This window comes from Selenomonas sp. KH1T6 (genome assembly GCF_900108415.1).
Lineage (GTDB): Bacteria > Bacillota > Negativicutes > Selenomonadales > Selenomonadaceae > Selenomonas_B > Selenomonas_B ruminantium_A.
On sequence record NZ_FNWN01000006.1, the window covers coordinates 1 to 188121 of the forward strand.

Genomic DNA, 188121 nt, shown 5'->3' on the forward strand with positions numbered 1-188121 from the left:
CACCAGTTTACAACTTTAAGCCGCATTATTCCAATGCTTGACCACATCACGCAATACGCTAAGAACATCGGCTGAATTTATGGTATTTGATGCCTCATCAGCTAACCTGCTCAAAAATAGCTCATCCTGAATTTGTTTGCTGATGGCCATTCGTACCTCTTGCGGGCTGCATTCCTTGAACCTTGCAAATCGAGTGTCTACATACGGCAGCAGCCGCATGGAGGCATGAGCCATACAAATCAAATTCAGCAGGCGCTCAATGCCACATCTGCGGCGCAGCATGTACCGCCCCAATGACCAGAACGTCTTGTGTTCGTAGTAACCCACCTCTATGTTCCAACGAATGCTATAAAGGCTCAAAGGCAGAAATTCCCTGTCCGTATCTCCGACAGTGGTATTTGGGTCATCAGTATGTGAGGCACACCCAAACCTTATTTCGGATGGCTCTGCCGTGCAGATAAATAAGCGCCTGGCACCAGATTCAGAAACTGTCACATATGCATGTACTGTGATGTCACCCAAAATTTTGGTCTTGACACAGCGATGCCCCACCTTGAACTTGCCCCTGGAGTATGTGCAAGCGAAGTCATCCAGCGATAACTGGGCACCTCTCTTGCAGGGGCGTCCTCTTTTCCCTGTGCGTGCTGGTGGCAAATCGTAAATGGCCGTATCAACCCGTACGTTGCATATTATGTCGGCGTTCTCATGCGAAAGGATTCTGCTGATGAATTTCTTTTTCGGGTACCAGCTATCACAGAGCACGACTATGTGCTTGCCTTCAAGATCCCTCATTACTGCATCTATGGCATCGGCAGCCATTTCAAGTTTGGTCTTCTCCTTTGTCCACAGACAGTAGACGACAGGCACATGAAGATAATGTATGCCGCCGGAGCATCCACCCTTCATATCTTTGTCTACCGGAACACTGAGCATAAGACTTACGAAGCAATGGCCATTGACGTAGGCACTGCCTGTATGCATGGCATGGTCGAACAACTTTGAGACAAAATCAAAGCACTGCCCAGCTTTGGCAACGATGGTATCGTCAACGCTCAGGAACAGCGGCGCATCTGCCAAGTCGGAAGGTATGGCTGACAGAGCCCTGCGGATAGTATGACTGACCCAGGAAGAGTCATCCACCGTGCATGTCTTTAAGGCTCGATAGTAGCTGTTCAGAGAACCTGGCATCAGCGAAAGATGGAACCTTCTATGCATCCAGCGTATCGAGGGGATGGATTCAAATGCAAGCATGGCAAGTACGATGCCACAAAGCAGGCTACGCATGGGGCGGGTAGCTTCATGGAAGTATGCCGCAAAATGCTCATTCAAGGCAGATACCATAGACATCAGGTTGAGATTGCTGTATAATGACTTCATCGCGCGAACCTCCTTTGCGTAGATGGGGTGTGGTAATTTCATCTTACACTAAAGGAGTGATTTGCGCGATATTTTTTTCAATCAGAAAAGTTGTAAAGTGGTGTCTATCATGATACGCCCATATTAATAGAACCAACAGACATATTACTGCAATAAAATATATCTCCCTGTTCACAGCGACAAGTAAAACATCAAACACCATTACGTCTACTATGATATTTGTACGCGAATAATATTCAAACCTTTATTAGAACAAGTCACGTTGTTTCGAGAACATTTCTTAATCCTTGAGATAATTCATATGAACTAGGAAGTTTAACTTTAGGACGTTTAGCAACTATAGGTATAGTATTTCTTTCAATCATTCCGTATGCATAATTGCAACGATTATTTGATGCATACATATCTTTCAACTTATCTCCATTGACATCATCTTTTAACTTGTCCGCAACTTCTTCTGCCTCTTTTTCGCTAAGAAGATAATTCTTGGCAATCTCTTGAAATTCAGATTCAATAATTTTTATCATATCTTTAGCATCATCTTCAATAAGTTTATCTGTTATGGTTTTTGATACCTTACCCGCAGCACTTCCTCCTGCAAATGCACCTGCTAAACCTCCCAAAAGACCTCCAATTGCTGTCCCTGGCCCTGGAAAAATAGATCCCATAGCTGCACCAGCTGCAGCACCAGCCCCCCAACCACCAATACCACCTGCCACTCCTGCGCCAGTATTTATAACATTCTTAAAGAGTTGTGCTGCCGATATTCTACCACGAAATATATCAGCCACATCTACTGCAGATAACACAAGAACAGTTGCTACACCTGTTACTGCATTACCTCTAAGCAACTTCGATGCACTTTTCATAGCAGCAGCACCATAAATATTAGTTCCACTTCTAAAAGCATTAACGAGCAATGCAGATGCCTTAGGCCCCATCAATGAAACAATAGCTTCTGAACTTCCTACCAACAATGTGTTTAAACCTGCCTTTGTAAGCTGACCACTAATAACCGCACCAGCAAAAGCTATACCTCCTACTTTTATTCCTGCTTCTACCGCATCTGTAAGTGCATCTTCAAATGATTTTCCTTTCCAAATATTTGCAGCAAATGTAATTGCAACTGAAATCCCCCCACTATATGTTGCAATTACCATGCCATTAACAGCATCATATGTCAGCGATTCAACAGTTCCTGCTTTAGCAATATTTTTTGCTTGTTCATATGTAAAACGACCTTTGCGAACCACATCTTTAGCATTAGCCACACCTTTAATTTGACCACGATCAATTCTATTCTGCATTGCCTTTACCGCATCATCATATTTGTCAGCGGGGACTTCTATCTGCATAGGAGATCCATCATTGTTATAATATCTAAAATTTCCATTCTCAAAACATTCTTGAATACACTTTGCTCCAGAATTACAATATTTACTCTGTATATTCGCACCATTCACAATTCTATCCGCACCATTTTTAGTATTATCACCACCTATTATTTTAGCATCATTTCCTGTAAGTTTATCATACAAATTGTTAGCACTTTCAGCCGCAAAACCATGTCCACGTTCCCCATGAAACTTTTCCTCAACATAATTATTAACCGCATTCAATTCTATGCCATTTACTATTCCGGGTAAATCTTTCTCTTTATATTTATCACTCACAACACCCATCTCCTTTATTATCTAATACATATCTTCTTCCCCAAATCTGCTATTAATTAAATCAGTTAATGCTTTTACAGCTTCATACGCGTCTCCTCCCTTTGCAATAAATTTCAATTCTGTTCCCTTAACCAGTCCTAGCGACACAACAAAAAGATAGCTCTTTGCATCTATAGTTTTACCTTTTGCACATATTTTAATCTCACTTACATATTTACTTGCAGTTTGTACAATGGCACTTGCAGGTCGTCTGTGTATACCAGCCTTATTTTGGACTACAACAATCGATTCTACTTGAAAATTCCTGTTATATTTTGCACGAATATACGATATATGAACTACTGCTGGAATGACCACACTATACGAAGGACTTATCTCGTTTAACATATTACTTATGTGTGTAATTATTCCGCAGGGAACCATTCCTAGATGATTCATTTTTAATCGACGTGATTCTGCTGTATACATAGCCGCCATTAATGCAATTTTATAATATGCTAATTCATCTCCTCTTACCATAAATCTTATTATATCAGCCAATCCTCCCTTCGTCACCAATGTTTTGCTTATACCTAATCCGTAGGCAAGTTCTTTCATTTCTTTTGAATCCATAACAGACAGCAAGTCTAACATCATCTTCTTAATAACATGCCTTTCAATTTCTGATGCTTCTTCTTTTTTCGAATAATTTATCCCAAATCTTTCACATATATCACAAAGCTCTTCCTTATATAATATTCCCCTACCAAAGCGTATAATCGTAGCTACCTTATTGGCTCCTACGCGCTGAATCTCTGCAGCAATATCTTTCCAATATGTTCTTGGATATTGGGGATTATTTTTATAACCATCAGAATCAGTAAGCTTTTCTTCCATTCGCAAATCCCCATATTCATTACGAATCAAATATTCAACTAATATATTTAGTTCATCATTACTAGCAAATGCAAGAATCTCTAAATCTTTATCCTCTCTATACGTCATTTTTCTCTCCTATCACATCAATGCTCGTACCTAATATTCTGCATGTTGCATTACCTGCTTGCTGTGAATTATTCTACCTCAGTAATATTATTTTATGGCAATACAAAGAAATTTCTGACTTCTCGTTATTGCAAATCGACTTTGCTATTCGGTATATTTTTTAGCAACAAGCTCGCTCACTTCCTGCTAAAATCCCAAAGTGACTTCTCATCCACCCCCAGGATCTCTGCCGCCATGATAATCTTGTCCACCGATAGAATCTTTGAGCCGCGTTCTACTTGGGACAGGTAGTTGCTCGTAATCTCCAGCTGCTCGGCCAGCTCTATCTGCGTCATAGAGCGTGCTTTGCGATAGTAGCATATATTCAGCCCCAGCATGGCTTTCTTCTCGTCAATAGTTGCTGCCATCTGCCTATCCCTCCCTTTCTAAATATTATAAAACATTTCGATTTTTCATGTTGTGACTTTCAGATATAAAAATATCACTCACAGTATCAATTTTCATTTCCGGGAAATTTTTGCCCACTTCTCCTCAGTAGTTGTGTTCTCCCATAGTACCACATACTCTCCCATTTTCGGTGTCCTGCCAGGACACAGTTCAAAACTTCAGACAATAACTCCACAATCGCAAAAAAATAGCCACTCCGAAGAGCAGCTACACACGCTTAAATAAAATATGCATATTTTCGACCACCTTATGCAAGGTCAATATATTTACTTAATACATGAAGGTGAATGACACTATAACAGACTGTTTTCATTTACTATTCTGGCCTTATCTGTTCTGGCAGTTCAGCAACAATTCGTTTACATGCCCCTTCAGTCTTATATGCTTCTGCCAGTTTTGACTTCCCATACCGATAAATCGTCCCCTGTGTAACACTCATAAGGTACGATGTATAGAATTCCTCCCAACTAAAATATTCCTTGCTGTCAGCAAATTCATACGTTGCTTCCAAAATATCTGCTGGCACATCTATTATGCCAGATTTTAATAGTACATATTCAAACGACTCAGGTGCAAAGATAACACATTTCCTATCACTTGCTTCCAAATATCTGACTATCTTTCCTATTTCCGAGCCGAAATCAGCACCGTCGACAATTGCCAGAACATCATCCATCCCATTAATGCGTATGAGATCATATATCCTGCTCTTGCCACCGGCTGATTTACAGATATTTCCGTATATCAAACAAAAACATTCATATCCAGAATTTGAATCCTCTGTAACAACCACCTTTGGCTTTACGCTCTTAGATAAATCAAAGTTATACAAATTATACATTTCATTGTATACTTTTTTAAAAGATTTATACTTAGAGGAACTTGATGCATTTCTAAGTCCATATATCTCATTTACACTATAAGGCAATTGCTGCAAGTCTTCTCTTGTCACAATAACAAAATAATTATCAGAACCGCGAACCATTTCTGCAAATCTCTGTTTTCCTATAAATGTTGCAGTTTCATCTATAAAAATTACATGTTTGCTTAATCTGCTAAGCCTTAATTCCCAATCAACTGATGTCAACACTGTACAACTGACTCCACATTTCAGCGTTATCCCTGAAGATGCTCCATTCTGCTCATATTCACTTATGAGCCTGATAAGCTCAGTCTTCCCAGTTGCGCTATGCCCCTGCAGTATAGTTATGTTTCGCTTTATTGTAAGGAAGTAATGAACACGATTGTTGTATATCTCAATTTCATACTTGCCTGTCATGTTATACCTCTCTTAGAGCAAACCATTATCAAGAACAGCTTCTACAAGGTCTTTCCTATTATGTACTACTCGATTAAGATTAACAATTTCAATATCAAATATCTCGTTGCCAAAGTCCATAAGATAACCTAGGCGTATAGTTAGGTCTCTTCCTTCAGTTTCCAGCCTGTCTGCTATCTTCAGTATCCATTTGGCACAGTTATCTCCACAAGCAGATGCATTGAATATATGTTCACTGTCATTATTCATCAAAATCAAAGTTTTAACACCGCCAGAAAGCCTTTCTGTTGGTATTGAACCTAAAAACGGACTATCTATAACACGGGGGCCTATTACCTCCGAACCATCTATATCCCTTATCATCTGGATACTCAACTCATCTGTAATCCATTCATCCTCGTATGTATTATTAAAAAAAGCATCTGGATTAAAGATATAATTATCAGATTCCAACTTTCCATAAAGAATCTTCAACATTTATAGACCCCCAGCTTTTTCATCAAAATATGTCTCCTACAATAACTAAATTTACATATTAATTGTAACACAGTTACTCAAATTTTGCTGTAGGCAAAACATCCGGCCTCACCTCTCCAAATAAAACTGGAAATTCCAGTACATAGACGTCCCCCCTACATCCTCCAGCCGCACTCCCATATTACAGAGCCTGCCGCGTATGTTTCTGCCACCCAGGGGGATGGCTATATCACGGGCTGCGCCGGAGGGTATGGTGGGGAGAGTCTGGCTGGCGACCTCTCTATCGTAAGTTATTTCTAATCTTGGGAAAACAAAATCTGCGGCGGATTCGTTCTCTATGTGCAGGGTGAGCGTCCATTCATCAGGGAAAGTTCTGCTCTCCTCATTGCCTGCCCAATTTTGCCAGATGGATGCTGGTATGCCAAGTCCTTCTTCAAAAGGACTGCCGTTCAGGTAGAAGGTGCATTGTGATCTCTGCAGGAAGGGGTAGGTGAAAGATGGCGGGTCTTTTTCCTTTGGATGTTCGGCAGGACTTTCCTTTACCATCGGATTCCCTGGTTCCTTTTCCATCGGTTCTGGCTCCGGCAGGGAAGGACTGTCTGCTGTGACAGGCTGTGCGGCTTCATCTTCTTTCTGACTGTCTTCCACCACAACGACCTCCTGCACAGGCGACATTTCCTCAGCAGCCTTCTGCTGCCACCAAAATATCGGCAGCAGGATTGCCAGCCCCAGAGCTGCCGCTGCTGTCTTTCGCTGCAGTGCCCTGCCCCTCTGCCTGCGGCTCAGATCTGCCATTATTTCCTCTGCGCAGCCATAACGGTCAGCAGGGTCAAGGGCCGTGCATCTGGCGATTATTACCTTTAGCACGCCCCGGTAATCCTTGCCCAGCATTCTCTGCAGGGTCACCCCCAAGGAATATATGTCGCTTCTGGCATCGGTCTGACCGAAGCCATACTGCTCCGGGGGTGCATAGCCTTTGGTGCCCAGAGATTCTGTATCGCTGGTGCCGCCTTCCTTCGTCTGGCGGGCTATGCCGAAGTCGATGAGCTTTACCTGCCCGGTTTTCGTCAGCATGATATTGGCAGGCTTGATATCCCTGTGGATGATCTCTACATCATGCAAATGACCCAAACAGGTACACAGCTCTTTCAGTATATACAGGGCCAGCTTTTCCTCCAGGCAGCGTTCCTGCTCCAGTTTCTCAGCCAGCGTGCTGCCCTCAATATATTCCTCTATAACCCAAAGCTTCCCATCCAGTTCCACCAAACGGTAGATTTCCGGCAGGTGGGGATTTTTCATGTCCTTCAGCTTTTCGTAGACAGCTTTGGCAGCCAGCCCTCTTTGCTTCAACAGGCAGACACGCTTGCCAAGCTTATCATATATAAGCCAGTTGGCACTGCCCCCACTGGTTTCCAACTTGTCCACTGGTTCGTAAAGGCTGCCTAAAGCCAGCTCCCATCTTTCCATGATAACCTTGCCTTTCCCCGCACAATACACTATGATGATTCTAGCAGAAAGGAAAGGTGTGGGCAATTATGTACGAAAAAGAAACAGAAGAACTCTTTTCCCAACTGAAGGAGGACGCAGACATCAGCCGCTTCCTGTCTGAGAACGAAGGAGAAATGGCCAAGCCGCTCCACGTTTATCTGGAAAACCTGCTTGTCCAAAAACAGCTCAACAAGAGGGAAGTGGTGCAGGCTTCCCTTCTGGAAAGAACCTATGCCTACCATATTTTCTCTGGCGACAAGAAAAATCCCTCCCGACCCAAGCTGCTGGCTCTGGCTATGGCCATGCACCTCAGCCTGTCGGAAACGCAATATCTCCTGCGCTATGCAGGGCTGGGACTTCTCTATCCACGTCACCCCTGGGATTCGGTCATCATATCCGCTTTGGAACGCGGCCTTTCTGTAAAGGATGCCAACGACCTGCTTTACAGCCTGGGAGAAAAGGACATGCTGGGATAATCTCATTTGCCAAACGTGATATACTGTTGAAATAGCTATTACTTTCTTTGAAGGAGCATAACATGAAAAGATATTCCCTCTACCTCTTTGACTTCGACCTGACCCTGGTGGACACCAGAGACGTCATCGTCAAATGCTTCCACAAAACCATGGCGAGCATGGGCTTTCCCAGGAACAATGACAGAACACTTGCCAGGCTCATTGGCCTGCCTATGAAAGAGGCCGTGGGCATTGCTCTGAACACTCAGGACGAAGAGCTGATTGACCGCTTCTGCCAGATTTATACCGGCATTGCCGACAAATATATGACCGCCGGCACCCACTTTTATACGGAGTCCCTGCCCGCCCTCAGTAAACTGAAAGCGCAGGGGGCAAAAATCGGCATTGTGTCCAGCAAGACTGCCAGCCGCATTGAAGAAAGGCTCAAACTCTCCCAATGCCAAGACCTGATTGACCATGTGATAGGCTGTCACGAGGTGGCTGCCCACAAGCCAGACCCGGAGGGGCTGCTGAAGGCTTTGGCATATTTCGGCGTGCCCAAGGAAGACACCCTCTACACGGGGGACCATCTGGTGGATGCCCAGGCCGCCCAGGCAGCAGGGGTGGATTTTGCGGCGGTGCTGACGGGAAATACCAGTGGCTATGCCTTCCAAGAATTCCCCCATAGGGTTATTGTGCCCCATGTGGGATATATTCCCCATATTCTCAGAAAATAAGTTAAGCAATCCTCCTTTTCCTACGATATATCAACTAGAGATATCTTCGGAAAGGAGGATTTTCATGAATATCAACTGGCCCAATCTCAAAGCTGCGGCCTCGGCTTCCGGCAACGTGCTGAATATGCCGGGCAGCAAAGAAGAAATGAAGGACTTCAAGGCCCTTTTCGCCAGCCAGCTCACACAGATGTGGCAGGATTACCGGGAAACGGGACTGACTGCCAGCGAACAGGCCCTGAAGGCTGCCGGAGGTGAGGAAGCCCTTCAGGCCAAGAAGGATCTGGAGGAAAGCGGCTCCTCCCTCTTCACCAAGGATGAGAACACCGCCGAAGAGAACAAGGCAGCCAAAAAGATGAGCACCGACACGGAAATCATCAGGAAGTATATGCCGGACGGCTCCTTCCTGGTCCTTACCTACCAGGACGGGAAAATCATCGACCAGCACCGCACCAAGCCCATCATGGTGGAAAAGCCAGACCTTTCACGGCCCACCATCATCAAGAATAATGGTCAGGAAGAGTACCAGACTAAGATGGTACCACAGAAGCCACTGTTTGGCGATATAGCGTAAAAGCAGGCATAGGAAGTCACGAAGCTTCCTATGCCTGCTTTATGTTTGTTATCCTTTAAAATCCTGCTGCTTTGTTCTCCACCAGCCTCAAAAGTTCCGAATCCTCGGGGATTTCCGTGAGCTTGATAATGGCCTTGTGAAGGCCTTCGCTCTGAATGGTTTCCTGCACCTCGCAGGCTTCTTTATCTTCCTGATAGTCAAAGTGCAGGGCGGCACCGATGACATCAGCCAGAGCGCTGGGTTTGCGCCCTTCAGACATAAGCTGCAGGGCGGGGCTTACCAGACGGTCTTTCCTGCCCAGCTTGCGCTTGGGACCTCTGGCCACTCTTGTGACGGCGTCGGAGAGATGGGGGTTGTGGAAACGGCGCTCCGTGGTTGCCACATACTCGGCATGCTTCTGGGGGTCGAAGCCGAACTTCTGCACCAGCAGGCTCCCCGTCTCTGCCCAGACCTTCCTGGCCTGCTCCACGATTTCTTCGTCCTGCATGGCGCTGTAGATGTCCGTGATGCCCTTGCGGTAGGCCAGATAGGCGATAGAGGCATGGCCGGTGTTGACAGTAAAGAGTTTGCGCTCGATATAGGCCTCAAGGTTGTCCACCCAGGTCAGTCCCTCAATCCGGGGCAACTCTCCCTTGGCCCCCTTGGCGTTCACATCCCACTCCGCATAGGGCTCCACCTTCACCAGCAGGGGCTCCTCATTTTTCTGCAAGGGCACGATGCGGTCCACGGCAGCATCCGGGAAGCCAATGAGATCCTCCACCTCTGCCTTCAGCTCCTCAGGCAGATGCTCATAGACAAAGCCCTTCAGCACCGTGGAGCCCCCCACCATGTTCTCGCAGGCGATGATGTTCAGAGGCTGCTTGTTAGTTTTAAGCCTTTCAGCAAGGCCCTTGGCAATGTTGGGCGCAATGAACTTGAGGATATTGGGGCCAATGGCGGTGGTGACGATATCCGCTTCGGCAATGGCCTGGAAAAGCTCCTCCGGATGCTCATTGCTGTTGATGGCCCGGACATGCTCCACGTGGATTTTCCGGGGCTCCTCCCCTACTACTTCAATGTTGTAAGCTCTTTTCTCGTTGATAAGGTCCACCAGTTCCTTGTTCACATCTACAAAAGCCACTTCATAGCCGGAGCGCACCAAAAGCTCACCGATAAAACCGCGGCCAATATTTCCTGCCCCAAAATGCACTGCTTTTTTCATTGTCAAAACCTCCGTATATACCTGGCCAAACCAGCCATCATCAGATAAAAGTTAAATCCCAAAAACATTACCGAACCCAAGACCACTGACCCAAACCACAAAACTCGTCCTGCGCTGATATGTCCCAAGTTCAAATCCTCCATAATTCGCAAGAAAAAGTCCCTCCCGCCAAAAGACTGCCATAGAGCAGTTTTTGACGAAAAGGGACATTCATCAATCAAATATCAATTTATCAGGTAGTAACGAACATGCTGTAGAGCTTCTCAGGATCGTCGGTGGTGTAGAGCTCTTCCAGTTCTTCATCGCTGCACTCGTCCATGGTGGAGGCGATGCCTGCCAGGATGGAGAGATGGTCATTGTCCTTGCCGGCGATGCCCACGATGATGTGAGCTGTATCCTTGCCGAACTTCACGCCCTCAGGATACTGTTGCACCACGATGCCGGAGCGGTGGATGGATTCCTTCACAGCGTTCTCGCCGTGGGGGATGGCGATGCCCTTGCCTACATAGGTGCTGATGTCCTCCTCACGGCGGAGCATGCCCTCTACATAGTCATGGTCCACACAGCCTGCAGCTACCAGAGCTTCGCCTGCGGAGCGGATAGCCTCTTCCTTGCTGACGCTCTTGAGGCCCAGCTTCACATCTTTCAGTTCCAACAGGCTGGCCTCAGCCGTCTGCACAGCGCCCCCCTGCAGGCGGGCCATGATCTGTTCGAAGACATCGTTCTGGGTGAAGTTGCTCACCAAAATATGCTCAGCCTGGGGCGCATCCTCACGGGCACGCTCAGCCAGTTTCTCATGAGTCACCACGATCTGGGCATCTTTGGGGATATTGCCGATGGCGAAGTTGGCCACGGTGATGCCCTCTACGCCAGCCTTCTTCAGCTTCTTGCGCAGGGAAGCGGCCCCCAGGGCGCTGGAGCCCATGCCTGCATCGCAGGCGTAGACGATGGTGCGAAGCTCGCTGCCCACAATCTGTGGCTGGGGAACAACCTTGCCACGATTCTTCATGCTCTTCATCTCAGCCTGAGCCTTTTCCAGATCCTCGGCCCCTTCCTCAGCAGAAGCCTTCACGAAGACGGAAGCCACAGCGCAGGAAACGCAGGTGGAAACGATAACATCAGCTATATTGGCCAGGAAAGCGCCTTTCGGAGTCATGGCCAGAACTGCCAGAATGGAACCGGGAGAGGAGGGAGCAATGAGGCCGCCTCCCAGGAGATTCAGAGTGAAGACACCTGCCATGCCGCCGGCGATAACAGCCAGCAGCAGCACGGGCTTCATGAGCACATAGGGGAAGTAAATCTCATGGATGCCTCCCAGGAAGTGGATGATGATGGCGCCGGGAGTGGATTCCTTGGCTGCGCCCTTGCCGAAGAACCAATAAGCCAGCAGGATGCCCAAGCCAGGGCCGGGATTTGCTTCCAGCAGGAAGAACATGGACTTGCCGAATTCCTCAGCCTGCTGGATGCCCAAGGGGCTCAGCACCCCGTGGTTGATGGCGTTGTTCAGGAAGAGGATCTTGGCAGGCTCGATGATGATGGAGGCCAGGGGCAGCAGACCCACGCCCACAATGCCCTCAACTCCTGCCCTAAGCACGCCGTTGGCAGCCAGCACTACAGGGCCCACAGCTACGAAAGCCAGCACTGAAAGGATGCCGCCAATGATGCCGGCGGAGAAATTGTTCACCAGCATCTCAAAGCCTGTGGGAATCTTGTCCTCGATGAAGGCGTCAAACTTCTTGATGACAAAGCCCCCCAGCGGGCCCATGATCATAGCTCCCAGGAACATGGGAATGTCTGCACCGGCGATGACGCCTGAGGTGGCAATGGCCCCCAGCACGCCGCCGCGATGACCGTAGACAGCCGCACCACCACTGTAGCCCAGCAGCAGGGGAATGAGCCACTTGCTCATAGGCCCGCCCACCTGGGCCAGGTATTCATTGGGCAGCCAGCCCGTGGGAATAAAGAGGGCCGTGAGCAGGCCCCAGGCTATGAAGGCACCGATATTGGGCAGCACCATGCCGGACAGGAAACGTCCGAATTTCTGCATGGCTTCCTGAAAGCCGCCACTGGCAGCCGTTGCTGCGTTTGTGCTCATAAGTCAAACCTCCATTAACTATCTATCAATTCTCGACTCTTTTCCTCATAGAATTCCTTGAAGATACGGATAAGCTCCCCGTGGATATGCCTTTCGTCTCCCTCGTGGAGCACTTCCAGCAGTCCCCATCTTTCCAGCAGGATGGAGGAAAGATGGCCGATGGTCTCCAGCTCATAGCAGGAGCAGGACTCCGGCGCCAGCAACACGATGGCGGTGCGGATCTTCTCCCCCGGCTCTGCGGGATAGAGGAAATACTCCCCCAGGTGCACGATGCCCAGCCGCAGGCTTTCCACCGCCTTGCTTCTGCAATGTAGCATAATCATGTGGCTGCCCAGGATGGCAGTGCTGCCCTGATCCTCACGGGCCAGCAGGGCCTTTTCTATTTCCTTTGCCTGTGCATGGTCTTCCGCGACCCGCTTGCCGATGGCAGCGGCTGCTTCCTGTACGGTCATAGCCTTCTGCTCATCCAGGAAAAAGAAATTATCCAGCAGGATCAGGATGGCTCCGCTATAGACGGATAGCACCCGCAGGGCAGACTGGAAATCCACCTGCACCTTCTTCTGAGCCTTCTTTTCCACCTGCTTCTCGCCAATGAGGCGCACGGCCTCGTCGATCTCCCGGCGGTCAGCCTCTGTCAGCAGGGCATTCACTGTCACCACCGGCAGCGGCACCTCAGGCACCGGCACAGTGGAGATAATGAAGTCTGCCTTGTGCAGCTCGAAATAGCCGGGCGCCAGCTGCAGGGCAGCCGCCTGATCCACGATAACCAGGCTTTCGGCATAATACTTCTTCAGCTGGCCCGCCAATAGGCGACTGGTGCCCATGCCCGTGGGGCAGGCCACGATGACTCTCGCGGTGAGCTTTTCCAAAAGATTGGTGCCCATAAGGGCGGCAGAAAGATGCATGGCGATGTAGGCAATCTCCGCTTCGGGAAATTCCAGTTCCAGTTCCTTTTCCACTTCCCGGACACTGTATCTGGCCAGCTCCATAAGCTCAGGGAACTTTTCCTTCATTTCCGAAAGCAAGGGATTCCTGATGGCCATATGCAGCTCCATGCGGCTGATGGAAGGGCCCAGATGATTAACCAGCCCTGCCAGCAGTTCGCCATTGCGGTAAAGGGGCTCACCGCTCCTTTCCTCTGCAGCCTTCATAATGGACTTGGAAAGACGCACCAGATGGAAGTTGTCCAGCACCGTGCCCGCCATGCTTTCTTCCTGATAGCGGCTGCGGGCGCCTAAGAGATGCATGGCGATATAGCCAACTTCATCTTCGCTGACGGTGAGGCCGAACTCCCCGCTGATGGCCTCTCCCATGCGGGAAGCCACAGCAAATTCCTGCTTCTTGCTAAGTTTTTCCAGATACTCCTGCTGCAGGTCGATGCGCTCCCCCTTGCGGAGGCGCTGCACAGCCAGGGCCAGGTGTACCAGCACGCCGATGAAAGCCTGGTCCGACAGGCGCCGTTCCATCTCCCTTTCGGCTTTTCTGATGATTATTTCTAACGAATGGATTATTTCCTTATCTACCAGGTCCAGCAGATAGGCCCCCGCCCGGCTGGCATGCCGTGCGCTTTCTTCCTCCTGCAGGCTCTCCTGTACAAGTTCCAAAAGTTCTTCTTCTGTGACGTGATCGTAGATGAAAGCTACGATAGCCTGACGAATCCTTCTCTCTTCCCCTGCCACGTAGACGCCCAGCCCGGGCTTCCTTATTAGCTTCAGGCCGTGTCCCTTAAACCAGCCCTCTAGCTTATCAAGGTCATTGCTGACGGTGCTGTCCGTCACGCCCAGCAGGGAGGAAAGATAGAAGAGTTTCACAGGCTCGCTTTCCGGCAGGAGGCGGCTGACGATGATAGAAAGCCTCTCCTCCGGGGTGTAGTTGTGATTTTTCACCTTCCCAAGTTTTGCCAGGAGCTCCTCCAGTGCTTCGGGACTTCCCGCCAGCCTGAGGCCTGCTCCCTTTTTCTTTTCCAGGCGAAGGTTCCGGCTGAAAGATGCCAGGAACTCCTCGGCCTCCGGCAGGTCACGGGTCACGGTCTTGGCGCTGACCCGGAGCCTGTCGGCTACTTCCCCCACCGGCAGGTAGGCCTTGGCCTCTGCCAGCAGGGAAAGGATAGATGCTGTGCGTTCTTTGATAGCTATCATGGCTGCCTCCTATGATCACTCAGAAGCAATCTCTACTTGCAAGTCTTTCCTCTTGCTTTCGATGAATTCATTATAGATTGAGCATGAATTTAAAGCAAGCGGAAGAAATACGCCTTTGTCCACTTCCAAACAGGACAAAATTAAAGGGAGTTGCAAACACTTGGCTGCAGCGTCTGCGACTCCCTGAAATTCATGCCTCTTTGTTCTTTCTTGCTGTCTCCTTCCGGCCTGCTTTCTTGGGCTTGTCTTCCGCCCCGGCCTCCTTTTTGGCAGCCTTCTTCTTTGGCACCCACTTCAGCCCCGTTTCGTCCAAGGCCGTCGTGCAATCCTTGCCCTTCTTGCGCTTGGCCATATGGAGGGCCTTGTCTGCCCGCTTGAAGACATCTGTCTCATCATCCTCCTGGCCGGACACCGTCAGCCCCAGGCTGACAGTGAGTTTTTCACCCCCGGCGACAATCTCCAGGCTGCTTATCTCCTGCCTGATTTCCTCAGCCAGGGCATAGGCCTTTTCCACCGTGGTGCCAATGAGGATGGCGAAGAACTCATCGCCGCCCCAGCGGCCTGGACTGTCTACCTTCCTCATCTTGGAGCGGAGAATGGCAGCCACCTGCTGCAGGATCTGATCTCCCACGTCATGCCCATATTTATCGTTGAGGGCCTTGAAATCATCCATATCCAGCATGATGACAGCCAGCTGCTGGCCAGAGGACTGGACATAGGACAGGCCTTTCTTGATGGCCTTTTCCATCTCATTCCTGTTCATGAGATTGGTGAACCAGTCGGTAGTGGCAAGATTCTTCAGCCGCGCCGTGGTCTTCTCTGTCTCATAGGACATGGCATTGACGAAATACACCAAATGACGCATGATGCTGGTTTGGCTGGTGAGCTGGCGTTCCTCTCCCAGCTCCTCATACTCCCGGGGCTCTCCAGCCTCACCTTCACGCAGGCATACAACAGCCAGATTCATATTGGCCAGCACCAGTTCCTTGCCCTTGCGCACGAATTCTCCATAGCCATAGAAGCCAAAGTCTGGTGCCACACCCCGGCAGGCTTCCAGCTCAAAGGCCACATCATGCTGCAGCAGCAGCCAGCGGGCCACACAGGAAATAATGAAGATGCCCTGGGGCTGGAAAGCCTGGATTTCCTTTCTCAGAACCCGGGCATACTTGATGATGCCCTCCGGATCGCCATAAGTCAGGCGCACCTGCTCCCCCAGGCGGAAATCCGCACCAAAAACCAAAGCACCATCGCTCCGGGCACTGCGGGGATGCCGGGCCATCATTTCCCCGTCACGCTGGGCACAGATGGGGAAAGTAAGGGCATCCCAGAAGAGATTATCGCTATTGTGGATATCCAGATATTTCTCATAGACCTCCACGGCAGGCCGCCGGTCTATTTCCTGCACAATATAGGGCGTCTCCAGTTTCGTGATGGTCATGGCCCGTCCCAAAGGACGCCAGCCGAAACTGTAGAAAGTATCCACATGCAGGTTCTCGCCGGAGTATATCACCAGGGCCAGCCCCGAAGAAAAAGAGCCATCCGTCAGGAAAAACTTTCCCTTGGTACCCATCCGCCCCTCATCGGAAATCCCGCCGAAAAACTTGATTTCCGGGCTGCACTTGCTGGCCTCTGCCAGAAAATCAGTGATATCCAGGGTCACATCGGAAAGCAGCACCCACACGGCCTTGGGGTGCTCTATCTCATCCAGTCGGGCAAGCAGTTTCTGCCCCATTTCCTTGGGAGTCATCTTGTCAGCGGGCATCCCCAGGATTTCCACCTGGGCACTTTCAAAAGCAGAAAAACCCACGAGAATCCCGTCACAGGCCACGCTGCCCTCCATCACCGCTTCCGCCGCCATGCAGGCCAGGATTTCCGCATTGGGAAAATCCCTGTGGAGCCGCCGCATGATGACTTCCGTGCTCTCCTCATCACGCTCTGTGCCAAAGACGGAAATCATGAGCTGGCTGACCTTCATCTCCCCCAGGGCCACCCGCACTTCCCACTGCATGGCCAGGTAATCCGCTTCCTCATGTATAAGATATGGCATCTGCTTCATAATGTATCCCACCCTAAGAATGCCATCGAATGCGAAATAACGAAAAATGCTGACTCTTATGTCTATTATTTTATCACAACAATCCCTTCACAGGCAACAGAACTACTAGAATACAATATACAAACAAGAGGAAATGGCGTAGAATATAACGAGTACAAGATGTCCCCCACTTCTATAAGTGGGGGCGGCAAACTACTAACAGGCGGCGAGTTAATATCTCCCGCCTCGTTGAAACACCAAGAGGAAGATTTGTCTTCGACAAATCTGGAACAACGGTGTTATAAACATGACATTGGAAAGGATGATGCTCCATGAACAAAAAAATCAAGCATATGGCAGCAGGCCTCATGTGCCTCATGATGCTGCCCAGCATTGCCGCCTGTGCCAAGGACGCTGCCCCCGCCTACAGGGAAAGCGTCCTGCCCGCCCAGAACCTGACGCTTTCCCGGCCTGTTTTCCCGGAAAAGCTCCCCGGCAAAGTGAATGCCAAAGCCCTTAAAGCCGTGCATTTCCGCCTGGCTCCCGCTTACACTGAACCCCTGACGGAAGCCCTGGCCAATGCCTCCAGCATCACTATACAGGGAGAAGCCGAAGCTACCCGTGAGCAGATGACAGCCTTCATCAAGAAGCGCAACCCCAGCCCCAAGCTCACCTGCTCCGTAGAGGAAATCGTGGATGCCTACTACACGGAAGCCGGACGTGAAGGCATCCGTCCTGACATTGCCCTTTGCCAGTCCCTGAAGGAAACTGGCTTCTTCGCCTACGGCGGCGACGTGCTTCCCCAGCAAAACAACTTCTGCGGTCTTGGGGCCACTGGCAACAAGGTAAAAGGCGCCAGCTTCCCTAACGCTGTCACCGGCGTCCGGGCCCATATCCAGCACCTCCTGGCCTACACCAGCACCACCCGGCCCAAGGTGCAGATAGTAGATCCCCGCTATGAACTCCTGATTCAGAGCCGCCCGGACCTCTACGGCAAGATCAAATACTGGACGGGACTCAACGGCAACTGGGCCGTTCCAGGCACCACCTACGGAGAGGATATCCTGAACCTCTGGCAGCAGGCCCAGGCCCCTGATGGCAGCGATATCTCCCTGCAGGCTGCCGAAAAGAAGCTCGCCGACAAAAAAGACGCCTCTGCCTATATCTACCGGGGCATAGTCTACAACAAGCGCGGTGACTCGGAGAAAGCTTTGTCAGACTTCGCCTCCGCCCTGAAACTTGACGGCAAAAGCACCGCCGCCAGATACAATCTCGCCCTGGCCCAGACAGCCCAGGGGCAAACCGATGAGGCTCTCAAAACCTACAACCAGCTTGTCAAGGACACCCCCACCCTCCCCCAGAGCTGGTACAACCGCGGCCTGATGCTCTTGAAAGCGGGCAAGCACAAGGATGCCGCCAAAGACTTTGAAAAAGTCCTGGAGCTCATTCCCCAGCAGGCCGATGCCTGCAGCAACCTGGCCCTCTGCCGTGTGGCGCAAGGGAAATATGACGAGGCCTGGAAACTCTTGCACAGGGCAGCAGAAATCAACAACACCAATATGACCGTACTGGCCAATCAGTATATATTTGAGGCTTGTGTGGAATAATTACAAAAAACAAGGGCTTCCGAAGCTAAAAACTTCGGAAGCCCTTGCTACATTTTTCAGGCTTTAGCCTCTGCCACTGACTCGCGCTGGATCAGCATATTGCCCAGCACGATTTTCTTGCTCCTGCCGTAGCGGATCTTCTCCACCACCAGGGCAGCGGCGCTCTCCCCCAGCTGGAACATATTCTGATCCATGGTGGTGAGCTTGGGAGCCACATAACGGGAAAGGGATATGTTATCAAAGCCCATGATGGAAATATCCTCTGGCACAGAAAGTTCCAAAGCCTTGCAGGCGTTCAGCGCCCCCACTGCCATCAAGTCATTGCAGCAGCAAACCGCCGTAGGCCTGACTTCAGGCAGCCTGGCCAGCAGGTAGTCAGCCGTATTGTCCACCGTGTCAACGCTGTTGCCTGCACCTATGTCCAGGATAAGGTTTTCATCCAGACAGCCCTGTTCCTCCATGAAGTTTCTGTAGACCTTTTCCTTCACCTCGTAGGAATCGGAATGGCTGCCCCGCACCAGCAGGATCCGCTCATGCCCCAGTTTCCTGAGGCTGGTCAGGGCCGTCCTCATGCCTCCTGCCTCGTCATTGCTGACATAGGAAGCCCCCTCTATCTGATGGTAACCATTGATGAAGACCAGAGGAGTGCGCTCTGCCAGACGCTGGTAAAAGTCCTCCTGCATATTGCTGGTATTTGGACTGATGACGATAAGCCCCGCCACATTGCGAGCCACCAGAGCCCTGATGCAGGCCTGCTCCTGCTCCGGGTCATTCTGGGCGCAATTTAGAAGCAGTGAGTATTTATCCTTCCTCACCGTGGCCTCAATGCCGTCAATAACTTCTGCAAAGAACATATTGTATAGACTGGGCACCACCACGCCGATGGTGGTGGAACGCCTCTGGTTCAGCTCCCTGGCCTGCACATTGGGCACATAGTGGAGCTTTTCAATGGCAGCAGATACCGCCACTTTGGTCTCCGGCTTCACGGGATAGTTGCCATTCACCACCCGGGACACGGTAGCCACAGACACCCCGGCTTCCTTCGCCACATCCACAATGGTGGCGTTTTTCTTTCCCATCATATAGAACACCCTTCCTTAGAGAGTTTCAACGTTTTCTTTTCTACTAGCATAGCAGTAAATAAAAGAAAAGACAATACGGGGTGAGCCGTGTTGTCTTTTCTTCAAAAATCATTTTACTGCTGCCACAAAACGGTCAAAGGCGGCCATGCCTTCCTCTGTGCGTTTGTAAACACCAGCGTGGGTCAGCACCTTCTCAAAGACCTTGCCGATTTCCCGCTGGAGGATCTTTTCCGTTTCCTCAGCCTTCACGGCAGGATACTTGCTGCGGAGCTTCCTGTACCAGTCAGCATGGCTCCTGACTTCCTCAATACCAGAAATATCCTCCGTGCCTTTGGCCAGTTCCTCGCCAACCTGCTTCATTTCACTCTTCAGGCGGGCAGGCAGCACCGCCAGTCCCATGACCTCGATAAGGCCGATATTTTCCTTCTTGATATGGTGCACCTCCGCATGGGGATGGAACAAGCCCAGAGGGTGCTCCTCCGTAGTGCGGTTGTTCCTGAGCACCAGGTCAAGCTCGTAGAGACTGCCTCTGCGGCGGGCAATGGGGGTCACCGTGTTGTGGGGATTGCCCTCTGTCTCAGCCAAAATCTCTGCCTTCTCATCGCTGTAGCCCCTCCAGGCCAGCTGGATCTTGTCAGCCAGTTCTATAAGTTCCTCACGGTCTTCACCACGGAGGCGTATGGTGGACATAGGCCACTTCACCCGCCCAGCTTCAATATTTTCGAAGCCCTCAAACTTATAGTGCTTCTCGATGGGAGCCTTGGCCATGGCGAAGTCGTACCGCCCTCCCTGATAGTGGTCATGAGAGAGAATGGAGCCACCCACAATGGGCAGGTCAGCATTGGACCCCACGAAATAATGGGGGAAGATGGTGACAAAATCCAGCAGGTTCTCAAAGCTGCGGCGGGAAATCTTCATGGGCACATGCTTGCGGTTCAGCACAATGCAATGCTCATTATAATAAGTGTAAGGGGAATACTGCAGGAACCAGCGGTGCCCGGAAAGCCTCAGAGGGATAAGGCGGTGCGTCTCACGGGCCGGGTGCCCGGCATGGCCTGCAAAGCCCTCATTCTCACGGCACAGCAGGCACTTGGGGTAACTGGTGGATTTCACCAGCTTGGCCTTGGCAATATCCCTAGGATCTTTCTCTGGTTTGGAAAGGTTGATGGTGATGTCCAAATCGCCATACTCAGTGGGGGTCTTCCACTGGAGATTCTTGGCAATCCTGTCGCTTCTGATGTAATTGGAGGCGCGGCTCATTTTGTAGAACCTGTCAGTAGCCGCCTTGGGGCTGCGGGCATAGTCGCTATGGAATCGGCGGATAACCTCAGACGGACGGGGCATGACGCAGTCCATGAGACGGGTGTCGAAAAGGTCGCGCTCATTCACCGTGTCCTCAATCAGCCCCTGCTCCACAGCGTAGTCCAGCATGTTTTCCAGGATAGGCATGGGAGAAGCCAGCTCCTCTGCCATTTCCTCCGGCTCAAACTCCGAGAGTCTAAGCACATCCACCAGACGGTTGGCACTATAGTAGAAATCCTCTGCATTCATCAGTTCCTGCTGCACAGCAAAATTCAGCAGGCGGTTTATTTCGTAGTTAATGGACATCTATGGTCTTCCTTCCCAAATTGAGTATGCCTTATCCTGCCCCATTGAGTGAAGGGCACAGGCATAGCATAAGCGTAACGTTCGGAATTTTACCATGAATCTTAGCGAATCAAGCCCACAGGGCGCAGATGAGCTTAGATTCCTTGGTAAAATTCCGAGTGAAGCGTTGCTATGCCTGTGCCCTGAACGCCTTAGCAAGTTATTACTTCTCGTACCCTTCCGGATGCTTCTGATGCCAGTTCCATGCAGTGCCGATGACCTGCTTCACATCGGTGAACTTCGGCTGCCAGCCCAGGATCTTGCGAGCCTTCTCGCTGGAAGCAATGAGCTGGGCCGGGTCACCAGCACGGCGGGCCCCCATTTCCACCTTGATATCAAGGCCCGTGGCTTCCTTGGCTGCCTCAATCATTTCCTTCACAGAGAACCCCTGGCCATTGCCCAGATTGAAGATATTGCTCTCGCCGCCCTTGCGCAGATAATCGAGCGCCAGCACATGGGCATCTGCCAGGTCGATGACGTGGATGTAGTCCCGCAGGCAAGTGCCATCCGGAGTGTCATAATCATCGCCGAACACAGTGATATGGTCGCGCTTGCCCAAAGGAACCTGGAGAATCAGGGGAATCAGATGGGTCTCCGGATGATGGTCCTCGCCGATGGAACCATCCGGCAGAGCACCAGCTGCATTGAAGTAACGCAAAGAAACAAAGCGGATGCCGTCAGCCTTGCTAACCCACTTCATCATGCGCTCCATGGTGCGCTTGGTCTCGCCGTAGGTATTAGTGGGGTTGGTCTCATCATCTTCCATGATGGGCACCCGCTTGGGCTCGCCGTACACAGCCGCCGTGGAGGAGAAAACAATCTTGTCCACCCCATGGCGCACCATAGCTTCCAACAGCACCTGCATACCGTAGACATTGTTGTTGAAATACTTCAGGGGCTTCTCCATGCTCTCCCCCACCAGGGAATTGGCAGCGAAGTGGATAACCGCCTCAATCTTGTTTTCCGTGAAAATCTTGTCCAGCACCGCAGCCTCGCGGATATCCCCCTCATAGAATTTTGCGGCAGGATTCACTGCATCCAGGTGCCCAGTCTGGAGGTTGTCCACGATGACAACTTCCTCTCCCTTCTCCACCAACTGATGGACAGCATGAGAACCGATATAGCCTGCACCACCGCAAACCAGAATAGCCATGTTAAAAACTCCCTTCAATATTAAATCTTAACGGCTATAATATTATAACACGATTCAGTTCAGCTTATGCGTTCCATCAGCGATATTAGCCACATAGAAGCTAGGCTTATACCCTATCTTCTTCTCATAACCATCCTCGACGTTCTTCTTGAATGCCTCGATGCACTCATCCTTCACCAAGCTAACGGTGCATCCGCCGAAGCCTGCCCCGGTCATACGGGAGCCAATCACACCCTCCTGCTCCCAGGCCAGCTCTGCCAGAGTGTCAAGCTCCACTCCCGTAACATCGTAATCATCACGAAGGGAAACATGGCTCATATCCATGAGCTCGCCAAAGCGCTGCACATCATCAGCCTCCAAAGCCTGCACAGCCTCCATGGTACGCTGGTTCTCATAGACCGCATGGCGGGCCCGCTGGCGCTCCACATGGTCGGAAATATGCCCGGCCAGCTTGTCATACTCAAGATTGGTCATTTCACCCAGGGTTGCCAGCTCAGGGCGCACTTCCTTCAGCTCATTCAGGGCATGCTCGCACTGGGCACGGCGCACATTATAAGCAGAAGATGCCAGCGAGTGGGGCTTGTTGGTATTAGTGATGACAATGCTGGCACCATCCAGAGCAAGCTTGCTATAACGGTACTCAAGGGTGCTGCAGTCAAGGAGAATTGCGCAATCCTTCTTGCCCATGCCCACGGCAAACTGATCCATGATGCCGCAGTTCACTCCTACGAAGGTGTTCTCAGCCTTCTGGCTCAGCTTCACCATCTCCACCATATCCAGGCCAAAGCAAAAAGCATCATTCAGAATCACTGCTGTCAGCACTTCCAGAGAAGCGGAGGAAGAAAGGCCGGAGCCATTGGGCAGGGTGCCATAAATGAGGATATCGAAGCCATGAGCGCATTTATGCCCTGCATCCTCGAAAACCTTTACCACTCCCATGGGGTAATTAGCCCACCCTTTGTCCTTGTCATACGCAAGGCCTGACATCTCAAACTCGATAATGCCCGCCCCTTCCTGATTCATAGAGTAGATACGGGTCATATCATCTGCGCGGTCAGCCACCAAAGCGTAGGTGCCCAGGGAAATGGCACAGGGGAAAACATGCCCGCCGTTGTAGTCCGTATGCTCGCCAATCAGGTTAACCCGGCCCGGAGAAAAGAACGCCCTAGTCTCAGCCTTGCCAAACTTCTCCTCAAAAACCTTTTTCATATCTGCCAGAATCTCTTGTGCCATGACATTTCCTCCCGCTTTATCGTAAACGTTTTCCTGTTTGCTTTAAAATATAGTGCAAGCCAAAACTGTCCGAACTTGCACTGTATTTTCTCTTGTTGCATATAAGTTTACTACCGATTTACTTCTTTGTCAATGACTTTTTGTAAACGTTTTCCATAAAATCTCCCTCCTAAGACGAAGGCTAAAAACGTCCCCTCTTTGCCCATGATAGAAGGGACAAGGCAGAAGCATCCACTCACATCAATTCGTTATTTTTCCTAACCTCCAGCAGGAATATCGGCACTGATGACGAATGTTGGAAAATCAGGGTGTGTATATTCTGGTTGACGAGGGTAGAAATTTCTGAGGAGATTCATCTTGGCCGATAATCATTACACCTGTCCTTGTGGGGACGGGTATTTTTTGTTTAGGGGGAACACATGAAAAATTTAGCAATAATCCCGCTTGTTCTGGCCCTTATCATGGTCTTCAGCGGCATCGGCTTGTACAATTCCGTAAAAAGTGCCAAAATCGAAGTAGATACCCAATACGGGCAAGTGGAAAACCAAATCCAACGGCGGGCGGATCTGATTCCCAATCTGGTGAACACCGTCAAGGGCTATATGCAATATGAGGAAAAGGTCCTGACTGAGGTAACAGCAGCCCGGGCCAAAGTGGCAGGTGCCGCCTCGCCAGAGGAAATGGCAGTGGCAGACCAGGAGCTTACTGGAGCCCTTGGCAGGCTGCTGGCTGTGGTGGAAAATTATCCCACTCTGAAGTCAGATGCTCATTTCACAGAACTTATGCGGGAAATTGCCGGTTCAGAGAACCGCATTGCCGTGGCCAGGCGCGACTACAACAACGCTGTCCGTGAGTACAATATCACCGTCAGCACCTTCCCTGGCAATATCTTTGCAGGCATGATGGGCTATGGTCCTCTTGCCCCCTTTGCAGCTGACGAGGCGGCGCACAGCGTGCCCCAGGTGGCATTTTGAAGGGGCCGGCAGCCGCCCTGCTGGTCATTGCTACGGTCATGGCCTGCTTCGCTTACCTGATCTTCGACGAGGAGGACAACGCACTCTCCCCCCTTCCCTCAGCTCCCACCCAGGATATCTATGTAGCCGATTTTGCAGACATGATAGGTACTGAGGAGCGCCAGAAAATGCTCTCTATCGGGCAGGACCTTGACAGCCGCTTCGGGGCACAGCTGGTAGTGGCAACTGTCTACAGCCTGGAGGGTGAGTCCATCGAAAACTATGCCAACCAACTGTTTCGCAGCTGGGGCATCGGCAGCGCCGAAAAAAATAACGGCGTACTGCTGCTTATTGCCAAAGATGACCGTAAGTTCCGCGTAGAAGTGGGCTACGGGCTGGAGGGAGCCATCACCGATGGTTATGCCGGTGAAGTACTGGACGGCATGAAAGGAAAATTCCGTGAAGACAAGTATTCCGCCGGCACCCTGGAAGCTTACCAGAAACTTGCTGCAAAAATTTATGCCAGCTACGGGGCAGCGCCACCGGAGAGCGTGACTACCCCCCCGCCAGCTCCTGCAGTGACGGAAAGTGCAGCCGAAGAAGAAGAAACCACCTGGTGGGAAGATATCCTGTACTGCGGCATCTTCCTCATCCTGGTGGTGGTGGTAGCGTTCCTGTTTTACGGCGTTTTGGGGCCGCTGGTAAGCATGGTGGTGCTCTTTGCCATCAGCCTCTTTATCTACCTCCTCAGCGTACTGCTCTACGTCGTCACCCTGGGCCATTGGGGCAGCCTGGAATGGAGCTCTGTGTCAGATAGTGATGACGACGACCACAGCAATGGAGGCAGCTGGTGGAGCGGTGGTTCCGGCGGCAGCTCAGGCGGCTACGGCGGCGGCAGCTCAGGCGGCGGCGGCTCCTCGGGCGGCTGGTAACAATAGAATAGACGCCCCACAAAATAACCCCCTCGGAAATCTCCTTCCGAGGGGGTTGCTGGTTTGAAGCAAAGGCTCTATTCACTTCACGTCTGCCTCCTGCATACCATGGCGCACAAGAGGCCAAACCCGGTGCGATTTACACCGATGACCATTAGGGTTCAGAATGATCTCCATTTTCTCCCGTACCAAGAACATGCAGCCTTCCATTCTTGTCCTATGACAGGTTTACGCACATGTGAATCCTGGTCTGCAATGAGCAGCCTTGCTAAGGATTGCCAGCGTCTCACAGGGCATGGTCAATCATAAAATGAAGAGCCAGATTGACGATGCCCACTATCATACTGACTCTCTCCAAATTTTCTTTCATCTTGAGATTCCACGCATACTCCTCAGACCCTTCCTCACATTTCTGGCAGCGATGGCGAAACACCAGGGCCGCCACCAAAGCCACCCAGAAGACGACAACGAGAAATTTGTGTAAAAACAGCATAAAACTCTCCTCCTCAGATATTCGTAATGCCCCCTTAGAATATAGTATCATAATATTCTGCCTCTTGTCGATAAAAAGACAGGCTCCACCTGCTAAGGAACTGTGCCAATAATCACTTCATCCTGCGCATATTGGAGCGATTATTTTCGCACATTTCCTTGGCAAATTTTCCCATAGCCCGACAGGAAAATTACCTCACCAGCTAGAAGTTTCAAGTATATCGTTGAATTTGTATAAACAAGAGGTGGTATTATGTCGATTGCAGCAGCCTTCCTGATTGAAACCATCGTAGCCATTGTTATTTTACGCTGGTTGTGGGGAAAGAAAAACGGAGAAAAGTTTTCGCGCAAAACAGTCCTGGCCATCATATTATTGGCCATTCCTTCCGTATTCATTTGCAGCTTAGCGGAAGATACCCTTATAAAGAGCATCATCTCCCGAGGACTGAATCCCCTCATTACGGGCTTTATCGTGACCGTATTTATCATAGGCACTTATGAAGAACTCGCCAAATATGCTGTATTGCGCTGGGTAATCAGCCGCGACCAAAATATTGTCTCACATCTGGATATAGTTCTTGCCTCCGTCATGACTGCCATGGGTTTTACCTTATTTGAAAACTACGGCTATCTGGCAGCCATGGGCAAGAGCAGCTTGATACGCATTTTCATTCCCTTACACTTGCTGTTTGGCATCATCATGGGCTATTATTACGGAAAAGCACGAGTCACAGGCAAGCGGTTCTATCACTTTCTGGCCCTGGCCCTGCCGATACTGGTCCATGCCATTTTCGATTTCTTCCCGCTTACGATGAAATACCTGCCCCAGGATAAAGAAACCATCGATGCACTCACTTCCCTGCCTTACGAAACCGACAAGATGATTCTTGTTTTTGGAGCTGTTATTACCTACACTGCCGCCATCCCAATCTTGATCAAAGCATTAAGGAAAATCCACAAATGGAGCCGCAACGACGAACTGCAGGAGCGCATAAGACTATAAGGCCAAAAGGAAGTTTTGCCGTAACCAAAACTTCCTCTTGGCCTTTCCCCAACGGAACTAGCTTCGCGTTGCACGAGGCGGGCTATTTATTTATTGGCAAACACATAATTCAGCATTACCGCGACTCTCCATATCATGTTCTCTATCAGAATAGGAACAATTTCAGAAAATATTTTACAAATAGTTTCATTTTCTTCCAATACGCAAAGGGGCTGTGAAATAAATCTTTGTAGGCTCAAAAAAATACAAGAGCACAAAACCAGAAATCCTTGAAAATCAAGGTCTCATGGTTTTTGTGCTCTTTTTCTTATGTTGCAGTAGCAACGTTTTTAGGGACTTTTTCACATCCCCTTTTCATCTTAAAGGCTATATTCAGTTCCGCTGGCCTTAAGCCGTGCCATGACGCGCAGGAGGGCAAGTTCGGCGCGGTTTACGTCTATGTCCACGGGGGCTTCTGCCGCCGTTGCCAGTACCGTGACTTTTTCCGGAGTTACCTCCATGAAGCCACCGGCGCAGGCTATGAGCTGCTCGTCCCTGCCGTCCTCGAACTTCACGCGCAGGGCGTGAGGCTCAAGGCCTGTGACCAGGGGGGGCATGCTTGGGCAGGATGCCCAGCTCGCCGCCGGTGGAACGGACGATGACCATGCGGACGTCCTCTGAATAGACCACCTTGTCAGGGGAAACTATCTCCAGCCTGGTTGTAGCTAAAGCCATCTAAATCAGGCCTCCTCCGCTTTCAGCTTCTTGGCCTTCTAAATGACCTCGTCAATGCCGCCTACCATGTAGAAGGCAGCCTCAGGCAAATCGTCATGCTTGCCCTCAAGGATTTCCTTGAAGCCGCGGATGGTTTTCTTCAGGGGCACGTACTTGCCCGGGGTGCCGGTGAAGACCTCTGCCACAGCGAAGGGCTGGGAGAGGACGCGAAGGTGATGCACGCCTGCATGACTCAGATACATTATTTTCTAAACACAAACAGATATTCATGGGCAATGAGCAGGAAATTATATTTCACGCTGTTAGTTTTCCAGTAGCCTGTGGCTCTGCAGTTGTGCTGTTCTTTGATAATAAGCTCCTTCAGGGTGAAGCCTGCTTCCTCGAAGATTTTCATTACATCGAAGGACATTGGCACCATGCACCCTTTCTTTCTGGTGTCTCCCATAAGGATAGCGCAGAATTTGTCCTTTTTCAGAACTCTGTAGCTTTCTTTCGCCACCTTTTTCATTTCCTCCAGAAAGTCTGCTATTGCCATGCGGGATAGGTCTGCCGGAATATCTTCGCTGTACTGAATAATGTTAGCATAGGGCGGGTGGGTGCATATCAAGTCTATTTGTTCGTCTTTCAGAAAGTCAAGGTTTCTGGCGTCTCCTTTTTGCAGGGTAACCCTGCCCTCTGCCCCTTCGTGCTCGAAGTCTGTCTTTTCACGGCATCTTTCCAGGGCCATATCATTGACGTCCACGCCAATAATGTTGCGGTTCAAAAGTTTTGCTTCCACCAGCGTAGTGCCGCCTCCGGCGAATTGGTCAAGGACATGATGGTTTTTATATTGCTGTTGTCTTTTTCTTGTTTATTATTGTTTTAATCTATACTCGCCTCGGCCCAGGAATTCTACAAAGCCCTTGTCACGCAGATATTGTAGTTGCTGGCGGATTTTTGGCTGAACATTGTGATTTTCCCTGTGGCGCTCTTGCAGGTAATCGGTGAAGGCATAAACGTCCTGCAGGGTGAAGTGTTCCCTGCCTATTTGCTCTAAGCAGTAGAGTACGTCCATGAGCCAGCCCCTGGCCTGTATTTTGCTGGTGGCAAGGGCTGTGGTGGTGGAGACTTTTTCGCAAACGGCTTTAGGGTCAAGGATTTCTCTTTGACTGATGACAGGGATTTTTCCTTGGGCGGGGATATTCTTCCAGGCGATATTGCACCCTGTCCACCCCGCCCGGCGGGCTGTAGGCGGCAGAGGCTTCCTCTTGATGATGATTTCCGAGGTGAAGAAGTAGCTGGGGATTATCCAGAGGTTTTCTACCATGTATTCAGGGCGCGTGTATTCCATGACGAACAGGTGCGGGTTATTGTCGTCCATGAGCCTCCCCATCATGGTTTCATAGGCTCCGTCTGCAATTACCGAGCCGAAGCGCCCATTATGGCTTTTCAGTTCGAAGGTGTTCCGGCAATGGGGGCAGCAGAGGTCTGCCACGGGCTTGTTGTTTTGCAGATGCTCAAGGCGGGGCGCTCCACACATGACACAGTACATGTTTTCAGCGGCCCAGGCTTCCGTAATGACTCTGGCTTGCTGTTGGGGACTGTGGTAAGCTGCCCCCAGGTCAGCGTCCATGCGTATGTCCATGTTTTGCCTCCTGTCGCTGGATCTGAAATACGGCTGGCAGAATGAATGCCAGACGTACAAAATGTCATGAAAGTATTTTTCGCTTACCGACTTGCCTTACCAATTTGCTTCCACATACTTATTTGCCGTTTTGTCATCGAGTCCGAAAACTTCTGCCAACTTGAGGGCAATGGTTTTCTTGTCCAGGTTAAGGCTTTTCAGTGCAACTACCGTGCCCCTGATGCCTTTCTTTTCGCCTCGTTCTTCGCCCCTTTTTTCGGCATAACTCAATTGTGCTGCCTGGTCGCGATGGAATTTCTCTGCCTTCTCATAAGACCTTCTGGCCACTTCGTCTTTGGTGAACATGTCTTCCACCTCCATTGCCTCTTTTATGGCCTCTTCACCGGCGGCTATTTCCTCCAGTTCCTCATCAGAGGTAACAGGAGAAAAATATGCCGCCCATTTTTCCATGCGGTTCATGTCCTTTACGCTCTTGCTCTTGAACTTCGGCAGTTCAAGGAAGTGTATTTCCAGCTTGTCCGTCAGCTGGCACTGGGTCTTGATATCGTAGATGCCAAAACAGCTGTGCATATCGGTGTACTGCTTTTCATTGAACAGGTTGAAGCCCAGAATGTTGATGGCAATGGTACGCTTTAGCTGGTCGTATTCCTCGCCGCGCTTCAAATCGGCATAGTTTCGCGCCCAGTAGAACAGGGAACGCTCCCCCATGGCAGCCAGAGCATTGACCTGCATTTCGATATTGACCTTAGTGCCGGAAGCCGTACGCCCCAGTATGTCAAGGCGCGACTCCTTGCCCTCATACTCATCAGAGTCAATCTCCCGGTCGATGAACTCAATGTCCACCAGTTGCTCAGTGCCCTGAAACTCAAGGAAAGCATTGATAAGTGCAAGAGTAATCTTAGGATACTTTGCGAAGATTGCTTTGAAAACCGCATCATTGGTGCGGTTGATGCGAAAAGCCGCCATGGTCATTCCTCCCATTTCTTCTTTTATTTTATGACTTTGCCTTTTGAAAAACAACACTTCTCCACTAAAAAATGGCTGTGCAATTATTATGCAACAGCCATTTTAATCGTCTTAAAGGCTATATTCAGTTCCGCTGGCCTTGAGTCTGGCCATGGCTCTCATAAGCGCCAGTTCGGCACGCTTTTCGTCAATACTTTGCTTGACCTCGGGGGTGCCGGTCTTGAATTTTTCCAGACGCTCCCTGGCGCGGTCGAAAGCCCGCTGGGCGCGGTTCACGTCGATGTCCACAGGCGCTTCGGCTGCCGTTGCCAGCACGGTGACTTTTTCTGGAGTAACCTCCATGAAGCCGCCGGCGCAGGCAATGAGCTGCTCGTCCCGGCCGTCCTCGAACTTCACGCGCAGGGCATGGGGCTCAAGGCCTGTGACCAGGGGGGCATGCTTGGGCAGGATGCCCAGCTCGCCGCCGGTGGAGCGGACGATGACCATGCGCACATCCTCTGAATAAACCACTTTGTCAGGGGAAACTATCTCCAGCCTGGTAGTAGCTAAAGCCATCTAGATCAGGCCTCCTCCGCTTTCAGCTTCTTGGCCTTCTCAATGACCTCGTCAATGCCGCCTACCATGTAGAAAGCAGCCTCCGGGAGCTCATCATGCTTGCCTTCGAGGATTTCCTTGAAGCCACGGATGGTCTCCTTCAGGGGCACGTACTTGCCCGGGGTGCCGGTGAAGACCTCTGCCACAGCGAAGGGCTGGGAGAGGAAACGCTGAATCTTGCGGGCGCGGGAAACTGTGAGCTTATCGTCATCGGAAAGCTCTTCCATGCCCAGGATGGCGATGATGTCCTGCAGGTCCTTGTACTTCTGAAGCACAGCCTGGACGCCGCGGGCCACTTCGTAATGCTCCTCGCCAATGACATGGGGGTCAAGGATACGGGAAGTGGAATCCAGGGGATCCACTGCCGGATAAATGCCCAGCTCTGCAATCTGACGGGAAAGCACCGTGGTAGCATCCAGATGAGTGAAGGTACCTGCCGGTGCCGGGTCGGTAAGGTCATCTGCCGGCACATAGACTGCCTGCACGGAGGTGATGGAACCTTCCTTGGTGGAGGTGATGCGCTCCTGGAGGGCACCGATATCCGTGGAGAGGGTCGGCTGATAACCAACGGCGGAAGGCATACGGCCGAGGAGTGCGGACACCTCGGAACCTGCCTGGATGAAACGGAAGATGTTGTCGATGAAAAGCAGCACGTCCTGATGCTGTACATCACGGAAATACTCTGCCATGGTGAGGCCGGTGAGGCCTACGCGCATACGAGCTCCGGGGGGCTCATTCATCTGGCCGTAGATGAGGGCCGTCTTGTCGATAACCCCGGACTCGGTCATTTCGTTCCAGAGGTCGTTGCCCTCACGGGTACGCTCGCCCACGCCTGCGAAGACGGAGTAGCCGCCGTGCTCGGTGGCGATGTTGTGGATCAGCTCCATGATAAGCACGGTCTTGCCCACGCCTGCGCCGCCGAAGAGGCCGATCTTGCCGCCCTTGGAATAGGGAGCAATCAGGTCAACCACCTTGATGCCTGTCTCCAGGATGCTGGTGGCAGTCTCCTGCTCGTCAAATTTCGGAGCCGGGCGATGGATGGGCCAGAACTCCTTGTTGCCAACGGGCTTCGGGTTGTGGTCAACGGTCTGTCCCAGCACGTTGAACACGCGGCCCAGGCACTCATTGCCCACGGGCACCTTGATGGGAGCGCCGGTATCCTCAGCGTCCATGCCACGCTGGAGACCATCGGTGGAGCTCATGGCGATGCAGCGGGTGACGCTGTCACCCAGATGCTGCATGACCTCTACCACCAGGTCGATATCCACCTTGTCGGCTTTGCCCTTGATGGTGATTGCATTGAGTATCTCCGGCAGCTCGCCTGCCGGGAACTCGATATCTACGACAGGTCCGATGACCTGTACGACTTTACCTTTTGCCAATGTAAAACCTCCTCCTTCCGGAGTTTTCACTCCTGAGGATAATATTGTGCACCGATTATAATCACTTCAGGGCTTCTGCGCCGCTGACGATCTCGTTGAGCTCCGTGGTGATGCCTGCCTGACGTACCTTGTTGTAATGCAGCTCCAGCTTGGAAATCAGCTCGGCCGCATTGTCGGTAGCGTTCGACATAGCATTCATGCGGGAGGACAACTCACTGGCTGCCGCCTGCAACAGGGCTGCATAGACAGTAGTGTAGAGGTACTGGGGCAGCATGTGCCCAAGCACCGCCTCCGCCGAAGGCTCATAGATGTATTCGGTGCCGGGGCCCTTCGCCTCGCCGGCTTCCCCTTCCGGTGCCACGAAAGGCAGCAGCTGCACAGTTTCGGGCACGCAGGAAATAGCCGATACGAAGCGGGTGTAGACCATCTGCACATCAGAGATTTCTCCGCTTTCGAATCTCTCTATGATGTGGCGGGCAATCTTCTGGGCATGCTCAAAATGAGGCTTCTCAGAAAATCCCGTGAAGGTCTCGGCCACGTTATAATTTCTGTGCTTGAAGAAATCCCGGGGCTTGCGGCCCACGGTGACTACTTCGGTGGTCGCCTTATCCTCGATGGACTGGAGAGCTTCCTTGCAGGCATTGCTGGAATATGCTCCAGCCAGGCCCTTGTCAGCTGCCATCACCAGCACCAGGCGGTGTCCCTCCTCATGGGTTTCAAGCAGAGGATGGGAGAACTCGCCACCCACGGTCACGGCAATCTCCTTCACCACCTCAGACACCTTTTCCGCATAGGGACGGTTGGCCTGGGCTGCCTCCTTGGCATGGCGCATACGGGACGTAGCCACCATGTCCATGGCGTTGGTGATCTGCTGGATGCTCTTGACGCTCTTGGTACGGCGCTTGATGTCTTGTAAGCTAGGCATGAAAATCCCTCCTTACGCCATCTTGTAGTCCACGGTTTCCTTGAACTCCTCGATAGCCTGGGAGATTTCCTTCTCAAGGGCATCATCCAGCTTCTTCTGCTCTGCAATCTTCTTGCCGGTGTCGGGATGGGAAGTGTGCATGAACTTGATGAAGTCATCCTGGAACTTCACGACCTTGTCCACGGGGATATCCGTCAGGAAGCCGCGGACAGCGGTGAAGATGGTCAGCACCTGATCCTCAACGGAAAGAGGTGAATACTGGGCCTGCTTCAAAGTCTCAACCATGCGCACGCCGCGGTCCAGCTGTGCCTTGGTAGCCTTGTCCAGGTCGGAGGCGAACTGGGCGAAAGCTGCCAGCTCGCGGTACTGGGCCAGGTCCAGACGCATGGTACCAGCCACCTGCTTCATTGCCTTGATCTGGGCGGAACCGCCTACGCGGGAGACGGAAAGACCCACGCTGATAGCCGGGCGGATACCGGAATAGAAAGCATCCGTCTCCAGCATGATCTGGCCGTCGGTGATGGAAATGACGTTGGTAGGAATGTAGGCCGAAACGTCGCCTGCCAGAGTCTCGATGATGGGCAGCGCCGTGATGGAACCTGCACCCAGCTCGTCGGAGAGCTTGGCTGCGCGCTCCAGGAGGCGGGAGTGGAGGTAGAAGACATCGCCCGGATATGCCTCACGTCCGGGGGGACGGCGAAGCAGCAGGGACATGGCGCGGTAAGCTGCAGCGTGCTTGGTAAGGTCATCGTACACGCAGAGGCAGTGGCCGCCATGGCCGTTCTCATCCTTGGTGTACATGAAGTACTCAGCCATGGCTACGCCGGCATAAGGTGCCAGATACTGCAGCGGTGCGCTGTCAGAAGCGGTAGCTGCCACCACGATGGAATACTCCATAGCGCCGTGGTCTTCCAGGGTCTTCACCACACGGGCTACAGTGGAGGCCTTCTGGCCGATAGCCACGTAGACGCAGATGCAGTTCTGGCCCTTCTGGTTGATGATGGTATCGGTGGCGATAGCCGTCTTGCCGGTACCGCGGTCGCCGATGATGAGCTCGCGCTGGCCGCGCCCGATGGGCACCAGGGCATCGATAGCCTTGAGGCCGGTCTGGAGAGGCTCATGGACGGACTTGCGGTCTGCAATGCCCGGTGCCTTGAACTCTACAGGGCGGGACTCCGTAGTCTTGATGGGGCCCTTGCCGTCGATGGGACGGCCCAAGGCATCCACCACGCGGCCGATCATGGCCTTGCCCACGGGCACCTGCATGATCCTGCCCGTACGCTTGACGGTGTCGCCTTCCTTGATTTCCACGTCGCCGCCCAGGATAACGGCACCGACGTTGTCCTGCTCAAGGTTCAGGACCAAACCATATATATCATTGCCGAAATCGAGGAGCTCGCCTGCCATAGCCTTGTCCAGGCCATGGATATGGGCGATGCCGTCGCCGATTTCGATAACCGTGCCAACATCATCCACATTCAGATCTACATTGTAGTTCTTGATCTGGTCTTTGATGATCGCGGTTATTTCTTCCGGATTCATTTTCATATTTCGCTGTCACCCCAGTTTCTTTATGCTCTGCTCCTGCCTGCTTTTGGCAAAAGCAGCTTTTAATTGGCTAAGAGCTGTGCTGTCATTTCCTGCAGGCGTCCCTTCACGGAGCCGTCAATGCGCTTGTCGCCAATGCGCACCACCACGCCGCCGATCAGGCTCTCGTCCTTGTGGGTGCGGAGAGTGATCTCCTTGCCCGTGACGGAAGCCAACTTCTTCTGGATCTTCTCCTGCTGTGAGGAGGTCAGCTCCTGGGCGCTGGTAACATCAGCCACCACAATGCCCCGGGCCTCATTGGACAGGCTGCGGTAGATATCCTCGATAGCCTCGAAGAGCTCTATGCGGCGCTTGTCCACCAAAAGGTAGAGGAAATTAAGTACAGTCTTGGAAAGTTCCCCGTCAAAAAGCTTCCGCAGCAGTTCCTTCTTGTCCTCCCTCTGAATCTGGGGATTGGCAAGATAGCTTTTCAGCTGCGGAGCGCTGTCCAGGTCCTTTCGCACAGAGGCAAGCTCCTCACCGTAGGGGATGAGCTTTCCCTCTTCCTGCGCCAGCTCGAACATAGCCTTGGAGTACTTGCGCGCTAACTGTAAATTCAGCATGACAAATCACCAATCTTATTTTTATCGAGCTTTGCCACAAAATCGCCGATAAGCTGCTCGTTCTCGGCAGCGTCCAGGTTCTTGGAGATGATTTTGCCAGCAGCAGCCATGGACAGAGCCACCATCTGGGTGCGCAGCTCTTCCACTGCACGCTCCCTGTCGCGCTCGATCTCAGCCTTGGCGGCTTTCTTCATCTGCTCAATCTCCCGCTCCGTATCGGCTTTGCGGGCTGCACGGTACTCTTCCGCACGTTCCTCGGCTCTCGCCTGTATCTCCTGGGCCTTAACGCTGGCTTCTGCAAGCTTTGCCTTGTAGTCAGCCAGCACAGCCTCAGCAGCTGCCGCATCGTCATCAGCACGCTGAATGCTGTCGGCAATGCGGTTCTCACGGGCTTTCAGCATGCTCACTACCGGCTTGTAAGCCAGCCAGCGGAGCAGGGCCACCAGGATCAGGAAGTTCAGGATCTGCGCAACCAGCGTCATGTTCAGATCTATCAATTCCTATGCCTCCCTTCAATCATCAAACAAGATAAGTGTCTTATTTGATCAGCGGGTTAGCATAGAGCATGATCAGAGCCACGACCGTTGCGATGATGGCCATGGACTCGATGAGGCCGACGGAAATCAAAGTATTGGTGAAGAGCTTGCTGCCTGCCTCAGGCTGACGGGAAAGACCCTCGATGAAACGGCTGGTGACAAGACCATCACCTACGCCAGCGCCAATAGCGGCAAGACCCATCGTAATACCTGCGCCAACCAGAGCAGCGGCTACCATAATTGCGTTTTCCATGAAAAAATCCTCCTTAAATAATGAAAGATAAGAAAATTACTCTTCATCCTCTTTGACTGCGTTGGCGAAATACGCCATGGACAGCATCGTAAAGATGAACGCCTGCACGGCACCGATGAAGATACTGAAAGCCAACCAGATAACTGACGGCACCGGCATCCAGATCGGCATGAGTTTCAGCAGGATGATGATGAGGATCTCACCTGCCAGGATGTTGCCGAAGAGACGGAAGGACAATGTGATTGGCTTCGCAATCTCTTCAATGGCGTTGATGATGACAAAGACCGGCGTTGGCTTGAAGAAATGGCCGATATAATGGCCGCCCTTCCTTGCCACACCCAGCACGTGCACCATCACGATGACCAGCAGGGCCAGGCCCAAAGTGGTGTTCAGGTCATTGGTAGGAGACGCCATCCCAGGGATGAGTCCCAGCCAGTTTGACACCAGCAGGAACATGAAAAGCGAGATGATGAAGGGAGCCAAAAACATGCCGCCCTTGCCCATGGTGCCTTTCATCTGCGCCTGCAGACCTTCAACGACCATCTCTATCACATTCTGCCAGCCGCTGGGTACCAAAGAAAGGTTCCGAACAGCCAGGAAGGCAATGATGAGGACGATCGCCATGGTGAGCCAAGTCATGCAGAGGGTTTCCCAGTTAAAGGTCATACCAGCCCATTGCACAACTTCGCGAACACCGATTTCATGCATAAACCTCTACCTCCTCCAGGGCTTTGCCCCAATATTTTTAGGGCGGATTGCTCCGCCATTTGGAACTGTCCGTAAATTTTTGCTTTACTTACTTTCAATTCCTTATGAGAACCGGCGCCTTTCAGCTCCGTTTTCCCTTCTTGAGATTATTGCCTATCATCAGCACCAGAGCCGTCAGATAGACCGTGAGAAACCCCAGCACCGTCACCGCAAAGACCTGGGTGCCGATCTTGGCCGCTACGCCAAAGATAAGTGCCAGGGTAAGAAGCCTCAGGATAAGGCCAAAGAGCATTTCCTTCTTGGCACCTTGCGCGCTCATCCCCGCGCTGCGGAAGGTGCGGTAGACCAAAGTCCAAAGGTAGGCTCCCGCTGCCAGATACCCGATGAACAGGGCTCCTATCAGCTGCGCCCCGCCGGACGCCATGAGGCTCAGGCAAAGCATGGCCGTGAAGGCCGCCAGGGTCAGGCAAAAGGGCCTTTTGATTTCTCCCAGTGCTTCTTTCAAAACAGAGGTATCCATTCGCAAATTCTCCCACAAGTGCATTATTCTACACAATGCACTTTATTCCTGCCTGCAGCAAAGAAAATAAGCATTTTCCCACTTGCACGCAGTTTTTATTATAAGATATTACTTTGTTTATCGCAAGTGAAGATTATCATAATCGCCATGAATTATTCCTATCGTATCATAACTCACATAAAATGAGCGTAATTCAAACCACGCCGTTTTCCTTGATTTGCCGGTAAAGGGTATAAATAGCCCCCGGAAAGCCTATGATGATTCCCACCAGCTTCCCTGCGTACCCCAATCCAAGATTTTCGTCAGCCAGATTGCCCAGCCAGAGGCAGATGCCCACAAACACGACAAAATAAATGCCTACACCGGACAGCAGGGCAAAGGCTTTGACAGCCTGCCTGAGGCCCTCATTCTTTCCGGGTTCTTCGCTCATCTTTTTCCCTCCACAACAAAGAGGCCCCCTGCCGGGCAGGGAGCCAGTGAACCTTATTTATCGCTGCCCATGAAAACGTCCGGGCGCTCGTCAGCCAGGCCATAATGATAGAGGATAGCCTGGATGATGCGGCGGCTGGCCTCGCCATCACCATAGGGATTGCAGGACTCAGCCATGCGGCTGTATTCTTTTTCATCGGTGAGGAGAAGTTTTGCTTCCTCATAGACGCGCTCACGGTCGGTGCCGATGAGCTTAACCGTGCCTGCGGCCACAGCCTCGGGGCGCTCGGTGGTATCCCGCAGCACCAGCACAGGCTTGCCCAGAGCCGGAGCCTCCTCCTGAACTCCGCCGGAATCCGTGAGGATCAGATGCGCCCTGCTCATGAGGTTAGCAAAGGGCTCATAATCCAAGGGGTCGATAAGGTGTACTTTCTCAAGGCCCCCCAGTTCTTCATTGACCACTTCCCGCACCTTGGGGTTCTTGTGCACGGGGAAGACTACCTCCACATCGGCGAACTCCTCGGTGAGCTGCTTCAGGGCCTTGTACACATGACGCATGGGCTCACCCAGATTCTCACGGCGATGGGTAGTTACAAGGATGATGCGCTTGTTCTGAAAGTCGATTTTCTTCAGGAGCTCATCTTCAAACTGGAAATCCTCCCGCACCGTATGGTGCAGGGCATCGATAACCGTATTGCCCGTGACGAAAATCTGCTCGGCAGGCACATTCTCTGCCAGCAGATTGCGCTCAGAAGTCTCCGTGGGCGCAAAATCCAGAGCTGCGATGCAGCCCGTGAGCTTGCGGTTCATTTCCTCCGGGAATGGAGAATAGATATTGTGGGTGCGGAGGCCTGCCTCCACATGGCCCACGGGAATCTGGTGGTAGTAGGCCGCCAGGGCGCCTGCAAAGGTAGTGGTGGTATCACCGTGTACCAGCACGATATCCGGCTTCTCCTGCTGCAGCACCTTGTCAAGGCCCATCATGGCCTTGGAGGTGATGTCAAAGAGGGTCTGGCCGGCAGACATGATGTCCAGATCGTGGTCCGGCTTGATTTCGAAGAGGTTCAGTACCTGGTCAAGCATATCCCTGTGCTGGGCCGTCACAGCCACCACCGGCGTAATCTCCTCCGGGTGCTTCTGGAGTTCCAGCACGATGGGAGCCATCTTGATGGCCTCCGGACGGGTGCCAAATACAGTCATCACCTTGATTTTCTTGTTTGCCATAAATCTATCACCTTTCCCCATACAGATAAAGGCAGGGAACGAGCCTGCCTTCATTGGGATTCCCTATTAACTGCTCAGTGCTGCTGGGCAGAATCATTCAAATGGAAAATACCGATTTTCTTGGCCCCAAAGAGCACTGCCGAAATAACCACGCACACAATAGCGATGGACATCTGGGGGCTGACCTCCGTGAGAGCCACAGCGCTGAGACCCAGCAGGGCGCTGATGACGTACATCAAGAGCACTGCCTGACGCTGGGTGAAGCCCAGATCCAGCAGACGATGATGCAGATGACCCTTGTCCGGCTTGAAGATGGGCACTCCCCCACGGTAGCGGCGCACAATGGCAAAAGTGGTGTCCATGATGGGCAGCCCCAATGCCAGGATGGGCACAATGAGGGCGATGGTAGCTGCGCTCTTCACCGCCCCGATGACGGAAATGCCAGCCAGCATAAAGCCCAGGAACATGCTGCCAGAATCCCCCATGAAGATGCGGGCAGGATTGAAGTTATAGTAAAGGAAGCCAAAGGCCGCCCCGGCCAGAGCCGCCGTCAGCACTGCCACCAGCATGAAGCCCTGCTGCAGGGCCACCAGGAAGATGGTGACAGCCGCAATGGAGGAGACCCCCGCTGCCAGGCCGTCCAGGCCGTCAATCAGATTCACCGTATTGGTCAGGCCCACAATCCAGAACAAGGTAGCAGGCACAGCCAGATACTCAAGGAAGAGATAATCCCCAAAGGGGTCAGTGATGAAATCAATCCTCACATCAAAGCCAATCACCAGCACGCAGGCGGCGATAATCTGTCCCAAGAGCTTCACCTTAGCAGGCAGGTTGGTATAATCATCGATAAGGCCAATGACCACAATCAGCGTGCCGCTGACCATCAGGCCAATGATTTCCTGCTGTACCTCAGCATCCACGCTCACCAGCACCAGCACAGCTGTCATAGCTGCCATGAAGGCCAGGTAAATGCCCAATCCCCCGATGCGGGGAATGGGATTCTTATGCACTTTGCGGGCATCGGGCTTGTCAAGAGCCCCGGTTTTCTTTGCCAAAAAGATAACCCCAGGCGTCACCAGCAGAGCCATTCCGGCGGCAATGATGAACGCCAACATATAATCCGGCATAACTTAAGTCGCACTCCTTCAAATTCAAACGAAAAGGCACTCCTGCCTAAATAACAATCCTATTCTACCCCATGCCCATGGCAGTGTCAATAATGTATCTTATCCCTTGCCAAGCATGAAAAAAAGCTGAAAGCATATAAAAAAGGAGTCCTGCGGACTCCCTTAGATTCTTATGAACAGTTCCTTATGCAATTTCATCCGGCCTGCAAGTGATGATGCTGCCGTCTGTCTCGTAGTAGACCACCTGGGAAAGCTTCGCATTGCGCAGCATGCGCCTGCAAAGGAGACAAGGCTTGCCGGAGGCCAGTGTGCCGTCGGCATTGTAGCCTACGATGTAGATGGTGGCACCTTCCATTAGAGCCGGGTCGGCATTGATGATGGCGTTCTGCTCCGCGTGGACAGCCACGCAGAGCTCGTAGTTCTGCCCCTTGGGGACTTTCAGCCGCTCGCGCTCGCAGAGACCCGTATCGATGCAGTTGGCCTCGCCTCTGGGGGCGCCGTTGTAGCCGGTGCTGATGATGATCTTATCCTTGACTATGATGGCTCCGTAGCGGCGGCGCAGGCAGGTGGCACGGCGACCAACCGCTTTGGCAATGTCAAGAAAATATTCCGTCCAGTCAGGACGGCTCTGCTGCTCTCCCATTTGGCTTCCTCCTCACACAGTTCCTTTATCAATTTCCCGGCGGGCAAGTATCACCGCCACCAGATCATCCACTGGCTCCGGAGGCACCTGCATGGTGACAGGCAGGAACCGTCGCCAGCCTTTAGGCGGATTTACCTGCCAGTAAAGCTTTTTGGCTTCCTCCGTAGTGCGGTATTCATCCACCACCTTCAGAGTCATTTCCGGCAGGGCTTTTTTCAAGCGCCCCTCCGCCTCCTTGCTGGTGGTACCATTGCCCATTATCAAACAAACAGGATCATGTTCCCTGGCCCTGGCTATGGCAAACTCTTCCAGAGCTCTAGTTTCAATCACCTGCCGCCAAAGGATTTCCCCCTGGCCATTCAATACTGCCAGACCGCATTTATCCCGTCCCGGATCCAGTGCCATGATATTCATGCTCAATACGCCTTTCATTTTGAGGAGTAAATGCCATCACTGTCCTGGGCAGGCTCCAACTTGAAGTCAAGCCGCAGCGGCCCCATGGCATCCGTGGCATCGCGGGCATAGGCAGTAAGCACGATGTGGTCCGTGCAACTCCGAAGGTTTTCCACCAGATTGTAGAACTGCGCCCCTTCGATGACACCTACGGAACCGCGGATGGGATCGGGCAGTATGCCCTTGGCCACCGCTGCCTGATTGACATTCATCAAGAAATCCATGACCACCATCTCTGCCTCTTCCTCATCATGCTTCCTGAGAGTATACGGCTTTGCGAGAATGAGCTCCTTGCTACCATAGATAATGCTGTTCTTATAAAGTTCCAGAGAAGCGCGGACAACTTCCCCGCGCACCAGATTGCCAGCAGCAACGATGCGCACTACCATATCCTGGGAGCTTTCCGCAATAGCCTTGATGGCAGCCTCAGCCTCTGGCTGATATATCCAAAGGCCCTGATCTGTCTGATTGATGCCCAGACGGGCAGACACATTGCGGTTAGCCAGCTGGGCCAGAGACTGAAGGTCTGCCTCCACAGCTTCCTCGCTGCGGCCCCCCTGGATTACGCCGCTGGCCAGGATTTCTCCAGCCCTGAAGGTTATGTCACCCTCACGCATGGTAATTAGGCCATCCTTGAGACGCTCTGCATTCCGCTCAAGATTCTTGTTATCCTTGCTAAGCTTTTCATTATTCTCTGCCAGGCTGTCATTATCTGCCAACAGGGACTGGTTTTCACTGCTAAGGCTGTCCCTCTCTCTCTGCAGGTTTTCCTTTTCCTGCTGCAGCAGGTCATTGCCTGCCTGCAGTTCACGGGATACAGCCTCTAATTCCTTCTGCTGGTTCTGGAGTTTTTCCACATCCACTTTGGCCTTATCCAGAGCGCTGTCAGCTGCTTCCTTCTCCACCCGGGCAGCCTGCAGCTCGCCTGTAGCCTGCTCAATGCCCGCCTGCATTTCCGCCATGTGACGCTTGAGCTTTTCCATGCCAAAGAGCGCCGTGCGGACATTTTCAGAGGTAGCCGCCAATACTGCAAAAGTCATGGTGGTAATCAGGGCCCCGGTGATGATGGTGACGATGATGGAGGTGTGCCGGGGACGCAGACCAAAAATAGACAAGCGCTTTTTGCCTATCTTAGTGCCAAGTCTGTCGCCAATAAAGGCAATAGCCCCACCTGTCAGTATCAAGACTGCTATGAGAAATATGCCATACATCTGCTATTGCCACCTTTCCTGGTTAGATTTCCTGCTGCTTATCTTGCTGCGTTATTTGGAAGCCCGCCTGATAAGGAATCCTCCTGCCAGCAGGCCCACGATGTTCGGTATCCAGACCGCCAGCATGGGGGCCAGAGCCCCGCTTCTTGCCAGGGCATTGCCCATAGTCATGAGCGCATAATAGAAGAAGATGATGATGACGCTCATAGCAAAGCCGGCAGAAGAAGAATTGCGGTTAGGCTGCAGCCCCAGCGGTATGCCGACCAAGGCAAATACCAGACTGGCCATAGGCACACTGACGCGCTGGTAAAGCTCTGCCTCCAGCTTGTTGGTGTTTACAAACTGGGTCTTCATAATGTCAATCTCAGCCCGCAGTTCCTTCATGGTGAGCTCTGAAGGCTCCTTCTGTGCCCTGACTATCTGCTTGGGAGCAGAAGCCACTGGCAGGGTCTGCTTGTCAAAGCGCAGGGTATGCGCCTTCTTGTCCTCGCCTTCGGCCATATCATAGATAATGCCGTTGTGCATGGTCCACTCCTGGCCATTCCACTCAGCGTACTCAGCATTCTCCACATGGGTTACCTTGCCGTCCACGCCGAATTCCTGCATGGTGACACCTGTCAAATGCTCCGTCTCAGCTTCATAAAGGCGGGCATAGACCAGGCGCTGTATTTTACCGTCCCTGATTTCCTTCAGGATAACGTGCTCCTGGGATTGCAAGGTAGTATTGCCCTCAATCTCATAGTAAATCACATTGCGGTAAGCACTGTTGGCCCAAGGCACCACGTATTCATTGAAGGCAATTGCGCCAATGCTCACCACCAGCCCCATAAGAATAGCGGGGGTAGCAATGCGTGTAAAGCCCACACCGCAGGATTTCATAGCGGTTATTTCCGAAGAACCGGACAGCTTGCCAAAAGTCAAAAGCGTAGCCAAAAGCATGGACATGGGAAATGTCCAGATAATGACACTGGGCATGCTGAACACAAATACTTTCAGCACCGCCGAAAGGGAAGCACCATAATCCGTAATGAACCTGGCAATCTTAAAGAGCGTGCCTGAGCCGATGAACACGGCAGAAAAAGCACAGATGCCAAAGAGGAAGGACAGGAAGATCTCCCTGAATATGTATTTGTCTAATATTCTCAGCTTCATCCTGCCTCTCCTTACATACTGAAATTATCGCCCAGATAGAATTTCCTGGCGATGGGACTGTTGGCTATGGTGTCGCTGTCACCTTCCAGAAGGATCTTGCCGTTGTTGAGAATGTAAGCCCTGTCCACAATCTGCAGTGTCTCGCGGACGTTGTGATCCGTAATGAGGATGCCCATGCCCCGCTGCTTGAGATACTGGACAATCTCCTGAATATCTGCCACAGCCAGGGGGTCAACCCCCGCAAAGGGCTCGTCCAGCAGGATAAACTGCGGTTCCAAGGCCAGGCACCTTGCTATCTCCACCCGGCGGCGCTCACCACCGGAAAGCTCTGTGCCCTTCCTTTCCCGCACATGGCCGATATGGAATTCCTCCAAAAGGGATTCGTACTTGTGACGCTGTTCTGCCTTGGAAAGTTCTGTAGTCTCAAGAATGGCCATGATATTTTCCTCAACCGTCAGCTTGCGGAAAATAGACGCCTCCTGAGGCAGATAAGAAATGCCCAGCCGCGCACGGCGGTACATGGGCATACCGGCAATATTGACCCCGGACAGATTCACCTCTCCGGAATCGGGCTTCTCAAGGCCCACTATCATGTAAAAGCTGGTGGTTTTGCCGGCACCGTTAGGGCCCAAAAGACCAACTATCTCGCCTTTTTCCACCCGCAGGGACACACGGTCAACTACGGTACGGTCCTTGAACCTTTTCACCAGGTTCTTGGCTTCGATATGCAAAGCTAAGTCCTCCACTCCAATACTGTTACTGTGCTGCCTTGGCCGAGCCGTCCTTTGCCATGTAAAGGGTCAGCTTGTTGCCACGCAGGGTGTTGTTATCCTGCACGGCCCAGGCATGACCAGTCATGACGGCCTTGCCTTCATCCTTGCCATAATAATCCACCCGGTCGCCGCCGGCTTCCAAATCCTTGGTAGGACTGTTGACATAGGCATTGCCTACCCCAACATAGTGCTCATCCTTCAGCCAGCCTTCAAGGAAATCTGCCCTGAAGAAGCCATCCTTGCTGCTGGCAGTGCCGCCATTATCCAGCCTGATGTAATCATTCTGGGTGGGATAGTAATCTACCCTTTCCCCTTTGAACTCCCTGTCCTGCTGTGTGCCGTGAACGCTGCCCATTGCCATCATGTGATCCTGTCCCTCAGAAATCAATTGGTCGCAGGTAATGCGCATATCACCCTTGACAGCAATGACATTGCCGATGACAGAGCCGGCCATGGTCTTGATATTGTAGGTGGCCTTTGTTCCCGTAACCTTGGCATCACCGCGCTTCATCAGCACATTATCCGTGGCCACCACTTCGCCGGTGCGCATATCGTATTCCACGGTATCAGCATCCAGTGAAGCAGGCTCCTTGTTGTCTGCCGCCAGCGCCAGGGAACTTGCCAGCAGGCTGAAGGCCAGCCCTGCTCCTATTATTTTCATTTTATTCATCAGCTTTGCCTCCCGACTTCTTCATTTCCTCCGCCATGGCTTTGGCCTTTTCCTCGTTGCGCTCAAGATGAGCATGCCCCATGGCCTTTATCTTGTTGAAGCTCTCGCTGCTTTCGATTTTGTCAGCGGTGATCAGCAGGTCTTCCCGGACAGATTTCACATCTCCCAGGGCAGTAAGGATTTCTTCCTTATTCTTCCAATCCAATTCCTTGCTGGTGAGAATGGCACCGTCACTGTAGGTGATGATGATGTTCCCCGTGAGCTTTACGTCCCTGGTCTTGCCCCCATAGACGCCGCTGTCGGCTTTCAACTCAGCCACCTTGCCGTCCTCGGCATAGAAGTGGCCAGTGATGCCCTGCATAGTCACATCCTGGGTATCAGCATCCACTTCAATATGCTCAGAAGTCAGGTCCCAAAGCTTTCTGCCGCCCTTTTCCTCGCTGAGGGTATTGCCATCATAGCTCATGACCTTTTTTTCGGGCTGGGGCACTTCTTTTGGTACCTCCGGCACCGTGGCTACCGCCCAAACAATCAGCCCCACTGCCAGCATGGCAATGCCTGCCACCAGAGCCTTGGCTTTATTATTCATGCCTTTTCCTCCTTGGACAGGGACGTGTGGTGCTTGCCTGATTTCATCTGCTCCGGGGCAGTGTTCCAGCGCTTCTGGAACCAGAGCCACTGGGTGGGATTCTCGCGAATGACGCTCTCCAAGATCCTGGTCATCTCAACGGTAAAATCATAGAGGTCCTTGTCAGGGTCCCCCGTATCCTTATAACGCATGACTTCCTTGATAATGACTTTGTGCCTGCCGTTCGGCTGCCTGATGATAAAAGCCGGCAGTACAGGAGCATGGAACTTCCGGGCAAAGACCGCAGGCCCCATAGGAGTGGCAGCAGGCTTTCCCAAAAAATCTATCAGCGCTCCGCCCGGTCCACCGTCCTGATCGGCCAGGAACCCCAGGATCTTACCAGCCTTCAAAGCCCTGGCTGCCGCCATGAGCTCGCTGGTGCCACGGGAAAAAATCTGCACGTTGATGGTCTTTCTGAGGTCATCCAGCGCATTGGTGTACTGGATATTGGGCTGGGGCTTGGCAATGGCAGTGACAGGCAGGTCATTCATGGTAAAGGCAGCAGACAGCCACTCCCAGGTGCCGATATGCCCCGTGAGCACAACGACCCCCTTGCCCTCGGCAATAGCTGCCTGCATGCGCTCCAAATGGTCAATCTCCACATATTTGGAAAAGTTTTCCTTGGTAAGAGCGGGCATATAGAGGATTTCCAGCACGTTTCGCGCCAGATTAACAAATGATTCCTTTACCAGTTTCCTTGCTTCTGTCTCGCTGACACCCAGGGCGGGCATCATCTGGGCCACAGCTCTTTCCCTCTGCTTCTTGATCAGGAGATAGTAGAGATTTCCCAACACCCTGCCTGCAGCCATAAGCAGGCCATGGGGCAGACAGCAGCAGACCCTGCTCATGAACATTACCAATTTATACTGCATGGACCGAACTCTCCCATCACTGCTGCAACGCCTCCGTAGGGGTTGCAATATTATCAATCTGTTCATTTACATCCTGAAAGGACGCCACAATAGCTTCCCATTTTCCCTGAGACTTCAAAATGAACTCCAAGAGCTGGCGGATGGCACCGTGCCCTCCCGGCTTGCTGGAAATCACCAATGAAGCCTCCTGCACTTCGGTCACGGCATCAGCTACAGCCATAGGCAGGCCAACCTGGAGCATGACGGGCAGGTCAATGAGGTCATCACCAACATAAGCGATTTCCGCATCTGTCAGCCCCTGCCTGTCCTTGAGCTCCTTATAGGCCCCCCGCTTGTTGCGGTGCCCCTGCATGACTTCCGTTATATGGAGCTCGCCAGCCCGATAGGCCAGCTGTTTAGACTCGCGCCCGGTGATTATGGCCGTGCGCAGTCCGGAGCGATGAGCCAGGGTAATGCCCAGCCCATCCTTGCAGTTGAAGGGCTTGTAAAGTTCCCCTTCGGCCCCCACATAAATGCCGCCATCAGTCATAACGCCGTCTACATCGAAGATGATGAGCTTTATTTTCTTTGCCCTTTCCAGAGCTTCTGCTTTTATTTCCATAGCTTTATGCCTCGCTTATCCAAAGTAAGTGAGGGACAGGGGCACGGCATAAGCGGAACGTGTGGAATTTTTCCATAAATCTTAGCGAGCGCAAGCTTCGCTCTGCGAAGCAGAGCAAAGTGCAGCGGGAGCTTAGATTCTATGGAAAAAGTCCAAGTGAAGCGTTGTCATGCCCCTTTCCCGAACGCCTTAGCGTAACCAAGACTTATCACACAACGCCCTGGCGCAGCAAATCCGTCAGATGGACAATGCCCACAGGTGTGTTGTCGCTGTCGATAACCGGCAGCACCGTAACCGGGCGGGGCTTGTGCTTCTCCATGACGGAGAGGGCTGCAGCCGCCAGCTTGTCCTTGGAAATGGTAAGAGGCGTCTCAAACATGATGGCCTTCACCGGCTCATCCAGGAATTTGTAATCCTTGGCCAGAGCACGACGGATAATGCCGTCTGTAATCAAGCCGATGAACTTGCCATCTGCGTCCACCACAGAAACAGCCCCCAGGCCCTTGTCCGTCATGATGAACAGGGCATCCTTGGCCGTTTTGTCCGCCGTGATGATAGGATTGTCCTCCCCAGTGTGCATGACATTCTCCACCTTCAGCAAGAGCTTCCGGCCCAAAGCCCCGCCAGGGTGGAACATGGCAAAATCCTGGCTGGTGAAGTTGCGGGCGCTCATAAGGGCCATGGCCATGGCATCACCCATGGCCAGGGTAGCCGTGGTGCTGGCCGTGGGAGCCAGCCCCAAAGGACAGGCTTCCCTTTCCACGCCGATATCAATGAAATGGTCGGCATGACGGCCCAGGTTGGAATCCCTACGCCCGCAGAAGGCAATGATGGCAGCCCCGATGCGGCGGATAATGGGCAGGATATTCACTACCTCAGAGCTTTCGCCGCTATTGGAAATGGCAATGACAACGTCCTTTTCCGTCACCATGCCCAGATCTCCGTGGAAAGCCTCACCGGGGTGCATGAAGAAAGAGGGGGTGCCGGTGCTGGCGAGAGTGGCGGCAATCTTCCTGCCGATATGGCCGGACTTGCCCATGCCTGTAACCACCACCCTGGCCTGGCAGTCCAGTATGCACTGGACTGCTGCCTCAAACTCAGCGTCGATGCGTTCCTTCAGAGCCTCCACTGCCCCTGCCTCTATCTCAAGGGTCTCTATAGCTTTCTCCGTTATCATGGACATGGCTGTGTCTCCTTCTATGACAGAACTATATCTTAAAGTTTCTTGCGCACGATTTCATGGATAGCCAGAGCATCCTTCAAGAGGTCTTCCAGCTTGTCCAGATATACCATATTGGCACCATCGGACAGTGCTTCTTCCGGATTGTCATGGACTTCCAGGAAGAGGGCGTCAATGCCCACGCCTACGGCAGCCCTTACCAGATACTCCACATACTCCCGGTTGCCGGAAGAAGTGGTGCCTGCCCCACCGGGAAGCTGCACACTATGGGTGCCGTCAAAAACTACAGGATAGCCAAAAGAACGCATAATGGGCAGGGAACGCATATCCACTACCAGATTGTTGTAGCCAAAGGAAGCACCGCGCTCCGTGAGCATCATCTGGTCACAGCCGGACTCGTGGAGCTTGTCCACCACATTGCGCATATCCTTGGGAGCCAGGAACTGGCCCTTCTTCACATTCACCACCCGGCCTGTCTGGGCAGCAGCGTGCAGCAGGTCAGTCTGGCGTGAAAGGAAGGCGGGAATCTGCAGGATATCAGCCACTTTCGCCACGGGCTTGGCCTGATTCTGCTCGTGGATATCAGTCACCACCGGCACATCCAGTTCCTTCTTGATAGTCTCCAGCATCTCCAGGCCCTTCTTCATACCCGGGCCGCGGAAGCTGTGGAAGGAGGAACGGTTGGCCTTGTCAAAGGAAGCCTTGAACACATAAGGAATCCCCAGCCTGCCGCAGATATCCTTGATGGTGCGGCCAATGTAGAGACAACGGTCCAGGCTCTCCAGCACGCAGGGGCCTGCCAGCAGGGCCAAAGGCTCGCCGCCGCCGATCTCGAAGCTGCCGACCTTGACTTTATTCATGATGATTCTCCTTCCATTATTTCATAAACACAAACCTAGTGCTTATTTTATCACATATTCCTGTAAATTTCATTGACCCTTTCCAGGTCCTCTGCCGTGTCCACGCCCACGAAGCTGGCATGAGTCTCCACTACCTTGATGCGATAGCCGTTTTCCAGGGCGCGAAGCTGCTCCAGGGACTCAGCCTGCTCCAGCGGAGTCGGCTCCATCCTGGCATAATTCAGCAGGAAATCCCGGCGGTAAGCGTAAATGCCGATATGCTTGTAAACCGGGCAGCCGCTTTTGCGCGGATAAGGCATAAGCGACCTTGAGAAGTACAGCGCGTAGCCCTCCTTGTCACAGACCACCTTGACATTGTTGGGATTCTTCTGCTCCTCAGCGTCTTTCATCTCGGTCTTGACCGTAGCCATGGCAAGGGCCGGGTCATCCTTGAAGAGCGCCGCCAATTCGTCTATGAGTCCCGGCTCTATCAAAGGCTCATCTCCCTGCACATTGACAATCAGGTCAATCTCCGGGTAAGCCTCTGCCACCTCTGCCAGCCTGTCAGTGCCAGTGGCATGGTCAGCTCTGGTGAGCATGGCCTTGCCGCCGGCGGCCTCCACAGCGCTCTTGATGCGCTCATCATCGGTTGCCACCAGGGTTTCATCAACCAGGCTGGCAAGACTTGCCCTCTCGTAGACCCGCACCACCATGGGCTTGCCCGCAATATCCTTCAGCGGTTTGCCCGGCAGCCTGGTTGAGGCGTAGCGGGCTGGTATCACACAAAGTACCTTCATAACTGATATCTCCTTTAGCGGTTCCCCAATTTATCCTGCAATTTTGCCTTCAGCAGGCTGTAGAACTCCTCCCCGCCTTCCTGGAAATTGACCTCCACACAGATGACGTAGACGGGAATAGGCCAGCGGGACTGTATGACTTCTGCGGGAATCTTCACCGCATCCTTTTCTGTGATGACAATGGCTTCGGCTCCCTGGCTCTCAGCGCGCCTCAGCACATCCTGCATTTCCTGCATGGTGTAATCGTGGTGGTCGGGATAGCGGAGGCTCTCGATAATCTCCGTGCCCAGATCCTCCAGGGTCTGCTCAAAGGAAGCGGGATTGCCGATGGCTGACACCGCCACAATGCGCTTGCCCTTCATTTCCGTCACCGGAATGCCATCACCTGCAATATCCACATACCAGTCCGGCAGGGGGATAAAGCAGCGGGGCTGATGGATGCTCTCCACAATCTTGGCCTCAGGATTATAGCTCTCCATGGTTTCCCGGATATACTCGCGGGAACCTGCCGCCGCCTGATCCACTTTGGTCATCAGGCAGACATGGCTGCGGTTCAGGTGAGGCATAGGCTCGCGCAGAGTGCCTCGCGGCAGCATATAGCCATTGCCGAAGACATTCACCGCATCAATGAGGATTATGTCCATATCTCTTGCCAGCTGCCAGTGCTGATAGCCGTCGTCCAGGATAGCCACCTCAGCGCCGAAGTGCTCGATGGCATAGCGGCCAGTCTCAGCTCTTTCAGCACCAATCAGCACGGGAACTTCGGGCAGATGCTTGGCAAGCATGAAGGCCTCGTCGCCTGCCTCAGCAGCGCTCATGTGCAGGTTGCTGCCGTCAGACACAATGCCCACCTTGCCATGCCATTTAGCCCGGTAGCCCCTGTTGAGGATTACCACCCGGTAGCCCATATCCCGGATATCCCGGGCCAATCTCTGGGCGGTAGGCGTCTTGCCCGTGCCGCCCACGGTGATGTTGCCCAGGCTGATGACAAAGCAGTCAAGGCTCCTGGTGCGGAATACCCCCAGCTTGAAAAGCGCCAGCTTGAAATTCACCAGCCCGCGATAAACCAGGGACAGCAGATAGAGGATTCCCATGAGGATGTTCTGCCCTATGCCGTCCACATCCTTGCTGTGCACCAGATCCACGAAGTAGGTCTGGAGGTTGGCAATCTTCTGGGTGGACTTGACGCTGGAACCCTTGGAAGCCTGCTCCCGCTCAAAGCGCTCGATGGTCTCCCGCAGGATCAGGGCAGACTTGCGGGAAGCCCCCTTGTTCTCGGCCACGATAGCCAGAGTCTCCGCCTCCATGCGGTGGCGTTCCTCGGGCTCATCAAAAAGGCGGGCGGTTTCCCTGGCCAGCCCCTCAGCGTTCTCCACAGTAATGCAGGCATTGCGCTTCCTGAAGAGGGCATGGGTGTCCTTGAAATTGAACATATAATGGCCCACGATGATGGCCTTGCCATGAGCCGCCGGCTCAAGGATGTTGTGGCCGCCGTGGGTGATCAGGCTGCCGCCTACGTACACCACATCGCCTATGCTGTAAACTCTGCCCAGCTCGCCAATGGTGTCGAGAATCACAATGTCAGCCGGCTCCCCGTGCTGCTGCTCTTTCTGCAGCTCTGTGCGCAGGGCCACCTTGAAGCCTGCCCGCTTGCAAATATGCGTGACTTCCGTAGTGCGCAGCAGCTCGCGGGGGGCAATCACCAGCCTGGCCTTGGGATGGTTCTTCCTGACCGCCTTGAAGGCCTGCAGCACGAACTCCTCCTCACCGCGATGGGTGGAACCTGCCAGGAAGATGCCGCCGTTATCCTCCAGGTTCATCTCCTGGAGAATCTGTGCCTTTTCTTCTGCGCTTACATCCGTATAGGTCTGGTCAAACTTGGTATTGCCAGTCACCGTCACCAGTTCCGGAGGGGCGCCCAGCCGCTGGATATACTCGGCATCAATGGGGGACTGCATGGCAAATTTCTTCACCGTGCCAATCATGTCCCGCAGGAGGCCGCGCATATACTTGTAGCGCTTGACGCTCTTGTCGCTGATGCGGCCGTTCACCATCATCACGGGCACCTGGCAGCGGCGGGCGGTCTTCAGGAAATTCGGCCAAAGCTCCGTTTCCACCGGCAGGAAAACCCGTGGTCCAATGCGCCTGAAGACATGGGACGCCAGCCAGGGCAAATCCAAGGGGAAGTAGATGATGGCATCTGCATCCTTGATGATGCGGTTGGCCATTTCATAGCCACTGGTTGTGACTACAGAAACAAGAATGGGGCTGGTGGGGAACTCCTTGCGGAATTCCTTGATCAGGGGGCTGGTAGCTACGATTTCCCCTACCGAAGCCGCATGAACCCAGATACAGCCCTTTTTCGCCACCGGTTCAAGAACATGGTCCGGGAAAATGCCCAGGCTCTGCTTGATGCGCTCCACGAACCCCCGTTCACGCACCGCGCGGATCATAAACATCGGGATGATGAGCACCACGACGATGATGGCCGCTATGTTATAAAGCAACTGCATGTCTTATCCCCTTTACTCAACGTTCTTCTTGCTAAACTGAATATTATATAGATAACTGTAAAGCCCGTTCTTCTTCAGCAGCTCCTCATGTGTGCCATGCTCCTTGATTTTGCCTCCGTCAATGACATAAATCTGGTCGGCATTGAAAATGGTGGAAAGGCGATGAGCAATGACAAAGGAAGTACGCCCCACCATGAGCTGGTCGAGGGCCGCCTGCACCACTTTCTCACTCTCCGTATCCAGGGCCGAAGTGGCTTCATCCAGGATGAGGATGCGAGGATTTTTGAGTATAGCCCGGGCAATGGCCATGCGCTGACGCTGACCACCAGAAAGATTAAGTCCCCGTTCCCCAATAGGAGTGTCATAACCCTGGGGCAGTTCACGTATAAAGCCATCGGCATTGGCTGCCCTAGCTGCTGCTTCCACTTCCTCGTCAGTTGCATCCAGTCTGCCATAACGGATATTTTCCCGCACCGTGGTAGAAAAGAGCATGGTTTCCTGAGGCACAATGCCAATCTGCTCCCGCAGGGACTTGATGGTCACATCCCGTATATCATGGCCGTCAATGCTGATGGAACCACTATCAATCTCATAGAAGCGCGGCAGCAGGTTAGCGATGGTGGACTTGCCTGCCCCTGACGGACCTACAAAAGCAATCATCTGCCCAGGCCTTGCCTCCAGCGTCACATCATCCAGAGCCAGCACATCCTTCTTATAGCCAAAGGAAACATGGTCCACTACCACATGCCCCTGAATTTCAGGCAGTGGCTTGGCCTCTGGCTTGTCGGAAAGCGGCTCAGGCAAGTCAATGATCTCAAACACCCTGTCCACTGCCGCCATGGCCTTCTGCATGGAGCCATAGACACGAGAAAGACGCTTGACGGGATTGGCCAGATTTACAGCGTAAGTAAGGAATGCTATGAGCGCACCAGCAGTAAGCTCACCATTCAGCACCTCATAACCGCCAAACCAGACAATGAAAGTCACTGATACTGCCGCCAGGAACTCCACCGTCGGCGTCAGAAGGCTGGTGAGCTGCACATTCTTCATGGCGGCCTGGAAGTTCAGGATGTTCTGCTTCTGAAAGCGGTTGATTTCGTAATCCTCACGAACAAAGGTCTTGACTACCCGCACAGAAGACACGCTTTCCTGCAAAAGGGAGGTAATATCTGCCATGCGCTCCTGAATCACCGTGCCATTGCGCTTGAGCTTGCGGCCGAAAATCTTCATAGCCTGTCCCACCAGCGGGATAATCACCAGTGTCAGCAGGGAGAGTTTCCAGTCAAGATACAACATCATGACCAGGGAACCGATGAGAATTGATCCTTCCGTCACCATCTCTATGAGCTGGCTCACCAGAGCGGACTGGATAGCCGCCACGTCGTTGGTGATATAACTCATGGTCTCGCCCGTCTGATGCCTGTCAAAATAAGACATGGGCAGGCGCTGGAACTTTTTGAACATGACCTCGCGGACGTCGATGATCACACGCTCGCCAATGTAGGATACCAGATAGGACTGGCCATAGTAGAAAACCCCCCTGATGAGGAAGGTGATGACAATGCCTGCCGAAATGACATTCAGCATGAACATATCCTTTTCCGTCAGCACCTTGTCCACCATGTCCTTGATGATCCAAGGCAAGTAAAGATTGGCGGTTGCCGCCATGATGATGCAAAAAACAGCCAGGATAAAACGCCTTGTATAAGGCCGCATATATTGCAGCAGCCGCTTGTAATTCTTCATGGATGATCTTCCCTCAAAATCTATGAAATATATCGTCTGGCACAGGCCAGTACTTTTTCCGCTACACGATAAGCCGCCCCGGGTGCCCCCAGCTTTGCGCAGGCTTCCACGAGCTTTTCGCAGGTGACCTGCCTCTTTTCTTCACCGGGATAGAGCGGCAGCATATTTTCTGCAATATTCTCTGGTGTCACCTGCTCCTGCAGCAGTTCCGGCTGGAAGCCTTCTCCCAAAAGAATATTGGGCAGGCTGAAATTATCCACATGAACCAGGAGCCTGCCGATGAAGGCAGACAGCCTGGATAGACGATAGAGCACCACGCAGGGCAGGCCCATAAGGGCCGCCTCCATCACCACCGTGCCTGAGGTGGCCATAGCCGCCGCCCCCATGCCCATGAGAGCATAGCGGTGCTCCGTGCCCGTAAGGGTAACTGGCACACCTGCCGCAGAGATTTTCGCTTCTATCAGCTCCCTCAGTCCCTCATCTGCCACAGGCAGGTAGAAGCGGCTTTCAGGCCGCTTTTCCCTCAAGAGCTTCGCCGCCCCCAGCATATCTGGCAGGAGCATCTCTATTTCCTGGCGGCGGCTGCCGGGCAGCAGCAGGATGGGCACTTCTCCCTCCTGCAGTCCAAACTCCCGTTCAGCCTTTTGCGGAGGGATTTCAGCTTTTACCGTATCCACCAGGGGATTGCCCACAAAGGAAATCTTTGCCCCGGCCGCCTCATAAGGAGGCAGCTCATGGGGAAAGATAGCCACAAATTCCTCTGCGATCATAGCGCAGTCTTTGGCTCGTCCCTTGCGCCAGGCCCAGGCAGAAGGCGGGATATAGGAAAACACTGGAATCCCCAGGGCTCTGGCCTTTTTCGCCAGCCGCCAGTTAAAATCCGGGTAATCTATGAGCACCAGAAGGTCAGGCTTTTCCTCCCGCATGGCATTTTCCAGCTCGCGCAGAAGTCCCATTATCCTGCCCAGATTCTTCAGGACTTCCCAGACTCCCATGACATTGTAGTCGGCAAAGTCTCTGAGCAGGCGCACGCCGGCGCCCTCCATTTCCCTGCCGCCAAAGCCCATGAGCTGCACGGAAGGGTCAATGCTTAAAAGGGCCTCTGCCAGCTTCTTGCCGTGCAAGTCCCCCGAAACCTCTCCTGCTGAGAGCATAATCTTCACTGGCCATCCCTCCGTCCATCAATCTATCATTTTATCATATAACGCCGAAGCCCGCAAAAAAGAAATGCGGCAGACCGAAGTAACTGCCGCATCTCATATCTTCATCTTCACATAGCCACGATAGCAATGCCGTGTTCTTCGGCCAGCTTTACCACAGCTTCCCGCTCTACCAGCAGGGTCTTGTCAGCCTCGATAGCCAGGGCCGTAGCGCCTGCAGCAATCATGGACTCAATGGTAGCCTTGCCCACCGTAGGCACATCAAAGCGGTTATCCTGCTCAGGCTTGGCCACCTTGACCACCACTGCGCCGCCACGGGCCAGCTCGCCGCCGCGCCTGATGCAGGCATCGGTGCCCTCAATGGCCTCCAGAGCCATGACAGCAGACTCCTTCACCACCACGGTCTGGCCCACATCCAGGCGGCCGATTTCCTTGGCCATGCGGAAGCCAAATTCCATGTCCTTCTTCTCCCGCTCATCCGGCTCGCGGCTGGTGAGGGTGCCGCTATGGGGCATCAGCTTATGGATAAGTGCCGTCTGGTCAAAGGCAGTGAAGCCAGCCTTGGCCAGAGCCTGGACGAAAGCCAGCATGATGGTATCGTCCTTCCTGTCCGGCAGAGACATGATAAGCTGCATAGCCATAGCATCCGGGATGAGTTTCCCGGAGAAAAGCAGTTCCTTGGTTACTTTGCCAATCATGGTCACCTTCTCGACCTGCTTTTCCTTCAAGTAAGCCAGCAGCTCACCCAGCTTGGCAATGCTGATATGGGCACACTCAGTAGCCGCCTCGTCCAGTTCAGGGTCCGTCTCGTCCAGCAGGGCCACAGCATAAACCTCATAGCCCAAAAGCTTTGCAGCCCTTGCGCATTCCACAGGCAGCTTGCCTACGCCTGCCAGCAGTCCAATCTTTTCCATAAACTTTGCTCCCTATCTCTAAATTTTAGTCCAGTTCTTTATCCCCATCCCGACGGCCTCTGCAAATTCCCCGATCCGCATTGCGCAGGAAGCGGAGGAAATGCTCAATCTCTTCACAGGAATCCACATCCTGTTCAATGACAGAAATAGCTTCCTTGAGGCTCAGCCCCGAACGGTAGAGTATCTTGTAAGCCCGCTTGATATTGCGGCGCACATCCAGGGGAATGCCCGCACGGGCAATGCCCACGCTGTTGAGGCCCGCAGCCTTCGCCGGATGACCAGCGACGATAGTGTACGGCACCACATCCTGCACCAAGCGGGACATACCTGCCACCATGGCATTGCGGCCAATCTTCACGAACTGGTGGACACCAGCCATGCCGCCTATGACAGCCCTGTCCTCCACTACCACATGGCCCGCCACGCTGGCCAGGTTGGACATGATGACATTATTGCCAATCACACAATTATGTGCCACATGGGTGAGTGCCATCAGCAGGCAGTCATTGCCGATGCGGGTTTCCTCCCCTTCGCCGGTGGCGCGGTGGACGGTGACCCCCTCACGTATGGTGGTGCGGTCACCGATGAAGACATAGCTCTTCTCACCCTTGAATTTCAAATCCTGGGGTTCCTCGCCTATGGAAGCCCCCTGGAAAATCTTGCAATCCTTGCCAATCTGGGTCCAGCCAGTGATAACCACATGGGGGCCAATCTTCGTGCCCTCACCGATTTCCACATGCTCCCCAATCACCGAGTACGGCCCAATCTCCACATTCTTGGCAATCCGTGCCCCCGGTGCTATGACAGCAGTATCATGTATATAAGCCACTACTTTGCTTTCAGCGCTCATCTGCTCCAACTCCTCTGTTCCCGAAACCCACGTGCCAGGGTGAGCAATTCCCGACACCAACGGCTTTGCTCATCTTTTATTTATACTCCCAAATAAACTTTCAATCTTAGTATGCAATATGACAGCAAATCCGGGCATTCTTCGAATTGAACAAAGACTAGGTCTGTTTTACTTGCTAAAATCAGTTATTTACAACAAAATCCTCTGTTTTGCGCTTTGGAAGGCTCAGGCTTCCGTGCTTTCACCGGATTCTGCTTTATGGTTTTCATCCTCAATCAAGGCAAACTTGAAGTCAGCCTGAGCCACCAGCTTGTCATTGACATAGCCGTCAGCATGAAGCACGCCGAAGTTGCCACGCACCTTCACAATCTCAGCCTTGGTCACCAGCACATCGCCGGGCACCACGGGCTGCTTGAAGCGCACGTTGTCCATGCCGCCGAAGAAAGCCAGCTTGCCGCGGTGCTCCTTCGGGTAGAGCATAGCCACTCCCCCCACCTGGGCCATAGCCTCGAGGAGCAGGACCCCAGGCATGATGGGATGCCCCGGGAAATGGCCACCGAACTGGGGCTCATTCATGGTGATGCACTTGATGCCAGTGGCAGACTTGAAAGGCTCAATCTCCACAATGCGGTCCACCAGCAGGAGGGGCGGACGATGGGGCAGGATTTTCATGATTTCATTGATATCGAGTTCCATAAACATATCCCTCTTTCTATACTCAGCCTCGCGGCGCTGCCGCAAGAAGTTTTGCTAAAGCCGTATTCAGGGCATGGCCTGAAGCTGCCGCAATGACATGACCCCGGACAGGACCTGCCAGCCGCAGATCCCCGATGACATCAAGAATTTTATGGCGAACCAGCTCATCTTCAAAATGCAGGGGATTCACCCAGCCGTCGTCATTGTAGACGATGACGCTCTCAATGGTGCCGCCAAGTCCCAGTCCCATCTGCCGCAGAGCCTCGATTTCCTTTTCGTAAGCAATGGTACGGGCAGGAGCGATTTCCTTATGATAGGTCTCCTCGTCAATCTCAAAGTCCTCATACTGGATGCCAATGAGCTTGTGGGGATTGACAGAGGTGAAGCTCACTCTGAACCCGTCGTAAGGCACGACCATGACAAAGCGCTCTTTCTTCTCATCGTCAATGCGGTAGACCTTGTCCACCACCACTTCATGGCGGGGAGCATCAAGCTCCGTCTTCCCTGCCTCCCGGATAAGCTCAAAGAAAGCAAGCGCAGAACCATCCGCCACCGGCGGCTCTTCCGAGTCCATCTCAATGCGGCAGTTGTCAATGCCAGCTGCATGGAAGGCACTCATGAGGTGCTCGATGGTAAATACCTTGCAGCCATTCTCCTCCACAGTGGTAGCCCGCAGAGTGGAAGTGACGTTCTCCGCCACCGCATGGATCTCCGGCTGCCCTGGCAAATCCGTCCGCACAAAGACCAGTCCCGTATCCGCCCCGGCCGGGCATAACACCATATGTACCTCACGCCCGGAATGAAGACCCACCCCCGTATAGGCAGCCTCCCTGGCCAGCGTTGTCTGCTTCTGCAACAGTAATTCCTCCCGACTTGCTATAAAAACACGCAGGTGCCCCCTGCGTGTCCATTAAATCCGAAATTTTTCCGTATATATTTTATAAGACTTCCATGAGAAATGCAAGCACTTATGACCCATGCCCACAAAAAAACAGAGCCGCCGCCTGTATGTGGCATCAGCTCTGCACTGAATTTCACACCTTGCCCGCCGTTCATTAACCAGCCAATTTATGCTGCCCTCACAAATCAATCAGCTTGGCCAGTTCACCGGTGGCGTTGGCAAAATCCTCCATGGTCATGCCGAACTCATCCCTGAAGATGCGCTTCACTGTTTCGTAGGATACGTCCACCTCTTCCCCTATTTCCTTTCCTGAAAACGCCGCTGCCAGCTGGGAAGCGGCGGCTTGTTTGTCCTATGCAAAGCGTTTCTTTTCCTGGTAAAAGTTCAGATTGTCCTTGTATACTTCCACGCCTGGGTCAAGGGACGAAGCCTTTCGGGTACATTCGATAGCCTTGTCAATGTTGCCCAGGTTATAATAGACCAATCCAAGATTGTTCCAGGCCACGGCATGCTTCGGATCAAGTTCTACTGCTTTGCTGTAGAATTCTAGAGCCTTGTTATTGTTGCCCTGTTTTTCATAGGCTATCGCCATATAGAACAAAATCACTCCGTCTTTCGGATTTAATCTGATGCCTGCTTGATAACATTCAAGGGCCTTTTCGTACTTGCCCAATTCTGCATATGCCCTTCCCATCCCCAACCATGGATTGGCATTCTTTGAGTCAAGCTCACTGTTTTTCCGAAAGCATTCGATAGCTTTTTCATAGGCACCCATTGCGAAATAGTCAGTTCCCAAATTATATTGGGCTATTGCATTCTTAGGCTCGAGTTCCACAGCCTTCAGATGGCATTCCAGCTGCTTGTTGCTATCCCCCAGTTTCCCATAGGCCACCCCCAGGTTGTTCCAGGGGCTTGCATATTCCGAGTCAAGCTCGATGGCTTTTTGGCAGCACTCGATCTCCTTTTCATATTTGCCCAACTTACCATAGATATGCCCCAGATTGTTCCATGGATAGGCATTCTTCGGGTCGATTTCTATGGCCTTCCTATGACATTCCATAGCCTTGTCGAGGTCACCAACATCTTCATAAGAACATCCCATATTGCTCCAAGATATTGAATCATTCGGATCGATTTCAAGGGCTTTGCGGTAGTGTTCAATGGCTTTGCCAGCATTGCCCAGGCCATCATAGCAAGCTCCCATATTGCACCAGGCCGTTTTACACTGGGGGGCAATAGCAATGGCTTTCCGGCAGCATTCAATGCCCTTTTCATCATCCTTCAAGCCGCTGTAGGCAGCCCCCATACTAGCCCATGCGAGCGCATAGTCAGGAGCCATTTTGAGAGCCTTTTGATAACATTCGAGGGCAGAGTTATATTCTTTTCTATCATAAAATCCGTCACCTTTTTCATGCCACTGCACCGCCGTGAACGCATCCTCATTGCGTTTCACTTCCCGGTTGATTTCCTGCTTCTGGGCTTCCGAGGCGGTCTTGTACCTTTCCTTGAGTTCCGCCAGCTCAGCATTGATGCGGGCGTTCTCCGCTTCCAGTTCCTTGTTGCGCTGCACTGCCTCCACAAAGCTCTGCCTGTCCTGCCGCAGCTGGTCAGTGATGCTGCCTGTGTCCACCACCGCTTTCATGTGGCAGTGGTACTGGATCACCGTGCCACCCAGCACCTCCGGCGTGACGTTATCTTCCTTCACTTCCATCTCAGCTGCAGAGATGGTTCGTATCTCATCCCGGGTGAGCTTCCCTTTCTTCACCTCGGTCATCCCTGCCACATACAGCCCCGCCTGCTCGCTGGCTGCCCGCCTGGCATCTGCCCGGGCTCTTTCCTTGGCCACAGCCGCATTCTCCTCCGGCCCGTCACCCATGATGTAGTACCCGTCCGCCTCAATGACGCGAACCTCCGCAAAGGCCGCCATGGGATCAGCCACGCCCCAAATTACCGTAAACGCCGCCCCCAGCCCTAAGGCTGCCAGCGGGGCCTGATGTATGATCTGCATGAAGAATCAACTCCTTTGCACTTTGCCATATACGACATCGCCTGTCATTGACAGTGAAATATGAGAAGGATATACTAATATCAAGAATAGTCGCAAACTTGTCTGACATACATATTCCTCTAGGAAGGAGGCATTTTCATGTTATCAGTCGCTGCAACCTATGATGGGCAAAGATTTGTGCCCGAAGAAACGGTTAATTTTGTCGCTGGCCAAAAAGTAATCATTACAATTCTAAATGAACATTCACCCATACCGTCCAAAGAAACCATCGATATCAACAAATATGCGGGGCGTGCAGGAAAGCTGTTCAGCAGCCACGGCTCTGTAGATGACTATGTGAAAGGGTTGCGGGAAAATGACAGATTGTAACAAAATCTTTTTGGATACAGCACCCCTGATCTATTTTCTTGATGAAGCATCTCTTTATCATAATACAGTCAAAAAAATTTTCTCATCTCTGTTCACTGGAAGCAATTCTTTTATCCTTACTACAATCACTTGCATGGAATATTTGGTATTGCCATATCGTGCCAGTGACCAAGCTGCAGTTCAAGCGCTTTGGGATTTTGTGACTGCCTGCAACATCCAAATTGTTTCCATCAATCAAGATGTAGCAATCCAAGCTGCAAAAATCCGTGCATCCATACCTACTTCAAAGCTATGGATGCATTGCAGCTCTCTGCTGCCCAATATCATAATTGTCAACTATTCCTGACTAATGACAAGTAGTTAAAACAATTCAACAAACTTGACTGTATAGTTGTTGCCGAATGGGAAAAATGAAATGTTGGTTTCAAGCCCCTTGACCGCCGAACAGTTGGCCTTCGGATAATGAGCCCCCTCACGAACTAGTTCAGCTTCTGCGCTTCCTTTGATGTTCAGCCGCCACTACCCGCATGGGAGTGACGGCTTTTCCCTTACAGCTTCTTCTTTGCAGCTTCCAGATTCCTGATGCGGGCGTTCTCTGCTTCCAGTTCCTTGTTGCGCTGCACAGTCTCCACAAAACTTGTCCTGCCGCAGCTGGTCAGTGATGCTGCCTGTGTCCACCACGGCTTTCATGCGGCAGTGGTACTGAATCACCGTGCCGCCCAATACCTCCGGCGTGACATTATCTTCCTTCACTTCCATCACAGCTGCAGAGATGGTTCGTATCTCATCCCGGGTGAGCTTCCCTTTCTTCACCTCGGTCATCCCCGCCACATACAGCCCTGCCTGCTCGCTGGCCGCCCGCCTGGCATCTGCCCGCGCCCTTTCCTTCGCCACGGCCGCATTCTCCTCCGGCCCGTCACCCATGATGTAGTACCCGTCCGCCTCAATCACGCGAACCTCCGCAAAGGCCGCCATAGGGTCAGCCACACCCCAAATTACCATGAAAGCCGCCCCCAGCCCTAAGGCCGACAACGGAGCCTGATGTATGATCTGCATAAAGAATCAACTCCTTGGCACTTTGCCATATACGGTATAACCTGTCATTGACAGTAAAATATAGGAAGAATATACTAATATCAAGAATAGTTGCAAACTTGTCTGACATACATATTCCTTAGGAAAGGGGAATTTTCATGTTATCAAGCGCTGCAACCTATATATAATGGGCAAAGTTTTGTGCCCGAAGAAACGGTTAATTTTGTTGCTGGACAAAAAGTAATGCAGGTATAAAAGTATATCGGTGGTGGGGTATATAGGTATTAAGGTACACTATTGCAATACTTGAACAACACCTCCAACATTTCCAATGAAAGAAGTGTTAACTTTGTTGAACAACAAATTAGGCATCAGCGACGCCAGAGAGCTGGCACATGAAGAAGAACGCCTGACAAAGAAACGCGCCTTGGAGCTTTATGACAATAAGCTCCTGGATAACTTCGAAGTAGGCACCTCCGCTGGCCTACAATCTATCCATGGTTATCTATTTCAAGATGTCTACGACTTTGCAGGAAAAATACGTGACGTCAACATAGCCAAAGGCAACTTCCGCTTTGCTCCGATACTATATCTGGACAGTGTACTAAAAAGCATTGATACCATGCCCCAGGACAGCTTCGACCACATCATAGAGAAGTATGTCGAAATGAATGTTGCCCATCCATTCCGTGAGGGAAACGGGCGCAGCACCCGCATCTGGCTTGATACCATACTAAAGAAGGAACTGGGCCAGGTTATTGACTGGAGCCAGGTAGATAAGGAAGATTATCTTTTTGCCATGGAGCGAAGCGTTGTTCGGGACAAAGAAATCAAGGCGCTATTAAAGGCTGCTCTAACCACCAAGGTCAATGACCGCCAAGTATATATGAAGGGCATCGATGCCTCTTATAATTATGAGGGGTATAGCACTTACAAAACCGAAGACTGCTGATATGATCAGCTGATACCATATCGTCTGCGCTTCCTTTGATTTTCATCCGCTGCTGCCCGCTTGGGAAGCGACGGCTTTTAAGGAAAACAATCACATCAAAACTGATGAATTCTCTACACTAATGTTCTTAACCGGTCACGCAGTTCATGGAGCTTTGCACTCTCTTCCCCATTTTCATCAATTTCCAACGCCTTTTCAGCATCTCTCAATGCTTTATCTCATGATTTCATCAAACAATAGCAAACACAACGAGACATATAGGCGTGATATAAGGAATCCTTATCTTTCGCAAATTCTACTGCCCTATTGTAACAATCAATAGCCTTTTCAAATTGTTTCTCATCCCTATATATTGAACCTAAGCCAACATATGCTTCCACACACTTACTATCAATTTTCAAAGCTTTTCTATGTGCTTCCTTCCCCTTGGCATATTCCTTCAACTCACTATATGAAAGGCCTAGATTCACATAATCTTTCGGGTCAGACTGATCAATTGCAACTGCTTTTTCCAGATATTTCACAGCGGTTTGGAACTCATCAATTTCGTAGTAATAACGCCCCAAGCCACCAAGTGCATCTGCATTTTCTGGAGAAATATCCAGTGCTCTGCGAAACATATTATAGGCTTTTTCTCTTTCGTCCATTTGCAAATAAACCATGCCATAGTCAGCATACGTCGTAGCTTTCGAATCCCTGCTATAATCGCTCCAATCCATTGACAATGCTTTTTTATAGTAAGGAATAGCTTTATGGTATTCTCCCATTTCAGCGTAAGCAACCCCCATATTTACGTATGAAGCAGTATGAGCGGGGGCAACAGACTGCAACTTCTGAAATATCTCTACCGCTTTTGCATACTCCCTCAACTCAATATAAATCCCCCCTATAGTGTTATAGGCAGCAATATTTCTGGGATTAAGTTCCAACGATTTTTTCAGAGAATCGAGAGCTCCTTCTTTATCCCCCGCTCTCCTTTGCTCCAGCGCTTTCACAACTAATTGGTTGGATTCGAAATCCACCTCATTCCTGTTTACCTCATGCTGAATCTCCTGTCTCGCTGTCTCGCTGCCAGCTTTGCCATACTGCTCTTTAAGAGCAGTCATCTCAGCATTTACCCGCTCGACTTCCTTTTCAAGCTCCATATTGCGCTGTACCGCTGCCTCCAGTTCTGCCCTGTCCTGCCGCAGTTGGTCGGTGATGCTGCCTGTGTCCACCACGGCTTTCATGCGGCAGTGGTACTGGATCACCGTGCCCCCCAACCTCCGGCGTTACATTATCTTCCTTCACTTCCATCACAGCGACAGAAATCGTTCGTATCTCATCCCGGGTGAGCTTCCCTTTCTTCACCTCAGTCATCCCTGCCACATACAGCCCCGCCTGCTCGCTGGCTGCCCGCCTGGCATCGGCCCGCGCCCTCTCCTTGGCCACGGCCGCATTCTCCTCCGGCCCGTCTCCCATGATGTAGTACCCGTCCGCCTCAATGACGCGAACCTCCGCAAAGGCCGCCACGGGGTCAGCCACGCCCCAAACCACCGTAAACGCCGCTCCCAGCCCTAAGGCCGCCAGAGGGGCTTGATGTATGATCTGCATGAAGAATCCACTCCTTTGCACTTTGCCAAAACGCCTTCAAGTCTTTTGACCGAAGAACTGCCGTCCCCCATGACGGTTAACCTCACGAACTGGTGCAGTTGCCTCACTTTCTTTGAAATTTTACCGCCGGCCACCATAAAAGATGGCCGGCGGTTTTCTGTCTGCCTTTGCTATCGACATTCGATTCACAGGCTGCGGCTTCCAACAGGAATCTCTTCCCTCTCAGGTAAGATCCCCATTCCTTTCCAAAATGATATTGAATGCCTTGGGGGCGCGTTCGTAGATATTGTAACTTGCTCCATCAAGACAGTACATTCCGTCGCTCTGCCTGGTGTAGATGCCGTCAGTACCTGAGGTTTCATGACACTCCATCCTGTCCCAGCTCAGCATTCTCCTGACAGCGGTGACGGAGCCGTTATCACTGTACATGGTGAACTCTTTGGTAGTGGGATTGAAATCGAAGGAGAAATAGACATTCTCGCTTTCTGACAGCACCACATACTTGCCATAGTTTGTCTTGTGGTGGTAAGCCAGTGTAATTTGTCCCTCGGTCGGCCTGGTATCTCACCGAAGCATAGGGGAGGCCGCTATCATGGATAGCTGCCTGGGCCTGCGGGGCCTGGCAGAGCAAAAAGCATAGGGCGGCAGACAAAAGATATAGGGCTTTTTTCATCACACTCAGCCTCCCAGTTTGCTCCTTATCCTGCTGTACAGGTCGCTGGCGGCACCGTCACCGGGGTTCAGTTCTTTCGCCCGCTGGGCATCCGGCAGGGCTTCCATGAACTGGCCCAGATTGCAGTAGGCCAGGGCCCGGTTGTAATAAGCTTCGGCAAAGCTGCCGTTCAGCCTGATGGCCTGTCCGTATTCATTCACAGCCTCACGGTAACTTTTCAGCATCATATAGGCGCTGCCCAGATTATTGTGGATGTCGGCACTGCCGGGCATGATGCGGGCTGCCTGCTGCAAGTCCCCCAGGGCGCGGTCCGCCTGTCCAGCCGCCACGTAGGCCCGGCCGCGGTTGTTGAGAGCCGGGGCAAAGCGGGAGTCGATGGAGAGGGCCTGGGTGCAGTCCTGTATGGCCTGGGCGGCCTGCCCCTGCTCCAGACGCACCATGCCCCTGTTGCTGTAAGCCTGCAGGAAATTTGGCTTCAGGACTGCCGCCTGATTGAAATCATTGACGGCTTCGCTGTACTGCCGCAGGTGGTAATAGGCCAGCCCCCGGTTGTTGTAAGCCTCCGGCAGCCGGGGATTCAGCCCCAGGGCGCGGGTGTAGGCGGAAAGGGCCTGGGGGTAGTCTCCCCGGGCGAAAAGGCCGTTGGCCTTCTCCAGTTCCTCTGCCGCACCGAAGCGCTGGGTGTTGGCGGCGGCTTCTGCCTTGATCTCTGCCCGCTGGGCTTCTCCTGCCCCCTCGTACCTGCGCTTCAGTTCCTCCATCTGCTTTTTCAGTTCGTCATACTCCCGCTGGAGCTCGCTATTCCGCCGGGCATCCTCTGACAGGACGCTCTTGTCGGTGCTGACCGCCCTCTGCATATCCACGCCGCTGTCATCCACCAGGGCGGTGATGGTAACGGTGAATTGCAGCAGGCTGTCCTCCAGCACTGCCACCTTGGACTTTTCCCCTTGTATTTTCAGCAGCTGGGCGGCGATGGTGCGCACCTCGTCTTCCTCCAGCACCATGTTGACGGTCTTGGAGTAGGACTCCACATAGACCCCCGCCTTCTCGGCGGCGGCCCGCTTGGCATCCTCCCTGGCCCGACCGGTGGCAGCCTCGGTGGTCTCACCCAGCCTGGAGTCCATCACGTAGACCCCGGAAGCCTCGATAGTCTGGATGGCCGCTTCTGCCGGAGAGGGCAGAGCCAAGGCTGAGGCCAGGCCCAGGGCCACGGCTGCTGCCAGTTTTGTCAGTTTTTTCATGGCCTTTACCTCACTATCACAACTGAGCAATTGGCAAGGAATTTCGAAGTCTGGTTGGCCGCCAGGATCCTGTCTGCATCTGCTTGGCTCACCACGGGATCAACGCCGCCGGACACGCTGACAGCCTTGATGATGAGGGGTGAGTCACCGGCTCTGGACACACCGCTATTGAGATCCTCGGAGTAGTCCACCATGCCCCAGCTGATGGCTGTCTGGCGGGGCACGTTCTCATAGGCGTAAATCCGCTCGCCCCACTGGGAGAGGATGGCGGGAGAGATAGCCGTGGTCAGCCCCCTGCCCCGGCAGTCCAGGATAAGGCCCGTGTAGCTCTTGCCCTGGTCAAAGCTGCCGCTTTCCATGCTGGTCATCTTGGGCTGGGGAAAGTCCTCATGGACCACATCCGTTGGCAGCAGCACTCCTGCTAGGGAGTTGGCCCCCCGTACACTCCCAGGCTGGCAATGGCGTGGAAGACGCCAGCGTTATCCCGGTACACCTTGCTGATTCTGGCTCCCTTGAGGATGGTGTCCACGGAAATATTGATAGTGTCGCTGGCCCGGCGGGACTTTATCACTGTGGTGTTGGAAGTGACATGGAGCTCATCCACTTCCTCAGCCAGCTGACGGTAGGCCTCTGCCACCGCCACCCTGCGCATGTCATTGAGGGATTCACCCGGCTCCGGGTAGACCTCCACCTCCACCTGCACGAATCCGTCATTGCCAATCTCCGCCGCCGAAGCCGTGCCAAAAGTGAAAGCCATCAGGGCTGCCATAATCACGCCAAGACTCTTTTTCATTTTCTCTTCCTCCTAATGTCACCGTACCAGAATCACATTCATGTTATCGAGGAAATGGCTCTGCTCATTTTCCAGCAGCACCCGGTTGGCATCTGTGAGGGCCAGCACAGGGTTGACCCCGTTGCCCGACAGGGACTCGCATTTCACCAGCAGGGGCTTGTCCCCTGCCCGCGGCACCCCGGAAACATCCAGGCCCCTGCAATAGGCCGCCATGCCCTTGGTGGAAACCAAGTCATAGTCCAGATTGCTGGCGCCGTAGATGGCCTCTCCCTGCTCATTCTTGATGACAGGGCTCATGGCCGGGCGCAGGCTGAGGCCTGTGCAGTCCACCACCAGGCTGGTGTAGTCCCCCTCAATCTTCGGCATCTTTTCCTTCTTTTTCTTCTTGCTGGCAGCAGTCTGCCCTGCTGCAGGGTTCGTGACAGACTGGGGCTGGCTGTAGCTTGATGAGGAGGGGGTGCCATAGCCCCCATAAGTTCCTGTGCCGTAAGCTGCCGCATTCATGACCAGGGGCGGTGTCTGATTGATATTCACCTCTATGCTGACAGAAGAACCGGCTGCAGGCTGCTGCACGGCAGGCCCGGCATAATCGTAGTCCTCCTCATAGCCCCAATTGGGCGCAGGGAAGGGCTGGCGCACCGTATTCCTGGTCAGCACGGCAGCGGCCAGGGAATTACTCACACCGAACATGGGCACTTCCATGGTCACCTCATAGGCGCCGCCGGGTATGGCTCTCTCCTCCAGCACCCTTGCCCCCTGCACGCAGGCAGAGACTTTCGTGCGCACCACATCCGACATCACCATATAATTCTGCACGGTGCTCTCCGCATCCACCTGCACTCCGGCCACTTCCTCAGCCAGCTGGCGGTAGGCATCTGCCACCGCTGCCCGGCGGGCCAGCATCTCAGCCTGGGCCGCATTTATGGCCGTAGGCGGCGCTATGCCCGTGCCTGTAGCAGCCACCACCTGCCGCTCCCAGTCCACCCTGCTCTGGGCCAGGGTGGTCTGAGCCGTCAGCAAAAGAGCTGCAGCCAGTGTCAGCGAAGCAATTTTTTTGCCAATAATTTCCGCGTACATCTTTATCCCCCTTTCGGAATGAGCCATACATACGTCCTTGTGATAATCATGCGAGCTTGGGAAGGTCAGCCCCGTTTTTGGAAAAATCCCGTCTCCCCCAAAAAAGGGGAGGCGGGAAGCATAACTCAACGGATGAACACCACGTTAGTCTTCTCAAGGAAGCCTGCGCTCCTGTTCTCGATGAGGACACGGTTGGCATCTGCCACGGAAAGCACGGGATAGCTGTTGTGGCTATCCAGAGAAACAGCCTTCACAACCAGGGGATTGCTGCCTGCACGCCTGGTGCCATTAGCAATATCCGTGGTATAGCTGGCCATGCCGTTGGCAATGACGAAATCAGGATTCAGATTCTTATGCCCATAGATGTTTTCGCCGCTGGCATTCTTGATGACCGGGCTCATGACAGGCCGGAGGCCCAGGCCGCGGCAGTCAACGATCAGGCCCGTGTAGCCGCCGATGGCATTTGAATTGGCAGCGGGGGGAGCAGGCGCCTTGGCAGTCACATCAATGCGCACGCTGACGGAAGCCCCTGCATCATAGGCAGGCTGGGAAGGAGCTACGGACTGCACCGGCTCTGGGAAAACTTCCTGCACAGGAGGTTTGGGCATGACGGCTTCGGCCAGAGAGTTGCTTACGCCGAACATGGCGATCTTCATGGTGACTTCATAGCCCCCATCGGAAGTGGCGCGCTCGCTAACTACCTGGGCGCCCTGCACCAGGGCGCTGACCTTGGTGCGGACTACATCGCTGGTAACCATGAAGTTTTCCACGGTGCTCTCAGCATCCACATTGACGCCCTTCACGATTTCTGCCAGCTGGCGGTAGCCGTCCACCACAGCTGCCCGGCGGGCCATCATGCGGGCCTGGGCGCTGTTCCTGGCATTGGCCGGTGGTGCCCCCATGCCTGTCACAGTGATGGTGGAATCCTGCCAGTTCAGGCTGTCAGCCGGAGATGCCAGCACGCTGGCCACGGAAAAGACCAGCACCGCCGCCATTACTGCCAACAGGGAAACAAGCCTCGAAAATCTCCTCATTACCTCCACATCCTTTCTTGGAACTTGACCTCTCTTGCACAAGCCGAGCTGACCTCCCCAGGCCCGCATGGCAGAGAACCCATATAAAATGCTATTAAAAATATATTTTAACGACAATTCTATCATACATGAAAATTTTGAAAAAGTATAGCAGGGATTTGATATGGTAGCCGAAATCCATTGTGCGCCACACAAGTACACAATGGATCTTCCTGCTAAAAAACCGCCCTCCCTCACACGGGAAAGCGGTTTTTTCATTTCTTTCAGTACTCCTCCCGCATGGACTTCCATCTGTCGTGGAGCCAGAACCAGTCCTCGGGATAGCGGCGGATATGCTCTTCCAGCATGTGGTTCAGCTGCTGGGTGGTGTTCCTGATATCCTCTTTCTTGTTTTTGGTCCTCTCCACCCGCAGGGGAGGATAGATATGCAGGGTGTGGCGGCCGTCCTTTTCTTTGTGGATCTGCACCATGAAGACGGGCACATCCTTGAAGCGGGCCATAGTGGCAGCTCCCACCACGCAGTTGGTGGGGCGGCCGAAGAAATCCATCACCATGCCGTCTTTGCGGCTGGGGTCCTGGTCTGAGAGCAGGCCGATGAACCAGCCCTGCCCCAGCATATCATACATTTCCCGCACTCCCTTGCTGTAAGTGACGTGCATGCCCATAAGGGCGCGGTACTCATTGATGAACTTGTCCATGCCCCGGGAGGTCTGCTTCTTGGCCACCGCCACCAGGGGAATGCCATGATGGGCCAGAGCTCCTCCCTCCAGCTCCCAGTTGCCGGAATGGGAGGTGGCAATGACACAGCCCTGCCCGGAGGCGGCCTGGGCTTTCAGCTCCTCCACCGCCCCGGTGAGGGTCACATATTCGTCCATACGCTCCTTGATGACAGGGGAGCGCAGCACCTCAAAGAGCATAGGGCCGAAACGCAGGGTGCTCTCTTTGGCAATGCGCTCTGCTTCCCTTTCATCCACCTGCAAGCAGTCCATGATCTGCTGTTTGGCCAGCAGCTTCCTTTTCTTCGGCACAAAGGGCCAGAGCATCAGAGCAAGCCCCCTGCCCAGACTGTCGCTCATACCCTGGGGAACAAGGCACAGGATATGGCTTAACGCCTTTACCAGATAATATGCTAACATAATCAACCTCAGTGCTTACAACTCACAACGGCAGCAGCAACCTCCGCCGTCCTTCAAAAAAGGAGCCGCCCCGGGCAGCTCCTTTATCAATTACTTGTTCGCCAGCTCTTTTTCCAGTTTCTTGACCTTCTTCAAAAGCTCCGGCAGTTTCTTCATGGCTGCCTGCATACGCAACCATTCCGTGTGGGACTGCACCGGGAAACCTGCACAGAACTGTCCCTCGGGCATATCGCTGATGATACCTGAGCGGGCCGCGTAGACAGAGTTGGCACCGATCTTGATATGTCCTACAGTGCCTGTCTGGCCGCCGAAGGTCACGTTATGTCCTACTTCCGTGGAGCCTGAGATGCCCGTCTGGGCCACAATAAGGCAGTTTGCCCCAATCTTGCAGTTGTGGCCGATATGCACCAGATTGTCAATCTTCGTGCCTTTACCAATGACCGTAGACCCCATAGCAGCACGGTCAACCCCCACATGGGAGCCAATCTCCACATCATCTTCCAGCACCACATTGCCCACCTGGGGCACCTTGGTGTGTACGCCATCCTTGGTGGTGAAGCCGAAGCCATCGGAACCGATGACGGCAGAAGCATGAATGACGCAGCGCTTGCCCACCCGGCAATATTCCCGCACAGTAGCGGAAGAATAGATAACTGTATCATCGCTAATCTCAGCATACTGCCCTACATAAGTGTGAGGGTAGATAACAACCCTGTCACCCAGCACAGCATGGTCATCCACCACTGCGAAGGGCATGACGATGACCCCTTCTCCGATTTTCACATCCTGGCCGATATGCGCCTTATCGCTTACTCCCACAGGGAAATCCAGCTTCGGGGTGAAAATTTCCAACAGCTTCGCAAAAGCCGCCCTGGGGTCCTCAACATAGATGGCAGCCTTGGGGAAGTCCTTCGCCGCAGCTTCCCCCTCCGGCAGCATCACTGCTGCCGCACGAGATTCCTTGGCTTCTTCGATATGAGGGTCAACAGCAAAGGTCAGGTCACATTCCCCGGCCCCGGCTATATTATCCAGACCGGAAATGAGGATTTCCCCATCACCTGCCACCCGGCCCCCCACCAGAGAGGCAATCTCCTGCAAAGTCTTCTTCATGGCATGCTCCTCCGTGGCTCTTACTGCAACTTCTCGATGGCCTTGTCCGTGATGTCGATGCAGCCAGACACTGCTACAGGCTGATCAGGAACATTCTGCACCACGGCATCCAATTTCTCATCACGGGCAATGTCGCCCAAAGCCACATCCAGCTTTTGGCGCATCTGCAAAGCGTAGGACTGGTTGATGCCCTGGAGTTTTCTCTGCACATCCATCTGTGCCTTCTGGGCCTCTTCCTGTGTCATGTCCTGGCTCTCCTGCAGCTTCTTTTCTGCTTCTTCTACAGCTTCCTTGTACTTCTGGCTGCCTTCCTCGTCAAGGGCCTTGATCTGGGGAGCTTCCTTCAGCACCCGCTCTGCATCTATATAACCAATCTTGGCTTGACCGCAGCCGCCCAGCAGGGCAGATGCCATCAGAATCCCTGACACCAGCAGGGCTTTTTTCTTCAAATTCATCTCTTGCTCAGCTTCCTTTATCTGTTACTATTTACTCGAACTCTCAAGGGTACGGACCTCGGCCGCCAGTTCCTCAGTCACATCATCAAGATTCCCCGTGACTTCTCCGTAGAAGGATTCCGAAAAATCCCTGCCCAGGGCACCGGGGAAAATCCCCTGCAGCTTGGGCATAGGCACGGAAAGTATCATGGTGTAGTGGTGAAGGATTGCTACCTTCGCTCCCTTGCCCTCAATGTCATTGGCTATGTGGTTTTCCAACGCCGCCAGCTCCTGCTTCACCTGCACCAGCTGCCGCTGCTTTTCCAAGTGCTGCTGCACTTGCAGGGAAAGAGCCATTTGCCTTGACATGAGCTCCGCATTCCTGGCCTGGGCCGCTGCCTCGGCAGCCACAGCCTCAGCCTTTTGCTGTTCCAGGGCCTCCTTGGACTTCTTGTCCCACTCAGCCAGCTTGGGGGCCATGACAGAATCCACATAATCCTGCACCTGTTTGTCCCAGGCGAGCTTCAGCTGATACTGGCGCTCTCCGCGCTCCTGCTTCAGCTGCAGGGCTTCCTGCTCCCAGGCCGCCCGCTCCTCATCCAGTTCCTCCTGTTTGGTCCAGGGATGGTGCATCTGCTGCTGGTTATCCAGCTTTAGATTGATGTTGAGGATGGCATTTAGATACTCATCATCAAGGGCTGCCCGCTGAGCCTCATAAGCAGCACGGGTCGATTCCCGATAATCCTGCTCTATGGCCTTGCGCTCCCTGTCCAGCTGCACCCGGCCGCCGATGACGGTCTGGGCGTTCTTCTGCCAGACAGAATCCTTGAAGGGCTGACTGTCAGTTTCCGGGGGCTGCACTGTGAGCAATGGCAGCTCCTGCAAGTCCTCCAGTTCCATTTCCAGGCTGAGGGCCTGTGCCCGGAGCTGCTGCAGCCTTTCGTAATCCGGATGGGCCGGCCACACCTTGCGGGCATCCGCAAATGCTATTTCGCTGACCGGCTTCACATTTTCCTGTGGTTCATTTCTGTCCAGCACACTTTTAAGCACCAATCCCGTGCCTGCCGTCAGCAACAGCACGAGGACAGCAGCCCCTGCCAGTACCTGGCGATGGTGTTCCTGCCAAAGCCCCTTGAGACTTACTTCTTCCTCACTGCCCGGAGAACTTCCCTTGAGGGATGAATCTTCTTTATCCTTCAAAGCCTGCCCTCCTCTGATTGCACCCACTACGACAAATACCGAGCACCAAGGCCCGGTATTTGCTCTTATGCCATTCGGCTATCTTCCTTACTTGCCCAGCTTGGACACAACGTCCTGGGTAATGTCCTGGCCGCCATAAACCACAGCGCCCTTGTCAAGGACAACCTGCAGGCCCTTGGCCTCGGCCACCTTCTTCACCGTTTCCTCGATGTTCTGGCGGATAGGCTCCATGAGCTCGTTGTTCTTCTGCTGGAGACGCTGCTGGGTCTGCTGATAATAGTCGCCCTTCTCCTGATCGTTCATGCTGGCAGATTTCTCCTCGAAATCCTTCTGAGCATTCTGCACTTCGTTCTGCATGGTCTGCTCAGCCTGCTGGAGCTGGGGATGCTGGGCTGCTACCGTGCGGTAGTCAATCACACCCACGCTGGAGCTGGCAGCGGAAGCCAGGCCGGAACCGGACTGGGTCAGGGCCAGAGCCACCACAGAGCCGATGAAAGCCAAAGCGATAAGTACGCTTACGATCTTAACCTGTTTCTTTTCCAATTTAACCATGTTTCATTTCTCCTTTGCCCTTTGAGGGCTGCAAAATTTCCATCAAACTTGCACAGAAACAAGGATATTATACCTCATGTGAGGAAATTTTGCCAGTGGCAAATGCAGCCTCACACGCGTTTCGTGCTCTAAAAATATCCTATCACCCTTACCCAGCTGTCATTCCTATCCACCACATACTCCAAAGCCATGAAATCATGGAGCTGGTAGCGCAGGGCAGTTTCCCATACGCGGCTGCCCCAGCGGTACTCATAGCGCAGGAGCCAGCGTCTGGACAGCTGCTGGCTTGCGAACATAAGCCAGTTATGGTCGCGCATATCATAGCGTATCTCTGCCCGTCCCTTGGAGCTCAGGCTGCGTCCATAGCCCAGCTGCCAGCCCCAATCAGGCTTTTCCGGATAGACATCAAGCAGGGTAAAGACCTCGTCCTTTGGGGAGAGCATAGCTCCCGCATGAAGCCGCAGGGTCAAATCCCTGTTGCGGTCCTTCTCTGTCCGGTGTCCCACATCCAGCCAGCCCTCCAAGCGCACCCTGTAGCGTTCCGTGTTGGAACGGCTCATAATCTGGGTGTTTTCCCCAGGCTGGATCTCAACCTGGGTGGCAAGTTTCCAGCGGCCAAGGCCGCCCTTTGTGTCCAACTCCCGGGCCAGAGCCTTTTCAAAGGTTTCCCTGTGCCTTGCGACAAAGCTCACAGGCACCCCTACCAGCATATTGCATTTATCCTGCATTTCGCTGCGATGGGCCAGCAAGGTCATATTGGGTATGGTATCTGAGCGCATGGCAAGGTCTATGGTACGCACCACCGGCAGACGAGGATAGAGAGTGATTTCCGCTCTGGTCTGTCTGCCCGGACTGACTTCAAAATCCGCCCTGAACTCCGGCAGATGCTTGTCCAAATATCTTTTGACCTCCTGCCGGATAAGTCCCGCAGTCCAGTCACCTGCCGCCACAGGCAGCCCCAGCAGGGCCTGCTGAAAGACCTCTCCCAACCCTGCAGCATCCTGACGTACCAGTTCTTCCACCAGAGGGGACATACCTTCAATGGCAATGACTGGTTCCACCTTTTCGATAGTTGCGTCCCAGGGGACCAGGCTTACCCTGACAACGGTATTTTTTTCCGGCTCAATGACTGCCCCTACAACAGTGTAGCCTATGAGCACCTTGTCAAATACCTCCATGATCAGAGCTTCATCCTGATATTTTCTCCCCTGAAGCTCTGCTATATCCTGACCTGCCAGCAGCTGAACCGCAATGGCCTCTACGCTCTTTTCCATGCGCTCCCTGGCCAGCTTCGGCATGGAATGTGGTGACGTGACCTCTGCCCGTACTGTTTCCACCCGGGCAGAAGCCTCCCCCCGGCCGCCAAGCAGTACGCCCAGCATAAGGCAAAAGCCAAATAACCTTATCGCCTGCAATGGCACGGCTCTATTCACCGCCTTAGAAGGCACCGCCTACGGTGAAGTGGACACGGCCGCCCTGATCGCCACGACCGTAGTCGAGACGTACAGGACCGATAGGCGTATTGAAGGAAATGCCTACACCCACGCTGGCGTGAAGCTCGTTGGAGTGCGGCAGGAATCTGTCACTCCAGGCACCGCCGCCATCAGCAAAAACAGCACCCTGGACTTTGTCAACCAGAGGGAATCTGTACTCAATAGACAGAAGTGCCATGCGGTCGCCGCGGAACTGGTCATCACGATAACCGCGCAGGGTATCCTGACCACCGACGCGGTACTGGTTGAACTCAGAAAGGTGTCCATGACCGTAGCCAAGCATGCCCCGTACAGCAATGACGCGGTTATGCCCCACCTTGAAGTACCGGGCATCCTCAATTGAAGCCTTCTGGAAATCAAAATCTCCGCCAAAGCCTGCCACCTCGGCAGTAAGGCTGACCTTGCCACCCTCGGTGGGGTTGTAGACATTGTCACGGGTATCCGTCACATGCTGGAAGGTAATGGAACGGGTAGTGCCGAAGTTGTACTTCTTCCAGGCCTCGTCATGATAGCCCCAATGGATGCTGCCATCAGGATTCGTCCAGACCACGTTGCCATCATCCTCATGCCTTACATATGTGTCCTTGCGGTTCCTAAGGGTGAGGTAATTGGTAGAATACTCGCTGACAGGGCGTCCAAAGGTGATTTCTCCCCCGGCATACCTGCGCATATAGCTTTCTTTCTCATCACCGCTAGTATCATAATCTGAATACTCATAGGTACGGTTATAGATTTTCAGGGTACCCACAGTTTCTTTTTTATCAATCCAGGGACGCCTATAGGAGAACAAAAAGCCCTGAGCATCGCTTTCACTGCCAGACCTCTGATAAGTAAGGGTAACAGCATCACCAGTGCCCAGGAAGTTCTTGTCACCCACATTTATCATGCCCAGGATGCCGTCAGAGCTGCTGTAGCCGGCACCCACGCCGAAGGTACCCGTGCGCTGTTCCTTGACATCCACTTCCATGATCACAGCGTTGGGCTCCACGCCTGGATTCATCTTGATGTTCACATCTTCAAAAAACCCCAGGTTGTAGACGCGCTGAACGCTGCGACGGGCCAGCTTGGAGTTGAAGGGCTCACCAGGCTTCTGACGCATTTCACGCAGGATAACCCTGTCCTTGGTCTTCTTATTGCCCTTGACTGCATAACCTTCCAGCTTGCCCTCATTGATCTTGATGACCAGCTTGCCAGAAGGATCTATATTCATATCGGAGACCTTCATGAGTATGTAGCCATCCTTATGGTAAAGCTCCTGAATGGCCTGGATATTTTCATGCAGGATGCGGCTGTTGAGGATTTCCCCCTTCTTCACGCCCATGCGATCATAGAGTTCCTCAGACTTCTCCACAGTGTTGCCAGTGATTTCAATATCCGTCAGCACGGGGTTTTCCAGCACATGGAAGGTGACAATGACACCTTCCGGCACTTTCTCAAAAGAGGGGAAAATATCATAGAAATAGCCCGTGTTGTAAATGGTGTCCCTGGCCTCATAGAGCAATTTTGAGGTGAACATATCACCTGCATGCATGGACACAGCTGCCTTGGCCGTGGGCTCCGTCTTTTCCGTAGCTCCTTCAAAGCGGATATCCACGATTGTCTGGCCTTCGAACTGGCCCAGCAGGTCCTCTATAGCCTTTTCATCCGGGCGGTTCTTATTCCAATTTTCGGTGCGCTCGTCTACCTGAACCGGTGCCTGAGCACTTTCCTCCGTTGCGGCCGTCTCATTTTCAGCCCCGTCTGCTGCCTTTGTCTCCACAGCTTCTTCCGGACTGACAGCTGCCATATCAGCAGCCACATTATCAGCCTGGACACTGCCTTCTGCAGGTACCGTTTCCTGCTGGGCAGCCACTTCTTCCGCTGCATAGGCATAACCGGGCAGCACAGCTGCACTGGTGGCCATAGCCACCGCAGCAGCCAAATATCTGTATCGCTTTTTCTTCAAAAGTCAGACCTCCTAAACATTTCCCTTGGGGCCAAAAATTTTCCTTTCTCTCCCCTTGCTCCCTGCAATCAATAATAATATATCAAAATTCCTTGGAAATACAAAGAACTTTTTACTATAAACACTTAGCGAGCACAAACAGCGACGCTCTGCAAAGCAGAGCTAGTCCTTTTAAAGGAAGGCGCAGTGGGAGCTTAGTGTGCGTGTAAGGGCGTAGCGACACGAAGTTAGTCCCTTTAGGGATGCGAAACAACGTTTCGCACGAAGTTTATCGCCTTAATACTTCCCCCGCCTCCTGCATCAATCTCTGCTGGTCAGCAGAAGGCACCCTTGGAGGCATATAAGTAAGGTGAGGGCTGGCTGCAGACTGGGGGGTGCCAGCCTCAAAGGTGCCCTCCCTTGCTTCAGCACGCTCCTGCACCTGAAGGGGCGCAGCAGCCCTTTCCTCCACCGGTTCACCCGGGGGAATAGGATTTTCCCCTGTGCCATGTATTTCTTCCTCAGCCTGCCCTGCAACAATCTCAGCCTCCTGTGGCTGGCTTTCCATGCTCCTGACAGGCGCTGGCGGAGAAATATCTTCCCGCACGGGCTCCCGGCCAAAGGGCCAGTTTTCTATGGCCAGCACAAGGAGCACCGCTACAACCAGAGCCGCCCCCCGGGACAGCCACTTGCGCAGTTTGCAGATTATTTTCCCGGGAGAAGCTCCTTCAAGCTCTGCCTTGGCCAGCATAAGCTTCAGGTCCCCCTGCAGCTCATCGGCCCGCTCCAGCGAATCATCAGCCTGACCCAGCCAGTCCCGGGCCGCCTGTATGCGCGCACGCTTGCTGTCCTTATCCATGCTCCCGCCCCCTTTCATCTATATAATCCCAGGGAGCAAAGGTGATTTTGTAAAGCAAAAATCAGCATATCCGGGCTTTGCGCTCTATCTGGCAGCGAAAACTATTTTATTCTTGCCTAAACAACACATTTCCTTCTTTTTTCATGTCCAGCCGCTCTTGAAGCGGGCCAGCATTCCCCTGACTCTTCTTATGCCCTTATCCCTCAGCCTGTAGACATGAGCCAGCGAGACACTGAGATCAGCCGCCATCTCCCTGGCATCAGCCGTCCCCAGATACATGCCTTCCAGTACCGCTTTCTCATTACCTGGCAACCGGTCGAGGGCATGGTGCAGGCGCTCGGAAAAAACAGCGTTTTCCACTTGCTCAGGCACCGTCAGCGCAGATCTGTCAGCCAGACTTTCCTTGAGGTTAAGTTCTTCCCCCTCCTCTGTGGCGAGGGACTCCAGGCAGGGGGTATCTGCCCCGCCCTCTTTCCTCAGGAAGTCAAGTATCCTGCCTCTGATGCGGTGCATGCCATAAAGGCTGAAAGCCACGCCCCTTTCAGGGTCATAAGTCTCCACCGCTTCAATCAGCCCCACCGTCCCCTCCTGCACAGCGTCCATGATATCAGGACGGCTGCGCCAGGGCATAGCTTCGCGACAGACCAAAGGCTGATATGATTCTATGAGACGCTGCCTGGCCTTTCTGTCTCCTGCCTTGCACTGGCGCCAAAGCTGACGCTCCTCCTCAGGAGCAAGCAGCTTGACATCAGCGATAGCTGACAGATATTCTCCGAAATTCATAAGCCTGCTCCTTTCTCTCAAAGTCAGAATTGGAAACGGCTGGTAAAGCCAACCACAGTATCGTGGCCTTCACGCTCTACCACCAGGCTGAAATGGTCATTGACATCATACTCCACACCGTAGCGCTGCTTGTGAGCAGAGCCGATGCCCTGGCTGAATTTCAGCATAAGCCCCTTGGTGACGTACTTGCCAATTTCCACACTGTACTCATCTTCCCGGCTGTTGCTCTCAGAAGACGAAGACACGAAATCGGACATAGGCCCGCCCCGGTGTATGCTGAAGTAGTCAAGGAAAAAGACATTCCTCACTGCCTGCTCCAGCTCTGAAAGCACCGTCAGCTGGAGGCCCAGGGAAAGCATATCCCCAGCGGTGATATTGCTCTTTCCCGCCTCATAGTCACGTCCCAGGGTCAGCACCTGCATGATTTCCGTCTGGCTCAGTTCCGGCAAGGAGGAAAGCTTCAGCTCCATCTCCCCCAGGGGACCATCCAGATTCAGGAAAATCTTTGTGCGCCCCACTGTGGCATCAGCCACGAAGTCCAGACTGGGCAGGAAGGAATCCACCTGATTGAAATATGCCACTCCCTGGCGTATCTTGAAGGGGGTCTTCAGATAGCTGACCGTGCCGCCTTTCTCTACCTCCACCTTGCCGCTGGTCCTGGGGTGCCTGGTGGTGCCGCCAAAATGAACAGCGCCTTTCAGGTGCATATCATAGAGATAAGAGCTGTAGAAATGAACCTTCTTGTTCACATTCAGCTGGAAATCGAGAATGACATCCGGCAGTTCCCCTTCGGTATCAGGGATGGTGGGCACTGAGACGGTGCAGTCATGAAGATCCAGTTTGCCCGAGAGCTTGGGCATGACCCTGCCGTAAATCTCACCCTTCTGCAAGTGGAGCTCCCCGTCCAGAGGTCCCTGGAAGAAACTGCTTTGAACATCCAGCCTGCTGGCCGTAAAATCAAAATTGTAATTAACAGGCGTCAAGCCTTCCAGCTGAAGGCCTCCAGAGCCTTGGTAGCTCCCTTCGCCCATTTTACCAGAAAAGTCACTGACTGTCATTTGAGTCCCATTAAAATCAAGCTTCGCCGTCATCTCGGTGATAGGCAGGCGCAGCTCCTTCAGCTTCACAGCCCCGCCAGTGATGGTCATCGCACCATCAAACAAGGGATGGGCTGCCGTACCTGTAATAAGGAGTTTGCCCTGGGTGGGGCCCATGGCCCAATCCACCTGCTTGTAAAGGGCAGGCAGCAGGGACAGATCTGCATTGTCCAGGGAAAGTTCCAGCCTTATCTGCTCATAGTCATTCAGGGCAGCGGGGTCATCCACCTGAAGGGCCCTGGAGGGCACAATGCCCCGGGCACTGGCCTGATATGTTCTCTCCCCCACGGTCTTCTGCACCTGCATGCTCTTGATGTCGCAAAGTCCATTGCGCACCTGCAGCACTGTCTCCAGCGTGTCAAAGGTGGAACCTGCCACACCGCCGTCACGTCCCTTGATTTCTGCATCAAGGGACGGATTATGCAGATAGCCACCAAAAGTCGCCTTAATATCAGCCCGACCTGTGATATCAGCCTTGATTCCCCCCAGCTTGGAAAACATTCCCAAGGAAAGATCCTGGGCCGAAAGATTGGCAGCTATCTCACCGTCATGATTGAAATCAACCGTTCCCCTGGCAGAGAACGTGCCCTCCCCCTGGTAGCCGGAAAGCTCCTTCAGGGAAAGCACCCTGTTCTGCAAATGTCCCTTGAGAATCACATCGCTGATATCATAGCCCGCTGCCGTGCCCTGGGCAATTTCTCCCTGCATCTTGAGATCAGGGTTTCCCAGCGTGCCCCCCAGCTTAACTCCCATGGAAACCTTTCCTGCCAGCTTGTCATTATGCTGATTCAGGAGGTCACAAAGGGCCCCGATGTCAAAATCCTGCACCACGGCATTGCCGGAAAGGCTTTCATCCTCAGTACCGAAGGAGGCCTCCAGGCCGCAATAGCCATTCTCCCCCTGGAAAAAGCCAAACTCCGACAGGGATATCCTGTGCGCAGCATATTCCACCAAACCGTGGATTTTATCTATTTCCTGACCGTTCAAAGTCAGGCTGGGCGCATTCAGGGTACCATGGAAAACAGGCGCAGACAGGCTCCCACTGATACTGCCGTCAAAAGTGCCATGACCGCTGACCTCATAAGGCAGCTTGTGCTGTATGCGCTTCATGTCAATGTCATGCACCTGGGCCAGCAAATCAAGGCTGCCAGACCTGTCCACCATGCCGTTTACATCCATATCAACCATAGGTGAGTAGATGTGGAAATCCTGCAGCCGCACTTTGCCATCCTGCAGATAGTAGTCGCCATCCATGCCAGAGAGCAATACTCCCATGTAGCTGCCAAGATAGAAATGAATGTAGCCAACAGCCTGGGGATTGTCCAGCGTGCCTGTGAATCTTATGGTATTGTCCACATTGCCGGTAATGGGCTGGTCCGGGGCCACCAAGGCTGCCAGATCCTCCATGCGCACCCCGACCGTATCGGCACGAAGGTTGATTTTCTTTTCCCCCGTAAGGCCCACGAAGCCATCCACATACCAGGTCTGTTTCCCATTTTTCTCCAGTGAGAAGTCCTCTATGGCTACCCTGTCCAGGCTCCCCAGGGCATGAAAGCGCAGTGAATCAAAAGGCTGCTTGAAAAGTTCCCCCCGGGTGGCAGAAAATGAAAGGTTAAGGTCGGGGTTGCTCCGGGTACCGGAAAGAGTGCCCTTGAAATCAGAGAAGCCGCTCACATCTGCCTGAGGCAGAAGGGCCTGCAGGAGCGACAACTCCACATGGCCCCCATAAAGTTCCAGCTTCAGCTGGGAATCACCGTAAAGATTGGTTATTTTTCCCTCCAGCCCCACATCGCCATGCTGTGGCAGACGTACACTGAGGGCATCAATGGTGAGTTCATCCCCCAGCAGGGCAAAGGAAGTCCCTGCTCTCTCTATGGGCAGCCCCTGATAAGAACCCTGCTCCAGCTTCAGGCTGCCATAATATGCCATTTTTTTGTAGTCAGTCCCTCTGCCGTTAAAGCCCACATCCAGGGAAGCCCTGCCCGTCAGATCCCTGAGGACAGCAACTTCCGGCAAGGCAGCGGCAGCACTTTTCAGATCTATGCCTTGGACTTTGACATGTCCCGTAAAGGACCAGTCAGCAGCGCTGAGTTCCAGTTCGCCCTGCACCGTGCCTCCCAGGGAGCTGACCTTAGCATCCTGCACATAGACCCTGCCATCTTCGTAGCGCACTTTGGCGCCGCCATTCTCAAAAGAAAAGCCATAGGCCTCCCCCGAGGCCCTGCTTATCCGGGCGTTTACCAGCGGAGCGGTCGCCGTGCCAGAAATCCTGGCCTCAAAGGCAGCCGTGCCATGGCAGGGAATATCCTTCAGGATGGCAGATGGATCAAAGGCATCAGAGGATGCCTCTATGTCAAGATAGGGAGTGCCTTCAAGGAAGGTCACCTTGCCATGAGCCCTGGCCTGCTGTCCTGCTGCCTGGGCTTTGGCATCAAACAGCACCTGGCTGTCGGTAAAGAAGGCTGTGCCTTCTATGTCCTCCACCTCCGTGCCCAAAGCTTTCAGCCTGCCTGCCTTGACATCAGCTGAACCAGTAAGGCTTATGAGCCCTCCCTGGTAGACTACTGCAGCCTCGCCCCGGTTCAGATGCCCGCCTTCAAGCACTATTTCCTCTGGCAAAAGTCCTGCCGGCAGCAAGGGCAGGTATTTATCCAGCTCTGCCTCTCCTGCTTTCACCCGGATAATCTGCCTGTCGCTGCCAATGGTGCCAGCAAACTCCAGGTCAGTTTCTCCCTGGCAGGCCCGGCCCTCCAGTTTCAGCACAGGATACTCCTCAAAGTCAAGAGAACCTGCCACTTGCGTAAAAGAAAGGGACTCAGGCAGACGGAAGCTTCTCACCTGCACACGGGCATCCTCCACCTGCACCTTGCCAGTGAATTTCTTTTTCTCTCCGGTGGAGGAAACAAGCTCCTGCACATTCCAGCTGCCGTCCTCTTTTTCCGTGAGCACAGCCTCCACGCCTTTCAGGGTTACATTGCTAACCCCTTCGGCAGGCTCTTTAAATACGTCAAGCAGGCGGAAGCCCACCCGCGCCTCATCGGCATGGAGCATGGTTTCCGCCTGCTTATCATAAATATTTATGTCGCGTATGGTAAGTTCATGAAGGGAGCTGACTTCAACAGAGCCCACCTCTGCCACGGTCCCCAGAGAGTCGGCTGCTATGCTGCCTGCTGCCTTTCCTGCTTCCTGCATGAAAGTTTCCGTGCGGGCGGCAAAAAACACGCCTCCCCCTAAAAGCGCAGCAGACAGGGCCAGCCCGATCCCGACTTTCAATAACCCCTTCATAAACCCACCCTTTTTGCCATCATCTCTTACTTGGCCATGGATTCAGCCACAATCTCTGCGGTGTCAGGCTCTGCCCTCTTCTCCATAGCCTTGGCTTCCTCTGCCCGCTTTTCTTCCACGGTTTCCTCTTTGGCCTCAGCCTTCTCCTTCTGCTTCTTGGCCGCAGCCTTTTCTTCCTTGTACTTCTCCTTGGCAGCCTTTTCCCTGGCCTTGCGCTCTGCCCGGCCTTCCTTCAATACATCCTTGATGATCTCCTTCGGAGTCTCAAAGACAGCGCCTTCGTTGAGGCGGCCTGCTTCACGTGCCTTGACAGCCGTCTCGCCGGCCATGGCAGCATCACTGTACTTCACTGTATCAAGATCCACGGGAATGCCCATAGCTTTGTCCAGCTCGGCCTTGCTGACGTTGTACTTGTAGAGAGCAGTGTAATAGTTGGTACGGGCAGAGGTGAGCTTCTCCTCTGCATCCATGACGCTGAGGTTGGTGCCCACACCTGCATTATAGCTTACCTGGGCAATCTTGTAGTCTTCCTCAGCCTTGGTAACGGATACCTTGGTAGTCTGGATATTCTTCTCAGCTGCCTGTAGGCTCAGAATAGCCTTGCGCACATCAAGACGGATCTGCTCGTCAGTCTGAGCAGATGCCTCCTGGGCTTTCAACAGGCTGGCCTCTGCCGCATGTACATTAGCAGAGGTCACGCCATTATCAAAGATATTCCAGGTGGCAGTAAGGCCCACGGACCATACATCGCTGCTGGTGTGGTTGGTCTTGAAGGGGCGCTCACCGGCAATGGCATCGCTGCCGCTGGCGTTTATCGTAGGCAGGAAACCAGCTTTGGCAGAGTTCACGCCTGCCTCAGCCTGCTTCACGTTGTAGTAGGCTGCCAGACCGTCTGCCCTGTTCAGCAGGGCAAAATTGGTGCAGGCATCAATGTCAAAATCATATTTGGTGTACTTCAGCTCATCCTTGATTTCCAGCACTGTGTCCGTAGGCAGGTCGAGATAGTTATTGAGGGTTGCCATTGCCACATCGTAGTCGTTCTGAGCCGTCACCAGGGACTGCTGGGCATTGGCCAGCTGCACCTCGGAAGCCAGTACATCAGACTTGGCCACCGTACCCACCCGGTACTGGGCATTTACCTGATCCAAGTGGGCCTGAAGGGTCTCCACATTATCCTGATATACCTTGATGAGATTGCGGCACTGCAGGATATTGTAGTAATGAGTAGTAGCAGTTTTGACAGTAGTCTGCTTGGTGTCCTCCAGATTCATATCTGCTGCATTCAGAGCATACTTGGCAGAATCGCGGCTGGCCCGCAGTGACTCGTTATACAAGGGCACGGTAACACTGCCCGTGTTGCTGAAATTATAGTCATAAGCAGGATCATAAGCGCCGCTGTACGCCCTGCCACCGATACGGTTAGCCCCGGTATTCCAGGTAAGGGTCGGCCCCATCTGGCGACGGGCCTTTGACAAGCTCCAACGGGCATTGTCCACATTGGCATAATACTGCTTGAGAGTGAGATTGTTCTCCAGGGCCATGCGCACAGTATCCTTCAGGTCAAGCTGCACCGTATCGGCAGCCATGGCAGGGGAAGTGCTGATAGCCATCAGCCCGCCCAGTACCAGGGCCGTAAGTTTTTTATGGAAATTCTTCTTGTTATTCAAGACAATGTCCTCCCTTGAATTACTGTAATGATTGCAATTTTATTGTTCTCTATAAAAAGGCCGGTTCCTGCCGACCGGGATTATCCTATTCAAAAACTCTGCCTGATGCCGAAGTAGGCACGACGACGCTCATGATCATTGACGTGATCCCACTGGGCTGCCAAGGCAGTGCCTTTGCCCGTAATATCGTAGGATGCGTCCAGTCTCAGCTGCATGTCATTTGGATCATATCCGTCCACCGCCAGCTGAAAGCGCTTGCCTCCATAAATATCAAGGCCCACCCCGGGTTTGCCGTTTATGACGCCTCCCCGGACACCGAAGTGCCCCTTGGAAAACTTCTTGCCAATCTGGGCATTGAATTTGTTCTCATCACCGATGTCATCAACCCCCAGCCTCAGATAGGGGCCATCCTTCTTGCCCACATCTACATTGAAATCAGTCTTCCAGTCATGGGCACCGCCGCTGTAGAGCACATCAACCTGCGGCTTCACCTCTATCTCGCTTACCTTCTTCAGCATGCCATCAGCCCGCTCAGTGAGCTTTCTGGCATTGCTGATAGTGGCCTTCAGATCCTCCTGGGTCTTTTCATCTGCCACTACATTTTCCAGCCCCTGGGTGATGCGCACCACCCGGGCAGAAGCATCCGCCATATTGCTGAGCGTCTGCCGCAGGTTCTCAGCCGTCTGGGGGTCTGCTCCCACAGTTTCCAGATTAGCCACCATGGCTTCCACGCTCTGCATGGTGCGGTCCATGCCCGCCGTGGCCGAGTTCAGCTGGGAAATGATAGCATTCACCTGTCCCTGATTGCTCACAGCCAGATTTTCCAGCACCGCCATGGTGCGGTCAATGCGCTTGGTCACATCCTGGATGTTCACCATGCTCTGCACCAGGGAGTGCTGCAGGTCTTTGTTGCCCAGAACATCATTGACAGACCCCAGAAGCTCCTGTACCTGGGCCAGCGTCTTGTCTATGCCCTCCATGAGAGTGTCCATGCCCTTCTCATCTTCCCCGATGAGATAGTCTCCATCAGAGACCCAGCCGTTTTCTGCCCCGGCAGGCAGGATATTGATGAACTTTTCTCCCATGACGCCTGCCGAACCAATGGTGACCCGGGACCCCCGGGGAATCTTCACATCCCCCTTTATATCCATGGTGACAGTGACACCGCCGCCATCATTGACCACCTTGCGCACAGAGCCTACCGGCACACCGGAAAGACGCACCGTGGACTGTGGCTCTATGCCCACCACTTGCCGGAAGCCGGCATAGAGCGCGTACCCCTTGCTTCCTCCCAGGCTCACTCCGGAGAGAAGCAGCACCGCCGACACTAAAAGTGCCAGCCCCGCCAGCGTAAAGGCTCCCACCTTGGCCTCTGTGCTCATGCCGCTCCCTCCTTTTCCGCAGTGCTAAGTGTTCTGAAGAACGCCTGCACCCTTTCGTCCTGTATCTTCTTGAACTTTTCCACCGTATCCACGGCAATGAGTTCTCCTGCATAAATCATGGCTATGCGGTCTGCAATGCGGCAGGCGCTGGCCATATCGTGGGTCACCACCACCGAAGTAACGCCTAATTTCCGCTGGGTGCTCACAATAAGCTCATCTATGCGGGCCGTCATGATGGGGTCAAGGCCGGAGCTGGGCTCATCGTAAAAAATCACCGAAGGCTCACAGGCAATAGCCCGGGCAAGGCCCACCCGCTTCTTCATGCCACCGGAAAGTTCATTGGGCATCATTTGCTCCACGCCCTCAAGGCCCACCAAAGCCAGCTTTTCCCTGACGATGCGGCCTATTTCTGCCTCGCTCTTATCCGTGTGCTCCCTAAGGCCAAAGGCCACATTGTCACCCACGGTCATGGAGTCAAAGAGAGCTGAATACTGGAACACCATGCCCATGCGCAGGCGGATTTTGTCCCACTCCGCTTCGCTGAGATTTGCCACATCCCGCCCCCGCACCAGAATCTGGCCGGAGGTGGGGCGGATAAGGCCGATAAGCAGCCGCAGCAGGGTGCTCTTGCCAGAGCCTGAGCCGCCGATGATAGCCAGGGTTTCCCCTTCCCTGATATTCAGATTTATATGGGAGAGAGCCATATTCTTGTCAAAAGACTTGCAGACATCAACTAATTCTATCATGATAACTTACATCCATCAAAATAAAATGAAAGTCAATACGGCATTGAGCATAAAGATGACGATGATGGAAGTCACTACTGTGCGGGTGGTGGCCCGGCCAACGCCCTCTGCCCCCTCGGGGCAGGTAAGGCCGTAATAGCAGCCCAGCACAGCAATGACGTTGCCGAAGAACACAGCCTTCACCATGCCTCCGGTAAGGTCAAAAACCTCCACGAAAGTGTGGATGCCGTTCATAAAGGTGTAGGAACTGATGCCAGAGTAATAAACCGCCGTAGCCCAGCCTCCTGCCACCCCGATTATGTCTCCGAAAACCGTGAGGATGGGCACCACTACCATGCAGGCTATCATGCGGGGAAGAATCAAATATCCCTCCGGATTTACCGCCATGACCCTCAGGGCATCTATCTGCTCCGTGACCTTCATGGTGGCAATCTCCGCCGTAATGGCAGCCCCCACCCGGCCTGCACATACCACACCCACCAGCACAGGGCCAAGCTCACGGCCAATGGCCATGGCTACCACGCCGCCAATGGTGCTCTGAGCGCCGAATTCGATGAACTTCGCCGCCGTCTGCAGGGTGATGACCACCCCGGTGAAAAGCAGGGTCAGGCTCACGATGGTGAGGGAGTCCACCCCCAGATGTGACATCTGGGCAATAATGGAACGCCAGCGCAGACGTCCCCTGAGCTGCCTCACAATGCTCACATAGAGAAGCACCATGGTGCCCAGCTCGGCACAGCGCTTGATGATAAACGCGCCTAGTGTCTCAAGTATCCTGGTTGCCATGCCTGGCCTCCCTCCACATTCTCACCCTTCGATTCTAGCAATTTTATCCCAAATAGTAAAGTCTTATTTACTATTCACATCTCACATATATTTCATAGCTTCCGCCTTGGCCAGCTGGTCACAGCGCTCATTGGCCTCTACCCCAACATGACCCTTTACCCAGTGGAACTCAACTTGTCTGGCGTGGAATGCCTCATCCAGAGCCAGCCAAAGTTCCTTGTTGAGCACCGGTGTCCCCTTGGAAGTTATCCAGCCCTTCTTCTTCCACCCCTCCAGCCAGTGTTTGGTGAAGCCATTCTTCATGTACTGGCTGTCGGTATAAAGGGCGATCTTTGAACCTGCCGGCACGGCAGACAAGGCCTTGATGGCCGCCGTAAGCTCCATGCGGTTGTTGGTAGTGGAAGGGTCACCACCGAAGAGCTCCTGCACATGTCCTGTAGCCTGGTTGGTCAGCACCGCCGCCCAACCCCCGGGGCCGTCAGGATTGCGCAGACAGGAACCATCTGTGTAGATGATATAGTCAGCCTCTCCCACAAAAGCGGGAGCTTCCTTCACTCCAGCAACAGGCTTTTTCCTGACAGGAGCAGCCCCCGGGCTGAAGAGGAACTGCTCCCCCAGCGGCACAGCCGCAGGTGTTTCCGCCCCCGCCAGCCAGGCCATAGCCTCCTGGGCTGTCATAAACCCTTTGAACTTAGCCCCCATAAAGCCTTTCACCTGAGCTTCGCATTCCGCCCAGGTATTGAAAAGCCCCGTCTGCCGTCCCACTTTCACCGCATAAACTTTCTTCTTGGCCATTCTCGTCTCCTTTGCAAATTTATAGCAAAGGGGACGCTCAAAGCGTCCCCTTATATATAGTCGGTAAGTAAGTGAGGGCCACAGGCATAGCATAAGCGGAACGTGTGGAATTTTACCATAAATCTTAGCGGGCACAAACCGCCGCAGGCGGTGCAGTGGGAGCTTAGATTCTATGGTAAAATTCCAAGTGAAGCGTTGCTATGCCTGTGGCCCGAACGCCCTAGCAGGTCTGCTTACTCTGCAGGCCTGATGACCTCTACGCCGCCCATATAGGGAACCAGTGCCTTCGGAATCACCACGGAGCCATCCTCCTGCTGGTAGTTCTCCAGGATAGCAGCCACCGTGCGGCCCACAGCCAGACCAGAGCCGTTCAGGGTGTGCACGAACTCAGGTTTGGACTTGGCATCCCGGCGGAACTTGATGTTGGCACGACGGGCCTGATAGTCAAGGCAGTTGGAGCAGGAAGAAATCTCCCTGTACTTGCCCTGGCTGGGGAACCACACCTCAAGGTCATAGGTCTTGGCAGAGGTGAAGCTCATGTCACCAGTGCAGAGCATCACCACATGGTACGGCAGCTCCAGGGCCTTCAGGATATCCTCGGCAGCCTCCACCATGCTCTCCAGCTCGTCCCAACTCTCCTCAGGCTTGGTGAACTTGATCATCTCCACCTTGTTGAACTGGTGCTGGCGGATGAGGCCGCGGGTATCACGGCCAGCGCTGCCGGCCTCGGCCCGGAAGCAGGCAGTGTAGCAGCTGTAGCGCTCAGGGAGCTTGCTGCCGTCCAGGATCTCATCGCGGTGATAATTGGTCATAGGCACCTCGCCAGTGGGCACCAGATAATAGTCAAGACCCTCCAGCTTGAACATATCCTCGGCAAACTTGGGCAGCTGGCCGGTACCTACCATGCTGTCCTTGTTGGCGATGTAAGGAGCCAGCATCTCCGTATAGCCATGCTTGTCAGCGTGCATATCCATCATGAAGGCAATGCAGGCACGCTCCAGACGGGCACCCAGGCCTTTGTAGAACATGAAGCGGGCGCCTGCCACCTTGGCAGCCCGGTCAGCATCCAGGATATCCAGATCCACACCAAGATCCCAGTGAGCCTTGGGCTCGAAGGAGAACTTCCTTGGCTCGCCCCACTTGCGCACCTCAGGATTTTCCGTATCGTCCTTGCCGATAGGCACATCTTCCTTGGGCATATTGGGGATATGAAGCATGATATCGCGAAGCTTCTCCTCCACATCCTTCAGGTCAGCATCAAGAGCAGAGATCTGGGCCCCCACCTCGCGCATCTCAGCCATGACCTCAGAGGCATCCTCGCCGTTCTTCTTCATCTGGCCCACCTGCTTGGAAACAGTGTTGCGGCGGGCCTTCAAAGTCTCAGTCTCCTGCAAAAGCTCACGACGCTTCTGCTCCAGTCCCTCGAACTCAGAAAGGTCCAGGCTGTTGCAACGATTCTTCAGCATGGTTTTGACTTCTTCCAGATGCTCACGCACAAATTTAATATCCAGCACGATACTCACACTCCATATTTTAATAAATCCCTGCCAGGGGATAAATAATCACATAGCTTACATTATATCAAGTTTTCCCAGGAAAGTCCAAAAAAATAGCCCCGGTTATCACTCCGGGGCAGCCGCCAAATGGGCAGCTAATAGAACTGAATGAAATGTATGAGCAACTTTCTCCCCATGGGAATTCCCACAAGGAAAAACCTTCCGACACAAGTAATGACGCCACAAAGCCCTTCTTCGGCGGGGAAGAAGGGCTCTGCCAAAAACATTCAGTTCTATGTACTGCCGGGTCTTTCCCGGCTATATCTAGCGAATGTCGCAAAGTCCCCATCCCCATCGCTCGCAGGTCAAGCGGTGACTGTTGATTAGGCAGTTCTCCTGGCTCCAGTTCATAGCATTTTCGCGCCTTCCCAAGGTTTCCCCCAGTGACATACTTTGCGAAATGCTCCCTGTTACAGTGGCGGGACCGCGCCGGCTTATACCGGCTTCCCTATTAAGTCATTGACACCCAATCCAAACATATTCTCTTTTCATTTACAGGACTAATCATATCATTCGTCAAAACCATTGTCAATCCAAAGGCAAAGATTTTCCCGCGACAAAATCCCCATAAAAGTGTATAATCTTTATTGTTCTATAATGAAAAATAGCTCACGGGCTTGAAAGGACTTTCAATATGCGAAAATATCTGAACAAGAAAAAAATAGCAGGACTGCTGACCTTCTCCCTGCTTTTCTCCTCCATTCCTGCCTGGGCTGCCGAAGACGTCACGGCAGCTTCCACAGAAACAGCTGCCCCTTCCTTCTATGACCTGAACTTCGATGCTGACAGCTACACCCGGGAAACACTTAATCTGCATGGTCAGCCCGTGGCTTTCCGCGCCTTTGAAGGCTGCCACTACACAGCTTACCCTGTTGCTGACTATAAAGAACAGCTGAACATCTACATTCCTGAAGCCTACTTCCAGAAAAAGAGCACAGGACGCTTCACCGCCAAAACCGCCCCCATCTTCATGCCCCTGGCCGCAGATGGAGCAGCAGAGGGAACTTTTGACGCCCCGGCAGATGCCAGCAACGAAAGTGGCCAGCCCAATCTCGCCCTGCTGGCCCTGGCACACGGCTATGTGGTCGCAGTCCCTGCCGCCCAGAGCCTCACTCCGCCTGCCAGCGAACGCCTGGGCAAGGCGCCCCAGCCCATCCTTTCTTACAAGGCAGCCATCCGCTACCTGCGCCGCAATCAGCGCAGCCTGCCTGCAGGGGACACCAACCGCATCGTAGTCAGCGGCGAGGGTCTCTCCGGCAGCCTGGCCCTGCAGCTGGCAGCCTCTGCCGACCAGGCCATCTATAAGCCCTACCTGTATGCGATGGGAGTTGCAGGTAAAAGCGACAGCATCTTTGCCGCCCAGGCCTACGAACCTGTGACCGGTCTCGCCAAGGACTATGCCCGCTTCGGCTGGACACTGCCAGACGGACGCCCGGACCCCAATTCGGCTGCCCGCTATGCACCTCTGCTGGACACCGAAGCCGCTCTTTCCCCTGCAGTCACTCCAGAGCAGGAGGAAACTGCAGCCATTGAAGGAAAAGCCGTCATAGAAGAAGCCGCCGAAAATCATCCGGCAGCCACCTCGCCGGGTACAGGCAAACGCCCTTCGGCTGCCAATGATAAAGTTTCCCTCAGCGGCACCAACCGCCAGCCTGTTTCCGGCAGCCATGATACCAAAGAGTACCAGGATTATCTTGCCAAACAGGCCGAATATGAGCGGATAAACGCCGAAACCCAGGAACTCATCAGCAGGTACTCCCCCAAAGGCCACACAGCCCGTTATCTGCGCCTTTGCACTTCGAAGGCAAACAGTCCGGAGTTTCAAGATCTGAAAACAGCCTTTGAAAAAAATGACACCGCCGTCACCAGCTTAGCTGAAAAAAAAGAACCCCTGCAGGACGCAGAGGAACTCTTTGAATGGATTGATGCAGCTGATACAGAGCGGGATGCACTGGAAAAACAGCTCTGGCAGTTATGGCGCAAGCAGAGTGCCAAGCTGGCCAGAGCCAAGCATCTGGCTGACCGTGCTGCTGCCAAATGGCAAAAGGCCCAGGCAAAAACAAATTAAATACGCACCTCGAAATGCTTCCTCTCCTCCTCAGGCGCCTTGGCCCTGGCAGGAGCAGGAGGCTTTTTCTTTGCCTTGGGGGCAGAGGCTGCTTCTTTGGGCTTGAGCTTTGCCGGTCTGGCAGGTGCAGTCGGCCTGGTCGGTGGGGGCTGTTCTTCAACGGCCAGTCTTGCCAGCACCTCATCCGGAGTGAGCCCCCGCAGTTCCCGGCTGTCAACTGCCCCCAAAACATCAGCCTCTATATCTGCCCTGGTCAGCTCTCCCTTCCGCCCCTGCCGGTGCAGGAATTTCTTCACCAGCAAGGCAGCTGCCACAAAGGCCGCCACCAGCATGGGCAGCCAATAGGTGAGCCCCTGATAGTCAAACTTCGGAGCAGGATTGGCCTGCAGGGAAGCAGCCTCCGTTTCCTGTCCCTGCAAATTCCTGCCATTTTCCTGAGGAACTCCTCCACTCCCCCCCAGATCCGCCGCCTGAGCGGCCTGGCTGCGGCCTGTGTCAATGGTGGCTTGAGCCTGATTCTGGCCGCTTTGCTGTGCCTCCCTGGCTGCCTCCCTGGCTGCCTTGGCCTCTGCCGTGGGATTTTTATGCGTAGTGCGGGACAGCCCGCCGCTGCCATTTACCACAGCTTCCTTAGCCTGCTCCTCCATCTGCTTCTCGTTATCCGTGGATTTGCTGGTCGTTCCATTAGCGGGAGGTGCATTGGACTGGGTTACAGAGCCCCCCTCAGAGAGCGTCACCCCTGGCACCGTGGGAGGTGTGGGCGGCGTGGGTGGATTTGGTGCTTTTACAGCCATAGCTTCATCTCCACAAAAGGCAGGCATTCCCAAAGGAATCTGCCTGCCTTGAAATCAATAACGGGGATTCTTTTTTACATAGTCTACCGGCCTGGACCAGTCCACGTGTACCTTGGTCTTGTTCCAGAGACGGGTAAGTGCCAGCTTGAAGCTTTCCTCGTCAGCCTGGGGATCAACGGTCTTTGCCGTGAAGTCCATGAGGGTCTGATGCGGCACGTTGATTTCGTGGGTCTGGTTCAGATATTCCTCCGTCAGCTTGCGTCCTTCTTCGTTATTCAGGTTTACAGTAGCCTTCTTGGCCTCTGCATCGTAATCTATCCAGCCCAGGTCCTTGCCGTAGCTGATGGCTACGCTGTAGGTAACTGCCATGTTGATTTCTCCTTTATGCATAAGATCAAATTTCTCTTTTATCCTCCTTATTATAGCGCAACTCAAGGCCATAGTTCAAGTTTTGCCGCAGGCAAAAAGGCCAGGTGACTCTATAACCTTGCAAATCGTAAAAATCTGGGAAAAATTTATATTTTTCTTTCTAATACTGCCTTTTCAAAGCTTGTCAAGTCTTGCAAGGCGTGTTTTTTTGTGCTATCATACCAATAAAGAAGGACAAGCCTGGAATGTGCGCGGGCTTTAACAATGTCTAACCTACATATTTCATAGGGAATCCGATTTGATCCTGGTGGAGGTTCGCCACGGCGAAATGCTGAAGTCAGGCTTAGGGCACCCACCTGCTATCCGCAGGTTTTAGACATTTAAAGCGAACGGCATTTTGGACCCCTGCTTTGAAGAGGGATTGCTGCATGCGGCAGTCCCTCTTCGCGTATCTAAAAACAAATGAGGCAGACCCGCCGCCTTTTCGGCGGCTTGTCTGCCTCATCTTTATTTGCTTATTTCTCTGGCACTACCGGCACCTGCAGGTAGCTTTCGTATTTGCCACCCAGGTGGATGATATGCCTGCCCTTGTTGCGGGTCGCAGGCGGGACCACAGCCTTTTTCACATGCTCCTTGCCGTCCAGGCCTCCTACCGTCTTCATGGGCACCTTCGTACCCAGTTCATAGGTATAGCCTTCCTCCGGCACGGTAATCTTGGCGGAGCCAAAAGCGGGCACCATGTCAGGAGAAGGCGGATTGTAGGCTCTCACCGTCAGCCTGATTTTCTCCCCTGCATGATACTTCATGCCCATGGGCCAGATGGGAATATCCACGGGAACAATCTCGCCTTTCTTCAGCAAATCCTCACGGTCATGCTTCAGTACCGGCTCTACCTCCGTGGATTTTGCTTCATCCAGGGCTCGCTGGGATACCCTGAGATAACCCTCGGCCACGATGGGCTGATGCGTCATCCTGTCAGGGATGGGATTGCCCTTCTCGTCCAATTTCTCCACCTGCACATGGAGTTCCATATCATCAGCACCGTCTGCTTCCACATAGGTGTGCAGCTTCATGTAGCCGGTAAGTTCCGTGTCCTTGTCAAAGGTCATGGTGAAAGCAGCAGCAGCCTCCTTGACAGCTGTATCATAAGAAGCAGTATCTTCCTGCTTCTGGGGCGTCACGGAGAGCCCCTGCCCGCCCGTAAGGTAAAGCTTCTTGTACTCGGTTCTCGCCAGGGGGAACTCCTGCTCCACCCGATTCACTACATCCTCATGGCCCGGGTCAAGCACAGCGAGGCGCACCCTCGGCGTTGCTTCCCAGCCGTTATCCTCTCCCAGCAGATAATGGTCGAAGAACTTCCTCAGGTCTTCCACATTGCCAGGCGTGTAGTAATCAAACCACTCCTGGGTATTGTGGACACGCAGCCACTTGTCCTTGGAAGCAATCTCCCGAAAGCCCGCGAAGGTGCCATGGGTATGCACGGGATTGGTATAGCTGGCCACCACATAGGCGGGAATCTTGATATTCTCCAGTTTCGCAATCTTGTCCTGCCAGTAGGCATCCATGAGGGTGTGGGTCACTACCATGCGGGGCTGATCCTCAAGGTAATTCTGGCTGGTAAAGGTGTCAAAGATGGCCTCGGGAAAGACGGGATTGGGAATGCCGCCACGGTTGGCAGTCTCCCGGAAGTGGTCCACAAATCCCTCCCAGGGCGCGATGGCAGCCAGATGTGGCGGCTGCTCCCCTGCAATGAACCACTGGGACACCGTGAGCCAGGAATTGCCGCTCATGCCAATCCTGCCATTGCTCCAAGGCTGCTTTGCCGCCCACTCAATGGTGTCGTATCCGTCCTGGGAGTTCTGGCTCCCCCAGTAGTTAAGGTTGCCCTCAGAGTAATATGCCCCCCGGCTGTCAGGGTTGATGATGACATAGCCATGGCTTACCCAATAGGCAGGGTCGGGACCCTCGAATTTTTCCAGACCGGAAGTGGCTGCCACAGGTATCCCCGCCCGCATGGGCACGTCGTCCAGCATCTGGCCGCCGATTTCCTTGCCATAAGGGCTCCAGGCCATCAGTGCCGGGTGCCTGCCTTCGTCAGCAGGTCGGAATATATCAGTGTATATGACAGTGCCGTCACGCAGGGTAACGGGGGTGTCCTTCTCCATTATGATGTCACAGGGCAAAGGCATGGCGCCCTCACGGCGGATAGTGCCCTTTTTCAGCAGCAGGGTTTCTGTCTTGTGCTCTGCAGCACGGACTCTGGGGGCAGTGAGGGGATTGCCCTTGCGGTAATAGACTTCTACGGTTTCACCATTGCCCATCTTCTGAGGGATAGTGATTGATACTGGGTCGGCTGCTTCTGCTGCCCCGCCAATTACAGCTGACATCATGAGTCCTGCACATAAGGTCAGTTTTAGAGATTTTCTCATACTTGTTTAGCCTCTCTTCTTTTTTAGGTTTCGACTGTTCATTTTCTTTGGCGCAAAGAAAACGAACCAAAAGAAAACGCGGACTGAAATCACATCGTGTGATTTCCGCGTCCGCGGGGCCCATCCATGGGCCCTGGGGTTCGTTATATTTGCTTTTGCCTTTTATAAGGCCATTGTTCCAGCTTTGTCGATAGACAAAGCTTCCTCTTGGCCTTTCAACGAGGCGGGAGATATGTGCTCACCGCCTGTTATGATATTCGCCACCCCTACCTATAGAGGTGGGGGACATCTTGTTCCTCGTTATAATTTCGCCAAAATATTTCATTTTCCTGCTTAAATGAAAAAACTGCCGGGAGGTTGCATCTCGGCAGTTTGCTTTAGCATAGCTTAAGTAAGTGAGGGGCACAGGTACAGCATAAGCGGAACGTGTGGAATTTTTCCATGAATCTTAGCGAACACAAGTGCAACTCTGCAAAGCAGAGATGCACGCAGTGCGAGCTTAGATTTCATGGTAAAATTCCAAGTGAAGCGTTGCTGTGCCTGTGTCCCGAACGCCTTAGAGTGACTTCACGCCGCACTAGGCTTGGGGTCGCTTGGGGGCTCTTCCATGGAGGATTTCTGGGAGAGCTTATTTTTCTGCTCGGTGATGAAGGCCTGCATGACGATGAAGACGCAGAGCAGGGCTCCTACCACGATTTTCGTCCACCAGGCGGAAAGAGTGCCCTGGAAGGAGATGAAGGTCAGGATGACGCCCTGGATCAGCACACCGAAGAGGGCGCCAGGGATGAAGGCCACGCCGCCGGACAGCAGGGTGCCGCCGATGACAGAAGAGGCGATGGCATCCATTTCCATGCCCAGGCCGTGGAGATTGTAGCCCGTCAGCATGATGAGAGCATAGGCCACGCCGCCCAGAGCGGAGCAGAAGCCGCTTATGGTGTAGACGATGACCTTGGTGCGGAACACCGGCAAGCCCATGAGGGCAGCAGAGCTTTCGCTGCCTCCGATGGCGAAGACAGCCCGGCCAAACTTGGTGAACCCGAGAACCACAGCTGCGATGGCGAGGACTATCATGGCCAGCACCGCCCCCACAGACAGGAAGCCGAAGCCCAGATCAATGCGATAGCTGGCAATAGCCACAAAAGTCTCATTGGTGATCTGGATGGTATCACGGGAAATCACAGCCGTCATGCCGCGGCAGAAGAACATGCCTGCCAGGGTGATGATGAAGGGCTGCAAGTCAAATTTGGTGATGATATAGCCCTGGGCGGCACCGAAGACCAGCCCCATCAGGAGCACGAGAAGCACGGCCAATCCCACGGGAATGGAAGTATTGGCCAAAAGCCACGCCAGCACCATGCAGGACAGGGCCAGCACAGCACCTACGGAAAGGTCGATGCCCACGATGATCAGGGTAAAGGTAATGCCTACGGTCACGATGATCAGGGCCGCATTATCAATGAAGAGATTGAGGAAAACCTGGGGCCTTGAGAACCCCTTGTAAGCCATGATGCCTGCCCCGTAAAGGATGGCAAAGAGCGCCACCGTCACAAAGAAGGAAAAATAGGGTGAGGCAATAAGGTCGTTTAATCTGCGTTTCATGCTTCATTCACCATCCTTTCAGCCAGCCTGTGAGGGTCCTGAACTGCCGTCTTGCCTTTCTGGTTGCGTTTTTCCTTCCAGGCAGCGAACATTTCCTGAGCCTTCTTGGACTGGATGAGGCAGATGATGATGACGGCTACGGCCTTCACCACTGGCAGTTGGTCAGAAGAAACACCCAATGCATACATGGTAGTGGTCAGAGTCTGGATAGTGATGGCGCCCACCACGGAGCCGCCGATGTAGAACTTGCCGCCAGACAGCAGGGTGCCGCCCAGGGCCACGGCCAGGATGGCATCCATTTCCATGTTGAGGCCGGCGTTGTTGGCATCAGCCGCACGAATCAGGGAGCTCTCAATCAGGCCGGAAACACCAGCGCAGAGGCCGGAAAAAGCGTACACCAGGAAGATGACCATGGTGACGTTGATGCCTGCATAGCGGGCTGCAGTGGGGTTGATGCCCACGGACTGGATGAAGAGGCCGATGCTGGTTTTCTTCATCAAGAAGGCAACCAGAAGCACCATAGCCAATGCTATGAAAATATTGGTGGGCAGGATATTGCCGGGAATGACGCCGGAGATGTACTCAAAGGGCTTGTAGTACACAGTGATGATCTGGCCACCAGTCATGAGCTGGGCCACACCGCGGCCTGCGGTCATGAGGATCAGGGTTGCCACCATGGCCTGAATCTTGAACTTAGCCACCAGGAGACCGTTCCAGATACCGCAGAAAATGCCTACGCCGATGGCAGCCAGGATGGCCAGGAACATGGGGGTCTCAGCCACACCGTCCCCGCGGCCGCCGATGAGGCTGCAGACTACGGCAGCGGAGATAGCCACCACGGCGCCTACGGAGATATCAATGCCCGCCGTGGCAATGACGAAGGTCATGCCCAGGGACAGGATAACCAGTGAGCAGCTGCGGTTAAGGATATCTATCAGTCTCCCGTACAGCCTGCCGTCCTCGGTAAGCTGTATGGTCATGAATCCGTCTACAAACAGGGCATTGAAGGTCAGAAGCACTGCCAGCGCCACTACCGGCAAGAACAGCGAACTGTCGCTGAAAGCCTTTAATTTCTCCCTCATGCCGTTTCACCTCCTGCAATAGCACGCATCACGTTGTCAGAGCTGACTTCGCTGCCAGTGAGCTCCGCCACTTTGCGGCGGTCCTTCATGACAATGAGCTTCGTGCAGGTGCGCACCATCTCGTCCATTTCACCCGAAATAAAGACCACGGCCATGCCCCGCTCCTTGGCCAGCTTGATGGCCAGTTTCTCGATTTCCGTCTTGGTGCCCACGTCGATGCCGCGGGTGGGCTCGTCCAGGATCAGGAGCTCCGGCTGGGTTGCCAGCCAGCGGGCGATGATGACCTTCTGCTGGTTGCCGCCGGAAAGGTTCTTGATGAGCTGCTCACGGTCGGACACCTTGATTTTCAGCAGGTCGATGTACTTGTCGGCAATCTCGCACTGCTTCTTATAAGGAATATGCTTCATCATGCCGTCTTTGGCCTGCATGGCCAGAATAATGTTCTCGCGCACAGAAAGATCGCCAATGATGCCGGAGGTTTTGCGGTCCTCAGGGCAGAAAGCAATGCGCTCCCGCATGGCGCTCATGGGGCTGCCAAACTTCACGGGCTGGCCCTTCACCTTGAGCTGTCCCTTGCTGATGCCCTCCACGCCAAAGAGCAGTTCTGCTGTCTCAGTACGGCCGGAACCCAAAAGCCCGGCAAAGCCTACCACTTCGCCCTTGTGGATCTGCAGGTCCACATCGGCCAGCTTGCCCACTTGGGAAATATGGTCTGCTTCGATGAACATTTCTTCCTGAGGCTTGCTCTTGTCGTTGGCATCGTCCATGTGAGCCACTTCGGAGAGGTCCTTGCCCACCATCTTGGCAATAAGCTCCAAACGGGGCAGCTTGGCCACTTCATAAGAGCCAACCAGCTCGCCGTTGCGCAGCACCGTGATATGATCGCAAAGGTCATAAATCTGTTCCAGAAAATGAGATATGAAAATAATGCCCATGCCCCGCTTCTGCAGCTGGCGGATGATCCTGAAGAGGCGTTCCGTTTCCTTTTCGTCCAGAGAAGAAGTAGGCTCGTCCAAAATGAGAATCTTGGCTTCGATATCCACGGCTCTGGCGATGGCTATCATCTGCTGCACAGCCACTGAATAATGGTCCAGAGTCTTGGTGACATCAATGTTTACTCCCAAACCTGCCAGCAGCTCCTCAGAGCGCTGGTTGATGGTCTTCCAGTCGATGAAACCGTACTTGCGCGGCTCCCTGCCGATATAGATATTCTCTGCCACCGTCAGATTCTTGCACAGGTTGACCTCCTGATACACGGTGGAAATGCCGCATTCCTGGGCTTCCTTCGGCGTGCGGGGAGAAATGCGCTTCCCCTGCAAAGTAATGGTGCCCCCATCCCGCTGATAAACACCTGTCAGCACCTTGACCAATGTGGACTTGCCTGCGCCGTTCTCACCCATCAGGGAGTGAATCTCCCCTGCGTGGAGGGTGAAGTCCACATTGGAGAGCGCCCTGACTCCCGGAAAAACTTTGTCGATGTGCCGCATTTCCAACAAGGCTTTTTCTTCCATAAATCCCACCCCATAACTTTCAGAATTCATGCTTTCGCACGATAACACATACTTATTATACCATTAGATTTAATTATAGGGCCATTGTTCCAGTTTTGCCGAAGGCAAAACTTCCTCTTGGCCTTTCAACGAGACGGGAGATATTAACTCGCCGCCTGTTAGTAAGTTACCGCCCCCACTTATAGAAGTGGGGGGACATCTTGTACTCGTTATATAAAAGTTTCCACGCCATGCCCTTTTGGCCTTTTTGGGCATAGAAAGGGCCGCGCTGCCTTAGGAGGCTTTTGATACTCCCCTGGCGGGCGCGGCCTTTCCTGCTTGCTGTGTCTAGGTTTGGATCATTAGTTTGTTCTTAGTACTTGCGCTCCGGCAGGGTCTTCTCAGCTACATCAGCAGGGAAGATGCCTTCGTCAACGTATACGAGCTTCTCAACCTTTTCGCCCTTGAGGATCTTCTTGGCAGTCTCCATGAGCAGCTGGCCCTGGAGGGGGTTGCACTCTACGGTGCAGTTTGCCTTACCCTCGATCATAGCCTGGAAGATACCCTTCACGCCATCGATGGAAACGATGGTGATGTCCTTGCCGGGCTGGAGGCCTGCAGCCTCGATAGCCTGGATAGCGCCGAGAGCCATGTCATCATTATGAGCGAAGAGAACGTCAATCTTGTCACGGTCGGACTTCAGGAAGGACTCCATGACCTCCTGGCCCTTCTGACGGGTGAACTCACCGGTCTGGGAAGCGAGTATATTGAACTTCTTGCCATCAGCAGCTTCTGCCATAGCATTCTTGAAACCTTCCTGGCGGCGGATAGCCACGGAGGAACCAACAGTACCTTCAAGGACAACTACCTGGAACTGGTCGCCACCGGCACGGGGGGTCTTGTTGTTCTTCTTCATGTACTCATCGAGCCACTTGAAGACGTTCTGGCCTTCCTTCACGGAGTCAGTGCCAATCTTTGCAACATAGAGGCTGTCATCAGAGAGCTTCACATCGCGGTCAACTACGATAACGGGAATCTTGGCATCCTTTGCTTCCTTCAGCACAGTGTCCCAACCGGTCTCAACGATAGGAACGAAAGCGATGATATCAACGCCCTGGGCGATGAAGGAACGGATGGCCTTGATCTGGTTCTCCTGCTTCTGCTGAGCATCGGAGAACTGGAGATCAATGCCTGCGTCCTTGGCAGCCTGCTTGACGGATTCAGTATTGGCAGTTCTCCACTCGGATTCCGCTCCGATCTGGGAGAAGCCCATGGTGATTTTCTTGTCCCCGCCGGCGCTGGAGCCAGAGCTGGAACCGGAGGATTTCTCATCGCCGCCACCGCAGCCTGCGGCCACTACCATCATCATGATGGCCATTACTAATGCAAGAATCTTTTTCATTTCTTCGTCTCCTTTGGGTTTGCCAGAACCTAGACTGAAACTAAACTCTTGAAATTCCCCTGTTTGTAGTCTCCCATCCCTCCTCAAAATTGTACCCCTCGAGCAAGTTTGCTCGAACACAATTTCAATCTACTTATAAGATACACATTTATCAGACAGTTGTCAAGTTCTTTCTTGAATTTTATTTTTATAAATCGGTTCGAGCACACTTTCTCGTGGTGCACCATATAAATTTGGACATACACATATAAAAAAGCCTCCCTCTCAGAGGGAGGTGGCAGCCCGAAGGGCTGACGGATAAGTTTTAGAAGCGTACATTATAGGCCTTACCTGCCCCGTGAAACGGGGAAGGGGGACCGCCGCCAGGCGGTGGAAGGGGCGATGGTAACGTAACGGCTTCGATTCCCCCTTCCACCGGCTTCGCCGGTCCCCCTCCCCCGCAAGCGGTGGAGGTAAGGTCTGCTAAAAACGTAGCCCCCTAAATGGAAAAATTCACTGCTCGCAAGTATAGCTCATTGCCCCTCACCTCTGAAACAGCTCCCTTATCTCATCATCCGTCAGCTTGGACAGGAAGTTTTCGCCGGGCTGTATCATCTTGTCTATGAGATTCTTTTTCTTCTGCTGCAGGTCGTAGATTTTCTCCTCCACCGTATCCTTCATGATCAGGCGCACCACCTGCACATTGTTCTTCTGGCCCAGGCGGTAGGCGCGGTCGGTGGCCTGGTCCTCCACGGCGGGGTTCCACCAGGGGTCAACATGCAGCACCATATCCGCCCCCGTGAGATTCAGCCCCGTGCCACCGGCCTTGAGGGAAATCAGGAACACAGGCCTGTTGCCTGCATTGAAGGATTTCACCAGATTAAGGCGCTCAAGGGCAGGGGTGCTGCCATCCAGATAGTGATACTTCATGCCCATCTTTTGGAGCCTGTCCCCAATATGCCCCAGAAGGGTGGTGAACTGGGAGAAAATCAACAGGCGGTGGCCAGCCTCCACCGCATCTCCCACGATTTCCTCCAGCACATCCAGCTTGCCAGAGCCGCCATTGTAATCCTCCAAAAAGAGCGAAGGGTCGCAGGCAATCTGCCGCAGACGGGTGAGGATAGCCAGAATCTTGATCTTCGTCTCCCCCATATTCCTCTCTTTCAGAGCTTCGTTGAATTCCTTCTGGCTCTTGAGGAACCAGGCCTTGTAGACCTTGTCCTGCTTCGGGGTCATCTCGCAGGTCTGGCGGCGCTCCACCTTGTCAGGCAGCTCTGTCAGCACATCCTGCTTCAGGCGGCGCAGGATAAAGGGCATGATGTGGCGTCTGAGGTCTGCGGCCGCCTGCTCGTCCTGCTCCTTGACAATGGGAGTTTCATACTTCTGCTTGAACTTCGGCTGGGTCAGGAGATACCCGGGCATCAGGTAATCAAAGAGCGACCACAATTCCGTCAAGGTGTTCTCTACAGGCGTGCCGGTGAGGGCAAAGAAGCCCTCTGCCTGCAGCTGCTTCACGCTGTGGGCATTCTGGGTGCCAGGATTCTTGATATGCTGGGCCTCGTCCAGGATGGCATAGCGGAAATGGCAGGGAGCATAGAGGTCAATGTCCCGCTTCAGCATATTGTAAGTGGTGATAAGGAGGTCTGCCTCCCCGGGCTGCTCCTTCTTGGGCAGAGATTTTTTGAGGATTTCCCCGCGTTCCTCCTTGGTGCCCGCCACCGCAATGGCTTTGAGCTGGGGCGTGAAGCGCCGGGCCTCATCCAGCCAGTTGTAGACCAAAGAGGTGGGAGCCACCACCAGGGAAGGCGGCGAAACCTTCCCTGCCTTCTCGTCTGCTTCCTTCTTCGCAAGCAGGAAAGTCAATACCTGCAGGGTCTTGCCCAGGCCCATATCATCGGCGAGGACCCCGCCCAAATGGCATTCAGCAAGGCCGGACAGCCAGTTGAACCCCGTTACCTGATAGTCGCGCAGGATGTCCGACAGGCTCTCCGGTACCTCATATTCAGAATCCTGGGGGCTCCTCACGCGGCGCACCACCTGACGGAAAGCCTGGCTGCGCTTCAGGGTGATGTCCCCCTGAGTCTCCCGGGCTAAAGTGTCGATATACATGGCCTGGGCCAGAGGCAGCACCGCCTTGTCACCCTCCTGGTGTTTCTTCTTCCCCAGGCCGGTGCTCTCCACGAACTCCGCCAGGGCGGCCAGCTGCTGGTCCCCCAGGGTCACGAAAGTCCTGTCCTTCATGCGATGGTAGCGGCGCTTCTTGCGGTAAGAGGCCAGAATATCCATCATTTCCTTGAAATCCAAGTCTTCCGCCTTGAAAGACACTTCCAGCAGATTCTCGTCATTGACGCTGACCCCTGCCGTCACCTTGGGCATACGGCGGACAGGCTTTTCCTGGAAGGCATCCTCATAGAAAATCTCTACCCATTCTGGCAGAGCAGGCAGTTCCTCATAGAGGAAATCATAGCTCCGCTCCTCGTCCCGCTGCACGTAACGGTTCCCTTCCGGCTGAAAGCCGTAATTGGCCAGTCGCAACTCGATTTCCTTCTCTCCGCTCTCGTTGCGCACCAATTGCTGGCCCCGAGGGAGCTGGAGCTTCTTATCAACCAGAGGATTGAACTTATTATCACCATAGGCGTAGACAGGCCGCACGGAAATGCCTTCACCTTCATAGTCAAGATAGAGTTCACAGGCCAGGGGCTCGAAGATGAACTTATCCTCAAAGCCCTCAGCCACTTCCACCTCCACCACGCGACGAAGGCGAGGCAGGACCAGGGAGAAGAAACGGGTCATATCCTGAGGGGAAAGGCTGATGCCATGGGGATTATTCCTGGCCACATACATGAAAGGCCGCACATCTTTATCAAAATCATCGTCAGTATGATAAATCTTGCCATCCACATAGAGATACCTGTTTTCATCGTCCAGGAAGCAGGCAGTATCCCCCACCGCAAAATCAATCAGGCCGCCCCCATCATTCTCCCTCTCCACGGTCAGCCTGAAGGGAGGATTCCCCGGTGCCATCTCCACAGTCTCCGTCTGGGAATTATTTATATTGAACTCAAAGGGCTGCCCTGCCATGATTTCCAGGAACTTGGCAAAATTCTCATTGCCAAGTTTGAACTTCTTGGCATCAAAGGTCAGGCTGCGGCCATAGTAGCCATAACTGTAATAGCCGTATTCCGAACAGGACATCAGGTCCCGTTCCCGCCGCCGGGCTTCATCTATCAGCTTGAACAGCTTCTCCGAGGTCTCATCTGCCCAGACAAAATTGCTGGTATCAATGGAATTTTTAGTGCCCAGAGGCCAGGCCTGGCCCTCCTTGACGCACTGGCGGAAGGAAAGAGGGTCTTTCAGCACATAAAGCCTGTCCTCCCCCACCTTGAATTCCAGCCACCGCTCATAACCACCGCGCATTTCCACTACCATTAGCTTAGGCACCAGCTGAATCTTCTGCCTGCACCTGTTTTCCTGAGCCGCCTCCACCTGGGGAGCGTAAAACTCAAACAGTTCCTTACTTACTTTCGCATCCCGTTTCTTCTTTTGCTCCCTGGCCAAATCCCTGCCGGTCTTGAGGTCATTTTTGAACTCCCCAAAGGTTTCCATCAAAGCTTCCAAAACCTGCGCAGGCTTTGCATTGGTTCGTTCTATATGCTGGACAATTTTTTCGAAACCTTCTTCTTGTTTCTGCTCCTCACGAATGGCGAAAAGAGTTGCCACCACATGCTTGCAAGCATCCTCTTCATCTCCAATGGGACAATTGCAGTGCCAATCATATACTTCACTTCCATCCTCTGAAAGCTCTACCGACACACGATATTTCCGTGTTCCCTTGACCACAGCCGAATACGCTTGTTCTCCTTCGCTCTCCAGCTCGAAAACTCGTCCCTGCTTATAGTAACTCTTTCCTCTGGACAAATATGTGCTGTTAGTGGTATACCTTATGGCTTCAATATCCAGCAAGCCATCCCTCTCCCCTCATCTATGCAAACCGCCTTGAACCAATCACAGCGTTATGTTAAACTTTATCTATCTTAATATTCTAGCATAATCAGAAGTAATCTGGAAAGGTCTGAACACCTTATGAATAAAGCCACGGGGCTGCCTCCCTGCCCCCGCATTCTCATGATACGTCTCTCTGCCATAGGCGATGTGCTCCATGCCACCTCCGTGGCCCGCAACCTGAAACTCTTCCTGCCGGAAGCCCACCTTACCTGGCTCTGCAGCCCTCCGGCAGATGACCTGCTGCGGGGCAGCCCGGATGTGGATGAAGTCATCAGCTGGGACAGGCGGGTATTCGACACGGCCATCTCTGAGCACAGATTCGGCCAGGCCTTCCGCTCCCTGAAAGAAGCCCGCCGCCTCTTCAAGGAGCATGGTCCCTTTGATGCCGTCCTGGACATCCAGGGGCTTTTCCTCACAGGCATCCTCTCCCTGCTCACCGGCTGTGGACGCCGTATCGGCATCCACGAACGCCATGAGGGCAACCCCCTCTTCATGACTGAGATGGCCCCGGACATAGACGACAAGCACAAGATCCGCCGCTACCTCACAGCCCTCATGCCCCTGGGCTGGCAGCAGGAGGATTTCGTGCCAGGCACAGTGCTGACCCTTGATGCCGACTGGAAAAGTTATGCCCATGGCTTCTGGAAAGAGCATGATATAGACCCACAGAAGCCAATCCTCATGGTGAACATCCGCACCACCTGGCCGGACAAGCACCTGCGACCCCGTGTCTTTGGTGAGCTTCTGGAGAAAGCCAATATCCCTGATGATATGCAGCTCATCTTCCCCGGCGCCCCCGGGGACAAGCCGTATATAGAAGAAACTTTGGACTACCTAAAAGAAAACGCCCCTGAGCTTGCCTCCAGAGCCATCTGCATTGCAGGAGAAACCTCACTGAGAGAACTGGCGGCCCTCATCAAGTCCGCCACCCTCTTCCTCACCTGCGACACCGGCCCTCTCTATCTGGCCGAAGCCGTAGGCACCCCCACCTTCTCCCTCTGGGGCCCGACCCTCCCCTCCATCTACGGCCCCCTCTCCTCCGGCCATCACTTCTACATCTCCCCCCATGAATGCAAGGCCTGCTGCAAGACCAAATGCCCCAAGGGCAATGCCTGCATGGAGGCCATCGAGCCGGGGGAGGCGGCGAAGGAACTGGAAAAGGTTTTGAAACATATATGCAACTGAAAAACAAAGAGCAAGCCGGACGATGGTATCGACAAACTCATTGACGAATTTCAGTAAGTTGCTTATGAATATTGTTTTTATAGTTATTGGGTGGTATAATCAAGACACCAAGAGAAATGAAGTCCATCTGGACACAACAAGAAGACCGCCGGGAGTGGTGTCCCAGCGGTCTTTTTTGCGTTCATGGCAGCGGCTTGGTGTTTAGCTTACCATGAATCCCAGAAGTGAATGCTTATTTGCTGCCAAGGTAACGATCCATAGCCTTACAGACGTAGTGCGCGATGATGCTTGCCAAAACGCCTGTAGATACAGCCCAGAGAAATGAGACACCTGAAACACCTCCTTTCCGCTAGAGGCGGTGGGGAGTTTTGGCATCAAATACATTATAAGGCCATTGTTCCAGTTTTGCCGAAGGCAAAACTTCCTCTTGGCCTTTCAACGAGGCGGGAGATATTAACTCGCCGCCTGTTAGTAAGTTACCGCCCCCACTTATAGAAGTGGGGGACATCTTGTACTCGTTATAACTCATAATTATTTTTTGAGGTAGGAAAATATAAGGGAGCAAGCCCAGTAGCGGGCTTGCTCCCTGTTTGCTTATGCGACTAACTTTACCTCTTCATATTGATGACGGTCTCCAGCATCTCATCACCTACGGTGATCATCTTGGAGTTGGACTGGAAGCCGCGCTGGGTGACAATCATGTCTGCGAATTCGTTGGCGATGTCAACATTGGACATTTCCAGTGCAGACGGAGTGATCTTCACGCCCAAGTCGGTAGCAGTCTTTACATTGGGAGTGCCAGAGTTGCTGGAGGACTGATAGAGGGAATCTCCGGTCTTGGTGAGGCCGGAAGCGTTGGTGAACTGAGCCACAGCCACCTGAGCTTCATTCCGCCTTTCACCATTGGTGTAGGTACCGGTGATGACGCCGGAAGAGTCTATAGATATGCTTTCCAGAGTACCGGCGGCATAGCCGTCATGGGTGCCGTTCACAGTATTGCTACCTGAGAACTGAGTGAGGGCGTTCAGATTGATCTGGACATTCTGGGTTTCACCAGCGCCATTGGTCAGGGTAAGGGTCACAGTACTTTCGCCCGAGGTATAGTGGCCATCAGTATCAAAGTGCAGTTCAGTATCCGGCATGGAAATGGTTGTGGTGGAACCATCATCTCCTGTCAGGGTGTTAGTCCCCGACCCATCAATGGCTACAGATACCGTCCAGGTATTGCCAGTGACACTGGAAGTTTCCGTCTTCGTGAAATAGATGGGAACACTGAACGAATTCCCCAAGGTATCATACACGGTAGCCGTAGTAGTTACAGGCAGGCCGGTGCCAAGCACATATTTCCCGGCTGTTTCCTTGACGGTAGAGCCATCGCTCATGGTGAGAGTGACAGGATTATCCTTGGAGGCAGTGTAACCATAAACACCTTCAGCAGAAATGATGTCATAAGTGGTGGTCAGACTGGAAACTGTGCCTGTCACGGTGTAGCTTACGATTTGGCTGGTAATTTCAGTTCCTGACCAGTCGCCGCCATTGACTCCTATTTCAGTACCTGCCGGAACATCAGCCGCAAAACCACCGGTCTCATCAATAGTGATGTTATACGTATTGCCTGAATTTCCTTGAACAGTTATAGTAGAAGTACCTGCAAGTCCACCGCCCGTCACGGTAAAGGGGCCATCGCCTCCAGTCATATCATAAATACTGGTAAGGGTCTCGTTTAAATTACCTGATGTAGCATGGTAAGTGTTGGCACCTATTGTTATAGTAATAGGATTGTCGGTAGTAGCTTTCCAAGTATATGGAGATTGTGTATAAGAATAATTCTGACCTATAGAATACGTACCTGATGGCATGTTGCTGACAGTATCACCATTAGCCAATTTAAATGTCACGCTACCTGAATTAGTTGATGTAACATCAAAGCTTCCACTAGAAACTGCTGGAGAAGTAATCAAATCACCTACGGTGTATTTGGTACCATCCACCCCAGAAAAGCTGTAACCATTCCCCATCTTTACGGTAACAGGAATACTGGTGCTGGCAGTAGCTGTATCGCCTGTAGTAGAGGTGGTATATTTAGCCGTGCCACCCACATGGAAAGTAGTGCCAGTGCCGCCGCCTACATTCTCCACACCAATGGAGGAAATCTCATGACTGACGGAATAAGCCGTTACATACCCCTCTATGAGATCTCCGTTTACGTCATAAGAATCTAGCTGAAGAGTTTGTAAACCAACAGTAAAGTTGCCGGATGTAGCGACATGAGTAGAACCATCGGACATAGTAAGGGTGACGGGATTAGTGGGAGTGGCAGTCACTTGGGAGCCACTAGTGGAGACAGTCGCACCATTAACATACCCCCCCACCGTATAGGTAGATCCTGTTGTACCAGTTCCCACATAACCATCGGAACAAGTCAGGGTAACCACATCATTGGAACCAACGGTTATGCCACTGCCGGCAGTATCAATGGTATAGCCATAACTCCAAGCAGAATTATTAGTGGAGGCAGTAACAACGCTGCCATCTTCCAGAGTCAGATAAACCGGGTTGTACTCCGATCCGCAAGTCACCGTAGCTCCATCCTCAGTGAAACTAGTCTTCAGTTCCTCGCCACCGTTGGCCGAGACAATGGTCGGCATAGCGGAATTCAGATTATTAGCATAAGTGACCGTAGTAGTAGCCGAAGCATCCATGCTTTTCCCTGCAGGGACAGTTATAGTGCCTGGCTCACCGTTTGTAACCAGCGTACCATCCTCCTGAGCCATCCAGCCCTGTACCAGCATGCCACTGCCTGGCATGACATAGTTGCCATTAGCATCAAATTCGAAAGCACCATTGCGGGTATAGTAAGTCTGGTTGCCATTCTTGACCACGAATAAACCGTTGCCAGACAAACTCAGATCCGTATTCTTGCCGGTGTTCTGCACAGTACCATCGGTGAAGAGCAGATCGACAGTAGCTATACCTGAGCCAAGGCCGACTTGCTTGGGGTTGGTGCCGCCGATATTATCTTTTGGCCCCGTAGCACCGCTAAGGTTCTGGTTCAGAGTATCAGCAAAGGTCACGCGGCTGGACTTGAAGCCGGTGGTATTGACATTAGAGATATTGTTGCCGATGACATCCATGCGGGTCTGGTGGTTCTTGAGGCCGGAAACGCCGGAAAACAGCGAGCGCATCATAATATATCGTCTCCTTTTTATAGCAATTAGGCGAGCCGACTGTCCCTGTCGTTTGTGCCTGTCCTTCATGTGTAAATCAACATGACTTTCATCCGTGTTACTTTTTCACTCACTATATCGGAGATTTTTGGTCTAAACTTAAATGTTTTTATGAAAAATTCTTATGCGCTGTCCACCATCGAGAGCCTGTTCCCTTTTTATGCATGCAGAAAACGTCCCACAAGCCTTGCGGTACCCCATTTAATAGGGTATAATGCTTCTAAAGGACGATATCATGCTTGTATCACGAGAATTCATACACGGTAAGAAATTCGATGAACAATGGAGGATTCAAAATGAGCAAGACTTACGATATGATAGCCGATTCGCTAAATGAACTGATATCCGATTACGAGAACCATAACGGAACCAACCTCACCCACGAAATTCTAACCGTAAATATTGCGCCAGCCCGCAAGTTCAGCAGTGAAGATGTACGAAGCATCCGCCTAAAAAACAATCTTACTCAGTCTATCCTTGCAAAGTACCTATGCGTAAGCAAGAAAACTATAGAGGCATGGGAGTCAGGCAGAAATACTCCCAGCGGCCCTTCCTGCCGCTTGTTGGAACTGTTGGACAAGCAAGCAATCGCCATCGTCACAGCATAAGTACCTGGCGACTGTCATCAATATGAGTAGATAGAAGCCAAACCGCATAGCAAAAGAGGGAGCAAGCCCACCATCGGGCCTGCTCCCTTTTTTTATTCTGCCAGTTGCATCAGCGCCAGTTTATCCGCTGCTGCATTGGCCTCTGCTTCTGCCTTCTCTGCTGCAGCTATGGCTGCATCGGCTTTCTCACTCAGATGCTTGGCATGAGCCTGCTTTCTTTCCACATCTCTGGTGGCCCTTTCTATGGCCGCCTTTTTATCGCGATGGATAGCTTCCCGCTCAGACTCGGTGAGTCCCAGCTCCGGGTGTTTCTTCGCCTCAAGCTTCAGCTCATCCTCATGGGTAAGCGTCCCCTTGCTATGGGCGACGACCTCATCCTGATGGTCATCGGCATACTTCAGGATAGCAGCGTAAAACTTGCCCTCCACATCCTTGTCTGAAAGGTTCTCCAGCTTGATGACGCCCCCATCTTTTTCCACGGGCTTCACCGAGTTGATGACACCAAAGCCACTATCCAGGTCATCATGCTGGCTTATGGTAACGGTTTTATTTTTGAGGTCAAAATCCAGATACTCAGCCGCCCCCACCAGGTCACCATAGCCGTTTAGGGAAAGGCCGTTCCAGCGGCGCTTGGAGCGTACATCTTCTATCTGCACAGCATCATAAGTGCGGATAGTGGGCACGATCAGATGATTGAGGTCGATATATCCCTGTGCGTTCACCGCATAGCACATCTGCTCCATATTGAAGTAGTAGTTCTGGCGGGAGGTGGACTGCACCCATTGGAAAGTCTTTTCCGGCAGGCTCACCGCCGCCTCTACCTGAGGTGCAGCAGGCATGGCAAGGAGGGCTGCCAAACAAAGGCCAGCCCCTATCTTCTTCACCATATTGACAGTCTGTATCTGAATCATGTTTTCAGCTCCTATTTTCCCATATATCACAAAATACGAGCGTAATTTTACAATATCATGCTGAAAACATAATGAAGTAATGTTATTCTTCAAGTTGTCCCAAAACGTAGAAAGTTCCATGAGCTTTGGCAAAGAGCTTGCCCTCCCGGCTCAGCATCTCGCACTCGCAGGCCATAGTGCGGCGTCCATCGTGGAGCACTGCCGCCTTGGTGATGATCCGCTCCGTGAGAGGCACCGAGTGCAGGAACTCTATTCCCAGCTGCACGGTGACCACCTTCTTGCCCAGCTCCAGGCAGGCCGCTCCCATAGCGGTATCTGCCAGGGTCATGAGCACCCCGCCGTGAACGATATTGTAGAGATTGGTATGGTATTCCTCCACCACCAGTTCCAGATGGACGCTGCCTCCTTCTTCTGGCACCACCTCCACGTTCATGTGGTCAGCAAAGGTATTCTGATGGAAAAAGCGGATGATCTGGCGCTGGCGTTCGGTTAAATTCTGTTCTTCGATCATGGTATAGCTCCTCATAGAAAAAGCCTTCCCCTTGAGGGGAAGGTGGCAGCCCGAAGGGGTGACGGATGAGGTGGAACCCAGCTCGTTTAGCTAACATAACCTGAAACGCAACACCTCATACGCCCCTGCGGGGCACCTTCCCCTCAAGGGGAAGGCAATTATTATTCGACCTGTGCTTTCGTTCGTGCCTGCGCTTTGCGGTGACGCAAATACAGCACACCAATCACCACTGCGCACACGCCTACAAAGACAAGGCTGGCCTGATGTCCCACAGCCAGCATGACCTCCCAGCTCTTGCCCAGCATCATGCCCGCAAAGAGGATGAGAGCCGTCCAGGGCAGGCTGCCGGCGATGGTGTAGATGATGAAGCGCTTGAAGTCCACATGGGCAAAGCCTGCAGGCAGGGAGATGAAAGTGCGCACCACAGGCAGCATACGGCTGAAGAACACAGCCTTCAGGCCATATTTGTCAAACCAGTTCTGGGCAATATCCACATGGCTCTTCTTCACGAAGAAATACTTGCCATATTTATCCACGAAGCTGCGGCCGCCCTTATGCCCCACAGCATAGGCAAAAACCGAGCCCACGATGCCGCCGATCATGCCGGCGTTCAAAGCACCGATAAAAGTCATATCTCCGGAAAAAATCATAAAACCTGCAAAGCCCAGGATCAGCTCGCTGGGAATGGGAATGCAGGCGTTCTCAGCTGCCATCAGCACTGCCACTGCCACATAGCCCCAGTCAGCAATGAACTGCAGGAATACCCCGGAAAAGCTCTCCATATTTCTCTATCGTCCTTTCTTGCATCAGCTTTTAGGAAACGCTGGATTAATCAGTGTTTCTTTTACTCTAAGAGGCATTATACAGCATTATTTTTGTTTTTTCCATGAAAAAAACAAAAATAAAAAGACGCCCTCCCCGAAAGGGGCTGACGCCTTGATATCGCTTACTCAGCGGTGAAGGGCAGCAGTGCAATGTTGCGTGCACGCTTGATAGCCACGGTCACCTGACGCTGATGCTTTGCGCAGTTGCCGGAAATACGGCGGGGCAGGATCTTGCCGCGCTCAGTCACGAAACGGCGGAGCTTAGCTACATCCTTATAGTCGATATGCTCGACCTTGTCCACGCAGAAAGAGCAAACTTTCCTGCGGGGCCTTCTGCCTCTGTCTCTTCTCATCGATTCTTTCCCTCCTTGCCTTTAGGGACTTATGCGTTCAGTCCCTTAAAATGGGATTTCCTCGTCAGAGATATTGGGGCCGAAATTATCGGCCGGTGCCTGCTGTGCCTGAGGTGCCGGGGCGCCGTAGCCCTGGCCGAACCCACCCTGCGGTGCAGAGCCCTTGGGATCAAGGAACTCAAGCTCGTCCAGCACCACATCAAAGGCGCTGCGCTTGGAACCATCCTGAGCCTCATAGGTACGGGTCTGAAGACGACCCTCCACGCCTACACGGCGGCCCTTGGCAAGGTTGTTGCCAATTATCTCCGCCAGCTTATCCCATGCCATGCAGGGGATGAAGTCAGCGGTGGGCTGGCCGTTCTGCTCCGCTTGTCTGCGGAAGCGGCGGTCTACTGCAAGAGTAAAGGTCGCAAACGCCTTGCCGGACTGAGTATAGCGCAGTTCCGGATCACGCGTCAGGCGGCCAATAAGCACAACTTTGTTCATGGCAAATCCTCCCTGACTGGATTTAAGATATTACTCTTCGTCGGATTTGACGATCATGTGCTTGAGGAGCTCGTCCGTAATCTTCATCACGCGGTCGCACTCAGCCACAACGGCAGGCTCGCACGCAACGTTGAACAGGCAGTAAAAGCCTTCAGCGCAATCCTTGATCTCATAGGCAAGACGCTTCTTGCCCCAGCGATCTTCATTTTCGATCGTACCGCCGTTTTTCTTGATGAGGTTCGAGAACTTCTCGATGACAGCGTTGGTAGCTTCCTCCTCCATCGGCTTAACGATGAATATGATCTCGTACTTTCTCACGAAATCACCTCCCTCTCTGGTCATTGGCCACGGGTCTGTGCCCGGGGCAGAGGTTCAATAAGTTTCCTTACATAAACCTTGCGTTAATTACGACTAGAGAATTATACCATCATTACAAGGGTTGTGCAAGAGTTTTTTCATAGCTAAATAAAATCTTCGCCAAGGCAGGGAAAAGCCGTCTCAGCAAGAACAATAAAATAAGCAACTTTCTCTCACTACATATGAAGGAGGCGTATGAACTTGGACAAGCGACAAAGCGAAGCAGATGCTGTCAAAAAGGCCGAAGATGCCTTTGACCGCAAACGGCGCACCATAGGTCTTTTCGGTGCTCCCATCCTAGCAGTGCTGGTTTTCATGACTCCAATTGCCGGACTTACCTTGGAAGCTCACAAGCTTTTAGCCATCATGGTGTTGGTAGCTCTCTGGTGGATCACGGAGCCCGTGCCAATACCGGTGACCTCCCTTATCGGTCCCACCCTGGCGGTCATTACTGGTGTGGTGCCCGTGGGCACGGCCTTTGCGGCCTTCGCCAACTCCATGATTTTCCTCTTCATGGGCGGCTTTATCCTGGCCAAGGCCATGATGACCCACGGCCTTGATAAGCGCTTTGCCTACTGGCTGTTGTCCCGTGAGTGGGTGGGCTCCAATCCCAAAAGGATTTTCCTGGCGGTAGGCCTGGCGGCAGCCCTGTGCTCCGGCTGGGTCAGCAACACTGCCACCGCCGCCATGATGTTCCCCATCTGCCTTGGACTTTTGACTTCTATAAAAGAAATGTTTGCTGCCAATGGCAGGGAAATCCATCTCCACGAGTACAAGTACGCCACCGGCCTCATGCTGATGACGGCCTACTCCTGCTCCATCGGCGGCGTACTGACCCCCATTGGCACTCCTCCGAACCTTATCATGCTGGGTTTCCTGGATACCATGTGCGACATCCATGTATCCTTCTTCCAGTGGATGACCTGGGGCCTCATTGCCATGGTAGTTTATTTCGCCATTGCCTATGTGGTGCTTTCCCATTTGTTCCCTGCTGATGTCACCCGCATCGAGGGGGCAGATGTCTTTATCAAGACCAAGCGGGACGAACTGGGAAGCTGGACCCGTGCCCAGAAGAACACTCTGCTGGCCTTCATCGTGGCAGTGACGCTCTGGGTGCTGCCTGGCTTCATGTCCATTGCTTTTGGCAGCACGGACCCCATGCTGAAAATGTATAACCTCCTCTTCCCCGAGGCCATCGCAGCCATGGCTGGTGCCCTTCTGCTGTTCCTCCTGCCGGTGAATTTCAAGGAGCGCCAGTTCACCCTGAAATGGTCCGAGGCCATGCAGGGCATCGAGTGGGGCACTCTGATTCTCTTTGGCGGCGGTCTTGCCATGGGCGGCATGATGTACAAGACCGGCCTTTCCCAGTGGGTGGGCGACCTCATTGTCAGCTCCATGGGCGGGTCCCCCTCTGAGGTGGCCATGGTGGCCATTTTCTCAGTCATGGCACTCTTGCTCTCCGAGCTCACCAGCCATACGGCGGCTACCAATATGATTGGGCCCCTTGCCATCACGGCAGCCCTTTCCGCAGGCATCAGCCCCATACCCGTGTCTGTGGGCATTGCACTGTCGGCTTCACTTGGGTTTATGCTGCCGGTGTCCACACCGCCCAATGCCATTGTGTATGCTTCGGGGTATATTCCTATTACGAAGATGATAAAAACTGGCGTCTATATCGACTTCATCGGCATAGCCTGCGTGACTATTCCGCTGGCTATTTACTTTGTTAACTGGATAACAGGGTAAGCTAATCTTAAAGTATACTCAGAAGCATTGAACATTTCATTTAGGAAGGCTACGTTTTTAGCAGACCTTACCTCCACCGCTTGCGGGGGAGGTGGCAGCCCAAAGGGCTGACGGAAGGGGGCCAGGGGGTAAACAAGTAGCTTCTAAAGACATTGTTCGGTGGCTCCTTCCCCCTTCCACCGGCTTCGCCGGTCCCCCTCCCCCGTAAACGGGGGAGGCAAGACTGCTAATACCATTTGCATACCAGAATACAAGGAGATTTTATATGCAGAATCAGACACTTACTGAAAGCCTTTCGGCTTTTGATCCGGAAATATATGGGCTGCTGCAGGAGGAGGTGCAGCGGCAGCGGTTTACCCTTTCCCTTTTGCCTACCTCCAATGCTGTTTCTCCCTTCTGCGCTTATTTGAAGGGCAGCATCTTCGGCAATGGATACCTTGACCATCATGCCGTGAACTCGCGGGTGAAATTGGAAGACATCGCCGCCCACCGGGCTGAAAAACTCTTTGGGGCAGACCATGCCATCGTGCGGCTGTCGGATATCACTTCCGCTTCCCGGGTGGTCTTCCATGCCTTGCTGCAGGCGGGGGGCACGGTGCTTTCCTTCAACCGGCGCAAATCTGAGCATTGCAGCGGTGACTGGATGAATTTTGAGTTCCTGAATTTCAGCATTGACCCGGACACAGAGCTCATAGACCTGGCGAGGGTGGAGAAGATTGCCCAGGCCCGGAAGCCCAGACTGATCATCTACTCCCCTGTCAATTATCCCCGGCAGATGGATTTCGAGAAGCTGCAGGATATCGCAAAAGGCGTGAGAGCCTATCTCTGGGTGGACATCGGCCAGAACGGCGGCGCAGTAGCCGCCGGCTGCGCTCCCTCCCCCATACCTTATGCCGATGTGGTGACCTTCCCCACCAACGATGCCCTCCACGGCCCCCAGAGCGCCGTCATCCTCACCACCAGGGAGCTGGCAAACAGGATGGACAAGGCTGTGCTGGAAACAGGCCATGCCATGGTGAAGAAAAACGTCCTGGCAGCCCTTGCCACCACCTTCCTGGAAGCAGGCGCTGCCCCCTACAAAGCCTGCTGCGAACAGGTGCTGAAAAACGCCCGTGCCCTGCAGAAAGGCCTGCGTGATGCCGGCCTCAAAACCCTCTGTGGCGACACCGAAAGCCACTTGGTACTGGCCCGTCTGCCCGAAGGCAAAGCCCCGGAAAAAATGGCTGAGAAACTGGAAGAAGCAGGCCTCTTGGTGAAAGGCGAAAAGATGCTCACCTCCGACGAAGGCCTCACCTTCCCCATCCTGCGCCTCTCCGCCCTGGACCCCACCACCCGTGCCCTGAAAGAACCCTCCATGCAGACCGTAGGCCGCCTGCTGGGAGATTTCCTCCTATCCTCTCAGGACAAAGCCGCCATAGACAAAGCCAGAGCACAGATTCGGGCCATCCTCATAGACAAGCCCCTCTTCTCCGACGAATGGCTGTCCAAAAATATCAATCTGACCGAAGGATATGGGCAGAAAGACCTCAACATCACCCAGGAAGTAGAGGCAGAAAAAGAACAGTCCCAGGCAGAGAGGATGCTGTGCTTCTGGGATAATTGAAGCTATCTCAATAAAAGTGATTTTCCATTTATAAGAGCTACGCTCCTAGCAGTTCTTACCTCCACCGCTTGCGGGGGGCGCTTAAGCGCGGGAGCCCGGTGGGCTCCCTGGACAGGGGACTGCCGCAAGGCGGTGGAAGGGGGGGCACGGGAGCGAATCATGCTCTTCAAAGTCGATTTCCCTCCTCTCCCCTTCCACCGGCTCCGCCGGTCCCCCTTCCCCGTTTCACGGGGCAGGTATGGTCTACTACTTACGTGGTAATTCTAGAATCAGTTATACTCACGAGTATGGAGAATAGCACTAAAAAAAGAGCCTTCAGGCTCTTTTTTTAGTGCTATATACAATTCTTAGGACAGATACGGCTTAACAGCAGCAGCCAACGCCTCTTTAGCAGCCTCAGCCTCCGCCAGATCCTTCCCCTTGGTAGTATAATAAGCCTTGATCTTCGGCTCCGTCCCGGAAGGACGAATAATCACGCTGGACCCATCCTCCAGCTCATAAGTCAGCACATTGGACTTGGGCAGGCCGGTGGCAGCGGTGTCCAGGTAGTCAATGACCTTCGCGACCTTCTTGCCAGCCAGTTCCTTGATGGGATCCTTGCGCAGATTCTCCATCATGCCCTTCATCTTGTCCATGCCGGACAGGCCCGGGAACTCGAAGCTGTCTACCTTGTTCAGGTAACGGCCGTACTGGCTGTAGATTTCCTCCAGGCGGGCCTTGATGGAAGAACCCTTGCTCCTGTAGTAAGCTGCCATCTCGCAGATCAGCATGGAAGCCACTACGGCATCCTTGTCACGGACGTAGGGGCCGGCCAGATAGCCGTAGCTTTCCTCGAAACCGAAGATGAAGCGGTTCTCCTCGCCCTTGCCCTCCAGCTGGAGGATCTGGTCGCCAATCCACTTGAAGCCGGTCAGCGTATGGCGAAGCTCTACGCCATAATGCTTGGCCACAGCATCAGCCAGCGGGGTGGAAACGATGGACTTCACAGCCACAGGGTCCTTGGGCATGGTGCCCTTTTCCTGACGGCCGGCGCAGATATAGTCAAGGAGCAGCACGCCCATCTCATTGCCGGACACCAGCTCATAGGAGCCATCCGGGCACTTCATGGCGATGCCCACGCGGTCAGCATCAGGGTCGGTGGCCAGCATCAAATCTGCCCCCACCTGCTTGGCCAGCTCCACGCCCTTTTCCATGGCAGCCAGGATCTCAGGATTCGGATAGGAACAGGTGGTGAAGTAGCCGTTTGGGTACTCCTGCTCCGGCACGATAGTCACATCGTCAATGCCGATGTCACGCAGCACCCGGGTCACAGGCACCAGGCCGGTACCGTTCAGCGGGGAATAAACCAGCTTCAGGCCAGCAGTCTTGCAAAGGCCCGGGCGCACCTGGCAAGCTTCTATATTCTCATAGAGGCCGTCCTTGCAGTCCTCGCCCACGAACTTGATCAAGCCTTTTTCCACGCCCTCAGCAAAGGACATGTACTTGGCCCCGGTGAGCACATCCGTCTTCTGGATGGCATTGTAAACCACATCGGCAGCATCATCCGTCATCTGGCAGCCGTCCGGTCCGTAGGCCTTGTAGCCGTTGTACTTGGCCGGGTTGTGGCTGGCGGTGACCATGATGCCTGCATTTGCCTTGTAGAAGCGGGTGGCAAAGGACAGGGCAGGTACCGGCATGGGCTCATCGTAGATGCGGACATTGATGCCGTTGGCAGCCAGCACGCCTGCGGCCTCCTTGGCAAAAGTCCAGCCCTTGAGGCGGGTATCGTAGCTTATAGCCACCGTCTGAGTGCCGCCCTCGCCTTTCACCCAGTCAGCCACACCCTGGGTAGCCTGGCGCACCACCCAGATGTTCATGCGGTTGGTGCCGGCACCAAGAGTGCCGCGCAGGCCTGCAGTACCGAACTGCAGGGAAGCCGCAAAGCGCTCCTTGATGGCCTCATCATCCCCCTGAATGTCCCTCAGTTCTTTTCCCAAGTCACAGTCAATGAGATCCGCCTCAAGCCAGCGCTTGTATTCGTCCTGATACATAAATTGATCCACCCTTCCCGTAAAAAAATTGATACTTCATTCTGCATTGCTACATACTATATTGTATATACGACAAGGCAGGGAGAAAATCCTCCCTGCCTTGTATTTTACTACGAAGAAGTACAATTGTCCATCACGCCACTTCCCGCATGCCTTTCCTGATGAAAGACTTCCTGGTGAAGTAAAAGGCAATCATCAGGGGCAGCGCCGAACCAATCCAGGCCAAAGGACTGGCCCAGCAGGCTCCCAGATAACCCCACATCTCGCAGAGTATCAGGGCAGCACCGGCGCGCATCAGAAGCTCCATGATGCCAGCGAAGGTAGGCACCACGCTCTGGCCTATGCCCTGCAGGACACTGCGGAAGATGAAGAGGAGAGCCAGCACCCAGTAGCAGGAGCCCTGGATCAGCAGGTACATGCTGCCGTACTCCACCACCTGCTCCGCTTCTTCCGTGACGAACATCCCCACCAGCCAAGGACCGCAAAGGGCGTTGATGATGCCCATCACAATGGCAAAGCCCACGGACATATAGACGCATTTCTTCACGCCCTCGCTGATGCGGTGGTACTTCCGCGCCCCGTAGTTCTGGGCAGTGTAGGCCGCCATGGCCATGCCGAAGGACATCATGGGCATAAGGGCCAGGGAGTCAACCTTCTGGGAGGCGGCATAGGAAGCTACCGCCACCGGCCCCAGATTGTTCAGCGCCACCTGCAGGATGACTGCACCGATGGCGATGATGGAAGTCTGGAAGCCCATGGGCAGGCCGATGCGCAGATGCCCCCAGAGGATTTCCTTGGTCAGATGCCAGTCCTCCCTCTGGATGTGCAGGGCAGGCACCTTCTTGCAGATGTAGAGTATTGACGCCGCCACGCCCAGGCTCTGGGCAGCAATCACCGCCCAGGCCGCTCCGGGCACCCCCCAGTCGAAGAACATGATGAAGACAGGTTCCAGGATGATATTGCAGGTCAGGGCAAAGGCCAGGATTACCGTAGGCATACGGCTGTCCCCCAGGGCCCGCACCATATTGGTGATCATCAGCAGGAAGAAGGGCACCACCAGCCAGCCAAAGATGATGCTGATGAAGGCGTAAGCATTGTCCATGATTTCCGGCGGCGTTTCCATCCAGACTAGCAGCTGATGGCAGAGGCCGTAGGCCAGCACCGTCATCACTATGGCAATGGCCAGAGTCAGCAACAGGCAGGCCGCCGCACTCTGGCGCACCCCCTTCTCGTCTTTTGCTCCGAAGCGCTGTCCCGTATAGATAGACAGCCCCGACGTGGTGCCCATGGCAAAGCCCATGATCAGGAACAGCAGCGGCCCCGTACAGCCCACCGCCGCCAGGGCCTCCACCCCCAGGATGCGCCCCACGATAAGGGTATCCACAAAACCGTAGAGCTGCTGGAAAATATTCCCCGCAATCAGGGGGAGAGTAAAAAAGAGAATGAGCCGCCAGGGCTCACCCTCTGTGAGATTCTTCGTACTTGCACTCATTCAAAATACCTCGTCACAAGAGTCCGCAAAGTCTCCTGCAAGACCACCGCATTGTCATACATGGCATCCACGGAAGGACGCAGCTTCACATAGTGGAAAACGTGCTTCTTGCCCGTGCGGTAATCAGAGGGGAAGGGCACAGGCTCATAGCCCTGCTTCTGGAAATTCAGCATAGCCCGCTTCATGTGGAAGGCGGAAGTCACCAGCACGGGATTTTTCAGCCCCTTTTCCTGCATGATCTGGGCAGAGTAGCGGGCATTCTGGGTGGTATTGAGGCTCTGGTCCTCCACCAGGATTTTCTCCTCCGGCACCCCCAGATCCATCAGGATGCGCTTGGCAATCTTTGCCTCAGCCCCCGTATCCTCATAGACCTGCCCGCCGGAAAGGAGGATAGGCACATCCAGCTGCCGCTGGAGCCGCACCGCCGTCAGGAGCCGCGCCGAAGGTGCGGCGCAGAGGGTGCCCTGGCCGCTCACATCCGGGGTATCCGCATAGGCACCGCCCCCCAGCATGATGACCACATCACCCGTGGCTTTCTTGGGCGGCTGATACGCTCCTTCCAGCCAGCCCATGGCCTTTTCCGCCATCCAGGGCGTGCAGAACAAATAGAAAATAATCGTGAAGGCCATCAGCATGGCAGCCACCTTCTTTCTGAGCGTAGGCCTCTGCCAGCCGTAAATGCCGCCGCCGCTGGCGGAATGCTTCCAAAGATGAATGCTGTAGAAAAAGAGAAAGACTATGAAAATGCCCGGCGGCAGAATGAAACTCGCGCCGAATTTGAGCAAATATACCATTATTTATGTACCTCCGCGGGAATAAATGCTAAAATAGTATATATTATTCTACCAAAATAATTTCCAAAAGAAAAGGAGAGTTTGCTATGGCATTTATTGAAGCAAAACCCGTACAGGCTACAGAAAAAGCCGGCGGCAAGGGCACCATCACCATCGTTCATCTGCTGGGTCAGGAGGAACTTGACGGCAAGTGCGCCATGTTCTCCAAGGTCATCATCCCGCCCCTCTGCTCCATCGGGGTACATGAGCATAAAGGGAATACAGAGGCCTATCATATCCTCTCCGGCAAGGCCATCTACAATGACAATGGCACGGAGAAAGAGATTGGAGCAGGGACTACCACTTTCTGCCCCGAAGGGGAGAAGCACGGGATTGCCAATGCTTCTGCTACGGAAGACCTTGTCTTCACGGCATTGATCATCAATAAGTAAAGTTACGGCTTGTACTTTTCTTTGTCGCAAAGAAAAGTACCAAAAGAAAACGCGGCCCCGGTTTGATCCTCAAACACGAAGGGCCGCTTTTGGCGCTCATCCCTGAGCGCCGGGCATTTGTCTTGATTTTATCATAATTGAAAGGCTTGCTCTTCCAACTTGGTTGAGCAAGCCTTTTTTCTTATTTATTCGGCACCATATCCTCGGCTGTCAGGCTGCCTTCTTTGGCTTTCTGGCTGAGTTCTGCGGTGGCGGTGAACAGCACGTCGGAGGAGCTGTTGAGGGCCGTCTCGCAGGAATCCTGCAGGACGCCGATGATGAAGCCTACTGCTACCACCTGCATGGCGATGTCGTTGCCGATGCCGAAGGAGGAGCAGGCCACGGGAATCAGCAGCAGGGAACCGCCGGCTACGCCGGAAGCGCCGCAAGCGCCTACCGTGGACACGATGCACAGCAGGAGAGCCGTGGGCAGGTCTACATTGATACCCATGGTGTGGGCAGCTGCCAGGGACAGCACCGCGATGGTGATGGCCGCGCCGCTCATGTTGATGGTAGCGCCAAGAGGAATGGAAATGGAATAAGTATCCGGATTCAGCCCCAGGCGCTCACAGAGAGAGAGGTTCACGGGAATATTGGCAGCGGAGCTTCTGGTGAAGAACGCATAGACGCCGCTTTCCTTCAAAGTAGTCCAAACCAGCGGATACGGATTCCTGTGCAGGTGCAGGTACACGATCAACGGGTTCATGATCAGAGCCACCGTGAAGAAAGCGCCCAGGAGCACTGCCAGGATCTGCAGGTAGCTCACCATGGAGGAAAGACCGCTCTCGCCGATGGCATTGGCCACCAAGCCCATGATGCCGAAGGGAGCAAAGCGGATGACCCACTGGACAATCTTGGTCACAGTCTTGGCCAGGTCAGACAGCATCTCCTTGGTGCTGTCTGAAGCAGAGTGCAGGGCGATGCCTGCCAGCACACCCCAGGCCAGGATACCGATGTAGTTGGCGCTGGCCAAAGCATGGATGGGGTTGTCCACCACACTGAGAATCAGGTTGTGGAGCACTTCCAGAATGCCGGAGGGAGGCGCCACCTCGGCATCCGTCACCGCCAGCTGCAAAGCCGTGGGAAAAGCAAAGGAGTAAAGCACCGCCACCAGGGAGGCGCAAAACGTAGCGAACACGTAGAGCCGCACAATGGGCTTCATAGCCGCACTGGCATCGGCGCTTTTCTGGGCCATGGCGTTCATGACCAGCACGAACACCAGAATGGGTGCCACGCCCTTCAAGGCCTTGACGAACAGGTCACCGAAAACAGAAACCACTGGGATTGCTGCCGGTGCAAACAGCGCCAGCAGGATGCCCACTACCAGGCCCATGGCGATGAGCTTGATCAGGGCTGTTTCCTGATATTTCTTGCTTACTTTCTTCAACATCTTAGACATCCCCTCTTTTAGGGAACTGTCCGCAAATAAATTAAACATCTTGCTTGTCTGAATTCCCCCTGTCTGCGTTATCGTCGTTCGACGTAGCGCCGCTACGCCTCACTCCTCTGCCTTGACAGTGAAAATTCATCCTACGCAATCTTGTTTAATTTATTTTCTACCAGTTCCCCACACCATCCTTCCTTATTGTATATTAGTCCACTTGTATTACTACTTGTGTAAGTATATCAGAAACATTACATCTTAACAAGGGATTTTCGCCATTTTTGTACGCACGGAGAGGATTTTCTTTTCCCTGTAGTAAAAAAAGAGTACACTGAAGGTCAGTGTACTCTCTATGTGGACATCAATTAGCCTGCAGCTCAATCAGATATCTTCCCACCGCATCCTGCCATCTAGGCAACCGATGGAAACCTGCCTTATCCAAGGCGTCCTTGCTCATGCGGGAATTATGTGGCCTTACAGCCTTAGTTGGGAACTTATCAGAAGTTACCCTTTCCACTTCCACCTTCACCCCGGCCTGCCGGAAAGTCTCGATAGCCAGGTCAGCCCAGGAGCAGAAGCCCTCGTTGGTGGCGTGGTAAGTGCCGTACTTGTCGGACTTCACCATCTCTGCCAGCAGCACCGCCAGATCACGGGTGTAGGTTGGGGACCCCACCTGGTCATCCACCACAGTGAGCTTGTCATGGTTTTCGGAAAGCTTCAGCATAGTGCGGATGAAGTTCTTGCCATTGTAGCCAAAAACCCAGGAAATGCGCACGATGAAGTATTTCGTGAGGATTTCCCTGACGGCCTCCTCTCCTGCCAGCTTGGAAGCGCCATAGACATTCACGGGAGAAGTAGGAGCGTCCTCGCTGTATGCTTCCTCCCCCGTTCCTGGGAATACGTAATCCGTGCTGATGTAGATGAGCTTGGCATCAATCTCCCTGCACAGTCTGGCCAGTACACGGGTGCCCTCGCTATTCACCGCCCGGCAGGCCTCCGGCTCATCCTCAGCCTTATCCACTGCCGTATAGGCCGCACAGTGGATCACCGCCTCGGGGCGGAATTTCTTCAGATAAGCCTCCATCTTCACCGGCTCAGTCAGAGGGAACTCCTTGCTGGAAACGCCCCTGACCTCAACATTATCTTCATTCTCCAGCTGCTTCACGCAGTCATAACCCAGCTGGCCCGTAACACCAGTAACCAATATCTTCACGATTGAATCGACCCCTTCTACGATAAAGAAATATTATTGCACTGCCTTTAAATTCTAGCACCACCTTAGTGAATCCTGCAACAGCATAAAAAAAGCCTCCCCATAGCCTGAGGAGGCCAACTTTTCCAGTATGGCGGTGTCCATGGATGGACACCCTTGCGGCCCTTCGTGTTTGAGGATCAAACCGGGGCCGCGTTTTCTTTTTGGTACTTTTTCTTTGCGACAAAGAAAAAGTACGGCAACCTCACTCATATCTAAGTGCTTCAATGGGATCCAGTTTAGCCGCTTTCCTGGCCGGGTAAATCCCGAAGAAAAGCCCTATCCCTACAGCGAAGAAGAAGGACACCAAAATGGGCAGGGGCGTGATGAGGGTCTGGAAGCTGCCCAGCTTTGCTATGATCTGGGAAGCCCCGCACCCCAGCACTATGCCGATGATGCCGCCCACGATGCCTATCACCATGGACTCAATCATGAACTGCATCATGATATTGCCATAAGTGGCTCCCAGGGCCTTGCGGATGCCGATTTCCCGGGTGCGCTCTGTCACCGACACCATCATGATATTCATGATGCCGATGCCGCCTACCAGCAGGGAAATCCCCGCAATGCAGCCCAGGAGGATGGTCAGCATGGAGGTGCTCTCGCTCACCGCCTCCATGAGGCTGGTGAGATTCCGCACATTGAAGTCATCATCTTTCCCTGCCAGAATGTGATGGCGCTGCCGCAGGAGAGTTTCTATCTCTGCCTGCACCTGATCCATATCGTCCTGGCTCGTGACCTGCACGTTGATGGACTGGACGTAGGTGATGCCCAGCATGCGCTCCTGGGCCGTAGTCAGGGGGATGTAAATCATATCATCCTGATCCTGCCCCATGGAGGACTGGCCCTTGCTTTCCAAAAGGCCAATGACCTTGAAGGGCTGATTGTTGATGCGGATATTCTTGCCCACGGGATTGTCCGTGCCAAAGAGGTTGGAAGCTACCGTGGTGCCGATGACAGCCACCCTCTGCCTTTTGTTCATATCGCTCTGGCTGATGAAAGAACCATAGCCTACAGTCAGGGCGCGGATGGACATGAGTTCTGGCGTCACCCCCTGCACGGAGGTATTCCAGTTCATATTGCCGTTGACCACCTGATAAGAACCGCTGACGGTGGGCGAAACATAGTCAATGCCCTTGATCTTCTCCTTGATGGCCTCGGCATCATCGTATTTCAAAGTCTGCATGGAGCCTGCCGCCCCCCGGACGCCGCCGCGATTGGAAGAGCCGGGAGAGACAATCAGCATATTGGAGCCCAGACTGGAAATGGAGCTGGTGACATTACTCTTGACCCCCATGCCCACAGACACCAGGGCAATCACCGCCCCCACGCCGATGATGATGCCCAGCATGGTGAGGAAGGTCCTCATCTTGTTGGCCTTGAGGGCTATGATAGCCATCACGAAGCACTGCCGCGCATCATTGAGCCAGAACTTGTGTGCCTTGGCGGTGAAGGGTGGGAGCTTGAATGATTTCGCCTGCTCAGATAACATCCATCACCACTCCCTTCCCTGCATCCCGGGTGATCTTCCCATCACGCACCAACAACTGACGGCTGGCACAGGCAGCAATCTCCGGCTCATGGGTGACCAGGATGATAGTGCGCCCAATCTCGTGCATGCTCTCAAAGATTTCCATGATGTCCTTGGTGGACTTGGTATCAAGGTTGCCTGTGGGCTCGTCTGCCATGATGATATGCGGGTCATTCACCAGGGCCCGGGCGATAGCCACCCTCTGGCGCTGGCCGCCGGAAAGTTCATTTGGCTGGTGGTCGGCCCGGTCCTCAAGGCCCACCGCCTGCAGGCACTGCATGGCCCGCTCCAGCCTGTCCTTCTTGCCCACCCCGGCATAGACCAGAGGCAGGGCCACATTGTCAAGAGCCGAAATGCGGGACAGCAGGTTGAAGTTCTGGAACACAAAGCCGATTTTCTTATTGCGGGTGATGGCTAATTTATCATCGCTAAGGCCCGCCACTTCCTCCCCGTCCAGCTTGTAAGAGCCGGTGCTGGGACGGTCAAGGCAGCCCAGGATATTCATCAGCGTGGATTTGCCCGAGCCGGAGGGGCCCATGAGAGCGGCAAACTCCCCCTGATGGATGTCCAGGTCAATGCCGTCCAACGCCGCCAGTTCCTCCCCGCCTATCTTATATACTTTGCGTATGCCCGTGAGCTTGATGGTCACATGGCGGTTGTCTTTTTCTGCCATAACTACTTCCTCAGCTGTCTCGTCACATGGGAGGCGGTCCGCCCTGATTCTTTTTTTTTGCGCTGTCACCAGCACCTGCCTTGGCTGTGTAGGTGGCCACTATTTCCTCACCATCGGTGAGTCCCTCCAGAATTTCCACATACTCATCGCTGTAGATGCCTGTCATGACGTAGCGGTTCTCCTGAGTGCCGTCGGGATTCTTCACAATGACGTAGGAGCCGTTGCTGTCGGTCTTGAGAGTGGAGATGGGCACCACCAGAGCATTTTCCTTATTGGCGGTATTGATTTCCACCCGGGCGGTCATAGAGGGCATCAGTATCCCTTCCGGGTCATCCACATCCAGAGTCACATAGTAGTAGATGACGCTGGCAGAGGAACTGGAGCTGGAGGAGGACGTAGAAGAATTGGTGTTCCAGCTGTTGCTGGTATCCGTCTGGGAAATCTTGGAAACCCTGGCCGTAAAAGTCTTGCCAGTGTAGCTGTCCACGGTGAAGGCCGCCTCCTGGCCCACCTTCACGTTGCCGATATCCGTTTCATCCACTTTCGCCTGAATCTGCTTGCTGGAAAGGTCAGCGATGCGCATAATCACCGTGGGATTGCTGGTTCCCTGCACTGCCATGGTGCCCACAGTCTGGGGCTCGCCTACCACTACGCCATCCATAGGGGCCACAATGACAGTTTCATTGAGGTCGCTTTCTGCTTCAGACAGGGCTGATACTGCCGTCTGATAGTTCAGAGTAGCATCCTCCAGATCTGCATCAGTTTCCGCCCCAATGCCGTGCAGGTACACAGCGCGATTGTATTTAGCCCGGGTATTGGTGACCTTGAACTGGGCCTGGTCACGCTGGGCCTCAAAATCCTTGCCGTCCAGTATAGCCACAGTCTGCCCCGCCGTCACCGTGTCGTTTTCCTTCACCAGTATGCTCTTGATGCGGGCAGTGATCTTGGCGCTGACCTCTACGGAGTCCACCGGGCGGATAGTGCCCGTGGCGGAAACTGTGGACTTGATATTCATGCGCTCCACCTTCACGGTCTTCACCGCAGCCGCCTGCTCGGCGGCCTGCTTCTGCTGATAGCTGGTGTAGGCATAGTAGCCGCCGCCAGCTAATAAAAGCAACGTTAGCACGGCTGCTATAATTTTCTTGTTCAAGATAAAATCACCTCGTTATAATTACCTGCCCCGTGAAACGGGGAAGGGGGGACCACCGAAGGTGGTGGAAGGGGCAAAAAGAGCAACTGCCCTTCTCCCCCTTCCGTCAGCCTTCGGCTGCCACCTCCCCCGCAAGCGGTGGAGGTAAGACCTACTCGTTACTCCTGCCCTAATTTAGATGCAGCTGCCAGTTCGCTTTCAGTCAGGGAAACGCCCATGGCATTTTCCACTTCTGCCTTGTACCTTGCATAGTCATACTGGGCGCTGATGTAGTTGAACTTGGCTGTGGATAGAGCCAGCTGGGAATCGATGATATCCAGCATCAGGCCCTCGCCTGCCCGGTATTTTTCCGTGGCGATGTAGTAGTCCTCTTCGGCTTGATTCACAGCATCGCTGGTGGAATTGAAGCGCTTCTCTGCCTCCCGCATATTGTAGTAAGCGGTGCGCAGAGTGAGGTCCACCGTTTCTTTGTCCTTCTCCAGGTTCAGCTTTGCCACATCCCTGGCAATCTCTGCCTCATCCACCTGGGCTTTCGTGACGCCGCTGTCAAAGATATTCCAGTTGACCCCCACGCCTGCGGACCAGTTATGGCTGGAATCGCTGCCCGGGTGGAAATCATTGGACTGCCCCAGCCCAAGGCTGAGATTCACCGTAGGCAGGAAGCCCGCCTTGGCCGCCTTGATGGCCAGTTCCTTCTGCTCCACCACATACTCATCAGAAAGCAGGTCCTTGCGGTTGCTGTAGGCGTAAGCCACAGCCTCACTAAGCTCAGGGCTGAATTTCTCATAGGCAAAGTCCGTAGTGAGGGTCAGGGGTTCCTCCCTGTCCATATTGATATAATTCCGCAGGGTTGCCAGCCTCACCTCATAAGCGTTCTGAGACCTGATGAGGTCCTGCTGGGCATTGGACAGCTCCACAGAGGAGCGCAGCACATCGATCTTCGCCTTGGAGCCGGCGGAGTAGAGCTGCTGCACATTGGTAAGGTGCGCCTGATAGTTGTCCACAGATTCCTGATTCACATCGATGTTCTTTTTAGCTTCCAGGGCATTATAGTAAGCCTTGATGACGGAGAGCTTCAGATCCTCCTGCTCCCGCTCCGTGGCCAGCTTCGCCGTGTCCACGCCTATCTCCCGTGACTTGATATTGGCCTGATTCTTGCCGCCTGAGTAGATGGGCAGGCTACCGGAAAGGCTCAGGCTGTTGCTGTCACTCCTCTCCCCGCCGCTTCTTTTGCCCGTAGAGAGATTGTCGCTAGCTGACACGGACACGCCGTTATTGCCCCTGGCCTGGCGCAGCTGTGCCTCAGCTGTCTCTTCCCCCTTCTTCGTCACCTTCAGCCCGGTGTTCTGGGCCAGGGCCATCTCGACGGCCTCATCCAAGGAAAGGGCGGCACAGCTGCCCACTGCAGGCTGCACCAGTCCGCTGACTGCCAGAGTCAAAGCCAGCGCCCCCAAGCCCAGCTGTTTCCTCTTCATCTATATTCCCCCTCTAATATTCATACTCACTGCAATTATATTAAAACAAGATTGTTTATACAACATTAAAAAAAGATTATAATTTCATTAAAAATAACAGGGTATGTCAAATAAAATAAACACCCCCACAAGCTCTCATGGGGGTGTTCCAAACATCATTGAATTTTACGCGGCCTCAGGTACATCCAATTCCTCTGCAGGCACCTCCAGCACCTTTTCCATGGTCAGACGGCCCGTGCTGATATCCTGGATGCCCACCTGATTGAGGTAGTTGGACAGGACTTCCTCGCAGGTATTGGATTCCCCTACGATCTTGGATCCTTTCAGCATCTCGTAGTTGTCTCCCCCTGCAAAGAGGAAGTCATTGGTGGCCAGGGTGTAGATGCGCTCATCATCTAGCAGCACGCCGTTCACCTTGATTTCCTTGATGCGGCTGCCCACCGGCAGGGTGGGGTCGCAGTCTACAGTCATGCCGGAGAAATCAAGGAAGCCGCCGAAGGAAGCGGGATAGCTAAAGACAGAGTGTTCCATCATCTGACGGATGACCTTGCCCTGCACCTCCGCCATGCGTATGGTGTTGCCAAAGGGGAAGATGGCCAGGCAGTTGCCCAGAGTCACATCCCCCTTGGGCAGATCTGCCCGCAGGCCGCCGCCATTTACCACGGCAATCTCCGCCCCCGTCTGCCAGCGGATGGCATCGGCACAGAGGTTGCCCAGCTCCGATTCCTGACGGCGCACCAGCAGCCTGTCACTGCTGAGCTGCCTGTCGCTATGAGCCACCACTTTGGCAAAGAGCTTCTCGCTGTCTGCCTTGACCTGCTCAATGCTTTTGGCGATTCCTTCATCCGGAGCTATACCCAGATTCTCCAGGGCGGATTTGCCCAGCAGGCGGGACTTCATGCCCGTGATGCGGTGCTTCTCCACCTCTATCCTGACCTCTCCCAGGTTATGCTCATAGTAGCCCGCCTGGGCAATCAGGGTCTTGCCCACCTGCAGGCCCTGCTGCAGGGAAGTGTGGCTGTGGCCGTCCACGATCAGGTCAATGCCCGGCGCTTCCCGAGCAATGCGCTCGCTGGTGAACTCGCTGCTGGCGTCCAACCCCATGTGCATGAGACCGATGAGCACATCACATTTAGGCCTGAGCTTCCTGATCATCTCCCGGGCCTTGTCCACAGGATTTTCAAAAACCAGCCCAGCCACACCGGCAGGACTGGACTTGTAGGCACATTCCGGGGTAGTCAGGGCAAAGACGCCCACTTTGAGTCCCTGCACTTTGAAAATCTTGTAGGCAGGGAAAACCAGCTTGCCATTATCCTTCCGCACCATATTGGCGCAGAGCACGGGGAAATTCATTTCCTTGGCAAGTTTCTCCAGCTGGTCTGAGCCGTAGTTGAAATCGTGATTGCCGGGCACCATGGCGTCAATCCCCGCTTCATTCAGCAGTGGCACCATGCTTTCTCCCTTGGACACATTGATCATGGGCATGCCATGTACAGTATCCCCCGCATCAAGCCAGAGCACAGCCTGATTTTCCGCCCTGGCCTTCTTCACCACCGCTGCCATTTCCGGCAGGCCGATGGACTTTCCCCAGTCATCCTGGGGCTGGACCCGGGCGTGCATATCATTGGTGTGGTAAATGATAAGCTCCCCCGTGCCGGAAGCCGCCCCCGCCTCTGCCGGTGTCCACACCAGGGCCAGCAGGAAGCTGCACAGGGCAAAGCACAGCACAGCATAACTTCGTGTCTTGGGCATAAAGATACCTCCCTTTGCTCTCGCTACGTTACAAATTGCTCAACGAGGGATTCTTTCGCCGCAGACTGCCCATATCCCTGCCCTCAGAAAGGCAAAATAAAAGGACGCCCCCTCAAGGGCGCCCAAAACAAGCCTTTGTCACTGCCCCACCGTCAGCAGCTTGCAAGTCAGCCGCTTGCAGTAGTGAGACACCTGTGCTTCGCCGTGCTTCTCCGTGATGATGTAGCTGCCGTCAGCCATCACCCGACGATGGATGTTCAGCAGATGCGGGTTGTTTATCTGCAGCTGCAGGTCACGCTTGATGTTGCCAAGGCCGCACAGTTCGTTCTCTTTCTGGATTTCCGCCAAGGTCTGCTGGCGCACTTCCTCTGCCACCATGCTGCGGAAATCCTCTCCGGCACATACCTCACGCCTGGTCTCGGCCTCGCGAACCTCAGCCTCGATGACGTGGGCATTCTGGGCTGCTATGATCATAGCATCTACCTCCTTGCCCCTAGTTACGTCGGCTGAATCCCTTCTGCCTATACTAGTTCGTCATTATATTATTCGAATTCCCAATGGGGAGCTTTTTAAATTATTATATCTCATTTCAGGCTGATTTTCAATCAGATTTTAAGCGTATTTTAATTTTTATGATTCAGTACAGCACCATCAGCCGTATGTTGCAGACCACAGTCCATCATTGCTCTTTCCTGCCATAGCAGGTACTTCTCCCCGCACCTGTCCTGACCAAGTATCCTTCCTCTACCAGCCTTTTCAAGGCCGCTTCAATGGAAGCATGGCTTATGCTCGGACAGTTTGCCGCTGCCTCTTGCTTCGTGAACTGCCCCAGCTTTTGTTCCACGTATGCTTTCACTATGTCGTAAGCAGTGCTCTTGCTGCCTGCATTTCCCAGCAAGTTTACCCTGCTCTCAAAGTCACGGTAACAAGCGAGTATCACTCCCAGCATATACTTGATAAACGGCACAGGGTCATGCTTTTCTTCCAGCCATCCCTGGTCTGCTTCCTGCAGGGCATTATAATATTCCTCCTTGGTATCGGCAATGGCCTTTTCCATACTGATGTATTTACCTACCAAATAGCCGCTGCGATAGAGCAACAGCAAGGTCAGCAAGCGGCTCATGCGGCCATTCCCATCATTGAAAGGATGGATGCAGAGAAAGTCAAGTATAAAGCACGGAATCAAAAGCAGCGGCGATATGATTTCCTTACCCAGGCAATCATTGTAGCTGCGGCAGGCAGCTTCCACTGCCACCGGTGTTTCAAAAGGCTCCAAAGGCTTGAACAACACCTGCCTGGTGCCATCCGGCAGTGTCATATCTATCTCATTTGGCGTAGTCTTGAATCGTCCCCCATAGGACAGCTCCGTGTACTTCAGAAGATCTCGGTGAAGCTGCAGTATGTAGTTCGCATTCAGAGGTATGTATTCATAGCTTTCATGGATGACATTGAGCACGTTCCTGTAGCCCAATATTTCCTTTTCATCACGATTCCTGGGAGTTGTCTTGTCCGCTACCAGCTGCTTCAGGCGTGCCTCTGTGGTGACAATGCCCTCTATGCGGTTGGAGGCCTCCGTACTCTGTATCTTGGCAATATCCACCAACCGGTTCAGCTCCACCGGCTTTTGGCGTATATATAGCTCCTGACGCCCCTTGCATTCCTGAATCTGAGCTATATATGAAACAATCTGGCTATCCCAGGAAATTTCTCTCAGTTTGCTATAGTCAAATAAACGCACTTTCTCCTAACCTCCTATGTTTTTCTCCTAATAATACCATTGTATCAGGAGAAAAACAACTAATTAGGAGAACTTCAGTCCATATCATCCTTATTCAGCTCGTCCAGTTCATAAGGAGTCTCCTGATATACGTAGTAATTCAGCCAGTTGGCAAAGAGCAGGTGCGCCACGCTGCGCCACCGCACAATGGGAGGCTGAGTGGGATCATCATCCGGGTAGTAGTTGCTGGGCACATTGGGATTCATGCCTGCTTTCACATCCCGATCATACTCTGCCTTCAGGGTCAGAGGGTCATACTCCGCATGGCCCGTGATGAAGAACTGGCGTCGCTTCAGATTGGCGATGATATAGGGCCCGGCGGGCGTTTCCGCCTCTGCCATGATGGTGAGCTCCGGCACTTTCTCTATTTCTGCCTTGCGGTTCTCCGTATGGCGGGAGTGGGGCACGAAGAACTCATCGTCGAAGCCCCGCAGCAGGCGCTCATTCTCCACGCAGAGGTGATGCTTGTAGACACCGAAGATTTTCTCCCCCACCTGATGCTTCTTGATGCCGTAGTGGTAGTAAAGCCCCGCCTGCGCCCCCCAGCAGATATGGAAGGTAGAGTAAGCGTGAGTCTTGGACCACTCCATGATCTCCGCTACTTCATCCCAGTAGGCCACTTCCTCGAACTCCATATTCTCCACGGGAGCACCGGTGATGATGAAGCCATCGTATTTCTTATGGCGCACCTCCGCGAAGGTGCCGTAGAACTCCGTGAGATAATCCTGGGAAGTATGGGAGGGCACATAGGACTCCGTGTAGATGAAGTCCACTTCCACCTGCAGGGGAGTATTGCCCAAGAGCCTTAATAGCTGTGTCTCCGTCACGGACTTAATGGGCATTAGGTTCAGTATGAGTATCTTCAGGGGACGGATATCCTGGCTATAGGCCCGGTCAGCGTCCATGACAAAGATATTCTCCCCCTCCAGCACATGGGTGGCAGGGAGATTATTAGGTATCTTGATTGGCATAAGATGCACATCCTTATTGTCAATTTGTAAACCTATTCATTGTACCATTTTTAAGGACAGTTTGCCAATATCATAAAAATTGCGTTATAACGAGTACAAGATGTCCCCCACTTCTATAAGTGGGGGCGGTAACTTACTAACAGGCGGTGAGTTAATATCTCCCGCCTCGTTGAAAGGCCAAGAGGAAGTTTTGCCTTCGGCAAAACTGGAACAATGGCCTTATAATGATTTTGCCACAGCCCTGACCAAGCTAATCTGGCAAGGAAGGGAGGTTGCGGTTATGACCTTTCGTTTAATCCTGCTCGAGCTGTTGATAGGGGTGATAAGCAGCATGCTTGGAACCTTGATTCTGCAGATGCTGGGGCGGTAAGAGCATCCGCAAATGTGGCACCTGGCTGGGCGCAACTTGACCAATTGCGCAAAAAAGCCCCCGAGAGTGACCAACTCCCGGGGGCTTTTTCTTAGGTTGCAGTATGACCTCTCGTACCTTAAGTACTAATCAAAGTATACCATCATCTAAACCCAAAATCAAGACTTACTGCCACCCCTGCATAGCCCAATAGTTCTCTATCCCATCCACCACAGGATAGAACAGCTCCTTCACATTGCTGACCCTTACGGCCTTCCAGCGGCCGTCTGCCTGCTCCTCCAATGCAACCTTCAGGGTGAGCTGCGGGGCCAGTCTGCCATAGGCGCTGTCATGCCCTTTGATAGCGATGGTGGCCACGGCTTCCTGGCCCTCGGTCTCCACCTTCACCACCTGGGCATCATACTCCTGCAGGAACTTCGTGGTCTCATCGGCAATCCATCTTGCCTCACCGTCCTGACGGCTGATGGGGGTAATAGAAGGGTCCAGATAGAGCTCTATGGAACGCTCGATGAAGACTAGGTCATCCTGCCGCCTATCAGCGATATACCCAGTCATAAAGGCTGTATCATGGCGGAAGAACCAGTCCTGGGGGTACATGCGGCTCAGTTTCTCGATATCCTTGCAGAGGATGGCGGTGCTCTCATCATAGCTGGCGCTCACAATGGCGGGCATATCCGCATACCTTGCCACCGCAGCGTAATCCCTGTCCTCTATCCCTTGGGCGAGCTGCTCCAGAGCGTATTCCGGGGTGTGCTCCCGCTCATAGGCAAAAGCCACAGCACCACAGATCACGAGCAGCAGGGCCGCAACCGCCATCACCAGTTTCTTGTTCTGCATATCATACCCTCCTTCGCTTGCACTTGACAACCATATCTTATCACCCAATACTGTAAACTTCGTGCAAACATGGCCTGTTTCCTGCTGAAAGAAAAAGAGCTGCCCGACATATCAAGCCGGGCAGTTCCAGATGCTCTATGCAATTTCATTTAAGTATCATGGAGCGGCCCTCCGCGATGCACTTATCCAGGTACTTATACCCCTCTAGCATCTTCTCCACGGTAATATTCAATATGCAATGGGGCTTATCCTCCGCACAGCCGGTGCCGTGGCGTACATTGCACCTGGGGCCTGCCGCCCTAGCCGGCAGCACTATCACCGCAGGTACCTGATAAGGCTGAAACCTGATAGGCACACTCATGGGATGAAGCTGCAATTCCGCAGGATAGGGGAAAGTAGTAAGCACCGGCACATGCTTGGCCGCTGCAATATGCATCAGCGCCGTGTCATCCCCGATATACTTTTCTGTCAGGCCAACCACCTCAACCGAGACCCGGAAGGGAAGCTTGCCGGCCAGGGAAAGCGCCCTGCCCGGGAAAGCCTTTGCCAGTACCTCAGCACGTGGAGCATCACCTTTCCCCCCAAGCACTACAAAGCCCAGGTCCTTTTCCCGCTTCATGATGACCTTCAGCAGCTCGGTGAAACGCTCCACAGGCCACTCACGGAATTTCTCGCTGGTGCAGGGCATGACCGTATAGAGCCGCTTGACCTGCTTCTTATCCAGCAGGGGAGCCACAGCCTGCTTCGCTGCCTCCCTGTCTGCCGTCAAGGTCCAGAGCTCCAGATGTCGGTCGGCAATGGGCAGCTGCAGGAGATATTCCAGCATATAGAGGTCCCTGTCCACATCACTCTGCATCACATTCAGCAAGGGGACAGGTATGCTCATCATCACATCCCAGCCCAGATCCACCATATTGCCCTGATAGTCCTCCCTGACCTGGGTAAAGGATACCCTGCGTTTTACGCCGCCCATATACATCATCATGATATTGGCAGCTTTCAGCCCCATGCGCGGAGAAAATCCCAAGTCAAAATGATAGGGCACGAAATACCTCACGGCCTGATCTGCCATAAGGGGGAACATTTCCCAGATGGCCCCTGCCTCCTTTTCCAGGTTCTTCACCAGCAGGTTGTCAATATAGGGACAGCATTTGGCCAATTCTTCGTTACGGTCAGAGGCGTAGAGAGTGATATGGGACTTGGGGTAGATGCGCCGCAGCTCCCTCAGGAAAGGAGAGAAAAGCACGAAATCTCCGGCTGCATCATCCCTCATCACCAAAATATGCTGGCTGTCTCCGGGACGTGACTCCTTCCTGAAGCCAGCCTCCCTGAAGACAGGCTCCATATGCTCCACCAGTTCCCTGGCCACGAATTCCCCTTGCTTGTGGGTTTCATAGAAAGCCATCAGGGCCTGATAGATCTTCTTCTGCACCTCTGTCATTTCCTAGCCCCCTCGCCTTTTGCCCCATAGCGCTGCTGCCATCCAGCCAGGCGCTGCATCATATCTTTGTCCAGTTCGGGGCGACGTGCCAGCATCTCCCGATACCAGGTCAATCTCTCCAGATAATGGCCTGACAGCAGCCGCTCATCCCGCACATAGCGGTAGGCCGCTTCTGCCGTCTCGATGCGGCGTTCCCGGTTCTCTATCAGCAGGTTCAGATAATCACCAAATTCTCTGGGGTTCCTGTAGATGAAGCCATTCCTGCCCTCTTTCACAGTATCCTCATAGACTGTAGGCGAAGCCAGCACCACTGCTCCATGACCTGCTGACTCGATGAATTTCAGGTCCGACTTGGCCCGGTTGAAATCCGTGTCCCTGAGGGGCAGGAAGGCAATATCCGAGCTGTGCAAAGCCGCCGTATAAACAGGATAAGGCACGAACTGGCCATCATACATGCGCATATCCCCTATGTATTCCTTGTGCTCCGTGGGCAAAGCTTCATAAAAGCCATGGTCAGACAGCACCTTGAAGCGCAGCCTGCTGCCATGTTTCTCTATAGCCTCGCGGATGACAGGCATGACCTCCTGCCACTCCTGGGTTCTATTCAGGGCGCCGAAGAAGAAAGTCACATAGTCCTCTCCCTGCCTCTGCAACATCTCCTGCCCATAATCCCTTTTTTCTGGCAGTTCCTTCAGATAATTAGGGAAGACTTGCACATGGGGATTATATTGCCGCATAATCTCTGCCATGGGCTCTGTAGAGACCTGTATGCAGTGGGTAGCCATATAGCTCAGTTCCTGCAATTGCTCCCTGCCCTCGACTTTAAAAGCCCGGGGATTATCGTCTATCTCATGGACAATAAGATACCCTTCTTTCCTGACAGCATCCACAACCCTGAAAGCCTGCTCCTGGCTCGTATATGTCAGTCTCTGGCGCAGCAATATCCTCTGCGTCACCTCTCTAGGCACCGAAAAAGCCTGATGCTCCCTAGGAATAACCTGGACGATCACCGCCGGTTCCGTAGCTATGAAGTCATTTGGCTCATTCACCCGCTTGGGGGCTGTGACCAAAGCCTCTCCCAGGGCTGCCTGGATAACGAGCTTGTCCTTCTGCACCAAAGGCTTCTTCCCTGCCTTGAAGATGAAGCTCTGGAGCCAGGGATCATTTTCCGGGGCGGGCTTCACCCCCATTTTATCTAGCATAGCCTGCAGGCCCTTCTGCAGAGCCTCGCCCTCCTGCCCCTGTCGCAGTTCCTCATCCTGCTTGGTAGCATAGATGGCCTGGGCAGACAAGGTATAGAGCCCCGCTGCTGCCAATAGCTTCCTGACAGCAGCGGCGCTCAGGCCCTGGCTCTCCCCGCCGGCCTTCTTTCCCGACAGCAGTTCCAGGTAATTGCGGATATAGCCGGGATTCGGTATATCCAGGATAAGCTGGCCCTCCTCAGAGAGGACCTCTGCCCATTTTCTCAGCCGCTCTGCCGTCAGCCCCCGAAAGAACTCCCCCCGGATGATGATGGCATCAGCCTCATCAATGCCCAGCTTCCCGAAGTCCAGCTCCTCAGGCAGGACACAGGCTGCATGAGTCAGCTCCTTGCCTCCCTCCTTCAGTTCCTCCAGCGTGGAGGCAATCCCCCAGTATTCTGCTTTGGGCTGTATACGCAAAAAGGCCTCACCGGCCTTTTCACGCAGGCAGCCCAGTTCCACCACCCGTCTTGCTTTGGGCGGTATCTGTGCCGCTATATTCATCATTTATTTCATCGCTCCATAGATCATGTTGAGCTGCGCCTTCATGCAGTCCTTCAGGTCATACTTCTCCAGCACCGTCTCACGGGCAGCCTTCCCAAGGCGCGCCCGCAGCTCCGGATTATCCAGGGCCTCCTCGATGCGCATGGCGATATGCTCAGGACGGCGGAAGTTGGCCAGCAGGCCATTGACCCCGTCTTCCACCGCTTCCTCCACCGGCGGAGTAGCAGAGCTCACCAGGCAGCAACCGGCTCCCAGAGCCTCCAGGCAAGACCAGGAGAGGATGAAGGGACGGGTAAGGTACACATGTACCGTGGAAGCCTGCAGGAGCATCAGGTACTCATCCCGGGAGCAGTGCCCCACGAAATGCACCCGACTCTTGTCGTAGCCGCCCTTTTCCTCCTCCACCTGCTTCCACGTCTTTCCAGCAAGCTGCGGGCCATAGCAGGTCTTGTCCGTGCCACAAATGACCACATGGGCCTTGGGCCGGCGCTCCAGCACCAGACGGATGGCATCCATAAACTGGGGGAAGCCCCGATAGGGTTCAAAGCCCCGGGACACATAGGTGATAAGCTCCTCGCAATCCGAAAGGTTCAGCTTCTCCCGCTCCAGGATGAACTTCCTGCCCGGCTGGGGCTTGATGAAGTCCGTTTCCACGCCTTCGTGGATAACCTGCATGCCATCCTGGTACACAGCCGGGAACTGGGCCTTCTGCCAGTTGGTGGGAGTATAGCGCACATCACAGGCCTGCAGATTCAACAAGTGATGGGCGTTGATAGTGCGGATACGGCACATATCATCAATGCTGATGGTCTCATCCGGCCAATAGCAGCTGTCACCGCCAATGGAGTTGTAATACCATTCAAAATAGCCAATAAGAGGCACCTTGGGCAGGATATCCTTCACATAGAGGGTGGAGCCCCAGCCCGTATGACCAACCACCACATCCGGAGTGAAGTTTATCTGCTGCTTCAGTGAATCGATGCCCCGCACCACTTCCTGACCTTCCAGCACAGCTTCCTCTGCCAGCTTCAGGTAGCGGTGGATATCCTTAGTAGCCTCCCTGGGCTTGGGATACATGCCCACTTGGACCCCCGGCAGTTTGGAGCCGTTCTGGTCCTTGGAGAGGAACATTACCTTATGACGCCCGGTGCCCCCCAGATAGCGGGAAAGCTGCAGAAACTGTCCGGGGAAATTAGGATGTAAAAAAAGTATATTCATGCTCTTGTTCCTTTCAAAATTACTCCTGCGAAGCATACAGGTGGTAATAATATCCCTTCCGCTCCATGAGCTGTGCATGACTGCCTGCTTCCATAATGCGCCCATGATCCATAGCGATGATGGCATCACAATCCTTCACTGTAGAAAGCCGGTGAGCTATCATCAGGAGCGTCCTTCCCTTGGCAATTTCCTCGATATTCTGGAGTATCTTGCTCTCAGACTCCGTATCCAGAGCCGAGGTTGCCTCATCGAAAATCAAAATCTTCGGATCCAGCAAAAGCGCCCTGGCGATGGACACCCTCTGGCGCTGTCCACCGGAGAGCAGGCTGCCGCGCTCACCTACGAATGTATCGTACTTCTGGGGCATCTCCTGAATGAAGTCATCTGCTCCGGAAAGCTTGGCCGCCCGCATGATTTCCTCATCGGTAGCATTGGGCATGGCAATGGCAATATTTTCCTTGATGGTGCCTGCAAAGAGGAAGTTCTCCTGCAGCACGATACCAATCTGGCGCCTAAGCCAGGCCGTCTCTACCTGGGCAATATCCACCCCGTCCACCATGACGCGGCCGTTGTCCGGCACATAGAGGCGCTGAATGAGCTTCGTCAGTGTGGACTTGCCGGAGCCGGAGCGGCCCACAATGCCCACCTTGGCCCCCGCCTGAATGCGGATGGAAAGGTCGCTGATAACATTTTTGCCGTCTGCCTTATAGCGGAAATTCACCTTGTCAAAGATAATGTCGCCACGCACGCTGGGCAGGGTCGTGCGGTTTGGATCGAAGGCCGGCTCGCTCTTCTCGTCCATGATATCTGCCAGACGGGTCATGGACACCCGTATGGTCTGGAAATTCTGCCACATGTTCACCAGACGCAGCACCGGCGCGATGACCTGGCCTGCCAGCATATTGAAAGCGATGAGCTGGCCCACAGTGAGGTCGCCCTCCATGACCACATAGGCGCCAATCCAAAGGATAGCCAGATTAAAAGACAGCTGCAAAAACAAGCCAATACTGCCTGCCACATTGGCTACATTCAACACGGACAAGGAGCTCTTCAGATAGCGGGAGTAAATATCCTCATACCGCTTCAGGAAAGTGCGCTCTATCCCCATGGTCTTCAAGGTGCGGATACCCGTGATGGTCTCGATGTTGAAAGAGTTCTGCTCCGCCGAAAGCAGGAAGGCCTCATTGATGCGCCGCTTATAGATAGGAGCCACAACCGCATTCAGTATCACATAGATGGGAATAGTGAACCAAACGATATAGCTCAACACATTGGAGTACAGGAACATCACTATGAGGTAGACCGTAGCAAAAACCACATCCAGCACGATAGTGAGGGCCGTACCGGTGAGGAATCCACGAATAGTTTCCAGTTCCCCCATGCGGGACACGATATCGCCCACCTGCCAGTTGTCAAAATACTTAGCAGGCAGCTCCGTCACCTTCTTGAACAGATGGCGGGAAAGCGTACCGTCTATCTTGTTGGTAGTATTCAAAAAGAGATAGGATCGCAGCGCCAGCATCCACTGCTGGAACAGCGCCACCAAAATCATGCCAGCCAGGAGCACATCCATAGTAGATACGCTCCTGTGGGTTAACACCCTATCGATGATCGTCTGGGTAAACAGCGGGGTCAAAAGACCGAAAATCTGCAGAATCAAAGAAACAAACAGTACCTTCAAGAGCAGTGTCTTATATTTGGCCACCACCGGCAAAAACCAGTTGAAGCCGAAGCCCTCCACCTTGTCCAACACCTTGGCCAGCTGGTAGCGCTTGGTGAAGAGGATTACCTCATGTGACCACTTCTCATTGAAGAAATCCCGCTTTACCACTAAGAGCTGCTCCCCCTCCTTGAGGCGGGGGTCAAAGAGCACTACACCATCTTCATCAATTCTGGTGACCAGCACAAAGCCGCCGTCCACTATGCGGCAAACCAGAGGCCGGGGCATTTTTTCCAGCCGCTCAAGCTTCACGCCCTCGTAAGCCCGGGATTTCAGCCCCAGCTCCTTGGAAGCCATGAGAAGCCCATGGGTGTCCACCGCCTTTGTATCTGTGATATAGGCACGGGACAGCTGGGATATATCCGCCGGAATGGAGAAGTGGGCAGCTACCTGCACTAGGCATCCCAGGGCAGAATCTATTTTTGCCATTTATACCAAATCTCCTTATCTTTCCCTAAGAGCTTCATCCTGATACTGACGGAAGGGATCCAGGAAGAAGTCAATGATACGCTTCTTCTTGATTTTGATTTCCGCCGCCACATTCATGCCTGGGGAGAGGCCGATGCCGCTGGTGTCATCATCTATGGACAAAGTCAGGCGATACTTGCCATCCTTCTGCTTGTCCTGGGTATCAGCAATGACGTCAGGGCTGATCTCTGCCACCTTGGCATTCACCATACCGAACTTCTGGAAGTTGAAGGTCTCCACCTTCACCTCTGCCTCCTGGCCCTTCTGGATAAAGCCGATATCCTTATTATCCGCATAAGCCTCGATTTCCAGAGTCACGTCATCAGGCACCACCATCATCAGAGCCTGGCCCTCAGATACCACGCCACCTACCGTGTGGACAGACAGCTGGTTCACACGGCCGGACACAGGTGCTGTGATCTCGGACTGCACATTGGTCTCGTTGGCCTTGGTCAGCTCCTCCTGGTAGGCATTGAGCTGACGCTTGGCCTCTACCAGCTGGGTCATGGTGTCCTGACGGTAGGCGCTGTCCGTGGTAGCCTGGTTGTCCCTGGCCTCGGCCAGCTTGGCCTGCTCCTTCTGGATTTCCTGGTCCATAGCTTCAGCTGATTTCTGGTACTCCACCCGGGTAGCGCGGCCTTCCAGCAACTGGAAGTAAGACACAGCGCTCTCATGATAGAGTTCTTCCAGGCGCTCTTCCTTCTCCTGAGCCACCGCCCAAAGGGAAGTATACTTCTGCTTCTGAGCCTGGGCAGACTCGATGGCTGCCATTTCCTGGGCGATGGCGGCACTATTTTTCTCCTGATCGGCGGCCAGCTTGGCCCGACGGCTGTTGTAGAGGGCCAGCTGGGCATTGATATCCTTCTGATCCAGGTCACCATCCTTGTTGTCCGGGATCTTGAAGGGCTCATCATTCATCTCAGCCTGCAACCGGTCCACCGTCATGGCGTAGTAGGCCACCTGCTTCTTCAGCTGGTCCACATCCGCCTGGGTCTTGGTGGTGTCCAGCACCAGCAGGGTCTGGCCCTCCTCCACATAGTCGCCTTCCCTGACCATCAGCTCCTTGATGGCCCCCTTGTTCTGGGACTGGACAATCTTCACGTTGCCCACGGGGATGACACGGCCATTGGCCACGGCCACCTCATCTACCTCGCCTATGAAGACCCAGAGGCCGCCGATGATGAGGAGTGCCACGATAGTCCAGAGCACCGCCCTGCCCACAGGAGAAGGCGGCGTTTCCGTCACTTCCAGGATCGAGGGCAGGAACTCTGTCTCTGTATCGTCCTTGTCCCCTTCTATAAATCTATGCCAAAATTTCTTATACAATTCCTTTAACATGCTTTTTACCTCACTCCACCGACTGCTGCGCATGCAAATGGGCGTAAATGCCGCCCAGAGCCAGAAGCTCCGCAGGTGAACCCTGCTCTGCAACCTTGCCATGGTCCAATACTATGATGCGGTCGCAATGCTCCACCGTCACCAGGCGGTGGGCAATGAAAATCATGGTACGCCCCTGGCCTATTCTCTCGATATTATTCATGACGATGCGCTCAGACTCATAATCCAGAGCCGACGTGGCCTCGTCAAAAATCAGAATGCGGGGATTGGTCAAAAGGGCACGGGCGATGGCTATGCGCTGGCGCTGGCCTCCCGAGAGGCTGGCACCTCGCTCGCCCACCTTGGTATCGTAACCCTCGTCCAGTTCCAGAATGAAATCATGGGCGCCGGCCAGTTGAGCGGCATGGATGACATCCTCCATGGAGGCGGCAGGCCGTCCTGCCGCAATATTGTCGCGGATGGAACCGTTATACAAATAGCTGTCCTGCTGGACAACCCCCATCTGCGTGCGCAGCCAGGGATAATCCGCACTGCGGATATCCGTGCCGTCTATGGTGATGGTTCCCTCATCCGCCAGGTAAATTTTTTCCAAAAGGCCTGCCATAGTAGACTTGCCTGAGCCGGAGCGTCCTACCAGGCCAATCTTCTCGCCAGCCTTAATGGAAAAGCTCACCTTGTCCACTGCATAGGGCAGGTCAAGACGATAGCGGAAGGAGACATCCTTCACCTCGATATCTCCTTGTATAACCTTCAGGCCTGGAGGCGAGGGCACCAGCACCGGTTCGATGCGGCTGTGGAGCACATCCCCCAGCATCCTCATGCCCAGCACGGCCCGCTGAATATCCGGCCACATGGTGAGGAGCTTTGTGAGAGGGCCTATCGCCTGAGCAGAAAGCATCTGGAAGGCTATGAGCTGGCCCAGGGTGAACTCGCCGTTCATGACCTTGTAGCCGCCCACCCAGAGTATCACCAAAGTGGACACCAGCTGAATAGCGCCGTTGCCCCCGGTGATGAGCAGATTGAAGGCAGCCATGTCAAACTGCCGCTGAATATGGCGGCACACCAGATTCTCCCAGCGCTTCAAGAACTGCGGCTCGATGGCCAGGGCCTTCACCGTCTGCATGCCGGTGACCGCCTCGATGAGGAAGTTTCTCTGCTGGAGCGTCATGTTCATGGCCCGCATCATCTTTTGCCAGTAAATTGGAAAGGCAACCCAGGTCTGAAAGACATACAAGGGGACGATAACCAATGCGATAAGGGTAAGGCCCACGCTGTAATAGAGCATCACCGCTATGAAGGTCACAGAGAACACCGCATCCAGCAGGGCCGTCATGGAATTTCCCGTCAGGAAGCTCCTGACACGCGCCACCATGTTTACACGCATGATGGTGTCCCCTACCCGGCGGTGCTCATAATAGGGCACCGGCAAAGAGATAAGATGCCGGAAAAGGTTCGCTCCCAAAATAGCATCCAGCTTGGTGGTGGTCTGGTTCAGGATATGGGTGCGGACGCCTGAGAGCACCGCCTGCACCAAAGCCAGTATCACCATAGCCACCCCCAGCACCGTCAAGGTGGAAAGGCCGCCGTTGCCTACTACTTTATCGATGATAACCTGAGTGAAAAGCGGCATCATGATGCCCATGGCCTGGAAAAAAGCCGAGGCCAGCAATATCTCCATCAGCACATGCTTGTACTTCTTGATGACCCTCCAGAACCACTCCAGATTGAACCTGTACTTGATTTGCTCCCAAGTGAGCTTGGCGGTGAGAGTCATGACCTCCCCGGTCCAGACCTCGCCGAACTGGCTGGTGGGCAACGCCACCGCCTTGTCTCTGGCCAGATCCAAAAACATAACCGATTCATCATTGTGAGCGCCCAGCATGATAAAGTGGCCGTTCTTGAGCTTTGCAATAGCAGGAGCCGGCACCTCACGCAACTCATCAATGCCAATTTTCTGGTATTCCCCAGTCATCCTCTGGTTCTTGGCCAAAATTTCCAGCTGCTTCCAGCTGACGTTCTGGTCCCACAGATTAGGATACTGCCTTTTCAGGTCTCCATCCTTGATACGGTGTCCCAGATTCTGGATGGCCTTTTCCAGAGCTCCCAGGGCTGTATATTCCTGGGTTCCTTTCTTCTCCATATAGAACTCCTTCAGCTAATCTTCATAAAACAAATACTTTGTTATTATCCCACACAGAACGGGAAATTGCAACGTTTACAACGGCACCACACAGGACTGCCGGAACATATCCTCGGCATAGGCCCTAATATCCCCGGGGTTTACCATATGGTACTTTTCCTTCACCCCCAGGAAATATGCCCCCAGGCTCTCCCTCGACATGACCTCCTCAGAATAGGCCGTCAGGGGAAGATTTCCTCTGGCCTGAAGCCAGGGTGACTCATTGCAGGTGATGCGCTCCAGCACCTTGCCGCTGTAACAGCAAAAGGAATTTATCACACTGTCATAGACAGCTTTTTCCCCTGCCGTGAAGCCAGAGGCATCGAAGCCATCCTTTTTCTCCCCCGGCTCATAGTGATAGTCCTTATAGCGCAGGTACACCTCCCTGAAGAGGGGCCCATGGACCCGTGCCTCACATTCCTCAGCAAAGGGAAATTCCCCCAGGAAAGCGTAGCAGAAGCCCTGTATATAATATAGAGCCTTCTGCATCATCAGGGGGGTGATATCCTCGCATTTATACAGCAGGTACCTGGCCACCCTGTCTATCTTCGCATCCTTCTCTCCCCCAGCCAGACTCAGCAGGGCCTCCACCGCCTTCAAACTCTTCTCATAGGAACGCTCCGAGCCCAGAGCCTCCTTGTTCCTTTCCAGCAGTTCTTTATAGAAGGAAGGTTCTTCGTAGAGTCGCTTCAAAACTTCTGAATACTGGTGGGTGGGCATATAGCCTTCATAATATCTGGTAAAGGTCAGCTCCCCCCAGCCCAGCAACTTTGACAGGGGCCGCTTGCCTATGGCATAGCGCTTGGGCAGTTCCCGGATATATTCCAGGGACACGATTCCCTTTTGCTTCCTATATAAATCGTAAAGACAACGCAGGTTCGCCTCTTCCACTTCCTTGACGGAAAGCCTTGCCCCACAAACCTGGCATCTGGCCTCCTGGCCTGTATAGCTGTAGAGTTCCTCCTTCAGCCGCCCTACCATGGGGACTGAATTCAGCCGATAAGGCTGCTCCCTGCCGCATTTCTCACAATACGCCAGCTTCTCCATTCCTTCACCTGCCCGAAAAATTACATCCTTGCACAAGAAAGGTGCCCATCGCTGGGCACCAATATATGTATATGTATCTATGGCCTGTTTTGTTGTAACTATATAATACATTTTTATCGGGCGGATGTCAATATTTATGTATCAATTGATATAAATTTTTTCACGCTCGAAAAAAATTTACAGCCTTCCCTTCGCGGCTCCCCCCCCTTGCCCCTCTTGCTGCGTATATGTTATGCTGTTAGTGATATTCTGATGTTAAAAGGAAGTGCAATTTATGGAAAAAAAGCTCAGCATCATAATCTCTTCCCTCAACGACAAACAAGGGCTGCTACGTATGTTTGCCCTGCTGAAGGACAAGGTTGTCTATACCCTGACGCCTGAGTTCATTGTCATTGATGGAGGTTCCACGGACGGAACACAGGATGTGCTCAAGACCGCCAAGGGTATCCTCTGGCAGAGCCAGACTGAGGGGGGACTGGCCAAAGCCTTCAACACCGGCGCACAGCTGGCTTCCGGTGACTACCTCCTCTTCCTGCACAGCGACACGATACTCCTGCCCGGGACCATCAGCCTGCTGCTGAAAGAACTGGAGGCCGCCCCTGAAGCCGTGGCTATCGGCCCCTTCACCAACCGCAGCCGCAATCGGTCTGTGCAGGTTGTGCAGGTACTGCCTCCGCCGCCAATGGATACCTACGAAGATATGTGCAAATTTGAGGAAGGCTGGCTTACCAATCATCACAACTCTGCCTCCTCCCTTTGGCTGGATAATTTCTGCCTTCTCGTAAGGCGGGAGGCTTTTGAAAAAGTCGGAGGCTTTGATGCTTCATTTCCCGGGCATGGCAGCGAGGATATAGACCTCTGCCTGCGGCTACGTCAAGCAGGCTATAGGCTTCTGGCCTCACGTCTGGCTTATGCCCATCATGCCAGGACATCGGCTCCCCTTCAAAACGCAGGTGAAGACAGCAAAGAACATTTCCGTGCAAAATGGCACTTCGATCCCTCCTATTCCCTGAATGCCCGCAATGACCTTATTCCCTGGCTCGATGACCTGCAGGGCAAGGTTTCCATCCTGGAAATCGGCTGTGCCTGCGGCCCCACCCTGCTCAGTATCAAGGACAGGCTGCCAGAAGCAGAGCTTTACGGTGTAGAGTTGGATGAAGGCCCTGCCAAAGTGGCCTCCAGCTTTGCCCATGTAGAGGCTTGCGATATCGAGGCGCTCACACGGCCAGACTGGCGGGAGCGCTTTGACTGCATCATCTGCGGCGATGTCATCGAGCATCTGCGGCGCCCCGAGGTAGCCCTGAAGAACATCCACCATTACCTGAAACCCGGCGGGCTGCTGCTGCTTAGCGTGCCAAACATCATGCACATCTCCATCTTTGACCATCTGCTGCACGGACGGTTCCCCTATGCAGATAATGGCCTGCTGGACAGAACCCACACGCATTTCTTCACCAACAGGGAAATCTGCTGGCTGCTTCAGGCCACAGGCTTTTCTATCGAAGCTGAGGACAGCCTGGACATCCCCCTCACCGCCAGGGAGCAGGACCTGTTACAAAAAATCACCCCCCTGCTGGCCGAGGGCGTTTCCCCGGAAGAGCTGAAGATATATCAGATACACATCAAGTGCAAAAAAACTAAATCATAAACAAAAGAGGATTTGGCATTGACTCCAAATCCTCTTTCTTAAAGGAACTATTGGCACTCAGCAAAAACTCCCTGGTTGACTCCGAATAGCACCTTTGTGCCTGCTTCTTCTGCAAAATCCACATAAAGGCAATCTGCATTGTGACGCCCTGCCAGATAATAGTCCAGTTTGGCTAGGAAGGTGTAGTTGAAGGCAGCGGTCATCTGAAGCACATATACATTCGATTGTCTTTTTCTTGTCGATACAATTGCATAAGCTTTTTCTGCCTGGGACTTTTCTTCCGGCGGCACGGCAAGAAGCAAAACATCCCCCTCAGCTGCGGAGGATGCGAAGCTCTCCAACAGGGACACATAGAGAGGTTCCCCGCTGTGACTGAAGGGCTCTGAATCCACCAGAACACCAAACAAGCGACCATTTCCCCTAAGGCTGTCAATAATTTTGCCCATTTCCTCATTTACCTGCATCTGCGGAATAGGCAGGCCCTGAGCCTCGATGCTGGGGTTCATGATGAAATCCTTGTGCTTCACCAGCTCTGCCTCCGGCCAGTGCCACCATTTCACCTTCTGCAGGAAATCTATGGTCTCCCTGCCAAAACGGTATTTGATGACCCTGGCTGGATTGCCCCCCACAATGGCATAAGGCGGCACATCTTTAGTCACTACAGCCCCAGCTGCCACAATAGCCCCGTTGCCGATGCGCACCCCTGCGCATATCAGGGCGCGAGCACCGATCCACACATCATTACCAATGATAATCTGCCTCTTCACCCGTTTGGCAGTATTCTGCCCTTTATATCTGCTAGGAAAAGTGCTATCCACCATAAAAAAAGGATATGTCCCTGCTGTATGGTATTCATGGTCATTATTGGCCATAAATAATATATCATCTGCCATGCTGCAATATTTACCTATAAGCAAGGCGCAGGGCGGCTCGAACTTCAGCTCACCTTCCATCATGTAGCTGCGTGGCCCCATAGTCACTGCCAGATAGTCTATATAGTCCCACCCCCCCAACGAAGAGCTTAAAAAATCCATGCGATACTGACGATAAGTAGGAGATGTACCCGTGTTTTTGATGAAATATCTATATTCTTCCTTTTTTATTTTTGCCATGTTGACTTGCCCTGCCTCCTTGATTTTTGCCAAGGGTTATACCCTATTAACACTAATAGTATATCACGTCTGTCCCCCTGCCGAAAAGACAAAACACAGGAACACGAGAATCTATCAAGTCCATATAAAGTGCAGAAAAGTATCTCTCGAAAAGTGAAATATTCCTAAAAAAAAAGAGAATCTCGCCCAAAGTCAAGCGCTTCGAACGAGATTCTCTTTTTAATATGCTTAATCCTTACGTATTTTGGCAAAGCACAACCCAAGATTGGTATGACGTTCCAAGGAGTGGTTTTCCTTTTTTATAAATTCCCAAGACTCCTTATAACCAATTGAAACAGAAAATTCCGAATTAGAGATAAAGGAAAGAAATCCTCCTATATTGTCCTTATACCGCCTAGCAAAGTCATATGCATCATTTTCTTTGTCCTCATCAGTGCTATTAAGTTTACCATATAGGACATGATCCAGGTTGCATGACATATAATATGCCTGATACGGAATAGATACCCAGACCTTTTTCAGCTTGCACATACGGTTGAGTTTTTCCTGCTTATGCCTATTCCTCTGCTTGATATGCTCAGGGTTAGATGTTTGCAATTCATTCTCAAAATACAACGGCTTTTCAGCATCTGAATTCTCAATGATGGACGCAGCAGGAACATAGGCCCCGTCCATGTCCACCAAGTGTATGATCTGGCTAAAATCCTTCTGGTCAAAATGCATAGACATAGCATATTTTTTTACTATATCAGCCAAGCTCTTGGCAATATCCTGAGGCTCAATACGGTAGTCTGTTGTTATATCGCCATACATAATCTCTATATGTATTGAATTCTTATCATAAAGCCTGCTTAAAATGACCCCCAATGCCGTCTCATCCGATGGCCCTTCCACAATTACAAATACAATCTTTTTACGCGCCACGGAAATCACCTGCCTCGCGAAATGCAAGTGCTATCTCGGCATTATTTGTCGTGGCATAAACCTCCTCACTTTGCTCACCCAAGATAATATCCCGGAAGTAAAAGTCTCTTAGATTATTATTTTCTTTCAGTTTAGTCATACGGATATATCTATTCAAAGGGTTGGTTGTCGTAAAGGCAATAAACCCGCGATCCAGCGTCTCCAACGGACGAAGATTATGAGATGTGAAGATCAGCTGCCCTTTCCCCTTTTCAGAAATAATGCGCAACAGCTCACCTAACAAATATTCGAATATCCCGGCATCCAATTCATCAATAGCTACTGTTATTGATGAATGATTATATACAACGATCAGCAGTTGCAAAATAGAGATAATCTTCTTGATGCCTTCAGATTCATACTGTAGCGGGATTGCCTTCTGGTTTTTTAATGACACCAGTTGTACCCTGATTCCCCTTTTACCATTTTGGAATATAGTTTCTCCTATTTTCTCCGCACGAATTGTCAGACCAGGCACAATTTGTGACAGAACGATGTTCATACTGGCAATAACATCATCCACCATCACAACAGCTTCTTCTGGAATCGGACTGGCTTCTTCTAGGGAAAGTAAAATATTGCCAACAGCACCGCTAGTTCCCTTGGCATATTTGAAAATTATCGGCAGCATATTCATGCTTATGATGCCGGAATTTGCCGTATTTATGATAAACAGTTCAAAATTACCATAGTGAACCAGGCTTTCCATCAAAAGCATATGGCGTTTATACTCATCTGTCTCTTTTTCTTCCTTATTGTTTCTCATGGCTGTAAGCAACTCTTTGGAGAAAACAAAAGATCTTGATGTTCCTAAAGCTACTTTCTTCGCAACTAAAAGATCCATCGATACATTCTTGTCATTTCCTATCAGACAAATATATTTTGTGACTGGAGCAAATACCTTTGATGAATTTGTATCAATCAAAGCACTCTTGCGTATTTTGTTTTCTTTATCCTCGTAGGCATAGCTCAACACTTCACCTGTTATGACAGGTTTATAACGTGTCTCTTCATTATCGTTTACAAGAGCGTTTTGAGATGATTCAATCTTCTCCGAACCAAGCTTGAACTCATATGAAGCCACATATTTTATAGTATCCTTGATAATGGAAAAATCATAACGAAGCGTAGCAAAGCCAACTTCAACATTAATATAGTCGACGAATTTTTCAGGCAGGGGCTGACCTGTTATAGTACGTTGCAAAAGCTCGATTGCATCTATCAGTGCAGTTTTCCCTGAACCATTTTGACCATACAAGCCAAGTACACTAGCCTGATATTTTTTCCTATTATTTGCAAAACTTAACTGGCCACTTTTGATATTTTTAAAGTTCTCAATCAAAATATTTTCTAATCGAACCACAGTATCCATCACGTCATCCCCTCCTCTACAGTAGGCTTTTACTACCATATATTATCAATTATCCAGCATAATGTCAATATCAACGCAAAAATACGCACATTTTGTTTCTATTTCTGCATTCAATTTCTATTTTCACACTCCTCCATCAGCAGAAAAGTTTAACCCGAAAAGTGAAATATTCCCTAAAAAAGAGAATCTCGCCCAAAGCCAAGCGCTTCGGACGAGATTCTCTTTTGGGTCCAATCCAGTTATGCTGTTTTGTCCTCTGTTATCGGTGACAAATCCTGCTCATTGCAGTGATATAGAGGCCATTTAATAGCTAAAAAGCACCCCCCGCATGCGCATTGCGGGGGGGTGCTAGTTTTAGCTATTCAGCTGTCAATCGGATACCGTCCGATCAGCCCTGAGACCAGGACTTCTTGGAGGCATCATACTTCCAAGTGGAGCCATCGGCCAGCTGGAAGGTGTTGACGGAAGAAGTAGTGTTGTTGACAGTGAGGCTGGAACCGTCGTTCAGGGTGACCTTCAGGACGCCAGTCTTGCTGTCATCGACAGCCTTCACATCGGTGAGAGCAGTGTTGTAGAGGACAACCTTATCATCGGTGTTGCTTGCGCTGATGACATCGTTGCCGTTGCCATTGCCGAAGTAGAAGGTGGTGCTGCCGGTGCTGTTGCCAACGAGGACATCGTTGCCAGCGCTGCCGCCCCACAGGGAGGAGTTGCCGGTACCAGCGATGAGGGTCTCATTGCCAGCGCCGCCTGCCAGAACAACCGTACCGCTGTTGCTGGAAGCATTGACGGTGGTCACGCTGTCAAATACCTTGCCCTGAGAGCCATCGAGCCAGATGTTAGCATCGTCAACGCTGCTGCCCACGTTCAGGGTGTTCTTGCTGCCGCCGAGGTAAGCAGTCACGTTCTCATCGTAAGTCCAGGTGTTGGATGCGCCGCTCTTGCCAACCTTAGCCTGCATGGTGGTATTGCCATCGAAGGAAACCTTGATAGCAGTATCGGTAGCGGAGAAGCCAGACAGAGTAGCCTTGCTGCCATCGCTCAGGGAGATGGTAGTGTTGGCACCGTCGTTCTTCACGCTCTTCACGCTGCTGGTGCCGAGCCAGAGGACATCGGAGGTGTCGCTGGCAGCCCAGTTGCTGGAAGTAATGGTATCAGCACCATCGCCATCACCGAAGTAGAAGGTTACGGTGTTGGTGGTACCTGCACCATGCTGGAGAACGTCAGCCTTCTTGCCGCCGCCCCACAGGGTGGTGTCGCCAGCGCCTGCAGTCAGGGTCTCCTTGGCATCAGCTGCACCCAGGAGCACGGTGTTGTCTGCAGCACCAGTGACGGAAGCGAAGTCACCATAGTAGAAGGCGCCATCCGTGTTGGTCAGGTCAGTACCGTTCACATTGAGGCCCCTGTTGCCAAGGTCTACCACCAGAGTATCGCTGACAGAGCTGAAGTCCAGCTGAGCAGCAGTGCCCTTTGCATAGTAGAAGTCAGCCAGCTCATCGGTAGCGCTGGTTACGCTGTCAAGACCATCAACGTACTCAACCTCATAGGTGGTGCCGCTGTTGTCCTTCACGTTAATCCTGTCTGCATTACCAACAGTACCGAGTTCTACGGAAGCACTACCAATCTTAGCAACGACACCAGTAGTACCTGCTTCCAACTTCAGGCTGGAGATGTTGTTCTCGAAGAGGTAGAGAACATCAGCCTCATCCTTGTCCACAGCAGCAGTAATATCCTGGAAGGTGGTCACAGTGTCCCTGCCGCCAGCGCTTGCGAGGCCAACGTATTCCTGAGTAGCGTTAGCAGCATTGGCGATAACATCGTTGCCTGCGCCGCCATAGACGGAGTCGTTAGCACCGAGAGCGATGGCATCAACCTTCTTACCACCGATGATGAGATCAGCTGCATCAGCATTGATAGTACCGTCAACGGTAGCAACCTTGTTCCAATCGGTGAGGTTGATGGTGGAACCATCCTCATCACCCCAAGCAACATAGCCTGCACCAGAAGTCTGTACAGCATAGAACTCGCCAGTCTTGCTGACATTAACTGTAGCACCAGCACCAAAAGTAACATCACCGGTTGCAGTGTAGCCTGCAGGAGTACCAACAACTACATCATTAAGCACGTCATAATCAGTAATGCTGACCTTGCCGGTACCTGCAGCAGTATTGATGGTATCCTTGCCTGCGCCGAGAGCGATGTCAACATCAGCATAAGCACCACCAGTCAGAGAAACGACATCATTGCCAGCACCGAGGTCAACCGTGGAGTAGGTTGCACCGCTGAGGCTGACTACATCGTTGCCGTCGCCGCCATAAATGCTGGTGTCGCTGATAGCAGCAGAAACTGCCAAGCTGTCATTGCCAGCGCCGAGGCTGACCTTGGAGTTGCTTGCGCCACCAATGGTAACAGCATCGAAGCCGTCGCCAGCATCGATGGTGCTATCCTGGACAGCGCCAACAATGTTCAGGCTATCTCTGCCTGCACCAAGATCAATAGTGGAAGCGGAAACAGCACCGCCAATGGTAACAATATCATTGTCTGCGCCACTACGGATGATGCTGTTCTTAGAATCAACACCAATGTAGATGCTGTCACGGCCAGCGCCAGCATCAATCGTGCTGTCGAGGACAGAACCGCCAACGCTGATGCTGTCATTGCCGGAGCCAGCAACGCTGGAGCCGCTGAGGGAAATGTAAGAAGGATCGAGATCTTTCTTGATGACGATCGTCTTGTCACCCTCGCCACCAACAAGGCTGGTGTTGACAAAGTCGCCGCCGATAATCACGGAGTCCTTACCAGAACCGACATTGACTTCTGCGCCACCAATAGAGCTACTAAAGTTAAGTTCATCATTACCAGAGCCAGTAGCAATCAAGCTGACATTCGCATTGGAAATACCAGTGATGACCCAATCTCTTGCAACGCTGGTGTCATCAAGCTTGCCTGATGCACTGGAGCCAAGAGAAACCTGCACTGTTTTGCCGTCGTCATTTACTTTACCACCCGTAAGCTCTTTGCCCACATACTCTGCTACACTACTAGTTGCCATAGATACAACCTCCCTAAAAAAATAATAATCCAGCGGCCGACCAAGATTGACCGCGCCGCTATCGCCTTATCCCCCTATCCCATATTCTTATAGGTATAGAGGCTTAACACGGTCATTTTAACATAGGACTAGAGAAATTGCAATAATAAATCCGAATTCGACAACTATCCCCCGCCCTTCAGGAAACGCCTCCCCCGCCTCCCTGCAGTATATATCGTATAGTTGCCGCTGAAAATTAAATTAGAATTGCATTAAATTTTCATTAGAAATGAAAAACGCCCTTGTTCTACACACACGAAAATCCCCTGCAGCGGGCGATACACTGCAGGGGGCGGAGGTTGTGATGCGATAAATCTTTGAGAGAACGGAAAGCGCTCTCGCTCCTCCGTCTTACCTCTTGCTTTAATTATAGATTATAAATCAGCAGTCGGTCAAGATTTTTCTAATCGACATAGCCATATTTTCAATCACGTTCAATCAAACAGACGGACCCCCCTATCTGCACCTTTCAATCAGGCAGCTATGCCTGCGACTCTCCTCCCACAGAAAACTTATCCTTACCTGTATTGTAACTCAATAATCCGGGCATTGCCATAGGCAAAAGCTTCAGGAATCAAGCTCTTTTCTCTGCCGAATCATAAAGCGCAAAGCCTCCTGCAACCCCAGCAGGCTGCCCTGCATCAGGCGCAGGCCACCGGGCAGTGGTGCTCTTTTGGGCAGGCGTGACTTGCCGTACTGCAGCCTCCCGCCGAAGCCGGCGGACTCTGCGGCCTGGGTGGCCAGCTGGCCATATGTTACCTCGCTTCCAGCCACCACCAGAGGCTCCAGGCCACCATCATGGCACAGGGCGAAGATAGCTGCCCCTGCCAGGTCTCCGGCGAAGAGCAGGGAGAGCTTTTCCTCCTGACGATAGGGCAGGAGCAGGCGCTTGCGAGGAGAAGATGAGCTGAGCCTCTCTTCCATCAGGTCCAGCAACTCATCTGCGAGGCCAGCCAGTTCCCCTGCCTTCTCCCCGCCGAATAGTTCCCCGGGCCTGGCGCACACTGCCGCACAGAGGAGGCCCTGCTGCTGATGGCGCGAGAGCAGGGCCAGCACCTCAGGCAATGGCTCCCTGAGCATGAGCACCGTCCGGGTGAAGCCTCTGGCCTGCTGCAGGGCCAGGGCCACCTTGGGCAGGAACTGCCGCAGGTTTCCTGGCTCTATTTCCAGAAAGGGCAGCAGCAGGCCCCGTGGGCGCTGCACTTCCGTCTCCTCCTTCGAGGAGTCCTTTTCCTCCCATGGCAGCCAATCCTCCCAGTCAAGCTCCAGCTGCCGCTTGAGATATCTGCCCCCTAGGCTGTCACTCCTAGCTATGTAAAACAACCACCTGCCCTGTCTGGCCTCCGCCAGGATTTCCTGCAAATCCTGCAAATGCTCACAGAATATGAAATCTTCCTCCGGGTACTTTGCCGGGAAAGCCTCAGCCAGTTCCTCAGCCGCCCGCAGGGCCCGCCAGCTGCCTTCCTTGTCCCCCCGGTTCCGGCGACGCAGCCCCAGATAGTAATAAGCCCCCGGATGGTCTGGGAACTCCCTGAGGGCCGCCCTCAGGATATTTTCCCCGTACTGCCAGAGGCGACGGGCCTCCTGCAGGGCTTCCGGCTCCTCCGGCTTTTCTTCCGGCAGCGGCCCGCCCTCTGCGGTGCTCAGGCCTGCCTGCAGACGGGCTGCCTTTTCCAGTTCCCGGGCCGCTTCGTACATGATGCGGTAGGGGGCATCCTTGTCATGGACGGGACGGTGTCCATCCTTCACACAGAGCTCGGCTGCCTCAAGGGCCTTTTGCCATTCCTTCCTTTCATGGTAGGTATCTGCCATGTAGTAATACTTCAGATTGGTGCTGCCTCCCTGGGCCTCTTCCCTCAGCAGAATCTGAAGGTTCCGCTCCAGCTTCTGCTCCCTCACCCCGGTACGGTAGCCCGTATGGATAATCCGCAAAAGATCCGGCTCCGCCACAGCAATCCTGGTGGGGGTGCCATCAGTGAAGGCCAGCCGCTCATGTACTTCCCCCCGGTAAATAAGCCCTGCCTGACGGCGGCAAAGCCGCACCGACAGGTCATGCTTCTCCCTGGTCACCAGGGAGCCATCCTGCTCCACATTATCCCGCTGCACTTCCAGCAAGTCAAAGGTCTCACCAACTGAAAAAACAGGCCTGTCCGGCAACTCCACGGGCTTTATGCCCTCGGGCCACTGCCCCCGGGAAAGGGACTCTGCCAGTGGCCGCAAGTTCTGCCTGGTGTCCTCTGTCAGGTATTCATCGCTGTCCAGGGTAAGCACATACTCCCCCCGGCAGCGGGAGAGCACCTGGTTCCGGGCGGCAGCAAAGTCGTCCTGCCACTCGATCTCCATAAGCTCCCCATGGCGGCCGGGCTGCTCCTGCTGCCACTTCTCCAGGAAGCGGCGCACCACTGCCACCGAGCCGTCTTTGCTGCCGGTATCTGCAATCACCATCTCATCCACCGCCCCGGCACAGCTTGCCAGGCAGGTCTCTATCTCATCTGCTGCATCCCGCATGATAAGCGCCAGGGAGAGCAGACAATCTTTCCGTTCAGGCATATATAACTTCCCCTTTATAAAAATGCAAAAGACAAAAGCACCCACTATGAAGAGCCGCAACTCCCCGGGGTGCTTTTATGGTGAGCACATGACGATGCTCGGAAGAATTCAATTTCTATTTTACACCAGGTTCTGCCACTGTAGCAACTAAAAATCTCGAGCCTCAGAACTGGAAATACAGAAATGCCGTCACCTGGGTGAAATGCAGCACCGAGTAGACGAACATGACAGCCAGGGCCAGGGCCCAGCGTAGGTTGGGACGGAAATATTTCTTTACCAGCTCGTTTGACTCAGGGCAATAGATGATGAGGAGCACCGCCAGCACCGGCACCCACAGGTCAGCGGGCAGATAAGTGAAGGGCGCACCTCCCCAGACTATGATGAGCTGGTCGGGCCCCCAGTCCACAAGATGGGAGGTGCCGCCGCCCCTGCCGAGCATGGCCTTGTAGACCTGAAAGGCCTGCCCCAGGTTATCCGCCCTGAAGAGCACGCAGGAAAAGGCCACGAAGGCCAGGGTCAGGATATGCCCCAGCACCTTGGGAAAGGGCAGGTGGTAATGCTTCCACACCTGATTGAGGCTGAGGCCCACTCCCTGCAGAAGCCCAAAGAGCACGAAGGTGCCACCTGAGCCATGCCAGATGCCGATAATGGTCATGGTGACCATGGTGGAGAAGATCCCCCAAGCGAGAGTCAGCTTCTTGCGCATCCTGATCATGGGGGTATAGATATAGGACATGATGGTCATGGTCAGGGACATGTGCCACCTGCTCCAGAATTCACTGAGGCTGGCGGCCCGGAAGGGGGCACGGAAGTTCACAGGTATGTCGATGTTCAGCATGCGGGCCGCCCCCACTGCCATGTCGCTGTAACCGGAGAAGTCAAAGAAAAGCTGCAGGGCATAGGCCGCCGCCAGCACCCAGGCATCCAGGGCCGAAAGACCTGCCGCATTGCCAAAGCCAGCCGCCACCGGCGCGATGAAGGGGTCGGCAATGATAACTTTTTTGAACAGGCCGATGGAAAAGAGCGCTATGCCCCGGGCAAAATTCTCCGCCTGGGGACTTTTGAGACGGCTGTCCCGCAGCTGCTTCATCATGGGCTTGTGGTAGAGTATAGGCCCCGCCAGCAGATGAGGGAAGAAGGAAACGAACAGGGCATAGTCTACAAAATCCCTCTCTCCTTTGCCCTCATTGTAGAAATAGATGCCGATGAGGTACACCAGCTGGGTGATGGAGAAGAAGGATATACCCAAAGGCAGCATGATGTGCAGCAAGGGAAGGTCAAGCCCCATGAACCTGTCTATGCTGCCAATGAGGAAGTCCATATACTTGAACCAGCATAAAAGCCCCAGGTTGAAAACCATCCCTGCGGCAAAATATCCCCGCCCGGCCTTTTTGCCTCCTGATGCCCGGGCTTTGGCTATCCTGCCGCCCAGGATATAATTCACCAGGATGCTGCCCACCAGCAGCGGCAGGAAGCGTATATCCCAATAGCCGTAAAAAAAGAGGCTGGCCAGGGCCAGCCACCCATTGGAAAATTTTCCTTCCCTGAAGCGCCCCAGCAGGAAATACACCACAAGGGTCACAGGCAGGAAGGCAAAGATAAAGCTGTAAGAATTGAAAAGCATGAGCCGCTCCTAGACTTCAGTCTTCCTTGACAAGCAGCTCATAGAGGTCGCCAATGGTGCTTGCCATGCGCACGTCCATAGGGTCAAGCTCCTTGCCGAAGTCCTCGTCTGCCAGGCCCAGGAAATCCACGCTGGCCAGGGAGTCCCAGTTCTCCAGGAAGTTGAGCTCGGATTCCATGGTGAATTCCTCGCCGTTCAAAATCTTGGACATCTTTTCCATAAACAGGGCTTCTTTGCTGTCAGCCATTTCATACACTCCTAATCTTATCTGTAAAGCATGGACAGGTCTGCCATGCACCCGGCCCAGGAAAGGCCCACGCCAAATCCTGCCAAAAGCACATGGGAGAGCTCTCCCTCATTTTTCTCTATAATGCTCGTGAGGCCCAGGGGGATGGAAGCAGAGACGGTATTGCCCGTGCTGCGCACATCACTGAAGAAGGGCACCTTCTGCAGCTTGCACTTCCTCTGCACGTAGTCCAGCATAAACTTGTTGGGCTGGTGGAACACCGCATAGCTCAGTTCCTCCCTGGTAACCCCTGCCTTCTGCAGGACTTCTTCCACCATGGGCGGCACCTCGCGCAGGGTAAAGAGCATGACCTCCTGCCCATCCATGAAGATATCTGCCCTGGTATGGCTGCCGTGCTCATCCTGGATTTTTTCCAGAGGCGTGCTGCCAAAGGGGAAGCGGCTGCCGCCCACTTCCTGGATGATCGACCCGGCCCCTCTCCCGTCGGTGCCAAAGACAAAGGCATCCAGCAGGGGCTTTTCGCTCTCCACCGCCTCTATCAGAGTGGCAGAAGAACCATCCCCAAAGACGGGCGCCGTGGCATTGTCTTCGGAACTGATGCTGCCATTGTAAAGGGAGGAAGTGAGCAGCAGGAGCTTCCTTGAAAGCCCCGCCTCAACCAGGCCCTTGGCCAGGGCCAGTCCGTATACATAACCGGAGCAGCCCAGATTGTAGTCAAGGGCTCCCACCTGCTTTGGCAGGCCCAGCTTCTCGGCCACGATGCAGGCCGTGGAGGGCAGGGGATAGTCCGGCTGCTGGGTGCAGAGGAGCACGAAATCTATGCCCTCTCTGGCCTCAGGATAGCGGCTAAAAAGCTGCTCTGCCGCCAGCACCGCCAGGTCTGATGCTGCCTGTCCCGGTTCGGCCACATGGCGCTCCTCGATGCCCAGGGCCTGGGCAGCCCGGGTGGACATATCATTTTTTTCTACCTGCGGCGGCAAATGGCCTGCCACAGCCCTGATGGCTGCATAGCCCATGGAAAAACCTCCCCCATTTCAGCTCTATATCACTGCTATTCTACCCTACAGCACATGCCTGCGTCAAGAATCCTGCTTGATACCATGGCGGGAGAGCAGGGCCTGCAGGGCCGCCAGATTCTTGAAGTTCTCTGCGGAGAGCTCCTCACCACCGATGGAGATAGCGAACTCCTCTTCCAGCGCGGCAATCAGCCGGGTCAGGTCGAAGGAATCGATCAGGCCATCAGCAAAGAAATCCTCGCTTTTCTCATAATCGAACTGGGGATGCAATCCCTGAAGTATCTCTAAAAGTTTCATTTGCCTTCTCCTCATCAAAGCATTTCTTTCAGTGCCTGCCGGTCAATCTTGCCCCCCTGCTTCTGGGGCATGGCGGAAAGCCTCTCCAGCCTGGCCGGCCACATATAGCGAGGCAGGCTGTCCGTCAGTTCGGACAGCAGCGCCTTTTCCGTCAGGGTCTCTGCTGCCACATAGAACAGCACCAGGGTATCCTTTTCCTTGTCAAAGAGGCAGACAGAGGCCGAAAGCCCCTCCACAGCATCAGCCGCCGTCTCGATCTCTCCCAGCTCGATGCGGTAGCCCATATGCTTCACCTGGGCATCACTGCGGGAGACATAGGTGAGCACCCCCGCCTCATCACGGCGGGCCAGGTCACCTGTATGGAAATATCTCTTTCCCTCTGCATCCACACCAAAGGCTTCACGGGTGCGCTCCTCATCCCCGAAATACTCAGAGGCCACGGGGCCGAAGACCACCATCTCTCCCACTTCGCCTGTGGGAACCTCACTGCCCTGCTCGTCCAGCAGCCTGATCTCATTCTTGCCGCGGCAGGGCTGGCCGATGGGCAGGTAGTCAAGTTCCTCGCCAGCGCCAATGGGGTACCAGGCGGCAATGGCCAGCTCGGTGGAGCCGTAATGGTTGGAAAAGGAACATTTTGGGAAGGCCTGACGCCAGGCAGCCAGTGCCCCCATGGGCATGGGCTCCCCGCAGAAGTAAGCCGTCTCCAAGGGGGGCAGCTCGCCTGCCAGCCCCCCCATCTCCGCTATCTGGCGGAACAGGGAAGGCACCCAGAAGATAGTGTTTATCCCCAGTCCTGCCAGCCTTTTCATCAGGTCCCTGGGGAACATGAAGGCGCTGGCAGGCAACAGGTGCAGGGTGCCGCCTGCCGCCAAGGTGGCATAGACATCGCTGTAGGCGCCGATGGCAAAATAAAGGGGTGACTGGCTGGCCCGCACCATCTGCTCATCCATGCCCAGGGCCTCCACCTGCCAGTCCGTATAAGCCGCAAGCATGCGGTGGGAGGACACCACCCCTTTGGGGGTGCCGGTGGAGCCAGAGGTGAAGATGATGGAGAGTGCGTCATCTGCGCTGCGCTGTGCCATGGCCCGCCCCAAGGCAGCTCTCCCTGCCTCGGGCAGTTCCCCTGCTGTCATCTCTTCATAGATGAGCACCTCTGGGACCTTCTCAAGCGAAGCGGCAAAGCCCTTCGCTGCCTCACTGTTTGCCTGGTCCGCAATGATGAAATCCGGCTGCAGGAGAGCAAAGATCTTCCTCAGCCTTTTCCTGGGCATGGAGATGTCCAGCGGCACATAGGCCAGCCCTGCCATGGCCACCCCCTGGGAAGCTGCAATGCTGCGTCCTTCCCTGCCCAGCCAGAGGGCCACGGGGAGCTTTTCCCCGACACGGGAAGCCAGCACGCCGCCGATGCGCCTTGCATCCTGCAGAAGCTGCCCATACGTCATCTGACGCACTTCGTCCACGATAGCAACCTTGCCAGGCAGCCTCACAGCCGCCTTTTCCAGATAATCCGTCACAAAAGCCAATCTTACCAGCCCACCTTAAAGCAATCCACGATCAATGACTTCCCCCATGATAACATAAAGCCCCCGCCTGCGCAATGTGTGCCGGCGGGGGCCTGAGGCGGCTGCATCATCGGACCAGCCTGCCCGCATAGGGACTCTTGATGGAGCCAATAGCAAGCACGATTGCCAGGCTGATGGCATATATCAGGGCACAGAGCCCCAGCCCATCCAAATGCTGGCCTAGCTCGGGAAAAAGCTCCATGAGCCTTGAACCTACCAGCCAATGCACGCAATAGATGCCCATGGAATACTCCGACATCAGCATCATGGCTTGCCCCAAGATCCCCCCCAGCTTCAGGGAGCTCAGGTAAAAGATGGTGAAGATGAGCAGGGATTCGACCATCAGCCTCAGCCCGCCATAATAGAACATATATGAGGGCTGACCTGCATGCCAGGCGGCCAGGGCGGCCGCCCCTGCTGCGCTGATGAGGACAGCCTTCCAGCGCAAGGGCACCAGGCGTTCCAGCAGCTTATGCCTGGCGAGCAGGAGCCCTATGCCTGCATAGGGCAGGCAGAAAAACAAGGTCAGCAGCACATAATGATATTTGCTGGTCATCTCATCCCAGGGAACAAAGCTCGCATACTGGCAGATGAGCGCTGCAGCCATGACCGGTACCAGCCAACATAGATGGCTCAGGCCGGGAAACAGCTTCCTGAAACAGTGGGCCCCTGCCATGAGCAGGAGGCTGGTATATATCATGCTGCCCTCAAACCACAGGGGAAAATCCAGGAAATTATGGTTGGCAAGTATGAAATCCTGATGGGGCATCCCCAGCAGAAGCTGCTCCAGCACTGCCCTGGCCGTGAGTTTGTCTCCTGCGGCCAGGCAAAGCAGGACAGAGATTATCCCCCAGGCCAGCAGCGGATAGACAAAGCGCAGCAGCCTGCGGGCCTGGGACCTCATATCTGCCTCAAGGACCCTGCCTGACGTAAAGAAAAAGGACATCATGATGAAGCAGGGCACTGCACACATGCCGATGAAATGCAGCGGTTCCCGCATATCATGTCCAAAATGAAGATACACCACCATGAAGCAAAGCAAGGCCCTAAGATAGCCCAGGCCATAATTGAAATTCTCTTTCATCGCTCTCCCTGACCTCCACATTATCTGCATCATCTCATGGTAGCACAAAACCCCCGGCTGTGCAATGAAGCCAGCCGGGGGCACGGTGCAGCAAAATAGCTAACGGACAATCACTTCTGCCAGGGGTGCAGACTCGCGGATTTCCCCCTGCTCCGGTACATCCAGGATAGTCAGGATATAGCTTCCCTGAGGTACATCCCACAGGGGCTCCCTGATCAGGAAGCCATTCTCCCCATAGCCGGGATTGCGCATGAAGGCCGCTGCTTCACGGCTCTCCCGCCTCTCGGCTATGGAATAGAGCCGCTCCCCACCCTGGCTGGGGGTCAGCACAGCATACATGGCCGTGCTGCCCTCATGCAGGGTCAGGCGCGCTCCCGCAAGCTCCAGATGGGAAGACTGGGGCTTTTCAATATGTACAGGCAGTTCATGCTGGTCTACCTCCAGGGTGGCCAGCCCCTCATCCTTCGTCCAGTGCCGTCCCTGCAGCCTGCCGGGCACGAGGGGTGAGAATCCCGCATAGTAGAGTACTTCTTCCTTGCTTTCAGGATGGGATGCTTCCCACGACCTGACACCTGCAGCCAGGGCAGCCAGGTGCTCCTCCACTGTCCCTTCCGTGACCAGCCTGCCGAAGCCCGCTACTGACTCCTCAGGACCAGCCAGCGCAGCGAGTATCCTGTTGCCTGCAGCGATCTTCATGTGATACGAATCCCAGAAATATTCATTGGTATCAGCCGTCAGGAGTCCCTCTGCTGCAGGGGAGACGGTCATCTCGTTGAAACCTTCGAAGCTCGTATAGGGCATCATCGCCGCCATGCGCCTGGCCCAGGCCGCATACAGTTCCCAGGCAGATGCGAACTGCTCAAAGGAGCGGGCATGGACCGGTGGCACGAAGACCCGCAGCTTCAGGCCATGCTCCCGGCAGATGTCGATGATGCGCTGGTACTCGGCCAGGGCCTCCTCATTCAAGGCTGCCGTCCTGAAGCGTCCCTCCCGGGCCCAGCCGGCCAGGGAGATGTTGAAGGTCCATCTGTTGCTGGTACAGTAATGCTCCACGGACACCGGGTCATAGCAGCCCGAAGGCAGGAAATATGTCCTGCTGCACTGGGTCTGCCGATTGACGCTGATGGTCTTCAGGCTGTCCTCCAGGGCCTGCCAGGAAAAGGCTGTGCGGGCAACATTTTCCAGAGTAATATGCCTGGCCTTCATCTGCTTGTCATCAAAGCCCGGGGCAGTCTTTTCCCAGGGCTTCGATGGGTCATAGGTGAAGGTGCCGAAATTCACTTCCAGCATGACTTCACGCAGCTCATCATCTGTGCTTATGGCATATTCAAGGGCACGCCTCATCTCATAGATGGTACATCCCAGCATGGCAAAATTATAGGAACTCTTGCCAGTCAGCCTTGCATACTCGTCCGTATCAAGGCCCCAGGCTCCCACGGAGTCCCCCAGGAACAGCACTTCCGGCTTCTGCCTATTAAAAGTGACAGGCTTGACCAGCCTGTCACTGCGCCCCACCTGTACCGACCACTGGTTGAAACCGACCTGCCGGTACAGGCGCCATACATCATAGGGATCGACAATGATATTGAACGCTCCCACCAGCAAAAGCAGGCTGACGGCAGCAGCCACGAATTTTATACAGAAATCTTTCATCAGCTTTCCTCAATCTGCCAGCATATCAGTGAGTTCCCTGGTTTTCTGCTGGCAAAGGCTGCTGTCTCCCCTGGTCTCCACATTCAGCCTGATAAGGGGCTCCGTGTTGGAGCGCCTGAGATTGAAGCGCCAATCAGGAAAGGAAACGCTCAGGCCGTCTATCCGGGAAATCTCGCAGCCAGGCAGCGTGGCATAGGCTCTTTCCACCTTGTCCATGATGGACTTGGCAGCTTCCAGGCTTTCCACCTTCGTATTGATCTCCCCGGAAACCGGGTAGCTTGCCATGCGTTCCCCCAGCAGGGAGGAAAGGCTCCTGCCCTGACGGCTCACGAGCTCTGCCACCAGCAGCCAGGGAATCATGCCGCTATCGCAATAAGAGAAATCACGGAAATAGTGATGGGCGCTCATCTCGCCCCCATATATGGCATCCACTTCCCTCATCTTGGCCTTGATGAAGGCATGGCCGCCCTTGCAGACCACCGGCTCACCGCCGGCGCCTTCCACCAGCTCGATGGTGTTCCAGATGCAGCGGGGGTCATAGACTACCCTGGCGCCGGCATGCTTCTCCAGGAAGGCCTGGGCCAGGAAGCCCACCATATAGTAGCCCTCGATGAAATTCCCCTTTTCATCATAGAGGAAGCAGCGGTCGAAGTCGCCATCCCAGGCCACGCCAAAGTCAGCACCATGCTCCACCACCGCCCTGGCCGTGGCTTCACGATTCTCGGGCAGCAAGGGGTTCGGTACCCCATGAGGGAAGGAGCCATCAGGCTCGCCATAGAAGGGGATGATTTCGAAGGGCAGGTGCCTGGCCAGGGCCTCCACCACGGGACCAGCGGCGCCGTTGCCGCTGTTGGCCACGATCTTCAAGGGCTTCAGGGCTGCCACATCCACGAAGGAAAGGATGCGCTGCAGGTAATCCTCCAGCATGTCCACCTTGGTGCTCCTGGCTGCCACGGCAGCAGCAGGGGGCAGCTGGGCTCCCTCCTGCACCATGCTGGCCAGCGCCTTGAGCTCGTCCTTGGTCAGGGGCACAGCGCCCTTGCGCACCAGCTTCAAGCCGTTATACTCCTTGGGATTATGGCTGGCAGTGACCATCAGGCCACCGTCCATCCTGCCCGCGGCATGATAGATCATTTCCGTGCCGCAAAGGCCGATATCCACTGCCTCGCAGCCAGCCTCCCCCAGGCCCCTGACCAGCGCCGCCACCAGGCTTTCACCAGAAAGGCGTATATCCCGGCCCACTGCTACTTTCTTGGCCTCAAAAAGGCTCGGAAAGGCCCGTCCTATGCGGTAATATAGTTCCTCATTGACTTCCGCAGGGTAGATTCCCCGCAAATCATAGGCACCAAAGGCCTTAGTTGTAATCGTCATAAAGACTCCCTTTATCAATCATGCTGGCACATGGAAAACTTGATTCCCATGTGCCAGCATAAGTGTCCATGTATGAATTTCCAGGCCTCCTGCAGGAAGCTCTCATATCTTGCGCCAATAGTCCAGAGTCTTCTGAAGCCCCTCCTGGAAATCTGTCACAGGCTTCCAGCCCGTTGCCTCAGAAAGTTTCGCACCATCCCCCACAAAGAAGGGAACCTCAGAAGGACGCAGCCTGGCAGGATCCTTCCTGACCTCTATCTCCTTGCTGGAGCAGGCCAGGAGTCCCTGCAGGACTTCTTCTATCTTGCGCGGCCTGCCGGAGCATATATTGTAGATGCCGCTGGCCACAGCTTTTTCTGTCAGGGCCACATAGGCGCTGATGATGTCATCGATATAGGTAAAGTCGCGGGCTGCCGTAAGGTCACCCACAGACAGCACAGCTTCCTGCTCGCCACGCTCGATGGCGGCAATCTGGCTGGCAAAGTCGCTGACCACGAAGCCCAGCTTCTGCCCGGGGCCGAAGTGGTTGAAGGAGCGGGCCGCAATGACATTCAGGCTGTATTTCTTCGCCAGCTGCATGGCAAGCTGCTCGGCGCACAGCTTGGAGATGCTGTAGGGATTCTGTGGCTCGCAGGGCATGTCCTCGGTGAGAGGCTTGCCGCATTTGGCCGTGAGGCCGTAGGCATCGCTGGAGCCGATGGTCAAAAGCTTGGCCTCGGGGGCACACTTTGCCATGGTTTCCAGCAGGGTAGCCGTGCCCCCTACATTTACTGCCATGGTCTTAGCGGGATGCTCCCAGGCAAAGGGCACGTTGGCAATAGCCGCCAGATGCACGATGGCCTCTGGCCTTTCCTGCCTGAAGACCTCCTGCATGGCTTCCCCGTCCAGCAGGTCTGCCTGATGATGGCTGACCCCATATTCCTTGAACAGGGGGCTAGTCCCCAGGTCCAGGGCAGCAAGCTCATGCCCATGGCCTGCAAAGGCCCTGATGAGATGGCCGCCCACAAAGCCCGCAGCACCGGTTATAAGGATCTTCATGCCTTCACCTTCAGCTCATCCTGCACGCGCTTCAGGTCTGCATCCACCATCATGTGGATGAGCTCCTCCAGGCTGGTCTTGGCAGTCCAGCCAAGCTTTGCTTCGGCCTTCTTGGGGTCGCCCAGGAGCAGGTCCACCTCAGCGGGACGATAGAATTTCGGGTCGATGACCACGTACTTCTCATAGTCCAGGCCCACATGCTCGAAGGCAATCTTGCACATGTCACGCACAGTGGTGGTGCGGCCCGTAGCCACTACATAGGTATCAGGCTCGTCCTGCTGGAGCATGAGCCACATGGCCTCCACGTAGTCACCGGCAAAGCCCCAGTCGCGCTTGGCATCGATGTTGCCCAAGTGCAGGTCTTCCTGTACCCCCAGCTTGATGCGGGCCACGGCATCGGTGACCTTGCGGGTGACGAACTCAATGCCCCGCAGGGGGGACTCATGGTTGAAGAGGATGCCGCAGCAGCCGAAGATATCAAAGCTCTCACGGTAGTTGATGGTCATCCAGTGGGCAAAGAGCTTGGACACGCCATAGGGGCTGCGGGGATGGAAGGGGGTCTCCTCGGACTGGAGGGGATATTCAGGCATGCCACCGAACATCTCGGAGGTGGAAGCCTGGTAGAACTTGATCTTGGGGTTCACAATGCGGATGGCCTCCAGGCAGTTCAGGGCACCCACGCCGGTGCTCTGGGCCGTCAGCTGGGGCTGGCTCCAGGAGGTGCCCACGAAGCTCTGGGCCCCCAGGTTGTAGAACTCGTCAGGCTGTGCGATGTTCAGGGCACGGATGATGGAAGTCACATCCGTGAGGTCACCCTCGATGAGCTCTACCTTGTCCTCTACGCCCAGATACTTCAGGCGCCAGTCAGTCTTGGTGGCACGGCGTGCCAGCAGGCCGTAGACCTCATACCCTTTATCCAGCAGCAGCTTGGCAAGATATGCGCCGTCCTGGCCGGTGATGCCTGTAATAAGAGCCTTCTTTGACATTTTCATTCCTCCATTTTCTTTGCAAGCTTACGAAAGAACCTTATATGGTTCCTGCTTATCATTCATGATATCCAGGATGACCTGGGCAGATTCCTGCCAGGTATAGAGCCTGATCTTCGTGGAATCAGGGTGATCCTCAGCTGCCAGCCATGCCTTGAGGGCACGGCAGAGGTCATCTGGGTCCATAACCTTGAAGTAATCCGCATTCTCTCCGGTGACCTCGTGGAAGATGGGAATATCCGAGGCGATGATGGGAATGCCGAAGTGAGCCGCCTCGATAAGGGGAAGGCCATAGCCCTCGTCCTTGGAAGCTGCCACCAGTGCCGAAGCATTCCTGTAGGCCCACTGGAGTTCTGCATCCCCTGCATCCTTCAGCCAGAGGATCTTGTCCCTGACATCATCAGCGCCGATGAGCTTCTCAAAGCCGTCATTCTTCCAGCCATCCTTGCCGATAATGAGCAGCTTCGCCTCTGCGCCGCTGGCCAGCAGCTTGCTGAAAGCCTCGATAGCCACGGCATGGCCCTTGCGGGGTTCAATGGTGCCCACCATCAGGAAGGTCGTGCCGCCCTCCACGAATTTCCGCAGCTCTGTCCGCGGCTCGCCTGAGGATTCCCTGATGGCCGCCCCCATGGGGAAGTAATGGAGCCTCAAAGGACTCTGGCGCCTGATGCCACAGGCCCTGAAATACTGCTCCACATTGTCAGCCGTAGTGCGGGATATGCAGAGTATATCGTCTGCTTCTTCCAGTATCATATTATGCCATACCTTGAAGACATGGACAAATTCCTGGGAGGTGAAGAGCTCCGGATACTGCACGGGAAAGAGGTCATAGATGACAGCCCCTACCCTGCCATTCTTCTTGTGCAGGTTCCTGGCCGCCTTCCTCAGGGTAGAGACGAAATCCCAGGAAGAATCCAGCAGGAGCAGCTTATCACCTGCAATGAAGTCTACCTTTTTCTCGCTGTCGCATTCTGCCAGGCCGCTGCGCTTCATATAGCCGTAGCTGGTGGCGAATTTGCCATAGTAATCCCTGACAGCCATGACATTGTCCTGCAGGCCGTGCATCTGGAAAAATATATTGTTCACTACCCGCTGGATGCCGGTGTTGTCATCCCTGTGGGAAATCTGGGTGGTATCCACGAACATGCAGGGAGCCTTGTCACGTTCCCAGGGACCAATGGAAATGCGTTTCCTGTCCCTGAGCTTGTAGTAGGTGCCGTACAGCCCATTGCGTATGCCGGTGGCAAGCCCCGGCGCACAGCGGGCCAGCAGGCCATAGGCTGGCTTCAGGACAAAGCGCTTCACCTTGCCCCGCCAGCTTGAGCCCGGCAGCGGTATCACCTCAAGGTCCGGCAGCGATGAATCCTCAAGCCTTGCCTTGAGCTGAGCCCCTGCAAAGAAGCTCTTGAGCTCCGCAGCCTCTTCCGCATCAGCAAAAGCCCCATAATCCTTGCTGATGATCTGGTCCATCAATTCCTTGAACCTGGTATTGATCCTGTCATGTGCAAACCTGGCCAGGCACTCATCCTGGCGGGCCAGCAGTTCCTGCCTTGCCTGCTCATTCCCCAGTATATGCTCAACGCAGGATGCCACATAGGCGGGTGTCTTCTTCTCCACCCAGCCGGTGCCATCTCCCATGGTCTCTGCCACAGCAGACTCGGCATAGGCAATGACAGGCTTGTGGAAGTACATGGCCTCCACCAGTGGCACGCAGAACCCTTCATGGGCACTCATGCAGACGAACACATCCGCCAGCCTGTAATAAGAAAGGATTTCCGTGAAATGTATGGAACCGGTGAACTTGACGCTTTCGGCCAGTCCCAGCTTGGCTGCATAGGCAGCCAGACGCTGGAAATATGTCTGTGAATTGGGATTGCCCACTATGAACAGCCTTGACTTGTCATTGATATGCTTATGATAGTAGGCAAAAGCCTTGATGACGTCTTCCTGCTTCTTGTTCGGCACGATGCGCCCCACAAAAAGGAAGTTCACATAGCCGTCATTGCTGTACTGGGACAGGACCTTTTCATCTGGTACGCGGTCATAGTCATCGAAGGGTATGAGTATAGGCAGGACAGCCATAGGACAATCATAGCCCGCAGCCTTGAGGTCCTTCAGGTTATAATGGGAATCACAGATGCAGGCCTCGAAGACAGGCCTGAGCTCCACCAGTTCACGCCGCCCATCATCGACCAAGGCCTGGATATCAGGGTCATAGGGCGCAAAGAAGCGTCCCGGCGTGATGTTGTGATAGACCATGACTTTCCTGCACTTGGCTTTCTTCAGTATCTTGGCCAGCGCCTCAGAGCCGGTAGAAAAATGATAGAGTATGATATCATTCTCAGCCAGAGCAGGCATGTCCGCATAGCTATGGGCAAAGTTTCCCTTGATCCGCTTGTCTACATATTCAGCATATATCTCTGTTTCATAACCCATGCCAACCAGGGCTTCATGCAGCGCAATAGTATCGTTGCCTACTGCATCGCCATAAGCCAGCGCTGGCAAAAGCTGAATTATTTTCATCAGTATAAACCTCTTTTATTTCCATCTTCCCAGGAATATATCCGGCCAAAGCTGATTGTTGGCAAAATCAAGCTCATCGGGGAAGCAGCCATCCCATTCCTCAAAATCATACAGATCACGCTTCAGGTAGGTGACTTCGATAAAGTTCGGCATGACCATGCCCTTGACCATGGTGTACACATCACAGTTGTTGCCATGGATATGCACCAGCTGATGGGTCTTGTTCAGCTTGGCCAGGACCTCCAGCATCTCATCATGCCTGGACAGGTCATTCATATCGTGAAGCTCCAGGAGGATCTGGTCAAACTGTTCCAGATATGCTTCCTCAAGATTGCTGAAGCATGACCATTCTGCTCCCTCGATATCCATCTTGAGTATCATATGCTTCTGGCCGAGATGGCCATTGTCTTCCAGGAGCATGGGCAGGGTCCGGAGTTCCGGATGCTGCTCGTCATAGATTCCCCCCAGGCCAATCTTCTGCCAATGGAATCTGGGGTTTTCTTCCGGCAGCCCTTCGATGGTGTGGTCATACATGTAGACATCAAAGCCTCGCTCAGCCATGAAGCTGTCCCAGGTCACATCATCGCAGATGCCAATGCTGTAGGCCACCTTGCTGCCGTCCATATTGTCCAGCATGACATAGCCGCCGTCATTTGCATTGCCTGTCCTGATCAGGCGGCCAGACTTGGCCGACGGACGCTTCACCTGCAGCAGGGAGCGCAAGCTGGAAATATGCCTGGCAATCTTGGAGCTGGAGATGTCCTCATAACGGCTCATGACCTCTGTCTGCCAGTTCCCCATGAAGGACTGCATGAGGTAGTCGCAATGTCCCGCATTATCCCGTGCCGAACCTGCTGCTTTCTGTATATCCAGCAGCAGCGCCTCCATGCGTGCCTGGTTCGCCTCTATCTGCCTGATTGTCCTGCATGCTTCAGTTCCCCTGAATAATTTATCCAAAAAGCCATGCAGTATGCGTTTTATAAATCCCTTCATCATATCCTCCTTAGGAAATCCTTGTCTCAGCTCCTAAGTAGACCCCTCCTACAAAATGAGGCTTGCTATGGTTCACGACCTTGAAGACAACCGCCAGGTCGCGCCACTCATAATTGCTCTCATTGTGCGTCTCACCGCTGTGCAGTGCTACCGTGACGGAATAGTTGCCATTCCCCACATTCAAGGGGAAGCTGTATTCATAGGAGCGGCACTCACCATCCTTCATGGGCGAGGGGCCTTTTTCAGCATCATAGGAATTGATGCCATAGACATCTTCACCCAAGCGGTTCTTGATGAGGATACCACAGGATACATCAGCCAGGTCAGCTCGTGCCCTGCTTTCTACCCTGAGGGTAACTTTCTCTCCCACATCGAAGATCTCCGCCTCCTGCCCCTTGGCATTGAGGAGGGTGACAGACTCTATCACCGCCTGGCCGCTGCCTGAAATGGTCTTCACTGTGCCGTCCGCCTGCTTCTCCTGCCTGATGGGCTCTCCTTCGTTGCCTCCCAGCATGGCATTGTAATAATCCATGATCTCCCGGGGCTGGCCTATTTTCAGGATATTGCCATGATCAAGCAATACCGCCCTGTCACAGACAGCCTGGATAGCTGCTACATCATGGGACACCAGCAGCAAGGTGGTCCCCTCCTTGCAGAATTCCTTGATCCTGCCGAAGCTCTTGTGCTGGAAATAGCTGTCCCCCACGCTCAGGGCCTCATCCACGATCAGGATGTCGGGACGCTTCATGGTGGCTACTGCAAAGGCCAGACGGACCTGCATGCCACTGGAATAAGTGCGGACAGGGGCATCGACTGCAGCCCCGATCTCCGCAAATTCTTCTATCTGCTCCATATGGGCGCTTATTTCGTCTATGGTGTAGCCCAGGAGCTGGCCTGACATATAGACATTTTCCCGTCCCGTGAAGTCAGGATGGAAGCCAAGCCCCAGTTCCAGCAGGGCTGAGACCGAGCCTTCGAATTTGACGCTGCCCGTAGTGGGAACCGTAGTGCCGGTGATGATCTTCAGCAGCGTAGACTTGCCGGCACCATTCATGCCGATGATGCCTACCGCTTCCCCCTGGGCTATTTCCAGGCTGATGTCCTTCAGCACCCATTTCTCCTGATGGCGTGAGGAAGCAAAAGGCAGCAGCCATTCCTTCAGGCGGTCATTGGGCTTCTCATATATCTTGTAGCACTTGCTGATATTCTGTATGCTGATACTGCTGTTCATAACTCATCCACCAACTCTCCCACATGCTTGCGATAGAGGTGCAAAGACCAGGCGCTGAGCAAAAGAGAAAATGCCAAGACCCCAAAAAGCCCGATAAGATCAGGCAAGCGTCCATAGACAAAGATTGACTGATAGGCAGAGATGACATGATACATGGGATTGAGATTCATCAGCCAGACAAACTGCTTGGGGACGATGGTCAGCGGATAGACCACAGGCGTGAACCAGAACCAGAACTGCAGGATGACTCCCATCATCTGCCCAATATCCCTGAAGAAGACATTCAGCACTCCCAGGCCAATCCCCAGTCCCACAGTAAAGAGCACCTGTACCGCCAGAACCAGCAGCAGCAAAGGTGCCACAGACCAGGGGAACTTGCCGATGATCAGCATGAAGATGCAGAAGATGACAAACCCTATGATAAAATTCAGGAACGACGAACAAACCGTAATTGCCGGCAGGCAAATACGGGGAAAGGAAACCTTCTTCATCAGATTGGCATTGCTGAAAAAGACATTGATGCAGCCAAAAAGCATTTCCTGGAACATGCCCCAGGTAAGGACGCCGGCACAGAGATAGATGCTGTAGGAATAGGGCACACTCTCCATGCCTGCCAGCTTGCTCCTCATAACCTGCGAAAAAATAAGCGTGTAAACCAAAATCATGGCCAAGGGCTGGAAAACAGTCCACAGAACTCCCAGCATGGAGCCTGTATAGCGAGCCTTGAAATCACGCTTCACGCAACTGTATATGAATTGTCTGTAATGCCATATATTTTCTAGCATATGATCCTTACCATTCTTTCCATTATTTGTTCTGCCGTACTATGCCAGCTGTATTTGCGGCACTGCTCTGCACCTCTTGCTATGAGTCTTTCCCTAAGCTCTGCATCCTCCATCAGGGCAATTATTGCTCCCACCAGCTCTTTTTCATCATGTGGGTCAATATACAGGGCAGCCTCCTCCAACACCTCCGGCAAGGAAGCAGCACGGGCTGCTATCACCGGCGTGCCATAGGACATGGCCTCCAAAGGCGGCAGACCAAATCCCTCGTACAGTGAGGGATATACAAAGCAGCCGGCATATTTATACAAAGCGGCCAGCCTGCTATCATCCACGTACCCCGTGAACACCACATTGCCCGGAGCCTCATCAAACCCTGCCGTCTTGAACACAGCAGGATTCTGCTGGCCTGCAATGACAAACTTCACTTCTGGCAAAAGTTCCGCCGCCTGCAGCACCAAGCTGAAATTCTTGTGCAGGCTCTGGCTGCTCACAGCCAGGACGTAACTGCCCTCCATGAGGCCCAGTTCCGTCATGGTGCCCTCATCAGGCACTATTTTCTGCATATGTTCAGTACCGAGATAAACTACGCTTATCTTCTCCGATGATATTGCCAGATATCGTTCCAATTCCCCTTTGGAAAAATACGAATCTGTCAGAATCTGAGGCAAGCGCCTGCCCAGCACCCAGCTCATGAGCCTGTGCCAAAGCCTGTAACAGCAGCCATAGGCCTGGGGCACTGCCATGAAGGACACATCATGGAGTATGACAGCCTGCCTGGCTTTGAACAGAGGGGCACAGTTGCACAGGTTCATCAGGCATCCGTCACTTGCATGAAAAGGCAACTCCATCTGCTCCCAAAGAGTCCCCTGCAAATGCCCGCAGTCCCTGACAGCTATGTGCTTCAGCGCCAGCCTGCCCATGACACGCCTCGGCGTCAGCAGGACGATCTCATAAGGCAGGCCAGGTGCTATCTCATCCAATGCCTTCACGATCTCTGTTGCACAACGCTGCACTCCCGACAGCCTCTGAGCCAGGAATTTGCCATTTATGTAGATGGTTTTATGCTGTTTCTCAGACAATCATAATCTTCCTTCAAAATCTCGTGACAATAATTGCCAAAGGCCTTCCGAAAAGTATCTGCCGAAAACCGCTCTGCATTCTGCCTGCATCTGCCTGGCAGATATGCTCTTCCCTCAAAGGCGGCCACAGCCGCCCTGATGGCCTCCACGCTCTGCTCGCAGAAGAACACGCCTGTATCTTCCCTGATTGTTTCCACTGCGCCGCCTTTGCCATAAGCGATGACGGGAGTGCCACAGGCCTGGGCCTCCACAGGTGTGATGCCGAAATCTTCTTCAGCAGCAAAGACAAAAGCTCTGGCGTGCTGCATCCTCTCGATCAGAACCTCTCCTGGCTGATAGCCAAGCAACTCTATATTAGCACCAGCTATGGCTCTTATGTTCTCATAATCCGGACCATCGCCTATTACCACCAGCTTCTTGTCAGGCATGGCATTGAAAGCCTCAACGATGAGCTTCACTCGCTTGTAAGGCACCAGCCTTGAAGCAGTGAGATAATAATCTTCCTTTGTCTCGCAGCAAGTGAAGCTCTCCACATCAACAGGAGGATAGATGACCTTTGCCTCACGCCCATATACCTTCTTTATGCGCCTGGCTATGAAGGCAGAGTTGGCAATAAAGGCATCTACGCCATTGGCGGTGCGGGTATCCCAAATCCTCATGTAATGCAGTATCAGCCTGGCCAGCCAGCTTTTCACGCCTCTGGTGAGGTTTGCCTCCCTCAAATACTGATGTGTCATATCCCAAGCATAGCGAATAGGTGAATGGACGTAGGATATGTGCACCTGGTCCGGGCCCGTGAGGATGCCCTTGGCCACAGCGTGGCTGCTGGAAATGACAAGGTCATAACCTGACACATCCAGCTGCTCTATGGCCAGAGGCATCAAGGGAAGGTAAGACTTGTAGTGCTTCCTGGCCCCTGGCAGCTTCTGTATGAAGGTAGTACGCACTTCTTTGCCCTGCAGCCATGCCCGATCTTTTTCCGGCAGGAAATCCACCACAGCATATACGTCAGCATCTGGGAAAACCGAAAGTATGGCCTCCGCTACCTTTTCAGATCCTGCGAAGGTAATAAGCCATTCGCAGACCAGTGCCACCTTCAGAGGGCTTCGCCCGGCTTCAGAATTCAACTATATCATCCTCACCCAGATAAGTCCCATTGCGAATTTCTATGATCTCCAGGGGAATGCGCCCTGGATTAGACAGTTCATAACGTGTGGTCTGGGGAATGAAGGCCGACTCATTCTCATGTATCATCATGGTCTTTTCATCCCGTTTCACCTCAGCCGTGCCTGACAGGACAATGAAGTGCTCCGTGCGGTGGTAATGCATCCGCATAGGCAAAGTCTTCCCCGGCATGATACGCAGCTTGCGCATGACGTAGTTTTTGCCCTTGCCCAGTGCAGAGGAAGTGCCCCAGTAGTAGTAAAGAGTAGTGTGCTCCGTTGCTTCCTTGCGATTATTCTTCTTCAGGGTCTCCACTACATCCTTGACCTTCTGTGAATTTCCCTTTTTCGTGGCCACAATGACATCGTCTGACTCAATCAGGAGCAAATCATCTATGCCAATGCCGGCAATCAGCCGGTCATGGCCGATAAGGAGGGAATCCTTGCAGCCAATAGTAATGCAATCACCTTTGACCGCGTTCCCATCCTCATCCTTGGGCAGGATATCATACATAGCATCCCAGGAACCGATGTCATTCCAATAGCAGGAAAGCGGCACCATGCGCACCTTCCTGCTGAGTTCAGCCACAGCATAGTCAATGGAAATGGAGGGCATCTTGCCAAAGCTGTCACGGACTTCTCCGTAGTTCCTGCCTTCCATGAGACCAGTTATCTCAGGCTGATAAGTCGCCAGCTCATCCATTATGCAGCCCAGTGTGAAAGCGAACATGCCTGAGTTCCAGTAATAATTCCCCGCTGCCACGTACTCCTCAGCCAAGCCCAGATTTGGTTTCTCTTTGAAGGATCTGACCTTGAAGTTGCCATTCTCTTCAGTTCCAGCTTCGATGTAGCCATAGCCCGTCTCGGGGCTGCGAGGCTTGATGCCAAATGTGACAAAAGCATCCTCAGCTGCTACCTCAGCGGCCTTGGAAATGCAGGCACAAAAAGCACCCTGCTGTTTGATAACATGGTCCGCAGCAGCGATGATCATCACTTCATCCCGGCCACATTCCAGCTCGCTCTCGCAATACTTGGCCGCCAAGGCAATAGCCGGCGCAGTATTCCTGGCAACCGGTTCCAGCACTATATGGGCTTTCTCCGCATGGCAAAGCTCCAGCTCGCTCTGAACATGGTACAGATAACTTTCGTTAGTGACCAGCACGATATCTTCAGCTGGTACCAGGGAGAGGAACCGCTCCACCGTATGTACCAGCAGTGATTTGTCATCCTCCAAAGCCAGGAACTGCTTGGGATACGCTTTGCGAGAAAGGGGGAACAGCCTGGAGCCGCCACCGCCCGCAAGGATGATGACCTTCATGATAGTATTACACTCCTTCTAGAAAAGGACACAAAAATCCCTACGTTAAACTCTCTCCATTATAACGCAAAACGTCCTGCATAGCTAGTGCCATTAGCAACACAGCTCGGAAAATGCCTGCAGCACCTGGCTTCTCAAATGCCGAGCGGCTGCTTGCTGCCAAGCAGCACCCCGTTTATCTCATAGCAATTGAGCCCTTCATATAGCTCGAACTCTTTCCTGTCGGCTATGACATACAAAGTATCTTCCCTTGGCCTCCCTGACCTGAGCTCCCTTTGGAGCACTTCCTGCTCTGCCAGCAGCTGCTCCATAGGCATTCTGGCCAGGTAGAATTCTTTCAGCTTCACATTGTTCTTATATGCATAGTAAGAAAGCATCAGGCTGTAATCTGCTTTGTCATAGCGACAGTCCGTATAAGCCACATATTTGTGCTTTTTCATCATCTCATCAACTATTTCAAAATCTTTCAGCATCCCACGCCCTTCACCTGTGGCCTGGAAGTCCTGCCCTGCCTGTGCAGCCCTGGCATATCTGCCAAGGCCATCGTAGATATTGCAATGGATATTCTTTATGGCAGGCGAGAAATCTGCTAGTTGCACCGCCAACAGCAAGAAGGCCATCACTATCCCTGCCTTGCGCCACACGCCTTTGCCCTGGATCCCTGTCACCTTGGCCAGGGAAAACAGCAACAACAGATACGCAGGGATCCATATGAATCGTCCCGAGCATCTGAAAACCGACAGCACGCGATTCATCAAGTCCGGATAATGCACTTGGAAAAGGACCGTCTCGTGAAAGGCCACTTTAGGGAAAACAGCCATCATCATGCATATGAGGCAAAGGAACGCTACCGGTGCGTAATCCCCGCAAAGGCGCTCTCCCTTGAACTTTCCCCAAGCAGCCATGAAAAAAGCCACTGTGACCAGGAGTATCCCCCCCAATCCCAGATAAGAATATCCTTCCTGCTGCCCATCCACTACAGGATGCACAGGCATGAACTCAGACTGAGGCAGCAATATGGGGTTCTGAGAAGGCGCTGGCAAAACAGGATTGAAAAATGCATCAAGATTTGCACCAAATACACCTAAACTGGCTGCCCCCGCTGCCAACGGCAGTGAGAAAGCTCCCAGGATCCACATACTTGCAAAGACACTGGCCACATAGCAGCCCATAAGAAAGAAACATTCTTTTTTTTCTCCTGCTTTCCACCAATGCATATAAAGAGCAGCCAGCATGATCAGGAACACCATGGGGACAAAATAGCCATGTACCCCCACACAAAGCGCTCCCATGGCCCCCCAGACCAACCTCCATATATTTTTGCCAGCCAGCCAATCTTTGCAGAATAAGAAAATAAAAGCTAAAAGCAAGATCCATTGCGACCCCAGCGCCGTATGGGTATACATCCTATACATGAGCTGGGAGGCAAAAACAAAAAACAGAGAAAAAGCCCCGCTCAGCCATAACGAGGGGATGAAGCGACGCAGCAGCACAGCAGCCAGGCCTCCCTGCAAGACATAGCAAAGAAGCCCCCACAGCCCAAGATACTGGAAGGTTTCTGGCAAAAGAGGCGACATCATCTTGAAGAATACAGCGCAGGCAGGGATCACATCTGCATACATGGCACTAATCTCATGAGGCCACGCATATTCCGGAGTCAGGCCAAGGGGAAACGTCCACGGTGAACTGCGATACAGGCACCAGCCCAAATAATGCTGTGAAAGGTCGCCACCATTCAGCAGCCAGTTATCATCACACACATCAAGGATCTTTGTCCCGTATATGAAAAAAAATGACAGCATGCCCAAGACACTGCCAAGGGCAAACACCTTGATTATGTCACCTCGCCCAACAGATCCATTGCTCATCATACATTTCCCTTTCCCTTGAATTTCAAGCCAGCATGAGGCACCTACTTGGCAATGAAGGGCATCTCTGCATTATCATCGTTTTCATACAGGGCAAATCCGTTTTCGTACTTCTTGATGAAGCGCATGCGGGCATGATCCATCTCCGATTCAGCTTCAGGGCTGACCAGAAGATAATGCGCACTTTGATTATCAGGAGTGAAATCTCTGAAATACGGATTATTGATATGATTTTTTTCCTTCATGTCATGAAAGATAGATATGCTGAGATTCCCCTTGTATTCGGGAAAAATATGCCATACATCCTGAAACATCCTATAGCTGACAACCGAAATGCTGTTCGGATAGCAATCCAATAATGATGTACCACTGAAAGAATTAGGTGACACAATACACACAGCATCTTTTTTTATATCTTTCATATCCTGCGCCATGCTTACATATGCGCTTGAGAGGTCAGCAGATACTTCATACATCTGGCGAAATTGCTTATATATCATGCCCTGATTGAACAAAGATACCGAAAGCATAAGCACAGCCAGCAAGGCCGCAGCTTTGCGCTCATGGCGATGAAACATATAGCAGGCAACTGCCAATGCCACTGTGACTTCCCAAAAGACGTTTTTATGCTCCAAAACATATTTGAGCATCATCTGATCGACATGAGTTCCCGGATTGAAATTCCCCTTGAGAACTGCCTGCGCCACCAAAAACAAGATAACCATGGCAGCCAGCCATGTATATCTCATCTTTTCGCGTCCCAATTCCAACGCTTGCAGCGCCAAAGCAACATAGGGCAAGAACAGGAATGAGACATAGCGCATGTGCTCGCGCGGCGCCAGGCTGGGATAATCCTCATACAAAGTAACTGTATATGAGACTGCTGCCAGAGAAATCAGCAGGCAGAGGGTCAGAAAGACATACCTGTACCTTGCAGTTTTATCCAGTCCCTGCCAATAAGCTATAGGAATGATCACTGGGAAAACAAAAAACGCAAATACTGTCCGATCCAAATGGATCAGGCAGGCTTCAAAAAAATAAGCCATGCTTTCTGCAAAAGATGCCTTGGCAAAGCTGATCTGCGTTGCATAACTATTGCCAAGGCCAGAAAAGAAGATGCTGTTCACTGCCAGGAAAAGCACGCAGAACACACCAAAAGGCAGTAAGACCATCTTCCAGGGAAGCCTATTCCCCTCCCCGCGCATATGCATATAGATTCCAGTAAGCACATAAGCCAACGGCAATGCTGCACCGACTTCCTTATTCAAGTAGAGCAGATAAAAAGCCCCCCCCACCAGCAGGGGCAGCAAGCAAAATATTCTCTTGTCCTCATCACCCGCCAGCAATTTCCATGCCAGCAAGATGGTTCCTACCCCTAAGGGTATGTAGAGGTTTTCACTCATGAACGTCATGACGTATAACAAGTCGGGGCAGGCAAAGGCCAATGCAACTAAAAAAATCAGCTTTTTCCGACTCAAACAGCATGCCTTTCCCAAAAGTATCGCCAAGACCGGCAGGAAAGCCATATAAAATGAATTCAAGACAGATATTGTTTTCGTATAGTATTCCGTCCCCGAAAACCAGGCTGCGGGGAACAAGGCCAAGGGATACATGACCTTGGTAAAAGAAGCCTCTGTACATCTGATCATCAAATGACCATGATTGAATAATCCATCAGTGATCTGCAAGTATCTGAATTCGTCCGGATAAACACTCATTTGCTTGGGAAAATATGACAATACAGAAAGCAACACAAACGCAATCCCAAAGGCAGCCAGCAGCATAGCTTTATCACTTTTCAAGCCAATCATGCCTTATCAAAATCCCTTCCATTACGCATATATAGCGACAATATATTCATTTGCACCTCGAAATTCTTGCGGCTATTTTTTGCATTTGTATCCAAAATCAACCCGCAGACAATTGACAACAAAGAAGCCATCATCACAAAAGCACTGACAATCAGCGTAGGAATGCGAGGCACAAGACCGGAATGCAGATATTCCATGAAAACTGGCATGAAGAGTATTGCAGACATCAGCATCAGCACCAGTGACAATCCACCAAAGAAACGCAAGGGCTGATAGTCGCGATAAAGATTGAAGATGGTCATGAGGACTTTTGCCCCATCCGTATAGGTATTCAGCTTGCTCTCGCTCCCTTCCGGGCGGTCACGGTATGACACGGGGACATTTGCCAGCAAGAGATTCTTGTCAAGAGCATGGATTGTCATTTCTGTTTCTATCTCAAAACCTTGAGACAGAATGGGAAAGCTCTTGACAAACATGGGGCTAAAAGCTCTGTAACCCGTCATGACATCAATGATTTTTGTGCTTTTTTTATTCCATAAGGTATTGATGAACTTCCTGACTATCACGTTGCCAAAATTGTGGAAAGGACGCTTATTCTCCTCAAAATAAGTAGAAGACAGCCTGTCGCCAATGACCATATCGGCTTTGCCCTCCAGCACTAGTTTGCACATTTCTCTGGCATTTTCCGCAGGGTAAGTATCATCACCATCAATCATCAAATAACAATCTGCCTCAATGTCCCGAAACATAGACCGTATGACATTGCCCTTGCCCTGTCGGTATTCATGGCGTACAATCGCTCCCGCTTCGCCAGCCGCGGATACTGTATCATCTTCAGAATTATTATCGTAAACATATATATCTGCTTCTGGCAAAGCCACTTTATAATCTTCAACCACCTTCTTGATGGTCATGCCTTCATTATAGCATGGTATCAATACTGCTATTCTTTTCATGATCTACAACCTTCCTACTTTTTGCTCCCTAAAAGCAATCCGTTCACTTCGTAGAAAGAACGCCCCTCATACTGCCTGGCTGCATCTCTATCAGCTATGACATACAATGTATCTTCCCTTGGCCGCCCTGCCTTCAGCTCGTTTACGAGCACCTTCTGTTCAGCCTGCAACTGACTATCTGGCATTCTTGCCAGGTAAAAGGCGTTCATCTTGACTTTATTCTTATACGCATACCAGGAAATCATAAGGCTATGGTCAGTCTTATAAACATAATTATAAGGCCATTGTTCCAGTTTTGCCGAAGGCAAAACTTCCTCTTGGCCTTTCAACGAGGCGGGAGATATTAACTCGCCGCCTGTTAGTAAGTTACCGCCCCCACTTATAGAAGTGGAGGACATCTTGTACTCGTTATAATCCGTATAGGCAACATAATCATATTTCTTCATCAAATCATCAATGACGTCATAATCATCAAGCAGTTCACGCCCCTTCCCAGTGGGATGAGTCTCTTTGCCGTCCAGGGCTGCCTGGTAGTATCTTCCTATGCCATCATATATATTCCTATGAAGATTCCTGACCTGAGTGGAGAAATCTACCATCTGAAGCATGAGCATCAGGCATACCATAATGCTCCCTATCTTCAGGCCCAAGATTTTTCCCTGCATACCTGCAGTTTTTACAATCGCCAGCAACAGGAGCAAATAAGTAGGTATCCATATGAACCTTCCATTCCCCCTGAAAATTGACAGCACACGGGTCATCCAGTCAGGATAATGGACATGGAAAACAATGGTATCATGAAAAGCTACATTTGGGAAAACAGCCATAAGCATACAACCAAACCACAACAACAGCATCGGAGCATAGGCACCACAAACTTGCTTTCCCCTGATTTTTTCCCAACAAATTCTCAAGAAGGCTGCCAATACTAAGATAATTCCCCCAAGGCCTAAATAAGCATACCTATCAAGCTGTCCCGGAGAAATATGATAGCTTGGCATGAACCTCGACATTGTGGGCAAGATTGGATTGAAAAAGGCATCGAGGTTCGCTCCATAGGTGCCATAATCTGTTGCATTTGCGGCAACATGGAGCGAAAATGCTCCTAAAATCCACATACTAGCGATGACACTGAAGGCATATGCTCCTATCAGCAGGAAGCATTCCTTTTTCTCTCCAGCCTTCCACCAATGCATATAAAGTGCTGTCAGCATTATAAAGAAAACCATGGGCACAAAGTAGCCATGCACAAACACACAGAGTGCTCCTGTCGCCCCCAATGCTATTCTCCATGCTCTCTTGCTTCCAAACAAATCCCTGTTGAATAGGAAAATCAAGGACAGCAGCAGTATCCACTGGGCTCCAAGTGCTGTATGCCCAAACATGTGATACATTATTTGATAGCCCACAATGAAGAATAAGGACAGCATGCTGCCCAGCCATACCTGCGGGATGAAGCGATGCAACAGAACTGAGGCCAGGCCTCCCTGCAATGCATAACATAACAAGCCCCAAATACCGAAATACTGGAATGTATCAGGCAGCAACGGAGAGAGCAGCTTGAAAAACACAGCACAAACAGGAATGACATCTGCATACATGACACTGATTTCATAAGGCCACGCAAATTCCGATGTCAGTCCGATGGGAAACGTCCAGGGCGAACTGCGGTACAGGCACCATCCCAAGTAATGCTGTGTAAGATCACCACCAGTAAGGAGCCATGCATCGTAGCGAACATCAAGTATCTTCACTCCATATATGATGCAAAAAGCAAGTATTCCAAATGCACTGCCCCCCAAAAAAGGACCGATGTTCCCTCTCCTTCCCATCTCCAATTTTTTTTTCATATACTTTCCCTTAATATGCTCCTTTTCCGCTGAATACCACCCTGACAGTCTTCAGAAGGTATATCAAGTCAATCCACACCGACCAATTCCGCACATACCAGGAATCCATATGTACCCGTTCTTCATAAGTAGTGTCACTGCGCCCGTTTACCTGCCACATTCCCGTGATGCCAGGGGGCACTAGGATGAAGTCACGGAAATACTCTCCGTACTTGATGATTTCCCGCCGCACAATGGGGCGCGGTCCCACCAGGCTCATTTCTCCCTTGAGAACATTTATGAGCTGAGGCAACTCGTCCAGGCTCGTCTTGCGAAGAAAGCGTCCCACTCTGGTAATGCGTGGATCCTCCTTAAGCTTGAAGGCTTCCTCCCACTCTTCCATGGCCTCTGGATTTTCCAACAAATATTCCCTAAGCTTTTCCTCAGCATCTGGTACCATGGTGCGAAACTTATAGCAAGGAAAAACTTTTTTCCTCTGCCCGATGCGCAGATGCGCAAAGACTACAGGGCCAGGACTGTCTATGTAAATAGCCAGAGCGATGATGAGGCCTACAGGAAAAGCCACAGTCATGCCAATCAAAGACACAGTCAGGTCAAAGACACGCTTGAGAAATCTATTCCAAACTGAAGCTAAATTATTCTTGACGCCTATGACCATCATGCTTTCATCTACCAGGCAGCCAACTTCTAAATTCCCTACCGGCAACCCAATGAAGTCCGGTACGAAAGAAATATGCTTCACAAAAGGCTGTATGCTGTCTACCATAGTCAGCAATTCCTTATTAGACAGCCCTGGAGCAGTTATGATTACATGGTCAACAGCTGTTTCCCTGACAATTCTTTCCACATCGGAAAATTTTCCCAAAATAGGGTACTCTGCTGCCAGTTTTGCAGAAACAGGATGATCATCCAAAAAACCAATTACCCGATAGCCATAGCCAGTGTCACGATGAAAAGACTTCAGTACCAATTCAGCAGTTTTTCCCGCTCCTACAAAGAGCACGGGGATCTGCAGGAGATTGTGGCTGCACAAAAAGCGTTTTATCACATAGCGCAGGGATATTATGGAAGTAAAACTGAAAATCCAAGTAAAGCCCACAAAAAGCCTTGATACCCCTGCTGATACTTTGCCGAAATACATGAGCATGAGAATCATCAGGATAGCATAAAGCACAGCATAGAACACTTTCTTGGTCAGCTGCCAAAACGCCATGGTGGAAAGATAAGTTCCCATAACGTGAAGGAAACATAAAAAAAGGACAGGCACTATCAAGAAAAAGTACATATCAGGTATATCAAAAAAGGGGCTGGGCATCCCCGGAAGATATCGACGCAAATATAAGGCCATAGTCTCAGCCAACACCACAGCCAAATAGTCCCCCCCCATCAAAAGCAAAGGTAGGAGGGCATGCTCATGCCTTTCCCGGGAAGATAGGCGCATTTCCTGCAAATCAGTTTCGTCGTCTGCCCGTCTGCGTGTCATTATTCGCCAATTTCCTTTCTGTAAAAATATGGACTGCTTCAACTTACAAAAGTATAGCATAACCCACTTCTGAAAACAATGGAAGCACCTTGCCTGAGTGCGAAAGAAAAGGCTCCAGCCGAAGCTGAAGCCTGATGTTTCATAGTGGCGGAGTGGAGAGGATTCGAACCTCCGCACCAGTTACCCAGCCTAACGATTTAGCAATTCGAACATTTTAGTTTTTATAGTGTTTTGTAGTATTCTCCGTATACAATTATACCAATTTCAGTACACATTGTCCACCGAAGCCACACCGTTTCATTTCAAACTGCCCCCCTTACTGCCCCCCTCCACTAATTGCTGCCAACTCCACTCGTTGCCTCAACCACAAACCAAACGCAGTTTCTTGCCATAAAAGGCGATGCCATACTTCCAGACGTTATCAACACCCTGCTCACGGAACTCAGCCAGGTAATCCATCTGTCCAATCTGAGCCAACGCCGCCTCAGCTGTTTCTTGCAGTGACTCTTCGCTGTCAGCAACCTTGAACTCCATAATCACGCCCGCCTGTCCCGGCTCGCTTGGGAAAATCCCCAAATCGAAACGACCATAACCACTCTCGCGGTTTGACTTGACACGGTATCTGGGCAAGAACCATGCCGTCAGCCCCAATAGGAATCCATGATAAAAGCTTTCCTTATTAGCAGTGTCATGGAAGCTGGCAATCTGTTCCAGATACTTCTGCAATCCTTCAGAGAACTTCTCAGCCTGTCCTTTGGCCAGACAGGTCAGCACATTGCGGAGGTCAGTCCGGGCCATCCTGCCACGATAGCGATTCAGGACTTCCTTGCGGTAAACTGTGGCAATCTCCCTGTTGGGTATAGCCAGCGCGCAGATATGCTCCCCATCCTCCAAGCGGTTCTCTATCGCACTCAGATACCCTGTAGTCAGTAGCATAGTATACAAGGCATCCTTATTGGTATAGATATCGGAGTAAATAACAGCCTCATCTATCAGAACCTCTATAGTCTCTCCATCCAAAAGGCTGCACAGCTTTTCATCATCTTCAGAGTCTGCATGCTCCATCATCTCACCGATAATGGCATTGCCGGACGTATTCAGCCAAAACACCTGTGGCTGGCACCCCTGCTGGAAGTAATTGATAACAGACCAAGGATTATAGATTTCCTGTCCTGAAATAGTATAGCCATCATACCAGTGCTTTATTTCATCCACGCGGTCACCAACGCCAAGGTCTGTCGCCATTCTCTCGACTTCAGCCTGAGTAAAGCCCATGGCATCAGCAAAACGCCCCTGCACCACACTGGATACTTCCAGATTATTCAAGGAGCTGAAAATTGTCTCCTTGGCAATGCGAAGCACGCCGGTTATGATACCGAAATCCAAGGCCGAATTGGATTTGAATGCCGAGCCCATAAAATTCCGCATGAAAGCAATGGCCTCTTCGTGAAAATGATACTGCCACCCTTGCTGGGCGGGAACATCATATTCATCTAAGAGAATCACGACTTTGCGCCCATAGTATTTATATAGGAAGGAAGAAAGCGCACGGAGACTGTCCTCCACATCATCCCTCGTACCCTTCATGGCACGAATTTTCTCATAATATTTACGTTCCACCGCTCCAAGTGGAGAATTATCCGAAACAAGGCATGAGAACTTTGCATACGCTTCAGACATGATACGCCCAAGCCTTTCTAACATTTCCGGCATATCCGTCTTTTTGGCATCATTTAATGTCAGAAAAATCACAGGACGCTTTCCCTGCTCTGACATATACCTCTCGCCACAGGCCGCAATATTCATTCCCGCAAATAAAGCACGGTTTTCCTCTGCATGCTCATTGGTAAAGAAATAATAGAGCATACTCATGGTGAGCGTCTTGCCGAACCGGCGAGGCCTGGTTATAAGCGTGACTTCGCTGCGCCTGTCTACCAGTTCCTTGATGAACCCTGTCTTGTCAACGAAGTAGCATTCTTCGCGGAGTTTTTTGTAATCGTCTACTCCCACAGGAATTCGCCGCATATAATCGCCCATATATCTCACCTCTGACCATATAAAGAAAAAGCCCCAGCCGAAGCTGGAGCTTGATGTTTCATAGTGGCGGAGTGGAGAGGATTCGAACCTCCGCACCAGTTACCCAGCCTAACGATTTAGCAAACCGTCCTCTTAAGCCACTTGAGTACCACTCCGTTATGAAATTTAATGGCAGGGGCAGTAAGACTTGAACTCACAACCTACGGTTTTGGAGACCGTTGCTCTACCAATTGAGCTATACCCCTATGATATGGGGCGACTTATGGGGGTCGAACCCATGCATGCTGGAGCCACAATCCAGTGTGTTAACCACTTCACCAAAGCCGCCATTGTACCCCGTAAAGGGATAAGCGATTCGCACCCCGCTAAAGCGGGTGCTCCCTGCTTAAACCGGCAACTTCCTATCCTCCCAGCCCGTCTCCAGGCAAGTACTTTCGGCCTCTTGGTGCTTAACTACTGTGTTCGGAATGGGAACAGGTGGATCCATTCAGGCATCGCCACCAGATATTCAGTTGAAAGATTGCTCTTTCAAAACTATACAGAAGAATTTTATGTATTGAACACTCTAGATTAAGTTAAGCCCTCGAACTATTAGTAGTAGTTAGCTTCATCCCTCACGGGACTTCCACACCTACCCTATCAACCTTGTCTTCTTCAAGGAGTCTTACTAGCTTATGCTATGAGATACTTCATCTCGGGACGGGCTTCACGCTTAGATGCTTTCAGCGTTTATCCCTTCCGGACGCAGCTGCCCAGCTGCACACCTGGCGGCATGACTGGTTCACCGGCGGTCCGTCCACTCCGGTCCTCTCGTACTAGGAGCAGTCTCCCTCATGTATCTTACGCCCGCGATGGATATGGACCGAACTGTCTCACGA

General features: G+C 53.0%; 156 protein-coding genes, 3 tRNA genes, 2 rRNA genes, 1 other RNA gene, 4 pseudogenes and 1 riboswitch. Of the genes and pseudogenes, 18 read left to right on the forward strand and 148 right to left on the reverse strand.

Annotated features, from left to right (window positions below; genetic code table 11):
- Window positions 1-15 precede the first annotated feature (15 nt).
- From BLW59_RS05455 to BLW59_RS05485, 8 genes and pseudogenes are all read right to left on the reverse strand, one after another.
- Window positions 16-1377: a transposase gene (locus BLW59_RS05455; protein ID WP_074696597.1), complete on the reverse strand. Its 1362-nt coding sequence runs from the start codon at window positions 1375-1377 to the stop codon at window positions 16-18.
- A gap of 257 nt (window positions 1378-1634) precedes the next feature.
- Entirely contained in the window at window positions 1635-3050 is a 1416-nt protein-coding gene (locus BLW59_RS05460; protein ID WP_139283556.1) for a hypothetical protein, read from the reverse strand.
- A gap of 21 nt (window positions 3051-3071) precedes the next feature.
- Window positions 3072-3335: an HPr family phosphocarrier protein gene (locus BLW59_RS18105; protein ID WP_413778180.1), complete on the reverse strand. Its 264-nt coding sequence runs from the start codon at window positions 3333-3335 to the stop codon at window positions 3072-3074.
- A gap of 600 nt (window positions 3336-3935) precedes the next feature.
- Window positions 3936-4034, reverse strand: a pseudogene (locus BLW59_RS18110) (DUF3944 domain-containing protein); the annotation flags it as partial.
- 176 nt (window positions 4035-4210) lie between these two features.
- On the reverse strand, window positions 4211-4441 hold the full coding sequence (locus tag BLW59_RS05470) for a helix-turn-helix domain-containing protein (protein ID WP_074696833.1): 231 nt from the start codon (window positions 4439-4441) through the stop codon (window positions 4211-4213).
- Window positions 4442-4797: 356 nt separating this feature from the next.
- On the reverse strand, window positions 4798-5760 hold the full coding sequence (locus BLW59_RS17695) for a hypothetical protein (RefSeq protein WP_074696835.1): 963 nt from the start codon (window positions 5758-5760) through the stop codon (window positions 4798-4800).
- Window positions 5761-5772: 12 nt separating this feature from the next.
- Window positions 5773-6237 (reverse strand): DUF4869 domain-containing protein, encoded by a 465-nt coding sequence (locus BLW59_RS05480; RefSeq protein WP_074696837.1) that lies wholly within the window; start codon window positions 6235-6237, stop codon window positions 5773-5775.
- A 108-nt stretch (window positions 6238-6345) separates the two neighbouring features.
- Complete coding sequence (locus tag BLW59_RS05485) at window positions 6346-7704, reverse strand: serine/threonine protein kinase (RefSeq protein ID WP_074696839.1); 1359 nt, start codon at window positions 7702-7704, stop codon at window positions 6346-6348.
- 68 nt (window positions 7705-7772) lie between these two features.
- On the opposite strand from BLW59_RS05485, the gene BLW59_RS05490 reads away from it, so the two are divergent.
- The 3 genes from BLW59_RS05490 (at window position 7773) to BLW59_RS05500 (ending at window position 9488) form a co-directional block, all read left to right on the forward strand.
- Window positions 7773-8201, forward strand: coding sequence for a hypothetical protein (locus BLW59_RS05490; protein ID WP_074696841.1), 429 nt, complete (start codon window positions 7773-7775; stop codon window positions 8199-8201).
- A 62-nt stretch (window positions 8202-8263) separates the two neighbouring features.
- Complete coding sequence (locus BLW59_RS05495) at window positions 8264-8917, forward strand: HAD family hydrolase (protein ID WP_074696844.1); 654 nt, start codon at window positions 8264-8266, stop codon at window positions 8915-8917.
- 64 nt (window positions 8918-8981) lie between these two features.
- Complete coding sequence (locus tag BLW59_RS05500) at window positions 8982-9488, forward strand: hypothetical protein (protein WP_029545877.1); 507 nt, start codon at window positions 8982-8984, stop codon at window positions 9486-9488.
- 55 nt (window positions 9489-9543) lie between these two features.
- On the opposite strand, the gene BLW59_RS05505 is transcribed toward BLW59_RS05500, so the two are convergent.
- The 4 genes from BLW59_RS05505 to BLW59_RS05520 all read right to left on the reverse strand — a co-directional run bounded on the left by BLW59_RS05505 (window position 9544) and on the right by BLW59_RS05520 (window position 16978).
- Window positions 9544-10689: a mannitol-1-phosphate 5-dehydrogenase gene (locus tag BLW59_RS05505; protein WP_074696846.1), complete on the reverse strand. Its 1146-nt coding sequence runs from the start codon at window positions 10687-10689 to the stop codon at window positions 9544-9546.
- Between the two features lie 232 nt (window positions 10690-10921).
- Window positions 10922-12784, reverse strand: a complete 1863-nt coding sequence (locus tag BLW59_RS05510) for a PTS mannitol transporter subunit IICBA (protein ID WP_074696848.1) — start codon at window positions 12782-12784, stop codon at window positions 10922-10924.
- A gap of 14 nt (window positions 12785-12798) precedes the next feature.
- Window positions 12799-14922: a BglG family transcription antiterminator gene (locus tag BLW59_RS05515; RefSeq protein WP_074696850.1), complete on the reverse strand. Its 2124-nt coding sequence runs from the start codon at window positions 14920-14922 to the stop codon at window positions 12799-12801.
- A 190-nt stretch (window positions 14923-15112) separates the two neighbouring features.
- Window positions 15113-16978: a diguanylate cyclase gene (locus BLW59_RS05520; protein WP_074696852.1), complete on the reverse strand. Its 1866-nt coding sequence runs from the start codon at window positions 16976-16978 to the stop codon at window positions 15113-15115.
- A gap of 311 nt (window positions 16979-17289) precedes the next feature.
- Between BLW59_RS05520 and BLW59_RS05525 the strand changes: the two genes are divergently transcribed.
- The gene (locus BLW59_RS05525) at window positions 17290-18564 is read left to right on the forward strand and encodes a glucosaminidase domain-containing protein (RefSeq protein ID WP_081348403.1); all 1275 of its coding nucleotides are present in this window, start codon (window positions 17290-17292) and stop codon (window positions 18562-18564) included.
- Between the two features lie 56 nt (window positions 18565-18620).
- Here BLW59_RS05525 and BLW59_RS05530 read toward each other — a convergent pair whose 3' ends face one another.
- The 4 genes from BLW59_RS05530 to BLW59_RS05545 form a co-directional block, all read right to left on the reverse strand.
- Window positions 18621-19646 carry a LacI family DNA-binding transcriptional regulator gene (locus BLW59_RS05530; RefSeq protein ID WP_074696855.1) on the reverse strand — a complete coding sequence of 342 codons (1026 nt, stop codon included), beginning with the start codon at window positions 19644-19646 and terminating at the stop codon, window positions 18621-18623.
- Between the two features lie 108 nt (window positions 19647-19754).
- Window positions 19755-21254 (reverse strand): UDP-glucose--hexose-1-phosphate uridylyltransferase, encoded by a 1500-nt coding sequence (galT, locus tag BLW59_RS05535; protein WP_074696858.1) that lies wholly within the window; start codon window positions 21252-21254, stop codon window positions 19755-19757.
- A 202-nt stretch (window positions 21255-21456) separates the two neighbouring features.
- Window positions 21457-22446 carry a UDP-glucose 4-epimerase GalE gene (gene galE / locus BLW59_RS05540; RefSeq protein WP_029545897.1) on the reverse strand — a complete coding sequence of 330 codons (990 nt, stop codon included), beginning with the start codon at window positions 22444-22446 and terminating at the stop codon, window positions 21457-21459.
- 54 nt (window positions 22447-22500) lie between these two features.
- Window positions 22501-23679 (reverse strand): galactokinase, encoded by a 1179-nt coding sequence (locus BLW59_RS05545; RefSeq protein ID WP_074696859.1) that lies wholly within the window; start codon window positions 23677-23679, stop codon window positions 22501-22503.
- Between the two features lie 419 nt (window positions 23680-24098).
- Here BLW59_RS05545 and BLW59_RS05550 point away from each other — a divergent pair, with 419 nt between their 5' ends.
- Together BLW59_RS05550 and BLW59_RS05555 are read left to right on the forward strand one after the other, a co-directional pair.
- Window positions 24099-24653, forward strand: coding sequence for a LemA family protein (locus BLW59_RS05550; protein WP_029545902.1), 555 nt, complete (start codon window positions 24099-24101; stop codon window positions 24651-24653).
- Window positions 24650-25564 (forward strand): TPM domain-containing protein, encoded by a 915-nt coding sequence (locus tag BLW59_RS05555; protein ID WP_139283557.1) that lies wholly within the window; start codon window positions 24650-24652, stop codon window positions 25562-25564. The genes BLW59_RS05550 and BLW59_RS05555 overlap by 4 nt, the downstream gene beginning before the upstream one ends.
- A 286-nt stretch (window positions 25565-25850) precedes the next feature.
- Here BLW59_RS05555 and BLW59_RS05560 read toward each other — a convergent pair whose 3' ends face one another.
- On the reverse strand, window positions 25851-26057 hold the full coding sequence (locus BLW59_RS05560) for a hypothetical protein (protein ID WP_074696860.1): 207 nt from the start codon (window positions 26055-26057) through the stop codon (window positions 25851-25853).
- Window positions 26058-26309: 252 nt separating this feature from the next.
- Between BLW59_RS05560 and BLW59_RS05565 the strand changes: the two genes are divergently transcribed.
- Window positions 26310-27059: a PrsW family glutamic-type intramembrane protease gene (locus tag BLW59_RS05565; RefSeq protein WP_074696862.1), complete on the forward strand. Its 750-nt coding sequence runs from the start codon at window positions 26310-26312 to the stop codon at window positions 27057-27059.
- Window positions 27060-27445: 386 nt separating this feature from the next.
- Here BLW59_RS05565 and atpC read toward each other — a convergent pair.
- The 37 genes and pseudogenes from atpC to BLW59_RS05750 form a co-directional block, all read right to left on the reverse strand.
- Window positions 27446-27773, reverse strand: a pseudogene (atpC, locus tag BLW59_RS05570) (ATP synthase F1 subunit epsilon); the annotation flags it as partial.
- A gap of 38 nt (window positions 27774-27811) precedes the next feature.
- Window positions 27812-27982: pseudogene (locus BLW59_RS05575) on the reverse strand (F0F1 ATP synthase subunit beta); the annotation flags it as partial.
- 32 nt (window positions 27983-28014) lie between these two features.
- Window positions 28015-28599: pseudogene (locus BLW59_RS05580) on the reverse strand (TRM11 family SAM-dependent methyltransferase); the annotation flags it as partial.
- 27 nt (window positions 28600-28626) lie between these two features.
- The gene (locus BLW59_RS05585) at window positions 28627-29397 is read right to left on the reverse strand and encodes a DpnI domain-containing protein (RefSeq protein WP_074696866.1); all 771 of its coding nucleotides are present in this window, start codon (window positions 29395-29397) and stop codon (window positions 28627-28629) included.
- 96 nt (window positions 29398-29493) lie between these two features.
- Complete coding sequence (locus BLW59_RS05590; RefSeq protein ID WP_175463361.1) at window positions 29494-30363, reverse strand: Rpn family recombination-promoting nuclease/putative transposase; 870 nt, start codon at window positions 30361-30363, stop codon at window positions 29494-29496.
- Window positions 30364-30474: 111 nt separating this feature from the next.
- Window positions 30475-30918 carry a F0F1 ATP synthase subunit epsilon gene (locus BLW59_RS05595; RefSeq protein WP_029545916.1) on the reverse strand — a complete coding sequence of 148 codons (444 nt, stop codon included), beginning with the start codon at window positions 30916-30918 and terminating at the stop codon, window positions 30475-30477.
- A 5-nt stretch (window positions 30919-30923) separates the two neighbouring features.
- Complete coding sequence (gene atpD, locus BLW59_RS05600) at window positions 30924-32339, reverse strand: F0F1 ATP synthase subunit beta (protein ID WP_029545918.1); 1416 nt, start codon at window positions 32337-32339, stop codon at window positions 30924-30926.
- A 61-nt stretch (window positions 32340-32400) separates the two neighbouring features.
- Window positions 32401-33264 (reverse strand): ATP synthase F1 subunit gamma, encoded by an 864-nt coding sequence (gene atpG / locus BLW59_RS05605; RefSeq protein WP_029545920.1) that lies wholly within the window; start codon window positions 33262-33264, stop codon window positions 32401-32403.
- Window positions 33265-33276: 12 nt separating this feature from the next.
- Entirely contained in the window at window positions 33277-34812 is a 1536-nt protein-coding gene (atpA, locus tag BLW59_RS05610) for a F0F1 ATP synthase subunit alpha (RefSeq protein WP_029545922.1), read from the reverse strand.
- Window positions 34813-34874: 62 nt separating this feature from the next.
- Window positions 34875-35414, reverse strand: a complete 540-nt coding sequence (locus BLW59_RS05615; protein WP_074696870.1) for a F0F1 ATP synthase subunit delta — start codon at window positions 35412-35414, stop codon at window positions 34875-34877.
- The gene (gene atpF, locus BLW59_RS05620; protein WP_074696872.1) at window positions 35408-35911 is read right to left on the reverse strand and encodes a F0F1 ATP synthase subunit B; all 504 of its coding nucleotides are present in this window, start codon (window positions 35909-35911) and stop codon (window positions 35408-35410) included. Before atpF ends, BLW59_RS05615 begins: the two co-directional genes overlap by 7 nt.
- A 40-nt stretch (window positions 35912-35951) precedes the next feature.
- Window positions 35952-36203 carry a F0F1 ATP synthase subunit C gene (gene atpE / locus BLW59_RS05625; protein ID WP_029545927.1) on the reverse strand — a complete coding sequence of 84 codons (252 nt, stop codon included), beginning with the start codon at window positions 36201-36203 and terminating at the stop codon, window positions 35952-35954.
- A gap of 36 nt (window positions 36204-36239) precedes the next feature.
- Window positions 36240-36911: a F0F1 ATP synthase subunit A gene (atpB, locus tag BLW59_RS05630; protein ID WP_029545929.1), complete on the reverse strand. Its 672-nt coding sequence runs from the start codon at window positions 36909-36911 to the stop codon at window positions 36240-36242.
- 121 nt (window positions 36912-37032) lie between these two features.
- Complete coding sequence (locus BLW59_RS05635) at window positions 37033-37431, reverse strand: hypothetical protein (protein WP_074696874.1); 399 nt, start codon at window positions 37429-37431, stop codon at window positions 37033-37035.
- Between the two features lie 193 nt (window positions 37432-37624).
- On the reverse strand, window positions 37625-37861 hold the full coding sequence (locus BLW59_RS05640; RefSeq protein ID WP_074696876.1) for an AtpZ/AtpI family protein: 237 nt from the start codon (window positions 37859-37861) through the stop codon (window positions 37625-37627).
- A gap of 53 nt (window positions 37862-37914) precedes the next feature.
- Window positions 37915-39084 (reverse strand): non-hydrolyzing UDP-N-acetylglucosamine 2-epimerase, encoded by a 1170-nt coding sequence (wecB, locus tag BLW59_RS05645; RefSeq protein WP_074696878.1) that lies wholly within the window; start codon window positions 39082-39084, stop codon window positions 37915-37917.
- Between the two features lie 74 nt (window positions 39085-39158).
- Window positions 39159-40211 (reverse strand): MraY family glycosyltransferase, encoded by a 1053-nt coding sequence (locus BLW59_RS05650; RefSeq protein WP_029545937.1) that lies wholly within the window; start codon window positions 40209-40211, stop codon window positions 39159-39161.
- 184 nt (window positions 40212-40395) lie between these two features.
- Window positions 40396-40854, reverse strand: coding sequence for a deoxycytidylate deaminase (locus BLW59_RS05655; RefSeq protein ID WP_029545939.1), 459 nt, complete (start codon window positions 40852-40854; stop codon window positions 40396-40398).
- 12 nt (window positions 40855-40866) lie between these two features.
- Window positions 40867-41268 carry a resolvase gene (locus tag BLW59_RS05660; protein ID WP_074697066.1) on the reverse strand — a complete coding sequence of 134 codons (402 nt, stop codon included), beginning with the start codon at window positions 41266-41268 and terminating at the stop codon, window positions 40867-40869.
- Window positions 41269-41282: 14 nt separating this feature from the next.
- Window positions 41283-42518, reverse strand: a complete 1236-nt coding sequence (locus BLW59_RS05665) for a DUF3084 domain-containing protein (RefSeq protein ID WP_074696880.1) — start codon at window positions 42516-42518, stop codon at window positions 41283-41285.
- A 51-nt stretch (window positions 42519-42569) separates the two neighbouring features.
- On the reverse strand, window positions 42570-43670 hold the full coding sequence (locus tag BLW59_RS05670; protein ID WP_029545945.1) for an LptF/LptG family permease: 1101 nt from the start codon (window positions 43668-43670) through the stop codon (window positions 42570-42572).
- A gap of 11 nt (window positions 43671-43681) precedes the next feature.
- On the reverse strand, window positions 43682-44401 hold the full coding sequence (gene lptB, locus BLW59_RS05675; protein WP_029545947.1) for an LPS export ABC transporter ATP-binding protein: 720 nt from the start codon (window positions 44399-44401) through the stop codon (window positions 43682-43684).
- 25 nt (window positions 44402-44426) lie between these two features.
- Window positions 44427-45113, reverse strand: coding sequence for an LptA/OstA family protein (locus BLW59_RS05680; protein WP_029545949.1), 687 nt, complete (start codon window positions 45111-45113; stop codon window positions 44427-44429).
- A complete protein-coding gene (lptC, locus tag BLW59_RS05685) occupies window positions 45106-45702 on the reverse strand; it encodes an LPS export ABC transporter periplasmic protein LptC (protein WP_074696882.1) in 597 nt (198 codons plus the stop codon). Before lptC ends, BLW59_RS05680 begins: the two co-directional genes overlap by 8 nt.
- Window positions 45699-46613 carry a lysophospholipid acyltransferase family protein gene (locus BLW59_RS05690; RefSeq protein WP_074696884.1) on the reverse strand — a complete coding sequence of 305 codons (915 nt, stop codon included), beginning with the start codon at window positions 46611-46613 and terminating at the stop codon, window positions 45699-45701. Before BLW59_RS05690 ends, lptC begins: the two co-directional genes overlap by 4 nt.
- A gap of 16 nt (window positions 46614-46629) precedes the next feature.
- A complete protein-coding gene (locus BLW59_RS05695) occupies window positions 46630-47214 on the reverse strand; it encodes a KdsC family phosphatase (RefSeq protein ID WP_074696886.1) in 585 nt (194 codons plus the stop codon).
- A gap of 208 nt (window positions 47215-47422) precedes the next feature.
- Window positions 47423-48391 carry a KpsF/GutQ family sugar-phosphate isomerase gene (locus BLW59_RS05700; protein WP_175463367.1) on the reverse strand — a complete coding sequence of 323 codons (969 nt, stop codon included), beginning with the start codon at window positions 48389-48391 and terminating at the stop codon, window positions 47423-47425.
- Between the two features lie 38 nt (window positions 48392-48429).
- Window positions 48430-49254: a 3-deoxy-8-phosphooctulonate synthase gene (gene kdsA, locus BLW59_RS05705; protein WP_029545958.1), complete on the reverse strand. Its 825-nt coding sequence runs from the start codon at window positions 49252-49254 to the stop codon at window positions 48430-48432.
- A 50-nt stretch (window positions 49255-49304) separates the two neighbouring features.
- The gene (kdsB, locus tag BLW59_RS05710; protein WP_074696891.1) at window positions 49305-50030 is read right to left on the reverse strand and encodes a 3-deoxy-manno-octulosonate cytidylyltransferase; all 726 of its coding nucleotides are present in this window, start codon (window positions 50028-50030) and stop codon (window positions 49305-49307) included.
- Between the two features lie 14 nt (window positions 50031-50044).
- On the reverse strand, window positions 50045-52543 hold the full coding sequence (gene lpxK, locus BLW59_RS05715; RefSeq protein WP_074696893.1) for a tetraacyldisaccharide 4'-kinase: 2499 nt from the start codon (window positions 52541-52543) through the stop codon (window positions 50045-50047).
- Between the two features lie 12 nt (window positions 52544-52555).
- Entirely contained in the window at window positions 52556-54289 is a 1734-nt protein-coding gene (msbA, locus tag BLW59_RS05720; RefSeq protein WP_074696895.1) for a lipid A export permease/ATP-binding protein MsbA, read from the reverse strand.
- A gap of 20 nt (window positions 54290-54309) precedes the next feature.
- A complete protein-coding gene (gene lpxB, locus BLW59_RS05725; protein ID WP_074696897.1) occupies window positions 54310-55452 on the reverse strand; it encodes a lipid-A-disaccharide synthase in 1143 nt (380 codons plus the stop codon).
- Window positions 55453-55559: 107 nt separating this feature from the next.
- Window positions 55560-56363, reverse strand: a complete 804-nt coding sequence (locus BLW59_RS05730; protein WP_074696899.1) for an LpxI family protein — start codon at window positions 56361-56363, stop codon at window positions 55560-55562.
- Window positions 56364-56388: 25 nt separating this feature from the next.
- A complete protein-coding gene (gene lpxA / locus BLW59_RS05735; protein WP_029545969.1) occupies window positions 56389-57213 on the reverse strand; it encodes an acyl-ACP--UDP-N-acetylglucosamine O-acyltransferase in 825 nt (274 codons plus the stop codon).
- A gap of 225 nt (window positions 57214-57438) precedes the next feature.
- Window positions 57439-57909, reverse strand: coding sequence for a 3-hydroxyacyl-ACP dehydratase FabZ (fabZ, locus tag BLW59_RS05740; protein WP_029545971.1), 471 nt, complete (start codon window positions 57907-57909; stop codon window positions 57439-57441).
- 22 nt (window positions 57910-57931) lie between these two features.
- On the reverse strand, window positions 57932-58765 hold the full coding sequence (gene lpxC / locus BLW59_RS05745) for a UDP-3-O-acyl-N-acetylglucosamine deacetylase (protein ID WP_074696901.1): 834 nt from the start codon (window positions 58763-58765) through the stop codon (window positions 57932-57934).
- A gap of 397 nt (window positions 58766-59162) precedes the next feature.
- Entirely contained in the window at window positions 59163-60818 is a 1656-nt protein-coding gene (locus tag BLW59_RS05750; RefSeq protein WP_074696903.1) for a tetratricopeptide repeat protein, read from the reverse strand.
- Window positions 60819-60956: 138 nt separating this feature from the next.
- Here BLW59_RS05750 and BLW59_RS05755 point away from each other — a divergent pair, with 138 nt between their 5' ends.
- Together BLW59_RS05755 and BLW59_RS17700 are read left to right on the forward strand one after the other, a co-directional pair.
- Window positions 60957-61187 (forward strand): hypothetical protein, encoded by a 231-nt coding sequence (locus tag BLW59_RS05755; protein WP_074696906.1) that lies wholly within the window; start codon window positions 60957-60959, stop codon window positions 61185-61187.
- A complete protein-coding gene (locus tag BLW59_RS17700; RefSeq protein WP_175463362.1) occupies window positions 61174-61533 on the forward strand; it encodes a PIN domain-containing protein in 360 nt (119 codons plus the stop codon). Before BLW59_RS05755 ends, BLW59_RS17700 begins: the two co-directional genes overlap by 14 nt.
- A 173-nt stretch (window positions 61534-61706) precedes the next feature.
- Here BLW59_RS17700 and BLW59_RS05765 read toward each other — a convergent pair whose 3' ends face one another.
- Entirely contained in the window at window positions 61707-62243 is a 537-nt protein-coding gene (locus tag BLW59_RS05765) for a hypothetical protein (protein WP_074696908.1), read from the reverse strand.
- A gap of 310 nt (window positions 62244-62553) precedes the next feature.
- Between BLW59_RS05765 and fic the strand changes: the two genes are divergently transcribed.
- Complete coding sequence (gene fic / locus BLW59_RS05770; RefSeq protein ID WP_074696910.1) at window positions 62554-63174, forward strand: protein adenylyltransferase Fic; 621 nt, start codon at window positions 62554-62556, stop codon at window positions 63172-63174.
- A gap of 218 nt (window positions 63175-63392) precedes the next feature.
- Here the strand turns inward: fic and BLW59_RS05775 are convergent, their stop codons facing one another.
- The 24 genes from BLW59_RS05775 to serS form a co-directional block, all read right to left on the reverse strand.
- Entirely contained in the window at window positions 63393-64319 is a 927-nt protein-coding gene (locus BLW59_RS05775) for a tetratricopeptide repeat protein (protein WP_074696912.1), read from the reverse strand.
- On the reverse strand, window positions 64309-64767 hold the full coding sequence (locus tag BLW59_RS05780) for a hypothetical protein (protein WP_074696914.1): 459 nt from the start codon (window positions 64765-64767) through the stop codon (window positions 64309-64311). The genes BLW59_RS05775 and BLW59_RS05780 overlap by 11 nt, the downstream gene beginning before the upstream one ends.
- Window positions 64768-64989: 222 nt before the next feature.
- Window positions 64990-65262, reverse strand: a complete 273-nt coding sequence (locus BLW59_RS05785) for a hypothetical protein (protein ID WP_074696916.1) — start codon at window positions 65260-65262, stop codon at window positions 64990-64992.
- A 183-nt stretch (window positions 65263-65445) separates the two neighbouring features.
- Window positions 65446-66681, reverse strand: a complete 1236-nt coding sequence (locus BLW59_RS05790; protein ID WP_074696918.1) for a tetratricopeptide repeat protein — start codon at window positions 66679-66681, stop codon at window positions 65446-65448.
- A gap of 5 nt (window positions 66682-66686) precedes the next feature.
- Window positions 66687-67097 (reverse strand): hypothetical protein, encoded by a 411-nt coding sequence (locus BLW59_RS05795; RefSeq protein ID WP_074696920.1) that lies wholly within the window; start codon window positions 67095-67097, stop codon window positions 66687-66689.
- 5 nt (window positions 67098-67102) lie between these two features.
- The gene (locus tag BLW59_RS05800; RefSeq protein ID WP_074696922.1) at window positions 67103-67474 is read right to left on the reverse strand and encodes an LPP20 family lipoprotein; all 372 of its coding nucleotides are present in this window, start codon (window positions 67472-67474) and stop codon (window positions 67103-67105) included.
- Window positions 67475-67492: 18 nt separating this feature from the next.
- Window positions 67493-68551, reverse strand: a complete 1059-nt coding sequence (locus tag BLW59_RS05805) for an LPP20 family lipoprotein (protein ID WP_175463363.1) — start codon at window positions 68549-68551, stop codon at window positions 67493-67495.
- Window positions 68552-68676: 125 nt separating this feature from the next.
- A complete protein-coding gene (locus BLW59_RS05810; protein WP_074696924.1) occupies window positions 68677-69585 on the reverse strand; it encodes an LPP20 family lipoprotein in 909 nt (302 codons plus the stop codon).
- A gap of 263 nt (window positions 69586-69848) precedes the next feature.
- Window positions 69849-70721 carry a lysophospholipid acyltransferase family protein gene (locus tag BLW59_RS05815; RefSeq protein WP_074696926.1) on the reverse strand — a complete coding sequence of 291 codons (873 nt, stop codon included), beginning with the start codon at window positions 70719-70721 and terminating at the stop codon, window positions 69849-69851.
- A gap of 90 nt (window positions 70722-70811) precedes the next feature.
- Window positions 70812-71831: a UDP-3-O-(3-hydroxymyristoyl)glucosamine N-acyltransferase gene (gene lpxD, locus BLW59_RS05820; protein ID WP_074696929.1), complete on the reverse strand. Its 1020-nt coding sequence runs from the start codon at window positions 71829-71831 to the stop codon at window positions 70812-70814.
- A gap of 20 nt (window positions 71832-71851) precedes the next feature.
- On the reverse strand, window positions 71852-72286 hold the full coding sequence (locus tag BLW59_RS05825; RefSeq protein ID WP_074696931.1) for an OmpH family outer membrane protein: 435 nt from the start codon (window positions 72284-72286) through the stop codon (window positions 71852-71854).
- Between the two features lie 27 nt (window positions 72287-72313).
- Window positions 72314-73465 (reverse strand): hypothetical protein, encoded by a 1152-nt coding sequence (locus tag BLW59_RS05830; protein WP_081348406.1) that lies wholly within the window; start codon window positions 73463-73465, stop codon window positions 72314-72316.
- A gap of 87 nt (window positions 73466-73552) precedes the next feature.
- Entirely contained in the window at window positions 73553-74017 is a 465-nt protein-coding gene (locus BLW59_RS05835; RefSeq protein ID WP_029545985.1) for an OmpH family outer membrane protein, read from the reverse strand.
- A 128-nt stretch (window positions 74018-74145) separates the two neighbouring features.
- A complete protein-coding gene (locus BLW59_RS05840; protein WP_081348407.1) occupies window positions 74146-75399 on the reverse strand; it encodes a hypothetical protein in 1254 nt (417 codons plus the stop codon).
- Window positions 75400-75454: 55 nt separating this feature from the next.
- Window positions 75455-77455: a BamA/OMP85 family outer membrane protein gene (locus BLW59_RS05845; RefSeq protein ID WP_139283561.1), complete on the reverse strand. Its 2001-nt coding sequence runs from the start codon at window positions 77453-77455 to the stop codon at window positions 75455-75457.
- A 268-nt stretch (window positions 77456-77723) separates the two neighbouring features.
- Window positions 77724-78293: a hypothetical protein gene (locus BLW59_RS05850; RefSeq protein ID WP_074696935.1), complete on the reverse strand. Its 570-nt coding sequence runs from the start codon at window positions 78291-78293 to the stop codon at window positions 77724-77726.
- Between the two features lie 141 nt (window positions 78294-78434).
- Window positions 78435-79076: a sigma-70 family RNA polymerase sigma factor gene (locus tag BLW59_RS05855; protein WP_029545992.1), complete on the reverse strand. Its 642-nt coding sequence runs from the start codon at window positions 79074-79076 to the stop codon at window positions 78435-78437.
- Between the two features lie 23 nt (window positions 79077-79099).
- Window positions 79100-83446 (reverse strand): translocation/assembly module TamB domain-containing protein, encoded by a 4347-nt coding sequence (locus BLW59_RS05860; protein ID WP_318258357.1) that lies wholly within the window; start codon window positions 83444-83446, stop codon window positions 79100-79102.
- Window positions 83447-83484: 38 nt separating this feature from the next.
- On the reverse strand, window positions 83485-85125 hold the full coding sequence (locus tag BLW59_RS05865; RefSeq protein ID WP_081348408.1) for a TolC family protein: 1641 nt from the start codon (window positions 85123-85125) through the stop codon (window positions 83485-83487).
- A gap of 89 nt (window positions 85126-85214) precedes the next feature.
- Window positions 85215-86507 (reverse strand): MlaD family protein, encoded by a 1293-nt coding sequence (locus BLW59_RS05870; protein ID WP_074696939.1) that lies wholly within the window; start codon window positions 86505-86507, stop codon window positions 85215-85217.
- Window positions 86504-87253, reverse strand: coding sequence for an ABC transporter ATP-binding protein (locus BLW59_RS05875; protein ID WP_029545999.1), 750 nt, complete (start codon window positions 87251-87253; stop codon window positions 86504-86506). Before BLW59_RS05875 ends, BLW59_RS05870 begins: the two co-directional genes overlap by 4 nt.
- A 15-nt stretch (window positions 87254-87268) precedes the next feature.
- Window positions 87269-88039 (reverse strand): MlaE family ABC transporter permease, encoded by a 771-nt coding sequence (locus BLW59_RS05880; protein ID WP_029546001.1) that lies wholly within the window; start codon window positions 88037-88039, stop codon window positions 87269-87271.
- An 81-nt stretch (window positions 88040-88120) separates the two neighbouring features.
- Window positions 88121-88834: a ribonuclease HI gene (gene rnhA, locus BLW59_RS05885; protein ID WP_074696941.1), complete on the reverse strand. Its 714-nt coding sequence runs from the start codon at window positions 88832-88834 to the stop codon at window positions 88121-88123.
- 233 nt (window positions 88835-89067) lie between these two features.
- A complete protein-coding gene (gene serS / locus BLW59_RS05890; RefSeq protein WP_074696943.1) occupies window positions 89068-90348 on the reverse strand; it encodes a serine--tRNA ligase in 1281 nt (426 codons plus the stop codon).
- A 350-nt stretch (window positions 90349-90698) separates the two neighbouring features.
- Window positions 90699-90875, reverse strand: a riboswitch (cobalamin riboswitch).
- A 149-nt stretch (window positions 90876-91024) separates the two neighbouring features.
- Between serS and BLW59_RS05895 the strand changes: the two genes are divergently transcribed.
- The gene (locus BLW59_RS05895; protein WP_074696945.1) at window positions 91025-92458 is read left to right on the forward strand and encodes a hypothetical protein; all 1434 of its coding nucleotides are present in this window, start codon (window positions 91025-91027) and stop codon (window positions 92456-92458) included.
- Here BLW59_RS05895 and BLW59_RS05900 read toward each other — a convergent pair.
- Both BLW59_RS05900 and BLW59_RS05905 read right to left on the reverse strand, forming a co-directional pair.
- On the reverse strand, window positions 92455-93252 hold the full coding sequence (locus BLW59_RS05900; RefSeq protein ID WP_139283562.1) for a hypothetical protein: 798 nt from the start codon (window positions 93250-93252) through the stop codon (window positions 92455-92457). The genes BLW59_RS05895 and BLW59_RS05900 overlap by 4 nt on opposite strands.
- Before the next feature lie 54 nt (window positions 93253-93306).
- Window positions 93307-93621 (reverse strand): hypothetical protein, encoded by a 315-nt coding sequence (locus BLW59_RS05905; protein ID WP_029546043.1) that lies wholly within the window; start codon window positions 93619-93621, stop codon window positions 93307-93309.
- Between the two features lie 234 nt (window positions 93622-93855).
- On the opposite strand from BLW59_RS05905, the gene ssrS reads away from it, so the two are divergent.
- Window positions 93856-94029, forward strand: a non-coding RNA gene (ssrS, locus tag BLW59_RS05910) — 6S RNA.
- 107 nt (window positions 94030-94136) lie between these two features.
- Here ssrS and BLW59_RS05915 read toward each other — a convergent pair.
- From BLW59_RS05915 to BLW59_RS05940, 6 genes are all read right to left on the reverse strand, one after another.
- On the reverse strand, window positions 94137-96008 hold the full coding sequence (locus BLW59_RS05915) for a CocE/NonD family hydrolase (protein ID WP_175463364.1): 1872 nt from the start codon (window positions 96006-96008) through the stop codon (window positions 94137-94139).
- A 609-nt stretch (window positions 96009-96617) separates the two neighbouring features.
- Window positions 96618-97649 carry a galactofuranose ABC transporter, permease protein YjfF gene (gene yjfF / locus BLW59_RS05920; protein ID WP_074696949.1) on the reverse strand — a complete coding sequence of 344 codons (1032 nt, stop codon included), beginning with the start codon at window positions 97647-97649 and terminating at the stop codon, window positions 96618-96620.
- A complete protein-coding gene (locus BLW59_RS05925) occupies window positions 97646-98731 on the reverse strand; it encodes an ABC transporter permease (protein WP_074696951.1) in 1086 nt (361 codons plus the stop codon). The genes yjfF and BLW59_RS05925 overlap by 4 nt, the downstream gene beginning before the upstream one ends.
- The gene (locus tag BLW59_RS05930; protein WP_029541324.1) at window positions 98728-100242 is read right to left on the reverse strand and encodes a sugar ABC transporter ATP-binding protein; all 1515 of its coding nucleotides are present in this window, start codon (window positions 100240-100242) and stop codon (window positions 98728-98730) included. The genes BLW59_RS05925 and BLW59_RS05930 overlap by 4 nt, the downstream gene beginning before the upstream one ends.
- Before the next feature lie 352 nt (window positions 100243-100594).
- Window positions 100595-101623 carry an ABC transporter substrate-binding protein gene (locus BLW59_RS05935; RefSeq protein ID WP_029541326.1) on the reverse strand — a complete coding sequence of 343 codons (1029 nt, stop codon included), beginning with the start codon at window positions 101621-101623 and terminating at the stop codon, window positions 100595-100597.
- Window positions 101624-102145: 522 nt separating this feature from the next.
- Complete coding sequence (locus tag BLW59_RS05940; RefSeq protein WP_074696954.1) at window positions 102146-105565, reverse strand: DEAD/DEAH box helicase; 3420 nt, start codon at window positions 105563-105565, stop codon at window positions 102146-102148.
- Window positions 105566-105685: 120 nt separating this feature from the next.
- Here BLW59_RS05940 and BLW59_RS05945 point away from each other — a divergent pair, with 120 nt between their 5' ends.
- Window positions 105686-106792 carry a glycosyltransferase family 9 protein gene (locus BLW59_RS05945; protein WP_074696956.1) on the forward strand — a complete coding sequence of 369 codons (1107 nt, stop codon included), beginning with the start codon at window positions 105686-105688 and terminating at the stop codon, window positions 106790-106792.
- 608 nt (window positions 106793-107400) lie between these two features.
- Here BLW59_RS05945 and BLW59_RS18115 read toward each other — a convergent pair.
- Window positions 107401-109980 carry a flagellar hook-basal body complex protein gene (locus tag BLW59_RS18115; protein ID WP_074696958.1) on the reverse strand — a complete coding sequence of 860 codons (2580 nt, stop codon included), beginning with the start codon at window positions 109978-109980 and terminating at the stop codon, window positions 107401-107403.
- Between the two features lie 335 nt (window positions 109981-110315).
- Between BLW59_RS18115 and BLW59_RS05955 the strand changes: the two genes are divergently transcribed.
- Window positions 110316-110627: a helix-turn-helix domain-containing protein gene (locus tag BLW59_RS05955; protein WP_074696960.1), complete on the forward strand. Its 312-nt coding sequence runs from the start codon at window positions 110316-110318 to the stop codon at window positions 110625-110627.
- Window positions 110628-110719: 92 nt separating this feature from the next.
- Here the strand turns inward: BLW59_RS05955 and BLW59_RS05960 are convergent, their stop codons facing one another.
- The 6 genes from BLW59_RS05960 to rpsF all read right to left on the reverse strand — a co-directional run bounded on the left by BLW59_RS05960 (window position 110720) and on the right by rpsF (window position 114030).
- A complete protein-coding gene (locus tag BLW59_RS05960) occupies window positions 110720-111538 on the reverse strand; it encodes a hypothetical protein (RefSeq protein WP_074696962.1) in 819 nt (272 codons plus the stop codon).
- 82 nt (window positions 111539-111620) lie between these two features.
- The gene (locus BLW59_RS05965) at window positions 111621-112049 is read right to left on the reverse strand and encodes a PaaI family thioesterase (RefSeq protein ID WP_074697078.1); all 429 of its coding nucleotides are present in this window, start codon (window positions 112047-112049) and stop codon (window positions 111621-111623) included.
- Window positions 112050-112210: 161 nt separating this feature from the next.
- Window positions 112211-112831: a DedA family protein gene (locus BLW59_RS05970; protein WP_029541345.1), complete on the reverse strand. Its 621-nt coding sequence runs from the start codon at window positions 112829-112831 to the stop codon at window positions 112211-112213.
- Between the two features lie 164 nt (window positions 112832-112995).
- Window positions 112996-113226, reverse strand: coding sequence for a 30S ribosomal protein S18 (rpsR, locus tag BLW59_RS05975; RefSeq protein ID WP_029541346.1), 231 nt, complete (start codon window positions 113224-113226; stop codon window positions 112996-112998).
- A 45-nt stretch (window positions 113227-113271) separates the two neighbouring features.
- The gene (locus BLW59_RS05980; protein WP_029541348.1) at window positions 113272-113712 is read right to left on the reverse strand and encodes a single-stranded DNA-binding protein; all 441 of its coding nucleotides are present in this window, start codon (window positions 113710-113712) and stop codon (window positions 113272-113274) included.
- Between the two features lie 30 nt (window positions 113713-113742).
- On the reverse strand, window positions 113743-114030 hold the full coding sequence (gene rpsF, locus BLW59_RS05985) for a 30S ribosomal protein S6 (protein WP_029541350.1): 288 nt from the start codon (window positions 114028-114030) through the stop codon (window positions 113743-113745).
- Window positions 114031-114264: 234 nt separating this feature from the next.
- Here rpsF and BLW59_RS05990 point away from each other — a divergent pair, with 234 nt between their 5' ends.
- Both BLW59_RS05990 and BLW59_RS05995 read left to right on the forward strand, forming a co-directional pair.
- Entirely contained in the window at window positions 114265-115815 is a 1551-nt protein-coding gene (locus tag BLW59_RS05990) for a DASS family sodium-coupled anion symporter (protein WP_074696964.1), read from the forward strand.
- A 265-nt stretch (window positions 115816-116080) separates the two neighbouring features.
- Window positions 116081-117418 carry a serine hydroxymethyltransferase gene (locus tag BLW59_RS05995; protein ID WP_074696966.1) on the forward strand — a complete coding sequence of 446 codons (1338 nt, stop codon included), beginning with the start codon at window positions 116081-116083 and terminating at the stop codon, window positions 117416-117418.
- A gap of 347 nt (window positions 117419-117765) precedes the next feature.
- Here BLW59_RS05995 and BLW59_RS06000 read toward each other — a convergent pair whose 3' ends face one another.
- The 3 genes from BLW59_RS06000 to BLW59_RS06010 all read right to left on the reverse strand — a co-directional run bounded on the left by BLW59_RS06000 (window position 117766) and on the right by BLW59_RS06010 (window position 121734).
- Window positions 117766-119448 (reverse strand): phospho-sugar mutase, encoded by a 1683-nt coding sequence (locus BLW59_RS06000; RefSeq protein ID WP_074696968.1) that lies wholly within the window; start codon window positions 119446-119448, stop codon window positions 117766-117768.
- 133 nt (window positions 119449-119581) lie between these two features.
- Window positions 119582-120940 carry an MATE family efflux transporter gene (locus tag BLW59_RS06005; protein ID WP_074696970.1) on the reverse strand — a complete coding sequence of 453 codons (1359 nt, stop codon included), beginning with the start codon at window positions 120938-120940 and terminating at the stop codon, window positions 119582-119584.
- Complete coding sequence (locus tag BLW59_RS06010) at window positions 120937-121734, reverse strand: YdcF family protein (RefSeq protein ID WP_074696972.1); 798 nt, start codon at window positions 121732-121734, stop codon at window positions 120937-120939. Before BLW59_RS06010 ends, BLW59_RS06005 begins: the two co-directional genes overlap by 4 nt.
- Window positions 121735-121820: 86 nt before the next feature.
- Between BLW59_RS06010 and BLW59_RS06015 the strand changes: the two genes are divergently transcribed.
- Window positions 121821-122165 (forward strand): cupin domain-containing protein, encoded by a 345-nt coding sequence (locus BLW59_RS06015; protein ID WP_074696974.1) that lies wholly within the window; start codon window positions 121821-121823, stop codon window positions 122163-122165.
- 181 nt (window positions 122166-122346) lie between these two features.
- On the opposite strand, the gene sstT is transcribed toward BLW59_RS06015, so the two are convergent.
- The 18 genes from sstT to BLW59_RS06110 all read right to left on the reverse strand — a co-directional run bounded on the left by sstT (window position 122347) and on the right by BLW59_RS06110 (window position 146532).
- Window positions 122347-123594, reverse strand: coding sequence for a serine/threonine transporter SstT (sstT, locus tag BLW59_RS06020; RefSeq protein WP_074696976.1), 1248 nt, complete (start codon window positions 123592-123594; stop codon window positions 122347-122349).
- A gap of 355 nt (window positions 123595-123949) precedes the next feature.
- Entirely contained in the window at window positions 123950-124801 is an 852-nt protein-coding gene (gene rfbD / locus BLW59_RS06025; RefSeq protein WP_074696978.1) for a dTDP-4-dehydrorhamnose reductase, read from the reverse strand.
- 244 nt (window positions 124802-125045) lie between these two features.
- Window positions 125046-126239, reverse strand: coding sequence for an ABC transporter permease (locus BLW59_RS06030; RefSeq protein ID WP_074697080.1), 1194 nt, complete (start codon window positions 126237-126239; stop codon window positions 125046-125048).
- An 82-nt stretch (window positions 126240-126321) separates the two neighbouring features.
- The gene (locus tag BLW59_RS06035; protein WP_029541367.1) at window positions 126322-127044 is read right to left on the reverse strand and encodes an ABC transporter ATP-binding protein; all 723 of its coding nucleotides are present in this window, start codon (window positions 127042-127044) and stop codon (window positions 126322-126324) included.
- A 22-nt stretch (window positions 127045-127066) separates the two neighbouring features.
- The gene (locus tag BLW59_RS06040; protein ID WP_139283563.1) at window positions 127067-128197 is read right to left on the reverse strand and encodes an efflux RND transporter periplasmic adaptor subunit; all 1131 of its coding nucleotides are present in this window, start codon (window positions 128195-128197) and stop codon (window positions 127067-127069) included.
- A gap of 155 nt (window positions 128198-128352) precedes the next feature.
- Window positions 128353-129669 (reverse strand): TolC family protein, encoded by a 1317-nt coding sequence (locus BLW59_RS06045; RefSeq protein ID WP_051650073.1) that lies wholly within the window; start codon window positions 129667-129669, stop codon window positions 128353-128355.
- A 165-nt stretch (window positions 129670-129834) separates the two neighbouring features.
- Window positions 129835-131421 (reverse strand): bifunctional metallophosphatase/5'-nucleotidase, encoded by a 1587-nt coding sequence (locus BLW59_RS06050; RefSeq protein WP_074696982.1) that lies wholly within the window; start codon window positions 131419-131421, stop codon window positions 129835-129837.
- A gap of 138 nt (window positions 131422-131559) precedes the next feature.
- Complete coding sequence (locus tag BLW59_RS06055) at window positions 131560-131895, reverse strand: hypothetical protein (protein WP_074696984.1); 336 nt, start codon at window positions 131893-131895, stop codon at window positions 131560-131562.
- Window positions 131896-132100: 205 nt separating this feature from the next.
- Window positions 132101-133159 carry a Fic family protein gene (locus BLW59_RS06060; protein WP_074696986.1) on the reverse strand — a complete coding sequence of 353 codons (1059 nt, stop codon included), beginning with the start codon at window positions 133157-133159 and terminating at the stop codon, window positions 132101-132103.
- Between the two features lie 74 nt (window positions 133160-133233).
- Window positions 133234-134169, reverse strand: a complete 936-nt coding sequence (gene metA, locus BLW59_RS06065) for a homoserine O-acetyltransferase MetA (RefSeq protein WP_074696988.1) — start codon at window positions 134167-134169, stop codon at window positions 133234-133236.
- Between the two features lie 535 nt (window positions 134170-134704).
- Complete coding sequence (locus tag BLW59_RS06075) at window positions 134705-135376, reverse strand: hypothetical protein (protein WP_074696992.1); 672 nt, start codon at window positions 135374-135376, stop codon at window positions 134705-134707.
- 145 nt (window positions 135377-135521) lie between these two features.
- A complete protein-coding gene (locus BLW59_RS06080) occupies window positions 135522-136817 on the reverse strand; it encodes a glycosyltransferase family 9 protein (RefSeq protein WP_074696994.1) in 1296 nt (431 codons plus the stop codon).
- The gene (locus BLW59_RS06085) at window positions 136814-138565 is read right to left on the reverse strand and encodes a glycosyltransferase (RefSeq protein ID WP_074696996.1); all 1752 of its coding nucleotides are present in this window, start codon (window positions 138563-138565) and stop codon (window positions 136814-136816) included. The genes BLW59_RS06080 and BLW59_RS06085 overlap by 4 nt, the downstream gene beginning before the upstream one ends.
- Window positions 138566-139780: a glycosyltransferase gene (locus BLW59_RS06090; RefSeq protein WP_074696998.1), complete on the reverse strand. Its 1215-nt coding sequence runs from the start codon at window positions 139778-139780 to the stop codon at window positions 138566-138568. It lies immediately after the preceding gene.
- A 19-nt stretch (window positions 139781-139799) separates the two neighbouring features.
- Window positions 139800-141929 carry a peptidase domain-containing ABC transporter gene (locus tag BLW59_RS06095; RefSeq protein WP_074697000.1) on the reverse strand — a complete coding sequence of 710 codons (2130 nt, stop codon included), beginning with the start codon at window positions 141927-141929 and terminating at the stop codon, window positions 139800-139802.
- Window positions 141930-141944: 15 nt separating this feature from the next.
- Window positions 141945-143306 (reverse strand): HlyD family type I secretion periplasmic adaptor subunit, encoded by a 1362-nt coding sequence (locus tag BLW59_RS06100; RefSeq protein WP_175463365.1) that lies wholly within the window; start codon window positions 143304-143306, stop codon window positions 141945-141947.
- A 10-nt stretch (window positions 143307-143316) separates the two neighbouring features.
- A complete protein-coding gene (locus BLW59_RS06105; protein WP_074697004.1) occupies window positions 143317-145446 on the reverse strand; it encodes a peptidase domain-containing ABC transporter in 2130 nt (709 codons plus the stop codon).
- A gap of 75 nt (window positions 145447-145521) precedes the next feature.
- Window positions 145522-146532: a type II toxin-antitoxin system antitoxin SocA domain-containing protein gene (locus BLW59_RS06110; protein ID WP_074697006.1), complete on the reverse strand. Its 1011-nt coding sequence runs from the start codon at window positions 146530-146532 to the stop codon at window positions 145522-145524.
- A gap of 274 nt (window positions 146533-146806) precedes the next feature.
- Between BLW59_RS06110 and BLW59_RS06115 the strand changes: the two genes are divergently transcribed.
- Window positions 146807-148180 (forward strand): bifunctional glycosyltransferase/class I SAM-dependent methyltransferase, encoded by a 1374-nt coding sequence (locus tag BLW59_RS06115; RefSeq protein WP_074697008.1) that lies wholly within the window; start codon window positions 146807-146809, stop codon window positions 148178-148180.
- Window positions 148181-148227: 47 nt separating this feature from the next.
- Here BLW59_RS06115 and BLW59_RS06120 read toward each other — a convergent pair whose 3' ends face one another.
- The 33 genes from BLW59_RS06120 to BLW59_RS06280 form a co-directional block, all read right to left on the reverse strand.
- On the reverse strand, window positions 148228-149292 hold the full coding sequence (locus BLW59_RS06120; RefSeq protein ID WP_074697010.1) for a CatB-related O-acetyltransferase: 1065 nt from the start codon (window positions 149290-149292) through the stop codon (window positions 148228-148230).
- Between the two features lie 228 nt (window positions 149293-149520).
- Window positions 149521-150216, reverse strand: coding sequence for a hypothetical protein (locus BLW59_RS06125; RefSeq protein ID WP_074697082.1), 696 nt, complete (start codon window positions 150214-150216; stop codon window positions 149521-149523).
- Window positions 150206-151627, reverse strand: coding sequence for an AAA family ATPase (locus BLW59_RS06130; RefSeq protein WP_074697012.1), 1422 nt, complete (start codon window positions 151625-151627; stop codon window positions 150206-150208). Before BLW59_RS06130 ends, BLW59_RS06125 begins: the two co-directional genes overlap by 11 nt.
- Before the next feature lie 388 nt (window positions 151628-152015).
- On the reverse strand, window positions 152016-154679 hold the full coding sequence (locus tag BLW59_RS06135) for a beta strand repeat-containing protein (RefSeq protein WP_074697014.1): 2664 nt from the start codon (window positions 154677-154679) through the stop codon (window positions 152016-152018).
- Window positions 154680-155285: 606 nt separating this feature from the next.
- Complete coding sequence (locus tag BLW59_RS06140) at window positions 155286-157268, reverse strand: glycosyltransferase (RefSeq protein ID WP_074697016.1); 1983 nt, start codon at window positions 157266-157268, stop codon at window positions 155286-155288.
- A 163-nt stretch (window positions 157269-157431) separates the two neighbouring features.
- On the reverse strand, window positions 157432-158892 hold the full coding sequence (locus BLW59_RS06145; RefSeq protein ID WP_074697018.1) for an MBOAT family O-acyltransferase: 1461 nt from the start codon (window positions 158890-158892) through the stop codon (window positions 157432-157434).
- A 16-nt stretch (window positions 158893-158908) separates the two neighbouring features.
- On the reverse strand, window positions 158909-159139 hold the full coding sequence (locus BLW59_RS06150; RefSeq protein WP_074697020.1) for a hypothetical protein: 231 nt from the start codon (window positions 159137-159139) through the stop codon (window positions 158909-158911).
- A 17-nt stretch (window positions 159140-159156) separates the two neighbouring features.
- Entirely contained in the window at window positions 159157-160155 is a 999-nt protein-coding gene (locus BLW59_RS06155) for a 3-oxoacyl-ACP synthase III family protein (protein ID WP_074697022.1), read from the reverse strand.
- Between the two features lie 63 nt (window positions 160156-160218).
- The gene (locus tag BLW59_RS06160; RefSeq protein ID WP_175463366.1) at window positions 160219-160452 is read right to left on the reverse strand and encodes an acyl carrier protein; all 234 of its coding nucleotides are present in this window, start codon (window positions 160450-160452) and stop codon (window positions 160219-160221) included.
- Window positions 160453-160466: 14 nt separating this feature from the next.
- Window positions 160467-161966 (reverse strand): AMP-binding protein, encoded by a 1500-nt coding sequence (locus tag BLW59_RS06165; RefSeq protein ID WP_318258377.1) that lies wholly within the window; start codon window positions 161964-161966, stop codon window positions 160467-160469.
- Window positions 161967-162081: 115 nt separating this feature from the next.
- Window positions 162082-163098: an acyltransferase family protein gene (locus BLW59_RS06170; RefSeq protein ID WP_074697028.1), complete on the reverse strand. Its 1017-nt coding sequence runs from the start codon at window positions 163096-163098 to the stop codon at window positions 162082-162084.
- Window positions 163099-163197: 99 nt separating this feature from the next.
- Complete coding sequence (locus BLW59_RS06175) at window positions 163198-164751, reverse strand: hypothetical protein (RefSeq protein ID WP_074697031.1); 1554 nt, start codon at window positions 164749-164751, stop codon at window positions 163198-163200.
- A gap of 9 nt (window positions 164752-164760) precedes the next feature.
- A complete protein-coding gene (locus BLW59_RS06180; protein WP_074697033.1) occupies window positions 164761-166122 on the reverse strand; it encodes a phosphomannomutase in 1362 nt (453 codons plus the stop codon).
- Window positions 166123-166224: 102 nt separating this feature from the next.
- Complete coding sequence (locus BLW59_RS06185; RefSeq protein ID WP_074697035.1) at window positions 166225-167160, reverse strand: GDP-mannose 4,6-dehydratase; 936 nt, start codon at window positions 167158-167160, stop codon at window positions 166225-166227.
- Window positions 167157-168146: a GDP-mannose 4,6-dehydratase gene (gene gmd / locus BLW59_RS06190; protein WP_074697037.1), complete on the reverse strand. Its 990-nt coding sequence runs from the start codon at window positions 168144-168146 to the stop codon at window positions 167157-167159. The genes BLW59_RS06185 and gmd overlap by 4 nt, the downstream gene beginning before the upstream one ends.
- A gap of 27 nt (window positions 168147-168173) precedes the next feature.
- On the reverse strand, window positions 168174-170669 hold the full coding sequence (locus BLW59_RS06195; protein ID WP_074697039.1) for a glycosyltransferase: 2496 nt from the start codon (window positions 170667-170669) through the stop codon (window positions 168174-168176).
- Window positions 170670-170684: 15 nt separating this feature from the next.
- The gene (locus BLW59_RS18305) at window positions 170685-171305 is read right to left on the reverse strand and encodes an FkbM family methyltransferase (protein ID WP_413778181.1); all 621 of its coding nucleotides are present in this window, start codon (window positions 171303-171305) and stop codon (window positions 170685-170687) included.
- Between the two features lie 367 nt (window positions 171306-171672).
- Window positions 171673-172893 (reverse strand): ABC transporter ATP-binding protein, encoded by a 1221-nt coding sequence (locus BLW59_RS06205; RefSeq protein WP_074697043.1) that lies wholly within the window; start codon window positions 172891-172893, stop codon window positions 171673-171675.
- Window positions 172890-173678 (reverse strand): ABC transporter permease, encoded by a 789-nt coding sequence (locus tag BLW59_RS06210; RefSeq protein WP_074697045.1) that lies wholly within the window; start codon window positions 173676-173678, stop codon window positions 172890-172892. The genes BLW59_RS06205 and BLW59_RS06210 overlap by 4 nt, the downstream gene beginning before the upstream one ends.
- Window positions 173672-174757 carry a glycosyltransferase family 4 protein gene (locus BLW59_RS06215; RefSeq protein ID WP_074697047.1) on the reverse strand — a complete coding sequence of 362 codons (1086 nt, stop codon included), beginning with the start codon at window positions 174755-174757 and terminating at the stop codon, window positions 173672-173674. The genes BLW59_RS06210 and BLW59_RS06215 overlap by 7 nt, the downstream gene beginning before the upstream one ends.
- The gene (locus BLW59_RS06220; protein ID WP_318258373.1) at window positions 174724-175884 is read right to left on the reverse strand and encodes a glycosyltransferase family 4 protein; all 1161 of its coding nucleotides are present in this window, start codon (window positions 175882-175884) and stop codon (window positions 174724-174726) included. Before BLW59_RS06220 ends, BLW59_RS06215 begins: the two co-directional genes overlap by 34 nt.
- Window positions 175874-177238, reverse strand: coding sequence for a mannose-1-phosphate guanylyltransferase/mannose-6-phosphate isomerase (locus BLW59_RS06225; RefSeq protein WP_074697049.1), 1365 nt, complete (start codon window positions 177236-177238; stop codon window positions 175874-175876). The genes BLW59_RS06220 and BLW59_RS06225 overlap by 11 nt, the downstream gene beginning before the upstream one ends.
- Window positions 177239-177372: 134 nt before the next feature.
- Complete coding sequence (locus BLW59_RS06230; RefSeq protein ID WP_139283566.1) at window positions 177373-179040, reverse strand: DUF6311 domain-containing protein; 1668 nt, start codon at window positions 179038-179040, stop codon at window positions 177373-177375.
- A gap of 110 nt (window positions 179041-179150) precedes the next feature.
- Window positions 179151-180917 carry a hypothetical protein gene (locus tag BLW59_RS06235; RefSeq protein WP_074697053.1) on the reverse strand — a complete coding sequence of 589 codons (1767 nt, stop codon included), beginning with the start codon at window positions 180915-180917 and terminating at the stop codon, window positions 179151-179153.
- A complete protein-coding gene (locus BLW59_RS06240) occupies window positions 180914-181873 on the reverse strand; it encodes a glycosyltransferase family 2 protein (RefSeq protein ID WP_074697055.1) in 960 nt (319 codons plus the stop codon). The genes BLW59_RS06235 and BLW59_RS06240 overlap by 4 nt, the downstream gene beginning before the upstream one ends.
- Window positions 181874-181887: 14 nt before the next feature.
- The gene (locus BLW59_RS06245) at window positions 181888-183723 is read right to left on the reverse strand and encodes a DUF6311 domain-containing protein (protein WP_074697057.1); all 1836 of its coding nucleotides are present in this window, start codon (window positions 183721-183723) and stop codon (window positions 181888-181890) included.
- A gap of 10 nt (window positions 183724-183733) precedes the next feature.
- Window positions 183734-185206 carry an undecaprenyl-phosphate galactose phosphotransferase WbaP gene (gene wbaP, locus BLW59_RS06250; protein ID WP_318258375.1) on the reverse strand — a complete coding sequence of 491 codons (1473 nt, stop codon included), beginning with the start codon at window positions 185204-185206 and terminating at the stop codon, window positions 183734-183736.
- Between the two features lie 360 nt (window positions 185207-185566).
- Window positions 185567-187243, reverse strand: coding sequence for an AAA family ATPase (locus BLW59_RS06255; RefSeq protein ID WP_081348416.1), 1677 nt, complete (start codon window positions 187241-187243; stop codon window positions 185567-185569).
- Window positions 187244-187307: 64 nt separating this feature from the next.
- Window positions 187308-187398, reverse strand: a tRNA-Ser gene (locus BLW59_RS06260).
- A 14-nt stretch (window positions 187399-187412) separates the two neighbouring features.
- Window positions 187413-187488: transfer RNA gene (locus BLW59_RS06265), tRNA-Trp, on the reverse strand.
- 6 nt (window positions 187489-187494) lie between these two features.
- A tRNA-His gene (locus BLW59_RS06270) sits at window positions 187495-187570 on the reverse strand.
- 61 nt (window positions 187571-187631) lie between these two features.
- Window positions 187632-187748: ribosomal RNA gene (rrf, locus tag BLW59_RS06275) — 5S ribosomal RNA — on the reverse strand.
- Between the two features lie 66 nt (window positions 187749-187814).
- Window positions 187815-188121 (reverse strand): 23S ribosomal RNA (locus BLW59_RS06280); the annotation flags it as partial.

Bases quoted from the DNA above. Each gene is read 5' to 3' on its own strand.
- BLW59_RS05455 (WP_074696597.1), bottom strand. From the start codon at position 1,377: ATGAAGTCATTATACAGCAATCTCAACCTGATGTCTATGGTATCTGCC.
- BLW59_RS05470 (WP_074696833.1), bottom strand. From the start codon at position 4,441: ATGGCAGCAACTATTGACGAGAAGAAAGCCATGCTGGGGCTGAATATA.
- BLW59_RS17695 (WP_074696835.1), bottom strand. From the start codon at position 5,760: ATGACAGGCAAGTATGAAATTGAGATATACAACAATCGTGTTCATTAC.
- BLW59_RS05480 (WP_074696837.1), bottom strand. From the start codon at position 6,237: ATGTTGAAGATTCTTTATGGAAAGTTGGAATCTGATAATTATATCTTT.
- BLW59_RS05485 (WP_074696839.1), bottom strand. From the start codon at position 7,704: ATGGAAAGATGGGAGCTGGCTTTAGGCAGCCTTTACGAACCAGTGGAC.
- BLW59_RS05490 (WP_074696841.1), top strand. From the start codon at position 7,773: ATGTACGAAAAAGAAACAGAAGAACTCTTTTCCCAACTGAAGGAGGAC.
- BLW59_RS05495 (WP_074696844.1), top strand. From the start codon at position 8,264: ATGAAAAGATATTCCCTCTACCTCTTTGACTTCGACCTGACCCTGGTG.
- BLW59_RS05500 (WP_029545877.1), top strand. From the start codon at position 8,982: ATGAATATCAACTGGCCCAATCTCAAAGCTGCGGCCTCGGCTTCCGGC.
- BLW59_RS05505 (WP_074696846.1), bottom strand. From the start codon at position 10,689: ATGAAAAAAGCAGTGCATTTTGGGGCAGGAAATATTGGCCGCGGTTTT.
- BLW59_RS05510 (WP_074696848.1), bottom strand. From the start codon at position 12,784: ATGAGCACAAACGCAGCAACGGCTGCCAGTGGCGGCTTTCAGGAAGCC.
- BLW59_RS05515 (WP_074696850.1), bottom strand. From the start codon at position 14,922: ATGATAGCTATCAAAGAACGCACAGCATCTATCCTTTCCCTGCTGGCA.
- BLW59_RS05520 (WP_074696852.1), bottom strand. From the start codon at position 16,978: ATGAAGCAGATGCCATATCTTATACATGAGGAAGCGGATTACCTGGCC.
- BLW59_RS05525 (WP_081348403.1), top strand. From the start codon at position 17,290: ATGAACAAAAAAATCAAGCATATGGCAGCAGGCCTCATGTGCCTCATG.
- BLW59_RS05530 (WP_074696855.1), bottom strand. From the start codon at position 19,646: ATGATGGGAAAGAAAAACGCCACCATTGTGGATGTGGCGAAGGAAGCC.
- galT (WP_074696858.1), bottom strand. From the start codon at position 21,254: ATGTCCATTAACTACGAAATAAACCGCCTGCTGAATTTTGCTGTGCAG.
- galE (WP_029545897.1), bottom strand. From the start codon at position 22,446: ATGGCTATTCTGGTTTGCGGTGGTGCAGGCTATATCGGTTCTCATGCT.
- BLW59_RS05545 (WP_074696859.1), bottom strand. From the start codon at position 23,679: ATGGCACAAGAGATTCTGGCAGATATGAAAAAGGTTTTTGAGGAGAAG.
- BLW59_RS05550 (WP_029545902.1), top strand. From the start codon at position 24,099: ATGAAAAATTTAGCAATAATCCCGCTTGTTCTGGCCCTTATCATGGTC.
- BLW59_RS05560 (WP_074696860.1), bottom strand. From the start codon at position 26,057: ATGCTGTTTTTACACAAATTTCTCGTTGTCGTCTTCTGGGTGGCTTTG.
- BLW59_RS05565 (WP_074696862.1), top strand. From the start codon at position 26,310: ATGTCGATTGCAGCAGCCTTCCTGATTGAAACCATCGTAGCCATTGTT.
- BLW59_RS05585 (WP_074696866.1), bottom strand. From the start codon at position 29,397: ATGGACATACGCATGGACGCTGACCTGGGGGCAGCTTACCACAGTCCC.
- BLW59_RS05590 (WP_175463361.1), bottom strand. From the start codon at position 30,363: ATGGCGGCTTTTCGCATCAACCGCACCAATGATGCGGTTTTCAAAGCA.
- BLW59_RS05595 (WP_029545916.1), bottom strand. From the start codon at position 30,918: ATGGCTTTAGCTACTACCAGGCTGGAGATAGTTTCCCCTGACAAAGTG.
- atpG (WP_029545920.1), bottom strand. From the start codon at position 33,264: ATGCCTAGCTTACAAGACATCAAGCGCCGTACCAAGAGCGTCAAGAGC.
- atpA (WP_029545922.1), bottom strand. From the start codon at position 34,812: ATGAAAATGAATCCGGAAGAAATAACCGCGATCATCAAAGACCAGATC.
- BLW59_RS05615 (WP_074696870.1), bottom strand. From the start codon at position 35,414: ATGCTGAATTTACAGTTAGCGCGCAAGTACTCCAAGGCTATGTTCGAG.
- atpE (WP_029545927.1), bottom strand. From the start codon at position 36,203: ATGGAAAACGCAATTATGGTAGCCGCTGCTCTGGTTGGCGCAGGTATT.
- atpB (WP_029545929.1), bottom strand. From the start codon at position 36,911: ATGCATGAAATCGGTGTTCGCGAAGTTGTGCAATGGGCTGGTATGACC.
- BLW59_RS05635 (WP_074696874.1), bottom strand. From the start codon at position 37,431: ATGGATACCTCTGTTTTGAAAGAAGCACTGGGAGAAATCAAAAGGCCC.
- BLW59_RS05640 (WP_074696876.1), bottom strand. From the start codon at position 37,861: ATGAGCGAAGAACCCGGAAAGAATGAGGGCCTCAGGCAGGCTGTCAAA.
- wecB (WP_074696878.1), bottom strand. From the start codon at position 39,084: ATGGCAAACAAGAAAATCAAGGTGATGACTGTATTTGGCACCCGTCCG.
- BLW59_RS05650 (WP_029545937.1), bottom strand. From the start codon at position 40,211: ATGCCGGATTATATGTTGGCGTTCATCATTGCCGCCGGAATGGCTCTG.
- BLW59_RS05655 (WP_029545939.1), bottom strand. From the start codon at position 40,854: ATGGGAGAGCAGCAGAGCCGTCCTGACTGGACGGAATATTTTCTTGAC.
- BLW59_RS05660 (WP_074697066.1), bottom strand. From the start codon at position 41,268: ATGAATATCATGGCACTGGATCCGGGACGGGATAAATGCGGTCTGGCA.
- BLW59_RS05665 (WP_074696880.1), bottom strand. From the start codon at position 42,518: ATGTATGGCATATTTCTCATAGCAGTCTTGATACTGACAGGTGGGGCT.
- BLW59_RS05670 (WP_029545945.1), bottom strand. From the start codon at position 43,670: ATGAAGCTGAGAATATTAGACAAATACATATTCAGGGAGATCTTCCTG.
- BLW59_RS05680 (WP_029545949.1), bottom strand. From the start codon at position 45,113: ATGAATAAAATGAAAATAATAGGAGCAGGGCTGGCCTTCAGCCTGCTG.
- lptC (WP_074696882.1), bottom strand. From the start codon at position 45,702: ATGAATAATAAAGCCAAGGCTCTGGTGGCAGGCATTGCCATGCTGGCA.
- BLW59_RS05690 (WP_074696884.1), bottom strand. From the start codon at position 46,613: ATGCAGTATAAATTGGTAATGTTCATGAGCAGGGTCTGCTGCTGTCTG.
- BLW59_RS05695 (WP_074696886.1), bottom strand. From the start codon at position 47,214: ATGGAAATAAAAGCAGAAGCTCTGGAAAGGGCAAAGAAAATAAAGCTC.
- BLW59_RS05700 (WP_175463367.1), bottom strand. From the start codon at position 48,391: ATGATAACGGAGAAAGCTATAGAGACCCTTGAGATAGAGGCAGGGGCA.
- kdsA (WP_029545958.1), bottom strand. From the start codon at position 49,254: ATGAATAAAGTCAAGGTCGGCAGCTTCGAGATCGGCGGCGGCGAGCCT.
- kdsB (WP_074696891.1), bottom strand. From the start codon at position 50,030: ATGAAGGTACTTTGTGTGATACCAGCCCGCTACGCCTCAACCAGGCTG.
- lpxK (WP_074696893.1), bottom strand. From the start codon at position 52,543: ATGCAGTTGCTTTATAACATAGCGGCCATCATCGTCGTGGTGCTCATC.
- msbA (WP_074696895.1), bottom strand. From the start codon at position 54,289: ATGAAGAATTACAAGCGGCTGCTGCAATATATGCGGCCTTATACAAGG.
- BLW59_RS05730 (WP_074696899.1), bottom strand. From the start codon at position 56,363: ATGGAAAAGATTGGACTGCTGGCAGGCGTAGGCAAGCTGCCTGTGGAA.
- lpxA (WP_029545969.1), bottom strand. From the start codon at position 57,213: ATGAGCGCTGAAAGCAAAGTAGTGGCTTATATACATGATACTGCTGTC.
- fabZ (WP_029545971.1), bottom strand. From the start codon at position 57,909: ATGGAACTCGATATCAATGAAATCATGAAAATCCTGCCCCATCGTCCG.
- BLW59_RS05750 (WP_074696903.1), bottom strand. From the start codon at position 60,818: ATGCAGATCATACATCAGGCCCCGCTGGCAGCCTTAGGGCTGGGGGCG.
- BLW59_RS05755 (WP_074696906.1), top strand. From the start codon at position 60,957: ATGTTATCAGTCGCTGCAACCTATGATGGGCAAAGATTTGTGCCCGAA.
- BLW59_RS17700 (WP_175463362.1), top strand. From the start codon at position 61,174: ATGACAGATTGTAACAAAATCTTTTTGGATACAGCACCCCTGATCTAT.
- BLW59_RS05765 (WP_074696908.1), bottom strand. From the start codon at position 62,243: ATGCAGATCATACATCAGGCTCCGTTGTCGGCCTTAGGGCTGGGGGCG.
- fic (WP_074696910.1), top strand. From the start codon at position 62,554: ATGAAAGAAGTGTTAACTTTGTTGAACAACAAATTAGGCATCAGCGAC.
- BLW59_RS05775 (WP_074696912.1), bottom strand. From the start codon at position 64,319: ATGGAGCTTGAAAAGGAAGTCGAGCGGGTAAATGCTGAGATGACTGCT.
- BLW59_RS05780 (WP_074696914.1), bottom strand. From the start codon at position 64,767: ATGCAGATCATACATCAAGCCCCTCTGGCGGCCTTAGGGCTGGGAGCG.
- BLW59_RS05790 (WP_074696918.1), bottom strand. From the start codon at position 66,681: ATGAAAAAACTGACAAAACTGGCAGCAGCCGTGGCCCTGGGCCTGGCC.
- BLW59_RS05800 (WP_074696922.1), bottom strand. From the start codon at position 67,474: ATGAAAAAGAGTCTTGGCGTGATTATGGCAGCCCTGATGGCTTTCACT.
- BLW59_RS05805 (WP_175463363.1), bottom strand. From the start codon at position 68,551: ATGTACGCGGAAATTATTGGCAAAAAAATTGCTTCGCTGACACTGGCT.
- BLW59_RS05810 (WP_074696924.1), bottom strand. From the start codon at position 69,585: ATGAGGAGATTTTCGAGGCTTGTTTCCCTGTTGGCAGTAATGGCGGCG.
- BLW59_RS05815 (WP_074696926.1), bottom strand. From the start codon at position 70,721: ATGTTAGCATATTATCTGGTAAAGGCGTTAAGCCATATCCTGTGCCTT.
- lpxD (WP_074696929.1), bottom strand. From the start codon at position 71,831: ATGAAGAAGACTTTGCAGGAGATTGCCTCTCTGGTGGGGGGCCGGGTG.
- BLW59_RS05825 (WP_074696931.1), bottom strand. From the start codon at position 72,286: ATGAATTTGAAGAAAAAAGCCCTGCTGGTGTCAGGGATTCTGATGGCA.
- BLW59_RS05835 (WP_029545985.1), bottom strand. From the start codon at position 74,017: ATGGTTAAATTGGAAAAGAAACAGGTTAAGATCGTAAGCGTACTTATC.
- BLW59_RS05840 (WP_081348407.1), bottom strand. From the start codon at position 75,399: ATGCTGGGCGTACTGCTTGGCGGCCGGGGGGAGGCTTCTGCCCGGGTG.
- BLW59_RS05850 (WP_074696935.1), bottom strand. From the start codon at position 78,293: ATGGATAAGGACAGCAAGCGTGCGCGCATACAGGCGGCCCGGGACTGG.
- BLW59_RS05855 (WP_029545992.1), bottom strand. From the start codon at position 79,076: ATGAATTTCGGAGAATATCTGTCAGCTATCGCTGATGTCAAGCTGCTT.
- BLW59_RS05870 (WP_074696939.1), bottom strand. From the start codon at position 86,507: ATGAGCACAGAGGCCAAGGTGGGAGCCTTTACGCTGGCGGGGCTGGCA.
- BLW59_RS05875 (WP_029545999.1), bottom strand. From the start codon at position 87,253: ATGATAGAATTAGTTGATGTCTGCAAGTCTTTTGACAAGAATATGGCT.
- BLW59_RS05880 (WP_029546001.1), bottom strand. From the start codon at position 88,039: ATGGCAACCAGGATACTTGAGACACTAGGCGCGTTTATCATCAAGCGC.
- rnhA (WP_074696941.1), bottom strand. From the start codon at position 88,834: ATGGCCAAGAAGAAAGTTTATGCGGTGAAAGTGGGACGGCAGACGGGG.
- BLW59_RS05895 (WP_074696945.1), top strand. From the start codon at position 91,025: ATGCGAAAATATCTGAACAAGAAAAAAATAGCAGGACTGCTGACCTTC.
- BLW59_RS05900 (WP_139283562.1), bottom strand. From the start codon at position 93,252: ATGGCTGTAAAAGCACCAAATCCACCCACGCCGCCCACACCTCCCACG.
- BLW59_RS05905 (WP_029546043.1), bottom strand. From the start codon at position 93,621: ATGGCAGTTACCTACAGCGTAGCCATCAGCTACGGCAAGGACCTGGGC.
- BLW59_RS05915 (WP_175463364.1), bottom strand. From the start codon at position 96,008: ATGTCAGCTGTAATTGGCGGGGCAGCAGAAGCAGCCGACCCAGTATCA.
- yjfF (WP_074696949.1), bottom strand. From the start codon at position 97,649: ATGAAACGCAGATTAAACGACCTTATTGCCTCACCCTATTTTTCCTTC.
- BLW59_RS05925 (WP_074696951.1), bottom strand. From the start codon at position 98,731: ATGAGGGAGAAATTAAAGGCTTTCAGCGACAGTTCGCTGTTCTTGCCG.
- BLW59_RS05930 (WP_029541324.1), bottom strand. From the start codon at position 100,242: ATGGAAGAAAAAGCCTTGTTGGAAATGCGGCACATCGACAAAGTTTTT.
- BLW59_RS05935 (WP_029541326.1), bottom strand. From the start codon at position 101,623: ATGAAAAAGATTCTTGCATTAGTAATGGCCATCATGATGATGGTAGTG.
- BLW59_RS05945 (WP_074696956.1), top strand. From the start codon at position 105,686: ATGAATAAAGCCACGGGGCTGCCTCCCTGCCCCCGCATTCTCATGATA.
- BLW59_RS18115 (WP_074696958.1), bottom strand. From the start codon at position 109,980: ATGATGCGCTCGCTGTTTTCCGGCGTTTCCGGCCTCAAGAACCACCAG.
- BLW59_RS05955 (WP_074696960.1), top strand. From the start codon at position 110,316: ATGAGCAAGACTTACGATATGATAGCCGATTCGCTAAATGAACTGATA.
- BLW59_RS05960 (WP_074696962.1), bottom strand. From the start codon at position 111,538: ATGATTCAGATACAGACTGTCAATATGGTGAAGAAGATAGGGGCTGGC.
- BLW59_RS05965 (WP_074697078.1), bottom strand. From the start codon at position 112,049: ATGATCGAAGAACAGAATTTAACCGAACGCCAGCGCCAGATCATCCGC.
- BLW59_RS05970 (WP_029541345.1), bottom strand. From the start codon at position 112,831: ATGGAGAGCTTTTCCGGGGTATTCCTGCAGTTCATTGCTGACTGGGGC.
- rpsR (WP_029541346.1), bottom strand. From the start codon at position 113,226: ATGAGAAGAGACAGAGGCAGAAGGCCCCGCAGGAAAGTTTGCTCTTTC.
- BLW59_RS05980 (WP_029541348.1), bottom strand. From the start codon at position 113,712: ATGAACAAAGTTGTGCTTATTGGCCGCCTGACGCGTGATCCGGAACTG.
- BLW59_RS05990 (WP_074696964.1), top strand. From the start codon at position 114,265: ATGAACTTGGACAAGCGACAAAGCGAAGCAGATGCTGTCAAAAAGGCC.
- BLW59_RS05995 (WP_074696966.1), top strand. From the start codon at position 116,081: ATGCAGAATCAGACACTTACTGAAAGCCTTTCGGCTTTTGATCCGGAA.
- BLW59_RS06000 (WP_074696968.1), bottom strand. From the start codon at position 119,448: ATGTATCAGGACGAATACAAGCGCTGGCTTGAGGCGGATCTCATTGAC.
- BLW59_RS06005 (WP_074696970.1), bottom strand. From the start codon at position 120,940: ATGAGTGCAAGTACGAAGAATCTCACAGAGGGTGAGCCCTGGCGGCTC.
- BLW59_RS06010 (WP_074696972.1), bottom strand. From the start codon at position 121,734: ATGGTATATTTGCTCAAATTCGGCGCGAGTTTCATTCTGCCGCCGGGC.
- BLW59_RS06015 (WP_074696974.1), top strand. From the start codon at position 121,821: ATGGCATTTATTGAAGCAAAACCCGTACAGGCTACAGAAAAAGCCGGC.
- sstT (WP_074696976.1), bottom strand. From the start codon at position 123,594: ATGTTGAAGAAAGTAAGCAAGAAATATCAGGAAACAGCCCTGATCAAG.
- BLW59_RS06030 (WP_074697080.1), bottom strand. From the start codon at position 126,239: ATGGCTATCATAGCCCTCAAGGCCAACAAGATGAGGACCTTCCTCACC.
- BLW59_RS06035 (WP_029541367.1), bottom strand. From the start codon at position 127,044: ATGGCAGAAAAAGACAACCGCCATGTGACCATCAAGCTCACGGGCATA.
- BLW59_RS06045 (WP_051650073.1), bottom strand. From the start codon at position 129,669: ATGAAGAGGAAACAGCTGGGCTTGGGGGCGCTGGCTTTGACTCTGGCA.
- BLW59_RS06050 (WP_074696982.1), bottom strand. From the start codon at position 131,421: ATGCCCAAGACACGAAGTTATGCTGTGCTGTGCTTTGCCCTGTGCAGC.
- BLW59_RS06055 (WP_074696984.1), bottom strand. From the start codon at position 131,895: ATGATCATAGCAGCCCAGAATGCCCACGTCATCGAGGCTGAGGTTCGC.
- metA (WP_074696988.1), bottom strand. From the start codon at position 134,169: ATGCCAATCAAGATACCTAATAATCTCCCTGCCACCCATGTGCTGGAG.
- BLW59_RS06075 (WP_074696992.1), bottom strand. From the start codon at position 135,376: ATGCAGAACAAGAAACTGGTGATGGCGGTTGCGGCCCTGCTGCTCGTG.
- BLW59_RS06080 (WP_074696994.1), bottom strand. From the start codon at position 136,817: ATGACAGAGGTGCAGAAGAAGATCTATCAGGCCCTGATGGCTTTCTAT.
- BLW59_RS06085 (WP_074696996.1), bottom strand. From the start codon at position 138,565: ATGATGAATATAGCGGCACAGATACCGCCCAAAGCAAGACGGGTGGTG.
- BLW59_RS06090 (WP_074696998.1), bottom strand. From the start codon at position 139,780: ATGAATATACTTTTTTTACATCCTAATTTCCCCGGACAGTTTCTGCAG.
- BLW59_RS06095 (WP_074697000.1), bottom strand. From the start codon at position 141,929: ATGGCAAAAATAGATTCTGCCCTGGGATGCCTAGTGCAGGTAGCTGCC.
- BLW59_RS06100 (WP_175463365.1), bottom strand. From the start codon at position 143,306: ATGTTAAAGGAATTGTATAAGAAATTTTGGCATAGATTTATAGAAGGG.
- BLW59_RS06105 (WP_074697004.1), bottom strand. From the start codon at position 145,446: ATGGAGAAGAAAGGAACCCAGGAATATACAGCCCTGGGAGCTCTGGAA.
- BLW59_RS06110 (WP_074697006.1), bottom strand. From the start codon at position 146,532: ATGGAGAAGCTGGCGTATTGTGAGAAATGCGGCAGGGAGCAGCCTTAT.
- BLW59_RS06115 (WP_074697008.1), top strand. From the start codon at position 146,807: ATGGAAAAAAAGCTCAGCATCATAATCTCTTCCCTCAACGACAAACAA.
- BLW59_RS06120 (WP_074697010.1), bottom strand. From the start codon at position 149,292: ATGGCAAAAATAAAAAAGGAAGAATATAGATATTTCATCAAAAACACG.
- BLW59_RS06130 (WP_074697012.1), bottom strand. From the start codon at position 151,627: ATGGATACTGTGGTTCGATTAGAAAATATTTTGATTGAGAACTTTAAA.
- BLW59_RS06135 (WP_074697014.1), bottom strand. From the start codon at position 154,679: ATGGCAACTAGTAGTGTAGCAGAGTATGTGGGCAAAGAGCTTACGGGT.
- BLW59_RS06140 (WP_074697016.1), bottom strand. From the start codon at position 157,268: ATGCCTGAACGGAAAGATTGTCTGCTCTCCCTGGCGCTTATCATGCGG.
- BLW59_RS06145 (WP_074697018.1), bottom strand. From the start codon at position 158,892: ATGCTTTTCAATTCTTACAGCTTTATCTTTGCCTTCCTGCCTGTGACC.
- BLW59_RS06150 (WP_074697020.1), bottom strand. From the start codon at position 159,139: ATGGCTGACAGCAAAGAAGCCCTGTTTATGGAAAAGATGTCCAAGATT.
- BLW59_RS06155 (WP_074697022.1), bottom strand. From the start codon at position 160,155: ATGGGCTATGCAGCCATCAGGGCTGTGGCAGGCCATTTGCCGCCGCAG.
- BLW59_RS06160 (WP_175463366.1), bottom strand. From the start codon at position 160,452: ATGAAACTTTTAGAGATACTTCAGGGATTGCATCCCCAGTTCGATTAT.
- BLW59_RS06170 (WP_074697028.1), bottom strand. From the start codon at position 163,098: ATGAAAGAGAATTTCAATTATGGCCTGGGCTATCTTAGGGCCTTGCTT.
- BLW59_RS06175 (WP_074697031.1), bottom strand. From the start codon at position 164,751: ATGAAAGATTTCTGTATAAAATTCGTGGCTGCTGCCGTCAGCCTGCTT.
- BLW59_RS06180 (WP_074697033.1), bottom strand. From the start codon at position 166,122: ATGACGATTACAACTAAGGCCTTTGGTGCCTATGATTTGCGGGGAATC.
- BLW59_RS06185 (WP_074697035.1), bottom strand. From the start codon at position 167,160: ATGAAGATCCTTATAACCGGTGCTGCGGGCTTTGTGGGCGGCCATCTC.
- gmd (WP_074697037.1), bottom strand. From the start codon at position 168,146: ATGTCAAAGAAGGCTCTTATTACAGGCATCACCGGCCAGGACGGCGCA.
- BLW59_RS06195 (WP_074697039.1), bottom strand. From the start codon at position 170,669: ATGAAAATAATTCAGCTTTTGCCAGCGCTGGCTTATGGCGATGCAGTA.
- BLW59_RS18305 (WP_413778181.1), bottom strand. From the start codon at position 171,305: ATGCTGGACAATATGGACGGCAGCAAGGTGGCCTACAGCATTGGCATC.
- BLW59_RS06205 (WP_074697043.1), bottom strand. From the start codon at position 172,893: ATGAACAGCAGTATCAGCATACAGAATATCAGCAAGTGCTACAAGATA.
- BLW59_RS06210 (WP_074697045.1), bottom strand. From the start codon at position 173,678: ATGCTAGAAAATATATGGCATTACAGACAATTCATATACAGTTGCGTG.
- BLW59_RS06225 (WP_074697049.1), bottom strand. From the start codon at position 177,238: ATGAAGGTCATCATCCTTGCGGGCGGTGGCGGCTCCAGGCTGTTCCCC.
- BLW59_RS06230 (WP_139283566.1), bottom strand. From the start codon at position 179,040: ATGCTGTCATTTTTTTTCATATACGGGACAAAGATCCTTGATGTGTGT.
- BLW59_RS06235 (WP_074697053.1), bottom strand. From the start codon at position 180,917: ATGATTGGCTTGAAAAGTGATAAAGCTATGCTGCTGGCTGCCTTTGGG.
- BLW59_RS06240 (WP_074697055.1), bottom strand. From the start codon at position 181,873: ATGAAAAGAATAGCAGTATTGATACCATGCTATAATGAAGGCATGACC.
- BLW59_RS06245 (WP_074697057.1), bottom strand. From the start codon at position 183,723: ATGAAAAAAAAATTGGAGATGGGAAGGAGAGGGAACATCGGTCCTTTT.
- wbaP (WP_318258375.1), bottom strand. From the start codon at position 185,206: ATGACACGCAGACGGGCAGACGACGAAACTGATTTGCAGGAAATGCGC.
- BLW59_RS06255 (WP_081348416.1), bottom strand. From the start codon at position 187,243: ATGGGCGATTATATGCGGCGAATTCCTGTGGGAGTAGACGATTACAAA.